This is a genomic window from Marinomonas rhodophyticola (assembly GCF_026113935.1).
Taxonomy (GTDB): Bacteria; Pseudomonadota; Gammaproteobacteria; order Pseudomonadales; family Marinomonadaceae; genus Marinomonas; species Marinomonas rhodophyticola.
Map to the genome: position 1 here is coordinate 115,344 of NZ_JAPEUL010000004.1, position 230,686 is coordinate 346,029.

The following is a 230,686-nucleotide window of genomic DNA, read 5'->3' on the forward strand; positions in this document are numbered from 1 at the left end:
AGCTGCGCAAGAAAACGTACCTATGATATTGAGCGGCACTTCTCTCATTCGCTTAGAAGAGGTAATTAAAGTCAATCCAGACGCTTGGTTTCAAGCCTACTTGCCCGGTGATGATGCAAATATCGATGCTCTACTGCAACGTGTTGAAAACGCTAACTTTAAAACATTAGTCTTGACTGTCGATACTTGTGTTCCAGCCAATAGAGAGAATAATGTCCGTGCAGGCTTCAGCACTCCACTAAAGCCTAGCTTTCGCCTCTTGCTTGACGGAATACTTCATCCGCGATGGTCTATTGGGACCTTCTTAAAAACAATAACTTTTTACGGTATTCCACATTTTGAGAACAGTTACGCTCATCGTGGTGTGCCTATTTTATCTCCTACTGTCGAGCGTGACTTTTCATTTCGTGACCATCTAAACTGGTCTCATGTAGAAAGAATTCGTAAGTTATGGAAAGGGACATTTGTGATTAAAGGTATTCTCAATCCAGAAGATGCCCGGAAAGCAGTTGAAATAGGCGCAGACGGTATCATTGTTTCCAATCATGGCGGGCGCCAACTGGATGGTGCAATCGCTCCTCTTCATGCATTGCCTGCTATTGTTCAAGCCTGCCCTAACATTCCTGTTATGATGGATAGCGGTATTCGTCGCGGTGGGGATGTTATCAAAGCGTTGGCTCTTGGGGCGTCTTTCGTTTTTGCTGGCCGCCCGTTTGCCTATGCTTCTTCTGTTGCTGGCGAAGCTGGTGTAAAACACGCACTTGGTATATTGAAAACCGAAATGATGCGTAATATGGCACTTGTTGGGGTGAATGATGTTCGCGATATCAATATCAACGAACAAGTTATTCCATACTCAAAGCGAGTTCGCTGAATGGATCCAACTGTAGTGGCCTAGTAAAACGGGCCACTACCTTATCGTTGAACTAGTTTCTGCCTTGATCTGACAGACTCCTTATTTTAGTTGGTGTCTGCTAGTTCGGACTGGGCTAATTCCTAATTCTCTTCCATCAAATAATGTGTTCAGTGACGTCCTTCCACAACATGTTTACCCCTGATGAATTCGGTCATTCCTGTAATAGACTATTTGGAGTTACTAGACCTTTTTCTCCTTAATTGATTGTAATAAATAAAAATACACATCAAGAATGCTGGAATCCAAAAAAGTTCTTTGCTTGGTCGTTCGGAATTAATACCGACCGATATGATTTTTTGGTCAAACTCAAAACCTAGTTTCTCAGCAGGGGAGGCGAAACTGACAGTGTCAATCAATAGCCCATCATCCTTGGATATTAGGTTTAATCCTAAATCCTCAAAGTGTTCGACTTTACCTACCTTATCTATTTCTTTTGGTAGCAATGTGAAGAAGGTTACTTTCTCACCAACCTTATCAAAACCATCTATTTGCAACTTTAGATAGTGGTCGCGATCCATTGAATCATAAGTACTCTCTATGTTTTGAAGCGGTACTGATTGAAACGGTGGATATACTAGATCAAGCCAAAATCCAGGACGTAGTAACGTGAATGCAATGAGTAGGAAAGCAAGGTTTTCATACCATTTGTTTTTTACGATTAAATAGCTTTGCATACCAGAGGAAAAGGCCATCATTGCAATAGTTGAAACGCAAAAGATGATGATTCCCCAATACCAAGTGACATCGATTAACAAAAGATCGGTATTGTAAATAAAGATGAATGGTAATAAAGCGGTTCTAAGGCTGTACTTGAAAGCTTGTAAGCCTGTCTTTATTGGGTCTCCTTTTGCAACGGCAGCGGCCGCAAAAGAGGCTAACCCCACAGGAGGGGTTACGTCTGCCATTATGCCGAAGTAAAACACAAATAAATGCACGGCAATTAGTGGTACAATGAGTCCATTCTGTTCACCTAAAGAGACTATTACTGGTGCCAGCAAGGCTGATACAACGATGTAGTTCGCTGTAGTCGGTAATCCCATGCCAAGAATTAAGCATAATAGAGCGGTTAATATCAGCATAATAAGTATATTTCCCATGGAAAAATACTCTACGAGATCAGCTAGAACTAAGCCAATTCCTGTTTGTGCAACTGCACCAACTACAATGCCTGCTGCTGCTGTTGCTACGGCAATACCTATCATGTTTCTTGAGCCAGCCTCAAGAGCTTCAAAAAGATCTTTTGTACCTGAATGAACACTTTGTAAGATCGATTCTGTTTTTTCTTTTCTGAATACCGCCTTTAGGGGTTTTTGAGTTAATAAGATAAAGATCATAGCGCTTGATGCCCAGAAAGAAGAAAGGCTAGGCGACATTTGTTCTACCATTAAGCACCAAATTAAAATCACTACGGGTAATAAGTAATGCAATCCGCTCATTAGTGTTTGTTTGAAGTCAGGCAGTACGTTTAGATCGGAATCGTCTTCTTCTAAATCCGGATACTTAGAGACGACGTTAATAATGTAGAAATACGATGCTGAGATACTTAATAGGATGATATATATGGCACTGTCATGGAAAAGATCTTTTACCCAAGACACACTAAAATAAATAAGATAAGACAATGCCGACATTGCTAGGAAGCCAAATAGGAATTTACTGGCTTTTATTAGTAGACTCACAGATTTAGCGTTATCTTTTATTCCTACTGCGCCCATTTTTTGTGCTTCTAGGTGGACAATAAAAATTAATGATATATAGGATATTAACGCCGGTAAAAAAGCACTTTTAATTACTTCGCTGTATGGGATTCCTATGTACTCAACCATCAAAAATGCGGCGGCGCCCATGACAGGCGGCATTATCTGACCGTTAACGGACGAGGCGACTTCTACCGCCCCTGCCTTTTCTGCAGAGAAGCCAACTTTACGCATCATTGGAATGGTAAATGTCCCTGTTGTAACAACGTTAGCGATAGAGGATCCAGATACAAGGCCAGTCAGACCGGATGCTACTACAGCGGCTTTTGCTGGGCCTCCTGAGTATTTACCTAGCACTGAGAAAGCCGTTTTAATGAAAAAATTACCTGCTCCGCCTTTTTCTAATAGCGCACCGAATAATACAAAGAGAAAAACAAAGCTAGTGGATACTCCTAAGGCAATGCCAAAAACGCCTTGTGTTGTCAGCCATTGGTGATTGATTAATGAATTTAAACTGACTCCTTTATGCGCAATCATGCTTGGCATATAAGGGCCTAACACGGAATAAAGTATAAAAATTAGGGCTATGCTTGCTAAAGGTAGTCCGAGTGAGCGCCTTGTTGCTTCTAGGACTAATAACAATCCAATTCCGCCAACGATTACATCTTCTAGTATTGGACTGCCTGGACGTTGTGCTAATTGGTCATAAAATACATATAAATAAGCCCCTGTTGAACTGGCTACTAAGGCAAATAGCCAATCTAACCCTGAAACGCGGAACTTGTTTGATTTGTCAGTAGCAGGAAAAGCAATAAAAACGAGAAACAGCGCAAAAGTAAAATGAATATATCGGGCTTCTACACCGCTAAAAATACCAAAGTTAAGTATGAAAGGAAGAGGCGAGGCTATCCATAATTGGAAAAGAGTCCCAACTAACAGCGAGTGTGATTAAAAGTTTTTTTCTGCGCCTTCCAGACATCTTGCTCCAACATCGACCGATTCGACAAGTTCATTGATAGAAGCGTTTTCTACATTACTCATAAGACAATCCGATTTTAAAAAGAACTATGTGCATCATGGATGCACATAGGGCCATCAGTGTTGCTTGATTAATTATTCTATCCAACCGCGTTCTCTATAGTAACGTTTGGCTCCCTCATGTAATGGAGCCGATAGACCGTCATCAACCATATTCGCCTCCGCTAAATGAGCGAATGCTGGGTGAATTTTTTTAATACGGTCTAAATTGGTGAAAACCGCTTTCGTGATGGCGTATATGACGTCATCAGGAGTATCTTTGTCGGTAACTATGGTAGCCACAACACCATAGGTGTTTATGTCATTTGGATTTCCTTTATATAGTCCACCAGGAATAGTTGCTTTTGCATAGTATGGGTATTTTTTGATCAGTTGATCAATATCATCTCCTTCTACTGGGATGATTTTTGCATCCGTTACTGTGGTTGCCTCTTGAATTAGGCCAGAAGGATGCCCCGTCACGATCGTGAAAGCATCAATGTTGTTGTCACTTAATGCTGAGCTTTGTTCTGTGCTGGTTAGTTCTGAGGCAAGAGAAAAGTAATTGAAGTCCAATCCTTTAAAAGACATAAGAGTGTCCATTGTGGCTCGTTGCCCTGAACCAGGATTACCTACGTTTACTCTTTTACCTTTTAAGTCATCAAAGCTTTTGATACCGGACTTTGTGCTTGCGACTATGGTCAATGGTTCGCCATGCATGGAAAACACTGATCGTAAGTCGTCAAATTTAGTATCAAACTGGCTTAAGCCGAGCATAGCGTTAAAACCAACATCTGATTGCGCGACACCAAGATCTAAATCTCCAGAGCGAATACCGTTAATGTTTGCAACGGACCCTCCAGTAGATGGCGCATTACATTTTATATCTGAGTCTTTTAAGTTGTTCACCAATCGACAAATCGTTTGTCCTACGACGTAATAGGTGCCTGTTTGTCCACCTGTTCCTATCGTTACGTAGCTTTCTGCACTGGCTGTTCCAGATGTAGCGGCAATGCTGAGTCCTAATATTGTTCCTGATAGATATTTGCTGATGTTTTTCATGTCAGTACCTACTTTGTAGTTATCGTGTGTAGCTTTTTAGAGCTGTATTCGATTCAAGCAGTATTTTCATGCTAAGAAAAACGATTTAAATAGATCTATTAACAGTAGTTTTTAGAATGTTATTTTTGTTTTTAATATTCCTTTTTATCACTATTTAGAATGCGAAAAACTCCCTTTTTTTGATGCGCAAAAAATGTGACTCTGACTCGATTCATCGCAATCTATAGAGAATGACATTATGAATACGGAAAACAATATACCGTCAGCCATTGATCAACTTAAGAGCATATCGACTACGGTTATTAGTGATGCTTTGGGAATAAATCGCGGCATTAGTGGATTGAAAAAATATCACCAACATAGTTTGAAGTTAGTTGGCCGAGCATTAACGATAAAGTGTAGTCCAGGTGATAACTTGTATGTTTATAAAGCACTCAAACTTGTGCAAAAAGGAGATGTGCTTGTTGTTGATGGTCGAGGCGCAGTAAATAACGCTCTGATGGGCGAGTTGATTATGCTCCAAGGGCTTAAAAATGGCTGTGAAGGTTTCGTTATCGATGGTGCGATTAGAGATGTGGAAGCCTTTAGGAATACTCCTGTTTACGCCCGCGATACAACCCATTTTGGTCCTTTTAAAAATGGACCGGGTGAAATAGGTGTTCCCGTTTCTATTGGTGGTCATGTTGTTTGTAATGGCGATTTTATTGTTGCTGATGATGATGGTGTTGTGTCTTTTTCGCCTGAACAAGTAGATGAAATCATACAAAAGTCTCTAGAGATTCTTAAGAAAGAAGAAGGGATTATTGATCAAATCAATACGAACAGAATGGATTGGGTTGATTTGATTCTAGATAAAGCAGGAATATAAAATGGTATCGAACGTGTTATCTCAAAGAGTAAATAACCTTAATGAATCGGCAAGCTTAAATACAGCTGCACTTGCCCAAAAGCTGATCTCAGAAGGGAGAGATATCGTCAATTTTTCAATTGGCGAGCCTGACTTTAACACCCCTGATGCCGCCTCTCTGGAAGCTATTAAAGCGATAACAATGGGAAAAACCCATTACTCAAATCCTCAAGGAAACCTTGATCTTCGTGAGGCGATATGTGAAAAGTTACAACGAGACAACGAATTAGCCTACAGCACAGACGAGGTGATCGTCGGAAGTGGCGGTAAACATATTATCTACCACACTTTTTTAGCAACAATTGATCCTGGTGATCAGGTGATTGTTCCAGCACCTTATTGGGTATCTTATCCAGATATTGCATCGCTTTGCGGTGGCGAGCCAATTATCGTTCAACCAGACCCTGTTAGTTTGAAGTTAACATCGACAGAACTAGAAAAAAATATAACTCAGAAAACCAAATGGGTTGTTTTGAACTCACCTTCAAATCCAACGGGAGCTGTCTATACAGAAGCAGAGTTACAGTCGATCGCCAATGTACTAAGGAGGCATACAAGCGTACTAATTTTGTCGGATGAAATTTACGAAAAATTTGTTTATCCACCTGCGAAGCATATTTCCCTCATTAATGTTGCTCCTGATTTAAAAGAACGAACCTTGATAGTGAATGGGGCATCTAAAGGCTACGCTATGACCGGGTGGCGTATAGGGTTTGGTGCTGGGTCGAAGACACTGGTTTCAGCGATCAAGAAGCTCATATCACAAACAACTACCTGCCCAAGCTCTATAAGCCAAGAGGCGGCAAAAGTTGCTTTTGGTGACAGTCAGTCTTCCATTGTAATGCGTGATAGTTTTCAGATTAGAAGAGACACCGCTGTTGCTATTCTATCTTCATCTAGCTTTCTAAGTGAGATACATAAGCCTGAAGGGGCTTTTTACCTGTTCCTTAACTTAGAGAAGATCATCGGCAATAAAACGGCGGCAGGGCAAACATTGGCTACAGATAACGACATTGTTAATTTTTTATTGGAAGAAGCTAATGTCGCAACGGTATCAGGTAGTGCCTACGGTATGTCGCCGTATTTACGTATCTCATTTGCCTGCTCTATCGAGCAAATTGAAAAAGGTTGCCAATCCATTGTTGATGCATTGAGCACCTTACAATCTGGGCAATAGCGTCCTCCCATTTTGATTATATGACCGTCAATAATCAGCCACTGAAGTGTTTTCAGTGGTTTTTTTATTTTGGCTATTTAACGTTGTTATTAAAATAAGGTAAAAGTACTTCTTGGTAATTAAGTATTGAAAAATATTTAGATGTGTCGTTTCGCTAAAATGGTATACGTTGGAGAGCAAGGGTGATTACGTTCAAACAGATAGAGGCTTTATATTGGATTGCGGAGTTAGGCAATTTCGCGTTAGCCGCTGATAAACTTAATACGACACAATCTGCTATTTCTAAACGGATTAACGAGCTCGAATCTGTCTTTGACATGGAAGTATTTGATCGTTCGAGAAGAAATGCAAAGCTGACTGAAAAAGGTGCTGAGCTGTTAGCCTTATCGAAAGATATGCTCGATATGAGAGATCACGTTTTGGAGCGAATGAGCAGCCCCGAAACACTCCATAAACGTTTTAGAATTGGAGTGACGGAATTGACTGCACTCACATGGCTACCAACGTTAGTGAAGATGATTTCGCAAAGTTATCCTAAGTTAATAATTGAGCCTCAAGTCGAGCTAAGTTCTACTTTGCTTGAGAAATTAGGCAATGATTCATTGGATATGATTATTGTGCCTGATGTTTATGATGATGCTGCCTATAAAGTGTGTCGGCTGAAAACGGTTAAAAATGCTTGGATGTGTACACCTGATTATGTATTAGCAGATGATGTCCTGGATTTTCAACGTTTATCCCAGCTTAATGTGCTTACGCAGAGTAACCTCTCAGGTACAGGAGTTATTTATGAACGTTGGTTTGCACAAAACAATCTGAAAATATCACGGACGCTACTGAGCAATAGTCTAGTTGCGCAAATAGGTTTGACGTTATCAGGAATAGGAGTGAGTTATTTACCTATCGCGGCAATGAAAAAGTATCTAGATAGTGGGCTTTTAAAAATACTCCATGTTACTCCTCAACTCCCTGAAGTAAGATATGCTGCGCTATACCGTGCAGATAGAGATTCAAGGTTATATAGCGATGTGACCTGCTATGCGGCTGAAACTTGTGATTTTGATAGAGTTCTAATAGGCGGCTCTTAAGAGGTGATGTCTATGTTTTCAGAAAAGATAAAAAAGCATCAACGTGTATGTTGTGCTCTCTGGTATTGGTGACCGCAACGATTGATGTGCTTGTTTCTAAACCTTCTATTGGAATAAATACCACATCTTTAAAGTGATTTTTTGATATGGATTGCGCGACAAGAGTTACACCTAATCCTGCTGATACGAGTGATAAAGCGGTATGTATTTCAATGGCTTCATAAGACACTTCTGGCTTAGAGCCTTTTTTAGCTAAAGCGTCTAAGATTTTTTTACCGTAGCTGGTTACTGGATCTTTCGGGTAGATAATAAAAGGCTCCTTGTCGATATCTTCCGGTACTAATGATGTTTTTTCAGCTAGCGGGTGGTGAGCCGGTATCGCGACAACAAAGGGGTCTTCCATAATTAAGGTATGTGTTTGATGATCTGGTGGTGAAAACTCGCCAATAAATCGCGAAATACCAATGTGGATGCGCCTATCAACTAAAAGGTCTGGTTGATATTCAGATAACACTTCTAATAAGTCTAAATGAACGCTTGGATAAGCTTCGCGAAATGCTCTTATTGCCTGAGGCATGATGGTAAATAGCGTTGATCTCACCACGCCAATACTTAAGCAGCCGCTCTTGCCTGTCGCGATATCATGTGTTTCCTCATCCAGTTTTGTCATCTGAGCTAACAGATCTTTTGCTCTTGGATAAAAGTATTTTCCTAATGCGGTCAATTCCATCGGACGAGTGGACCGATCAAAAAGCTCTCCCCCTAAATGGTTTTCTAGCTGGCTGATTTGCATGCTAATTGCTGTTGGGGCAATAAAAAGATGCTTCGCAGCTTGAGTGGCGCTGCCACAACTAACGACTTCACAAAAATATCTGAGCTGTTTTAAGTTCATTTTTTCTTATCTTAAGTTCAAAAAAGCATGTTTGTTTAAGTTTTTACTTTAGCTTAAATTGGAATTAAGTTCAAAGGAGAGCTGTATGACTAAACAAACAATAAAAAATGACGAGTTACTGAAACGCCTTAAAGAGCTTGGTACGGCAACTGTCTATGAAGCTCAAGGAGCAAAAGGCGCTCTTGATAGCGGAATGAAACCGTTGAGTAGCAGCATGACTCTAGCAGGTCCAGCTTTAACATTAGATTGTAAACCTGCTGATAACCTGATGATTCATTATGCCTTATTGCAAGCAAAGCCTGGTGATGTGTTGGTAGTTGATGCAAAAGGCTTTTTAGAAGCCGGACCTTGGGGGGATGTTCTAACTGAGCAGGCATTGGCGATCGGTTTAGCAGGTTTGGTAATCAATGGGTCTGTTCGAGATGCAAAAACCATTATCGAAATGGGATTTCCTGTTTTCTGCAGAGGAATAAGCATCAAGGGTACTGGAAAAAATCAGCCTGGTGAGGTGAATGTTCCGATTTGTATTGGTGATGTTCAGATTTGCCCTGGAGATATCGTTATTGGAGACCAAGATGGTCTTGTTATTGTTAACCCTAATAAAGCGCAGAGTGTTTTAGAAATGGCTGAGTTGAGAGAATCAAAAGAAGCTGTTTTTAGAGAGCAGATAAGAGCGGGTAAAACCACGTTAGAGCTATTAGGGTTAGAAAGTAAATTTTTATAACGATCTAAATAAACTTTCCTAAAAAAATAATAAAGGAATCTACAAATGAACATTACGCTTGATCTAGTTCAAACCATGGGTTTGGCTGTCGTCGTTCTTTTCTTAGGCCGTTATCTCAAAGGTAAAGCGCCTATATTTCAAAAATACTTTATTCCAGCTCCTGTCATTGGTGGTTTGTTTTACGCCATTTTGATGCTAATAGGCAAACAAACTGGCTTATATACAGTGACTCTTAATCAAGGGCTTACTGATTTTCTGTTAGTCCTATTCTTTACTTGTACTGGTTTTATGGCCAGTCTGCACGTGATTAAACGCAGCGGTAAACAAGGGGTAATTCTGGCTGTGGCGGCGGTTTCCTTACTATTCCTACAAAACTTGCTTGGCATAGGTTTATCCAAACTACTGGGTATTCATGCATTACTTGGGGTAAGCATGGGGATCTGTTGCTATGTCTGGTGGTATTGGTTCTGCTGCTGCATTTGGTCCATCATTTGAAGCATTAGGTGTTCAATCCGCTACTGTTACTGGCATCGCAGCTGCAACATTTGGTTTAGTGATGGGAAGTCTTGTTGGTGGGCCTGTAGCAAAGCGTTTGATCGAAAGGTTTGATTTAAAAAGTAGTGCTAATAACAATGAAGTAGTAGATCTTGAAGATGGTGATTTTCATAAACGTACGCCACTGGGTACCGTTTCTGTTGTGTTATTGACTATGTCTTTTGGCTCAGTCCTTGTCTTATTACTTAATAAAACTGGCATTACTTTCCCATATTATGTGGGTGGTGTTTTCGCCGCGGCAATTGTTAGAAACGTATGTGACCACAATGACTACAAGCTTAAGATGAGTCATATTGATCTGATTGGTAGTATCTCGCTTAGCTTATTTTTAGTGCTTGTTATTATGTCGCTAAAAATTTGGCAGCTGTTCGACCTTGCGATACCAATGCTTGTCGTTCTTGTGTCTCAGATGATGCTGATGGTGTTATTTGCCTACTTCGTTACCTTCCGCTTGATGGGGAAAGATTACGAAGCCGCGGTTATGGCCGCTGGCCATTGTGGTGTTGGTTTAGGTCAAACGCCTAATGCCGTTGCAAACATGGCAACTATTATAGATCGTTTTGGACCTGCGCCAAATGCTGCTGTTATGTTGCCCGTTATTACAGTGATCTTTATCAATATTTTTAACCCATTTATCATTACTTTGTTTATGAATTTTTTTAGTTAAGAGAGTTATAAGTGTGAGTTAAACTGTCTATTCATTAGTGATGGTTTAGCTCATATTTTATTTAGGGTAGGCAATAGGTTGATATTCATTCGTTATAGATAGTTTTGATTCCATCATTTGGTTTTATCAATGTATTGACTCACTTTGAAGGAGTTGATCAAAATCTAATTACTAATAGTTTTTATCCCTGAATTCAAGTCCAAAGTTGGACCTTTTCCAATTGCTGGGTTTTGCTTATTGAATATCCATATTAGTGGCGGCTTCTTTTAGTATGTTTCTTAATCAAATAACCCCTTCGTCATTATTTATCTATTGATGTCATTGTACATATTTTTTTAAATGCAGTTGAACTGTTTTCTGTACTGAGAGGGAGACAGTCCTTTGTGTTGTTTAAAGAGTCGCCGAAACGTTCTATCGGTTTCGAAGCCTAATGATTTTATAATGCTGTCGAGTGATTCTTTTGTGTGGACTAATTTTTCGGCAGCCAGATGAAGGCGCCAGCGATTTAAATAGTCAATGGGGGATACGCCAACATATTCTGGGAAGCGTTTTGATAAGACTGACCTTGATAGATTTGCCTCCGCAGCTAGTAGCGGAAGAGTCCAATTATGTTGCGGTGTTTGATGAATGGCCGTTAATACTTTCGCAATGGATTTATCTTGCATGCCCTTGAGTACACCAACTGAATCGGTCTTATTGGATAAGATATAGGCTCTTAATGAGCCTATAATCACTAGTTCAGAAAATTGTGTGGCAACCGCAAAATAGCCTGGGCTATGGTCATGAATTAGAAACTGCATCGCTGGATGTATGAGTTGTAAAAAGCTAGATTCATGTTGTTTTAAAATAAAAAACTCAGGAAAAGAGGATAACAAAAAGTTATTGTGCTGATCCTGAAAAGTGAACGCCATTCCAAGTAATTGTGTCTCAGGACCCTCTCCTTGCCAACTCACTTGCATTGCCGAAGAGGGATGTATAGATGAGCTAAGCCCTTGAAATGTATCGCCATGCCATGGCAGTGCTTCGAGCGGTATGGTTGTGCCATCAGGATCGGACAAAATCGCAATGTTTGCGCCTCTCGGTGCAATGATGGAATCTCCTGCTTGTAATTGAATAGCAGGAGAGGGTATCGGTGATTTATCGTTTGTTCTTACCCAACATTGACCTGACACCAAGCTTAAACAGTAGCCTAGATTAAAGTCATGCACATCAACTCCCCATGGGGCAGACATTGTCCAGCGAGATATGCTGGTGGATTCAATTTTTAGAGAAGAGAGTACGTTACTTAGTAAATCCACTGTCATTTAGGATAATTTGTCCGATTTTTGATTATTTAAGGTGTATTTAACTCGTTTTTACTGGGTTAGCATGGATTAGTCAACCAACAATAAATATAAACTAGAAGGTGTGTGATGACTGACATGAAAGAGCTATCTTGGAAAAAGGGTAAGCGAGTTGCCATTATTGGCGCCGGTCCTGGTGGTGTTTCAGCAGCATTAGGTTTGTTGCGACAAGGGTATGACGTACGTGTTTTTGAAAAAAGTGCCAAGCCAAAACCATTAGGTGGTGCTGTTTTGCTGAGTGTGCCCGTATTGGCTGTATTACGTTATTACGGTGTCGATCTGAATAATTTTGGTTCTTTTACCGTGACAGAATTTCGTAACCATAAAGGTAAGCTCAGGGCAAAACTGCCCTTTAATAAAAAGGTAGAAGAGTCGTTTGGCATTAAGGGTTGGCATTATGGTATGTTACGAGCCAATGCCTTTGAGAAAATGATGGCGCTTTTGCCTGAAGGCATTATTGTTGGACATTCTGATTTTGATCGTTACGAAGAAAGTAATGATCAAGTCACCGTGTATTTTAACAATGGTCAATGTGTCGAAGCCGATATTCTTATTGGTGCAGACGGAATTCGGTCTCGAGTCTCTACTCAAGTTTTTGGTGAGCCTGATTTATTTCATGTTGGTTTGAGAGTCTGGTTAGCTTGGTGTAACTCTATTGATGGTGTACCCAAACAGCAAGGTGTTATTTCTCACTCTGACAAATATCAAGCCAGTTATTTTCCTATGATGCACAACGGCAAGCCCGGCTATGAGTGGTGGATTGTGGAACCAGTTAAAGAAAATGAACCGCATCCAGAAAACCCTAAAGCCTACATTACTGGTATTTTAAAGGGGTGGTTTGATCCATTACCACGCTTTCCCGAAGTGACGGACTTTGATAAACAAGTATTTGCTTGGGACATATACAACCGACCTTCTATGAAAGAATGGAGCAAAGGCCGAGTGGTGTGTTTAGGGGATGCCGTGCATCCAGTATCTCCTTATGCCGCTTATGGCATGGGAATGGCGATAGAAGATGGTTATTTTTTAGCGAAGTTTCTGAGTGGTGTTGATTTAAACGATGATGCTGCGGTTGCAACCGGCTTTGAAAAATTTGAAGCTGAAAGGGTAGATTATGTTAACCATCATGTCGAATTTGCTCGTGAATTAGGACGGCGGTTTCATCATGCGCCTTATCCTGTGGCTAAAGTACGTGACTTTATCTTTAATCACACTAGTGTTTTGCAAAAAATGATAGCAAAAGACTATCTTGCTGATGCTGAGAAGATGAGTTTATCTATGACAGAATTACATGTCTGATTTTAGTCTTTAGGCTTACGGGAGCTTAGGTGACCATAAGCCTAATAAGTGTAAACTTGATGATGAATCCAAAAACATTATTATTCGATTTCATCAATACATGGATTCAATTTTAAGGGCTTGATCAGAGTCTAATTACTGGTAGTTTTGTTTCTAATAAAAATAATACACAGCTAGTTAGTGGATATATCTATGATTGATCGCTTTCAAAACAGTGGCATGAATGCCTTGTTGAAATTCAAAATTCCTCACTTACGTCTTGGCCTTGTTGCCGTATCTTTATTAACCACGTCGGTTGCTATTCAGGCTGACACTGCACCCTCTAGCCCTAGTCGCCCTAATATATTGTTGATTATGGCAGATGATTTGGGTTATTCAGATTTAAGTGCTTTTGGCAGTGAAATTAACACGCCAAATATTGATGCGTTAGCAACACAAGGGCGAATACTGACGAATTTTCATACCGCTGCAGTGTGTTCGCCTACTCGGGCAAGCTTAATGACAGGCGTTGATCATCATCTGGCTGGCATTGGTAATATGGGGGAGGTGGTAGGACTCAATATCATTCAAAATAAGTCAATTAATGCCCCATGGGGAAAATCCAATACGTACGATTTTGACAATATTCCAGAAGGCTATCGTGGACATTTAAGTGAGAAGACCGCAGCGATGCCTGAGCTACTGTCAGATGCTGGTTATCATACGTACATGGTGGGTAAGTGGCATTTAGCATACGATATTAAAGCCCCAGATCAAGATAATAAAACTTGGTATCGAATTAACAAGCAAGCGTTGCCATTTGCGCGGGGATTTGACCGGTCATTTACCTTGATAAATGGTGGTGGCTCTCATTTTGCACCTTCCACGCCCCCCACTCCGCTTGATATCACCATGTATGCCGAAGACGATCGTGTGTTTCCAGCTAACATGCTGCCAAAAGACTTTTATTCCACGGAGTTCTATACCAATAAGCTAATTGATTATATTGATTCGAGTCGTGGCGATGGTAAACCTTTCTTTGCCTACGCAGCCTATACGGCTCCACATTGGCCATTACAAGCACCTCAAGAGGACATTGATGCTCAAAAAGGTCGGTATGATGAAGGCTATGACGTGATTAGAGAAAAGCGTATTGCCAGAATGAAGTCCTTGGGATTGATGGCTGCGGTTAATCAAGTGGCCAGTGAGTCTGTTGGTCCAAAGCGTTGGAATGCGTTAAGTTCTGAAGAAAAGTTGATAGAAGCGAAGTCGATGGAAATTTACGCTGCTATGGTGAGTAATCTAGATCGACACATTGGTCGTTTAGTGTCGCATTTGAAGGATATTGGTGAGTATGAAAATACGCTCATTGTTTTTATGTCCGATAATGGCGCTGAAGGAGCTTCTGCTTATTTGCCAAAAATTCCTAATACAGCCGTCGATAATTCATTAGAAAACATGGGTAAGCCTGGATCCGCTGTGGCATATGGGCCGCGTTGGGCTGAAGTGAGTGCGGCTCCATTTCGTTTATTTAAAGGCTTTACTGGAGCAGAAGGCGGCACTTCTTCACCACTGATCATTAAATTAGCTGGACAGACAGAAAGCAAACCTACGTCATCTGCGCGAATGCAGGTAACAGATATTTTGCCTACTTTTTTAGAAGCGGCTGGTGTGAATATGCCGGGTGATCGTTATAAAGGAAAGTCCATATATGCACCGATGGGGGCCTCTTTTTTATCGGCTTTGCAGCACCCCGATGCTTTTACTCAAGTGCATTCTGACGATACTGTGTTAGCCGATGAGTTAATGGGCGCGAGTTATGTCATTCGGGGGAAATGGAAGTTGAGTCAGCAAGCGCCTTTGAATGGTACACCTGTGCTCACAAAGGATGTTCCTTTTGCCTTGTATGATATTTCTAAAGATCGTGGGGAAACTAATGACTTGTCAGCTCAATATCCCGAATTGTTGGCTGATATGAAAGAAGAGTTCCGCGAATACATTCGCCAAAATAACGTCGTGGAGCATGCTGCTTCTTATAACGGCAGATAAGATGGTTGTTAGCGATATGGTGAGTCACAAGGCAATAGATCGAATAAACCACTTCGGTGTCATGGTCAAACCAAGCAGTTCGGTCTGCAATATTGACTGTACTTACTGTTTTTACCTGGAGAAAGAGCATCTTTACCCAGATAGAAAAAAACAGTGGCGTATGAACAATACCACACTAGAAAATTACATACGTGAGCAAATTCAGTCTCAGCAAGGAGAGGTTATTGATTTTGTATGGCAGGGAGGTGAACCCACGCTGTTAGGGGTGGACTTCTTTCGTCAGGTAATAGCTTTTCAAGAGCACTATCGTGGTTATAAAACAGTGACTAATTCCTTGCAAACCAATGCGACTTTGCTTGATAAGGAATGGGCTTTATTTTTCAAAGAACACCATTTTTTAATTGGTGTTTCTATCGATGGGGATCGGATTAGTAACGATACTTATCGTCTTTCCCGTAAAGGTAAGAGTACCTTTGACGAAACATTGAAGGGTGTTGCGCTGCTCAAAAAACACAATGTGGACTTTAATACGTTAACGGTTGTGAATGCAGAAAACGTTAAGCGGCCATTGAATGTATATGCGTTTCTAAAACGTATTGGCAGTCGATATATGCAATTCATCCCCTTAGTTGAGCGTAAAGCCATTGTCCCAGATAGCCATGGCTTAACCTTGATTCAACCGACATTTTCTGGTGAGTCAAACCTTGCTGAATGGTCTGTCCCAGCTAAAGCGTATGGCAAGTTTTTGAATACGATTTTTGACCATTGGATTCAAAACGATTTGGGCGATGTCTTTGTGATGAACTTTGAGCAAACTATGAGTCAGCTTGTTGGTCGTCCAGGAGCGTGTGTGTTTAGTGAAACGTGCGGTAATGGTTTAGCAATGGAATCAAATGGTGATGTCTATTCATGCGATCACTACGTTTACCCTGAGCATAAGTTAGGCAACGTAAATGAAACATCGCTAATTGATCTAGTAAATCTTCCGCAGAATCTCAAATTTGGGCAAGACAAACTCAACAATATCAGTGTTGATTGTCATCAATGTGAGGTGCGCTCCGTGTGTCATGGCGGCTGCCCAAAGCATCGCTTTGAGTCTTCTAGTGATGGCTTGTTAAACCGAAACTATCTATGTGATGGTTTCAAAGCGCACTTTTCTCATGCTGTGCCGAAAATGTCAGAAACCATAGGCTTGTTAAGTCATCAATTGCCAATGAAAAAAGTGAAGCAAGAGATAAGACGAAGATTTTACTCATAACGTAAAGCAATATTGAAGATATTTTAAGTTATTAGTATGCCAAATAGTATTAAAGCATTGAGGTCTAGTACCTTATTTTTATAAATGTGTAAGAGGTTTTTAAGACCTTTCGATCAAATCGAAAGGTTGATTCTGTTTAAAGGTTTTTTGTGAAAATATGAAGTGGTTTATATTGAATGTGTTTTTAAATTGATAATTCATTGTTTATATCGATTGATCTAGTTTTATGAGAGTTTTTGTTGATTTATCCGATTTTACTGTAGGTTTAAGGTTTTTTAAATGAATTTGGATGAGTTCTATTGGTTGTGAAATTACTTTATATCAATATTTAAGACTTTTATGGGTCAATAAATGATTTAGCACTATTATAAAAATTAGAGGTTTTAATATGGCGTTATTTGAATACTTTCCGAATTATGTATGGAACTTATCGGTTTCTATTGCGGTAGAAAGCGGAGCTAAGATTGGCGAAATCATTGATATGTGTAAACCATTACGCGAGGCCGCAGAGAACGGGGATGACGCAGGTACGGATGAGTTTCTAAAGCAGTGGGTGAAAATGGCTGACAAGCTAATTGGTCTAGCCGATGAAGATGAGGCGGCGGGGTGCTATTTTTCTGCGGGCAGTAAATTAAAAAGAGCGGCTCTGTATCTCATGGTTGCAGAGAGAATGCAGGGGCAGGGCCATCCCAATCGTATGGCGACATGGAATAAGGCACAGTCTACTTTCCGCAAAAGTATTCTATTGAGTCAGGATAATTGCGAATACGTAGAGGTTCCTCTAGAAAATGGCGGAACCATGCCGGCTTTGTATGTTCGAGCGCCTGGAGAAGGTCCTCATCCAACCGTCGTTTATTGTAACGGTCTGGATAGCTGTAAAGAGATGCTGTATTGGTCAAACCTACCGCAAGCATTGGCGAAACGAGGCATATCAACCCTTTGCGTTGATCAGCCTGGAACAGGTGAAACTTTGCGTACATATGGGCTGCCAGCGGTAGCGAATAGTGAAGTTTGGGCGTCAAAAGCCGTTGATTGGTTAGAACAGCAAGATGATGTTGATGCTGCTCGTATTGGCATGACGGGTATATCACTAGGTGGGCATTTTGCGCCGCGAGCGGTTGCTTTCGAACCTAGATTTGCGTCAGGTGCAGTCTGGGGAGCGAATCACAACTGGGCAGAAGTGCAGCAGAAACGTCTGAAGCGTGAGGGCGAAAACCCTGTTCCGCATTACTGGGCGCATGTTATGTGGGTATTTGGCGCGACCGATATGGACGATTTTTTTGCCAAAGCGGAAGGTATGAACCTGAATGGCGTTATGGAAAAAATAAAGGTTCCTTTCCTTGTTACGCATGGTGAAAAAGATCGTCAGATTAGTCTTGATTACGCTTATCAAAGCTATGACCAGCTTGTTAATTCACCCAATCGTGAATTTAAAATCTTTACCGATCGAGAAGGCGGCGTCGAGCATGTTGGTGCCGATAATATGAGTTTCGGTTGTGATTACATTGCAGATTGGTTCGCTAAAACACTAGGCGGAAAACAGGGGTAAGAGCGCTATGTCACGTCAATTTATTGATCTATCAATTTATCTTGAGAATGATGTCATTACCGATCCGCCGTTTATGCGCCCAGAAATCACTTATCAGACGCATGAGGAAACTGTCCCAGAAGCGAATCACTTTTTTCCAGGTGTGGCAGCAAATGAGTTTCCTGGTGGTCACGGGTTTGCTGCGGCTGAAACTGTAAAGCTCACGACCCATAATGGTACACATTTGGACGCTCCTTGGCATTTTCATCCTACTATGAATAATGGCGAAAGGGCGATTACCATTGATGAAGTACCGCTGGATTGGTGTTTTCGCCCTGGAGTAAAACTGGATTTTCGCCATTTTGAAGACGGCTATGTCGTTACCGCAGCGGATGTCGAGGCAGAGTTGAAACGCATTGGCTATGAGCTGCAGCCTATGGATATTGTGTTGGTTAATACGGCAGCGGGTACGGCGGTAGGGGACCCCAATTTTTGTAATATCGGTTGTGGTATGGGCTATGAAGCTACTATGTATTTACTAGAGCGTGGTGTGAGAGTCACAGGTACTGATGCTTGGTCATGGGATGCACCTTTTAGCTATACCGCTAAACGCGTTGCAGAAACCGGTGATAACTCTCTTATCTGGGAAGGGCATAAAGCTGGTAGAGACATCGGTTATTGTCATTTGGAAAAACTACATAACCTCGAAGCTTTGCCTGCTTTTGGTTATACCGTGTCCTGTTTTCCTCATAAGGTGCGTGGTGGTTCCGCTGGCTGGACTCGTGCTGTCGCCATTATTGATAACTGAGTGAATGTTGTGAGATGTAGGCATTTTTCAAGATTTAATCCATGAAAAATGCCTAACACTCTAGCGCAAAACGTAGCGCACTGCTGTTCAGTCAGTGCGCATTGTGAAAGGGTGTCCCAATCGAGAGTCTCTGTCGAACGACAGAGTGTCGTTTACTCTATATCCATATTAATTGCCGCTTGTTTTAGTGTATTTCGTAACCAAATTAGCCCTTCATCATTGTTTCGGTATTGATGCCATTGTGCGCATTGTTTCATTGGGGGAACATCAAAAGGTAAAGGTAATATTTTAAGTGGCCAAACCTTAGCCATTTTTTTCGCTAATCTCGCGTGAATAGTGGCGATATTTTCTGAACCTATCACCAGTGCAGGTAGAGAAGCAAAGCTGAAGGTTGTGGCGATTACGTGGCGCTTAATACCGTATTTCTGTGCAAATAAAGTTCCAAAAAAATCTCTTTTAGTTGCCTCTGGTCGCATTAGTACGTGGCCTGCCGCTGCGTATTTTTCTGCAGTCAATTCTCCTGCTGCAATCTTGCTATGTTTCCATACAACACAAACAAATTCTTCTTCGTACAGTATGTCGCTAGGATGTTCCGTAGACATAAAATCGGACGGAATAATAAGCAAATCGGCTTTCCCTTGTTCGAGTTGTTCGTGTGGGTTGTTTGCAACTTGGGCTAAGAGTTGAAAGCGAGCCGTGCTTTTTTGCTTTCCTACTATCTCTAATGCGTGAGGAATCAGTACAGTTTGGGTGTAATCTGAGCAGAAAATGCTAAAGATTCGATCCGTGGTTTTGGGGTCAAAACTCGGTTGTACCAGAATCGTACTTTCGATGTTGTTTAAGGCGTTACGAACACTGACTTTTAGGTTTTCTCCTAGAGGAGTAATGACCATTCTTCGACCGATTTGTGTTAGCAGATCATCTTCAAAATACTCTCTTAATCTTGATAAAGAGTTGCTTAGCGCTGAAGGACTCATATTGAGCTTTTCTGCGCCTTTGGTAATGCTCTGTTCGGTTAATAGAGTGTCTAATGCCACAAGTAAGTTTAGATCAAGTTTTTTAAAGCGCATTTTAAGATCTCTTATCACTGGTTATTTTTATTTTCATCATTCGATAGTATCGAACGGTCGATTCAATTTAAAGGATTTTCCTGAAAGGTTTTAGTGATTTACATTGAGCTTGTTCTTAAAAACATAAAAATAAAATTTGAGAGGAAGAACAAGTGAAAATAATCAACTCGACGCCATTTCGGCTAAAAGCATTGGCTATTGCCATTGTTTCTAGTACTTCTACTGCCTATGGATTTGAAATAGAAACAGATAATTCTGACTTAAGGGTCAGTCTAGGTAATACCGTCAAATACAGTACCGCTTTTCGTACCAAGGATGCCTCTTCAGGTTTAACTCAAGGAAGTGGTGCAGCTAATTATAACGATGGTGATAACAACTTTGATAAAGGGTTGGTTTCAAGTCGTTTAGATCTATTTTCCGAATTTGACCTGTCTTATAAAAATGCCGGTGTTCGTATTAGTGGTGCTGCTTGGTACGACGATGTTTATCATCAAGATACAGACAATACCAGCACAAGTTCAAACCACACCCCTGCCAGTGAATTCTCAGACACCACCAAAAAAACCATGGGTGGAGATGCCGAAATCCTTGATGCTTTTGTTTATTCACGATTCCCTGTGATGAATGGAATGGAAGGCACGATTCGTGTTGGGCGCCATAGCTTGTTGTGGGGCGAAAGTTTGTTTTTTGGCTCTAACGGTATTGCTGGAGGTCAAGGGCCTGTTGATGTGGTGAAGTTATCATCTGTGCCTAACTCTACTTTTAAAGAAACAATGAGACCGACAGGCAAGGTTTCGATTGATATTCCTATTTCTGAAACGGCCTCTTTAGGTGCTTATGTGGGTTATGAGTGGGAGAAATCTCGCTTCCTTCCCGCAGGTTCTTATCTTTCTACTGGAGATACATTAGAAGGTGAAAAACTACTTGCGGGACCATACACAGCAACACACACCTCTGATGATGAAGGTTCTGACTCCGGTCAATACGGTCTACAACTTAAATGGAGTGATTATGACCTTGATGCGGACTTTGGTTTGTACGCAATTCGTTTTGATTCTAGCTCCCCAAGTAATATGTATACCATTTTGGATGCTTCTTTCCATCCTAGTCAATACAAATGGGCTTATGCCAAAGGCATTGAAGCCTATGGTGCCAGTATGGCAAAAACCGTTGGGATTTGGAGCTTGGCCGGTGAAATTTCATATCGTGTAAATGCACCTCTTGCGAGTGCTTCTACATCGATAACAACGTCAGGTGTGCAATACGACAACGATAAAAATCCTGGATATGCCATCGGTGAGACAGCTCATGCTCAATTCTCTTGGTTGGCGAGTTTAGGGTCGAATTTCCTATCTAAAGAGTCCAGTTTTGTTGGTGAAATTGCTTGGAACACTCGCGTAAAAACTACTCAAAATGAAGACAAGTTAAACCCTAACGCCGACAAATCTGCTGTTGGCATAAAAATGGTTTATTCGCCGATGTATCGTCAAGCTTTCGATGGAGTTGATCTAAGTCCTTCTATTGGTATTGGCCATACTTGGGGTAAATCTTCAGCGTTAGGTTCGTCTTTTGGTGTTGATGATGGTGGTGATATTAACGTTGGCGTTAATGCTGTTTATTTAAATCGTTGGAATGCCTCTTTGAGCTATATCAAATATTTAGGAGATGAAGGGCTATTCAATGATAGTTCAAATAACGCAACGTACAAGCAGTCGCAAAAAGATCGAGATTTTATCTCTGCTTCTGTAAGCACCACCTTTTAATTTTTTGGAGAATGATGATGTATAACAATAAAAAACACTCTCTTAGTATTTTAGTTACCTCTGCAGTACTAGGTTGTTTTTCACTGGCTTCTTATGCCGCTGTTAGCCCAGAGCAAGCCGCTCGATTGGGTGCCGATTTGACCCCTTTTGGTGGTGAAAAAGCAGGCAACAGTGATGGCTCTATCCCTGCTTGGACCGGCGGTTTTAATGATCCAATAAAAGGTGAAATATTGGGTGGCAAGCGCTTAGATCCTTTCGCTAGTGAGAAGCCGTTATATACAGTTACTGCAGCGAATATGGATAAATATGCTGATAAGTTAACCGATGGTGTAAAGGCGATGCTACAAAAGTATCCAGATACTTATCGTCTAGATGTTTACCAAACTCATAGAACGGCGACAGCACCAGAGTGGGTATACAACTACACAGTACAAAATGCTCTGAAGGCAAAAATGGATGGTCACAAGATTAGTGGTGCTTATGCAGGTATCCCATTTCCGATTCCTCAAAATGGTCTAGAAGCTATTAACAATCACCGTTTGTCTTGGCGTGGTGTGAGCTGGGAAGCGGATATCAACCAGTATCAAATTACATCAAGTGGCAAAGTTGTTTTGACAACGGATGGTCTATTGAAGAACCAAATGCCTTATTACTTTCAGGAAGGCTCAAGCGAAGAGTTTGATGGCTATTTCTGGGAAGTAAACCTTGAAAACTACGGACCGCCAATTCGTGCGGGAGAACGTATTGCTGGGAGAAACAACGTCGATGAAGATAAAACTCAATCTTATGTGTATTTAACGGGTCAGCGTCGTGTACGTAAACTTCCAAATGCTTGCTGTGACACGCCAACTCCTGCGACGGCTGGTTTAATGTCTTTCGATGAGTTGAGCGTATTTTCTGGTACTACTGAAGTGTTTGATTGGAAATTGTTAGGTAAAAAAGAAATACTCATTCCTTATAACGAAAACCGCTTTTTACAATACAGCGATGCACAAGCCATTACTGGAAATCACTTGAATCCAGATGCTGTACGTTGGGAATTACATCGCGTTTGGGTTGTTGAAGCAACGCTTGCAGAGGGCAAACGCCATCAAGCAGTACGCAGTAAATACTATCTAGATGAAGATACTTGGCAGGCATCTTTGGCTGATCGTTGGGACTCGAATGGTGAGTTATGGAAAACACTATGGCAGTTTAACTACATCATGCCTGAGTTCCCAGGAACGATTCCGCAAACCTTTGGTTTTTATAACTTGCTATCAAGTGAGGCTTATGTGGCCAATGTCATGAATGATAAGCCTTCCCAAAATAGGCCTGTAGAGCGTTTTCCTACCAGTACTTTTACTGGTCAAGGCTTAGCGCGTCAAGGCACACGATAGCTTTATTTAATACTCAGTTAATCCGATTACCTTTGTATCAAAGGGAGGGCGTAGCCTTACCCCTTTTGGCTTCGCTCGTCCTTTGATACAGGTTTTGGTTTGCTTGAGAGGGCTTTGTTTTACAAACCAAATAGTTTGTAAGCTTTCAAATAAAAGACGTTGGAGTATTTATGTTTCGTTATTTTCCCACTAATTATCCATGGGATCTTTCTATCAATCTTGCCTTGGAAATGGGCGCGCGTATTGGTGAGATTGAAGAAATGTGTGCGCCTCTTCAGGAAGCTGCTAAAGCAAAAGACGCTGCTGGCTCCAAGGCTTTTCGTGACAGCTGGGAGCGCATGGCAGATAAGTTGTGTGAATTGGCTAAAGAGGATGAAGAGCGTGGTCGTTTGATTTCTGCCGGTGACAAATATGGTCGCGCGGCGACGTATTATTTAACAGCTGAGCGTTTGCAAGCGCATGGATCACAAGGTCGAGAAGCCTTGTATCAGCGTTTTCAAGAAATATTTGCTCGTGGTTTAGAGCTAGCAAAAGAAAATTGTGAGCGAGTAGAGATTCCATACGAAGGTAAACACCTTGCAGCTTTGTATGTTCGTGCAGAAGGCGTTGACGGTAAAGCGCCAATTTTGGTTCAAGTCAACGGCTTGGACTCCACAAAGGAGATGAAGTATCGCGTTGGTTTACCCGCGTGGTTAGCTAAACGAGGCGTTTCTTCTCTTATTGTTGATCAGCCAGGCACCGGTGAAGCACTTCGTTTACAAGGTTTTACGGCGCGTTTTGATAGCGAGCATTGGGCAAGCCGTATTGTTGATTGGTTAGAAACTCGTGAAGAAATCGATGCCAAACGCATTGGTATGGAAGGCGTTTCTTTAGGCGGTTATTACTGTCCTCGTGCGGTGGCGTTTGAGCCTAGATTTGCTTGTGGTGTGGTATGGGGAGCGAATCATGATTGGCGAGATGTACAAAAACGCCGCCGAGAAAAAAGAAGGTAGCTTTCCAGTTCCTCATTATTGGGAGCACGTGCGTTGGGTATGGGGTGCAAAAGATATGGATGAGTTCATGGCGATTGCAGAAAACGTTCATCTAGATGGCGTGTTAGATCGCATCAAGGTGCCATTTCTTGTGACGCATGGCGAAAAAGATTCTCAAATCCCGTTGAAATGGGCGCATCGAACCTACGAGCAATTGGTTAATAGCCCTAACAAAGAGCTGAAAATTTTCACAGACCGTGAAGGAGGGGTTCAGCATTCTAGTTTTGATAACTCTGCCAATGCTGGGGCTTATATCGCCGATTGGGTAGCAGAAACACTGAATGGTCATACGGCCTAATCGTAAAGAGGTAATAGATAATGAAGATAGTCGGTTTAGAAACCATCATTTTTGGTGTTGAGGATGTTGCTTCTTGTGCGACTTTTTTAACGGATTACGGTTTGTTTCCTGTTGATGTAACTGAAACAGGCGGGCGTTTTGAAGCATTAGATGGCACCGCTGTTGTTTTGGCTCATGTCTCGGATGAAAGTATTCCTGCCAGTATTGGTAATGGCTGCATGATGCGCAAAACCGTAATGGGAGTTGCTGATCAAGAGACGATCGACGCGATTCGTGCAGAGCTGAGCAAAGATCGAAAAGTTCGTACACTGGCGGATGGTTCTATTGAGTCTACGGATGATTCCGGTTTTGTGATTGGCTTTCAGGTGACGACTCGTAAAGAGTTGAACTTGGCAGGTGAAATCTCCAATGTTCCAGGTTCTCCATTTCAACGACCTGTTAATCATCGAGCGGTGCAATTAGATGCGGGTCCAATTCGTCCTAGAACCTTGTCTCATATTGTGTATTTTGTACCTGATCCCGTTAAAGCTGAAGCATTTTATGTTGAGCGTTTAGGCTTCCGTTGCACAGATAGATTCGAAGGGGCGGGTCCGTTTTTACAGCCAGCAGGCACATTAGATCACCACACACATTTCTTGATTGGTGCGCCAGCGTTTATGCAAGGTGTCGAACATTTCACCTTCCATTTTGCTGGTCCCACTGAAGTAATGCAAAACGGCTCTCAGTTTATTGAAAAGGGCTATCAGGCTTTTTGGGGGCCAGGTCGCCATATTATGGGATCAAACTGGTTCTGGTATTTCAACAGTCCGTTTGCATGCCATATCGAGATGGATGCCGACATGGATTTGCATGATAAAAACTGGAGTCCTCGTGCGTTCCCGATGGGGGCAGATAACTCTCAAGCTTTTTTACTACGTTACAGAAATAAATGGTCTCCTGGAAAAGACACGCCTCAAAATGGCGATTACGAGTAATTTTATAATAGAAAAAGCTTTTTTGGCGCTGTTGCAGAATGTTTTACCGCAGCGCCATAGTAAGCTGGAAAGTGGTGTTATGCCGCTACCACGAAATAACAATAAACAAAGTGGATGGTAATAGTATGTTGATGATATCTGTGAGATACGGGATTTTTTGCTTTACGGATCGAAGAGAAGCGACCTTTCATATGGGAGGTGTACGATGAGCCATCGTTTTGGATTTAAAGGCAATTTTGCTTTGATGGTTTCCCATTGTGCCGGCATGCTAGACCTAGTGGCGTTACCTTTGTGGGTAGGGATTTTAGTTGCTTCTTATCAATTTGATAGTCAGCAAGCGGGCGGCCTAGTCACGTTATTTTTAATTGGTGCTGTTTGCGCAAGTGTATTAATCGCTCCTCGTTTTAAAACATTAAATCGACGTATGGTTACCAGTGTTGGTTTTCTTACCTCTGGCTTATGTTTCTTTGCGGCTTCTCAAACCAATGACTATGTGCAATTAGCTATTTTGCATCTTTTAGCGGGTATTAGCTCAAGTGCTGCGCTAAGTATGGCCCATGGAACCTTTGCTCGAGGAGCAAATCCGCACAGATTGTTTGCTATTGCCGGACTCACTTTAGGTATTATGGCGTTCGTCTTTATGGGCGCAACACCCAATATTACCAAGGCAGTGGGTGGACATTCATTGTTCATTATCTTTGGTGGCATTATGGCGTTTGCTGCTTTTGTTTGTGCTGTTGCCTTTCCTTCTTTGGTTCCTGATGAAGAAGACAGTGAGAATGCCAAACAGGTAGTAACGAAAATTCCGTCTAGCGTTTGGTATGGTATTGTGGGCATTAGCTTAATGGCAGTGACTCAAGCCATGACGTTTAGCTTTATGGAACGAGTAGGAAACGATAGAGGATTTTCCGCCGATTCTGTGACGTTAGTTTTAATCGTACTTACAGTGATTAACATTGTCGCAGCGGCGTCCGCTGGTATTTTTGAAAAACGTCTTTCTGCCCGTGTGGTTTTATGCACAGGCCCTGTTCTACAAATTATCTTGTCTAATATTATGATGAATGCAAGTAGCTTTGCTTTTTATGCCGCTTCAGCATCTTGTTTTGTCTCCTTGATGATATTCACTCATACCTTTGTTTTTGGCTTATTAGCTCGTTTAGATGAGTCTGGTCGTGCCATGGCGGCAACCCCTGCAATGTTAATGATTGGAGCGGCAGTTGGTCCAATCTTGGGTGGTACCATTATTAAATTTGTTGGTTATCAAGGTATTGGTATCGCCGCTTTGGTGTTCGGTACGATTTCACTTGTGTGTTTTATACGTGTCTTTCAGCGCAGAGCAGATGTTATTCAATCTGAGTCTGTGGCGTGAGGTGGATAATGTCTAAGCAGAAGAAAGAGAGACCGAGCATAGTGAGTTTTTTACCTAAGTTCACGGTGCTCACTCTGATGGCTTTTTTACTTTTTAGAATTGAAGGCGTTATTGCAGCCGTTGCCGATGCTATCGATCGTCCTGCTATTGTCTCTGATCTGGGAGCGCATTCTGTTTTATTGTCAGTGACATCTGTCGGAGATCATTTTATTGCTGTTGGTGAGCGAGGTTTGATTTTGCGCTCCGATGATGATGGCAAAAGCTGGCGTCAGTTGTCTTCCCCCGTCAGCGTGACGTTGACGGGAGTAAGTTTTTTGATGATCAAAATGGCTACGTCATTGGTCATGGTGGCATTGTGTTACGTACGACAAATGGGGGCAAGGATTGGAAAGTACAGCTAAATGGTCGTCAGTTAGCAGAAACGCTATTACAAGAAGCTGAGACATCTCAAGACGAAGAATCAATTCGTCAGGCCAAATTGCTGATTGCAGATGGCCCAGACAAACCTTTTCTAGATTTGTTGGTACTTGGAAGAGATCACCTTGTGGTGGTTGGTGCTTATGGTTTTGCCTTTGAAAGTATTGATGGTGGCCAGACTTGGGAATCTTGGATGGATCGTATTAATAATCTTTTTGGCTTACATCTATACAGTATACGCCAATCTGGAGAGCGTATTTTAATTGTCGGAGAACAAGGCTTTGCCACGCTTTCAATGGACGATGGAGCGTCGTTTGAAACCATCGAAACGTCCTATGAGGGTAGCTTTTTTACCGCTCAGTTACTGGGGGAGCGTGAGATAGTACTGGCTGGATTACGCGGTAATACCTTGTTATCCAATGATAATGGTCAGGATTGGAAAGAGATTAAAAACCCTATCAGTTCGTCGATTATGGCTTCTTTTATCCATTCTGATGGCCAGGTCATCATGGCGAATCAAGCCGGAATATTGCTGGGCTTGAGAGAAAATCGATTGGTTCCACTTACTCGTAAGCGCCTCCCACCTTTAACTAATATGCTAGAAAAAGCAAATGGAAGTGTACTTGCTTTAAGCATCCATGGACCTGTCTCCATTGATGTTGGAGATTTCAAATGAAACAACAGTCTACTAATTTAGCCTCACCTGAAGAGATCTTTGATCCTAGATCTGGCTCTTTTATTGAGCGAGTGTTATTCAATCATCGTTTCGTCGTTATGATTATTTGTGCTCTAGTGACGGGGATATTAGGCTGGCAAGCAACCAAATTAACTATTAATGCGAGCTTTGAAAAAACCTTACCTACTCATCAAGAGTATATTCAAAACTATTTGAAATATGAAAATGAGTTAACGGGTCTGGGTAATGCGTTACGGATTGCCGTAGTGAATCCTAATGGCAGTATTTATGACGCTCATTACTTAGAGTTATTGCGTCAATTTAGTGATGAAATATTTCTCCTTCCTGGTGTGGATCGGGTGCAAATGGCATCGCTGTGGACACCGTCAACACGCTGGATTGGTGTTACTGAAGAAGGCTTGGATGGCGGTCCTGTCATTCCGGAAGGTTATGATGGCTCTCCTGCTAGTTTGCAAATTCTAAAAGCTAACGTAGCGCGTTCTGGGCAAATTGGTCAATTGATTGCCGCGGATGAAGAATCCACTATCATCTACATGCCATTATTAAATCAAGATGCCACTGGCGAAGCCTTAGATTACGCAAAGTATTCCAAGGTGCTTGAAGATCTACGGGCTAAGTATCAAGCAGAAGGTTTGGAAATCCATATTACCGGTTTTACCAAGGTAATGGGGGACTTGATTGAAGGTGTTCAAGCGGTTTTGTGGTTCTTCGCATTGGCGGTGGTGATCGCGACTATCATGGTGTTTTGGTATACCCGTTGTGTACGCTCAACCTTCTTAGTGGTATTTGCTTCTTTATTAGCGGTGGTATGGCAGTTGGGTATTTTGCCTACGCTAGGTTATGTCTTAGATCCGTACTCTATCTTAGTGCCTTTTCTGGTCTTCGCGATTGGTATGAGCCATGGCGCGCAGAAAATGAATGGCATTATGCAGGATGTTGGCCGTGGCTTTGACAAGCTAGTGGCGGCACGTTTTACCTTTAGACGTTTATTTCTTGCAGGGTTGACGGCCTTGTTAGCCGATGCCGTTGGCTTTGCTGTGTTGTTAGTGATCGATATTAAGGTCATTCAAGAATTGGCGATTGCAGCCTCTATCGGGGTTGCTGTACTGATCTTCACTAACCTTATTCTTTTGCCCATTATGCTGTCTTATGTTGGGGTCGGTAAAAAAGCCGCACAACGTAGTGTGGTGAATGATATTGATCAAACCAGTACGAAAAAGATACCAGCATTATGGTTGTTCTTAGATAAGTTCACCCAGCGTAAATGGGCAACTGGCGCCTTGATAGCAGGTGCTGTGCTGGCCGTTGGGGCGTTTTCTTTAAGTACCCAATTGAAGATCGGTGATCTCGATCAAGGGGCGCCTGAGTTACGTCAAGACAGTCGTTATAATCAAGATATTGCTTTTATGAATCAGCATTATGGTGCATCCAGTGATGTCATGGCGATCATGGTAAAAACCCCTGACGGTCAGTGTTCTCAATACGAAACTCTGAAGAAAATAGACGCACTTGAATGGCAATTACGCCAGCTTCCTGGTGTGGAATCGACAAATTCTTTGGCTCTATTATCTCGTCGTGTGTTGTCTGGCTTAAATGAAGGTAATCCTAAATGGTACGAATTTTTACCTAATCAAAGTATGTTGAATTACATCACGGCGGGCGCACCAAGAGGTTTGTACAACAGCAGCTGTAATCTATTGACGGTTTATGTCTATCTGCAAGATCACAAAGCAGATACCTTGAGTAACATTGTTAATCATGTGGAAGCTTTTGCTAAAGACAATAATACCGACGATGTTCAGTTTTTATTGGCGGCAGGGAGTGCTGGTATTCAAGCGGCCACTAATATCTCGGTAAAAGCGGCTTGGTATCAAATGCTGTTCTTGGTGTATGGTGCAGTGGCTTTACTCTCTCTTATTACTTTCCGCTCTTTTAAAGCAGTTGTTGTGGCGCTTCTGCCTTTGATGTTGACCTCTATTATGGTCGAAGCCTTGATGGTGCAATTAGGCATGGGTGTGAAAGTCGCTACCTTACCCGTTATTGCTCTAGGTGTTGGCATTGGTATCGACTACGCCTTGTATATTTTGTCTATTACCTTGGTGGGATTACGTCAAGGTACCAGCTTATCTCAATCCTATTTAAGAGCGCTAAATTTCACCGGTAAAGTGGTGATGTTAACCGGTGTAACCTTGGCTGTTGGGGTCATTACTTGGATTGCTAGCCCGATTAAGTTTCAAGCAGATATGGGGTTATTACTGGCGTTTATGTTCATTTGGAACATGTTAGGAGCGCTGGTTTTGTTACCTGCTCTTGCGCATTTTCTGCTTAAGCCAAAATACGCGAATAGTGACGACGTTAAAAATGAGGTGTTGTGATGATGTTGACTGAAAACACCGTTGAGCTTTGTCACGTTGATGATCTTAAAGAAGGCGAAACGAGAGGCTTTTTAGAAAACGAAGCCGGGCAAGATTTACTGTTCGTGGTGAAATTTAACAATGAATTTTATGGTTGGCGCAATGCATGTCCTCATGTGCGTAACGCACCCATGGCATGGCGTAAAGATGCTTACATGGATGCTAAAAAGCAACATGTGGCTTGTCATGCTCATGGCGCTTTATTTGAACCTGACACGGGGTTGTGTATTCAGGGGCCTTGCCTTGGTAAGACATTAGAAAAAGTCCCCGTTTTTGTTAATTCGATGGGCATGGTTTCAATTTTATTAACAGACATTAATTCATTCTACTAACAACAAAAATAAGGAGTCATTAAATGGCTGCAGTAAACAAAGTATTGGTCATTGGTGGTGGTTTCTCCGGTATGGCCACAGCAATCAGAATGCGCAGTCATGGCATTCAAGTTGATCTTGTTGAGATTGATCCGGAGTGGTGTGAGTTGGGTGCGGGTATCAGCATCAATGGCGCGTCTATGCGTGCATTAGAAAGCCTTGGGATTTATCAGCAAGTGGTTGAACAAGGGTGTGTGACCGATGGCGTTGCGATTCACTTAGCTCATGGCCCTTTAATTATGGAATTGCCAACACCAAGCCCTGTTGGCTCTTCAGTGGGCGGCAGTGGTGGTATTTTCCGTCCTACTCTTGCTCGCATTATGTCGAATGCAACCCTTGAATCGGGTGTCAATGTTCGCCTAGGCTGCACCTATACAGATATTCAACAGACTGAATCTGGTGCCGTTGTCACTTTTACCGATGGAAGTACACACGACTATGATCTTGTTGTTGGTGCAGATGGCGTACACTCTAAACTACGCAAAGAATTCTTCCCAGAAGTGCCTGATCCAGAATACATAGGGCAAGGGGTATGGCGTGCCATTATGCCTCGTCCCGCAGAGATCAATCGCGTGACCATGTGGATGGGAGATCACCTTAAGCTTGGTGTAAACCCAGTATCCGACACTCACATGTACATGTTTATTACCGAAGATCGTCCGACGAAAGAACACATCGACAAAGAGACTTGGCCACAAGTTTTTGCAGGTTTGATGGCGCAGTTTCCTAATCCAATCATTAAGGCATTGATTCCTCATGCCTTAAAGGCGGAAGCGAATATTGATTACCGTCCGCTTGCGAATTTGTTGGTTCCAGCCCCTTGGAACAGAGGTCGTCTCGTGATGATAGGTGATACGGTTGCGGCGACCACCCCTCATCTTGCCTCCGGCGCAGGAATTGGTATTGAAAGCGGTATCGTCTTGGCTGATGAATTAGCCGCGAACGATGACCTTCAAGCTGCGTTGGACAAATTTCATGATCGCCGTTGGGATCGTTGCCGCATGGTGGTCGAAAACTCAGCTCGCTTGTGCCATATCGAGATCAATGGTGGCGATAAAGCTGAACACTCAAAAATTATGGGACAGTCTCTAATAGCGTTAAGCCAGCCTATTTAAAACTCCCTTGGGCAGTGTAATGCGCTTGTGTTCACTGCCATTTTTTTATTTGTTCCGTATGTACCTTTTAATAATGAGAGAGGTTTTTTCCATGAGTTTTCCCGATATTTACCGTGTGGTCACGGGACATGATGAACAGGGTAACGCGATTATTTTAGAAAATGGCCCACTTAATACTGTAATGGATTTAGAAGCGGTGCCGGGCACTCGATTTCATGAAGTATGGAATACCAGCGAGACTCCGGCTCAGATTACTCACACACAATCAGACCCAACTCTTGGGCCAGTTGTTTTGCCGCCAATGAAATCTGGCACTCGAATTCGATTTGTTGATATTCCGCCAGACACTGAGGAGTTTTTGGCTCAGGGCAAAGGCAAGATGAAAGATATGTTTTCCAAAGTCGGTGATGAAGATGCCTCTACCGTCAAAGAGGATTCGCCTCATCCTTTGATGCATCGTACTGAGTCAGTGGATTACGGCATTGTTATTGAGGGTGAGTTGACCCTAATTGTGGACAAAGGCGAAGCCATTTTAAAACCCGGTAGTGTGGTTGTTCAGCGTGGTACCAACCATGCGTGGGCGAATCGTTCTGGGAAAATGTGTCGCATGTTATTTATTCTCGTCGGTGGGCAGTACGACGATCAATTGGCTAACGCCTTGGCTAAATAAGGAGTCATATAATGAAATTCGCAGCCTTACCCAATGGCACCTTAGATGGTCGTCTTGTTGTTGTTTCAAAAGATTTAACCAAAGCGGTGGATGCCACGGCTATCGCGCCTAACTTATTGTCAGCGGTACAAAACTGGCAAGAAAAAGTAGCGGATCTTCAGGCTTTGTACGATTTATTAAATGCAGACAAAGTAGATACAGCCTTTGATTTCGATTCGTCTGTTTGCCTTGCACCCTTGCCAAGAAGCCCGCAATGGTTAGACGGTTCTGCGTTTATCAATCACGGTAAATTGATGGAAGAGGCGTTTAATACCAAACCTATTCCCGATTTCGACACGATTCCGGTGATGTACCAAGGGGCGAGCGATGATTTTCAAGGGCCAACCGCTGACATTCTTATGCCCAGTGAAGAGGATGGTATCGATTTTGAAGGCGAGTTTGGGGTGATTACTGGGCCAGTTCCTATGGCGGCGACTCTGGACGAAGCGGCTCAGGCGATTTGTTTGTTGGTGCAGATTAATGACTGGAGTTTACGCTCATTTGGACCTCGTGAAATGGCAACGGGATTTGGTTTTATACAAGCCAAGCCGTCATCCAGTTTTGCGCCAGTTGCTGTTACCCCAGATGAATTGGGTGAGGCTTGGAAAAATGGCCGTTTTAATATGCATCTTAATGTCACCTGGAATGGTGAGCGCTTTGGCGAGCCTCATGGCAGCGAAATGAACTTTTCTTTTCCGCAATTGATTGCTCATGCAGCACGAACGCGCAAATTAAGCGCAGGTTGTGTGATCGGATCTGGCACGGTTTCTAATAAATCCCGTGATGCTGGATCAGCGTGTATAGCAGAGCGAAGAGTGATTGAGAAAATTGATCTTGGTGAAATCAAAACTCAGTATATGCGTTTTGGTGACACTGTCCGTATGCAAGCCAAATTTGATGATGGCCGTGATGGTCCTTTCGGAGTGATCGCGCAAAAAGTCATCGCGAACAAATAAATAAGGGTTGTCAGATGCATGTATTAATTACGGGCGCAAATGGCTTTGTTGGACAAGCACTGACAAACCATATTCTTTCACAAGGCCGAGTTGGAGAAAGCAAGGTCTCGCGTTTGACCTTATTAGATCGCCAGTTTGATGAGCCTGTTGTGGATAGTTCATCACTGGATTTAGTGGTTGAGCAACAGAGCGGCGATCTTGCAGACGATCAATGGTTGAAAGACACTCTAGGGCGTTTCCCCATGGATGTTATTTACCATCTGGCCAGTATTCCCGGTGGCATGGCGGAAAAAAATGATCAGCTCGGTCGTCGTGTCAATATTGATGCCACCATGACCTTGCTGGAAATCTGCAAAGCACAAACCGAGTCGACAGGGCACAAACCTGTATTGGTATTCGCTAGTAGCATTGCGGTTTTCGGCACCATGCCAGATTTGGTCACCGATGATACGCCACTGAAACCTCAGATGAGTTATGGCGCGCACAAAGTCGTGGGCGAGGTGATGATCAACGACTTTAGTCGCCGAGGCTGGGTCGATGGGCGTTCATTACGTTTACCCGGAGTGTTGGCTCGCCCGCCAGCAGAAACGGGTCAATTGTCGGCTTTTTTGAGCGATATTATTCGTGAAGTCTCTCAGGGGCATACTTTCGTTTGCCCCATGTCTCCACAAGCAAAAACATGGGCATCGTCTTTGCCAAATATAGTCGAAAACCTTATCCATGGCGCAGCGGTAGAAGAGAGCAAATTAAAAGAGAATCGGACTTTTACCTTACCGACACTCTGTTTCAGCATGGCAGACATGGTCGATGCTATCGGCTCGGTTTATCAGCAGAACGCGAAAGAACTGGTGAGCTATGAGCCAAATTCCATGATCGAAAACTTGTTTGGACGCTTTCCACCGCTAGAAACTCCTGCTGCCGATGAAGTGGGTTTTCAACATGATGGGAGTTTACATCAGTTAGTAGAGCGGGCTTTATTACAATGAGTTCACTATTTTCGCTACAAGATAAGGTGGTACTGGTTACAGGCGCGTACGGTGGACTAGGTTCGGCTATTGTCGATACCATGATCGCTCATGGCGCCAAGGTAATTGCATCAGATAGAACGGATTCGAATACCGAAAAAAGTGGGGCGTTTTTTATTGCCTGTGATCTAAGTTGTAACGAGGACATAGATAAGCTGGTTGAACAAGCCAAAGCGGTTTACGGTCGTATTGATGTTTTTGTGTCGAATGCTGGCGTACAAGGGCCGGCTGGGCCAATAGAGTTAATCACTGATGATGACTGGGATTTGGTCATGTCAATCAATTTAAAAAGTGCATTACGACTTTGCTCTGCACTGATTCCTGATATGGCGGAACGAGGTCAAGGATCGGTGATTTTAATGTCTAGTATTGCTGGACTAAGAGGCAATAAAGCCATTGGCCTGTATGGTTTATCTAAAGCCGGATTGGCGCAGCTAGCGCGCAATCTAGCCGTCGAATGGGGGCCTAAAGGCGTGCGAGTGAACGCCATTTCTCCCGGATTGATCCGAACACCGTTAGCCACAGAATTACTTGAAAACGAGCAGTTTATGCAACGCCGATTACTCGCCACTCCACTTCGTAGAGTGGGGGAACCAGAGGAAATTGCCGGTGTCGCGGTGATGCTGGCAAGTAGGGCGGGTGGCTTTATTTCTGGGCAAAATATCGTTGTAGATGGTGGTACTGTGATTAGTGATGGAGGCTAGTCTGACAAAGTCTGTCGATATCTAGTGAATGATCAGGTAGAACTATCTATTTTAGGTATAGCTCTTCGTTTGGGAAAAATAAGCAATCAAATCATTTATTGTGTTATTTATTAGTTCCGACAGTTTCATTACTAGTATCGACTGGTTTGTTTAGCATTTTCTTTGCTTGTGCTAAAACCGTATTTCTTAGCCACATATGTGCTGGATCGTCGTTGAGGTAACGTGGCCATATCATAATTTCAGTCACAGGTTCCATTTCAAATGGCGCTGGCAGCAATTTAACTGGGAAGCGTTGAGCCATTTCTTCAGCAATAAGTCTATGTAAGGTCACAATGCGATTTGTTCCTATTACTAATAAAGGAACGGAACTAAAATGGTCTACCGTACATTCTATTCTACGCTGTTTACCATAACGCGGTAAAAACCATTCTTCATGGGTAATACTGTGTTCATCACCTAAACGAATGGCAACATGCCCCATATCCAAATATTGTTCCATGCTAAGTTCATTGAGTTCACTGTGTTCACACACCATGCATGTTTGAATATCGGTTAATACTTCTGTTTGAGGGTGTTGAAATCGATCTGAATACTGCTTTGGTAAAAATAATAAATCAATTTCACCTCGCTCAAATGCATCAAATACATCCTTTGGTGGGATGATCATATCCAGCCGCATACTAGGCGCACTCTTAGCAAGCTCTCTAGAAGACTGAGCGATCAATATATCGATCATGTAGTCTGATGCAGCCACGGTAAAATTACGCACAATGTTTTCTGGTTCGAAAACGGGGCGTAAAGAAATGGTTGCCCTTGCTCGCATCAAGGTATCTCGAACAGGTACTACCAAGCTTTTTGCTAGTGGTGTGAGTTCCATCGTGCGTCCAACGGGCACCAGTAAGCTGTCATCAAAATACTCTCGTAATCGCCCCAATGCGGCACTCGTAGCAGACTGCCCAATATGCAAGTGCTCGCTTGCTCTCGTGACATTGCGCTTCTCAAGCAATACATCAAGCACAATCAATAAATTCAAGTCAAATTTATCTAGACGCATAGGAGCTCCTTAACTTCCAACTATAGGTATTAATAATATCAATGGAAATCATTAATACAATCTGTTTCATCACTTTAATTCAGACGCATTATAGTGGCGCTGTGATTAATAACTAATCACAACTCAAATAATAAAAATAAAAATGCAGGTGAAATTATGAAAATGAAATATAAGTTACTAGCTCTTTACACTAGTGCAACTTCAGCAATGTTCATCATGCCTCATGCGATTGGTGAAGAGACATCCCGTGATACACACTCACTCCCTCTTTCTATACAAGCGCAAATGAACCTTGGACAAGCTGGACTGATGAGTCTCTTTTAGCAATGGCGATACCTTTGGTGGCGTGCAGTGGCGTATAGGGCAAGCGAGAACAACTATAGGCAAAGCCAAATCCGCTTCATCTAGTGCAGACTATAAAGATGATACCTCTGACATTGTAGCGCCTCTTACTGTTCAACACATGTTGTCGGATGGAAGATCTCTTCTGCGTTTCAATGTTACCGGCACTTTATCCAATGGTGGCGATAATGAAGTGCAACTAGATGGTGATATTGGAAGGATGGATGCTCAGTACATACGCTTTCTTGATGTCAATACCATGTTGAGCTTTGGTGTATTTGGTGAACAAACGGATTTAGATATTGTGGACGCGGGAACCATTAAGCGACATGGTGCTGGTTTACGTTTTGATGTGATCAATAAGTTCAGCGATCACTGGGGGGCCACATTACGTACAGAATATTCTTGGGGGAAACAAGAACTGAAGGTGGCCGCTGGCCCATTCATACGGACACATAAACCTGGCGATGATCACTTTTATCTACAGTCGGAACTCGTTGGTAATTACCACAATAATGATTTCGACAAAATCCCAGAAGGCTGGGTATTACATCCTGTTTTAGGCATGCAATTCCAACGCAATTTCCTTGAAGCAACAGCGGACAGTTTTGGCACGGTCTCTTCCGGTGAAGTGGGTAGTACTGAAAATTATGGCACGGTTTGGGGGCATTTACGTTTTGAAAAAGAAGCTCGACCAAACACCTTATCGCCAAGTGTTGTTATCGGCATAGAGCAAGAATACGTCAACGACTTAGACGAATACGTTGATGAACCAACATACGCCGTCTTCGGTGGGGGGATATCCATCATGCAACAATCTGGCAATCGATATGAATTGTCTTATTTACGTCATCAAGGTCTTAAACAAAACCGCTCAATTGAAGCCGTTGTCTTAACAGCCACTTGGAATTTATAAGCTAGGTGCGGCAATGATTTAACACTTCAAATAACAATAATAAGAGAGAATAAAAATGATCAAATTAAATAGTACACAAAGCAAAATAGTACTGGGGATAGGCCATATGGCTGGTATGGTGGATTTAGCCGCGCTCCCCTTTGGATAAGTGTGTTAATGCAAGATTACCACTTACTTCCACAGCAAGCTGGGCTTACTGTGACTTTGTTTCTTGTCGGTATCGTGATCTCAAGTATTATTTTATCGCCTAAATATACTCGGCTCAACCATCGCTATGTTGCAGCCTTTGGTTTTGCAGTTGCATCGGCTTCATTCTTTACGGCATCAAAACTGTCTGTAGTTTCAGAAAGCTTTTCGATGCTCATAATATTACATGTCATTGCGGGGTTGGGGGCGGGGGCAGCCCTTTCATCCGTTCATGGAACCATAGGAAAAACAGAGAATCCTCATCGCTTATTTGGCTTAGTAAATGTTGCTTTAGGGGTTTTAGCCATTGTGCTATTTGCACTGCTTCCTCAGGCAACAAAACAAATTGGTGGCATAGCTATTTTTATTGCCTTTTTTGCCCTAATGGCATGCGCCGCTATCGTTATGTTTTTCTTTTTTCCTAAGGTTTCTGATGAAACAACAAATCATAATAAAGATGAAAATCAAGCGAATAAAGTCACCGCAAAAATTTTATCCAAACCCGCAGTATGGATGTTTATTTGTGTTGTTAGCTGTCTAACATTGAATCAAGCAATGGTGTTTTCATTTGTTGACAGGATTGGCGACTTGCACAATTTTGATAGAAAGCAAGTGGAAACCGTTTTAATTGTCATGAGTTTCATCAACTTAACCCCTGGGATAGTTGCCTCATTACTGCAAAAGAGGTTATCACCTATCAAGGTTGCTATTGCTGGCCCTTGTTTACAAGCCCTGTTTGCCTTGTCTATTACGCATGCATCATCCAATTTTTTGTTGTATGCCATTCCCGTCGCGTTTTACGTCACGCTCGTAATTTTTACCCACACTTTTGTGTTTGGCCTATTGGCCAGAATAGATCCAACTGGTCGCGCAGTAGCGGCTACACCAGCCATGATGATGATTGGGTCCGCAATAGGGCCTCTACTGGGCGGCGTTATCGTTGCGACGGTTGGCTATCAGGGACTAGCTTGGGCAACTGTCATCATTAGCGCCATCGCAGTGACCTTAGTGATAAAGGCTCAGAGCCTATTAAAAAAAGCGGATGTTACGGTAAGTATACCAAGCATGGTGTAGATCAAGCAGGCCAAGTTTACGCAAATATAAAAGTCATGAATAACAATGGTAATTGAAGTAGGAAGTAAAATCATGAGTCACAATAACGTTGGAATGCAATTTCCTGATGAGTTGACTTTTAAAGGTTACGCAGCTCCTGTTCGTATAGAAGGACATGTGCATGACCTTGAAGTCATAGGTAGTATCCCTGCTGAATTAGAGGGAACCTATTACCGAAACAGTGCTGATCACACATATAGACCACGCCACCCTAATGACATCTTCTTAAATGGGGATGGTATGGTACATATGGTGAGATTTGAGCAAGGCCATGCAGACTTAACCACTAGGTTTGTTCGCACCAAAAAGTTTGAGCTTGAAAGACAAGCCCGTCGCGCACTTTTTGGTTCATACCGTAACCCTTTTACCAGCTCAGACGCGGTGAGAGAAGAAGACCACAATACGGCTAATACGTCAGTGATGTTGCTTAACAAAAAATTGTACGCACTGAAAGAGTCGGGGCGTCCTTATGAAATTCATCCAGATGATTTAACTACCCTAGGTGAAACCGATTTTGATGGGCAGCTCACTAGCCAAACCTTCACTGCGCACCCAAAATTTGATCCAAAAACCGGAGAATGCATTGCCTTTGCTTATAACTGCGAAGGGGTAGCCAGTGATGAAATAGAAATTTACATCATCAACAAAGAAGGCAAATTCACTCGCTCTGAAAGATTCAAAGCGCCTTACTGTTCCATGGTGCACGACTTCTTAGTCTCAGAAAACTATATCGCTTTCGTCATTTGCCCGATGGTATGTGATTGGGACAGAGTAAAACAAGGTGAACCTTACTGGCATTGGGATAGCAGCAAGACAACCCATGTCGGAGTGATCCCTCGAGACCGTGGTGTAAAAGCAATTCGCTGGTTTAACGTCAATAAGTCTGTCATGCAAACCCACACATTTAATGCTTGGGAAGACGGTTCTAAACTGATACTGGATCAATTTGTCACCGAGTCCGGCTGGTTAAGCCAATTTCCTGACATTCATAATCCAGATGCTCATGAATTACCTCCTTTCGGTGAACGCTGGACTGTAGACCTTAGTAATGATAGCGATTCCGTTGAAATCAAACGCTTCATTAATCACATTGGCGAAATGCCCGTTATCGATGCCCGTTTTGCCATGCGCAGAACGCGTCATTTTTGGTTTGGCACCAATAATACAGAATTAGGACCAATGCTAGAACCTGGTCCGAAGGGGCCTCCATTTACCTGTCTTGGCCATTTCGACGAGCAAGAAAACAAGCTCGACTTTTACTATGCCGGGCCAAACTCTTCCCCAGAAGAACCCTGCTTCGTTCCGCGCAGCCCAGATGCTGAAGAAGGTGATGGTTGGCTGTTATCTATGGTTGGCCGACGGGATGAAAACCGTACTGATTTGGTGATTTTAGACGCTCGAAATCTCAGCCAAGGCCCTGTTGCCATCGTGAAATTTCCCTGTCGTGTGCACGAAGGCTTCCATGGCATTTGGGTTCCGTCCACACAGAAATAAAAACAACAATTAACAGCGTTATTGCCTCTACGTTAAGGACGCAATAACGCCATCATTAAGGAGTTTCTTATGACAACGTTATATGGATCCCTGCATTCAAGAGCCAACCGTTGCGCTTGGATGCTAAAAGAGCTGGGAATAGATTTTCATCATGAGCCAACTAATTTCTTAGATGGCAGCACCCATAGTCCTGAATTTTTAAAGATAAATCCCAATGGCCGTATTCCCGCTCTTGAAGACGGTGGTCTTACCTTATTCGAATCGCTGGCTATCAATTTATATTTGGCCAAAAAAGTCGGCGGTGAGCTAGCGCCCCAAAGTTTGCAAGAAGACGCATTGATGATGCAGTGGACCATTTGGGCCATCACCGAAATAGAAAAACCTTTGTTACTGGCGTCGGCCAATAATTTACTGTTTGCGCCAGAATCACGCAATGTTGAAGAGTTTAACCTAGCCGTGAAAAAGCTATCGCGTCCCTGGGATGTGTTAAACAAACACCTAGAAAATAAAGAATACATACTAGGCGATCGCTTTAGTGCAGCGGATTTAAATGTCGCGGCAGTAATGACCTTAGTTCCTACGGCCAATATTGATATTTCTGCTTGGCCCAATATGCAAGCTTGGCTACACAAATGCCTAGAACGCCCCGCTGCGGACGATTGGAAACACGTTAGTTTTACCATCCCTCGTCCTGACTCCCACTTAGGCATGCTTGCCATGTTTGTGTGACTTGAAATTAGAACGCTTACTTTTCTATTAAAACGTTTACTTTTCTATTAAGTAGAGGCCCCAAAATGAGTTCACTGACACTAATTAATGCTTCAAACATTATAGATTCCGCTTTAAAAGCAGCGAGGAAAAACAACTTTTCCCCGCTCGCCATAGCCGTTTTAGACCCAGGTGGACATTTAATTGCTTTTAAACGCGAAGATGGTGCCGGGATTGCGAGATTTGATATTGCCTTTGGTAAAGCATGGGGATCCCTTGGAATGGGGTTCGGTTCTAGTGAATTAACCAGACGCAGCCAGAAGAACCCTCAGTTCATCAATACATTAACCACCATCAGTCAGGGCCGAATGGTGCCTTCCCCTGGCGGGGTTTTAATTCTGGATCATGAAAAAGCCATTATCGGCGCGATTGGCATTTCCGGTGATATCGGTGAGAACGACGAAATATGTGCCATCTCAGGTATTGAGGAAAACGGATTTATCGCTGCCAACGGTATTGTCAGTTGAAGCGTTGGTATGCGTGATACCTAGTGATTCATGATCGGGTACACACGTTCTTTTGTTTCATTTTTTATTGTCTTATGAGGTTACTCCATGTTCGATGTAGCGATTATTGGTTGTGGACCAGTAGGTGCTTTGGCTGCCAATTTACTTGGCAAATCTGGATTAAAAGTCTTGGTTCTGGAAAAAGAAATTAATCCATTTCCTTTACCTCGAGCAGTACATCTTGACCATGAAATGATGCGTTTATTTCAGTCCGCGGGAGTCATCAACGATGTGCTAAATGACATGCGTGACACTCAGGGTCATTTACATATTGGTGCAGACTACGGCGTCATGCGTTATATGGGGACGGTGGGTAAACCTCGTCCATATGGTTGGTCTAATGATTATTTTTTCTACCAGCCAGAGCTTGAAAATCATCTGCGTCAAGCGCTTAAGCAATACTCTAATGTTGCTTTACGGTTAGGCTCTGAATTTGACAGCCTGACACAGACAGATTCAAGCGTAACGCTAAATATAAAAACATCAAGCGGAGTCACAAGCGAAAAAACGCGCTGGGTGATTGCCTGTGATGGAGCAAGCAGTAAGGTGCGCAAATCCTTAGGCATCAAACTTGAGGATTTGCAATTCGAAGAGCCTTGGTTAGTGGTGGATGCGCAAGTAGACGGAGACGTGCAGTTTCCCAACTTTACTGGCGTGCCAGACGAAGCAGATTTACAACAACTTTCAGTCATGTTGTGTGATCCCAAACGCCCTATCACGATTGTCCCAGGTCGTGGTAATCATCGCCGCTGGGAAATGATGCTGCTGCCTGGGGAAAATGATCAATCAATGATGCAGCCAGATAAAGTTCTAGAGACTCGTAGGACCGTATTTAAACGGTGTGCCGCATAAGATTGTTCGTGCCGCAACCTATCGTTTTCATGGTCTGATTGCAGAACAATGGAGGCTTGGTCAGGTATTTTTGGCGGGTGACGCAGCCCATCAAACTCCGCCTTTCTTCGGTCAAGGAATGTGCCATGGATTGCGAGATGTCGCTAATCTGGCCTGGAAAATGTCAGCGATTACGCAGGGATTAAGTCACGAAGCCTTATTGGATACCTACCAAATAGAGCGGGATCCTCACGTTCGATCTGTTATCTCCTCTGCCATAGAGGCAGGAAAATATATCTGCATTTTGGATCCTCAAAAAGCCTCTGAACGTGACGCCACAGTGCGAAGAAAAGCAGCGCAAAACGAACTCCCCAATACCGCGGCAGAGTTAATACCAGCGATTCAGTCAGGAGTGATTGCAACAGAAACGACGAAAGCCGGAGTACGTTTTATCCAGCCTCACATTAATGGGAATTTAATGGACAACGTGATCAAAGAAAAATGGCGGTTATTTGTGACAGGCAAAAAAGCAGTAAAGGCCGCCAAGCACTTCATAGACCAAAACATGCCCCGTTATGACATTAGCATTACTGACGTCACTACACTGGACGACAAGGGCGCCATTTTAAATTGGTTGAAAGAAGCGGAAGTCGATAGCGTACTTATTCGCCCTGATTTCTATGTTTACGGAACGGCACTGAATGACGTATCGGGTTTGCTCACTTCTTTATTAGACCATATGCAGATGAATGTTAACTTGGAGAAAAGCGCATGAAATTACGCAGTGTTGAACTCGTTTTACCCAAAGCCAAAGAGGCCCATGACTTTCTAATAGACATCTGGGGTGCTGCTTCTGGAGGCCAAAAAGGCAACACCTATTATATTCGGGGCGCTGGCACCTTCCCGTACTTGGTCGCCTTAGAAGAAGGTGAAGATCGCTTTGTACGCTCAACGACCTTTGTTTGTAATGAAGAAGAACTGCAGCACATTGTGACAAAGTCTCATGAGCGTGGTTTGAAGGCAAAACGTGAAGTATCAGCTGACCTAGGCGGTGGTGAAGGTGTCATTGTCGAACTGCCAGAGGGGGAATTATTTCGCTTTCTCGTTGGGGCAACGGATGTTCCAGCCATGCAAGGGCAGGATCTTCCCGTCAAATTAACCCATGTGGTGTTCAATTCAACAGATGCAGAAAAAACCGCAGACATTGCAGAGGAAGTACTTAACTTCCGTGTTTCAGACCGTACCAAAGGCATGGTGTTTGTACGCTGTAACGACTCACATCACAGCACCGCTTTTGCTCGAGCAGGCTTTAGTTCACTAAACCATATTGCTTTTGAAATGGCGGACCTAGATGGCGTCATGCGCGGCATTGGCCGACTCAGAGATCACCAAATGACACCCGCTTGGGGACCTGGTCGCCACGGCCCTGGTGCCAATGTATTTGCTTATTTTATTGCACCATTTGGCGCTGTTATTGAGTTTTCCACTGCCGTTGAAAAAATAACCGAAGACTACCCTGTGGGAGCGCCTGAAGATTGGACATGGCCGGCAAACCGAATCGACCAATGGGGAACATCTGACAAAGACTTCCAAGGCTTGAGACAAGCAGAAGAGAACTTCAGATTTCGCCGCCAATGGGAACCCGAACAACGGATAAAAAACACAAATAAAGAGAGCCAATAATATGAAATATCTCAGCTTTTTACGTCCAAATGGCACCGCAAGTTATGGTCGTTTAGAAAACGATATCGTATACGACCTAAAAACTGCGTCAGCTCCCACGGATCTGAAAACAGCGATAGCCAACAATGCACTGACAACGCTAGAAACACACGAAACGTTTGCCTATTCACAAGTCACCTTACTTCCTGTGATTCCCAATCCGAATAAAATATTTTGTGTTGGCCATAATTATGAATCACATCGCAAAGAAACCGGACGCGATGAAGTGGCTAATCCATCTATATTTATACGCTTTGCCGACAGTTTAACGGCTCATAAATCAGAAATTCTGATGCCTAACGTATCCACAAGCTTAGACTATGAAGGAGAACTTGCCGTGATCATTGGCAAAGGTGGTCGCGCCATTGCCGAAGCGGAAGCAATGAATCATGTGGCAGGATATGCCTGTTTTAACGATGCCTCTATACGAGATTGGCAATGGCATACAAGACAGTTCACACCGGGAAAAAACTTCCCAACAACTGGGCCATTTGGCCCTTACATGGTGACTCCAGATGAGGCAGGCAACCTAGAACACGTCCATGTTATTACACGCTTAAACGGTGAAGTCATGCAAGATCAACCGATTGGCGACATGATTTTCCCTATTGCTCAGATTATTGCGTATGTCTCAGCCTTTACTCCATTATCCCCTGGAGATGTCATTGTCAGTGGCACACCCGGTGGCGTTGGCGCAAAACGTACACCTCCAGTCTGGATGAAACCTGGAGATATAATTGAGGTTGAAATTGGTCCTATGGGTACGCTCATCAATACGATCGGCCAAGAATAGTGTGTAAGGTAATCACCTGCATCCTGTTATATTAATCTGTGAAGTTTAAAGAGTCTCACCTGAGGCTCTTTATGTTTTGTAATCAATGTTTTACTTGACTACCAGAGCTGGAGCCCCTCGCCAGTGTGACTAGTGAGTGGCTTTATTTTTGGGCTAAATATTGTTGTAGATGGTGTTATTGTGATTAGTGAGGGTGGTTAAAGCATGCAGATAGCGAATAAAGACAATTGCTTCATGAACGAAAGTCGTCAATTTTTTTAACACCTTCAAGTTCTTTAGATAATTAAACGGTTAAAATCTTGGTGACTTCTCCTAGCGCTTCCCAAGAAACATCAAATGCTTCTTCGAGCTCTATTGGCTCCTTTAACCAACGTAAAATACCAGTCCATCCGCTGAATAAAAGCATTTCAGCTAAGATATCGAGTACCAATGCCGAGCTGTTTTCGATCTTCATCGCGAGTAGTTGGCTTAAATGACTCCTTGCTTCTGACATTCTGGCTAACTGAATTTGTCCTGCCTTGGGATGGGTACGAACAATTTCTAATACAATAAGTAGTTCCTCTTTATTTGTTGTTGCAGCTTGCATGAAATCAAACATTAATAGACGAAGGTTTTCTTTTATAGGAAGTTCACTTTTCAAGAAACGTTCAATCGATTCCTCTGATATGTCAGGTACTCCACTCATCAGAGCGGACTCTTTATTTTCGTAATAATTGAAAAAAGTTCTATGGCTAATACCAACATATTTACTTATGGCACTGGGTTGTAACAGCACTAAAGCCATCTTTGCAAGCGAGCTTAAGTGTTGCTTTATGTATATCGCGAGCCATCTCAATACGCCTACGCTCTCTAAGACCTAACATCGCTATCTCTCTTAATGTACGCCAAATAGTAAATAACGTTATGTTAACAGCTCTCTAGGTTATTTTAAAAAATAAAAAAAAGTGCATATTTTAAGGAATTAAAAATATAAATGACAATTATTGCCTGCAATGAAAATGTTGCGCATTGTGCAATATTTTTCTTTTCCGTATGATCTTCTTAATCATCTATGACTCATTAATTTATGTTGTTGGTAGCTATAGATCCTTTTTAACTTAGGGAATTTGTATGAAACAAATTAAACCATATCACTTGTTAGTAAATTTTTTGTTTGCAGCGCTACCTCTTAGTGCATTGGCTCAACAACCACCTTCTTTACCTCCCCAGCAAGTAGGCGTGATAACAGTGAAGCAACAGGAAGTGCCAATTATCGTTGAGCTTCCAGGTCGGGCTGTTGCTTATGAAAAAGCTGATATTCGACCTCGAGTGACTGGTATTGTCATTGATAAATTATATAAAGCGGGTGCCGAAGTTAAAAAAGGTGACCCGCTTTTTCGATTAGATGATTCAAGTTATCAAGCAACAGTGGCAGCCGATGAGGCCACTGTTGCGGAGGCTCAGGCAAATTTACCAGTTAAACAGTCCGCTTATAATAGAGCTAAAAAACTAGAAGGCTCAGGCTATACAGCTGCTGATGTTGATACGGCAGAATCTGAAGCTCGCTTCCGCTAAAGCGACGCTATTGTCTGCAGAAGCAGCTTTGAAATATTCAAGAATACAATTGGGCTGGACGACTATTGTTTCGCCTATTGACGGGATTGTAGACGTCTCCAATGTTTCTCTTGGTGATTTGGTTTCTTCAGGACAAACTGATTCCCTTACAACAGTGACGACACTAAATCCTATTTTTATTGATATGGTTGCTCCTGTAGAAGATATGTTGAGTTTTCGTCGTCAGATCGAGCAAGGTGCCGTACAGACTGGAGAGAAACTTTCTGCTCAGTTACAGGTCGGCGACAATGATATTTTAGAAGGTTCTGGTGCACTGGTTACTTATTCACCAACGGTTTCTACTTCCACTGGTTCGGTAACCGTCCGTTTCCAGTTTGATAATCCCGATCATATCATTCTGCCTGGGATGTTTGTACGTGGAATATTGCAACTTGGTAGTCAGAAAGCCTTTCTTATTCCTCAAAGAGCAGGGTCTCATGGCGCCGATGGTTTATTTTCCGCTTTCGTCGTTGATAGCGACGGCAAATCTAAAAAAGTTAGCTTAAAAACCTATGGTAGTTATCAGAATAATTGGATTGTACGTTCAGGGATTTCTGCTAACGAACAAGTGATTGTTGATGGGCAGAAGAATTTGTCAGAGGGCGTTGCAGTTACTCCTGTAGAAGTCTCCATTAATAGTGATGGTACAACTCAAGACATTGCGCCATCTCAAGCTAACGATATGAAACTGTCTCCTAGCCATTCACAAACGTCTCTGTCGGAGTAATACCCTATGACACAGTTTTTTATACATCGTCCGGTGTTTGCTTGGGTACTTGCCATTGCGCTGATGATAGGGGGCGCTTTTGGTCTAAAAAGTTTGGCAATTTCTCAGTATCCCGAAGTCGCTCCAACAACTATTCAAATTAGTGCCACATACACTGGAGCATCAGCACAAATCGTTGCCGATTCTGTGACTTCTGTCATTGAGGATGGCATGACAGACTTGGACGGTTTTCTTTATATGACGTCCACGTCCAGTGAAGGTAGCTCTAGCATATCGCTTGTTTTTGACAGTAGCGTTGATCCAGATACTGCTCAAGTACAAGTCCAAAACAAACTAAAAGTCGTAGAAAGCTCTTTACCTTCTGTCGTTACTCAAACTGGCGTCACTGTTACCCGTTCTACTAGTTCAATCTTATTAGTGGGTGGCTTGGTGTCTGAAGATGGCCGATACTCTGGTGTTGAATTGGGGAATTTATTTTCTCAGCAGATGAAGAAGAGGCTTCAGCGTGTAGAAGGTGTGGGTCAAGTAAACACGTTTGGCTCAGAATACGCGATGCGTATTTGGCTTGATCCTAACAAGCTTTATAAATACTCGTTAACACCCAGTGATGTAACAAGTGCTATTTCGGCACAAAATACCAATGTAACGGTTGGATCGCTTGGTGCAATTCCAAACGAAAAGGGTCAACAAGTAAAAATTCTTCTTAAGGCACAATCACAACTTACGTCTGTTGATGACTTTAGAAAGATTGTTATTTCTACCAATGATGATGGTTCATCTGTGTTTCTTGCAGATGTTGCACGTGTCGAGTTAGACAGTGACGACTATTCTGTATTTTCAAAATACAATGGGAAAAATGCAGTTGGCTTTAGTGTTAATTTAGCGACGGGAGCCAATGCCGTTGATACCTCTACGTTAATTCATGCTGCTATTGATGCTCAAGCGAAGAAGCTTCCAGAAGGCATAAGTGTTGTTTATCCCTATGACACGACGCCTTTTATTCAAGAGTCTATAACGCAAATTTTCCACACATTAATTGAAGCCATCGCACTGGTTTTTATCGTGATATTGGTTTTTTTACAAAGCTGGCGAGCGACTCTCATACCAACGCTTGTGGTTCCCATTGTGTTGCTTGGTACTTTTGGTGTACTGGCTATTACAGGTTTCTCCTTAAATACATTAACTATGTTTGCCTTAGTACTTGCCATTGGCTTGCTGGTTGATGATGCCATCGTTGTTGTAGAAAACGTTGAAAGGGTGATGGAAGAAGAAGGTTTAAGCCCAATGGCAGCGACAGAGAAAAGTATGAGGGAAATCTCTCCTGCTTTGATTGGTATCGTCGTTGTGTTGACTTCTGTATTTTTGCCTATGGCATTTATGAGCGGTTCTACAGGGATCATATATAGACAGTTTTCCATTACGATCGTTTCTGCGATGGTATTGTCTCTTTTTGTCGCTTTAATATTAACGCCAGCTATGTGTGCTTCGTTATTGAAGCCTTCTCATGGCCAATCTAATGCTTGGCCTGCACGTAAGTTTAACGCGGGTCTTGATAAGTTAAATTTAGGTTACACGGGGACTGTGGGTAAACTGCTGCGTCGACCTTTTCGAATGGTTGCTATGGTTGTCGCGGTTGGGGTCGCCATTGTCTTTGTGTACGATCGTCTTCCTACAAGTTTTGTTCCAGTGGAGGACCAAGGCATACTGATGGCATCGGTTTCGCTGCCAAATAATGCTACACGTAGTCAGACAGAAAAGACTGTGACCGCAATAGAAAATTATCTTCTTAAAGACCAAGGGCAATACGTTAATAGTGCCTTTGCTGCTATTGGATATGGTTTTGGTGGATCTGGCCAGAATACTGCCATGATGTTTATTAGTTTAAAGGATTTGGATGAACGAAATGGTGTCTCTGCTGAGCAGATTGCCAACCAAGCCAACATGCACTTTTTCGGCGGGCGATATGGTCAGGTTTTCTTTCTTCAGCCTCCTGCTATACAGGGTATGGGGACATCGAACGGCTTTAATATGTATTTAACTGACTCTAGTGGCAAGGGGCTTGTGGAGCTACAAAAGCAAGCTCAAATGCTTGCTATGTCGGCACAACAGACAGGTAAGGTAACCTCCATTCGGGGTTATGAGTCTAACACTCAAACACAGCTTTCCATTGATATAGATTCACAAAAAGCACAGGCAACAGGTCTAACGCTATCCGATATTAATAGTAATCTAACGACTATTTTTGCTGGCGATTACGTTAACGACTTCATACTGGATGGCAAATTGCGTGATGTGCGAGTAATGGGTGATCAACCTTATCGTATGCAGCCGTCAGACATTAATGATTGGTATATGCGCAATAGTAATGGCGACATGGTGCCAATGACGGCATTTAGTAAACAAGTTTGGGAAGAGGCTGCTACTTCTATTACGCATTATGGCGGGGAAAACGCGATTGAGTTGCAAGGCTCTGCTGCTGAAGGCGTTAGCTCAGGAGATGCTATGAATGTGATGGAAGAGCAGGTTAGAAACATGGGTGGGGGTTACGATCTTGCTTGGACTGGGCTTTCCTATCAGGAAAAACTTTCAGGAAACCAAGAAATGTTGCTGTATATCCTTTCCGTGGTTGTTGTATTTCTTGCGCTTGCAGCGCTTTATGAAAGTTGGATGGTGCCCCTTGCCGTCATGCTAGCGGTTCCTATTAGCTTGCTGGGTGCATTGTTAACGGCATGGGTATTTGGTCAATCAAATGATGTGTACTTTAAAGTCGGTATGTTAACTACTATCGGTCTTGCTGCTCGGAACGCCATACTGATTGTAGAGTTTGCAGAAAGCTTGAGGAAGCAAGGAAATGACCTGCTCGAATCGGTTATTGCGGCGGCCAAAATGCGTCTTCGTCCAATTTTAATGACCACCTTTGCGTTTGCGTTTGGTGTTTTACCTTTAGCACTGGCAAGTGGCACAGGTGCTAATGCACAAAATTCTATTGGTACAGGTATGCTTGGAGGGATCGCTTTCTCCGCTGTTTTTGGAATATTAATGGTGCCCGTTTTGTATGTAGCTGTATTGAAAGCAGTTCAGTTTTCTAAAAAACTGAGCCGTAAGGAGATATCTGAATGATAAAATTATTAAAAATGGCGCCTTTTTTATTATTAGCAGGTTGTGCTGCGGTAGGGCCAGATTGGGAAGTGCCAACAACGCCTCTTCCCGCCACATTTACAGATGGAAATGTAGCTCATATTGATGATGTCGCTTATCGAGCTTGGTGGCGCGATTTTAATGATCCACTTTTAACGAAATTAGTCGAACGAGGATTCGAGCAAAACCTTAGTATTTTGCAAGCAAAAGAGCGCATCAATGAAGCCAATGCAAAGCTTAGGGGGAAAGGTATTAACTCTGCTTTAAGTGGCTCTGCGAGTTTTGAACGACTACGTTCGGGAACCGAAGGACAAGGCTCAACCATTAGTTCAGAAAGTAGTTTAGGCGCAAGTTTTGTTATTGACTTATTTGGTGGCATTCGTCGAGAGCGTGAGGCTGCAGTTGCAAACCTTGCTGCTATTCAATCGAATGTCGGAACTGAGCGGCTAGCTTGGCTTGCGGAGTTAGTTGCAGATTACTCTAATGCCCGCTATTACCAGCAAGCGTTAGAACTGACTCGCGATACCATTGCAACACGCAAAGAGACGCTTGACATTACTAAAAAGGAAGTGGCTGCAGGGGCTTCTACTCAGTATGAATTAGCGCAAGCTGAAGCGGCATTGCAAGCTGCGCAGGCTGAGCTACCAAGTTATCAGGCTCAGTTTAAAGCGACAGTGTTTGCTATCGCGACGTTATTGGATGAACCTGCGGGACCCTTGATGGCAGAAATGCAACAAACCTCTCAGAAGTTGGTCATGCCCACTGGCATTAACATAGGTGTACCTGCCGATTTATTACGAAATCGACCAGACGTTCGATATTACGAAGCTATTCTTCATCAACAGGTTGCAACGGTTGGTGTTGATGAATCATCACTTTACCCATCGATAAGCCTGAACGGTACGGTTTCTAATACAGACTCAGTGAATGGCTGGAGCTTTGGTCCATCTATTTCACTAGGCATATTCAATCGTGGCGCACTTCATGCACAGCGTGACGCCCAAGTGTCAGTGGCAAAACAAGCTGAAATTGACTGGCGGGCAAGTGTTATAGGAGCAGTAGAAGATGTGCAGGTTGCTCAATCGAATTTCACTTTATACCAAGAACAGACAGAGCTATTAAATAAAGCAGCCGCTTCTTACGGGAGAGCGTTAGCCTTAGGTCGTAATAACTACCGCAATGGTGCGATGACACTTTTAGACTTGTTGGACACTGTTCGTTCTGAAGCGTCCGCACAAATTAATGCCGCATCCGTTCATAATTCAGCGATAAAAGAGTGGGCGTCGCTGCAAATCGCTATTGGAGCAGGTGCCGGTTTCTCTGATAAGAAAGACGAAGAGAAAGATGTTGTTACATCTAATGCTATTGAGGTAAAACAATAGTATTAGAGGCATTCACATTATATCTATGAAGCAAAGGCAGTATGGTTTTCAGTCATATTGCCTTTTTTAATAGCTTGTTAGAGGAAGGTTAAACCAGTCCACTGCTTAGTTTGATGGCATATTTTTTAAGTATATCAACCTCGGCTGCGATTCTCTTTGGGTCATAATCTTCCACTGAGCGTACACAACTAATGCTTGCTTGAATTTTGCCATCTTGGCTGAGGATAGGAACCGCTAAACCAAATACGGTTTTATCCACTTCTGATATTGATAATGCATAGCCGTCATCTCTGATTTTTTGCAGGTTCGCTCTAAAATCTTTCCAGTTTGTACCTAAATGGGATTGTTCTATTTCACTCGGGTTTTCTACAAAAAGACGCATATGCTGAGCATTTGGTAAAAATGCCAAGATGGCTTTAGAGGTTGCTCCACTAAACAGAGGTCTTGGAATCCCTCTTGAATAACTAAGACTAGTCTCTAAATTACCAAAGTGATACACGCAGACAACTTGATCCTTAAATAGTCTACAAACCAACCAAGCTTGTTTGCCTTCTAGCTCGTACGGTTGTTGTTCAATGTCTTTCGATAATCTAACTAGAGGGTCCGATAGGCGTAACTGACGGTCCCATTGAATGATACGTGAGCCAAGGCTGTAATTGCTCTTTCCTGTTTGAAAAAGCAATCCAGCATCGGCCAATTCTTTGGTATATCGGTATCCGGTAGATCGGGTGTAGTTAAATTCTGTACAAATATCGTCTACAGACCAGATTGGTTTTTCTTGGGTAAACAAGTCTAAAATGCGTAGCATACGTTCTAAACTGCTGCGCTTTACGTCTTTGTTATTCACTTCTGCGTTTTTATCTTCCAATTTTTCAGCCCATTTTATGTAGTCATGTTTAACGATACTGAACCACTCAGTAAGTGCAACACCTTGGCGCGTCGATTTCCTGCTGAATTATACCTTGCAATGAAATAAAGCTCATAGAGTTTAGCACATTTGAATAGGGTGAATGCTCTATATTGGGTAATTAATTTAATCTCACATTGTAGGATTTGTTGATTTTTTATTATTTTGAAATTATATTGTTGTTCATAATAAAAATCTGTCAATCAAAAAACTGGCATACCGCGCTATTGTGAGGATGTCGTGAGGGGGAAGAATGAAATTAGTGTCTTTTGAGTTCCACAATCGTAGCTCTTATGGTGTGGTGGTGGATGATGTAGTGAAAGATCTTGAGTCAATGAAGTCTCAGTTAGGGCAGGATCTTCAGCAAGTTTTGCAAAACGGAAACTTGGCGAAGATTGAACAACTCGATTTATCGAATATGCCGGAAATAGCATTGGATGAGATTCGTTATCTTCCCGTCATTGCCAGCCCAAACAAGACGCTTTGCATTGGTATTAACTATGCAACCCACGTTAAAGAAACCGGCCGTGATATGCCTGTATATCCAATGATTTTTACCCGTTTTGCCGATACTCAAGTGGCACATGAACAAGCCATCATTCGACCAACTATTTCACACAAGTTGGATTTTGAAGGGGAACTTGCTGTGGTTATTGGTAAAACAGCCCGCCATGTTGCGGCGCAAGACGCTTTAGATTATGTGGCTGGTTACTCTTGTTATAACGATGGCAGTGTGCGTGATTGGCAAAAACACACCATTCAGTTTGTTCCAGGGAAAAACTTCCCTAGTACCGGCGGTTTCGGACCTTTCCTTGTTACTACCTCTGATATTCCTGATCCACAGAAGCTTCATCTAACAACGCGTTTAAATGGTGAGGTTATGCAGGATACCGATACGGACGACATGATTTTTTCTGTCGAGAAGTTGATTGAGTACTGCTCCACCTTTACTGAGCTGGCTCCTGGCGATGTGATTGTTTCTGGAACAACTGGTGGTGTAGGGGCATTTCGTCAGCCACCAGTGTGGATGAAACCTGGCGATGTGGTTGAAGTGGAAATCTCTGGAATAGGCATCCTAAGAAATACCATAGTAGACGAAGAACAATAATAGAGTTGTCCCTTCTCATTTTATTGCTCTTTCTTAATTTACGTTGAAGAAAGAGCAATAAGGAGACTGTGTTTTTTTAACAATAATAAAGCGTTTTTATTCTCACTTTTCAAAGGAGAGTTGGTATGGCACTTAATGCACATTTAAGCCATTTGGCGATTGGTAGTCCTGATCCATTAGTAATGGCAACTTTCTATGAAAAAGCCATGGGCAACACTATTGAAGACATTGACCAAGGTTATATTTCTGCTGGGCGGGTAGAAAGCTTTTGTTTACTTCCGGCAAAGCGAAAGAGCTTAAATATTTTGCCATGGGAATGACTGAGGAAAATTTGGATCTTTTGCGCGATGCTTTGTTGGCGAAGAATATCCAATTAAGTACTTCTCCATCACCTCTTTTTGATGATAAAGCGTTTGCTCTTCAGGATCCTGATGGTAACTGGTTAACCTTTGGCGTTGAAGAAAAGAGCAAAGAACAAGCCGAATTAACTGCTCGCTTACAACACTTTGCTTTTGCCACAAACAACATTGAAGAGATGGTGGATTTTTATCAAAACACTGTCGGTTATTTAATCAGTGATAATGTGTTTGATGAAAATAAAAAATTAAAAACCGCCTTCTTAAGAAGTGACAACGAACATCATTCATTAGCCATCTTCCAAGCCAAAGAAAAATGGTTTGATCACCATTGTTATGAATCTTCGAATTGGAACGCCATTCGTGATTGGGCAGACCATTTGTCGACTTTTGATATTCCACTTAAATGGGGGCCTGGCCGCCATGGCCCAGGTAATAACCTGTTCATTTTTTTCATGATCCAGACGGTAATTGGTTAGAAATCTCGGCGGAGCTGCAAGTTCTTCCTGAAGATGCTCCAGCAGGGGAGTGGGTGCATGAGCCTAAAACCTTGAATTATTGGGGACAAGCGTTTTTAAGAAGTTAAAAACGTATTTCTAGACTGGTGTACCAACAAAATTTCATGGGCATGATGGAAATTCAGTCGTGCGGCTGGAGTGGTTAATGAATATGAGTGAAAAAGTCCTAAACGAAAAATATGAAGTTGTCGTCATTGGCGGTGGGCCAAGTGGTATGACGCTTGCTAACTTATTGGGTAAATACGGTGTCAAAACGCTTGTTCTTGAGCAAAACAAACACACGGTATTGGAACCAAGAGCTGTGTCCATTGATGATGAATCATTAAGAACGATGCAGGCCATCGGGTTACATGAAAAGGTGAAGTCTTTTTGTGCATTGGATTATGGGTCTGTTTATTATGGTGTTGATGCTAAACCTTTTGCCAAAATTGAGCCGACTGCCAGTGAATATGGCTATCCTCGTCGTAATGCTTTTTCACAGCCTGATCTAGAGGCGACTTTGCGTGAAGGCGCAACGAGATATGAAAGTGTTGATGTTCGCTTTGGCCATGTCGTGACTCATTTTACTCAAGATGATAATGAAGTGTTTATTACCGTTTTGGCTGAAGGACAGACGTATGACGTCAGAGCTGATTATCTTGCCGCGGCTGATGGCGGAAGAAGCTTTACCAGAACATCATTAGGGGTTCCTTTAGAAGGTTTAACTTACGGTCAAAAGTGGCTAATAATCGATATTAAAGGCACCAAAGATACCTTCCGCCAGACTCGAGTCTATTGCAATCCCAAACGGCACTGGAATTAATTTGCCCGGCCCAAATGGTACTCGTCGATTTGAATTTATGGTTTTGCCCGGTGAAACCGATGAACAGGTCATAGAAGAAGACTTTGTTAGAGAGCTAATGGATCAATACGGCCCAGATCGTGATGCCTCTATTGTTAGAAAACAAGTGTATGCCTTTCATGCTCGTAAGGCGGCGCAATGGAAAGTCGGGCGTGTTTTCTTATTAGGCGATGCGGCACATTTAACCCCTCCTTTTGCTGGTCAAGGCATGAATAGCGGATTACGGGATTCAGCTAATTTGGCTTGGAAGCTTGCTTGGGTTATTAAGCATGGCATGTCAGACAAAATCTTAGCAACTTATGAAGAAGAGCGTATGCCTCATTCTTGGCAGTTGATCGAAATGGCTGAGATGCTAGGACGAATAATGATGCCTAAAACTATGTTGAGAGCAACGTTGATTCAAGGCTTTTTCCGTTTGCTTGGTCTTTATAAACCAGCCCGTGATTATGTAACTCAAATGCGTTACAAACCCAAGCCTCGCTTTCCAAGTGGTTGGTTCGTTAAGAATGGGTCTAATAAAAACTCATCAACAGGACTAATGATTGCACAACCTTGTTTAGAAACCCCTGACCGTAAACAAGTGTTGTTGGATGATATTTTGCAAACTGGGTTTTGTTTAGTCGCCTATTCTGATTGCCCTGAATCCGCCTTCGATATGCTCAAACCTTATCGTGCTATTTATAACGATAAAATCCATCGTGTTTGTATTACGCCTCGAACGTGGAATCCCGTTGAAAGTCCAGATTTGACAGTTGTTCGAGACTATAAAGACGAGGCGAAAAAGTGGATTTTTAATCGATCATTCTCGTCAATATTTTTATTAAGACCTGATCGCTACATTGTCGCTGAAATAACACAAAAGAATTTAGCTTCTATGGCAGAAATATTACCTGATTATGTTCCTAATTGAATATAGAAAGCCATTTTAAAAGGACGGAGAAAGCATTAATTCATTTGCAATGATAGAAATATAAAAAAATTGAGATACATCTAAAAATGATAATAACAAAAAAGGTAATCGAGATGAAAACATTAAATTTGAACAAGCTTTGCTCTTTTTGTAGTGCAACAGTCGTTGCTTTGACAATCAGTGTTACTAGTATGCAGTCGGTCGCAGAAACGTTACGTCTGAGTACGCCAGTCCCGCCAAGTCATATTTTTTCTAAGGTATCAACGAAGTTTGCGGAAGATTTAAGTATCAGAACGAATGGGGATTTGAATATTAAAGTTTTCCCATTTGGCAAGCTAGGTAGCGACCCTGAAAACACATTAATGATTCAAACTGGGGCGATTCAGTTTGCCATTATTCCTGCTGCATTTATGGCTAATCGAGAGGAGTCGTTAAATGCTTGGCTGCTTCCTGGGTTATTTGATGATGTGGCAGCGGCCGGAGCAGCCACTCAATTTTCCACTGCTAAAGGGATGTTAGCAGAACTGGATAAACAGGGTATGGTAGGACTGGGTTATGTATTTGCAGGAATGCGGCACCTTCTTTCGGTCGATCCAATATCCGACATGAAAGAAATTAAAGATAAGAAAATACGTACTTTCCCAGGGCCTATTTTTAATGATTGGTGGTTAACCTTTGGTGCCGCTCCCACGGCACTGCCAACACCAGAAATCGCACCAGCATTAACAACAAATTTACTGGATATTGTCGATGTTGATCTAGATTTGGTCACAGCTTTAAAGCTTTATCAGCAAGCTCCTAACTTAGCAATAACCAATCATATGGCATTTCCAGCCATTATGGTGGTATCGAAAAAATGGTGGGAAAGCAAAACGGCTGAGCAGCAAGCTGTGATTCGTGACGTATTTGCGGAGGCTGAGGCGTGGGGCATAAAAGCCCAAGTTATGGCTGAAGAGAATAACTTACAAATGCTTAAAGATGCTGGTGTTGCGATCACTAATATTGACAAAAATAGCTACGCAGACAACACAGCTGAAGTTTTGAATAAATACCTTAATAAAGCACCATTAATTTCTGAGTTCTACGGACAAGTGAAAGCGCAGAAATAATATCAAAATCAGTTTATTAGGACGTTTTTCAATGAACTGATGATTCTAACATTTTATTAAATTATGTCCGTGTCGAATATTTATAATAATAAAAAGGTGATCGAGATGAAAAAGCTGAATTTGAACGCATTTAGTGTATTTTCTAGGTTTGTTATAACGGCTGTGATGATGTGTGTCAGTAGCCAATCGTTGTTTGCAGAAGAGCTACGTTTTAGTACGCCTGTCCCGCCGAATCATATTTTCTCTAAGGTTGCGACGAAATTTTCTGAGGATTTAAAGGCTCGTACCCATGGTGAGTTAGACATCAAAGTCTTCCCGTTTGGCGAGCTAGGAACAGACCCTGAAAATGCCATCATGGTTGGAACTGGGGCGCTTAATTTCGCCGTTATTCCCGCTGCGTTTATGGCAAATAGCGAAGAATCGTTGAATGCTTGGTTCTTACCCGGACTCTTTAATAGCGTACAGGATGCTGGTGATGCGACCCAGTTACCTGCCGCTAAAAAAATGCTAGCGGAGTTAGATCGTCAAGGAATGGTTGGACTTGGCTATGTTTTTGCTGGGATGCGCAGCCTTATTTCAGTCGATCCAGTTAATAACTTGAGTGATATCAAGGGCAAGAAAATCAGTATTTTCCCTGTCCCTATCTTTAATGATTGGTGGTTAACCTTTGGTGCCATTCCAACCGCTGTGCCTATGCCAGAAATTGCGTCAGCATTAGCCATTAATCTCATTGAAGTGGTGGATGTTGATCTAGATCTTATCTCTGCCTTAAAGCTTTATCAGCAGGCTCCTAACTTAGCAATGACGAGCCATATGGCATTTCCTGGCATTGTGGTGGTGTCGAAAAAATGGTGGGAAAGTAAGAGTGTAGAGCAGCGTGCCATGATTCGTGATGTGTTTGCAGAAGCAGAAGCTTGGGGGGTTAAGGCCCAAGTTATGGCGGATGAAGGAAACCTAAACGCTCTTAAGGACGCTGGCGTTGCGGTTACTCACATAGACAAGAGTAGTTACGCTGATAATGCGACCGACATTCTTAATCAATACGTTAAGAAAAGCCCAATTATTGCTGAATTTTATGAGCAAGTGAAAGCACAAAAATAATATATCGATAAGCTCACTGGAAGCCTTTTTCAGTGAGTGAGGAGAATGACATGTTGGCTTTGTTAAGTTGGTTTGATGATCGGCTCGCTCAGGTAGAGAAAATACTGTTAATAACGTTAACCTTTGGTTTGGTGACGCTACTGATTGCGCAAGTTTTTCTGCGCTATGTTTTAAATAGCCCTTTATTTTGGGCAGAGGAGGTAGCTGTTCAAGTTTTTGTGGCGATTAGTTTTTTTGGTGTTAGTTACCTGATTTATCAAAGAAAGTTAGTCGTGATCGATTTCATTACTCTGATACTCCCGTCCTCTTTTCGGTTGGCAATAGAGTGCGCTTTTCAAATTATTTCGCTTTTGACCTTAATGGTTATGCTGGTTCTTACCTTTCAATGGGTAACGGAGCCAATGGTTCAAAATGAGCTGTCTCCAACGACTCAGCTGCCACGTTGGTATAACTATTCGATATTACTGATTGCTTTAGGCTTTATGAGTTTTCATCAGCTAAGACACTGTTTTAAATCCCTTAGCGGGCTGTTTCATGGAGGAAAATCATAATGGCTACGATACTGGTTTTCTTTATTACTTTGTTCTTAGGTCTGCCCATTTTTATCACCTTACTCATTGGGTCATTGGTGTTCCTAGAGCAATCTGACTTAACTATGTTAATGGGATCTTTACCGCTACAGTTTTATGGTTCGCTTGAAAAGAGCGGCTTGTTGGCTATTCCATTGTTTATGATGGTCGGGGAGTTGATGAACCGAGGTGGTCTGACTGATAGGCTGATTAGTTTAGCTTCCCTGTTTGTAGGTCGATTTAAAGGCGGGCTTGCCTACGTAAACCTTTTAACAAACGCCATTGCTAGCTCTATTTTAGGTTCAGCACTTGCGCAAATTGCTGTCATGAGTCGAGTGATGATTCCGGCGATGGAGAAAAAAGGTTTTGACCGAGGTTTTTCATCGGCCGTAACGATTGCTGGTGGGTTATTAGGGCCAATCATACCGCCATCTATGGTGATGATTATTTACGGCGTTATTGCATATCAGCCGGTAGGAACCTTGTTTATGGCCGGAGTATTACCCGGCTTGCTTCTCACCCTTGCCTTTGGGATTGTCATTTTTTTAACGGGGTGGATTGCTGGTTTTCCAGAAAATACTGAGAAAGATGTTCCTAATGTTCGCATTACAGAAGTACTCAGTAATCTTGCTCCTCTGTCGATTCCCATTTTGATTGTCACTGGTATTGGTGCCGGCGTAATGACTCCGACAGAAGCGGGTGCCATTGGCGCTTTGCTTTCTCTTTTGATCGGTAAGTTTGTTTATAAAACGATTAAATGGAAGGAATTGCCTGATGCACTTTTTCAGGTTTCGCTTAATTCTGCGTTGATAACGGGGTTAATTGCCGCAGCAACCATGTTTGGTTGGGCGCTTTCCTTTGAGGGTGTTCCGGATCGTATAGTGGAAACCATGTCATCATGGACTCATTCTCCATTGGTTTTTTTATTGTTGGTCAATCTGCTTATTATTTTCTTAGGCATGTTTTTAGAAAGTATGAGTATTCTGATTGTTATGGTTCCGATTGTTTTGCCTGCCGCGCTTGCTATGGGTATTGATCCAATACATTTTGGTGTGGTTATTAGTTTAGCGACGTTAGTTGGACTAGTGACACCGCCTTTAGGGCCTGGATTATTTGTCGTTATGGCCGGTACCAATATTTCTATGTCTAGGCTTTTTATGGCGATGGTGCCATTCCTTTTGGCTATGTTCCTTTTTATGGCGTTAATAAACATAGTACCGGTTTTGTCATTATGGCTACCAGATTATTTAGGTTTGCTTTAGTTTTTCCTATTACTTTTTTTATCGTTAACTTTAGGAGATAAAATGGACGAACCTTATTTATTGCAGGATGAGGCTAGAGTCTTGCATGCGCATTTGTCACGCGCTAAAGCGCTTATTGAACAAGATATGGTGGCTTTATCGGGCCTATCTACACAGACATTGCGTTATGTTCATGCAACTGGCCGAATCGATGATCGAGACAGTTACCTCAATTTTGTGCCAAGTGTGAAATACATAAGTATCGAAACCAATGATCGAAATATTGATTTAGCTGGTGATGTAGCAATTATATCTGGTGTTATGTCTATGTGTATTTATAAGCAAGGTAACGATGCACCAACCTACCCAAAATCTTTTTTTATAGAGGTTTGGAAACAATATGGAAAGGATTGGAAAATTTCTGTTTTTCAATCTACTTATTTTCCTGATTAATTAAAAAATATTTCTTTTACTTGATTTATTTTTTATGAAATTTAATTTTTGTTTTCTACAAGTTGTTTCTTTTTTTAGAGGGATTCTTGGATGTTATTTAGTTTTTTATTTGAAAGTTTTTACTGTTTTTTTTACTACATTGTCGCTGGGGTGCAAAAATGACATTTCTAGACAATTATTAGATTTTTTCTTGGTTTAATTTGTGAACTATAACAATAAATAAGAGGCTTTACCATGAGAGAATATAAAAATAATTTTATAAAAGCAGATGCACTATTTGCAAAAACATTATTGTCTTTGGCTGTTGTATACAGTGCTAGTTCCTTAGCGGTTACACCAACAGTAACCTTACCAAAAGGAACAAGTTTGGGATCAACGAGCTTTTTTGATGGTTTTTCAGGTAACTCCTCTGGAGTGACTTACTTGTTATATCTTCAAAAAGAAAACGGTACATCGCTAAAAGACAGTGATGGCAACAATGCTGCTGCTTTTAACTCACCAAACCTTGATGTAACGGTAGCAATTAACCAAATTGACTATAAGTTTGAGCCGAATGAGTCTGGTGAAATATATGGTGTTTCAGCATTTATTCCCTTGGTTAGTTTAGATGCCTCATTTGGTAATACCGGGCCGCAATTGAAAGATAATGGTACCGAGCTGGGCGATCTTACCTTGTCAGGTTACCTCCAGCTTCCACCTTCTATTAAGGATGGCCGACCTGTATTTTCTCATCGTATTGCTGTTGATGTGATTGTTCCAACGGGTGGGTATGATGCAGACAAAGATTTTAACCAATCTAACAATTACGTCACATTAATTCCCAATTGGTCGTTTACCGTCTTGCCAGCACCTCGTGTCGAAATAAGTGGCCGTATTAATTATCTTTATAACTTCGAAAACTCTGAGCCAGCAGGTAGCGCTCCTTTGACATGGAATGGTGGAGCGGTAGACAACACGCAATCCGGTCAAGCTGTGTATATGAACTTTGCGACATCCTATGAAATTTTTCCAGGGTTGCGCGCAGGTTTAAACGGTTATTACTTAAAACAATTAACTGATGACAAAGTGAATGGCGACACGTTGGCAGATTCTAAGGAAGAGGTCCTTGGTATCGGACCGGGTGTTTTCTGGAGTTCAAAAGATCAAAGCACCAATGTATGGGTGAATACATACTCCGAAAGTATGGTTGAGAATCGATTCAGAAACGAATTGAAACTGCAGTTTAGAATAGCACACAAATTCTAAACCCCGCCTTGAACCTACTTGTATTTGAGAGAACATTACTATGTCTATTATTGTAGATGAACATAAAATAGAGCAAATCTCTGAAAAGGACTGGGATAAATCGTATGAAGTAAAAGCGATCCTTCTGTTGTTTTTAGGGTTTGGTTTGGTTGGGATCGATAGGTTTATCATCATGCCTATGTTTCCTGTGTTGGCAAAAGAGCTTAATTTAAATTATAGCGATATTGGTTTGCTCACTGGCGCACTGGGTATCGCTTGGGGTTTTTCCTCCATCTTTATGGGAAGGTTTTCAGATAAAGTAGGGCATAAAGCCATTCTTATACCTTCTTTGGTGCTTTTCTCATTACTGGCTGGTTTTAGTGGCTTAGCAACGACGCTTGGTTCATTGTTGCTCATTCGTATCGGCATTGGTTTGATTGAAGGAGCTTATACGCCAAGTAGTATTATTGCGACGCTGGATGCTTCGAAGCCGTCGAGAGTAGGATTAAATATCGGTCTTCAACAGGCGGCATTTCCACTGTTTGGTTTAGGTATTGCCCCTGTATTAGTGACACAATTATTGAATGTGGTTGATTGGCATTTTATTTTTGCGCTAGTCGCTTTACCGGGATTCGTTGTTGCCTATTTCATGTATAAAATACTGAGAGATAATCCACAAATACTGGCAAATATCCCCAAGGAAGAGCAAGCTGATGCTGTCATTAAAGGGGCACCAGCTAGCAAATGGTACGATATATTCAAATATAGAAATGTGTCTTTGGGCGTTGTATCCATGTTTTGTTGGTTGACAGTGTTGACAGTGTTGGCGGCATTTTTGCCAAACTACTTAACGGATTATTTAAAGTTAAATTTAAATCAAATGGGCTTTATTTTGTCCGCTATTGGTTTTGGTGGCACCGTCGGGACGATATGCTTACCTGCATTATCTGACAAAATTGGACGAAAAGCCGCTGTCAGTTTGTCGTCTCTTGGTGGTGCTTTATCCTTGGTGGTTTTAATAAATATGGATGCTAGCAGCATGACTGCGTTATTCACTGTTGTGTTTGTTTGCGTGTTGTTTATCTACAGCTTACTAGCATTAACGGTTGGACCTATCAGTGCGGAGTCTGTGCCTAAACATTTACGTTCTAGCTCTTCGGGTATGGTTATTGGTACAGGAGAGATATTTGCTGGCAGTGTCGTGTCTTTTATGGTCGGCATGGTCGCACAAGTTTTTGGTATTCAATATATTTTGTATGTGGCTACTGGGGCGATGGTTTTGGGTTTCATTGTGACTCTCTTTTTAAAGGAAACCGCCCCTTCAAAAATTAACCGTCAGAACCTCTAAAATGATCTAGAGAAATGGGATAATCATCCCCTTGTTATCCCATGAATTTCTGTCATATCAAGAGCCTCGTCCGAGGCTCTTTTTTTATCTAGCGTGCGAGAGTTCAACTCTAGAACTGCTTATTTGTGAAATAGAAGCCTCCATCTGCGCTTAAAAATACAAGAAACTTTTTACTTTTGAGTGGCATTACTTTGTCAGGCTTATTTTATCTATTAATTTATTTATTTCTCATAATGTGTTTTAGTTGATAAATCCTAAATGGTGGGATATATTGATTTTAAAGTGCGGCCATTCTCAGTTTTAGCGTCTCGCTCATCTAGCTTTAGATGTGCTTAGTGTGCAGGAGATAGGCAAGAGGCTTTGAATCATGACTATAAAAACAACGAAGTTGATTGCGTTCAGCGTGAGGTTTGTAAAAATGAATATAAATAATAACCTAGCAAAATATGCTGATTTTTCATTGCAGTATATAGATGGTGAGTGGGTGTCCGGCTCTTCATCTCGTTCCTTAGAGAATATCAATCCGTTTAATAATGATGTACTGGGTAGCATCCAACTTGCTTCATGTGATGATGTTGATAAGGCGTTTCATTGCGCTCAATCTGCGCAGATATCGTGGGCAAAAACAGATGCTGCAGAGCGAATTGGCTACATTGAGAAAGTTCTTTCTATCCTGAGCAAGCGCAAAGAAGAAATTATTGAATGGATTATTCAAGAAAGTGGCAGTACTCGTATTAAGGCGACTCTAGAATGGCAGAGTACTTATGCACTCACAAAAGAATGCATGAGTTACCCTGATCGTGTTGAAGGCAAAATAATGAGCCATCCTGTTAATGGCAAGAAGAGTTTTGTCTTTCGAGAAGCACTTGGTGTGATTGGTGTCATCAGCCCTTGGAATTTTCCTCTTTATCTCAGTATTCGTTCTATTTTCCCCGCTCTCGTGCTTGGCAATACCGTTGTTGTTAAACCTGCCAGTGACACACCTGTTACGGGGGCTTTATTGATTGCCAAAATTCTGGATGAAGCAGGGTTACCATCAGGCGTTTTCAATGTCGTTGTAGGGGCGGGAAGTGAAATAGGTGACTATTTTTCAGCGCATAAAGTACCAAGCTTAATCTCTTTTACCGGCTCTACCGATGTGGGTCGTAACGTTGGTCGAATTGCAACGGGTGGACAATACATTAAGCGCATAGCGTTAGAGTTGGGAGGTAACTGTCCTCTTGTTGTACTTGACGATGCGGATTTGGATGCGGCTGTACGAGCAGCAGTACTCGGGCGCTTCTTGCACCAAGGTCAGATTTGTATGAGTACAAATAGAATCATTGTTGATAAGTCGCTTTACGCTGATTTTGCCGAGATGTTTGTTGAGCGTGTCCGTAACCTTAAGGTTGGTAATCCATTTGAAGCAGACACAATCATTGGTCCAATTATTAACAAGCAGCAACTTAATGGCTTGCTGAATAAGATTAAGCACGCTGATGCTAGCTTAGATAAGCTGTTTGGTGGCGAGCATCAAGGTCAGCTTTTACCGCCACATGTCTATGGTAATGTGTCTAATAGCCATGCGTTAGCACAAGATGAAGTATTTGGCCCAGTGGTGTCCCTGATTGTTGCTGATAATGAATCACATGCTTTGCAGCTTGCGAATGACACCGAATATGGACTCTCGAGCGCAGTCTTCACTTCAGATATGGATCGAGGTATTAACTTTTCACGTGGTGTTGTCGCGGGTATGACGCACATTAATGACATCACAATTGATGATCAGCCTAACGCTCCTTTTGGGGGGAAAAGAATTCCGGTCTTGGTCGATTTAACGGTGATTATTTAGTAGATGAATTTACGCGTACACATTGGATTACTTGGCAGAAAGCGCACTCGAATTATCCGGTTTAACCCTATTTGGGACCTTAGTTGGAAATATCCAGCCAAGGTCCCAATTTGAGTATCTTTTTGACTGAATGTGAGAAGAGGGGACGATATGCAAACTGAATCCATGATGCATTTATCTACCGAAGGTATTGAAGAACAATATCGTTTATCCAATTGGGTACAGTACATTACCAATTTTGTGGGTAAGGTACTCAGATCCCTTTAAACCGGCTGAGGTAGTGCATTCTCAGCCGATAGGTAAAGGGGGATTTGAAGGTAATTTAGAAAGTGGTAGTTTAGGTAGTCTTCAGCTTTCTAGGTTGCGAGTGAGCCTCCATCGATTTAGGCGATCATTGAGTGCGCCAACCTCTTTCGCAGCCACTCCGATACTTCTCGTTGTTCAGTTGAATGGCGTCACCTGCCTAAAAAGTTCAGGGGCAAAAGACTATCTTGAACCCGGTTCTGCCTTTATTTTTGATACTCGTAATACATTTGAGATTTCAAATGACGAGTATTCAGATCAGCTTGTTGTGGCGATACCGCGTAACAGCTTGTCATTAGCAAATGGTTTTTTTAATACTCTAGGGCATAAGCTATGTAATGATCACGGCTTAACCAAGTTACTTTATGGTATGTTGAGTGAGTCTGTTTTTAATTATGACTCATTGAATTTAGATTCGAAAATTAGCTTAGGTCAGTCAGTATTACAGTTGTTACCTAATATCCTAGATCAAGGCGCCGTTGAGGATATTGAGCTGTTAGGCACGTCGACAGACATTACTACTCAGGCGGTTAAAAACTATATTGAGCAACATCTAGATGATCCATTATTAACCATAGAGCAAATAGCAGAAGCTAATAATTGCTCTGTAAGAACCATTCATAGGTTATTTAAACACTGTGAAATGGGGGGGTTGGTCATTATATTTGGGATCGAAGATTGAGAGCGGCTGCAAGAACGCTAATTGACCCAGGATTTAGTCATAACTCCATTACGGACATTGCTTTTAGTTGGGGGTTCAGTAGTAGCGCTCATTTCAGCCGATGTTTTAAAGCATCATACGGAATGACGCCTCGAGCCTATCGCAATGCAGAGTTACTTTTGAAAGGTAAAAATGCATAACTAAAATGAGTTGCCTTGTCTGTTTATGATTTGAAAAGGGCTTGGTGATCAGCAATCCGATACGATGACTTGTTTATCTATCCATTACACACTGCTTTTAATAATAAATCATCACTTTCAAGCGGATACCACGTTGAAGTTGATGGCTGTTTTGAATCTGGGGAAGCGGTAAAAGATTGAGTGAAATCTGTTCTGGCGCCTTGTACGCAATCGACTATTTGTGGAACACGTTTCGCCATGTGGCGACGTTCAAAAAAGTACAAGTCGACTAGAACAAGGTTCGGATCAATTTTATTTTTTGCAGAATTCTCTATGTCGGCCGCGATAAAACGCAAGGTTTGTGGAAACACGTAGCTCCAAGGGCGCCAGGGGCTTCTTCTTGTACGGTTTTGACCACCACAACCCCTTCTGGCAATAAACTGGCTTGGTGATGGTACCAATCGTACTCTCCTTGGATTTGGAATCCTAACATCGCGGCACCAGCAAACACTGGAACCAGCCATTTAGGAGCGGTTTGTTTGGTCAGTTTTCTTAACATGAGCGCAATGCCTGCGCCACCAATACCGGCAAAAATGGTTGCAATGAGTTCCCAAAACATAAGTCTTCTCTTGTTTGAATTTGAAATTGTGGATTCTTATTATAGGGAGATTGGGTCTCACAAAGAAGTGAGACCCAATGCTTTAAGATGTGCTTTTTAACCCTTAGTGGTCAACAGCACCGCCGGCACCTTGAGGATAGCGTACGCTTTCAACGAGGTCTTGGATTTCTTTTGGTGGTGGCGCTGTCATCGAAGAGACAGTAAATGCAACCACAAAGTTAATCACCGCACCAATGGCACCGAATGACAGTGGTGATACTCCGAACCACCAATTATCAGGGGTATTGGCGAATGACGCAGTGCCTGGAATAAAGAACCAACCAAGGAATAAGAAGATATAAACCAAGGTCGAGATCAGGCCGGCTAGCATGCCAGCGACAGCTCCAGCGCTGTTCACACGTTTCGAGAAAATCCCCATCATCAGTGCTGGGAAAATAGACGCTGCCGCAATACCAAATGCTAATGCCACTACTTGAGCCGCGAAGCCTGGTGGGTTCATACCAAGATAGGTTGCTACGGCAATGGCCACGAACATGGATACCCTTGCAACTCTTAGTTCTCCTTTATCACTAATATTAGGGTTTATCGAGCCTTTAATTAAGTCATGACTGATGGCCGATGATATTGCTAACAGTAGACCTGCCGCCGTTGAGAGTGCAGCTGCTAAGCCACCTGCTGCAATCAGACCAATTACCCAACCTGGAAGGTTCGCAATCTCTGGGTTCGCTAATACAAGAATGTCACCGTTAACGGTTAACTCATTACCTTCCCAACCACGCGCTGTTGCTTCCTCTTTAAATGCCGGAACATCGTTGTAGAACTGAATACGACCATCCGCATTTTTATCATCAAACTTGATTAAACCTGTGGTTTCCCATGTTTGCATCCAGTCAGGACGTTCCGCGTATTCAACGGGTTGTTCTGTTGGACCAGATGGGTAAATAGTGGTTAACAGATTCAAGCGAGCCATAGACGCAACCGCAGGAGCCGTTAGGTATAGCAAGGCGATAAAAACTAGCGCCCAACCTGCAGACCAGCGTGCATCAGCGACTTTTGGTACAGTGAAGAAGCGAATGATAACGTGTGGTAAACCGGCCGTACCTATCATTAATGATAGCGTAAACAGAACCATGTTTAGTTTGTTATCCACATCAGCCGTGTAATCTCTGAAACCAAGCTCACGAACTACTTCATCTAGCTTCTGTAACAAAGGCACACCAGACTCAGTATGATTAGAGAAAAGACCGATAGCAGGAATGACCGAATCGGTTAGCTGTAAAGAGATGAATACCGCAGGAATGGTATAAGCGATAATGAGCACCACATACTGCGCAACTTGCGTATAAGTGATACCTTTCATGCCGCCTAAAACAGCATAGAAGAATACAACAACCGCAGCGATCAAAAGACCGGTATTGTTATCAACTTCTAAGAAGCGAGAGAAGGCTACCCCAGCGCCCGTCATTTGACCGATGACGTACGTGACTGATGCGATGATTAAACAGGCAACTGCTACCAGACGAGCGGTACTGCTGTAGAAGCGATCACCGATGAAGTCTGGCACAGTAAATTTTCCGAACTTACGCAAATAAGGTGCGAGCAACATAGCCAGTAGAACATAACCCCCTGTCCAGCCCATTAGATACGTTGAGTTTGCATAACCGCCCGCCGCGATTAAGCCCGCCATAGAAATAAAAGAGGCTGCAGACATCCAGTCCGCTGCTGTTGCCATACCGTTTAATACCGGATGGACACCACCACCAGCCACATAAAACTCTTTTGTCGATCCGGCTCGAGTCTCAAATGGCAATACCGAAGTAAAGCGCAAAGGAGCCGCCAACGAACAATAGGTTGATAGTAAATTGATCCATACGACTTACTCCTGAAGGCCAAATTCTTCATCAAGTTTGTTCATTCTCCAAGCGTAGAAGAAGGTCAACAAGATGAATACAAGAATAGAGCCCTGCTGAGCAAACCAGAAACCTAGATCGGTTCCTCCGATTTGAATGCCTGAGAGCATAGGACGAAGTAAAATGGCACAACCATAGGATGCTAGCGCCCAAACCACCAAGCTACCTAATATGAGCCTGAGGTTGGCTTGCCAGTATTTTTCTGCATTAATGTTATGATCTGACACGGTAGATCTCCTTATAATTATTTTTATACGCCTTGTTAATTTAGCAGGCGTTTGTCTAATAAGAAGTCAGACTTTAGTCGCATAGTGCGATTTTTAACCGCGATGTCTTTGTGCGTGAATCGTGTAATAAAAACGAGAAAGTAAGAGTAGATACAATGTATAAAGAGATTAAACAGAAGATTCTTTCGGTTTGCGCAGAAAAAATCAGGAAAAAGGGCGAAAACGTTCAGGTATCGTTTTATGCTTTTTTTGCCAATAAAAACGATGATCCAAAGACCTTGATGGCGATTGCTCGCTGGTGGATAGAAGGACATCAATTGAATCATTTTGAAAAAGCCACCAAAGTTTATTCCTTGGTCGCATCACTTGATGATGCCTCTGCCTTTCAATTGCCTGCAGTTCAACAAGACAAAGGTCTCAATCACCTGACCTTGAGTGTTACCAATCTTGAGGCTTCGCTTCATTTTTATTGTGATCTGCTTGGTTTTAAAGGTGAGGTACGCTGGAATAAGGGGGCTTACTTGTCGTATGGCAATTGTTGGCTCTGTTTGTCATTAGGTGAAGCGAAACCCAGTCAGGACTATACGCATTTTGCGCTTAGTTTTGATGCTCTAGCCATAGCTTGTATTCAGAAAAAAGCAGCGCTTAAAGCGGTAAAAATCTGGCAAGAAAACACGAGTGAGGGAGATTCTTTATACATTAAAGATCCAGATGGGCATAAACTTGAACTTCACGCAGGATCTCTGGCAACCCGACTTGAATCTTTAATAGCCAAACCTTATGAAGGACTGATTTGGATGGAGCCGTCTTTATGACAATGATAAAGCATTCTTTTACCATTCAAGTGATTTGTGCCGAAGAGACATTGACGATTCGGCAGAGTGTGCTTTGGCCTGACAAATCGATTGATTTTTGTCGGATTAGCGACGACGAAGAAGGGGAGCATTTTGGTGTGTTTATGGGCAGTAGCCTAGTGTCAGTGGCTTCTGTGTTTTATGATGGCAGATCAGCAAGACTGAGAAAGTTTGCCACACTATCTGAGTATCAAGGTCAAGGAATTGGTAGCTTGCTGCTAACTTCTATCATCGAGCAACTTAATAGACAAACGCTGACTTATTTTTGGTGTGATGCCCGTGAAAGCGCAATGACTTTTTATGAAAAGTTCGGTATGACAAGCCAAGGTGAGCGATTTTATAAAGGTGATATTCCTTATCGCAAAATGTCCTTAACATTCTAAGAGATAGAGAGGTAATGGGTGATTCAAGCAATTTTCGTGTCGAAAAAATCAAAACAGTCTCAGATTGGGATTGATGCTGTGAAAGTCGATGCGGGCAAAGGCATTGTCGGTGATCGATATTATGGCAAGAAGGGCACAGATGGCCCCAATATTACCTTTGTGGAAAGTGAAGAAATTGCCGCTTTTAATGCGAATTTCGGGCAAAGTATTGGGCTTTCTGCCACCCGACGCAACATAGTGACCCAAGGTGTGCGACTTAACCAGCTGGTTGGGCAAGAGTTTTCCATTGGCGATGTGCGTTTTTATGGCGTGGAGCTTTGTGAACCTTGTGGTTCGTTAGGGAAATCCCTAGCCAATGATTCTATTTCATCACCGCAGGTCGTTAGAGCTTGGTTACGTCGTGGCGGTTTACGAGCAAACGTATTGAGCACCGGTATTTTGCGTACTGGCATGCAGTTTAATTTGATCCAGAAATGAGCCAATGAGAAAATTTATTAGCTCATTTCTGGCTTGTCTAATTAAACAATATCCTCTGCTAACACAAAGCGTTTAATGTCGTTAAATTCTTTATTAAATGGTTGTGGCTGTGGTGTGTATTTTCCAGCCAAACAACTTCGAACGATTGCTTCCGCTTGCGTTAGGTAAGTACGTCTATCTTCTGTCGAGCTTGCATTGTGCTCTGCTGTTGATGGTTGTTGCCACAGCAAATCGGCCAGTGACTTAGGTGTGTTGGATTGCCCTTGGAAACGCCACAAATCGGCCGTTTGGTCATAAGCGTAATAGGGTAATAACTTGATGCCGTGTTTGGCTACAAAATCAATGGCTTGTAAAATAAACTTGGCTTCATCATCGTCTAAGAAATAATTCAAATTGAAGCGAACCCAACCTGGTTTAACCAGTTTTTCGCCTTTTTTCAGGGCTTCTTGAATGCGTTCTGATTCCGTTGTGTCTATGCCCAAAAGCTGGTGTCCATAGGGACCCGCGCAGGAGCAACCGCCGCGAACTTGGATACCAAATACATCATTTAAGACAGCCGTAATAAAACCATGATGTAAATAGCCAAATTTGGTATTGATGCGAAACGCGGTAATCGACAAACGGGCGGCATCAGCATGACCTAATCGCTCAATATTGGGGTGATTGTGCCAATGTTTGTCAATCTGTTGTACTAGCTCGTGTTCACGGGCCTCAATGACGTTTTCGCCCACAGCTTGTTTGAGCTGAAACACCAAGCCAGCGCGAATCGATTCGATAATGCCGGGCGTACCCCCTTCTTCTCGACGAACGCCAACGGGCAAAAAAGTATGGTCCTCCGGTGTGACAAAAGACACGGTACCGCCGCCAATAAGACTGGGTTTTTGGTTAGTTATAATAGCTTTTTTGACCACCAGAATCCCCTGGAGTCCCTGGTCCGCCGATAAACTTATGGGTTGAGAAAAACATGGCGTCTTTGGCCAGTATTTTGTCTGCGCTTGGATTCATATCCAGCGCCACATACAGGCGCGGCGGCGGCAAAGTCCCAAAAAGCGAGGGCGTTATAGCGATGTAGCAAGGCGGTAATCGCATCCTGGTCGCATAAAATCCCTGTGACATTGGATGCGGCGCTGAAACTACCGATGAGGCGTCTATTTTGATTCGCCAGTAATTGCTCTTCTAAGGAGATTAAACAAACGCCACCGTCTTTTGATTCTGGGATTCTGATTACTTCAATACCCAGCTCTCGCCACGATAATTCATTGGAGTGATGTTCATAAGGTCCAATAAAAACGCATACATCTGATTTGTCAGATTCACTCAATTGACGTAAGCCTAATTGGCTAATTAAGGTGTTAATCGCGCTGGTGGCGCCACTGCCACAAAATATCACCAAGTCTTCGGCTGAGGCGTTAACGGCGTCTCGAATTTGTTGTCGAGCCTGCTCGCGAAAGGCGGTGGTTTGTTGGCCTGTAGCGTTGGCTTCGGTGTGCGTATTGGCGTACAGCGGTAAGACATGTTGACGAATGGCGTCTTCGATAAAATCCAGACTGCGGCCAGAAGCGGTATAGTCAGCGTAAGTTAAGGTTCTTGCGCCAAAAGGGGTATGAATTTGTGTATTTTTGCCGATGATGCTGTCGCGAATGCGGGCAAGCAAAGCCTCTTGATTGGATGGGGTTGTGGTATTTTGCTCTCGTGTTCCTTGATTTAAAATGCTTTCTGCGGCAGCAACGGACATGTTTCTTTCCTCATTTGGCTTGCCGCATCAATAAACCTGTTAATTCATCACTTATTCTTCATGACGGGCAAGGGCAACTGAGTTGTCCACTTGATCTGCTCCATGGCGAAGTTTGAGGTGACGTCGGTTAATGCGGTGGCACTGATTAATCGTTTATAAAATTTGTCGTAGGCCGGAATGTCTTTGACCAGCACACGAAGTAAGTAATCGTATTCCCCTGCCATGCGGTAAAACTCCACCACTTCAGGGAAGTCAGCCACAACGCGAGCAAACTCATCGGCCCAGTTAGCATCATGCTGATTGGTTTTAACTTGTACAAAAACCGATACACCAAGGCCAAGTTTGTCCGCGTCTAATAGGGCGACACGACGCTTGATATATCCTGCGTTTTCAAGCTTTTGCACCCGTCGCCAACAAGGGGTTTTAGACAGTCCTACTTGCTGAGCCATGGCTTCGGTAGAAATACTATCATCACTTTGAATTAAGGCAAGTAGTTGCAAATCTATCTCATCTAAGTGCATTTTGTTCTCTTTTTTATTGATTAATTAGAAAAATATTTCTCATTGTCGTGTTTTTTTTCATCATCTGCAATCACGTTCTTTTAGAGTATTGGATAGTGGAATTCTGTTTCTTTTATTTGGCGTAAAAAAGTGTCTTGCAAACACAATTTAATTAATGAAAAAGTAAATTGAGATGTAGTTAGGTGTAAAAAAATGTAAGAAGAGGCGCTTGATGGAATGTTTTTAAATCTTAGTAGTCTCAAAAATGCGTTAAAAATGTATTAGGGATTTTCTATTTAAGGATAGGTATGAAAAAGATTTACGTAGTGGGTTTAACTTTGTTGTCAGGTATCGCTTCTGCGGCTGATCAAGATGCGGTGTCTGATGATGTTATTCTAAAACAGCGTCAAGCATTACAGGAAAGTACCAAAGATCAGCAGGTCGGGCCACAATCTCCTAGAAATATTGATCTAATATTTGGCCGTAATCTACCTATTTTCGAGCAAGCACCGGCCTCCAATAAAATGAATCTGTGTAATATTCATTTTCATAAAAATGCTGAGCATAAAGGGGGCGAGTTTACAAAATACGTAGGTAACGGCGATGGTAAAGGTTATCAAACCGGTTATCGTTATTCGGGACAACTCAGTAAAGCCGAGCTAGCACCACGCAAAGGCGGCCCGGTGTGCAGCAGTCAATACAGTGAAGTGGACTCTGGCGACACGATAGAAGTGCATTATGTGTATTCCACGGCAAAGGTAAAACCGAGGTCCGACACTAGGGGCTTGCTTGATTAAAGGTGAGCCAATGCCACAGCTGCGTGTAGAGACACAAGTTTATGTCGCAGTGAATGATGAGCAAGCATTGGATTTTGAAGCCTTAACGGCTCATGATGTTCGCAATGGTCGTTTTCAAGCCGTTGCTATCCCTAACGATACAGGGAACCCTGTTACCTATGCAGGCTCTACAACAGGCCCTGCCTACAATGAGGTGGCGTCACCTTTCCAAGTAACGTGGAATGTGCGTCCCAAAGTTGCCAAGGTGAGCATTGACTCTTTAGGTGACTGGTGTGACAGCGATAATGTCTACCAAGAAGATCATGCCCATGGTGTGCGGAACTTGGTAACCAATCCAGATTTGCTTTCTGAAATAAATTAGTCGCATATTAGGAAAAATAAAGAGACGGTGCTAGCAAGCATTGTCTCTTGTTTTTTTTTCTATTCACCTTCGTTCGCTGGCTCCAACGTATCCACAGTCTTATTTTTCAATTTATGTATGAGCTGATGAACGTCTTCTTTGATCATTAAGAGCACAGGAATGAGTATTAGGGTAATGACGGTTGCAAACATGATGCCGTAGGCGAGGGATACCGCAGCAGGGATGAGCATTTGCGCTTGTCTTGAGGTTTCCCACAAAATTGGAATTAATCCCGCAAAAGTCGTAAATGACGTCAGTAATACAGCGCGCAAGCGACTCCGACAGGCGAGGCTGATGGCCTTTTTGACGTGGCTGGTTTCATGACGAAGGTCGTTGAAGCGAGACACTAGAAGCAGGCTGTCATTGACCACCACACCGCTGAGCGCGAGGATGCCGTTCAATGAGAAAATCCCCAACGCTAGGTTGTTCATCCAGTGTCCAAGGAGTGCTCCAATGATGCCAAATGGTATTGCCATCATGATAATCAGCGGCTGCGAGTAGGATTTTAGCGGTATAGCCAACAGACCATAAATGATCAACAGGGCAATCAGAAACATTTCCGACATAGAAGATTGTGTCTTCTCCCTTTGTTCCGCTTCTCCTGAAAAGTAAATGGAAACACCAGCAAACTGGCGCAGCATTTGTGGCACCACGGCGTTTTGCAAATATTCAACGACTTCGGTGGAAGACATGATGTCTTTGTCTACTTCCGCTGAGAGGTATTGAGAGCGTTTGCCATCAATGCGAATAATACGCGTCTCGGCGTCTTCTTGGGACAGTGTAGCGACAGTAGATAAAGGGACGCGAGTGCCGTCAGCTAAGACGACTTTTGTGTTTAGCACGGCGGCAGGCGATTCCTTTTGTTCGCTTGGATAACCTAAGCGCACTTCAACCTCTGAATTGTCCCGCTGGAATTTTTGTACCACTTGTCCATCAAAATTACGCGCGACTTGTGTTGCGAGTTCATTAGAAGATAAGCCCAGTAGTCGACCTTGATCCGTCAGTTTAAGGGTAAGGCGCGATTCGGTTGGTTCGTTATTTTGCTCGATACCCGTTACCGCAGGTAGGGTATTCAGTTGTCTCAAGAGCCTCTTCCATGGCGCCATTTAATACACTGGTATCGTTGCCACGAAGTTCTATTTTTAAGGCATCCACGGTTTCACGGGCGCTGCGAATTCTGAGATTTTTCACGCCTTCTGGCATACCTGACAGTTGCTGCCATTTGCTGGCGAATTGCGCAGAAGTGTAAGGTCGATTATCGTCAAGCTCGATCCGAATATCACCAGACTGATCATCACTGGCGGTGACTTGAATATTCTTGATAGCCACCTCACCTTTTGGTGATACTGCAGCAGCGTTATTTCCTCGTAGACTGGCGCTGACAGACGTTCGTTCTGTTTGGCTTTCTTCATCATTGGTGATAGGGCGACGGCGTTCGCTGGTTTCACTACGCAATGCAATATCGGCTTGATAGGCCTTTTCTTCCAACTCTAATAAGACCTTGTTGGTTTGTCCGTAGCTGACATCGTTGTACATGGTGAGTGAGCCACGCACAGTGTCCCCCGGAATTTGTGGGAAGAAACTCATGCGTATCGCGCCCGTAAACGGCATGGATATAACCAATACGAAGACAGCGACAAATAAAAGACAAATTGCGTATCTGTGGTGAAGCGAGAAGTCTATTGTCGGGCGATACACGCGTTCACTAAACCATTGCAAACCAAAATCGGCGCCTTGTTGCACCATTGCCCAGGCTTTGGAGAGCGGATTGGTACGAGTCGACTTTTGGGTATTGATATGGGCAAGGTGAGCCGGCAGGATAAGCTTTGACTCAATCACCGAGAGAATAAGGCAAATAGCCACAACGGTGGCAAATTGCGAGTACAACTGACCTAAACGGCCTTCAATGTTGGACAGTGCCCAGAATGCCGCCACCGTAGTGAATACCCCAAAGAGTGTGGGAATCGCCACTGTCATGGTGCCTTTTATGGTATTGCCAATGGTGTCACCTTCTTTAGAGCGAACGGTATAAACACTTTCACCCACGACAACGGCGTCATCTACCACTATTCCTAGCGCCATAATAAAGCCAAATGTAGTGAACATATTTAGCGTTAAGCCAATGCTTTCTGTGCCCATAAAAAATAGGGTGCCAAAAAAGATAAAGGGCAAGCCCATGGCCACCCAGAACGCGACAGTCACGTTGAGAAAAATGGCCAGTAAGATAAAAACTAATAACACCCCAGTAATGGCATTTTCTACCATTAACTCTAGACGTTGGTTTATGGATTCACTGCGATCGTACCAAGTACCCAATTTGACATTGGCGGGCAGTCGTCCATTATCTTGCCAATCTTGAATCACCGCTTTAGCGCCGAGTACGGAGTTAGATATGTCACTGGTGCCTGTGGTGAGTACTTGAATCGCGAGGCTATTTTCGCGATTGAAACGGGACAAGACAAAGTCATCGTCATCAAAGGTATCGCGTATGTTGGCGATGTCGCCAAGCAATAGCTTTCCACCTTTGTCGTTGGTAATGATAGGGATGCGGGCAAACTCACTTTTTATATAGGCTTGTTCGGATGCACTGATCGTCAAATAAATATGTTCATCGCGCAGCGTTGCCACTTGTGCAGGGAGGACTCTGCATTAATGGCTGTGGCAATATCGGACAAGGTGAGTCCGTAGGATTCCAGTTTGTTTTTATCAATGTCTATCTTGATGGTGGGATCTAACCAACCTGATATAGAGGTGGCACTGATGTTTTCATTGGCCAGTAAATCGGATTCCAGTTCGTCCGTCAGTTTTTGCAACGTGCGTCGATCAACATCGCCGTAGAGTTGGATCCAAATAGAATGTTCCTCTCGCGTGGCTTTGGTGACGACGGCTGGATCAGCTTCATCGGGAAAAGATGAAATTTGGTCAACTTTGTCTTTGACGTCTGCCAGCAAGATATCGATATCGTAGCCATCAAGCATTTCGATGCTGGTGCTGGTGGCACTGGCGGTCGACGAAGTGGTGATGTTTTTGATACCTGAAACGCCTTGCAAGGCTTGTTCTAAAGGGATGGCAATGCCTTCTTCATTCTCTTTGGCAGATCCTGTGTCATTACTAACAGAGATAGCCACACGGTTGGGTGTTAAGCTAGGGAAGGCTTCTTTATTCAAGGACCCCATATTTAGAACCCCCAAACTAATCACCAAAATAAGCAATAGATTGGCCGCCACTGGGTTGTTGGCAAACCATGGAATAATGCCTTTAGGTTGATCCATTGAAACTCATGGTTGAACACTCTTATTGGTTTGGCCGGACGTATTAAGGGGTTTAACTAATGTGCCTTTTAAATAGCTATTGTAAGGCTGAGCAAGTACTTCATAGGTTTTGTTGCGCATGGTGTCAGGTACTTGAATATAAACATATTTAGAATCCACAAACCAGGGTGTGGTTTCAAAAGCCGCTAGCCGACTGTTTTCATCCACATACCAGATTTCGCTCTTTTGACTTAAGGCGGTGTTAGGAAGACGCCATAAATTATCGAGACGTTTACCTTGGATCGACACCTCAACAAACGCGCCAGGAATAAGCGGGGGAGTGTGTTGCAGAGGGTTCTCAAGGCTGATGGTCAGGCTGCGCATCCTTGTCGTTTCATCGATGTGTTGGTTAATGCTTAAGACCTTACCTTGCCATGTTTCGCTGGTATCAATACTGGATATCAAGACAGGCCAGTTTTCCAATAATATGCTGCTATTCGGCAGCTTCAGCCAGTCACTGTTTGAGAGGTCCAATTGAATTTCGGCTCTGTCAGTACTGTATAAGGTGCCTATTTCACTGCCTGCGCTTAGATAAGAGCCTGGGGAAACATTACGTGCAATGATTAAAGCATCAAAAGGCGCGACGACTTTTGTATAGGCTAACTTGGTTCGTGCATTCTCCAGAGCGGCTTTTGCGGCTTCAACTTCGCTCTTGGCGGCAGCCAGTTGCGGCGCTCTTAATACTAAATCAGAGTCAGGCTCACCTGTAAAACCAGCGGCTTGCCATTCTGCTTTAGCTTGCTCACCTTGGCGCATTTCTTCTTTGAATGCGAGTTCAGCGGCGGCTAATGTATTTTTCGCGCTGGCGACGGAACTGTTGAGTTCACTGTTTTGTAGTTGCCCTAGAACATGGCCTTTTTTAATGACTTGGCCGGATTCAAACTGGCTGGAAAGACGAATGACTTCACCGCTTACTTGGCTGGTCATGGTGAGCGAATATCTTGGCTTGACTAAACCTGATGCCGTAATAGTCGCCGCATAGCTGCCTGTCGTCGTGGTCAGGGTCGAAAGCTCTATGGCTTGCTCTGGCGCCGCTGGACGTGGTGTTTGTATTCTATTTTTTTGGGCTTGCATAGCATGAGTCACGTAAAAATATACCCCAGCAATGACGATGCCAGCCAGTATTAAGGTGATCCATTGAGAAATGTATTTCATTCCGACTTTACTCCAAGCCCAAGTGCGAGTCCTAAATCGACTCTGTTTGATAAGTGTTGGTACATTAAATTGTCCAATTGTGCTTCTAAGTCAAAGGTGGTTTCTTGGACGTTGATCAAATCGTTTAATTCAACTAAGCCGGTACGGTATTTTTTTCGTACTGATTAAGGTTTTTTTGCGAGCTAGCAAGCGCGTCCTGTATATGACGGACTTGTTGAGACAGCACGCGTTCTTGTCCTAGGGTATTTTCGACTTCGTTGACCGCTGTTAATAGCGTGTCACGGTAATCTTGATAGGCTTGGGCGGTTTGCAGTTTGGCGATTTCCGCCGCGGCTTTTAATCGTCCTCCTTGATAAAGCGGCTGAGTAATTTGCCCCAATAAAGACCAAATAGGTGAGCCAAACAACGCCGCTCTTGGCGACGCCGCAGTTTCGCTTAATGTGGCACTTAAGCTAATACTGGGCAACATGTCTTTGTAGGCAACAGAGGTGTTCAAATCAGCGGCTTCAATAGCTAGATAAGCGGCTTTTAAATCGGGTCTGCGCTGTAAGTTTTGTTTTGGAAAATCGCTAAAAGTAAGATTAACCTCGGGATAATTGGCATTTTCTACGAAGTCTACTGGGTCTGCGCGGCCTAAATAAAGTTGTAAGTTACGTATTTCGATCGCTAAATTTTCTTGGTATTCCACTAGGTCCGCTTTTGATTGGGAGGCGGATGTGCGCGCTTCATCCAGCGCTTCTAAATCCCCTAGGCCATTTCTGAAACGCTTTAAAATGAGTTTTTCATTGGCTTCTAATAGCGCGAGGCGCTTTTCTTCGATGGCAATAGCGTGTTGTTTTGCGGTAATGGCAAGCCAAGATTTTATAACGTTAGCGACTAACGTGTCTCGGCTGGCCTGAAAAAGCGCCTCGTCACTGGCGAGAGTCTTGGCCGATGCTTGTTCTGACAGAGCAAGTTTTTGCCATAAGTCGGCTTCCCAACTGATACTCAGATCGGCATCATAATTAGTGTTACCACCTTCGGCTCTATTACCTGAAAAACTGGCTTCAACACTGGGAAGTGACTCTCCTTGCTGGCTCTTTAAGCTCCATAAACTGGCTTGTAGAGTCAGTTGTGTTTTTTGCAAACTGGGATTGGCTTGCAGAGCCTGTTGAATCAACGCTTCTAGTTGTGGGTCTTGGATTAAATCGGTTAAGTAACTAGCAGGTGCGATTTGGTCCATTGTTTGCCACTGAGAAGATTTGGACTCACCGACCGCATCGAGGTCTTCTTGTGCCAAATTGGCGTAGTTTTCGCGTGTCTGCGTATGACTGCAGGCGACCAGTGCCATGCTTAGGCAAAGCAAGCCTATTACGTTCAAGCAAGATCGAGTAATCATTTACATTCCTAGTCTAAAGAAAGCCTGTCAGAGCAAGCCAGTAACATGATGTTATACGCAATGAGCGATGAGTCATTAATCAGATTATTACGTTTTTACATCAAGGCTTTAAGTCTATTTGCGTTTCTTTACAGTTGATCATGACGGTAAGTCGTCTGGTACGATTTGGCTTACTCGTATTTGTTACGCTAAAACAACGTGATTTGGTTTACCCAGCTTTAGCTTTTGATTCGAAATTTTGCAAGATTGTCGCTAACGTTTTCACGGCCCACTCGCGTTTTTCGGCATTTTGTTCACTAAAGTTGAGACGGAAACAATTTCGATATTTACCTGTGGCTGAGAAGAGTGGGCCGGGAGCAAAGCCGACGCCTTCTTCACGGCATTGTTCCACCAGCTTCATGCTGTCAATGTTGGTGTGGAGCTCTACCCATAAAATAAAACTACCATCAGGAAAGCTGACTCTGGTATCACTGGGGAGGTAGGTTTTTATAGCTCGAAGTAAGTGATCACGCTGTTGTTCGTAGTGCTGTCTCATTTGGCGTAAGTGTTTGGCGTAACCGCCTAAGCGGATGAATTTTGCAATGGCGAGTTGGGGAAGCACCGGCACATGGAGCTGCTGACATATTTTATGTGAGTGACCTTGTCACGGTAGCGGCCGGGGGCGATCCAGCCTACGCGCATGCCTGGGGCGATGGTTTTTGAGAAAGACGAACACAGTAAGACGCGACCATCGGTATCAAAAGATTTGATGGTTTTAGGTCGTGGGAATTGATAGGAAATATCACCATAAATATCGTCTTCTATGATGGCGATATCGTAGCTTTGCGCTAATCGGTAGAGTTGCTCTTTTTTGTCATCTGGCATGGTGTACCCCATAGGGTTATTGCATGTGGGGGTAACAAAAATGGCTTTGATAGGCCATTGATCCAGAGCCAATTCCAGTGCTTCTAAACTGATGCCTGTTTCGGGGTGTGTCGGAATTTCCATGGCTTTTAGGTTGGCCGCTTTAATAGCTTGCATGGAACCGTAAAAACTGGGCGATTCAATCGCGATAATATCACCTAGGTTTGGTAACCGCTCTTAGGCAAACCGACAAGGCTTCCTGACAACCCGATGTCACCACCAAATCATCCGGATGCAATTGGCAGCCAGAGGCAACGGTAAGCCGACAAAGCTGAGTACGTAATTCTTCTGTGCCACGAATGTCAGCATAACCCAAGCCTAACTCGGGCTTTTGTTTGGAAAGGTCTGCTAAGGTTTTCAATAAAGGTTTTAAGGTGGGGGCCGCCATGTCAGGCATAGCGTGTTGCAACTGTACGCCTTTGTTGTTGCTGCGGATCATCAGCATATTGAGTACTTCTTCCCATTGAGACACCTCCAAAGGACGCTGTGGTGGCCTAGAAACGCTCGGTAAGCTGTCTTTTTTACGGCTACAGACAAAGTAGCCCGATTTAGGTCGAGCCTCGACAAGGGTGTCTTGCTCAAGTTGTCGATAGGCTTCTTGTACGGTGGAGATGCTAACCCCATGCTCTTGAGCCAACTGTCTGACCGAGGGCAATTTATCGCCTGGTTTATAAAAGCCATGCTGTATGTGCTCTCGTAAGCGGTTGGCTAGGTTTTGGTAGAGTGTCATGGTGCATTCCTTTTCGAGGACGTAACGTGGGCTGAAGTATAACTTGATTGTAGGACTTTTTCTGTATGGATTTGACCATACAGATCTCGGTTTATTCAGCCATACAGACGATACAATCCGTCTTCTGTGTGTTTGATTCGGTGATTTTCTGAATCTGTATTGCATTGTCTACTTCTTTTAAAGTGATTACTCATACACATAGCGCTGCTGAATACCAACAGTGTGCTTTAATAAGGAGAGGGTTATGTTCGTCGTCAGTGTATTGGTTTGCATTCAACAGAGCGCACTGCGTTTTAAAACACGTAAAAAATTGGCGTCTATAACCGCGCTGCAGATGATGGATATCGGCATGACAAAGGAGCGTCAACAAGCGGAATTATCACAAGCGACTCTTATTGGTTTTGTGGGAGATTTACTGACTTTCATGAAAAATAAAGGATGAATACTATGATAGATGTGTCTTTTTTCTTCGCGCTCGCCATGTTTGCTTTCGTGACCTCCGTGACGCCTGGTCCAAATAATATTATGTTATTAGCATCTGGGGCGCAGTTTGGTTTTCGTCGAACCTTGCCACATATGTTGGGCATTGTGTTAGGCGTCGCGACCTTATTATTATCTACCTTACTTGGTCTTGGTGCGCTGTTTACCTTATATCCACCTCTATACAGTGTATTAAAATGGGTCGGCTGTGCGTATTTATTGTGGCTGGCGTGGAAAATTGCTAACGCGCCAGTTGGTAATTTAGAGACAAAAAAGCCTCATCTGCTCCCATGTCTTGGTGGCAGGCGTTGCTTTTCCAATACGTCAACCCTAAGGCTTGGATGATGGCAATCGGCTGTGTTAGTACTTTCTCGATTGCTGGCGATCTGTACGCTCAGTCTGGTTTGTGGATGATTGTTTTGTTTGCCGTTGTGGGGTTTCCTTCTATCGCTATGTGGGCTTGGGCTGGGGTAAGTATTCGTCGCTGGTTAACAGATCAAAAACGTCAGCGCCTGTTTAATCTCTGTATGGGCATTGCCACAGCATCTACCTTGTTGCTGATCATTGCTCAGTAAAGGCTTAAAAAGGAGTATTGAAGTGACAGAAAAGCGAAACGATAACCGCGTTTTAAAAGACAGTGAGTGGAGTCTTTATATGATAAAGACGCGCTTAAATACGCTTTATACGGGTATCAGCACTGACGTAGATCGCCGTTTCAAAGAACATTCAGGTGTCAGTAAGCGGGCGGCTCGCTATCTCAAGGGTAAAGGCCCATTAGAGTTGGTGTGGCAGCAACCTGTTGGTTCGAAAAGTGAAGCACTGATACTTGAATACCAAGTGAAAAAACTCAACAGACGGCAAAAGCAGAGCCTTATTGATGGTGGAATAGAGTTGGTTTCTTTGCTGGATTAATGGCAATCAATAAGCTTGTTTTTGTGGCGAATCATTCGTAGCATGACATTCACTTATTGATAATGAAAAGGATGGTAAGGGAGCTATGATTAGTCACTTTGATCATATTGTTTTGACCGTCGCTAACATAGATAGGGCAGTCTCTTTTTATGAAACGGTTTTAAATATGGAGCCTATTACCTTTGGCGAAGGTCGAAAAGCCGTGCGTTTTGGTCAACAAAAAATCAATTTTCAATTGCTTGGACAAGAGTTACGCAACCACGCTATGGAAGGAGCGGGTGATGTCTGCCTGATTACGAATTGGACAATAGATAAGGTAGTTGCCCATTTAAATGCATGTAAAGTGATTATTTTGGAAGGCCCTGTGACAAAATCTGGGGCACTGGGGCCTATCCAATCTGTGTATTTTAATGATCCAGACAATAACCTAATTGAAGTCAGTGTATACAAAGAGACAAACACGGCGTCTTAACTTTTTAAGTGGAACGGCAAAGGTACTGTTGCACGACACTTAATACGGCCAGATAACTTTGTTCCTCATACACACCAAACCCGCTAAGCTGGCGGGCTTTTATTTTGGTGAAGATAGGTTGTGTTAGGCCCGTTAAAAAACGCGTTATTAAGACGGCTGTCACTGGTGTGGCTGGGCTTTTGCTTCCAATATGCGCAGTGAACTCCTCTATATAGCCAGCCAAATCTCCCCATTTTTCTATATCGTTGTTGAGGCCGGATGGTGGAGCAAATATAAGTACTTTTCCCCGACAAACCGAGCAATGCCCGCAATGCTCTGGTGAATCCTGATCCCCAAAATAACGAGCTAGATTGTGGTTTAAGCAGCGATCCAATTGAAAGAAGCGAATCATAGTGGCAAGACGTTCAATTTCGGCTGTTTGTTTTTCTTCAACGTATTGCTGTAATTGAGTGGCCAAGGTTTGATGATGGAAGTGCTCAGTATGGCGTTGATATACTTCGGTCAAGCCTTTGCTTTCGAGTGTAAGAACATGGTAATCGGCGGCAAATTCTAAAACTTGCAAGACATCGCCTCGGGATAACCCCGCTTCCTGAAAGAGTTTGTCGAAATTGGGTGTGCCCCAAATTTTCTTGTATTGAATGCCTTTTAATATGGCACTGGTAGGCGGCTTGCCATTGGGCTGGGATATGTTGCGCAAAAGCAGTACGGTCACCTTCCCATTTGATTTTGACATCTGCGTAATAGCTGTATTTTGGCGTGATAGCACCCAATAGTTCGAGTTGTACCAGTAAGGTTTTTAAAGGCAGAGAGCGAATGTTTGTCTGCTGAGATAATCCATAAAGCTGTGTTTCCCATTCACTTTCATGAGTCTGTTCGGCTGTTTGCGTGGTAATGCAACCCAGTAAATTGTCGATCTCGTGAGGCTCTGGCGTGTCACCATAGACAAAATTTTCTAAGGTATTTAATCCCTCTAGATTAGCAAGCAATACACATCGGCTTGGCTGATTGTCTCGGCCAGCGCGGCCAATTTCTTGGCTGTAGTTTTCGATTGATTTGGGTAGATCAAAGTGTACCACTAAGCGAATATCTGACTTATCGATCCCCATACCAAACGCGATGGTGGCCACGATAATACGTGTTTTGCTAGTCATGAAATCGGATTGGATTGCACTGCGAATCTCACTGTCCAAACCTGCATGGTAGGCGACGGCCGAGTAGCCATCGGCTTGTAGAGCGTGAGCGACATCCTCGGCCGTTTTTTGCTGAGTAACATAAATGATACTCGCGCCTTGGGTTTCATTGAGAATATTTTTTAAAACCGTTAGCTTTTGATGGCTTTGTATGGGGATAAGATCAATATCTAAGTTGTGTCGATAAAAGCCGGTTTGCACTATGTGCTGAGGGTGAATCGCAAACTTTTGTGCCATATCTCGTTGCACACGACGAGTTGCGGTGGCGGTTAGCAGTAAGACCAATGGTATGGCGAGTTCTTGTTGGTAAGAGGGTAGCTTTAAGTAGTCAGGTCGAAAGTTATGGCCCCATTCTGAAATACAATGGGCTTCATCCACCACTAACATAGAAATGGGGATGTGCTTAATAAAGCGTCGAAAACGTTCGTTTTTAAAGCGCTCAACCGAAATCATCAAAATCTTAATGGTGCCATTCTGCACGCCAGACATAACGGCTTGGCTTTCATCTTTATTTTGGCTGGAATCGAGGCAAGCGGCTGGAATGCCTTTGGCGTTTAAAAATGCCAATTGGTCATGCATTAAGGCGATTAATGGCGAGATGACCAAGGTCAAGTTGGGTAATTGAGTCGCGGTCAATTGATAGCACAGAGACTTTCCTGAGCCTGTTGGAAACACGGCAAGCGAAGAGTGTCCGGCGAGCAGTTGTTCTATGGTCTGTTGTTGTCCGTCACGGAATTCGTTGAAGCCGAATACAGCATGCAGTCCTTGCACTAATGGTATCATTTAGACATTTCTCCCCATTCTAGTTCACAATGTTTAAGCTCGTTTAGATGGTTTACCCAGTATTCCTCACTGCCAAACCATGCAAAAGCTTTATTAAACGCTGGGTCATCCCAACGGTTTTGTAACCAAGCAGCGTAGTTAATCACACGCGCACTTTTAAAAACATCGATTAATGTTAGCTCTCTAAGATCAAAAGGTAGGTAGGTTTCGTAACCTTCAATCATTTCACTCAATTGTTGCCTTGGGTTTTCCGTTTGAGTGATGTGTAGCCATAAATCTTGCACAGCCACACCGTTTTGGCAATCGTCAAAGTCCAATAAATGAAATTGCTCATTGTGTAGCATTAAATTGCTGCGATGGCTGTCACCGTGTATTGGTCGTAAGGATGCTGGCCAGTATGTGCCTATCGCGGCTTTGCTCATATCGCATAATTTAGCAATTTGTTGTTTGTAAACGGGCTTGAGTTTTTCAGGTAACTGATGTTCTTCAGTCAAGCCATTGCCCATTAAGATTTGATTGGCTGCGGTCTCCATATGTGTCAAAGGTGAGACATTAATGCGTTCCACAAAAGGCGCTGACATGGTGTGGTGCAACTGACCAATAAGTTCGCCAAGCTGGTATAACTGATCTAAATTGTCCGCTTCAGGGTGCTGTCCGACTAGTCGAGGAGACACGCAAAACATCATGTTTTTATGACGCAACACACTGTCGCCATTAAATACCATAGGCGCGACAACAGGCACACCGGCGGCTTTTAATTTTAACAGAGTCTGATGCTCTTCTCGGATTTGAGCTTCCGTCCAGCGTTCTGGCCGGTAAAACTTTGCAATGACGGGAGTGCTGTCTTCAATGCCGATTTGATAGACGCGATTTTCGTAACTGTTAAGTGGGTAAATACGCGAATCACTCCACAACCCTGTGGATTCGACCGCGTCTAATATGGTATCAGGAACGAGGGTCGAAAAAGAATGAGTGGCCGTCATAGTCTGGTGCTCTGGTGTAATAAAAAATGAGCGAGTGACGATAACGGTGTAACAGGATTATAGCAAGCCGAGGCGCTTTTTAAGTGTATACTTTTGAGCATCACTAAGTGGAGAAGCGTGTCCTGATTTAATCAACCGATTCCATTGTTTCCACGATTTTATGGCTTCACCCATGTGGTCTCGTGCCAGGTGTTGCTGTATTTCAGCACGAAAAGAGTTAGATATGGCCGCTGGGTTACCTTTTCCGAAAGTGCGTAAACGGACGAGTGTGCGTTTAAATTTATCTGCCAGTTTCGAAGCGTCTGAACCGCTTGCCATCATGTTTGTTAGACACTTTAAGTAGTCGTAGTAGTATTCGACTTTTTCATGGCTGGTTTCTCGGGTTAGCCGAATGACACGAGAATAAGCTTGTTCAGCACAGCTCCAATCTTCTAGCTGCATACTTATTTGTGCCAGCCTTAGAAGCCCGTTCTGATGAGCGTGGTGAGACCTCTAAGACACTTATCATTGCCGCTTGAGCGGCTTCTGGATTGCCTAAGCTTTCTTGGGCGTCAGCGAGTAGATCATAAGCCGATAAAAAGTGTCTGCTCAAACTAATGGTGTGTTCGAATTTCTTTACCGCAGCAGCAATCGCACCAAGTTTTAATTCGCATTGGGCTATACCAAAATGCGCCCAAGCCAGATTTTTACTTTTTTGTGTGATCAACATGTAGTGGCTTTTTGCATCCTTGAATCGGCCTCTAGCATAGAGCGATTCGCCAATGACTTTTAGGCATTGACTAGCGAAATGAGGGTATTGCACCATGACGGACTTAGCTTGAGATTCCATGGTTTCAAAGTCGTTTATTTTTCGCGCGTTGTTGATACCTTCAAAGGTTTTCTTTTGCATTTCGACTCGTTCAAAACGGCGAAAAAATGCGGCGGGCGGGAAAGGCTTTACCAAATAACTATCTGGTTGATATTCCAGTACACTTACCACGCTTTCATACGCTGTGTCAGCGGTAATCATGATGAAAATAGTGGAATGGTCTTGAGAGTAATTTTTACGGGAGGCTTCTAAAATTTGTTGGCCGTCAATGGTGCCACCTAAGTTGTAATCAGATAAAACAACGTCATAGCGCTTTTCCAAAACACGCTTTATTGCGGCTTGACCTGAGGGCTTCTACATCTATATCGGAGTAACCCATTGATGTCATTAAGGATTTGAGCATCAATCGCATTTCACCAATATCTTCAATGATTAACACCCGCTTTTTTGCGGTATTTATCAGCTTTCGCTGAACATCATTGGTGTTTTCAACGCCGAGGGTGATTACATCTGACAAAAGGAACTACCTGACTCAAAATAAGCTTTTATTGAATATATGCTCCATTTATATCATCTGGAAAATTAAAAAACTCATACTAATCGTTATTTTTGGTTAAGATTTTCTTTTTTTTGGTTTTTTTGGATTTTAAACTGATGGGTTATTGTATTCTTTCATGGTTGAGTCGAGTAAAAGAAATAATGAGTTGTCTATTGAACCGTGTTTGAAAATGCGTTTTTAAATGGCTGTAGTTACAAAGACAGTGTGTACAGAGTAGGTGAAGTGCAAAAGAACTTTTCTTTTGCACTTGAGAATCAAAACAATCCGAGTCTTTTCTTTAATGTCAGTTCTTGTTCTTGTGTGATTGACGAGGCTTTCCCAGACAATATTAATTGTTTCCATTGCTTCCAAGATTTAATGGCGTCTTGTTTACGTTCTCTATGAAGAAATTGCTGCACTTCAACGCGAAAAGAGTTTGTGACAACAACTGGATCGTCTTTTCCTAACATGCGTAACCTTGTTAAAGAACGCTGGAGTTTCTCGGCTGTTTGTGGTGTAGGTTCTCCATTTTCTTGTATTGCAATGAGGCATTTTAGGTGATCGTAGTAAAATTCTATTTTTTCGTGCTGAGTATCTTTGGTTAAACGAATCACTCTTGAATAGGCCTGTTCTGCCGTTTGCCAGTCTTTTAGTTTTACGCTAATTTTTCCCAGTCTTTTGGTTCTGGCTAGTGATCGTGGCGTAATTTCAAGACTTGCTAATATTGCCTTTTGAGCCGCTTTAAGATTATTTAGTGTTTCTTGCGCGTTAGCAAGCTCATCATAGGCTGGTAAAAAGTGACGACTGATGCTGATGGTTTTTTCGAGGCTTTTTACAGCAGACAAAGGTTGATCTAGGTAAAGATCTGCTTGCGCGACACCAAAATGTGCCCAAGAGGCTTCTTGATTGTTTTTGAGTACGCGCATGTAGTGAATTTTAGCGGCTTTATAGTCTTTTCTAGAGAGTAAAGATTCGCCAATAGCCTTTAGGCATAAGCTGATATATTGAGGGTGTTTAGCCATAATCGCTTTGGCTTCGTTTTCCATGGCCTCAAAATTCATTTTACTTCGATATTCATCCATTTCTGAGAAGATGCTTTTCTGTAGCTTTATACGGCTCAGTCGACGATGCAGAGTTGCTGGGGTAAACGGTTTTACCATATAACTGTCAGGGCGATGCTCGATTGCGCTGACGACACTGTCATAACCTGTATCCGCAGTGATCATGATGAAAATAGTCGAGTGACCTAAGATGTTATTTTGTCGAGCAATTTCTAAAACTTGTTGGCCGTTAATTCGGCCTCCAAGGTTATAGTCAGACAGTATAATGTCAAAGTGTTTGGAAGCGATGCGCTTAAGGGCACTTTGCCCTGAGGCTTCCACTTCAATATTTGTATAGCCTAATGAGAGCATCATGGATCTCAGCATTAGGCGCATTTCGTTCATATCTTCAATGATTAAGACGGACTTTTTATTAAGATGTTCCGTATTATTTTTATCTTTTTCCTGTGTGGTATGTGTTTTTGTCACGGAGGTCTTTCCTTGCTGACTCACGGTATGAGTACAAAAAATTACAAATTTTTACATTTGTGATTTATACCACGTTTAGCGCTGTCCTCCATAATGCTTTTTGATTGATTCAACAAGGAAAATTGGTGTAAACAAGTGTTTTATGTTTACTCTGCTGACTTTGTTAATGCACTAAATTTGCCGTTAGCACAAAAATGTCCATATAACCCTGATCATCATGGAGTGGTTTGATGGGTTGGGCGCTATGGAAAAATTTTCGGTCGTTTAGCACCACAAATTCTCCTCTGTCAAAATCGTGGCTGATCAGCGCGGGACTATTTTTCCCAAGATGAACGTGGATTTTGCCACCTTCGATATTATGGCGTTGCATCACATAGATTCCTATGCGGTCAAAGCCATCTTGGTGAATGCCCTCTGGTGCGACCTCGGCACTTTTATGGTCGGCAAAGATTCGTAATTGATGCACTTCGATAGGCGTGTTATCGGCCACGTTGGCCATCGTTTGGAAGTGTTCAAATAGTTCGAGGAAGGCAGTGTCGTTGACTATTTTATCGTCGATCTCTTCATAACGGCGCACAATATTGCCTTGGAAATGATTAATGCTTTCGTCTTGAACAAATGCCTGAGACGGCAAACGACGAATCTTGTTATGAGTGAGTGTAAAGCGTGAATAGCGGCGTAATCGAAAGGCGCCATCGGCATAAGGGTTCGGTGGTAAATGATCAAAAGAGGGAATAAGGTGGTTAACACTGTCTGATGTTAGCTGACCTAGTTCAAGGTAAAAGGGGGTATTTTTTGTTTTGTTAGTGATCATGGTTTTATCCTCAAAACTCTCATCGGCAGATTGTGCGCGATGGGGTAATTATTTTTTATCGCCTTGTGAGCGTATTTTTAGTCTAGTCGGATTTTGATAAAAAAACCGCTTTTTGTGTATGTTTTTGCCACCAATAGTTGGATCTATGGTAGGCCTTGGTTGTTTTGACTGTTTGATGAAAGTACGACTTTAGTCGTAAGCTCCTTGTTTTACGTTGATCTTTCGTAGACATCGTTCAACACTAGCAAAAAAATAATAACCGACAAAAGGGAAACAGATGCTTTATCTCCGCCTAGGTAGTACTTTAGGACTGCTCGTACTCTTTTCTTTGGGTTATGCGCAAAATGTTATTCCCTCGCCATATATTATTATCGGTTTATTGCTAAGCGGCATCTTAGGCGTTTCTTTGCTGTTGCAGAAAAAAGATCTCTCTCAAATACCCGTTGTCGCGTTAGATGCAGCCTCGTCAGCCGTGTTTTCAGACGTCAGTAAAACCGTGACTCATGCCACATCAAAAATGGCGATGGGGGCCGCCGAAGTCTCCCATTTTGTGGATACACTGAGTAAGGATATCCACTTGACTCGGGATGACAGTGAGCAAATTACACAAGCGGTTGGAACTCTCTCAGATACTGGATTAACGCTGTCGAATCATCTCGGTCAATTAGCACGTACCATGAGTGTCACCGCTAAATCCAGTCAAACTGCACAGAGTGCACTGTCACAAAGTGCAGCACAAATTAATGAACTCACACAAAAAGTGCACACTGCCAGTCAGCAGTTGGCTTTACTGACGAAAAGTGCCGATGATATTGATAGCATTACAGCGGTGATTAAAGGCGTTTCCGAACAGACTAATTTACTGGCTTTGAACGCCGCTATTGAGGCGGCACGTGCTGGTGAACAGGGCCGAGGTTTTGCGGTGGTAGCCGATGAAGTGCGCGCTTTAGCGGGGAAGAGTGCCAGTGCGTCGGAACAAATTTCAAGCTTACTGACCGATGTGCGCCGTAATAGCGAACTGACAAATCATGAAATGACGGCATTAAAAGATTTAACGGAATCTTTGTCCAGTACCTTATTGGGCGAAACAAAGCGCTTTCTTTCGCTAACGGAAGAGGTTCAGAACGCGTCCATGGTGTTGTCCGAAGTGGAACAAGCAGGGGAAGATCTAGGCACGACCAGTACTCAAATCAATGGTTCTATATCGCGTATTAGCCAGTCTTTACAAGATATTTCCCAGCGCAGTGATCGGCTTTCTAAGGAAGCCGCACATTTGAGTCAGGGGGCTGAAGTGGTCTTTAGAGAATTGGATAAAGTCGATCAGTCGTTGTTTTTCTCTGAGTTGCTTAAGGTTGGTAAGGCGTCTGCCCAGGCGATTGGGCATTTATTTGAAGAGGCTATTTCGAAAGGGGAGTTGACTGAACAAGCGGTATTCTCCACCGATTATCGCCCTATACCTGGTACTAAGCCGCAAAAGTTCAGTACGTCTTATGATGCTTTTAGTGACCGTCACTTTCCTGCTATTCAGGAAGCGGTATTAGACAATTGTAAAGAGGTGATGTTTGCAGGAGCGGTGGATGTGAAGGGGTATTTCCCCACTCACAATAAAAAGTTTAGTCAGCCATTAACCGGTGATTATGAAAAAGATTTATTGAATAACCGAACCAAGCGAATTTTTAATGATGCGACAGGCAGTCGTTGTGGCGCCCATACAGATTCGTTTTTGCTACAAACCTACAAACGGGATACTGGCGAAATATTGCATGACCTTTCCGTGCCTATTTTTGTCAATGGTAAACATTGGGGCGGTTTTCGTATGGGATTCAAACCCATATCTTAGGGAGTTTGAATCCTCTGTTTCGAATTTTGATGGTTAACGTTTAGCAACAAAAACGCCACGATAAGCGCATTGAAGAGTATTGTCTTTAATCGTGAAGCCTGGCGTTTGGTAAGCAACTTCTAGTGCATCACTTTCTGCTGGAAAAGGAACGCTAATAGGCGTATCGCTGCTGTAAAAGACGATCCAAAAATAACTAGAAAGGTCGGCAGACGTTAGCGTTAATGCGATAAAGTGACGTTCTTTATCGGCCCAATTTTCTGCGCTCATGGGTTCGCTGTGTTGGTTGAGCCAATGGATGTGATCTGACGAGGTGTGTTGATAAAGCGGGTCGTCTTCAAGACGAATTTCAGCCAATATTGGGTAGGTTTTGCGCAGTGTCATTAAGGTAGAAATGGTATGCTGAATGGCGTCTCTTGCAAGGCGTGTTTCCTCATCTATATCCTGCCAAATTTGCCATGTCATGTCGTTGTCTTGGCAGTAGGCGTTGTTGTTTCCTTGCTGAGTGTGGGAAAGCTCGTCCCCCCTAAAATATGAGGCGTACCTTGGCTTAGTAGCAGTGTCGCCATAAAGCAAAGTTGCTGGTTAAGGCGGTGTTGTTGAATATTTATGTCGTCGGTGTCACCTTCTGTACCAAAGTTTTGGCTAAGGTTGTCACTGTGCCCGTCACGGTTGTCTTCCATATTAGCAAGGTTATGGCGCTGGTGATAGGACACCAAGTCTTTCATGGTATAACCGTCATGATAGGTGATGTAGTTGACGGAAGTTAGGGCACTTTTTTGTCCTTTATGAAACAGGTCTCTTGAACCTAAAAGGCGTGTCGCAAATTCAGGTACCATGCCTTTGTCACCGCGCCAGAAACGACGTACTGTATCGCGGTATTGATCATTACATTCGAGAAAACCTCTTGGAAATTGACCAACTTGATAGCCGTTTGGGCCAATGTCCCAAGGTTCCATCACTAGACAAGTTTCGCTTAAGATAGGGTCTTGAAGAATGGCTTGCAGTAAGGGCGCTTTGGGGGTGAAATCATGATCAGTCCGGCCTAGATCAACTCCTAAATCAAAACGAAAGCCATCCACGCCCATCACGTCTACCCAATAACGCATGCTGTCGCAAATAAGACGAATGCTATTGGGATGGTAAGTGTCTATGCAGTTTCCGCATCCTGTGTAATTTAAATATTGACCCGCTTGGTGACGATAATAGCGCGCATTGTCTAGACCTCGAAAGCAAACGCTAGAGTGATCCAGCTCGCTTTCTGCTGTGTGGTTATAGACAACGTCTAGGATAACTTCAAACCCCGCTGTTCTTAAGCCATCAACCATTTGTTGAAACTCCAAAACAGCATCTTGTTTAGCGTAGGACGGTTCTGGCGCAAAAAAACTGATAGGGTTATAGCCCCAGTAATTATTGAGCCTCTAGCAACTCTAAATGGCGCTCGGTCATAAAACTGAAGCAAGGCATTAACTGAATAGTGGTGATGTTCAGGCTTTTTAAATGTTCGATACCCGCGGTGGAGATAACACCAAGGTACGTGCCTTTTATTTCATCATCAATGGGGAGGTTTTTGCTAAAGCCTTTGACATGCAGCTCGTATAAAGCACGGCTAGACGGGGTTATTTTCACTCTTGCTGGGCGGTTGTGTTTGGCTGTCACGGTACGAACAATCGATTTCGGCACACAATAAGCCGAATTGACGCTGTGTAGCTGGCCTTCTTTGTTCATTGCTGATTGATCTTCATGCCAGACAAGTTTGTGACTGAGATCTCTAGCATAGGGATCTATTAGCAGTTTATGTTCGTTATAAAGCTGTTGTTGTTCTGGATTAAACTCGCCTTTAGCACGTAAACCGTAATGTTGACCTTCTTTGAGTCCAAGCACTTCCATGTACCAAATGCCTTGATGTTTATTAATAAAAGGCAGCGGTTTTTGCTCCTTTCCATCTTGATCAAACAAACATAAATACAGCTGGCTGGCGTCTTCTGCGACCACGGCGAAATTAACGCCGTCGTCGGTTACTGTCGCACCTAGAGGAAAACAGGCGCCATTGGAAATCTGATGTGCTTGGTTCATTAATACCTCTAGATGCTGTTAGCGTTACTTTACTGAGCGTTAGTGATTAAGGTTTATCTAGCCATTTTAACAAAACGCCCGCCAGTGGAGGCACTTGCAGTTCAATGCTTTGCTCACGACCATGACTGACGATTGCTTGAGTCTGGTATGTTTTGATTTTGGCATAGCCACTGCCAGTGTAGTTCACCTCATCCGTGTCCAAGACGATCTCATAATGACCTGCTTTAGGTACGCCAATTCGATAGTTAGCATGGGGCGTTGGTGTAAAATTAATGACCGCAATAACATGCTCGTCACAGTCTTTGGCTTTACGTGCAAAAACCAGAATGCTGTTGGCGTTGTCATCATAACTGATCCATTCAAAGCCTTGGTAGGAATGATCAAACTGTAAACTTGGCTCGTTTTTATAAAGATGATTCAAGTCTTTTGATAACGTTTGCTGAGCTTTGTGGTAGTCGATCTCTAACAAATGCCAATCCAAAGAGCGTTCATGGCTCCATTCTTGACCTTGGGCGAACTCATTGCCCATGAAGTTGAGCTTTTTGCGGGTGAAAATACATGTAGGCCGAAAACGCACGTAAATTGGCAAATTTCTGCCAAGCATCGCCAGGCATTTTAGTAATCATGGAGCCTTTACCGTGGACCACTTCATCGTGAGAAATCGGTAATACAAACTGTTCGTCAAAGGCGTAAACCATACTAAAGCTAAGTTCGCCTTGATGATGCTGACGATAAATCGGATCTTTTTTTATATAAGCCAGTGAATCGTTCATCCAGCCCATATTCCATTTGAAGCCAAAGCCCAAACCATTCATATAAGTTGGCTTAGACACCCCAGGGAAAGCAGTGGATTCTTCCGCTACGGTAAAACAACGGGGATGATTCAAATACACGGTTTCGTTTAAACGGCGTAAGAAATCAATGGCTTCGTAGTTATGATTGCCGCCGTCTTTGTTGGGAATCCATTCGCCGTCTTCTCGAGAGTAGTCTAAGTACAACATAGAAGCCACGGCATCAACACGAAGGCCATCGATGTGGAATTCTTCTAGCCAATACACCGCGTTACTAATTAGGTAATTGACCACATGTTCTTTACCAAAATCATAAATCAAGGAGTTCCATTCAGGGTGCCAGCCTTTTTTGGGATCTGGGTATTCGTACTGCTTGGAGCCATCGAAGTTCGCCAACCCATGACTATCGGCAGGAAAATGCGCGGGTACCCAATCCATAATCACGCCAATGTTAGCTTGATGAAGCGCATCAACAAGGGCTTTGAATTCTTCTGGAGTGCCAAATCGTGATGTGACCGCGTACAGGCCGACAGGTTGATAGCCCCAAGATCCATCGAATGGGTATTCTGTGATGGGCAATAGTTCAACATGGGTATAGCCCATTTCAACCATATAGGGAACCAGCTGATCTTTGATCTCTAGATATGTTAGTGGTTGATTGTCACTTTTACGACGCCACGAACCTATGTGTAGTTCATAAATGCTCATGGGCTGTTCGTAGATGTCTTCGATAGGGCGTTTAACCCACGCATCGTCTTGCCATTGATGTTTGTCATCAAAACAGGTCACGCTAGCGAAAGACGGATATTGCTCAATACGTTGAGCATATGGATCACTGCGATGGGGCAAAATGTCACCGGCGTTTGAGCGGATTTCAAACTTATAACGTGCCCCATGATTAACGTCGGGAATGAATAGGCGCCATATGCCGTCGCCATTGCTAGACATTGGGTGAATGCGACCATCCCAAGCATTAAAGTCACCTACTACAGAAACCGAGCGTGCTGCTGGAGCGTAAACCGCAAAGCGTGTACCTTGAATGGCGAGTTGATCGTTGACTTTTGCATTGGCCCTAATAGCACCTTGGCTTTTGTAAAGATTCGCTTGGTGGTGATCAGGGTCTACAAAGGTCGTGTTAGGAAACTGGTACGGGTCAACCAGCGTATAAGTACTTTTGTCTTTGTAAGTGACTTCAAGACGATAATGAAAGCGGGTGCTTTCTTTTGGCCATTTGGCGTAAAACAAGCCTTTGTCTTCTGTTTCGCTCATTTTAGCCAATTCTTGGTCTGAATCTATGGCCAATACGCGAACCGATATCGCTTCGGGTTGCCACACAAGCAGTGACAAGCCTTTCTTAGAAGGGGATGATTGAAGTCCTAAACAGCCAAATGGGTCTGAACAGCGAGTGTTCAATACATCGTTAATTAGGGCATTTTTTATTAAATCCATTCACTTCTCCAGCAAGGGTGAGCGTGTTAACTCAATGAGTGTTGGTGCTGATGACTGTGAAGTTTGCTCACGGCCCAACGCAAATATTGATTGACTTTATTTGGTGTTATTTGTGCGAAATCATCCAATGCGGCTTCCGCCCAGTTATCTTCCACATGTTCGGCTTGGTGCTGTCTAGCATGATCTAGTGCTGCTTTTGAGACCAAAACAGGTAAATTGATTTCTTGTTCAAACTTACAGTTTTTATGCTGTTTACAGAACTGTATGAAGGCATATAGGCCTTCAAAAATAAGACTCTTATACCAACTTGGATGAATGTCCGACGTTAAGGTTTCAATCAGCAATGCGAAGGTGTCTTCTCCTGGCGTCATAGAGCTGAGTGCGCGTTTACAATCGAGAGCGGTGTTACTTTGTAAGTCTCCAAACACAATGGTGTTTGCATGACTTAAACTGTCCCAAAGTTGCAGTAGCATAGATTCTGGCAGCTTGGTGATCATACCCTGCTCAGAACGCCAGTCAAACCAGTCCACATCTTTCATTTTGCTTTGCGCGTCGGTACTGTTGTGGTAACGCATGTTGTTTGCCACGTGAGCAAATTCGTCATGCTTTTGTTGTAACACTTGTTTGAGGGCTTCGTAAAGCTTGCTTGGCGACACTCTGGATAAGGTTTCAAACACGGGAGCATCGTCCTCGGGATCAAATTGACGAGCACATAACATGGCTAAGTTATGAATTCGTATCGTACGAACGCCAGAGAAAAACTCAGGATGCACCTTAATCAGAGTCCCTGCAATGGCAATTAGTTCATGACAAATAACTAGACCAATAGGCGAGGATGATACATTTCTCAACATGTCGAGAATTACGTCCTGATGCAATGGTGAGCTGATATCGATCTCAGTTTCAGGCGTTTCACCAATAACGAGCAAACGCTGACGCACCGTGATATCAGCAATATAGGTAGCGAGATCCGTTGAGGGCTTTAAAATCAAAGAATACAGTTGTCGAGCACTGTGCCAGTTCTCAGAAAGTAAGGCTTGCAGATACACACTATTCAATACCTTATATGCTGTGACTGCTGGCGCTGAATTGGGGATGGTATTCATTAATGCACGACGACTGCCTAGCTCGATTAAACAGTCGATGGCTTCGTTAATATCTGGCTGTTCGGTGAAGCGAGTCAGTAAGGTGTTTGTTTCTGCCGTCTTGATCGATTGTGGATCGTAAGCTTTTGGCTTAGCGGATAACGGCCAAGGAGTATCGTGAATGGGCAGTTTTGCTCCCAACTGGTTATGGTCTAAGGTACCGATCATAATAGTACGACGGTTACCCGATTTGAATGCATTTTTGGCCGATTGCGGAATAACACGAAACTCTTCGTGTTCGCGTTTCTGTAATAAACGAATAAATTCAAATAACTCATCACTGCCATTCATGTCACTGATGGCTTCGTCAATCAGTATGCTAAAAACCGCATTGGCTTGGTAATACCAATGGTCAGCAATGTTTTTTAGTTCGTTACGAATATGAGCTTGGAACAACGCTGGATCGATTTTTCGATAATCTTTGTCTTCATTCTGAATCCAAGAAAAACACAAATAGCTTTCATTGTTGATACTGAATGCTTGCGACGTTGCTAAGCTGTTTAATGCGCGGTTTGGTCGTCCGGTTAAACCTAACGTTTCTGAGGCTCCTAAATGTCGATAAGTAGCCACTAATTGCTCAGCGCTGATCGCTTTAAGAGGCAGAATATCATCCAGCGTTTGGCATAGGCAGCCAGCATCAAGCAGTTTCTGTTTCACTTTGTCGTTTTGTGCCAAGATAACCATGGAGGTGGTGGCTTTGTTTGGTTTGTACTGGACACGATGCAAGCCTAGTGGGTCAAGATCATCTGTCTTAATGAGTTCTTCATCGAGCATTTTTCCCACTAAAAATAGACTCTGTGCCCATACTAAGGGGAGGTTATCATTGGGAACACGTTTTTGTGAGCCAGGCTTTTCTTTTTCAGCTAGAATGCTTTCTTGTGGAACGTAATAGAGTTCAGGGAGCAGCATTTGCCCATCTTTTTCGACCATTAACGATTCGAGTTTGTGGCGATAAAAGTTGGCGCTTTCCCAATCACGAGCAAATAAACGATCGATATAAAGGTAAGTAAAAAACAGCGGCCACTCAGACTCAATGTGTTCGAAATTAATCAGTTCATCGTACTCATAATATATTCTGCTTTGATCTTCTAATTCCGATTGATGTCCATCTAATAAGAAGCGTTTACAGCCATATTCACCGCCCAGTTTATTGATGATTTCTTTGCGAGTGCGTCTGACAAGCTTTTCATCGTTAACGGCAAACGCAGGAAAGCCTATGATGCTGAGAATAGCGCTGTCGACTTCTTTAGAACGTGATTCTTTTGGCAATAGAGATTGCAATACAGAGCCAGCACGGGCAACCGCATCGGCAAACGAATGCACTACCGCCCATTCAGGACCATCCTCGCCAAATAGATTTAGCCCATCCATGGCTTCCATGGCGGCTTTTGCCATTCCCACAGAGCTGGCATTAATTTCGGCTTTGCCGTTGTTTACCTTATTACCACGTTCCCAAATCCCGTAATCAGGGGTGCGGTAGGTGCGAGAAATATAGTAAATAAGGTTTTGGATGAAGTTAAATTCGTCGCGAGAAAAGATTAACTTACTGCCCGCTTTGGTCATTTGCGCCAGCATTAATAAATAAAAGCTGGTGGCATCAATTTGCAAGTGCCCCCAAGCATCATCCGCTACGGCTTCTAAGCCTGTTTTGGTATCGTATTTTGCGTGCAAGGCGTCTTTAGGATCTAGGCTGTGCTTAAAGGCTTCCACTTTGTGGGATTGACGCATCATGGCGAAAAGTAGACCGCGCATCATTTTTATACAGGCAAATTCAAGCTCGTTGGCACGTTTTTGCGGATTAGAAGCACGCTTGTACGCTAAATGTAATGCCCATACCGCCTGAATGCTGTAGACGTTATCGCGTACCCATGCGTCGGTATAATTACCGTGATTGTTAATGCTCGTGCTGGCAGGGAAGAGTCCAGTAACTGGGTGCTGACGGGATAAAATCACCGCTTGAATATGTTGATAAAGGGAATCTAGCTTATCTTGTGTATCAGACGCCATGTTTGATCCTTTGTGTTCTAGACTTGTTGCTTAATGTTTACCCTGGTTTTTATTTACCTGTAAAACCACTATACCCAAACATAATGGGACTCACCAATAAGTTAAAGTGGTAAACGCTCTTCTTTTTCACTTAATTTTTGAAAACACGCTTTTTTGCATAAAATCAGACGCCTATGCACAAAATCAGAGCATGTAATAACGGTTAAGTTTAGTTTAAGAGCGTTTTACGCTGTTTTTTATAAACAGATACACAGTTGGATGTGTTTTTTGATAGCCTAAAAATCATGCCTTTGTTTTTGCATGATTTTTAGGTTGAGTGGTTAAAGAGCGGAGAATACTAAGTGCTAAATTGATGAACTAACTGACGTAGTCGACTCGCACATTCTTGCAGATTGTTGACCGAGGTCTGAATATCGGTAGAGTTATGATTGGTTTCTTCACACACATTGGCAATGCTTTCTAGCGTTTGATGAACCATTTGAGAAGACGAATATTGACGATCCGCGGCTTGACTAATGTTACTGTTCAATTTGGAAATCGATAACACACCATTGGCGATCTCGGTAAAGGCTTGACCAGCTTGGGAGGTTTGCTCTGCACCTTGGTTTGCAGTATTGCGAGCGGATTCCATGACTTCTACTGTGGTCAGTGTTTGTTGCGTTAATTGATCAATCAGTCCACCAATCTCCGTTGCCGCCAGTTGTGAGCGTTGAGCAAGGTGACGAACTTCGTCGGCGACGACAGCGAATCCTCTGCCTTGCTCGCCGGCACGTGCGGCCTCGATAGCAGCATTGAGGGCAAGTAGGTTAGTTTGATCGGCCACTTCTGCAATAATACCCAAACGCTCGTTGATATGTGTCACGTCTTCGCGAAGTTTTTGAATCTGCTGAGCGGCATCACCGACTTCAATAGAAAGCTGTTGAATATCTTGGTTGGCTTTATTCATGACACCAAGACCTTGTTTGGAATGCTGTCCAAGCTCTTGTGTGGTTGTGTTTGCCCGTTCAGCAATGGCCAATGTGTCTTCCACAGAGGTCATGACACTCTGCATAAGTTCAGCGGCTTTGCTGGTGTTAGATAGTTGCTTTGACACGCCTTGGGCGGTTTTATTGGTCGAATTATTTGTTTGCCCTACGATGCCGTCTAGCGTTTCGCTGGAATGGCTAACGTTACGGACAATCGATTGAAAGTCATTCATCATGCTGTTAAAGGCACGAGCCATTTCTCCCATCTCATCTAAGCCGCTAAATTCAACTCGTTGTGTAAGATCACCCGAATGTTGTACTGATGTCATGGTTTTGCACAGGGAGGTGACGCGGCTGGTAACGAGATGGATAATATAAAGCGCAGTTCCACCTACTAACACCGTCAGGACGCTGACTAGAATGGCATAATCCACCAGAGCACTCAGGAAAAAACTTATCACCGCATTCATGGATGCGGTGGCAATAATAGTGATATTCCATGGGGTGAAGGTAGTGGCGCTGGCAATCATTCTATGGGCAATGCCGTCGTTGCCTTGATACTCAAACTCGATGGATTGATACGGCTGTTTGCTCGCTAAGGACGCTGTGTTGAGTGTTTCGCTAAGCGAGGAGGGGATGTTGTTACCCTTGTAGGTGACCGGTGCGTTCATCAAGGTACGATTGTTATTGTCGATAATCCACAGTTCTTGTTGATCGCCATAGGTTAAACTCGATAGTAGAGTAATACCTTGTTGTCTTGCTTGATCGGCCGTAAGCTCGCCTGACTGCTGTTTGTGATAAATTGAAGTGAGTGTTGTGTTGGCTATATCTAAAATATCTTGCGTACGATCTTTTCGAGCATCAACATGGCTATTAAATAGAGAGGTTAGTGATACGAGAATAAGTGCCGTGGTTCCCATAGACATTAGACCAATAATGGCCCACAACTTATAACGAATTTTTATATCATTGATGCGATCCAGCATGTCGCCTCCGTTTAGATGTTTGGCACTATTGAATGGAATTTATATTAATCAATCAAATCCGTCGTTATTTTTTTATCACAGAAAAAATGAATTGATTGTTTTCGTTGTGTAAAGGTTTCGCACTGTTCTTAGAGTAAATGTTTTTCTAGATCTTGCCTAGTGTGTAAAAATGAGTTGAGTCATTGTTTTTGTATTTAGGTGTTTAATTTTTCTAATAAAATAGGTAAGAGACGCGTTGTTGGATTATTTTTTTATACTGATTGTTGCTTTTTTATCTGCGACTATCTTGCCTTTGGGATCCGAAGGTCTGTTGCTCTATTATGCTAATGATACGTCATTATCGATATTTTTTTTGTGGTTTTGGGCCAGTTTAGGTAATACATTAGGGGGCGCGACAAATTGGTGGTTGGGGCATTATTTGGTGCGATATGAGCACAAAAGATGGTTTCCAGTAAGCCCTAAGGCTCGACAGAAAGCGGAATATTTTTTTAATCGATATGGTGTGTGGAGTCTGTTATTTACTTGGCTTCCTGTCGTTGGTGACGGGATTGCTTTAGTATCAGGCGTGTTGCGAACCCCTTTTCGGTATTTTTTACCTTTAGTTTTAGTTGGCAAAGCCGCACGTTATGCCTTAATTTTGTGGGGGCAACATTTAATACTGACTTTATAGAAGGGCTAGAAACTAGCCAATACACGAATGAGTTCTTTGGTGTCACCATGAGGCAAAGAGGTCGCTTCGTATTTTGGTTGGAATAATAAGTGAACACTCTCAATGACGTACATGGAGATGAGAATAATGGAAATATCCAAAAAGCTGGTCGTTATTATGGCTGGATTATCACTAGGCGCTTGTTCATCTATGGACGAAAAAAATACCTTTATGACCTATACGGATCTGCAAGATAAAGTTCGTATGCATGAAGAGCAATGGCAGGCTGTGCAGCCAAAGTTGGATCGTATTGATGAATTGGAAGCGGAAATTGCGGCGCTTAAGCAAGGTAAACCTCTTTCATCAAAGGCAACTGCTCGATCAAATAATATCGACAGTAACGGCTTGATGGCAGATGAGAACTTTATGGGCGAAAGTGTCTCTGCTATTAATGTTGCACCCGCCGTTGTCCCTGCACCTTTAATTGATTCGACTGAATCCGAGGCGAGCATGATGGCTCAAGAAGCTACGCCACTTGCTTCTTCCGGTGCAACAGCAGATGAACAGTATGGTGTTCAAGTGGCTTCTTATGGCAACCGTGACGAAGCGGTTCGTGGCTGGCGAGTACTACTAGAATCGTACCCGACGTCTTTCGATGGTTTAGTGCCATTAGTTAATCAAAAAAACGTCAATGGTCGCACTATGTATCAACTAAAAGTAGAGCACCTTCGTGAATAAATCCTATAGTGCCGATTTTTGTAGAATGCTTAAAGAAAGAGGCAGAGATTGCCTGCTGACGCAATACAATGGTGAGGTTATTCCCAATAGTTAAATAACAGGGAATAAGGAAAGATTCTGTGTTCTTTCTAAGGCAGTCTGTCCTTGTGTTGGACCGCTCTGATAACAAGTACGCTGTTGGTTTGTCTTTATTAAACGTTATTAGGTGTTTAATGGCATGGGTGGGGTGTACTAAGGCTTAAGACATGAAAAGGCGCGTCTTGTTTCTGATAATCAGAACATGAGACGCGCCTTTTTTTAAGTGGCGTGATGTGGCGTTGACCCTTATTACATTAAGGGGAAACTGAGGTCGAATACCTTGCCTTGGCCGTCTTCTACTGTGATCTCACTTTTATATTTGGCGTTCTTTAATCGAATGAGACCTTGTTGTGCTAAACCTTCAATAAACATTAGGGCTTGCTGTTTCACTTCCGGTGCGTTTATTGGCGCACGCATTTGACTGGCAATGAATCGTTCAGCAAGTTTTGTTACTAGGTTCTGATCTGCTTCGATCTCTGCTTTTACTATGGTGTTATAAAACCAAAACTCTGGTGTAATCAGTGTTTCTACTGAAGGGGTGCTGATGTCAGCTAATCGACTCGTTAGCGTTGCATTAAAGCTGCCCTCAGGAAATGTACCGCTGAATTTTGGTATGTTGAACTCTGGTTTTGCTGCTAATAATTCCCCAAGATTGTCTTGCATGAAAATAAGTAATGTTTCATACATATACTCTAAGGTAGCGTTGTTCATTGGGACATTATCAACGAAGTTTTTATAGCTAATAAAGAACTGGTTATCGAGATTGTCCAGTTTCGTCACTAAAATAAGATCGTTCGCTTTAAAGTCATCAGAGATAATTTCGCTAATAAGGTAACTGACTTCCATATGACCAAGCTGGGTTTCTTGATTTAAATTAGACCCCATCTCGATATTTAGCCCAGAGAGTTGGGTGTTAGTGCCTATACTCAGTCTCTCTAAACTGAAATCAGTCGTGCTGTCGTAAAAACCACCTTGCATAATGGTGTCTAAGCTTGCATTAAGTTCCACTGATACATTAAAACCTTCGGCCTTTAGTGGTGAATAGGTATCGTCCACATTAATGCTTTCTAGGTTTCCTTCATAGCTAAATGCCGTACTGGTCAGCTCTCCCTTGCCACTGTAACCGCTAAAGTGAAAGGTATCTTCTAAATTACTGAAGGCAGGAATGTTATCCGCGACCTTTATGTTACCCATAACACTACCGAAGACAGACAATTGATATAGTGGGCTGTTCTCATCCCAATTCAGAAAGTTTCTTTGTTCATTGCCATTAATCTTGACGGTGGTTGTATAAAGGCCAAACAGTCCTTGGCTTGAAAATAACAACGGACCATAGTGCGTATCGAGCACAAGCTCAATATCAATATTTTGCTCTTGCAGTGATGGGTTCATTTGAGCCGTGTTTAAAGTGAACAAGACTTTATTTTCAGAGCCAAACCAAGCGAAATCTGTGGAAATAATTTCGGCAGAATAGCCAGGGGTTTTATTAATGTTGTCAATCAGTTCAACGACTTTCTCTTGATGTCTTGGCGCAATAAATTTAGGGACAATTAGACAAGCAGCGACAAGTATGAAAACCAGTACAGCGAGGATCTTTTTCACTAGAAGTTCCTTTTCATTGAATGGATTTTAGGAGCGCGTATGTTACAGGCTAAGCGTTGTGAAATAAAGGATGCATTGCCATCGTAAATCCGTATTCTTTACCTAATAATCTCATTATTTTATAAAGGCTTAGTAGTAGATGATTTTTGAAGAGTATGCAGAGATAGTAAAAGCTTTCAGTGCGAAGCTTCCTTGTCATTGACGGAAACTTTTGATGCTGTTTGCGCCGCACAAGATGTTCTGATTGCCAAGATTCTTGAAAAAGGGGCAACGATTGCGGGTTGGAAAGTGGTCGATAAAGAGGGGGTGATTATTCTATCACCTATTTTTGATTTTCAACTCTTTAGTAACCTTGGTGGCAGGATTCCTCATCATGCGTTTCGCGGTACCGAACTGGAAATTGCCTTCCCACTCACTGTGCCAAGCAAAGTGAATGAAGTAAACCAGTTAGTTGCTGAGTTATTACCCCACGTGGCAGTTGAATTGATTCGTGCTGAGATTCACCCAACCAATCATTCGGCATGCGATTTTTACTTTAACTATGGTGTGTTCGTGTCCTCAAAACCAGTATCTGGTGAACTGATTTTTGAAGGAGGTGATCAGGGATATGCCTTTTCAGCGGATGTTGAGCAACTTGTTGAAGCAAAGAAAGAGGTTCTCAAAAAAGGAGTGCTTCAGTGTATACAGCGCGGCTATGGAGATAAAGACTACTTTTTTATCACCGGTACCTTAAATGGGTTAGTGCCTGCGGCTGAGTCTTTAGGGGGGAATCGAGTTATGAATCAGGATGACGCTATTATTCAATTTGAGATTGTCTAATAGCTTTATTGCGTAGGCCCTTGCGTTTCTTGGGCCTTAACATTGAGATTGAGCCCTTCTATCGGAGGACAAAATTGGGTATAGATGGCCACATATTCAGCGTTTTGCCCAAATGTATCATGTTTTGACAAGCGCCTCGTCCTAATCCATCTAGTTCTGGTGCACTCCAGTTCTGTTACACTTTACTCGGTGTGTACTGAACATTTTTGCGAATACAATCGACGATAGCACTGCATTGGTTATAAATACTGACGATAAAGGGATTTACTCGTGCTCAAGACAATGTATTTGTATGTCGTTGTTTACCTATTTTCTTTTTTTGGTTTTCTTTCTCTAGCCCATGCCGACACGCTAGTTGGCACGATTCCCGGCGAAGCGGGGGTTCCTCTTCCGGTGCGGCAACCTATGACATTCCCATCGATGTTCCGCCCGGTATTAACGGTCTTCAGCCTAATTCGGTACTGAGCTACAACAGTCAACAAGGTAATGGGCTTTTGGGTTTAGGTTGGAGGCTTTCAGGAATTTCTGAAATCACTCGTTGTGCAGCCAACAGTGTGGCTCAAAGCCATTTGGGTCGGTAAATCTTAGTGGATTATTCCACACATAGCTGTAGCGGTTGTAGCTTTGTAAGTAAGTTAGATCGCTGAGTACCGGATCTGCACTGACGAAGCGTGCGGTCTCAGGATCATACACGCGTCCGTTCATGTGGATCAAGCCGACGTTGTCGAGGTGTTCGTGTCCGGTGAAGCCGCGTGGTGTTACAAAACTCGCCAAGTTAAAAGGTGTCAACGATTGAGCTTCAGGCACAGGCAAGTCCAGTCGTTTGCCCCAAGGATCGTAGAACAGGCGTTTGACGGTGCCGCTGTCGCTCACGGTGGCAATGAGGCTGCCAAGGTGGTCGCGTAGGGTGTAGTGGATGGTTTCGTTGTGGTTGTCTACTTTGTCGACGATGGCGACGTCACCGATTTGAATGCGGTGGTAGATGCGATTGCCACGGATTTCTTTTTCGTAGCCGCCGATGTAGTAAACGGTTTTTGGGACGGTGCCTGTGGTCACTTGTTTGTAGCGTTGTCGGTCTGGCCCATAGGAGAAGGTGCTGGTTTCACCATTTTGTTGGATGTAGGTGGGTTTGTCGAAGCTGTTGTAGGTGAGGCTTCGGTTGTCGCCACTGAGTAGGTTGCCATTTTGGTCGTAGCAGTAAGCGCCTTTGCCAGTGATGCTGCTGACGGCATGAGGGCCGGTTTGACGGCCACATTGGGTCTGGTTATAGGTGTATGTCCCCACGTCACTTTTTTGGGTGATATTGCCCAGAGCGTTGTAGTTGAGGGAGACGGTGCCATAGTTGTTGCCTGCCACTGTTGTGGTGGTACTTTTGAGGCGGCTTAAGCATCCGATTCATTAATCGAGTGGGCAGTGTCTTTGTTCAGCTTTTTTGAGCTAAGAAAAAGCCAATCACTTCATATAATTGGCTTTACTGGCAGGTAATCTACTAGTTTTACTCGTTCCAATCTAGTTTTTTCAAGTAATAGAAAAAAAGAATGATGTCCAAATCAAAGTAATAGCTACTGATAAAAAGAAGAGCTGATAGAAATTATAAGTTATTGCTCCCCATATAGAAGCAGAGCCAAAAACAGCTTGAAGCATTAATGTTACTAAAAAGAGCCTATCTGACTTTGCAAAATACAAGACATCTTTTCTTAAAATCATAACAGTGGCACAGAGACCAAAAAGTATTATTTGAATATTTAAAAGAAATAATCCAGATATTAAAAAATTTATCCCTACAAGCCCGCCCCCCCATAAGGGAGTCCCATAGGCAAGTCCCCATTTATCATTGTATATATTTTTCATAAATTAATTACTATCTCTCTCTTCATTTTTAGCCGCTTCGTTCATTAAGAATCCCTGTACTTGGCTCATTGCATCAATAATTCAGCAAGCAGCATATTAAAAAGCCCGCGAATTGCGGGCTTGTAAATTATTCATCGATATCTTGTTCATCGAGAATAGACCTGAGCTGCTGCACTAAAACGCCTACTCGCTCTTTGCTGTAACCAAGCCTTGTCTCAAAGGCATGAATATCAACTCCATAACAAATTTCCCTCATACCAGCCATGAGAATCAATATTTCCTCATGGCTAATTTCACACGTTAATTTAATACCGTTATTATCAACAACTTTCATACGATTTCTCCTAAATAAATTTCTAAGCGTTAGGGGTATGGCGTTGAACGGCTTGGCAACGAATTAATATACTCACTCCAATTAGCAGGCTGAAAAGCTGTACTTTCACCTGAACCTGAATTTCGAATAACTACCGTACTTGATGATTCTTGGAGATAAACAGTACGTCCATCTTTGTAATAGCGCATCCCACTCGGGTTACTAAGTACATCTTCAACATGGTTTTGAAATTGCTGCCTTATTCTGATGCCTGGAAATTCACCTTGCTTCAAAACGTGTTTTTCAAAAGCATGCCCATTCGCTATTTCTTGAGCTGTTAACTGTCTATTTAAATTTGCGCCACTCGCCGCACTACTAGCCCCTCTGTTTGCAACCCCAGAACGAAATAGCGAAGCTACCAACCGATAAAGTCCAGATACTACTGCTCTTGTCGGTACAGTTCCATATACTGCTTGGAGATCTGTTAATGGTAGAATCTTAACATGAGAAGCTAAATTCCTTACCTCGTCATTCTCCTTATAACTTGTATGTCGATTACTTGCATCGTAAAGCGTATTCCCTGAGCTGTCTTTAATAACAGTCTGGTTCTTATCTCCCTTCGTTACTTCTACTTTATGCTCTTTATCCCATTTCTTATTTTCTTTCGAGTGATCTTTATCGTGATCCCATCGATTATTGTCATGGTCGTAGTTCGGATGCGAGTCGTAACCATCGGTTCCCGTGCCGTGGGACTCAAACCCACTCGGGTCCGTCATTCTTAATGGATTATTCCACACATAGCTGTAGCGGTTGTAGCTTTGTAAGTAAGTTGGATCGCTGAGTACCGGATCTGCACTGACGAAGCGTGCGGTCTCAGGATCATACACGCGTCCGTTCATGTGGATCAAGCCGACGTTGTCGAGGTGTTCGTGTCCGGTGAAGCCGCGTGGTGTTACAAAACTCGCCAAGTTAAAAGGTGTCAACGATTGAGCTTCAGGCACAGGCAAGTCCAGTCGTTTGCCCCAAGGATCGTAGAACAGGCGTTTGACGGTGCCGCTGTCGCTCACGGTGGCAATGAGGCTGCCAAGGTGGTCGCGTAGGGTGTAGTGGATGGTTTCGTTGTGGTTGTCTACTTTGTCGACGATGGCGACGTCACCGATTTGAATGCGGTGGTAGATGCGATTGCCACGGATTTCTTTTTCGTAGCCGCCGATGTAGTAAACGGTTTTTGGGACGGTGCCTGTGGTCACTTGTTTGTAGCGTTGTCGGTCTGGCCCATAGGAGAAGGTGCTGGTTTCACCATTTTGTTGGATGTAGGTGGGTTTGTCGAAGCTGTTGTAGGTGAGGCTTCGGTTGTCGCCACTGAGTAGGTTGCCATTTTGGTCGTAGCAGTAAGCGCCTTTGCCAGTGATGCTGCTGACGGCATGAGGGCCGGTTTGACGGCCACATTGGGTCTGGTTATAGGTGTATGTCCCCACGTCACTTTTTTGGGTGATATTGCCCAGAGCGTTGTAGTTGAGGGAGACGGTGCCATAGTTGTTGCCTGCCACTGTTGTGGTGGTACTTTTGAGGCGGCTTAAGCATCCGATTCATTAATCGAGTGGGCAGTGTCTTTGTTCAGCTTTTTTTGAGCTAAGAAAAAGCCAATCACTTCATATAATTGGCTTTACTGGCAGGTAATCTACTAGTTTTACTCGTTCCAATCTAGTTTTTTCAAGTAATAGAAAAAAAGAATGATGTCCAAATCAAAGTAATAGCTACTGATAAAAAGAAGAGCTGATAGAAATTATAAGTTATTGCTCCCCATATAGAAGCAGAGCCAAAAACAGCTTGAAGCATTAATGTTACTAAAAAGAGCCTATCTGACTTTGCAAAATACAAGACATCTTTTCTTAAAATCATAACAGTGGCACAGAGACCAAAAAGTATTATTTGAATATTTAAAAGAAATAATCCAGATATTAAAAAATTTATCCCTACAAGCCCGCCCCCCCATAAGGGAGTCCCATAGGCAAGTCCCCATTTATCATTGTATATATTTTTCATAAATTAATTACTATCTCTCTCTTCATTTTTAGCCGCTTCGTTCATTAGAAGCCCCTGTACTTGACTCGTAGCGTCTATCACAACCCTTGCAGGCTGTCTAGCTATTCCGTGAAGCATATTAGGTAATATGTCACCAGCAATTTTGTAACTAGTAGATAAAGCTGCACCAGCTGTTGACGTTAGATTAAAATTTTTCCCATTAACAGCTATATCAACACCTACAGCAAATATACCAGCAATAATAGCAACGTTAGCAAGAGCACCAGCAACCGGAACAAAACCTGTTAGTAAAGCGGCTGTTGCTGCATATGATGCATATCTAGAAACCGTAGATAATAAATTAGAAGCCCTTTGGGCCAGAGCTGCATTCCGCTGAGCCTCAACTGCTGCTTGTGTCGCAGCAGCTTGTGAATACCCACTGTTATCCCCTCGATTTCTTCGATCATTGTCATCATTATACCGAGGGGCTGATACGGTCATTTCCAGTGTAACACTGCCATCAGCCTCCTTGGTTGCGCTGCTACCCGAGCCAGATTTGTTATTACTCGACCCTGAGTTATTGTCTCTGTCACTTTCACGACCAAATCTAGAATCCGATTCATTATTGTCATCGGGGTTTCCTGTATGCTCTGCGTCCACCATTCTAAAACCACTAGGGGCTGTGTATCGTAGTGGGTTGTTTACAGTATAAGAGTAACGGTTATAACTTTGCAGATTTTTTGGGGAGGGAATTAAAGGATCCGCGCTAACGAAGCGTGCAATTTCAGGATCATACACGCGTCCGTTCATGTGGATCAAGCCGACGTTGTCGAGGTGTTCGTGTCCCGTGAAGCCGCGTGGCGTTAAAAAGGTCGCTAGATTAAAGAGCGTGAGCGGTTGGGCATCTGGTACAGGTAAGTCCAGTCGTTTACCCCAAGGATCATAGAACAGGCGCTTGATGGTGCCTGTGTCGCTGACGGTGGCAATGAGACTACCAAGTTGATCTCGCAGGGTGTAATTAATGGTTTCGGGGTTGTCGTCCACTTTTTCTACAATGGCAGAATCACCGATTTGAATGCGGTGATAGATACGATTACCACGGATTTCTTTTTCATAGCCGCCGATGTAATACACCGTCTTTTTGATCTCGCCGGTGGTGATTTGGTCTTTGATAGGGGTTGTTGTTTGTGTAGTGGGTTGAGTCAGTTTTTGAACTCAAAAAAGCCAATCACCTAATATAACTGGCTTTGAGGGGGAATGAATATTATTTTAAGATTAGGCTTAATCAGTCGGCGACCAATTCAACAACTACATTCTGGAAATTGACATCGTCAGATCCATCACTACACCGCAATCTGATCTGATGGTCTGATTCTGAAATATCCATTCCGGCATTTCCCACCCAAGCTTGAGTCACACCGTTAACTTCCCATACATTCCATACCTTTAACTTGGTGTTCTTTTTGGGTATGCATCGTAGTTGTACTACATCTGGACTGGTGTCTTCCCACAGTACGATATTCGAAAGTTTTTCGCCGTTTACTTCTATAACACCTTTATCTATTTTTATTTGTATCCCCTGCTTCAGTCTAGATTGAGTGCTAACCCACTTCACGGTTATTTGCTTTTCCTTCTCTAATTCCAAAATATAGATCGGGTATACATTTCTACCTTCAATCTCTACAGGCTGGCCCATTGTGCTTTGAAATTTCTCAGATAGTGTTTTATTGGTCATTTCTTAGTATCCTGGTCTTCTAAAAGGATCAACAGCAGCATGGTCTTGGGGCCAGCGAGGAATAAAATCTTTACCCCCATCTCTAAAAGGAATTGGCTCATGACTCAACTCCATAGATTCAATGCCTCCTTTATCAGCGTTGTATCTTTGTGGTGCCCTTCCTTTAGCCATTCTCTCTACGTTTTCTGCCCCATATTTGTTCGCTGCGCTTGGCATCGCAGACTCGTTTTTTTCCAGAATCGGGTCCTGACAGTTGTCCAAGATGGTTGATTGCCTTTTGTAGTTAAATTGTATATATCGTCGCCTAATTTCCACCCCCTGTTTGCACCCCCAGAAAAAAGCCCAGATGAAACTGCCCTTGCTGGAAATAACCCCAGTATCGACACGGTTCCTAACCCCGACTCAGGGGGGATAGGATTTTCCAATGCCCACTGATCCCACTCCTTTTGCTGCTCAATTTTCCTCGCTCGCTCCCCTGCATCGTAAAGCGTATTCCCTGAGTTGTCTTTAATAACCGTCTGGTTCTTATCTCCCTTCGTTACTTCTACTTTATGCTCTTTATCCCATTTCTTATTTTCTTTCGAGTGATCTTTATCGTGATCCCATCGATTATTGTCATGGTCGTAGTTCGGATGCGAGTCGTAACCATCGGTTCCCGTGCCGTGTGACTTCAAACCCACTCGGGTCGGTAAATCTTAGCGGATTATTCCATACATAGCTGTAGCGGTTGTAGCTTTGTAAGTAAGTGGGCGCGGAGATCATCGGATCCGCACTGACGAATCTTGCGATCTCTGGATCATACACACGTCCGTTCATGTGGATCAAGCCGACGTTGTCGAGGTGTTCGTGTCCGGTGAAGCCTCGAGGTGTCAAAAAGTTGGCGAGGTTAAAAGGTGTCAGGGATTGAGCTTCGGGTACAGGGAGATCGAGTCGTTTGCCCCATGGGTCGTAGAACAAGCGTTTGATGGCGCCACTCTCGCTGACGGTGGCGATCAGGCTGCCGAGGTGGTCCCGTAGGGTGTAGTGAATGGTTTCGTTGTGGTTGTCTACTTTATCGACGATGGCGACGTCACCGATTTGAATGCGGTGGTAGATGTGCTTGTCACGGATTTCTTTTTCGTAGCCGCCGATGTAGTAAATGGTTTTTGGAATGACGCCGGTGGTGGTTTGGCTTTTGATAGGGGTTGTTGTTGGTGTGGCGGATTGGGTTAGTTTTTTGAACTAAAAAAAGCCAATCACTTGATATGACTGGCTTTGAAAGACAAGGGTCTAGTTAACTTTTAGTCGTTCCAATTTAGTTTTTTAAACAAATAGAAACTAAAAAACAATGTCCAAATAAGAGTAATAGCATTTGACACTAGAAAAGGCTGGTAATCATTTTTAGAAATTCCAATTCCAATTAGAATAGATCCTATAACAATTTGAAACAATAACGTCACTAAAAAAAAACGATCAAACTTAGAAAAATAAAAGATATCCTTTCTTAATAAGACGACTGTCATGCAGATACCAATAATAATTAATTTTATATTAAATAAAAACAGTCCTGCTATTAGAAGATTTAGCCCTAAAAGTCCTGTTACCCATAAGGGAGCTGCATATGCGAGTCCCCATTTATCATTGTATATATTCTTCATCAATATTGGTCTCTCTCTTCATTTTTAGCCGCTTCATTCATTAAGTGCACCTGCACTTGGCTCATTGCATCAATTGTGATTCTTGCTGGCATTTGAGCCATTCCTGGTAGCATATTAGGTAATTTGTCCCCTACAAATTTGTAACCACTAGACAGAGCTGCTCCCATCACTGCCGTTTCATTAGGATTCTCCGTAAAGAAAGTATCTATAAGTACAGCAGACCAACCTGTAGCTAAAGAAACAACACCAAAAAAAGTGGCTGCTGTAACTCCAGCAGGCCCTACAAACAGTGAAACCGTTGCGGCATAGGATGCATACCTAGAAACTGTAGATAAGTAATTAGAAGCCTGTTGAGCCAGAGCATTCTGTCTAGCCGCTTGTGCTGCTGCTTGTGAATACCCACTGTTATCCCCTCGATTTCTTCGATCATTGTCATCATTATACCGAGGGGCTGATACGGTCATTTCAGATAGTGTGACACTACCATCAGCCTGTTTGGTGGAACCGCTACTCGAGCCAGATTTATTATTACTCGACCCTGAGTTATTGTCACGATCATTACCATCCCGATCATTATCTCTATGGTGATCGTGCTGATCACGATCTCGTGATGCAGCATCAGTATCACCTCGTACATTATAGTAGCCACTCGGATCCGTGTATCTAAGCGGGTTGTTCCCAGTATAAGAATAACGGTTATAGCTTTGCAGATTTTTTGGGGAGGGAATTAAAGGATCCGCGCTGACGAATCGTGCGATCTCTGGATCATACACACGTCCGTTCATGTGGATCAAGCCAACGTTGTCTAGGTGTTCGTGTCCGGTGAAGCCTCGAGGTGTCAAAAAGTTGGCGAGGTTAAAAGGTGTCAACGATTGCGCTTCAGGCACAGGGAGATCGAGTCGTTTGCCCCAAGGATCATAGAACAGGCGTTTGATGGCGCCACTCTCGCTGACGGTGGCGATCAGGCTGCCGAGGTGGTCCCGTAGGGTGTAGTTTATGGTTTCGTTGTGGTTGTCTACTTTGTCGACGATGGCGACGTCACCGATTTGGATGCGGTGGTAGATGCGATTGCCACGGATTTCTTTTTCGTAGCCGCCGATGTAATACACCGTCTTTTTGATCACGCCGGTGGTGATTTGGTCTTTGATAGGAGTTGTTGCTGTCGCGGATTGAGTCAGTTTTTGAACTCAAAAAAAGCCAATCACTTGATATGACGGGCTTTGGTTGATGGTTGATCTGTCAAGGTGTGCTCAACACAAGGTACAAGATATTCGGGGTTTGTTGATATTTTTTCATCTGTTACCCAATAGGGTTTAAACCACTTATTAGGGAGTTCTACGCTGCCCTTACCATCATCCATATTGGCAAAAATAGTCCAGTATCTCCCAGTTTCTCCCATTGCGGTGCTGACCACTTTTATAACAGTAAATGACGTTCCAGCTTCTTGCTTTGTTATGTAATTGTTATCACATAGCTTCGTTAGTAATGAAAAACCGGACGAACATTGAGGAAGTTGCATTTTCATTGCAAGTTCTTCTTCATTTTTAGGTAAGCAAGCATTCATGCTAAACGCCCCCATCTTCCTCATGTCTGAGCCGCATCTTGCATATAAAAAAGCATTTTGTACGGTCGTAAAACACTGACCGACTATTTCATTAGCCACAGCATCCTTGGTGCGGTCATAAGAAACAATCTCACACCCAGCACACAGAAAAAATGGTAACACAATTAAAAATTTCATTTACCTTCTAGAAATAACAACGGGCTACATGAGCTATGTAACCATTATTCTTAGTCACCAAGTTTGCTCTTGGATTAAATAACAACTCAGCCGCCATATCATTAATGGCATCCCCAGCCCTAATATTAACTTGCATATTACCAGAAGCAACATTACCAAAGGGAAGGGGGAAGATATGTCCCCTTAAAGTGTAACCTGATAAAGCACCTAACATGATTTCACCCGAACTTACCCATTTTTCTACGCGTTATAACCTGCTACGGACGCAGAGCAATAACCACTACATGCCTAAACATCGGCCACAGCAGCTGCAATAACAGTAAGGATGTCTTTATTTTTACTGACATGTTTCTCTACTCGGCGATATTCGTGTCTGACAGAACGCTCTATGCACTTAAAGGCTTTGTTGGTCGAGAATACCCACTAGGGTCTGTCATTCTCAATGGACTATTCCATTCGTAGCTCTAGCGGTTGTAGCTGTGCTGGTGCTTGCAGTATGGAATCCGCGCTCATGAAGTGTGCAATCTTTGGATCATACACGCGTCAGTTCATGTGGATCAAGCCGACGTTGTCGAAGTGCTCGGTCCGGTTAAGCTGCGAGGTGTCAAAAACAGGCATGTTGATTGAAAAAAACGGGAAGATTAGCGTACCAATCTCCCCGTTTTTTTATATCAAAGTGCAGTTTTGCTATTGATGCTCAATGCCATGGCTTCGGCGATTTTAATGCCGTCGATGGCCGCTGACATGATACCGCCCGCGTAGCCGGCGCCTTCACCAGCTGGGTATAAGCCTTTGGTGTTGATGCTTTCTAGGCTATCGTTATCACGTTTGATATTGATTGGAGCCGATGTGCGTGTTTCTACACCCGTTAATAATGCATCATCAAAAGCAAAGCCTTTTATCTTTCTATTAAAAGCGGGAATGGCTTCACGGATGGCTTCGATACAAAAATCGGGCAAGGCATCGGCAAGGTTGGTGAGTTTAATGCCAGGCTTGAAAGATGGCTCCACTGTACCGAGTTTTTCGGGTGTTTCATTACGTAAAAAGGCACCGACCGTTTGCGCTGGTGCATCATAGTTACTGCCGCCCAACTCGTAGGCAAGACTTTCTAGTTTGCGTTGGAATTCAATCCCTGCCAGTGGGCCACCAGGATAATCGGATGGATCAATACCTACTACGATGGCGCTGTTGGCGTTACGCTCATTGCGAGAATATTGACTCATACCATTGGTCACCACACGGTGTTCTTCCGATGTGGCGGCCACTACGGTGCCACCTGGGCACATACAGAAGCTGTAAACCGAACGACCATTTTTACAATGGTGAACCAATTTATAATCGGCGGCCCCTAAAATTTCGTTGCCGGCATTTGGGCCAAAGCGTGCTTTGTCGATAGCGGATTGCTCGTGTTCAATACGGAAGCCAACCGAGAAAGGTTTGGCTTCGATATAGACGCCTTTGTTGTGTAGCATCTCGAAGGTGTCACGAGCACTGTGGCCAATGGCGATAGCAATGTGTTTTGAATACAGTTTTTCACCGTCAGCCAGAGTGACTCCTGTTATTTGACCATCTTCAATGTGCAGATCGTCGACTCGGCTGCTAAAACGAATCTCGCCACCTAACTCAATAATTTGCGCGCGCATTTTTTCGACCATGGCAACGAGCTTAAAGGTACCAATGTGCGGCTTACTGACGTATAAAATTTCTTCTGGTGCGCCCGCTGCAACAAATTCGTTGAGTACTTTGCGGCTGTATTGCTTTGGGTCTTTCACTTGGCTATAGAGCTTACCGTCAGAAAAAGTCCCTGCACCGCCTTCACCAAATTGCACGTTGGACTCGGTGTTGAGGATTTTTTGCGCCAGAAACCAAAGGTATCCTTGGTGCGTTCACGTACTTCTTTACCGCGTTCAAGCACGATGGGCTTGTAGCCCATTTGCGCCAACACTAAAGCTGCTAATAAACCACAAGGGCCAAACCCTATGATAATAGGGCGCTCAGTTAAGTTTTCAGGAGCTTGTGCCACAGGGTGATAGTTAAGATCTGGCGCGATTTTTACTTGTTGGTGATCGGCAAATTGGCTTAAAAGTGCTTGGTCACAGGTGGTTTCAACATCGATAGTGTAGATAAGAAAAATATTGCTTTTCTTTCTGGCATCGTAACCACGGCGAAAGACAGTAAAGCGAACGAGTTTCTCGACTGGAATGTCCAGCAAGGACAAAATAGCGTGTTCTATCGCGCTGGCGTCGTGATCAAGAGGAAGTTGGATATTGGACAGTCGTATCATAGGAATCAATTGTATAAATGCTGGGTAAATGGCTAATGGCGGAGATAATACGATATTTCAGCTTAAAAAGCTGTTCCCAAATGACAGAAGTGACCTTCTAAGTGAGGCTACTTCTGTCAAATTGCTTTATGTGGAAACTAAGAATTAGCTTAAAACATACCCAAAGCGTACCACCAAAGAAAATTCAGCGGCAGCAGTACCACGCTTGTCAGTACAAAGGTTGCCAAACAAACTTTGGTGACGGCACTGATGGATAAACTTCCTAGAGCGATGGCCGTAATCAGCGGCGGTGCTTGATAAGGCAGCAAGACGTTCGAAAAGGCCAATACTTGTGTCATCAGCACAGCATGATTAGACAGCCCTGTTATGTTGGCAAGATGCTCCGCCATTGGTGTCATAATAGCAGGCACACCGGCTAAGTTAGTGACCACCGCCACGCACGTTGAAATAAAGGTCAGCAAGCTTAGGTTTAACAAGGGTGCATTAGCTGAGAAAGGAATCACGTCGGTTAAATAGTTAACTAATATGTTGCCCAGTCCCGAGTAAGCAATGATCGCGCTTAGCCCTATAATGCCAGCAGCAAACAACAGTGTGCCGTATTGAATGTCTTTATCTATACTGTTTTTTGCCATTAATCCAAGGCTTGGCCATAGACAAACTAGCGCGGCAATAAGGCCAATCCAACCCGCAGAAATATGGTGCAGGGAATCTGTAAACCAAAACGCAAAACACGTACACAGTACAATCAAGAGGCGTGTTTCTATTTTGGTCATGGCCGACTTTTCGATTGTCGCTTGTACGGCTTGATTGGGTGCTTTATCAGGAAACAACCATAAAATGACGCCGATGGTCATGATTAACTTTCCGAATCCTAAGATGGGAAAATGCAATAATAGGTATTCCCCATAAGATAAAGGCGCGTCATACAAGGCTTCTGTCATTCCCGACAACAACATGTTGGGGGCGTTGGCAGGTAAAATGGAAAAGGCGGGTAAAAATGTTCCGAATGCTGCGGCTAATAACATGCCCTTTCGGCCATTAGAATGTGAGTCGTAACCAAAATGGTCTGCAAGAGAAACAATAATAGGAATTAACAGTACGACCCGACTCACGCCAGATGGGATTAAAAACGCTAACCCCATGGCAAACAGCGCAATTTTAATAATCGTGCCTTGATAGCTATTGCCAAGAATCAGCATTAGTAAGCGCGTAGCGCGTGAATTAACTCCCGTGTGGTTAATCGCTGCGCCAAACACCATGCCACTGAATAACAGCCAAAATGTTGACGATTGGAAGCCCGAAAATATCACCTGTGTTGGTGCCAATTGTGTGGCGGTTGCAAACGCAAACAATCCCAATGCAGGCCAATAAGCGGGTACCAAAGACGTTGCCCAAAAGGCGATACAAATAAACAGTAGCCCTGCAGTTAAGGACTGAGGGAGGGTTAGATACTGATAGGAAACGGCACCTATGGCAAATGTCATCGCTACAATTAGATAAAGCGGCCAAGTTGGCTGGCTTGGTTTTTTCATTGAGGGAATGGGATGACCCTCTGCAGCCTGTGAAGGATGGTTTTTATTATTCATTTGACACTCTAAGGTCAAATTCCGCCTTCTAAGAACAAACAAAGAAGGCGGAATAAAGTGACTAGCGAAGATTTACCGCAATGTCTTCAGCAAACCCCAACATGATATTAAGGTTTTGTACCGCGGCACCAGAGGCGCCTTTGCCGAGGTTGTCGAGCTTAGCAACCAAGACACCTGACTTATTACCAGGCTCGCTTAGAACAGATAGCTCTATTTGGTTGGTGTCTTCAAGGCCATGTGGCGTCAAGAATGGTGCTGAGATATCGGCAACCACATTAAAGCCATTTACCGTTACAAACGTGTCGTTGGCATACACTTCGGCCAATTTAGCTTGTAACTGCTCCATGGTGACATCGCCTTTTAGCTGAATGGGTAAGAAGGTCAGCATGCCTTGGCGGAAGTTACCCACACTAGGAACGAAGATTGGTGCCTTATCCAAGCCTGACCACTTTTTCATTTCAGCTAGGTGTTTGTGGTTGAAAGACAAGCCATAGGCACCAAATATAGGAGCATTTTTGGTGCTTTCGTAACGATCGATCATGGCGTTACCGCCACCGCTATAGCCAGACACTGCGTTAATAGAATAATCATAAGATGCTGGTAGTAAGCCAGCTTCAATCAACGGCTTCAACAGCAGAATCGCACCAGTTGGGTAGCAACCAGGGTTAGAGACAAACTGCGCGGCTTTGATTTTGTCTCGTTGAGTGACATCAAGTTCAGGCAGACCATACACCCAACCGTCAGCGACACGGTGAACTGAACTGGCGTCTAAAATACGGCAGCCTTCTTCTTTTGCCAAAATCACGCTGTCTTTCGCGGCGTCATCAGGTAGACAAAGAACCGTGACATCGGCTTCTTTCATTAAGCGACGCTTTTCTTCCACATCGCGTTTTTTGTCTGGATCGATACTGATGATTTCAATGTGTGGGTGATTGACTAGGCGATCTTTTACTTGCAGCCCTGTGGTGCCAGTTTCGCCATCAATAAATACTTTTTTCACAGTGTGATTCCTTACTGGATGTCTTAAACCAAAACACATCAGGTCATCTTAATCGATTTCCTGTCTTTACTGTTTCTTTGGTTGGTGATTAATATTTGTTAAATAGTGTAATGCATCAAGGTGCGGCTGAATAGTTGATAGAAACGCTTAATCTTTAAAAAAAACGATTTTGTGCCTTTCAGCGTTTTTGCTGACGTAAGTGGTGTAATCCAAGTAAGGCGGTCAATAATGCAAGGGCACCACCACAAGCAATTGCCCAACGAGCACCAAGCAAGTCGGCTGTGAAGCCAACTAATGGCCCACCAAGAGCAGAACCACCTACGGAAGTAGCCAGCAAAATGGCAATGACTCTGCCGCGTATGTGTTTTTGTGCTGAGAGTTGAATCAGACTGTGAACCGATGTTGTGAACAGTTGAGTGGTCATGCCTATCAAGCAGAGTGACGCAGCAAAGAGCCAAAAATTGGGTATTATCGAAGCAATCAGCGCTATGACACCAAACGCAATGGCTGCAAATGAAATAAAACGAATACTGGGTGTATCTCGATTGGCGGTAATTATGGCACCAAGAATAGAGCCTATGGCCATAATCGACATAAGAATACCGAACTGTTGTGCATTACCAGTAAACACATGCACTGTCATAGCGGTTAAGTAAACGGTGAAGTTAAGTCCGAACATGGCGAAGAAAAAACATAACTATCGCTATGGTCATATCTGGACGTTGGCGTATGTAATGAAAACCATCAAAAAACGTGGTTTTGTGTGTAGCATGATGATTGTTAGGTATGGTGTTAGTGTGAGGGAGGCCTTCTGAAGAAGAGCTTGTTGGCTGTGCTTTGATCACATACATGATGACTAAAATTGGTATAAATGACGCGGCATTGAGTGCGAATACCCAACCAGCTCCCATAATTAAAATCAGAAAACCCGCGATAGCTGGGCCAATCATGCGGGCACTGTTAAATGAAATAGAATTCAGTGATACGGCATTTTGCATGTCTTTGTCATCGACTAAATCGGCCACAAAGGCATGTCTTGCAGGTGTGTCAAAAGCGGTAAAACAACCCAGTAAAAAAGCAAAAATATACATATGCCACAATTCAAGGTGACCATTTAGAATCATAATGGCTTGAACGAGTGCCAACAAACCACGTAAGCTTTGTGTGGCAATCAGTAATTTACGACGGTCAAAATAATCCGCCGCCCATCCAATAAGCGGGAGGAAGAGAAATTGTGGCGCAAATTGCAATGCAACCACTATGCCGACGGCCGTGGCATTCCCATCAGAAAGCTGAGAAATCACGAGCCAATCTTGTGCGGTGCGTTGTAACCAGGTGCCAATGTTTGAGATGAACGCGCCGATGGCCCAAAGGCGGTATTGGGGGTTCTTTAGTGAGCGAAAGGTTTTGTGCAAGCTTGTCTCCGATGACACCGATTGTCGTGAAAGAATATTTTTTATAATGAAACGGTGTTTCAAAATTATAGCATGTTGTTCTTCTAAAGAAATGCGTGCTTAGAAATCAGTACAAAAAATAATGTTAACAGCGCACATTGTTAATCTGTTGTCGAAAGGTGGGTGTTGTGAAAAAATCGGATAAAAAAATAGAAAATGCCATTCGTGATGCGTTAACGAGGGTATGTGAAGCGGCATTGGAATCGGTTGATGGGTTTGTTTGGCTAACGCATTTAGTGAATTACAATGCGTTTCCTAATTCATTAAAAATCGTTTGTATCTTTGAAACCGACGATGTTTTGTCGAGTGCCATTCATGCTAAGCAAGATAACTACCTTTGTCAGCTTATCCACCAAGAGCTAAGCGATGTCGGCATTGCCATCAAACTCAGCCAGCTTCGTCAGCAGGTGAGTTTTGATAGCGAAGAGGCTTGTGAGCGTTCTCATAATGGAAAATGGCATGAACGACTGGCTAAGTTGCAAAGAAGCGTGACGTTGCATTAGTTTAATACATAAGTCGAGCAGCTATTTAGTCGTCGGTTTGCTGTTGAATGTCTTGCATGGCTTTTTGTAGCTGCGGGTTCTTTTCTTCAAGGTATTTTTTAAGCCGAGCAATAAAAACTTTATTTTCATGGGCCGGTACGCCGATTTGATGAGCGTCGGCCACTTCTACCATGGACACTTTATCGTGTTGGTTGAATATGTTAATCATTTGTTCCGCTTTCTTATGGGAAATGCCCAGTGCTTCAAATGCAGATCTTCCCATACGCAAACTGCTGTCGTAATTTTCTCGAATGATGTCTCTACAACCAGAAGCCCATAAATCGTAAACGTGATTATTGTCAAAGGCTCTGGCAATGATATGTAGATCCGGGTAGGTTGCTTTAATGTATTTGACGAGTTTGGTGACTTGTTCGGCATCATCAATGGTAATAATGAACAATGACGCCTCGCTTATACCTGCCGCTTCCAATAAATCGGGTCGAGTGGCATCACCGAAGTAGTTTTTTACACCAAAATTTTGCAATGCGCGTAGGCGTTTCACGCTGAAATCAATCACGGTCGAGTGATAACCTGCCAATCGTAAAAGGTTGTCTATGGTGCTGCCCATTCGTCCAGAGATCCGCGATAATGATTTTATTATCATCGGGCATATCGTCCTGTGTCCCCACCGTTTGGTCTGTGGCATAACGAGGAGCAATAACACGATCATACAGAATGAATAGCATAGGGGTAAGCAGCATAGATAACGCGACCACCAGCAGCAAAATATCGGCTACTTCTTGCGAAATTACAGCGTTGCTAACAGTAAAAGACAATAAAACAAAACCAAATTCCCCCGCCTGAGCAAGACCTAGAGCAAACAGCCATTTGTTTGAACCACGAATACTGAAAATACGACCCAATATAAACAGCGTAGTGGCTTTCACCATGATCAATCCAAGCGTCAGGCCAAGGATGGATGGAAAGTGGCTGAACAATAGTGAAAAGTTAATGCCTGCGCCTACAGTCATAAAGAACAGTCCTAGTAACAATCCTTTAAATGGCGCTATGTCACTTTCTAATTCATGTCGATAAGGCGAGTTAGCTAGCACCACGCCAGCGAGGAAGGTACCAAGAGCTGGAGACAGTCCAACCAAAGACATCAGCAAGGTGGTGCCGATAACAAACATTAATGCCGCTGCAATAAAGAGTTCGCGCAGTTGCGCTACAGCAATAAAACGGAAAATAGGCGTCACTAAAAAACGGCCACTTAATATGACAACGGCAATGGCACCAATGGTCACTAGTGCGGTTTGCCACGCCTCCAGTCCTGCGACCAGAGAGACTGAGTCTGAATGATTACCCGCCTGTGCCACATCGGAAGAATGACTAAGGGCTGTGATTAATTCCGGTGTGGCAAGCAACGGAATAAAAGCCAGCATGGGAATGACGACAATGTCTTGTGCTAACAGCACTGCGAAAGAGGATTGCCCTCCATCCGACTTCATTAAACCTTTTTCGGTTAGGGTTTGAATCACAATGGCCGTTGACGAAAGGGCGAGTATCAAACCAATGGCAAGGCTGGTGCGCCATTCTTGCTCTAACAGCATTCCGGCCGCCATGATAAGAAGGGCGGTCAGCACAACTTGTCCGCCACCTAAGCCAAACAATTTGGACTTTAATGCCCACAGTTTTTTAGGGTTTAATTCAAGCCCGACCAAAAACAGCATTAAGACAACACCTAATTCGGCGAAGTGCTGAATGGATACAATGTTAACGTCGAATAGACTCAGTAATGGGCTGATAATAATGCCGGCTAGTAGATAACCTAGCACCGAGCCTAATCCTAAGCGTGATGCAATGGGAACCGAAATGACCCCAGCTACTAGAAAAACAAAGGTTAACAGCAGCGCATCGGTCATCTCATAGGTTCCTTATAAGGTGAAAAGAAAGTGTGTTATCAAGTTGTCTTTTTCATTGGCCTAAGGCATATCGCAGACGGCTTGTGCAAAGCGGTCAACACTCTGCCAATCAGTAAATTCCATATTGGTTTTTGGGTCGGTAGGGCCTTTGGTCATCCACATAATAAAGCGAATCATATTTCGATCGATAAAACCGTATTTGGGGTAATTAAGTTTCCCCGCAAAGACGCCTTTTAACGCTGGCTGCCAATGAAGCTGGTCGAGAAATTTGATGATATAGGGGTTGGTATCTGGCTGGCATTTCTCTGGTTTTCTGGCGACAAGGTTAACGGTATAAAATGCACTGGATTTGCTTTCAAGTTGGTTCTTATGCTGGCTAATAAAATCGGCAACGATCTTTTGATGCTTGCCGTAACGAATGCTGGCACCAATGACAATCTTGTCATGATTGGCAAGCGTCTGTGCGGTCGCTTCTTCCACAGCAAGCAGAGAAACGGCATTGCCTTGGCTTTCGAGAAAGGCTTGTATTTTTAGGCTGATCTTTTTTGTGTGACCGTCTGTGGTGGAATAAATCAGTAAAATATTAGACATGGTGATTCAGAAAAGCTGCCTCAGTTGGTTTGGCTTAGTATAGTGAATAGTGAGTGCGTTGTTATAAACACTCAAGAGCGTGCTGTAAAGGGTGCGAACTTTTTATTCAAAGGTGTATAAAAAAAGCGGCTCATATTGAATGGCCGCTTTCTGCTTTACAAATCGTACTTTATTCCGCAGAGCTGTGTTTTCGAGCGCGTATGTCAGATTGTGCGCTGCGATAGAACTTTTCCTGAGGCTTTGATTTGGTTACTTGATCATCGTCGCTGTCTTCATTGCGCAACAGTAAAAAGTCCGCAACGCGGTGGGCGTCCAGACGGTTGGCTTTAACGGCGGCTTTAATGGCACAGCCTGGCTCACCTTCGTGTTGACAGTCACTGAATCGACATTGCTTTTCAAGCGCAATAATATCGGCGAAATTGGCAATCGCACTGCTATCGAACTGCGCAAGTTGTAGTTCGCGCATGCCCTTGGTATCAAGTAAAATGGCACCAGATGGCATGATTTTTAGCGCACCTGATTGGCCGATATTTCTTTGTGTCTTACCGCTTTCAGAGGTTTGCATCAAAGTATTAATCAAGGCCGATTTTCCAGAGCCTGCCGCTCCAAGTAGGGCAATGGTTTTGCCTTTTTTAAGGAAAGGCGACAAACAGCGTAGGCTGTTCGCATCGAGAGCGTTAACGGTTTCAACGATCAGCAAGGGATCCAATTTTTCGACCTGAGCGCGTTTTTCTGCTGTATCTTCACAAATATCGGATTTTGTGAGTACGACAACCGCATCCGCTTGGGCCTCATGGGTGATTTCCAAATAGCGTTTAATCAGCGCTAGATTGAAATCTTGATTCAGTGCGCAAATTAAAAACACAGTATCTATATTTGAGGCAATGCCTTCGAATATAGAGCTTGGTTCCAACAGGCGTAAGAAATGATGTTCTGTATCAGTGACTATCCAGTCTCCCACCGTCATATTGGGCATATCTGGATGGCTCTCCAAAGTGAATAAGCCAAACTCACTAACAATCTCGTATTGACTGCCTTGTTGAGAACAGATGCGTGCAATACGATTTGATTCTAAATCATCCAATGATAACTGTTGTTGAAAATAAGCTTGCCAGCCTAACTCCAATAAAGTAAACGTGGAATCCATTAATATTACCCCAAGCGAAATACGCCATCGTAAATAAGAAGCAATGTGCTTCAATTAGTACAACCGAACATAAATGCATTTTATGTTCTAGCCAGAAAATCACACTAACGTGTTATGAACCATTTATACACTGTGCTAATTTATGAGATTAGCACAGTGTGAGAGCTCTACAAACAGAAATATCATTGTCATGAAAAAGCATTATGCTGATTGTTTTTATGTGGGAATATCCTCATAAAATCGATAACAAAATATTACTTTCTAAAACCGTTTCAGTACGCAATAAATCATTATACGGATTGCTTTTTAGGTACTTGTTGGGTAATGCAGTGAATATTTCCACCACCAAGTAATATGTTTCTCGCTGGTACGCCGATCACTTGATGGTTTGGAAACGCACTCTGTAGAATCTGTTTGGCCTGCTCATCTGTCTTTTCATCAAGCAACGGAAACACAATGCCACTGTTACAAATTAAAAAGTTTGCATAAGAGGCGGCGAGGCGCTCTCCGACTTGGCGGTTCATGTAAGGGCTTTCAGTAAGATTTTTCGCTTCATCTGCTGAGACAAAAAGCGGGCCAGGCATAGGCAGTTTGATAATTTCTAAATGTCGTCCTTTTGCATCGCGCGTTTGGCTCAGGACGTTGAACGCGGCTTTGCTAATAGCGTATTGCGGATCATTTGGGTCTTCGCAATCGGTAAGAGCAATGACGCCAGGGCGTATGACGTGCATGATATTATCCACATGCCCATTGGTTTCATCATTATACAACCCATCTTTTAACCAAATGATCTTATCCACATTTAAATATACTTTTAGCAAGTCTTCGATATCGGCTTTGCTTAGATGTGGATTACGACTTGGATGAAGCAAACATTCTTCTGTGGTGTATAGCGTGCCTTCGCCATCCACGTGAATAGAACCACCTTCTAAAATGAAAGGTGCGTGATAAACATGATCGCCTGTAATCGCCGCCATTTTTTCTGCCACAGCGTTGTCTTGTTCCCAAGAATCATACAAGCCGTCTAATTCGCCTCCCCACGCGTTAAATTGCCAGCTGTTCGCGCGCCGCTCGCCCAGATTGTTCACAACATAGGTTGCACCAATGTCACGCATCCAGCAGTCATCGTAAGGAATCTCAATTAGCTTGATATGCTCAGGTAACGCTGAACGTGCTTGTTCAAAGTGAGTCTTATCGACAATAAAAGTCACTGGTGTGAATTGGGCAATAGCGTTAGCAACAGCAACAAACTCCTGTTGAGCATACTTGCCTTGTTCCCGCCAATTATCTTCGCGAGTAGGCCAAGCCATCCAGACTTGTTCTTGTGGCTCATGTTCTGCAGGCATGCGAAAGCCATCAAGTTTTGGCGTGGTATACAGTTTGGTGTTCATAAGCTGTCCTTAATCGTGCTTTGTATCAAGCAAGGGCGTTGTGCCAATTCAATAAGAGATGCGCCAATTCTATGGCAGATGAGCAAACATTCAAGGGGATTTTTGTCTATTTCAATATAAGGCTTGTGCTCGGCGTAGTATGGCTATGTGAGAGAATCGCCACATTGTTTGCGTCTTTACAATTCCTCGACGGAAATTGTTACCGAGATATTTTGTAAAAACTACTTGATAGCAGTAAAAAAATAAAAAAAGACCATGGCTATTTTTTATTAAAATTATTAATAATCAATGGTTTATGTGTTTTTTTGAAAGTTGGCACGGGCTTCGCAATAGCTTAATGGAAATCAATCACCAAGCGCAGAAATGTGTTTCTATGTTGGTGTTATTGAGTTGATTATTTGGAAGCATGGTCATCAGACTTTTATTGCTTCTTGTATTTTAAAGACTAAATGGAGGTTACCATTATGAATATGAAACGCACTCTACTAAACACGGCCCTAGTTCTTGTTACAGCCGCGACGTTAGCTGCATGTGGTCAAGATGCTGAAGAAAACAAAGTAGAAGATGCTATGTCCAATACTGGTGATGCGATTGAGCAAACCATGGATGATGCTGGTGATGCTTTGAATAACGCTGGCAACGCAATCGAAGACGCTGCAACTGATGCGGGCAACACTGTTGAAGACACTATGACGGATACAGGCAACGCGATTGAAGACGCGTGTGAAGAAGCAAAAGAAGGTGTCGAAGCGAAAGACACTGATTGCTAAGTAGAACAGAAAAAAGGCCGATATTATCGGCCTTTTTTCTAGGTGTTTTGTGAATGCTTTGGTTTTGTAAGGAGTATTTTGATGGAGGCGATGGCGCAGCACACAGCATGGTTTCTCACAACAAGTCGACGTGTTCATATTTGTCGAGTTTGTTGTAAAGCGTTTTAATGCTAATGCCAAGTTGGTTTGCGGTATCGGTTTTATTGCCATCGTTCTTTTTTAATGTTTTGAGTATGGCGATTTTTTCCATATCGTCTAAGCGCATACCGGTAGGAACGCCATAGGTTTCGTCGTGTTTTGCCTGATCATTGAAATCATGGGTAATGAGATGTTCGGGATGAATGATATCGTCAGCCAGTATGTAGGCGCGTTCAATCGCATGTTTTAGTTCTCTGACATTGCCTGGCCAAGTGTATCGGCCTATTTTTTCTAGGCTTTGAGATGAAAGCTGTTTGCGTTGGCCATCTTGAGTGTTGCGGTAAGCTAAAAAATGTTGCGCAAGCCCACAGGCATCTCCTTCTCTGTCTCTTAGTCTGGGAGCCATGATAGGGAACTGCGCCAAACGGAAGTACAGGTCTTCACGAAAGATTTCGTCGCGAATGGCGTCTTTTGGTGTGCGGTTGGTGGCTGAAATAATTCGAACATTGGCCATTTTGACTTGTTGAGCGCCGACGGGTTTGTATTCGCCACTTTCGAGTACTCTTAGCAGTTTGACTTGTTGTTCGTAAGGCATTTCGGTGACTTCATCTAGAAATAAAGTACCGCCTTCAGCTTGTTCGAAAACGCCTTGATGGTCTTTATGGGCGCCAGTAAAGGCGCCTTTAACATGACCAAATAATTCGCTATCAATGAGACTCAGGGCTTAGTGCTCCGCAGTTGATGGCAACAAAAGGACCTTCGGCTCGTTGACTAAAAACATGCAGCGTATTGGCAATGAGTTCTTTGCCTGTACCACTTTCGCCGACGATAAATACGTTGGCTTTGGTGGCAGCGACTTTACGAATGGTTCGATAGAGTGAATGCATGGCCGTAGAAGAGCCGACTAACAAACCGAATTGGTCTAGATAACTGGCTTGTGTGCAGATGTTCTCATGGGAACGATTGGTATCACAAAAGACTTCCTCTAACGAAGATTGAATCAGCTTAATATTGAAAGGAGCGCGATAATGAAAACCAGCGCCTTTACGCATAAGACAATCTAGTATTGGATCGGGCGTTCCACGACTGAAGAACAAAAACTCGGTTTTGTAGAGTATCGGGCTATCGACTAATGCTTTTAGAGCAATGTCATGCAGCGAATTGACTTCGATAAGCGCCACATCACATTGAGCATTAGTGAGCTGATCGAGCCAGTTTTCACCCTGATGGCTAATGTTAAGCTCATATTGGCGAACGCTCTGTAGCGAAAGTAGGTTTGAAGCTAATAATGGATCTTGAACATGCATAAATAGCTTTGGGGAAGACATTATTATTTACCTGAATAGACCTTAAAAAATTTATGTGGCAATACAATCATAGGGCAGAGGCTCGCGATAGCGTTCCCTATGAAACTTTGCAGTAAACACGACCTTAATCATCCTTATTTGCACAAAGTTCACCCTTTTTTGAAAGGAAACAGAGAATGCTTGATGCCCCGTTTTTTCCAAAAGAGCCGAACCAAAATGCGGATTTACGCATTTTGTGTGACATATTTTCTATGTGCTTTGATGGTTTTTTTGCCAATTCCGCGTTATGTGGTCGTGTCGGCAATACCTTGGATAAACATGTTTTTAAAAAAGTGTCTTCTTTGTATCGTCGCTTGGCCGAGCGCTTGTTGCTTAACGTTGGTTCTCTACCAGAAGACACAGGCACAATGAACCCTGAGCCTGGTTACGTAGCAACCGCTTATTTGTCAGCGCTCAATGCGCCCGATAGATATGCTCCTAGTCGGATTATGTTGGTGAATTGGCAAGTGATAAAACGTATTGGTAAGTTGGTGAGAAAGCTTGAAAATAAAGTATTCGCCAACACGATCGTCGACTATTTAGCCTATATACAGATCGTATTGGACAATGCAGAACACAGACGGAAAACGGCAAAGCTGATTGATTAGCAATCCCAGTGGTAACAAAGGCCTGAGGATTTCTATAATGTCTCTAGGCCCATTTTCAATTATTTATTATCGACAATGCGATAATCTAACTTGCCAATAATCTTGCCAGTATTGTTGTGTGTGGAAACATCAAAGCTGGCACTATTTTTGGTTTTGTTAGGATTGATGATGGATATAACTTCACCATTAATAATGAGTTGATAGGTTTCAGAAAACGTCACTTGCAAATCTTCTGACATTGGACTTTCAAATAAAATGTTGTCTTTTAAGCGAATCACTCGGCTTTCACCGCGAACCCATTGTCCAACCAGTGGTTGTGCTTTGAATGTGGCGTTATCATGGGACACCGTCGCTTCAGATAAGAAGATTTGTATGGTGTCTCCACGTGCCATGGTTTTTTGGCGCTCATTAACGCGAGCATTCAGTGAGGCCAGCTCCGTGCTGGTTTTGCTGATGTAAGTTCGTAGTGCCTGAATCGCGGCATTAAGCTCTTTGGAGTTTAATTGCTCTATCGGGCGTAAGCTCGGTTGCTCAGTGGCTTCACCGACACGACTTTTGAGGCTCTGTATAATTTTTCGTTGCCACTTGCTTTTGAGCCTTAAGCTGTTCAACCAAAGTGTTCTTGGGCGCACTATCTGTTGCGCCATTGAGGTTAGGCTTCTTGTTGTCTTTGATTTGAGTATTATTAGCCAGTGCAGCGGCATCGGCGTTTGCTTTTTGTTCCTGAGGGATGCTCTTCTCAATTTTTTTAGGGGGTAAGTCTTGTAAAATTGGCATCGAGCAAGCGCTAATAACAAGCGTTGCAAGTAAAAGGCCAGTGCGAAATATAGACATTAAATAATCCTAGGATTAGAGACGAAAAATAAGCTACCAAGTATGCGGTATGGTGAATAGTATGTCGAGCTGAGAGCGAGAGTATTTAAGGCATGATGGTAAATACAACGGCTTAAAAGAATACTCTCAGTCTCTGAACTCTTTCAATAAAAGAACTTGGTGTGCGTTTTCAGCTTTACACTGAGTTTTGAGATTGGTTCCACAAGATGCATTCGTCTAGTGTAATGCCATGACCACCAAATATATCCAATGCACTGCCTATGGTTAAATCGACTTTGCCATTAGACAACTCGTGAACGCGTTTAAGATCCGCCAAAGAGCGAGGCTCCTCCTGCGTAGGTGACCGCCACTGGGCAACCTTGCCCAAGAAGTGTCACTAGGTCTTCATCAATGCCTGCCTGTAAACCTTCTACATCGGCCGCATGAATGAGAAACTCGTCGCAATGATTAGCCAGTTCAATTAAGTTTGCTTGATTGACTTGCGTTGAGGTTATTGTTTGCCAGCGATCTGTGGCAATGTACCAGCCGTCTTTTGTGCGGCGACAGCTTAAATCCAGTACCAAGCGGTCCGTACCCGTTTCACGTTTGATTTTGTCTAATCGATCCCATGAAAACTCACCGTTTTCAAATAGGTAAGATGTCACGATAACGTGAGAGGCGCCAGCCTCTAAATAGCTTGCGGCATTGTTATCTTTTACGCCACCACCAAACTGTAAACCATTAGGATAAGCACGAAGTGCGCTTAACGCCTCTTCTTGGTTGCCTTTTCCTAAAGCGATAACATGGCCACCGACAAGACCATGTTCGCGATACATCAGCGCATAATGTTCCGCGTTATATTCACTGATAAAGTTCTCTGTGGCGCCTTTGTCATTTAGACTCCCACCGACAATTTGCTTAACCTTGCCTTGGTGCAGATCGATACAAGGACGGAACTGGGTCACAAAAAAACTCCTACTATTGTTAGTTTGAATAAAAAAGCGTTTGTAATGAAAAATGATTGTAACTGATAATTTATCGATAAACGATGCGTCAAAGCATATAGTTGCTAAGCCTGTTATAATCTTGTTCCATTCCAAAAGACAGACATATTAAGCAATCATCATGCTGCAAATAACACTCGCCGTGGCGATCCCAGACCACGAAATTGAATTAACCGCCATTCGAGCGCAAGGCGCAGGTGGTCAAAATGTGAATAAAGTCTCTTCTGCTATTCATCTTAGGTTTAATGTCGCCCATTCTTCTTTGCCTGAATTTTATAAGGAACGTTTGTTAGCCCTTAGTGATGCACGTTTAACTAAAGAGGGTGACATTGTGATTAAAGCGCAACAACACCGTACCCAAGAGCTGAATCGAGAGGACGCCTTGGCTCGCTTGAAAGCGCTTATTCTTGAAGCGGTTCGTGTGCAAAAAGCCCGTCGCCCCACCAAACCTACGCGTTCTTCACAGAAAAAGCGTATTGATCAGAAAAAGCAAAAAGGGCAGATCAAAAGTTTGCGTCGTAGCAATTGGGATTAAAAATTTCTCTAACGTTAAGCAATACTTGTTTTTCTAACGATCATTAGCCTTGTAATGTAACGGGGTTACTTTCTTCAGCCTGTTAAAAAAGATGTGCTTGAAGCGGCTTACCAATCTTTTTGAACGTACGAACAAGAGATAGACACCATGCCAGCAAATCATGAAACGGATCAGATCATAAAAAGCCCTTGCATTCGGCAGTGCTGTCTAGATAGCGACGATGTTTGCGTGGGTTGTTATCGTACAATTGATGACATTTTAAGGTGGCAGGCGGCAACAAACGAGCAAAAAGTCGAGATGTTGGACAACGCATTGCGCCGAAAAAATAAACCGTTTGATCGCCCTTAAAAGTACAAGTCGACATTGATCAATGTAAAGTCTCTGCTTTTTTATCTACTTATTTCCTTCACTCTCTTTCTCTTGATCTAACGCAATGTTTTAAATCGAAACTGCACTCATAATCTGGCCTTATAGTAAGCCTCAAAAGGTTTGAGGCTACGGTGGGCGTTGGATAATAAGAGCACGGCTAAATGTAAGTGTCTGCAAGCGCCTTTTTCTCAATCAAATGAATGGGTTGAAGTCATATGATTAACGAAGCTGTAGTGGAATTATCGCGGTTTCAGTTTGCTCTCACTGCTCTGTACCACTTTTTGTTTGTCCCTTTAACATTGGGGATGGCTTTTTTACTTGCAATCATGGAGTCCGTCTATGTGATTACAGGTAAGCAAGTTTATAAAGATATGGTCAAGTTTTGGGGCAAGTTGTTTGGAATTAACTTTGCTTTAGGGGTGACGACTGGTTTGACGATGGAGTTCCAATTTGGGACAAACTGGTCTTACTATTCGCATTATGTAGGCGATATTTTTGGTGCACCTTTAGCCATTGAAGGCCTTATGGCTTTCTTCCTAGAATCAACCTTGGTGGGTTTGTTCTTCTTTGGTTGGGATCGTCTGAGTAAAGTTAAACACTTAATGGTGACATGGGGTGTCGCATTAGGGTCTAACTTATCCGCTTTGTGGATTCTGATCGCCAATGGCTGGATGCAAAATCCAGTTGGCTCTGAATTCAACTATGAAACTATGCGTATGGAGCTGGTGGATTTTGGTGCTCTGCTGTTGAACCCAGTGGCTCAGGTAAAATTTGTTCACACCGTCTCGGCAGGTTATGTCACCGGTGCGGTGTTTGTGCTTGCCATCTCGAGCTATTACCTACTCAAAGGTCGTGACCTTGCTTTTGCTCGCCGCTCCTTTGCTATCGCTTCAGCCTTTGGTTTGGCGTCTGTGTTAAGTGTTATTATTTTGGGTGATGAATCTGGCTATGAGCTAGGTGAAGTGCAAAAAGTGAAGTTAGCCGCGGTAGAGGCTGAATGGGAAACTCAAGAAGCCCCTGCGGATTTCACTCTAATAGGCTTTCCCAATCAAGATCTTCAGGAAACGGAATTTGCTCTTAAAATACCTGGTCTGATGGGCATCATTGCAACGCGCTCACTAAGCGATGAAGTCACTGGTATCAAAGAATTGAAAGAGCATAATCGCCAACGCATTATTAACGGTATTTATGCGAATCAACTGCTTGAACAGTTACGTAGTGGTTCAACTGACCCATTGGTGAAAGCAAACTTTGAAAAGGTGAAAGGGGATCTGGGTTACGGCTTATTGGTGACTGCTTTCAATGCCGATATTAACCGTGTGACATCAGAAGAAATAGATATGGCTGTTGAGTATTCTATTCCTCAAGTTGCACCATTGTTCTTTGCGTTCCGTATTATGGTGGCCTGTGGTTTTATCATGCTTTTCATGTTTGCCGTGGCTTTTTACCAAAATGCACGCCGTCGTATTGGTAAAAATCCTGTGTTCTTAAAGTTCATTATCCTGTGCTTACCGCTTCCTTGGATTGCTTGTGAAACAGGTTGGTTTGTCGCGGAGTATGGTCGTCAGCCATGGGCAATCGGTGAAATTCTTCCAATTCATGTTGCTGTATCAAGCTTAACTGCGGCCGAGATTTGGACAACGATTATTGGCTTTACTGTTTTATATACCGTGTTCTTGATTGCTGAAATGTATTTGATGATTCGCTTTGCGAAGCAGGGACCTTCTAGTTTGCATACAGGTCGCTATTCACTTGAACAAGAAACCGCTCAGCTAAAGCAAGGGGTGTAATATGGATTACGAATTATTAAAAGTCATTTGGTGGGTGTTGATCGGTGTTTTACTGATCGGATTCTCTGTGACAGACGGTTTTGATATGGGTGTTGGTAGCTTGTTGAAGGTGATCGGTGGTACGGATTCAGAACGTCGTATTATGATCAACTCAATTGCCCCTCATTGGGACGGCAACCAAGTTTGGTTTATCACCGCAGGTGGAGCTTTATTTGCCGCTTGGCCGGTGGTGTACGCGACCTCATTTTCTGGTTTTTACTTTGCAATGATGTTGGTATTAGCGGCGTTGTTCTTCCGTCCAATCGGTTTCGACTATCGTTCTAAGCTAGAGAATTCTAAGTGGCGCACTAGTTGGGACTGGGGCATTGTATTTGGTTCCGCTGTTCCGCCGATTATTTTCGGTGTGGCGTTTGGTAACTTGTTGCAAGGCGTGCCTTTTCAATTTGACCAATTTCTACGCGTGACTTATACAGGTTCTTTCTTTGCCTTGTTAAATCCATTTGCGATTCTCTGTGGCTTGGTTAGTTTGATGATGCTAATGACACAAGGTGGTGCTTGGTTACAAATGAAAACAGATGGCAATTTGCACCGTAAAGCCTGCATAGCCACCACAGTAACAGGTACGTTAGCGGCGGTTTTCTTCATTATTGCGGGCATCTGGTTAGCCTATGGTATAGATGGTTATGTGTTGACCAGTGTTATTGACGGCAATACCGCCATGACACCTTTAATGAAAACGGCAGAAGTGCAAGCCGGTGCTTGGTTAGCCAATTACGATAAAGTGCCAGCATTAATGTTAGCACCGATTGTGGGTATTGCAGGGATGTTAGTGGCCGCGTTGGCGGGCGTGATGAAAAAGGCGGCTTTAGCTTTCTTTAGTTCATCGCTTGGTATTGCGGGGATTATCGTCACAGCGGGTGGGTCTATGTTCCCGTTCTTGATGCCGTCTTCAAGCTATCCAAGCATGAGTTTAACTATGTGGGATGCCACATCAAGCCATAACACCATGATGATTATGTTTGTTGTTGCTTGCATCTTTGTTCCTATCGTTCTTGGTTATACCTTATGGAGCTACCTCGTAATGTATGGTCGATTGACGAAGAAACATATAGAAGAAAATACACACTCATTGTATTAGTCATGGGTTAGCGATAGAGCTCTAATGAGCTCTATCCTTGAGTACTAAATAGAGGAATCAGTTATGTGGTATTTTGCTTGGATTTTGGGCATTTTATTAGCCTGCTCTTTCGGTATTATCAATGCCGTTTGGTTAGAGTTTAGTGGTTACGAAGGTGAAGAGGAGCAGAAGTAAGTCTTATGACGAGAGAGAAGGGAACACAAAAGGCTCGTCGACCAGGTCGAATTAAAACACCGGAAGCGGTATTTTTGGGGCAGTTAGCGAATCAACAGTCATCAAAATACCGTCTTGCTCAAGGCTTCGGGGTGTTGTTTGCCGTGTCTTTAGTGTTGCAGGTTTGGGCGCTAGCAAATGTATTTTCGGATATGGTGCTGCATCAGTCCTTTTCACTATCTCTCTTAGTTGTTGGTTTATTTGCTCTACTGATCCGTGCCTTGGCTAACTTTGGCCGAGAGCGTATTTGCACCAGCGCGAGCCGTGATATTCGTTACGGCTTGCGACGTAAATTGGTGTCACATCTGACAAATCTTGGACCTGCGCGCTTAAGGATCGAGGAAGATGCGGCGCTGTCTACACGTGTTTACGAACAAGTTGATGCGTTAGATGATTTTTTTAGTCGCTATAAACCCCAAGTGTTTATGGTGACCTTAATCCCTTGTGTGATCCTGCTTTCTGTGGTGTCTATTTCTTGGATCGCCTTTTTTGTTTTTATGCTGACAGCACCTTTGGTTATTGTTTTTATGATCTTTGTTGGTCACAAAGCAGCTCAGGCCAACCGTCGACAATTTAATGTATTGGCCATGTTGTCTAATCAATTTATGGATTTGAGCCAAGGTCTTGCTGAGTTAAAACGCTTGAATAGAACCAACGAAGCACGAGAGCGTTTGTCCGATAGTGCAACGGCCTATCAGAAAACCACCATGGGCGTCTTGGTGTTAGCCTTTTTATCGACCGCAACTTTGGAGTTATTTGCATCACTTTCTATTGCCATGATTGCCTTATACTTAGGGCTAGGCTTATTGGAAGTCTTGCCATGGCAAGTCGGATCGTCTCCTGTTACCTTGAGCCAAGCCATGTTCCTTTTATTACTTGCTCCAGAATTTTATTTGCCTTTGCGCCAGCTTGGTAACGACTACCATGCCAAACAAAAAGCTGAAGCCGCCGCGACAGATTTATTAGAGATTTTAGACACACCCACGCCCGTTGTTTCTTTACAAGAGCAAAACCACCCCATCGTAGCGAGTGACGCTAAGCTTTTCGATCAACGGATATCGATACGATTTGAAAATGTAAGCTGGCGTGATGCGGGTCGTTATCGATTAGCCCCCATCACGGCCAGCATCAACGCAGGAGAGCGTATCTGGTTGAGTGGTGAGTCTGGTGTTGGTAAATCCAGTATGTTACATCTTTTACTGGGATTTGAAGAGGATTATCAAGGCCAGCTTTTTGTGAATGACAACCCCTTTCAGGAAATAAATTTAGCGGCTTGGCGAGCAAAACTGGCTTGGCTACCGCAAACGCCGGAATGGGTAAACGGCAGCATTCGCCGCAATTTACTGCTGGGGATTGAAACGCCAAATGAAAAGACCTTGCAGGCGGCGTTAATTGAAAGCCAATGTGATGACTTTATTCAACAGCTTCCGGCAGGGTTAGACACCAAGCTGACGGAATTAGGCTCAGGCTTATCAGGCGGGCAAATGCAGCGTCTTTCTATCGCCAGAGCTTTGCTATCAAACGCCGACATCTGGCTACTTGATGAACCTTGCTCTGGATTGGATAAAGAGACTGCTCAGGCGGTATTGGCGACGTTAAAACGAGTGTCAAAAGGTAAAACCTTGCTGATTGTTAGCCACGACACTCATCCAATACTCTGGGCTGATAAACATTGAGGCTTTAACCAAAGGAGGGTTGCATGAACAACGTATCCAAGCTATCGCTTAAACGTCTTCTGCTGGCTAACCCGTGGGGTTTTGTTATTCCTGTTGTGACTGGCATGGCCGCCACCTTGGCTGGTGTTGCGTTACTGGGTCTTTCTGGCTGGTTTATCTCCGCGGCGGGTTTAGCAACAGCGATGGGCGTTGGTATAGTTTTTAACTATTTAACGCCCGGTGCGATTGTGCGAGGTCTATCTATTCTTCGTACCGCAGGCCGCTATGGTGAGCAAGTGACCGCTCATAATCATTTATTTGGACTACTGCGCATTTTACGTCTTTGGGTGTGGGATCAGCGTGTCGCTAAAGACGCTGCCAATTTGCACGAACAAAGCCGAGGTGATTTGCTACAACGCCTAGTGAGTGACCTTGATCAGATTATTCGCTGGCCCTTGGTGGTATTTTTACCTTGGATATACGCCTTATTAGCCTATGCTGCGGTATCTATTTTTGCCTACTTTATTTCGCCTTCGTTACTGTGGCCATTATTGATTGCGGCGCTATTACATGTCTTAGTTGTGCCTTATGTGTGTGGTCATTTTGCCAGCCATGCCGTTCACGTTGGGCAGATTTTAGGTGTTCACCGCCGCAGTCGCTTTGTGAGTTTGTTTTCTGCTTTAATCACCTTGACCATTCGTGGTCATTGGAAGGATTACGCGCAACGCCTAGGCGAACTAGATGAACGTCAGCGTCGGATGGAAATTCGTATCCAACAAGCCATCAGTTTGGGTCGTTTACTGTCTTATGGTGGGACTATTCTACTCATCGCCAGTAGCTTTTTTCTACTCAGTGAGCGTAACTCAGAGTCCAACCACTGGACGCTTATTGAGGGTGTACAAGGCACATGGGTAGTGGGCTTTATCTTATCCATATTGGCGGTGAACGAGCTAGTATTACCCCTAGTGCAATCCTTCGTCGCCCAAGGTCAATCTCAAGTAGGCTTGCGCCGTTTAAACCAACTACACCAAGATGCTCAAGCACAGCCCGAAGGCAAAATAGATCGCATTCAACAGATGGCATTCAAACATTGGCGCGGCTTTCACGCATCCAGCGGTATGGGGAACAAGGCCATCGATTTTCGTGTGGACGAGGGTGAATCTATCTGGCTTCGCGGCGCCAGTGGCTCAGGAAAATCCACCTTATTGGCCTCCATCGCTGGCGACTGTCTGTCATCAGGTGATGCCATTATCAACAATGAAAAACGCGATCTGTACAGCAACCAAACGTACCAAACACACATTAGCTACTTGCCTCAAGCGCCACACATCTTCCAACAAAGCATCGCGGCTAACTTATACCTAGGTAACCCTAATGCCAGCGACGAACAACTCTGGGCAGTACTGGACGCCGTCGGTCTCGCCGACTGGGTCAAAAGCCTACCAAACGGACTGGAAACCTTACTCAGCTCCCAAGGACGCAACCTATCCGGCGGACAACGCAAACGCCTCGCCTTAGCACGTCTTTTATTGCGAGAAACCCCCGTCCTACTACTGGACGAACCCTTCGACGGACTCGATAAAGCAACCATCGAGAGAATTTGTCATTCACTAGAAAACCACTATAAACCAGATATCTTAATCCTCGTCAGCCATGTTGGTAGTCGCATCGGCGACAACGCTAGAGTCATAGAGCTATAGCTCTTATTCCCTCCCCTTATGTCTTCCAAGGGGTTAGGGAGGGGGTGTTCTTTTGTGCCTAGGGTAGGTCGCAGCTTCAGCCCGACGCGGAATTCATGTTCCATGCAAACGCTTTGCATTCCCGACCTTTTTTCCGCTCTGCCGAGCGGGTAACTTTTTGCAAGCGCCCAACAACTTCAGTTTAAAGGAAAGCAAAAATCCGCCTTAAGATCTTTAATGCCTGATTTTCTTCATCGCGAAGTTGCTTTTGCAACGCTCTGGAGCAGTAAGGCATAGATTGGCTTAGCTGTTCGAGAGGGTCTTTCTGTTAATGACTCTGAAACTCCATAAAGTCGCGCAACTGACAGCATCGGTAATGCTGATTTTTCGTAGGGCGATGTAGGTGCGTTCCTCTATGCGTAAGAGAATTGTTCATCATATAGTGGATAGCTTACCAGCTTCAGGCTGCTTGGGTGTCAGAAAACATGAAAAAAGAGCTGTGGTAGAAGAGGTTAATGGGGACGGTTCAATCGTCATTCGATCAAAATGCTAAGTGTCTCTTAGTATCGATCATCGAGTCTTTGATGCCTATCAGACGAACTTATTTCTGAGTCATTTTGACGAAGTGATAGAAAACTGAGGGGAAATAATGATTTACGACATGAGGCGTTATGTAATGATCCCCATGTTATTCTATTGTCTCTTAATAAGCTGAATTTTTTGATATTTCCTTTCAAAAACGACAAACGACTTTATCGAATAGGACTATTCTTCTCATGAAAGATGTCACAAAGTTCGAGGGAGCTAGTACCCAAAATCCTAAATAGGGGGGCTTTTTTGATTTAGTATTAGTTCTGAGAAAACTTCATGGGTTATTTTTTTGAAAGACTGAAATGCAAGTTGTCCTTTTAATGTTTCTGTGCACATGAAGTATATATTTCTTTCAATAGGTACTACATCGGGTAAATTAATTTCTTTTACGGAGAACGAGTCTTTAAGGACTGATACAGGGAAATGTGGTAATGCGGCTAGATAACGACCTGTCGACAACATGTTCATTAGCATTATAGCGTCGTTTCTGAAAACAACTTTTGTCTTTGTATTTTGGATTCCATAAGATATAAGCATATCCGTTGTTTGTTCCTCGAAGTAGGAAGCTATACCTAAACTAAGCCAATCCAGATCTGCAAAGTCTTCGTTTTTCAGGTTTTTTTTGTTTGTAATAGGATGATTTTGCCCGCAAAAAATACCTATTTTATCCTCAATAATAAGTTCGCGATGGATATTTATGGCTCTTTTATCAGAGGGTTGTGGAGCTATGATAATATCAAACTGATCATCTATTAGCCCTTGTAAAGCTGTTGAAGGATTTTGGCAGGTAACGGTAAGGGCAATATTTGGGTGCTCTTGAAGCATTCTTTCAATGATGATAGGTAATATTTTTATTGCTAGAAGTGGCCCTGAGGCAATACGTAAATTAAGTGTGATACCTAATTTATAGCGAGATACTTGTTCCTTTGCTGAACTTAACCTTCGGGTAATTGCTCTACCTTCTCTAGCTAAAGCTTCTCCCATGGGAGTACTTGATACTCCAAAGCGGCTTCTTGTAAACAGCTGTGCACCAGCTTGCATTTCAAGTGTGGCCATGGCCCTTGTTAAAGTAGGTTGAGCGATATTTAAGTGTTCAGAGGCAGCGGTAATTGAGCCTTTTTCTAGAATGACGGATAGATAAATAAGATGTTTTGATTCCATTGATTAGGACCTATAAAGATGTTTTTGTAAATCCATGTTGCAATATCGGTTATCCGATGTCATTTTCTTTTTTTTCATGAACGCCATTAGCTGGAAAATTAACACATTCATTGAAGATGCGCGCGCTGCATTGACTGCATCTTTCTTGATTTATATGTCGTAGTAGTTCCGAAATCGCGTCTTTTGTATTGTTTGTTAGATAGCGTACTAGAAATGAGTTGTAGATAGGCATAGATTTAATTTCATCCAGTACCGTGCCTTTGAGGGAACATATCTTGACATTACAACCTAGCTTCTCAATTCTATATACTTCAGATTCAAGAAAATGGACACCTGAAGCATCCATAAAATTAATGCCCTTTGCAACTATGATTAGGTGTTTGGTATTGTTCTGAATGATTTTCCCTAATTCTTTTTGTACGTAGTCTACAGAGCCAAAATATAAGGATCCATCAATGCGAATAATTTTAATTTGTGGGCAAACGTCTAGTGAGTATCGATGGATATTACGAATAATCCTATTTTGGATGTCTTGTATGGGGGCAACCTCAATGATTTTTGGCCTCGATGTACGGCGAAGATAAAAGCCGATAGATAAAATAATTCCCACATAGATAGCAAATTCTAGCTGAATAAATAATGTCGAAAAAAAGGTTCCAATTAGAATGGTTGCCTCTGCATAGCTTATTTTTAATATCTCAATAATGTCTTTTATATTGATTAAATTCCAGGCGATTAACAGCACACTTCCAGCCATGGCTGGAAGTGGTAAATAAGAGGTAGCTGATGGAATAAAGGCAATGATAAGAGCGACAATGATAGCTGCATATACGGCTGAAAATGGACTGACCGCACCAGCATCAAAATTAGCACCAGAACGTGTAAAAGAACCTGAGGCTCAGGTAGCAAGAAAAAAACCACCTATCAAATTTGACATGCCTTGCCCTATGAACTCTTGGTTACCATCAATAATTTGTTTTGATCTAACTGATATTGCGCGAGCAATAGATACGGCTTCAATGAGTCCAAGTAAGGCGACAGCAAAAGCACCAGAAAATAGACTGGAAATGCGTGAAGATGATAAATCTGGTAGGGAAAACGATGGTAGCGTACCTGACATGCTTTCAACCATAACGACACCATAATTTTGACCATTTGCAAAAAAACAAATTACGCTGCCTATAATCATACCTATTAGTAAATTTGGTAGTCTTTTATTAATTAGTTTTATTGCTATTGATGTTGCCAGTGTTGCGATACCGATAATTAAAGCGTAAAAATTTACTTCTTCAACATGTTTTAAAATTGCACCAATTTCTTGAATAAAGGATAGGCGTGATGCGACCTCTATTCCTAAAAGATGCTTTATTTGACTTGTTGCAATAAGTAGGGCTGCTCCAGTGGTAAAACCGACAATAACGGTGTGAGAAATAAAATTTACTAATGCCCCTAACCTAAGAGCACCCAATAAAAATTGTATTAGTCCGGTTAAAAAAGAGAGCGTTACCACGATCAACATTTGTTCGGTTGTAGAAGAATAACCTATTTGATGAACAATCGATGCTACGACAATAGATAATGCGGCAGTAGGGCCTGAAATCATATGGAATGAACTACCAAATAGCGCAGCCACGGAAGCAGAAACAATCGCAGTATATAAGCCAATTTCAGGAGGAAGCCCTGCAATATAGGCATAAGCTACACCTTGAGGCAAGACCAGTACCGCGCCTGTTATACCTGCAATGAGGTCTTTTTTTACTGTTTCAGGTGTTTGTTTTTTTGCCCATATTAAAAAAGGGAATAGAGTCGATATAATGGCATTAAGCATTGATTTCTCGTTATGTATGAAAAGTTTTTTAATTTTTATTAAAATGCTTAGCAAACTTCAAATAAATTTATTTCTACTAGGCTTGGTTTACGTATGCCTATACCGATAAACATTCGTTCAGTTATCCATTGAAATTCTTCAGCACTGGTTTCAAATTTAGGAGAGCATCTAAAATATACGTCATTTGGATTGACGGTTTTACCTTCTTTAATCATTTGTGTTAACTCTTCAGATGCGACACGAATAGCTTCATTTTTTATGTAGATTCTTTCTCCTTTGTCCGTCTCTATAATATATCGAGCATCTAGATGAGTAATCCTTGGAGAAATAATAAGTTGATAATCAGCACCGCCAGGTAGAATTTCCCCTTTCCAATTTTCACCTATTACTTTTCCACCTAAAATAGGAATTAAACGGCGCTCTCCATGGATTGATCTTCCGATTTCTTGAGGTTTATCAACCTCGATTTCTAAACTGGCGAAAAATTTTAATTCAGGTGATTTCACTTTATATCCCTCATTATTTTTATACTTTTTTAAGTTTTGCTTTCGCTTTCACACACATCCATCGTATCTATGGCGTTATTAATTATTACAATGATACTAAAAATTAGCTTTTGTCAAGACTGTTTCTGTCTAGTTCACATCTTCCCTCTAGTATTCATTTTTGATTGATTGGATGTTTATAATTCTATTTTACGAATGTTTTGGGAATGGAGTAGATTGTCTGCAGCTAAACAAAAAAATAAAAGGTAAGCGGAGAGGCAAATGTATAATTCTAAAAAGCTTTTACGGAAGAAGTTGTCTACAGCTGGCATAGTATTGGCTGGTATCTTTTTGGCTCTGCGAGCTATGCTCAGCAGATTGGTATGGAGACAGCATCATCAAATAGTCTACTTGGTATGATCCCTCAAGCTATGGCACCCTATTGGTCTAAAGCAGGTGTTGATATTCAATTATCAACGGGCCAGACATTAACCAAGTCACTTCTTAAACTTGCGCAGGGTAGCTTAGACTCTGCCGCCGTTCCCCCTTCAGCATTTTCTGCGATGCAAAGAGGAGAGGGGCCATATATAAAGATGTCGAATAAAGCGAAGGACATGTCTCATAATGTACGTGCTTTATTTACCATTCCTGGCAGTTATTTTCATGCTATTACTCGAGCCGATTCGGGTATTAAAAGCTGGCCCGACGCCAAAGGTAAGCGGGTATTTATTGGACCTCCAGGAGGCTCGGCTAATCAGCAAATAGTAGCATTGGCTAAAGCGGGTGGAACTGATGAGGGGGATTATGAACCTATAAAGGCACCTTGGGGAGCGGCAACGCAGAGCTATCAAGATGGCCAATTTGATGTTTACGTTGGTACTTTTGGTCTAGGATCTCAATCTGTTACCGAACTAAGTTTATCTAGTGATATTCGGATACTTAGTCTTTCTGGTGAAAAAATGACTCCCAATAAAGATTCAGGCATGCAAGCTGCTGTGATTCCTCCGAATACATATCCAGGTCAAGTAAATGATGCTCCAGCGATTACATGGCAAACGGTAATGATGATGGCAGTCAGAAAAGATATTGCGGATGATGTTGCCTATAAATTAACCAAATATTATATCGAAAATCGTCTTACTTTAGCAGAGTTAAACTCTAATTTTAGAGATTTACCAGTTACTGATTACTTTGCAGGAGTTAATGCACCATTGCACCCTGGTGCTGTGCGTTATTATCAAGAAATTGGTGTTGAAATTCCTGCTGAGCTAATGCCTAAGTAGTTATTAAACTTTCCCATTTATTTGTTGTATTAATTAAATGGAGATATTTGTCTCCATTTAAGGGAGTTTTTATGTCTTCCTTTTCTTGTTCGTTGCCAAGGGTTGTTTCTTCAGTCATTGGCATACTAAGTTTTATCATTTGTATATATGGTCTTGCTAATGTTATGCCTGCTATTGGAGATTTTCGTATAGGACCATTTCCAATGGTATTTTTTCGTGCGACTTTTTTTGCTTTGTGTATTGTAACGATTGCACTTGCTATGTGTGAAAGTTATTTGAATGGAAAAGCAAATGTATTTATTGCTTTATTAAGTACCATTTTGATGTTCGGTATGTTGTGGTGCTGTTGGTCTTTTTATCGGATTAGCAGTGAACTGGACGACGGCATGTTTCTGTTTGGCTCATATGAAATGTGGATTGCTGTGTTGGCATCAATCAGTGCATTGTTTTTTTGCTGGCGAATTTGGGGCGTTCCCGTTGCTCTACTTGGTGTGATTGGGATTTTGTATATGGCGACTGGACAGTATTGGCCTGGTCCATTGCAGACAGTTAGTCACGATGTTAATGAAACCTTAGCTCAAAACCTTCTATACAGCTTAGATACAGGTATTTTGGGTAGTACTTTTGCCATCGTTACGACAACCGTGTTTCCTTTTATTATTCTTGGCGCTTTGTTGGAAGGTGTGGGTGCGGGCGATTCAATGATTCGAATTGCTTTTCACTGGATGCGAAAAACAGCGGGTGGGCCTGCGCATGCAGCTGTTTTATCTTCTGCTCTGTTTGGTACTGTATCGGGTAGTGCCGTAGGGAATGTGGTTGGGACGGGTGTTATTACTATTCCGATGATTAAGCGCCGAGGCTTTTCTGCGAATTTTGCGGGAGCTGTGGAGGCATCCGCTTCCACTGGTGGTCAGATTATGCCACCTATAATGGGGGCTGCAGCCTTAGTGATGGCGGACTTTGTCGGCGTAAACTACATGACAGTTATTATTGCTGTGTTAGTACCATCAATCGCTTATTACGCCAGTCTATTCGCTATGATTGTGTTTGAATCTCGTCGTTTAAATATTAAAGCGGATGACGAGTTTGTGGGGGTAGATAAGCCAAATAAACAAGATTATTTAAACCTTTTATTAATCTTTATTCCTTTAATCATCATTGTCGCATTGTTGTTATATGGGCTATCTCCATCAGGCGCTTCCATTGCGGCATTGGCTTGTTTGTTGCCGTTAAGTTTGATCAATCCAGCCATTAGGGCTACCCCCGTTAAACTGATAAGCAGTCTATGTGTTGGTGGTAGAACCTTCGCTGGTTTATTGATGGCTATTGCGGCTGTAAGTATTGTGATTTCAGCATTATCAGCTACAGGCATACCTGTGAAGTTCAGTGTTCTGTTATCCAGTGTTATTTCGAGGCTCATTATTGGTTTCGTTATTAATAGCTGCCTTTTGCTGTATCGTTTTAGGCATGGGGATGCCAACTCTCCCTGCTTATGTGACGGTTGCTACTATAGCAATACCTGCAATGGAGCTTCTTGGGTTGGCACCTCTTACGGCTCATATGTTTGTATTCTTCATTGCGGTAGGGTCGGCTATAACGCCACCTGTTGCTATTGCAGCCTTTGCTGCCGCCAGTATTGCGAAAGGTGGACCTATCGGTACTTCCGTTCAAGCATCAAAAGTTGGCATCATGATTTTTATTATTCCATTCACTTTTGCTTTCAACCCGATGTTATTAACCGTGGCTGATTCAGGTATTCCTTTCGATTTGGTTTCTTGGATATGGTTATTAATAAAACTGGCTGTTGGTATTTTATTAACGGCAACAGCATTGACTGGTTTTCACCTGCGTAAATTGCATTTTTATGAAATTACAGCTCGCTTAGTGGCTGCCGTCATGTTATTTGCCCCAGGAATTCTGTGGGATCAAATAGGTATTTCATTAGCCATCTTTTTATGGGGCTGGCATTTACGTCATAACTTAAATTTATCAAAAAGATTTAAAGGAGCAAAACAATGACCAATATTATATATATTGTCGCGGATGACCTTGGCTACGCTGATTTAGGATGTTATGGGGGGCGTGAAGCACAGTTTGGTAAGGTGTCACCAAATATCGATAAGCTGGCGGAAGAAGGCATGATTTTCTTAGAAGGGTATTCCAATTCTCCAGTTTGCTCACCTACACGTTTTGCTTTGATGACTATGGCTTATCAATATCGTTTACGTGGCGCACTAGAAGAGCCAATTAGTAGTAAAAGTAAAGGTAGTGATACATTAGGTCTTCCTCCACATATCCCTACTTTACCATCTTTGCTGAAAAAGGCGGGTTATCACACTGGGTTGATGGGGAAATGGCACCTTGGATATCCTCCACACTTTGGCCCTAGATCTTCGGGCTATGATGAATTTTTGGAATTATGGCGGGTGGGGTCGATTACTTTTCACATAAAAGCGGTTATGGCGACCATGATCTTTGGATAAATGAAGACGAACACAAAGAAATAGGTTATTTGACTGATCTTATTTCTGAGCATTCTTTAGATTTTATTAATCGTCGGGCAGAAGAAAAATCAGAGCAACCGTTTTTCTTGAGTATTCACTATACGGCCCCTCATTGGCCATGGGAAACCCGAGATGATGCGCATTTAGCTGATAATCTTTCTACCTTGTTCCACCTTGAAGGGGGCAATATCCATACTTATCGAAAAATGATTCACCATATGGATGAAGGCATTGGTCGTATTATGGCGGCTTTGGAAAAACATGGAATGACAGACGATACACTGATTGTCTTCACAAGCGATAACGGGGGGGAGCGTTTCTCCGATAACTGGCCTTTAGTTGGAGGGAAAATGGATCTAACTGAAGGGGGGATTCGTGTGCCTTGGGTTGTGCGTTGGCCTAGCGTAGTGAAAAAAGGCCGTGTGAGTATGCAGCATTGCATGACCATGGATTGGTCGCGCACATTGCTTGAGGCCGGAAATGGGCAGTTCGATCCAGACTATCCAGTTGATGGCGTATCATTAATGCCTGTCTTAACTGGAGAGGTTGAATGCTTTGAACGATCTTTGTACTGGCGAATGAACCATCGTAGCCAACGAGCACTACGTGTTGGTGATTGGAAATATCTAAAAGTTGATGCGCATGAGTATTTGTTTAATGTAACAAATGATGCACGTGAACGTGCAAACCTAAGCAAAAAGTACCCTGAAAAATTAGCGGAGATGAGACAGCAGTGGCTTGATTGGAATGCAACAATACCAGCTATACCTGAAGATGCTTTAGTAAATATGGGTTACAGCGTTGCTGATATGCCACAGCGTTAATACTTATTATTGATAACGGCGGCGTTTTAAATATTCGTCGCTGATTATAAAAACTTATAGATTACATATTATTCAGAGCAATAAAAATAATAAAAGGTTACTCATAATGGTCAAATTAAATTTCAAAATGGCGTTGGCTTTGTCTGTAGTTACTAGTGTGAACTCTCATGCTAGCACTGTATTAGATTCCATTAAAAATGGTACTTTTTCCGGTGGACTTTTCAATACTCTAGAACTTGGTAGTAACTCTGGTGCTAGTGGGGTTGGTGCCAATAATAATGCAAAAGTATTAGGGTCTGCATTGACCTTAGATTATGTCACTGGAGATTATTATGGCTTCAATATAGGTGTCGGATCTGAAACTGGTTACGACTGGGGGATACAGGATAGTGATACAGCAACAACCGCAGGTGGTGAAAATGATAGTCGAGTAAATGTGAACGCTACAAATTTGTATCGAGCCTTTATTAACTATCGTTTTAATAGTGCTTTAACCAATACACAAATACGGGTTGGTCGACAAGATATTACTTCACCTCTACTCATGACTAGTGGCGCATTTCCTATGAGAGATTCATTTGATGCCGTAGTGATTGAGAATAAGGATATACCGGATACAATCTTGCGTGCTATGTATGTAACAAAATGGAATATGCGATATGGTGATGATAATAACGGTTCTGTTACCCAAACAGATAAAAGTTATGATAATCCATTAGTCTCGTTCTATTTAAATAATAAAAGCATAGATAATTTAAATATTGAGGCTCAATGGCTTCAGAATGATAATGATGAAAATGCAGGGGATCCACCAGCAGCCGTAACAGCTAAGAACTATGATACGACTTTTTTAGCGTTGGATTACAATATACCTAATAGCTCTTGGACGGTAGGTGCTAAAACATTATCAGCGAATTTTGAAAACAGCGCAGATACTGGCTACCAAGGCGCCTTCGTAAAAAATACCTTCAACGGTGTTGGTGTTCAGTTGGCGTATACAACTGTGGATGATGCGGCTAATTTTCCTGGTACTTTAGGGCATGTTCCAATGTTACGATCGTATAATCCTGGTATGCAAGGTGAATATTTTGCAGGCTTAAAAACGACTTCTATTGCAGCAAACTATGGTTTTAACATTACCGGTTTTAAAGCGACTCTTGGCTACACGACTTGGCAACAAAGCGTGGAAGGTATAAAAAATAGCCGTGGAACTGATTTGGATGATGGTTATGAAGCGTCATTACGCATTGATTATAAGTCCCAAGAAATTAAAGGTTTGTCTACAGTAATGCAGTTGTCTTATATTAATTATGATCAAGATGTTGCAGATGATTCATTAACGATATTACGGACTTCCTTGAATTATCAGTTCTAATGTTAAGTGCGATTTCAATTAATCAATAAACTAATCACCTTTGCTAGCTCAGGTCTAATTTATCAGTATTTTTTATATTTTCTGATTTTAGTCTGAGCTAGATTTTTTTCAATTCAGCTCAGCCCTCTCTCCTAAAAAATTGATAAAAAACTCCAGTGCTTCTGGCAACGAACCATCGGCAGATTCTAGATTTTTGCCTACCTAACCAATGCTTTCCTGTATTCTAATTTGTTTACCAGTAAGCCCCTTTTATTGGCGGGGTTGGAAAATAATGGTTTCGCTTTGTCGCTCAAAAGGAGCCAATACAGTATTCACATTGCTTAGGTTGGTGTTTGAGTTATCAATCAGGTGACCTCTTAGTACGCTAAAATCTGAGCATCTTTATGTGCCAGCTTCTAACTTTTATGAATTGATGTGGTAAGGTGTTGTCGATGGCGTACTGCTTTGTGGCATAAAAAAATCGGCTTAATTAAGCCGATTTTTTAGAAGTGCTTTGGAACGCTACATCGTAAAGCGATCTACGAGAGATTTAAGCTCCAGTATTTTATGGCGCAGTTCATTACTTCCTTGTCGGTTTTTATCCGACACTTGTACCACTTGCAAGCTTTGCTCTGAAATAAGTTCAACACGCTGCGAAATATCTTGACAAACTTGGCTTTGTTCTTCTGTAGCTGTGGCTATCAGAGTGTTCATGTCCATGATTTTACTAACAGAGTCGAGAATTTCTGTGAGTGCGTCACTGGCCTGACGTGCTTTAAGTACGGTATCTTCGCTTTGCGATCGACTGTCTAGCATAGATTGTACGGCCGCTTCAGTTGCACCTTTTAGTTGCTCAATAATGTGTTGAATATCGCCTGTACTTTGTTGTGTTTTGCTTGCCAGTTGTCGAACTTCATCCGCAACGACAGCAAATCCACGACCTTGCTCTCCCGCTCGCGCGGCTTCGATTGCGGCATTCAGTGCCAATAGGTTGGTTTGTTCGGCAATTTCCTGAATGACATTGAGAGAAGAGGAAATGTTGCTGACGTTGTTTTTCAGCTTGTCCATGACGCTGCTTGTTGATTCAAGTTTGTTTGCTAATACAGAGACTGAATCAACAGCGGAGTCGACAGTTGACATGGCTTCTTTTGCTTTGTTATCCGCCGATTGGGCAGCCGAAGCGGCACTGGAAGCGTTTTCAGATATGTCATGTGCTGTCGCTGTCATTTGTGTTACGGAAGTCGCGACGAGTTCGGTTTCTTCTCGTTGTGTACTTGATAAGCGATCAACTTGGTTAGAGCGTTCAAGCATGTGTCCCGTTTCATGGTTGATGGAATCACTGTTAACGCGCAGTTGACGAATAATATTTTGTAAGTTTTCTACAAAACGATTGAAGTTTTTACTAAGTGACGCGTATTCAGGAACCGAGTAAGGTTCCATCCGAGCGGTTAAATCGGCATCGCCATTCGCAAAACGAGCAATGGATTGGTCAAATTGGATTAAAGGTTTCAAAATACCACGGCTAAACAGAATCGCGAGAATAATCACCAAGCATAAAATACCTGCGCCAATCGAAGCCATTAGGAGAAAGCTATCATCCATTTTTTGTTTGGATGCATTGGCCATCTGTGCGGTGATGGCATCGATATCATCAATATAAAAAACCATACCGATGGTCATGTCCCATTGGGAGCTCGTAAATAGAATAACTCAGTTTCTCTAAGGATACTTTACTGCCAGGCTTGGGAAAATAGTAACTTGAGAATCCACCACTATTTTTAGCTTGTTTGATGAGATTTTGAATTGAGTAGTTGCCCTTGGTGTCTTGTAAGTTCCAGAAGTTTTTACTTATATACGCACCCGTATTACCTAGGAAGTAACGATTACCTTTGCTGTCGTAGCCAAAAGCATAACCATTGTCGCTATATTTAATCTGAAATAGTTGAGCAATCACATCTTTTAAGCCTGCCTTATTCTTTTTAAACTAGCTTAAAGAAGAATTAATAATTTCAATGTAGGTTTCTAACTCTGCATGTTTTGGTTTTGTTAATTTTTTTAAATTAGCTCTTTTTGGTTTTTATTTGGGTTGGACATTTTTTATGGGATATAAAAATTATCCAAAATGTAATTAATAGTAAAGGTAGTATGGATAACATATAAACGCACAGTTTAACATTCAGTTTTTTCCATGGATTTCCTTCTATCCTAGAATTTTTATGGTGAGTAATAATGCTCATAATGTTGATTGTTATATCTTATAAAAATATCAAACAAAAAATATGTGTTCTATGATTTTTTAATTATTCAATATTATATTGCAGGGATGTTGAGTGAAAGGTATTATGGTTTTTAGAACAGCGTTTTCCTAAAATTATATAGAGCTTCATACTGGATGATATTAGAGCTTATTGAGTCAATTGCAATCGAGTGGCATTGATATGGTGATTTTTACCTGATGAATCAGGTGTCATAAAAATCGACAGGTAACTATTTTCAGAGAAAAGTTCTTTCTTGAAGTTGGCTGTGGCCCTAAGGTGAATAATCATAAGGCTTTGATTGGTAGAGAACGTATTTATTTTAATTAATTAGTGAATTTTGAAGTGATTGTCACTGGGTCTCGTGATTCATTTGGCTATGTGTTGCAGTGTTATGAAGAAAAAACCGGAGTGACATTACTGTATAAACCTGCCTTTGGGCAGTTGATGACCACATTACGTTATGTGGAGGACGGCTACGGTGTTTAGTTGTCACCCACTTCTGATTTTTCATTTGCAGTAATCAAAGCTGATACAGGCAATAGAAATTATTGAGCCGACTTTTTGGCGAGAAGTATGCCTATTCAATTCGGCGGAGCGATCACAAACAGCTTTGCTGAATGCGGTATCCCCTGATTAAAGAAGTGACGAAAAGCGAATACAATGTAGTACGCTGGCAAGGATAGGTCATTGAAGCGAATCTGCCGCTTTGTAATTAAAGTGGAAAGCCACAGGTAAAAACCTAAGACTCTCCACTTTTGGGATTAAAATGCGGCTTTATAAATGGCTAAGATATCTTTTATGGACATTTCTTTGGGGTTGTTGTTCATGAGGCGCTTTATGTTGTAAGCCTCTTCGGCATATTGCAATAGTACCTCAGTGTTTGCTCCATGTTTTGATATTTTCATTTCAATACCAAGATCTATGCAAAAGGCATAAGCAGCTTGCAGTACATTGCTTGGATCATGAGATTGGGGGAGTCCCAATGCCGCTAATATTTCCGCTGTTTTTTCTGGTTTAGCGTCGGCGTTAAAGGCCAACACATGGGGAAAGATAATGGCATTAGCTAGGCCATGAGGTAAGTGAAGCTGAGTGGACAGTGGATATGCTAATGCATGACCGGCAGCGGTATTGACTGGACCCAAACAAATGCCACCGTAATAACTGGCGAGCATCATTCCTTCTCTGGCTTCTGTATCTTCACCGTTGGCAACGGCACGCTTTAGATATTGACCAATCAACTTCATTCCCATGCGTGCGTAGTCATCAATCATGTTGTGAGCGCGAATGTTTGTGAAGGCTTCTACGCAGTGTGCCATCGCATCTACTCCTGTCGCAGCGGTGACGGTCGATGGCACCGAATAGGTTAGGGTTGGATCTAAAATGGCGATGTCAGCTCGCATATGCTCACTTTCAACCGCCATTTTTGCGCTGGTTTGTGAGTTGGTCACTAAAGCGCGAATGCCAGATTCTGAACCTGTACCAGCGGTTGTGGGAATTTGGATCAAAGTTGATAATTTTTGATGAACTTTATTGAGACCGACGACTTCTTCTAAAGTTTGATTTTTGTTCCACAATACAGCTGCTAGTTTGGCTAGATCCATCACCGAGCCACCGCCTAAGCCAATTATGACCTCTGGTTTGATGCTCTCAGCAAGATCCAGAATGGTTCGTAAAGCCAATTCATTGGGTTCTGGCGGCGTATCCTCAAAGGTGGTAAATGGTCCTTTTAGCCCTAATCGAGAAACGTGATTGGCAACAGGACTAGTGGTAATGACCAATGCTCGTTTATTGCCAACCCAGTCGCCTACTTGAGTGACCGTATTAGCACCCACTTCCAAACGAGATGGCTGATGTATTGTGATATTTCGTGGTGTATTCATAGCGAATTCCTCTCGATGGATTGTTAGCTATCTAGCTGTGCCATCTGTTCCCAAATATGTGCTTGTTGTTGCTCATTTAAAGGTACTAAAGGCGGGCGCACATTAAGCCAGTCCATATTATCTCTTGCTTTTGCGACCATGGTTTTGATTGTAGGGAGCTGAACATAGCTATTGGATAAGGTGCGCCATTGGTTAATGCGTTTTTGAGCCGCTTCTACTTTCGCTGTGACAGATGGGTCAGACCAATGATCAAATACGACTCGAAGGGAATCGGATCGTAGGTTAGAGGTTGCGGTAATGCTTCCTGCGCCACCAGCTTCTAAAAGTGGTTTTAGCAAGGGGTCTGCACCTGCCAGCACCGAGAAATTATCAAAACGGTTAACCATGGCTTTCATGTTCTCGATGTCGCCAGAACTGTCTTTGATTCCAATAATGGTGTCGCCAAACTCCTGGATGAGTTTTTCAATGAGATTATGGGATAATGGAATTTGAGTAACTTGTGGAATATGGTAGAGAATGACTTTAAGTTTAGGATCATTGACTCCTTCAATGACATCACTGTAAAAGCGGAATAAGCCTTTGTCCGAGACACCTTTGTAATAGTAAGGTGGCAATAACACGCAGGCTTTTGCCCGGCGGATACGGCGTGAGAAGTCAGTTCAATGGTTTCTGGAACGGAACAGGCAGAGGTGCCTGGAAGAAGTTGTTCACCTGTTATGCCAGCTTTTTGTACTGCATCAACAAGTGCCATTCGCTCTTTGGCTGAATAATTATTGGCTTCGCCCGTGGTGCCTAGAATAGCAACACCATGAGCACCTTCATGAATCAGTGCCTTACAATGTTCGGCAAATAGGTCAAGACGTACCTTGCCTTTTTGATCTATGGGTGTCGTTGCTGCGCAATATACGCCGGTAATTGGGTGCTTCATTTTTTACCTCCTGAAACAAGTTTTCTGGCATAAGCAATCGCAGACAGTAAGTTTTCATGGTTGGCGATGCCCTTTCCTGCAATGTCAAAAGCAGTACCGTGGTCAACGGATGTCCTGTCAATGGGTAAACCAACGGATACGTTAACTGCTGTATCAAAAGCGATTAATTTGACGGGAATATGGCCTTGGTCGTGGTAATTGGCGACAACAAGGTCGAAGGCGCCGCTATATGCACGAAAAAAAACAGAGTCTGCAGGAATAGGACCCGATACATTCATACCTTCATTTTGTGCTTTGATAATGCCCGGCAGAATGATTTCTTCATCTTCTTTGCCGAATAAGCCGCCTTCGCCACAATGAGGGTTTAATCCCGCCACGGCAATTCTTGGGTTGGCAATACCGATACGCTGTAAATGTTCATATCCAGCTTTGATGGTGTCGTAGACACGTTCAGAAGTGGTTTTGTGAATAGCATCTTGCAATGAAACATGGGTTGAGGTGTGAATGACTTTGAGTCGGTCAGAAGCCAGAATCATCCATGCTTTTCCCTTGGTTAGGTAGGCAAGCAGTCCTGTATGGCCGTCGTGATGATGGCCTGCAAGGTTAAGAGCTGCTTTGTTGATGGGAGCGGTAACAATGCAGCCAATTTCTTTGGCTTCTGAGTCTTTCACCGCTTTTTCAATAAAGCGGTAAGCCGCTTCGCCAGCCCTCGCATCGAGTTTGCCTAAAGTAAGTGGTGCACCGTCAAAATCAATATCCACAACCTGCATGTCTTTCTCTGGATCTACTGGGCTGGAGATAATATTGGCAACGTATTTTAGTGTCGCTAGATTTCCGTATACGCGTGTTGCTTGTCGTTCCTTTGTACTCATTTCTTCAAAGGCTTTTAGAATGATTTCTGGTCCGACGCCAGCCGGATCTCCCATGGTGATGCCAATCATTTTTTTGCTCCAATCTGGTTGGGGGTGAGTCGAACGTGAGCGATGGCTCTACGGTGTAGGGTAAAAGTAACGTCTATCCCACCATCAAGTGTTTCCATGATGGCGGGATAAGATAATTCTTGGTTTTTGCCATCTAAGCTGTCATTGCTTAAACATTTTCCCATGCTGTTCGCGACGGTGACTTGTAAGGGAAAGCTGTCACCATTGTCTTCTGAAATTGCCACAACAAGAGGTGCCCTTGGTACGCCCCACACTACCTCGCATCCGCCTTTGGCTTCTGGTCTTGCATCGTCACCAAGTTCATCGTATAGGGATTCACGACGATCTGATGACATGTCTTTGTTGATTGGATTGCAACAAATGGCAAGTCGCCCGTCTGTTAAACGAATAGCTGCAATGGAAGAGTTGTTATTCGGCAGTTGAGTTGCTACTGGAGAGGTCCAGCTTTCGCCACCGTCTGTGCTTTCGCAGCGATAAATAAAGTCAGCTTGGCGACGTCTGAAAAAAGCGAAGAAATGATTGGGTTGGTCGGTTGGCACAATCGTCATGTGAACACAGCCAATAGAGTTGGGTACGGGAACAATGCGCCAATCAGAGCCTTTGTTCTGGCTGATGGCAACCGAAGCGGTATCGTGTTTGCCAGTCCATTTTGCGCCATTTTGTGGTGTGCAATGAAATAGAGGTAGTAGCCAAGCGCCATCGTTTCTTACGATTGGGGTAGCTCGAACAAAAGTGCCTTTAGGTAAAGGCAGTTCTCTTGGTGTCTTTCCAATTTCACGCATCCGAACAACACATTGGTCTTGGTTGCCGCCAGGTTGTGCTGTGTGAATTAAGAAGGTGCTTTGGCTGGATGGGCGGAAAATAATGGGATTCTGTTCGGAACGACCTGGATCATCTGTTAATGCTTCCGCTTCCGACCACTGGTTCGCTTTAAATATACTGCGATAGATAGCAATGTCGGATTTGCCTTCTAGACTGCCACCAAACCAAGTACATTCAAGTTCCCCTTGCTGGTTGCGGCTTAAAAAGGCCGCGTGGTTTTGAATAGTGGGCGAGGGCAGTATGGCGTGTGTGCCATTGAATTGTCCTGTCATGGCTCTTTCTATTTCAACTGGCGTGGTTGGAAAAGCGCTCATTAAATGTCTCCAGTTTTGTTATTGTTTAGTCGCAATAATTTACTTTGTCTTTTTAGTTGTCAAGTTGTTATTTTTATTTTTGTTTTATTTGTAAAAATAATTTATTCTTAAACTATTGTTTTTGTTTGTATTATTTTTATTTGTTTTCAACTTTAAATTTTTATTTAAAATAAAATTGACAACTTCTTTTGCTCTCTGTAGTTTTTATGTGCTTAGTGTTTCTCTTCTTTTGAGTGCTAAGTAAAAAATTTAGGCGGCTCCAGATATCTGGGGGTGCATGTCAAACTCTTCTGATGTAAGTCATGAGAAGGGGAAAAGTTGGAGAATAAGATGAAAAAAATAACAACATCTCTGCTAGTGACGGGTACTGTCTCGATTGCAACCATGACGGCTGGGTATGCTCAAGCAGCAAATACAGATGTAAAGATTGTCTTGAACGAAGAGTTGGAGTTGGTGGAGCCTTGTATGGCCTCGCAATCCAATATTGGTCGGGTAATACTTCAAAATGTGTCTGAAACTTTAGCCACAGTAAATCCAGGTTACGGCACTTTGGAGCCACGTTTGGCAACGTCTTGGGACGATTTGGGTGATGGTAAGTGGCGCTTCCATCTTCGTAAAGGTGTGACTTTCTCGGACGGGTCTAGTTTTACGGCTGCTGATGTTAAGCATTCCCTAGAGCGGACTTTGTCAGATAAATTGTCTTGTGAAATTAAAGCTCGTTACTTTGGTAACATGGACTTGAAGGCGAATATCGTTGATGAATACACAATCGATTTTACGGCTAGCCCAAATCAACCTATCCTTCCATTATTGCTTTCTGCTTTAACCATTGTACCCGAAGAAACACCGCTAGAATTTACTCGTAAACCTATTGGTACGAGACTCTTATGTATTATCTGAATGGAATGTTGGTCAGAACATTATTCTAAAGCGTCGTGATAATTATTGGGGCAAAATGCCTGAAGTGACCAAGGCTACGTATGTGTTTCGCTCTGACGACGCCGTTCGTGCTGCTATGGTTGCTACGGGTGAAGCGGACATTGTCCCACAAATGTCTGAAGAGTTCGTGGATAATGCAGAAACAGATTTCGCTTATCTAAACTCTGAAACGACCTACTTGCGTATCGACCAGTTTGTTGCGCCGCTAGATGATGTCCGAATTCGTAAGGCACTTAACCTTGCAGTAGACCGAGAAGCCTTTCTAGGTACGTTGGTTCCTGAGGGCGCTGTGATTGCAACCCACATGGTTCCGCCTTCGACTCTTGGATGGAATCGTGATCTTAAACCTTGGCCATTTGACCCAGAAGAAGCTCGTCGTCTTGTAAACGAAGCGAAAGCCGATGGTGTGGATGTTAGCAAGCAAATCACCTTGATTGGTCGTACCAATAACTTTCCTCATGCCACAGAGATTAATGAAGCATTGACGCAAATGTTTAATGATGTGGGTTTGAATGTGAAGCTTGAAATGCATGAAGTGGCTGAGTGGATTGGTTTTTATTCTAAACCGTTTGCAGAGGATCGTGGTCCTCGCTTGGTAACGGCTCAGCATGATAATAGTCGTGGTGACCCAGTATTTTCTATGGTTTGGAAATACTCTTGCGATGGTGGTCAATCGGGCCTATGTGATAAAGAGCTAGATGCGATGATTGCAAAAGCGTCTGCTGCAACGGGTTCTGAACGTGCCAAACTTTGGAAACCTGTTTTTGCCAAAGTGCATAATGACTTAGTGGCAGATGTTTTCCTATTTCACATGGTTGGCTTCTCACGTGTTTCTAAACGTTTAAATTACGAGCCTAATATTTCTACTAACTCTGAGTTGCCGCTGGAACAAATCAGCTTTAACTAAGTGTAAAAACAGCAGAGGCATTGGCGTACTGTAAAGTACGTCAATGTGATTTCCGTAACAGAGATTAGTGGATGTAATATGGAACGGTTTATTGTAAAAAGAGCGTTAGCTTCTTTGATTTCCTTAGCTTTTTTAGTCGTCGCCGTGTTCTTTCTCTCACGTTTGACTGGTGATCCAACTGACTTGTATTTACCCCTAGATGCAAGCTTGGAATCAAGAGCCCCAATTCCGAGCCTTGCATGGCTTAGATCAACCGTTGATGGTTCAGTTTGTTGACTATCTGAAAGATCTTGCGGTGTTGGATTTTGGCGAGTCTATTCGTCGCGCTCAACCTGCTTTAGATGTGGTGGTTAGTGCGTTTCAATGGACACTCCAATTAGCCTTGATCACTATTGCTATTGTGGCGGTTGCAGCAATCGTATTTGGTTCTTTGGCGGCTTTTAATGTGGGCAAAATTTTTGACCGCTTTGCGACTTTTTTTCTTTGGTTGGGTCGTCTGTGCCGGAATTTTGGGTGGCAATCGTGGCGATCGTCGTCTTTTCTGTTCAGCTTGGTTGGTTTCCTACTTCGGGAACGGGAACAGCACTGCATTGGGTGTTGCCTGTTGCTATCTTATTTATTCGTCCATTCGGCCTTATTGTACAAGTTGTGCGTAGTTCAATGATTAATGCCTTGAGTTCTGCTTATGTAAAAACGGCAAAAGCAAAAGGGGTTAAAGCAAAAACTATTATCTTTGTTCATGCACTTCGCAATGCGTTACTCCCTGTTATTACTGTGATAGGCGATCAGGCCGCGGGCATGTTGAATGGTGCCGTGGTAGTGGAAACCATTTTCGGTTTTCCTGGTGTCGGAAAATTAATGATTGATAGTATTCTACAGCGCGATTTTACAGTAGTTATTGCGGCTGTTGTCGTGACTGCTTTTGCAATTTTCATCATGAATTTAATTATCGATTTACTCTACGCGTTGCTCGATCCGCGCATACGTTATTGAGGCACATGCTATGTCTAACTCAACATCCATTTTGAATAAAACATCTTCTAGTGCAGAGGGTTTTGGGGCGTCATTGGTGCGTCTAATTCGGTTGCTATGGGCCGATAAATTTGCCTTCTTCGCCGTATTGTTTCTATTGATTGTGCTTGTCTGTGCGTTGATTGGTCCTGCTTTGCTGGATTATGAGGCGACTCGTCAGAACCTAAGAGGTCGTAATTCTGTGCCTTTTGATTTGGCAAAAGACTGGCTCTATTTCTTGGGCGGTGATCAATTAGGACGGCCTTTATTAGCAAGAATTATAGTGGCAGCACAAAATACCATGATGGTGGCAGCAGGTGCTGTGCTGGTTTCTATGATTGTGGGCGCGATACTTGGCTTAATTTCTGGGTATTCTCGTGGTCGTTTAGGGCAGGTCATTCCTCGTTTGGCGGATGTGATTATGTCTTTTCCTTCTTTGCTATTGGCGGTCATTGTGTTGTATATGTTGGACCCTTCTGTTTCCAATATTGTCATTGTTTTAGCTATCACACGCATTCCTCTCTATTTACGTACTACTCGGGCGGAGATATTGGAAGTCCGTGAGCGTATGTTTGTTCAAGCTGCGAAAGTAATTGGTGCATCTGACTTTAGGATTATCTTTCGACATATGTTACCCGTGATATTTCCTACCATCATGACAATTGCCACGTTGGATTTTGGTTTTGTTATGCTGGCTGAAAGTGCTTTGTCGTTTCTTGGTATTGGGATTCAAGCACCAGAAATAACTTGGGGCTTAATGGTTTCTCAAGGGCGACCTTATTTAATGACGGCATGGTGGCTCTCTTTTTGGCTTGGTCTGGCGATTGTCATGACAACGCTTAGTTTGAACCTATTGTCTAATTGGTTGCGTGTTGTTTTAGACCCTCAGCAACGTTGGCGTCTAGAGATCGGAGGCACAAAAAATGGCTAATCATCTATTAGAAGTAAAGGATTTGTCCGTTACCTTCCACACCGCAAAAGGCCCTGTTGATGCCGTTAAAAATGTTAGCTGGCACCTTGATCGTGGTGAAGTGCTTGCCATTCTTGGGGAAAGTGGTTCTGGTAAGTCTGTTTCTGCTTCAAGCATTATGGATCTCTTGGATATGCCGCCAGCTGAAATTGTCAGCGGTGAAATTCTTTTTGATGGACAAGATTTGCTGAAAGCGAGTCCTGAAGTACGTCGTCAAATCAATGGCAAACGTATTGCCATGATATTTCAAGATCCACTAGGTCATCTTAATCCTGTTTATACGGTTGGCTGGCAAATAGAAGAAACCATGGCTATTCATGGTACGCCAAAGGAAGAAGCCAAGGCCAAAACCATTGAGCTGCTTGAAAAAGTTGGTATGCCGATGCCTGAGCAGTCAGCCAAAAAGTACCCTCACCAGTTTTCTGGTGGGCAGCGTCAACGTTTAATGATTGCAATGGCATTGGCATTGCGGCCAGATGTTTTGATCGCTGATGAAGCCCACTACGGCGTTGGATGTGACAGTACAAGCGCAGATATTAGAATTGCTTGAAGTACTACGTAACGAGACGGGGATGGGGTTGTTGATCATTACCCATGATTTGGGTGTGGTTGCAGATATTGCTGACCGTGTTGTTGTTATGCATAACGGCTGTGTGGTGGAAACGGGCAATGCGGATCAGGTTTATCATTCACCACAACATGCGTACACGAAAAAGCTGATTTCAGCAGCACCCGGAAATGGCTTGATGAGCGATAGCGATATGTCCGCTAAGCCGATTTTGAAAATCCAGAATATTTCTAAAGAGTATTCGGGTTGCAAAGCATTAGATTCGGTTAGTTTTGATTTACTAGAAGGGGAATCTATCGCCATTGTGGGCGAAAGTGGCTCTGGTAAATCCACTACAGCGAAATTACTGATGGGATTGGAAGATGCCTCAGGTGGACGTGCTTTGTATATGGGAAAGGATATTTTTACCCTTTCTAAAAAAGAAATGAAAAGTATTCGTCGTGATATTCAAATGGTATTTCAAGATCCGTCTCAGTCATTGAATCCACGTATGTCTATTTTCCAAATTATTTCGGAACCATGGATTATTCATCCAGATATCTTGCCTAAATCTCAATGGGAAGAACGGGTGATTGCTTTGCTGGAGCAGGTGGGCTTAAGTGCGGAGCATCGGCATCGTTATCCCCATCAATTTTCAGGTGGACAACGTCAACGTATTGCTATTGCTAGAGCATTGGCAGTAGAACCTAGAATTATTGTCTGTGACGAAGCTGTGTCTGCTTTGGATGTGTCTATTCAGGCTCAAGTGATTGATCTATTAGCTAACCTACAAAAAGAACTAAAAATTAGCTTTATTTTCATTGCTCATGATTTGCCAGTTGTAAAAGACTTTGCAGATCGTGTCATTGTGATGCGGCTCGGTAAGATTGTTGAGATCGGTACTGTGCGTCAAATCTTTGAAAATCCTACTCAGCCTTATACCCAAGCTTTGCTTAATGCGTCTTTGGATCCAGACCCACGAGTGCAGTCTGTTAGAAGAGCCGAGCGCATAGCCTTATCGGCATCATAAACGGAGTAAGGAGGATAAAATGAAAAAAGTGGCTTTAGTGACGGGTTGTAGTTCGGGGATAGGTTTGTATATCACGAATCATTTGCTTTCAACTGGTTGGTCGGTAATTGGGATGAGTCGTCGTCATCCAGACTGCGTTGAGTTTAGTGAGTATTTTACTCATATAGCAGTTGATCTGGCTGAGACACAAGCATTAACGCAAGCATTAGCAAAGATAGATAAAGTGGATGCAATTGTTCATGCCGCAGGTTTGTTGCGGGTTGGCACTTATGACCAGATGAGCTTGGAAGACGGCGCGATGATGTGGCAAATACACCTTAATGCGGCAGCAGCTATCGTGCAGGGATTAGCGCCATGCATGGATAATGGAGGTCGTATCGTGCTAATTGGCAGTCGGGTGGCATCGGGGGCAGCGGCGAAAAGTTTGTATGCTGCTTCTAAGTCGGCCTTTGTTGGTTTTTCTCGATCCATTGCTGCAGAGCTGGCAAAACGTGCTATCACGGTGAATGTGGTTTCACCCGCCGCAACAGATACACCAATGTTACATGATTCTAATCGAGAGGGAAGTGCGCCTGTGCTTCCTCCATTTGGTCGATATGTAAAACCCGAAGAGATTGCAGGAACAGTCGGTTTTTTATTGTCTGATGCTGCAGCTTCTATCACGGGACAGCAGATAGTTGTGTGTGCTGGATCTTCTTTGTAGTTGAGTCGATGGACCAAGTAACAAGTGTTCATGAAAGAGGTGTAGAAGGTGACGTTTAAGCTTGAAAAGAAGATTCTGATCATTGCGGATGATTTAACCGGAGCTCTGGATGCTGCCGCAGCTTTTTGTTCTTCTTCGACTAAGGTGGTTGTGGCTATTTCTGTTGGGGCCTTGGAATCTTGTTTGGGAGGTGATGCACATGTAGTGGCGGTGTCTACTCAATCTAGGGAAGTGTCCCCAGCGGAAGCATATCGTCGTGTTAAGGCAGTTATTGAGGGGTGCCCAAATAGAATGATTTTTAAAAAAATTGATTCTAGGTTGAAGGGGAATGTAGTCGTTGAGCTGGATGCTTTGCCAAACGCTCCTTTATTGGTGGCACCAGCGTTACCGAGTTTTGGGCGTTATGTTGAGTCAGGTTATGTTATGGGGTTTGGTGTGGATGCGCCGCTCAGTATAAAAGAGGCTTTAGCTCATCATGCGCAGAGGTCGATTATTCCTGATTGTGATAGCGATGCCGCGTTAGATATTGCGGTACAGAACTTGCCTGATGATGGCATACTGGTTGGTGCAAGAGGTCTGGCATTTGCCTTGGCGCGTCATTTGGGTATTGAGGCTGCAGAGACTTTGTCATTAAAAGGTTCTATAGGGATTGTTATTGGTTCAACTGATCCTATTACGTTAACTCAGCTTCAGGCTTTGCCTGACGATTTGGTGAATATAATCGCTGCGCCTTCTGGGGTGGTTGGAGAAGGTCAGCCGGATCATCGAGTGACCTTATTGCAGGCAACGCCTGGGAAAAAACGAACCAGAGAGGAAGTTGGTAGGAATCTTGCGCATAGTTTTAGGCCGCTGGCAGAAAAGTGTGAGAATATTGTTTTGTCAGGTGGAGCAACGGCAGAAGCTGTATTATCAGAGCTGGGAGTGACTAAGTTACTATTGGAAGGGGAATTGCTTTCAGGTATTCCTGTATCACAGGCAAATGGATGGCGAATCGTGACAAAATCCGGTGGGTTTGGTGACTCATCTTCTCTTTTAAATATCATTATTGGTAATAGATGACTTTTAGGTGAATGAACAATATATGCTAAAGCGTAATACGAAAGAGACGCGGGTAGAGCGTAAATCGCTTTCTGATATGGTCTTTAATCAAATGTATCGAGCGATAAAATCAGGTTCTTATGCGCCGGATGAAAGACTTCCGACCGAAACAGATTTGGCTGCAGAATTTGAAGTCTCACGTCCAATTGTTCGAGAAGCCTTGAAAAAACTACGCGAGCAGAATTTGATTTATTCCCGCCAAGGTGTGGGAAGTTTTGTGCGTCAAAATGGCATTAAAGATCCGCTTGGTTTTAGTCCCGTTGAAAACCTATCTGATTTACGTCGTTGTTATGAGTTTCGTGAAGTGTTGGAACCAGCCTGCGCACAGGCTGCAGCAGAAAGACGGACTATGGCGGATTTGAAAGCCATAGAGGCTGCATTGGCGTTACTAAAAGACGCGACAACGCAGCGTCGACACAGAGCCGATGCGGATTATGATTTCCATTTGTCTATAGCGAGAGCGTCAGGTAATCAATATTTTCAAACCGCAATGGAGTCGTTGAAGGATCATATTGCCGTCGGCATGAAATATCATGGTATATCATTAAAACAGTCTACTGGTGGATTGGATGATGTGTATTCTGAACATGAGAAAATATATCAGGCGATTAAATCAGGAAATAAAGAAGACGCCTTTGCTTTAATGAAAAAGCATATTACAGGCTCTCGAAGTCGATTATTTGACGAATAAACTTCACGCTTTTTAATTATATTGAATAAATAAGCCATTTCTTTCTAATGGCTTGAGGGATCTTTTTGTCTTTAAAGAACGAGTTATTGTGCTGTCTTTGCTTTTTTTGAAAGGGGTTGGATTATGCTGTTATCTGTTTTAGCCATAGTTGTTGGGTTGGTTGTCTTGCTGTGGAGTGCTGACCGATTTGTTGATGGCGCAGCTGTAATGGCGCGTCATTACGGCATGTCATCGCTTTTAATCGGTATGTTGGTCATTGGTTTTGGTACCTCAGCACCTGAAATTGTGGTGTCCGGTTTAGCATCGTGGCAAGGTAACCCTGGACTTGCATTAGGCAATGGCTTTGGTTCGAACATTGCGAATATAGCTCTGATTCTTGGTTTTACAGCGATATTAAGTCCTATTACGGTTCATTCTGATGTTTTGAAAAAAGAATTACCTCTTTTAGTTCTGGCTACTATTTTAGTTGGCTATTTTATGTTTGATTTTCAAATATCACGATTAGACGGTTTTTTAATGCTTTTAGCTTTTTTAGTTATTATGGGGTATTCCATTTATAAAGCTAAGAAAAAAATAACAACGATGATTTTATCGCTGAAGTAGAAGCTGAGTTGGCTGAAAAAGTAATGCCAATTAGAAATGCTTTCTTTTGGGTTGTTGTGGGGCTGATTTTATTAACGCTGAGGCTCCCGCTTTTTAGTGTGGGGAGCCATTAATGTGGCTGAATTCTTTAATGTCAGTGATTTAGTGATAGGTTTAACCATCATTGCTTTGGGTACGTCTTTACCTGAATTGGCTGCATCCATCAGTGCGGTTAGAAAGAGTGAACATGACCTTGCTATAGGCAACGTGATTGGTTCTAACCTATTTAACACCTTAGTTGTTATTGGTCTGGCTGGTGCCATTCATCCAATGACAGTAGAGAGTCATGTCTTGTATCGTGATTGGGTTATTATGTCTTCTCTGACTTTGTCTCTATTTGTTCTCGGATATGGCATTTTAGGGCGTCGTCGTATTAATCGAATAGAAGGTGGTTTGCTAGCGCTTTGTTATAGCATATACAACGCTTACCTCTACTTTAGCTTTGTGTGAGCATGGTGAAGTGAATCTGCTTCTAGGGGAAAGGGGTATTGTGGTTTTGGTGTATCTATAACGGCTGTTCATCTTTATTATATGAGCGACAGTTAGTTCTAGGAATGTATTTTATGCCAAGCTCCATTACGACACCCGCCAATAATCGTCTTTTACTAACCGCCATCGAAATGGGGAAGGCGGACCGAGCCGCTGTGGTGGCTGGTGTGCCTGCGATAGATTTGATGGCCGCAGCCGGAAAGGCAGTCGCTGACGCTGTGCTTGAGCATTGGTCTAGATGTTCGGTATTGGTGTTGTGTGGGCCGGGTAATAATGGTGGCGATGGTTTTGTGGCCGCCAAGCTTTTAAAAGCTGCTGATTGGCCTGTTCGCTTGGCCTTTTTGGGTTCGGTTGAAAAGCTATCGCTAGAAGCGGCGCATTTTTATCAGGATTGGCAGGGCGAGGTCGAAGATTATTCTGTCAACGTATTAGACCAATCCGATTTGGTTATCGATGCCATGTTTGGTGCGGGTTTGACTCGGCCGTTGGAGGGTAAAGCGCGAGACATGGTCGAGGCCATAATAGCGCGTGATATTCCGGTGTGTGCGATTGATGTGCCGAGTGGACTGGATGGTACCACAGGCGCAGCTCTTGGATTGGTTGCGCCCGCTGAGCTAACGGTGACCTTCTTTCGTAAAAAGCCTGGGCATTTGCTACTTCCCGGTCGAGATTTATGCGGTAAAATTGTGGTTGCGGACATCGGTATTCCTGAGACTGTATTGAACGAATTAAACCTTCAGGCGTGGGAAAATAGCCCTGAACTTTGGTACCGAGATTATCCTTGGCCGCGGACGGATGGACATAAATTTCACCGTGGTCATGCGCTGATTTACGGCGGGGAGAATATGACAGGCGCCAGTCGTTTAACAGCTCGTGGCGCTATGCGAATCGGGGCTGGGTTAGTAACTTTGGCTGTGCCGATTAAAGTGTGGCCTGTGTATGCGACTGCGATGACGAGCGTGATGGTAGCGAAGCTAGAGGTGAGTCAAGAACAAGAAGATTTTGAAGAGTTGCTATTAGATCCGCGATATAACGCCATTGCCGTTGGGCCTGGGGCCGGATTGGCGGGATTTGAACGGATTCGCACGCGAAAAATCGTGGTCACAGCACTGGAAACGAATCGTGCCACCGTGTTGGATGCGGATGCGCTCAGTGCATTTGCAGAAGACCCACAAACTCTGTTTGACGCCATTAATGGTCCTTGCGTGATGACCCCCCACGAAGGCGAGTTTGCGCGACTGTTTCCTGAAGTTAATAAAAGCCATCCTGACGACAAATTAACGCGAGCGCGTATGGCTGCCAAATTAAGCGGTGCTGTCGTGGTGTTAAAGGGCGCAGATACGGTGATTGTCTCGCCAGATGGCCGAGCAATTATCAATGCCAATGCGCCAGCGTATCTTGCCACGGGAGGGTCCGGGGATGTATTGGCTGGCTTTATCGTCGGCTTACTTGCACAAGGCATGTCACCATTTGATGCGGCTGCAGCGGCGGTTTGGTTGCATGGTGAGGTAGGTAATAATGTTGGCATTGGTTTAATCGCCGAAGATTTACCAGAAAATCTTCCCAAGGTGCTCTCGGCTTTTCAGAAACACTGTCTTGGACGTTTTAAAAATAATTAAATACAACTGATATTGTTTTAGTTTTGTTGAGCACGTCGGAGTGTCCGTTTTGGAATATACAGAGCGAATGCTCTCTAGCGATAAAATGTCCATCGAGCCGACTTACAATAGTTAACAAGAAGTGACAATAAAGTGGTAAAAAATATTGAAAAAATAAGGACGTTTTAAAGAGGCTTAAGCTAATCTATGTGAATCTCAAACATTACACAAGGTTGGTCTATGAACCGTATTTACCGCGTTATCTGGAATTCGTCGTTAGGTGTTTGGCAAGCTGTAAGTGAAATTGGCAAAAGTGCCAAGAAAAAGAAAAATCATGGCCGCCGTCACCGAGCACGATTACCTTTAATCGTGGGGGGCGTGTTTCTGGTAAGTGCTCAAGTTTATGCCGATGCATTACCAACGAATGGAACCGTCAATTTAGGTTCAGGTAGTATTTCCCAGCCTGATGCGAATACGCTAAATATTACTCAAAATACTAATAAAATATCCATTGATTGGGCATCGTTTAGTGTTGGTAAAGACAGTGCCGTTAACTTCATTCAACCTTCCTCTTCCTCTGTTGCGTTAAACCGTGTGACTGGATCTGATGTGTCCAGTATTCAGGGTGCTATTAATGCCAACGGTCAAGTCTTTCTTATAAATCCTAATGGTATTTTATTTGGTACCACAGCACAGGTTAACGTTGGGGGATTAATTGCTTCTACACGTAACTTAACCGATGAGAATTTTAGCGCTGACAATTTTGTGTTTGAAGGCAGTAATGGCAATGCGGTTGTTAACCAAGGGCGTTTGGTTGCAGCGGAAGGTGGCTATGTCGTTATGATTGCCGCAAAGATTGAAAATACGGGTGATATTCTCGCTAACCAAGGTAGCGTTCGGTTGGCGGCAGGTGATTCTGTATTAGTGAATTTGGGTGGCACAGTAAGTATCGAGGTGCAAAAAGGCGCGATTGATGCATTGATTCAAAATGGTGGAGCAATTAGAGCCGACGGCGGACATATTTTGCTTACCGCAAAAGCGGCTGGTGATCTTGCTGCGAGTGTTGTTAATAATACCGGTATTGTGGAAGCCACGAGCTTGGTATCTCAAGGTGGCGAAATCGTCTTTATGGGCGATGACATTACTAATAGCGGCACATTAGTCGCTGACGGGGCAACAGGTGGTGGCCAAATCTTAATCGGTGGTGATTGGCAGGGTGAAAATGCCGATCAGTATTCACATGCGACTAAAGTGACTTTGACTGAAACTAGCCAAATTTCAGCCAACGCTACGACACTGGGTGACGGCGGTAAAGTTGTTGTTTGGTCAGACATAAAGAATGCTGACAGTGTGACCAAAGTGGCTGGCAACCTCAGTGCCCAAGGAAAAGGTAAGAACACAAAGGGTGGTAAAATCGAAACCTCCGGTAGTGTGTTGAATGTTGCGAAAGGCACCACAGTAAAAGCCTCAGAATGGTTGCTTGATCCAACAAATATAACTATTAGCGCAGGCAGCGGTGGTAGTTTGACAAGTGGCGAAACCGAAAGCGATATTGGCGCAGAAACAATCGAGACGGCGTTAAATGCAGGTACCAGTGTTACGGTTCAGACAGATTCAGAAGTGGCTGGTGAGGGTGATATCACCGTTGCTGCGAATATTTTGAAATCATCGGGGGCGGATGCAACGCTTACCCTAACCGCTGCAAATAATATTGTTATTAATGAAAACGTGTCTATTACCTCGACAACTGGAGCACTGAACACCGTGCTTCGTGCAGACAACGACAGTAATAGTTCAGGTAGTGTCAGCATGGGGGCTGGATCTTCGATTGACACGAATGGCGGTGATGTTTGGATTGGTGGTGCAACAGACACGAGTCCTGCGGCAAGTGTGACGACACAAGCTATAACTACAGCAGCGGGTAACGTTAACATTTTATCCTCGGGTGATATTAGTTTAGGGAGCATTACGTCAACAGGTACGGTTGAACTATCTTCCACTGGCACGGTAACTCAAACGGGTGCTATTACTGGCGGGCAAAATGTAAATCTACTTGGCACAGGGGGAACATACACCCTAACCAATGCATCTAATGGGTTTGGTACTCTTACTGCAGATACAGGTAGCTTGAATGTTACCAACAACCAAGATTTTTCTCTTGGGTCTATCGTTACCACAGGCGATGTTGAACTGTCTTCCACTGGCGCAGTTACGCAAACTGGCGCCATTACAGGAGGGCAAGCTCTAAACCTACAAGGTTCAGGCACATATACTCTAACCAACGCTGGCAATGAGATTGCTTCGTTGGCCGCTAATACCGGCACCTTAAGTGTTACCAACAATCATGATTTTTCTCTTGGGACGATTGCCACGACAGGGGCAGTCGAACTTTCTTCAACGGGTACTGTGACGCAAGACAGTGTTATTTTAGGGGGGCAAGCTTTAAGCTTGCTTGGCACAGAGGGAACATACATTCTTACCAACGCTAACAATCAGATTGGCACGCTTACGGCTAATACTGGCAGTGTGGAGTTGGTGAATAGTTTAGCTCAAACCACTGGTGAAATTACCACAACAGGCGCATTGAGCCTGACCTCTGATGCGCTGACGATCAATGGAGATATCGATGCCAGTGCTGGGGACATAACATTTAATACTGATGCACTGGCTGTTACCAGCGGCACTGTCAAAAGTACGGGTTCACTACAAATAGCGGCCAAAACAGCAGCCACAACCATTGGTATTGGTGGTGGAACAGGCACTTTGCAAATCACGGCGACTAATTTTAGTACAGACTTTGTCGATGGATTCTCAGATATCACGATTGGTGATGCGAATCAGTCAGGAAACATTGATGTTGATGCCACCGTATTAAATGATGCATTGACACTGCAAACCACAGGTGACATCACTCAAAGCGGCGCTATTACCGGTGATCAAAACCTGACATTGGTAGGTGGTGGGTCTCACACGTTAAATAATGCTGACAATGCGATAGGCCAGTTAACGGCCACCAGCGGCACCTTGACCTTCCGAGGTGAGAGCTTTATTTTAGGAAATATTGCTACAACAGGTGCTGTTCAGTTATCCAGTACGGGTACCGTTACACAAGCGAGTGATACGGCCATCACGGGCGGTCAAGCATTAATTCTATCTGGTGTGGATGGTGCGTATACTCTAAATAACACGGGCAATGACATTGCTTCGTTGGCTGCCAATACAGGCAGTTTAAGTGTTACCAACAATCATGATTTCTCTCTTGGATCTATTATAACAACAGGCGATGTTGAGCTGTCTTCCACTGGTACAGTAACACAAACAGGTGCTATTACTGGCGGGCAAAATGTAAACCTACTTGGCACAGGGGGAACATACACCCTAACCAATACATCTAATGCGATTGGCACGCTTACTGCAAATACAGGTAGCTTGAATGTTACCAACAACCAAGATTTTTCCCTCGGGTCTATCGTCACCACAGGCGATGTTGAACTGTCTTCCACTGGTGCAGTTACGCAAACTGGCGCCATTACAGGAGGGCAAGCTCTAAACTTACAAGGTTCAGGCACATATACTCTAACCAACGCTGGCAATGAGATTGCTTCGTTGGCCGCTAATACCGGCACCTTAAGCGTTACCAACAATCATGATTTTTCTCTTGGGACGATTGCCACGACAGGGGCAGTCGCACTTTCTTCAACGGGTACTGTGACGCAAGACAGTGTTATTTTAGGGGGGCAAGCTTTAAGCTTGCTTGGCACAGAGGGAACATACATTCTTACCAACGCTAACAATCAGATTGGCACGCTTACGGCTAATACTGGCAGTGTGGAATTGGTGAATGGCTCTGCACAAACCACTGGCGCGATTACCACAACCGGTGCACTTAACCTGACTTCTGATTCCTTAACCATCAATGAAAACATTGCCACAGGTGCGGGTAACATCACATTTAATACCGACGTTCTAACGGTTGCGAGTGGCAAGACGGTTGCTGGAGAGGGGGCTTTACAGATAGCCGCCAAAACAGCCACCACAACGATTGGTGTTAATGGCGGTTCTGGGACTTTGCAAATTTTGACTGGTGATTTTGTCGATGGTTTCTCAGCTATAACCATAGGCAGTGCCGATCATACTGGTCATACTGGTGGCATTGAAATTGGTGCAGACACCACGCTTAATGATGCGACAACATTGCAAACGGACGGTATTTTATTGGTTAACAATGATCTAGATGCCCTCGCAAATAACCTGACGCTAAAAGTAGGCCAGCTCACTATAGCAGATGATAAAACCATTTCTGGTACAGGTGTGTTGACGGTTGCTTCTGAAACAGACAACGAAGCGATTGACATTGGTGGGACAAGCCAGCAATTAAATGCAGCGGATTTTGGTAGCAAAATTGCAAATGGTTTTTCTGACATTGTCATTGGTGGAGCAGATCAAACAGGTGACATTAATATTGTAGAAGATTCTACCTTGGCCGCCGCTGTTACAATGCAAACCAGTGGAGACTTATCTGTTGACCATAATCTAGCGGCTGGTGCGAACAATCTGACGTTAAAAGTGGGTACTCTTTCAGTTGCTACTGATCAAACCATTTCTGGTAGCGGTGTACTGACTGTTGCTTCTAATACTGACAGCAAAACCATAGGTATCGGTGGAGCAGAGGGGGATCTGCAACTGACAGCAGACAATATTAATACTGACTTTGCCGAAGGTTTCTCGGAGGTTGTAATAGGTAGTGCGAGCCAATCAGGCAACATTACTCTTGCCGCTATTGCTCTAGACAATGCATTAACATTACAAACTTCTGGCGCAGTCACCCAAACCGGAGCCATTACCGGTGGACAAGACTTGAATTTACTTGGCTTAGGTGGCACGCATACCCTGACTAATGCAGATAATGCCATTGGCAATCTAACCGCCAACACTGGTAGCGTGGAGTTGGTAAATGGTTCCGCGCAAACCACTGGTGATATTACGACAACAGGAGCTTTGAGCCTGACGTCTGACTCGTTAACCATTAATGACAATATCGTCACTGGTGCTGGTAACATCACATTCAATACCGACGCTTTAACGATAGCGGATGGAAAAACACTGGCTGGTTCAGGCAACTTGCAAATTACCACTAAAACAGCAGATAAACTCATTGATGTAGGTGGTACAACAGACGGTGCTCTGCAATTAACGACCACAAACATTAGTACGGATTTTGCTGATGGGTTTGCAAATATAATCATAGGTGGCGCCGATCATACCGGCGGTATTGAAATTGGTGCAGACACAACCTTTAAAGACGCAACAACACTGCAAACCAGTGGTGCTTTGTCAGTCAGTAATAATCTAGCCGCTGGTGCGAATAATCTGACGTTAAAAGTGGGTGAGTTTTCGGCAGCCGAAGGCAAAGTCATTTCTGGCTCGGGTACATTGAATATTACGAGCGATGCCGCCAGCGACGCGATTAGTATTGTGGATACGATTGACGATAATGCAGTGGACACACTTCAACTACTTTCTGCTGATTTTGTCTCAAAAATTGCGGATGGTTTCTCAGGCATTGTGATTGGTGATTCCAGTCAATCAGGCGATATTACCATTGGTGCCACTGCGTTTAACGACGCATTGACTTTACAGTCAACGGGCACAGTGACTCAAACTGGTGCGATTACCGGTGGGCAAAACTTGAACTTACTGGGCGCTGGTGGCTCGCATACTCTGACGAATGAGGGCAACTCTATTGGAACACTAACCGCTAATACTGGAAGTGTTGAGTTTGTCAGTGCAAAAGAACTAGTAGGCGCATCTGATATAACGACAGAGACTTCTCAGTTAGGCTCTATTATCACGTCTGGGGCATTAAGTGTTTCGACTGTAGACGGTGATATTACCGTATCTGAAAATCTAACCGCGGGTGGTGCTTTAACGCTAACGTCTGCGAATGACATCATCGTAGAGAGTGGTAAAACCCTTACGTCTCCAGCAAGTATTACTTTGTATGGTACAAACATCACTCAGAAGGGCATTTTGGATGCCAGTAGCACAACGGCTAATGGTGGTAACATTACTTTAGCAAAAAATGCTTCTACATCGGCGGACTTTATTAGTCTTGAGGGCGTGTTAAACGCCAGCACGACCAATGGTACAGGTGGTACGATTATCACCAATGGTCAATCCGTGTTTTTAAATACCAGTGCTAACGTCACAACAGCGGGTAATACAGCAAACGGAATCTGGAAAACGCCCGTTTCGACGTTTGATACCGTCGTAGCGGCAACCGGAGGTGATATTACTGGGCAAACCATATCTGATGCGTTAAAAACAGCCAATTATACGCTGACGGCCAGTAGCGCCAAAGTGACCTTAAGTGAAACCTTAGCGGGCCAAAATAATCTAAAAGATTTAACCGATACCGAGATTACTAGCGCCGATTTTGGTGGTATTACGATTAACAATAGCATCACCAAAGTATCTGCCGGTACCAGTGGTACCGCACCGCAACCAGTTTATGATATTACAACAGACACAACACTGACCGTTACGTCAACTAGCAATATTACGGTGAATGGCGCAATCAGTTCAGAACAGCAACGTCTCAACCTGATTCTTACCGCGAATAACGATGCGACTGGTGGCGGTGATGTTATTTTTGGTTCTAACGGCAGTGTAACAACGAATAATGGCAATTTTTATGTTGGCTCAGTGACATTAGGGCAAGCGACTAATGGCGTTGTATTTGCCTATAATAACCAGACCTATCATGACATTGTCACCGCTTCTGCTGAAAACTTCACCATGAATACGGGCAGTCAAATAAATGTTGGCAGCGGTTCTTTAGTATTAAAGGTGACAGATGATATTAATTTGCCGACTGGAGATGCCACTGGTAAATCTTACTCGATAAATTCTACAGCCAGTTCTTCCGGCTATAATAATGAAACGGAAACCAACGCTAATCGTTCTGGTACGCCTAATTATGAGCAGGTAGCCACGGTTCCGACTTCTTTAACTTTAGAAGCCGGCGGTTCAATTATTGGCGCAAGTACAGACTCTACCAAAATTAGCACGAACTCTTCGTCCGCAATGGTAAATGTGACGAGTGCTGAGAATATTGGTTCTGAAGACTCTCTAGTATTATTCTCTAGTAGTAATGGAACCATTAATATTACCAATACTGGCGGAAACTCATATATTAAATTTGCCAATGGGTACGATGATGCTAATTTTTCGACCCTAAACTTAACAACAGATACCACTACCGCAGACACAACTCAACGTATAGAGTTTAATGACGATGGCTCGCATAGACTGCTAGCGACAACGGATGAAAACGGTTTGCTCACCATTGCCACAGGTGGATTAGTTGATACAACTTCTTATAAAAATATAACGATTCAAGCACCCAATATCACCTTGGAAAATGGTGCCATTGTCGCAACGGGAGGATCGACATCAGTTAATTCGTCTGACAATTCTGTTTTAGACGGAACGGGATTGAATTTAACGTTAACGGCACTATCTGGATCCACTTACGGTGAAATTAAGGCAGATAATGCTGCAGTGGATTACAGTTCAACGTCAGCACCAGATGACTTTAGTAATAAAGAAATTTATATCCAAAATGGAACATTAAACTTAAATGCCAGTAACTTTGGTGTTAAAAATAGTGGTGACGACTGGAGTAATGCTCTAGAGGTGACAGCTAATACATTAAATGTGAATAACTCTGGTGGTTCAACTTGGCTTCGTAATAGTGACTTTAACAGCATTACCTTTTCGGCTGTTGATAGCAATGCGAATGTCGCTGGCCATCATCACATTCTGTCCACCAATGGTGACTTCTTCAACATAGAAACCACCGCGGATGCGAAAACTATTGTTCATACCATTGATGATACGAATAAATTGTCAGGTATTAAAACAGACAATAAAAATGTTAGCTTAAAGACTGGCTTATCTATTTCTCAATCAAGAGATATTATCATGGCAGATAATGCCATTGATATTGGTGCCGCAACGCTTTCATTGACATCCTATTATGGAAAAAGTATTTCGGCCTACTCTACTAATCATGTTCAGGGTAATGGTTCAATAACGCCTACAACACTGGCTAATCCAAATACTGCTACTGTGACCGTTGGTAACTTGAATTTAACAACGGCCTATAATACGACAAGTACCGCTTCAATTGGTGGCGATGGCTATACCCTTAAAGTCGCCAAAGGCGGAGAAACGGGTGAAGCAAATGTGGGCAGTAATGTACTGACTATTAATAATGAAAGCGGTGATATTGCTATTAATGAGCTGTCTGCTGAGCACTTTAAAACCATTAAAGTCAATTATTCAAGCACTGATAGCACGGCAAGAGCGCATACTGTAGCTATTGATTTGTTTGACAATGATTCTGTCATTGAAAACCTTAATTACTCAGATACGGGCAACGGTCTTATTACCCTAGACGCTAGTAGCATAGATTTGTCTGGTTTTAATCGTAATTTTGATTTGTATGCCTACTATAAAGACATTCAAGTTAACAACATTTATGGTGGTACCGGCTATTTTAATGTGACTTCATACAATAACAGTATTACGTTAAATGGCGATGTGAATACCAATGGCGGAAATATATCACTAACGAGTAATACGTTTAAACTTGCCGGTTCATCGCGCATTGATAGCAATGCAGATAATGCCAGCAATACAACATCAGTAGGAAGTTCAGGTAGCATCTCACTGAATAATAGTTCGGGCAGTAGAGGCGTTGATATTTCCGCCAATACAGGCGTATCGGCTACGTTAACGCTTGATTCAAGCTCCAATGACAGTTCAGGTGGAAGTATCACCACAGACATGAATGCCACCAATAGTGCAGGTTCATACTTAACAGGACTATCCTTCATAGGCTCTGGAGTAACGACGGAACAAGATGGTTCGATTTCATTAACGGGGGCAAGTTTTGCGCTTAATGGTGATTTTACAGCAACAGGTAATGTTGCTTTAAGTGGTGGAGAATCGACTTCATCCGCAACGAATATCCCAGGAGTGACCATTGATACTAATCAGTCAATCGCTGATAGTGGTGATATCACCTTCTCTGGTTACAGCTTATCAGGCAGCTCAGTTCGTAATTATGTCTTCAATACCAGTGCGACAGGAGGTAATGGTGGCGACGTTAATCTGTACCCTGCCTCAACCACAGGCACATTTAGCGCAGGTTCGATGACGGTTAATACTTCGGGGTCAACGTCCTCTGGCACAATTATATTGCCAGCGGTCACCACGACTAAAAATTCAGGTTCTTCTTACACAACAACCAGTGCGCAAAGTTATACTGGGTCCACTATTACCCTTAACGGTAGCTTACAATCCAATCAGGCTAATATTGACGTATTAGGCTCTGAAGTAGTATTAGCCAACGATGTGTCGATTGATACCTACACCGGTTTTGTTTTTGGCCAAATATCAACGACATCGGGCGTTTCTGCAGGATCTGTAACCGTTGGTAGCGCAGGTGCCAAGCTTACTAATAATGATCCAGCCAACTCCTTTGCAATAGACACCAGTGGTAATCAGGGAGCAGTGACTTTCGTAGCCAACAATGGCGCGATAACTTTGAGAGATTCTACAGAAACAACGTTTAATAACTTCAGTATGATAGGTGGCGGTAATTTAAATACGGCCTTTGATATCACTAAGTATTCTACGACGGGCTTACTTACTGTTGGTCAACTGGACGGCGGTTCTTTTACTTGGAGTGATCTAAGTGCGGGTAACTTATTATTGAAAGGACCTGCGAACTACACCATCACTGGCAATATAGGGACGACTACTGGTGGTGATTTTGTCGCTGGAACCTTAGCAGCAACGGGCGTTGCTAACCTAGATGTTACAACCAACAAGGCGCTGACTATCGGTAGTTTGTCTTCTGTAAGTGGCGTATCAGCAACAGGTACCATAAATATTGCCACTAAAACCGATGATTTAACGGTGAATAACAACATTACGACCACTTCAGCGGCAAATGGTGCAATAACGCTTAATGCAGGCTCAGATACTACAGTAGGTATGGCTACAGGTGGCAATGTTCTATTAAACAGTACTTTGTCTACAGGAAGTGGAGGGCGAGCAACCGTATATACCGGCAGTATCGAAGACAGTGGTTCGTATAATTTTGGTAACGGTCGTTACCGCTACAACAGCGATGAAACAAATACCAATTACACGGCAGCTTTAGGCACGGGTAATTACGCTATTTACCGTGAGCAACCTACATTGACCATAGGGTTTGCTTCTGGAAAAGAGTATGACGGTATTACCTTAGTGCCTTCAACTGGTGGGATTACAGGTGATGTAAATAACGATAAAACACAGTTTACAGATTCATTAGTTTGGCAAGTTGCAGATGATAAAACGATTAAAAATGCGGACACTTATACAATCACTCATACTGGTGCTGTAACAGGTGCAGAAGAGTTGGGTTACAACGTATCAGGTCCTAACGACACCTATACTTATATCGTTACGCCTAAAGCTTTAACGGTAAGTTTAATTGACGTTACCAAGGTTTATGACGGTAATACAACGGCAGCGTTGACCAATAGTAATTTTGATTTAAGTGGTTTTATTGGTAGTGAAATGCTGACGGTTAGTAAGGAAACTGGGACCTATAATTCTAAAGATGTTGTTAATGCCAGTAGTGTTACAACCAGTTTGGCATCGAGTGACTTCGTTGAAGCCGATGGAACGTTAGCTTCCAACTACGTATTACCGACTGCGGCAACAGGTACTGGTGGCATTACTAAACGAACGCTGACCGCTTCGATTACTGATACACCTACTAAAGTCTATGACGGTAATACGGATGCGACATTGACTAATGCTAATTTCAGCATAGCGAACTTAGTGGATGGAGAAAGCTTCACCGTTAGTAAATCAACAGGGACTTATAACGATAAAGACGTGCTTGACGCCAGCAATGTTACTACTAGCCTAGCTGAAGGGGACTTCACTGAAGGAAGTGATACGTTAGCGAGTAATTACACTATGCCTGTGATTGCTTCAGGAAGGTAGTATTACCGCCAGAACGCTTACTGCTTCGATTATTGATACGCCAACAAAAGTGTACGATGGTAATACCGATGCAACATTGACCAATGGCAATTTTAGCATTGCTAACTTGGTCGATGGCGAAAGCTTCATTGTTACCAAAACAACAGGGGCTTACAACGATAAAGACGTTGTGGACGCTAGCACTGTCACGACCAGTTTAGCTGAAGGAGATTTCACTCAAGAGAATGACACTCTAGCAAGCAATTACATCATGCCAGTGACCGCGACAGGTGCAGGCAGCATTACGGTAAGAACGCTGACGGCTTCTATAATCAATACGCCAACAAAAGTGTATGACGGTAATACGACTGCTACGCTCACTAATGACAATTACAGTATAGCCAACCTAGTTACCGGTGAAAGTTTTACCGTTAATAAAGCAACTGGGGCTTATAACGATAAAGATGTTGCTGATGCTAACAGTGTCACTACCCGTTTGGTTTCAGGTGACTTTGAAGCTGGCGATGACACTTTAAAATCAAATTACACTCTACCTATCACCGCAACAGGTGGCGCGACAATCAATGTCCGTCCGCTAGTGGCTGTCGCAAAAACACAAGATAAAATATTCGATGCGAAAACAGAGGCTAAAACAACGTTAACGATAGCAGCAGAAAATCTTAATCTAAGGAACCTTAACGACAGTAATAATCCATTGGTCGTCAATGGTGTGGTTGGCAATGAAAACGTCTTTTTGACTTTTACCGATGCGAACTTCTCGGATGAAATGGTAGGAATAGATAAAACGGTGACCATTAATGGTCTAAGCGTTGCTGGTATCGATGCAGCTAACTACATTGTTATGGTGAAAGATGCTTTGGGCAGTTTAACCGCACCAGCAAGCACAATGACAACAATTGCTGATATCAACCCTAACAATCCTCCTGTGGTATTCATTCCTGCTCCCCCACCAGCACCTGTGGTTATTCCTCGACCAAATTTGGGTAATGCTCCAGTGGTCGCTGTTGGGGGAATGCAAGTGGTTGCGATAGCGTCTACAAGCTCAACGACTTCGGTGAGTTCAGGAGCGCAAGGCGAAGCCTCAGTGGATACTATGTTATTGTCGCAAGTTAACAACGGCAATAGCTTTGATAATCAGGTGTTTATAGTGGACGGTGGCATAAATACAGTTAATCCTGATCAAGCCGCGAATACAGAAGAGACTGTTGAATAATAAATTTCCGAAAATTAGGATTAAGGTTAGATTTTATGAAAAGAGTATTACTCAAAAAAAGTATAGCAACACCTTTGAATTTATCGGTAGCGATGTTATTGGCAACTTCTTCTGTGACATCTAATGCGGAGTCATTACCACCAGTTAACTCTGGAACATTGATCCAACAAACTCAGCAAGGATTAGTGGCGCCTGAACCGTCGGATTTTAATATTCAATTTGATGGAAATGCACTAACCGAAGTGTCTTCTGGAGGCCCGCAAGCTGTATTGAGCAAACTGCAAATTACAGGTTTGTCAGTATTTACAGAAGAGGAATTATTGGCCAGTTTAGGTGATATTTTAGACAAGCCTTATGACTTGGCTGGTTATCGTAGCTTAGCCAATAAGATCAGTCTTTTTTACCGTGACCGTGGTTATCCATTTGCCAGAGCTTATATACCAGCTCAGAGTATGAAAAATGGAGAGTTGCGAATCGATGTATTGGAAGGAAAATACGGTCGTGCAACGGTAAAAGCGACTCAAGATATACAAGCCAAAGCGCAAGCGTATTTATCCACTATTGAGCCTAATGAGGTAATTGAATCCAGTAAACTAGAGCGTATCTCATTGATCATGAATGATATTCCAGGCTACAAAGCTTTACCCTCTATTAGCCCTGGCGATAAAACTGGAACGGCCAACCTAAACGTTCTTTTCATTCCAGAACAGCAAATGTTTGGCGATGTCACGATTGATAACCAAGGCAGCCGTTATACTGGCTATAACCGAGTGCAGGCGGGTGTCAAAAAAGCACACATGCTCACATTTGGTGATGAAGTTAATGCACGTGCGATGTATACCGATGAAAATATGTTGTTTGGTTATTTGGGATACAGCTTGCCAGTTATGCCAAATGGTTTAAGAGCTAATGCATCATTCAGCCGAACCGAATACAGCTTGGGTAGAGAGTACGAATCGTTGGACGCCATTGGGAGTTCAAGTATTTACAGTGTAGGGCTAAGTTATCCGTTGATTCGCTCACAGCTGACGAACGTGAACGCAAAAGCCAATATAGAGCGTAAAGACTTGATGGACTTTTATCGTTCAGCCGACAGCAAGTTAACAAAATTTGTGAACAGCGTCCCTCTAGCTCTTACATTTGATACACGAGATCAGTATTTGGGTGGCGGTATTACCTATGGAGCACTCACGGTAGGTTTGGGTAATCTTTCTAATAATGATGACACAGTGAATAGTGACGGCGATTTTGTAAAAACCACATTAGAAGTGGCGCGTATTCAGTCATTGCCTTCTGGGTTCAGTTTATTTGTCAAAGGCAGCGCTCAACATGCCAACAAAAACTTAGACTCTTCTGAAGACCTGTATTTGGGCGGAACGAGTGCAGTACGTGCATACCCTTCTGGAGAAGCGGGCGAGAACGGCGGTGGCGACGAGGGATACTACACACAGTTAGAGCTGCGTTATAACATTAACGACTTCACACCTTATGTATTTTACGATGCGGGTAGAATAAATACCTATGCAAAACCAACCGCCTCTTTGCTAAGTGAAACACGTAATCTAGCAGGTGCGGGTGTCGGATTAAAATATGAACGCGGTGATTGGAGTGCCGATGTTTTTGCTGCATGGAAAAAAGTGGGTGGAGAGTCGGTATCCGATATCTATGATACCTCATCACCGCGGGTTTTAGGCTCTTTAACCTATCGTTTTGGTGGTGGTCAGCCAGCACCGATTGATGGTTCTACATTGACAAACGGTTTAAATCCGTAAAACGCGTTATTTGTTTGCACATAAAAAAACTCGTCAACATAGCGTTGACGAGTTTTTTCGTAAGAAAAGGAAGAGTAGGATTAACTCACCATTCTGTGAGGGTCGATCACGAATTTCTTCGCGGCGCCGCCATCAAAATCCGCATAACCTTGTGGTGCTTGATCAAGAGAAATCATCTGCACATTCACAGCTTTTGCAATGTCGATTTTATCAAACAAGATGGCTTGCATTAGGGCGCGATGATATTTCATCACAGGGCATTGTCCAGTATGCAAAGAGTGCGATTTTGCCCAACCTAGACCAAAGCGCATGCTCAAGCTACCTTGCTGTGCGGCACTGTCTACGGCACCTGGGTCTTCGGTAACATACAGTCCAGGAATACCAATTTGACCGCCCGCGCGAGTCATTTGCATTGCCGAGTTCAATACCACAGCAGGGGATTCTTGATGGTGATTACAACCACAGGCATGCGCTTCAAACCCCACACAATCCACAAACGCATCCACTTCTCTATCTCCAAGAATCGCTTCGATCTTATCTTGAATATCGCCATCTTGCTTAAGATCGATGGTTTCGCAGCCAAAAGAACGCGCTTGATTGAGTCGATCTTCGATCATATCACCGACAATCACGCAGGCGGCACCCAGTAAATGCGCAGAAGCCGCCGCGGCCAAACCAACAGGGCCAGCGCCCGCGATATACACGGTAGAACCTGGACCAACACCTGCGGTCACGCAGCCATGAAAACCGGTGGGGAAAATATCAGACAGCAGTGTGAGGCTTTGGATTTTCTCACGAGCTTGATCGGCATCTGGGAATTTCAATAAGTTAAAGTCAGCGTAAGGCACCATAACGTAATCGGCTTGACCACCGACCCAACCGCCCATGTCTACGTAACCATAAGCCGCACCGGGGCGAGCAGGGTTAACGTTTAGACAGATTCCCGTTTTGCCTTCTTTGCAGTTGCGGCAACGACCGCATGCAATGTTGAAGGGAACGGAAACAAGGTCGCCGACCTTAATGAATTCGACATCGCGGCCACATTCAATGACTTCGCCCGTGATCTCATGGCCCAACACCAACCCAGTTGGTGCCGTCGTACGACCACGTACCATGTGTTGATCACTGCCACAAATATTCGTCGTGACCACTTTCAAGATCACACCGTGATCACATCGGCGCTTGCCAATAGCCAATTCAGGGAAGGGAATAGCGTCGACTTTAACCGTGCCATTACCTTGATAAATAACACCGCGATTTGCATGAGTACTCATAACGACATCCTTTTTTGCTGTTGTTTTTGTTGTGTGCGTGACTGGTTATTTTGTCACCAGACACAAAAAGGATAGTCCTTTGAGCGACAGAAATAAGGGCTGAAAGCGACTTAAATGCAAAAGATTATCATCGTTCCTTATTTTGTTCATTATTTTGCTTTTAAGCATAAGTATTAATCAGCACATCGAGCATGGCTGCGGCAGCGATGGAGAGGTTGGATCTGGGTTGGCAGATGACGCCAACGCGTCGGCGAATTTCCGGTTCTATTACGGGTCGGCAGATGGCACCTTGTTCTATGGCTTGCTGTCGACATAGGGCGGGAACGACGGCCACGCCCATGCCTTCGCTGACCATGCGTCCCACGGTGGCTAATTGGTGCGCATCAAAGGCAACATTGAGTTCGATGCCAGCTTCTTGAAGTGTATTTTCTATCATGGTGCGCACGCTAGAAGGGCGCTGTAAGGTTATGAAGTCGTATTCTAACAGGGCTTGCCAAGCAATCGTTTCTTGGGTTTCCAGTGGATGATCTCTGGGTAAGATGGCGATGAATCTGTCTTCATAAAGGGGATGGAAAGACAAATCCACAAGGTTACTTGGTTCGAAAGAAATTCCCAGTTCTACTTGGTTATTTCGCACCATTTCGACGACGATGTCGGATAACACATCATCAATGGCGACCTGAATATTCGGGTAGGATGCATGGTAATTACGAATCGCTTTTGGCAGCAATGACGCGGCGAACGACGGCATGGAAGCAATGGTGATTTTCCCCAATTGCAATGCAAAGCGTTGCTTCATTTCGTCTTCGGCGTTTTCCCATTGCGCTAACAATCGTCTGGCTAGTGGCACTAGGGCTTCGCCTTCGGGTGTTAAGGCGATGTGGCGTGTTGTGCGAGTCAGTAATTTCCCTCCTAAGTTATCTTCTAAACTTTTAATCGATAGACTTAAAGCGGGCTGTGATAAATGCAGCTGAGTGGCAGCGCTGGCAAAGCTCATGGACTCGGCGACAGCGAGAAAGGCTTTCACTTGTTTGACGTTCATTTAAAAATACTTCTTTGTGATTATTGTTTTAAAAAACTTATTAATAAATAGAAAAAACAAATTTAATTAATTTATGTCCTTAGGTCAAACTGGCTGGAAGCTAAAAATAACAAATTAGGAGAAGAACTATGGCCGGTTTTGATAAAGTCGTTGCCTCTTTTGAAGACGCCTTGGTCGGACTAGAAGATGATATGACGGTGCTGGCGGGCGGTTTTGGTCTGTGTGGTATTCCAGAAAACTTGATCGCTGAGATCAAACGCAAAGGCACAAAAGGTTTAACCGTCGTGTCGAACAATTGTGGTGTCGATGGTTTTGGTTTGGGCATTCTGTTGGAAGACAGGCAAATCCGTAAAATGGTGTCGTCTTATGTTGGCGAAAATGCCTTGTTCGAAAAGCAATTATTAAATGGTGAATTAGAAGTAGAACTTACTCCACAAGGCACGCTGGCAGAAAAAATGCGCGCTGGTGGCGCCGGTATTCCTGCTTTTTATACTGCAACTGGCGTCGGCACACCGGTGGCGGAAGGCAAAGAAACCAAAGTTTTTAATGGCCGTGAATACTTGTTGGAAGAAGCTATTGTTGGCGACTTCGCCATCGTTAAAGGCTGGAAAGCCGACCGTTACGGTAATGTCATTTATCGTCATACCGCGCAAAACTTTAATCCTCTCGCCGCGACGGCCGGCAAAATTACCGTCGTAGAAGTGGAAGAAATTGTCGAAGTGGGCGAGACTCGATCCTGCTCACATCCATACGCCCGGTATTTATGTGGATCGAGTTGTACTGGGTACTTTTGAAAAACGCATCGAAAAAAGAACCGTTAAAACAGCATAGTACGACAACAGAATAAAAAGAGGTTTCCTATGTCACTGACAAGAAAACAAATGGCGCAACGTGTTGCCCAAGAATTACAAGATGGTTTTTACGTGAACCTTGGTATTGGTATTCCGACTTTGGTCGCCAATTACGTCCCTGACAATATGGACGTTATGCTGCAGTCTGAGAATGGCTTATTGGGAATGGGTGAGTTCCCAACGGAAGAAACCATCGATGCAGACATGATCAATGCGGGCAAACAAACAGTTACCACAGTAAAGGGCGCGTCGATTTTTTCCTCCGCTGAATCCTTTGCCATGATCCGTGGTGGTCATGTGGATTTAACGGTATTGGGGGCGTTTGAAGTAGATGTGAACGGTAATATTGCCTCGTGGATGATTCCCAACAAACTGATCAAAGGTATGGGCGGTGCCATGGATTTGGTCGCAGGCGCAGAGAATATCATTGTCACCATGACTCATGCTTCTAAAGATGGTGAATCCAAACTCTTGTCTAATTGTTCCTTGCCGCTCACTGGCAAAGGCTGTATTAAAAAAGTCCTCACCGATTTAGCTTGGCTGGAAATTGCTGACGGTGCTTTTGTGTTGAAAGAAAGAGCGCACTGGTGTTTCAGTAGAGGAGATTATTGAAAAAACACAGGGTAAATTGATCGTTCCTGATCATGTGCCAGAAATGCAATTCGCTTAACTCCTTACTTAACAACGTATCTAACCAATCGTGAAAAGGACTCGTTTATGAAAGCCGTTATCGTTGCCGCAGCACGAACTCCCATTGGTGCTTTTAATGGCGCTTTATCTTCCCTCAGTGCTGTTCAAATTGGGACACAATTATTGTCTGGTATGTTGGCAAAGCAGCCGCTACTCAAAGATCACATTGATGAGGTCATTTTAGGCCAAGTACTGGCAGCGGGTTGTGGTCAAAACCCAGCTCGTCAAACAGCGATTCATGCAGGATTACCAAAGCATGTATCTGCTATGACGATTAACAAGGTCTGTGGTTCGGGGTTAAAAGCCGTGCAACTGGCAGCGCAGGCTGTGTTGAATGGCGACGCTAAGATGGTGGTTGCTGGCGGACAAGAAAGCATGAGTCAAGCGGCACATGTATTACCCAATAGTCGCTCAGGCAAAAAAATGGGCAACTGGGAGCTGTTGGACTCCATGGTGACCGACGGCTTGTGGGATGCCTTTAACGATTATCACATGGGACAAACGGCTGAAAATATCGCCCAGCGTTGGGATATTAGCCGTGCAGAGCAAGACGCCTTTGCGGCAAACTCCCAGCAAAAAGCGGCGCAAGCTCAGGCCTCGGGTCGCTTTGTTGACGAGATTTTGCCCGTTTCCATTCCCCAGCGTAAAGGCGAGCCGCTTATGGTTGATGCGGACGAACAAATTCGCCTGGATACCACAGCGGAATCTCTTGGCAAATTGCGTGCGGCGTTTACCAACGACGGTACGGTTACGGCAGGTAATGCTTCTACGTTAAACGATGGTGCGGCCATGGTGATAGTCACTTCGGATGCAGAAGCCAAGCGCTTAGGGCTGCCAATTATTGCTGTGATTGACGCTGCGAGCAGTGCGGGAGTTGATCCTGACATTATGGGAACCGGTCCGATTGCAGCAACGCAAAAAGTGCTGAAAAAAGCCAATTGGCAAGTGGCGGATTTGGACCTAATTGAAGCCAATGAAGCGTTTGCGGTACAGGCTTTGTGTGTCAACAAAGAGCTTGGTTTGGATACCAGCAAGGTTAACGTCAATGGTGGTGCTGTTGCATTAGGTCATCCTATTGGCGCTTCTGGTTGTCGAATTCTGGTTACATTGCTCCATGAAATGCAACGTCAAGACCTTAAAAAAGGACTGGCGACCTTGTGCATTGGTGGCGGAATGGGCGTTGCTATGCTGGTGTCTCGTTAGAACGTTTTGCCAGAAAATGGAATCAATAAACGCAACAAGGTGAGGCAGAAAAGCAACGGCTATTAGTCTGTCTCGTTTTGTTGCTTTTGCTTTTTTCGTCCAATAAAAAATATAAAAAAACAGGATAAACCGATGAATAAAACTCTTGAACAAAAACAAACTGGCTTACAGAAAGTCAGTCAATTTTTTGTGGCGCTTTTACAGCGTTATCTACCCGATCCTTTCATTTTCGCTATAGTTTTAACCTTTGTAGTGTTTCTTTTTGTGATGCCGAGTACGGGTCAGGGTCCAATGCAAGTGGTGAATGCATGGGCGGGTGGCTTTTGGAATTTGCTGAGCTTTTCGATGCAGATGGCCATGGTCGTGGTAACCGGTCATGCCATGGCGAGTGCGCCAGCATTTAAACGTAAATTGGCCATGTTGGCAGGTGTAGCAACGACCCCAGGCCAAGCGATTATCTTGGTCACAGTGATCAGCGCAATGGCGTGTTGGGTGAACTGGGGATTTGGTTTGGTGGTGGGAGCTATCTTCGCCAAAGAAATCGCCGCTCGTGTAAAGGGCGTGGATTATCGTTTATTGATTGCTTCTGCTTACAGTGGCTTTTTGTTCTGGCATGGTGGCTTGTCGGGTTCCATTCCCTTGTCTATTGCGGGCGGTGCGAATATAGAGAAAGTCACTAATGGCGCGGTGACGGCTGCTATTCCAACCTCTGAGACTATTTTCTCCACGATGAACTTAACCATTTTGGCAGTGATGTTTGTCACGATTCCGTTATTGAATCGTTTGATGCACCCAGCGCCGCAAGACACCATTACGATTGACGCTGAATTGTTGAAAGAACCCGACGTTGACACACCCAATAAAGCCGACATGACGCCAGCGGAGCGTTTGGAAAATAGCCGTGTTTTATCGTTAGTGTTAGGCGTAATGGGCTTTGCTTACATTATTTATTATTTTATCGATAATGGTTTTGCACTGAATTTAAATCTGGTCAATTTTATCTTTTTGTTTTCTGCTATTTTACTGCATGGCACACCAAAAAGTTTGTTGATTTCGATTTCCCAAGGTGCACGAAACTGTTCTGGTATTTTGCTGCAGTTTCCATTTTACGCTGGCATCATGGGTATGATGACGGCAACGGGGGATTCTGGTGCGTCATTAGCGGGGGTGATTTCTCAGGCGTTTGTATCCATTTCTAATGAAACGACTTTTCCTCTATTTACCTTCTTGAGTGCCGGCATAGTGAACTTCTTTGTTCCTTCCGGTGGCGGTCAATGGGCGGTACAAGCGCCTATCATGATGCCAGCGGGCGCAGCGTTGGGTGTGGATGCTGCGAAAACCGCCATGGCGATTGCTTGGGGGGATGCGTGGACAAACATGATTCAACCATTCTGGGCATTGCCAGCGTTAGCTATTGCTGGGTTGGGTGCAAAAGACGTAATGGGTTATTGCTTGATGGCCTTGATCGGTTCTGGTGTGATTATTTCACTAGGTTTTTTGATTTTCTAAAAAATTTTAGTGTTGCTTTTGTGTAGAGCGCATGCAAAAAACCACTATTTGGGGAAACCTAAGTAGTGGTTTTTTACTTTTACTTATCCTCCACTTAGCTGGGTTTGCCGATGTCTTCAAGGTATTTAAAATGTGGCTTGTCCCCCGAATGTGTTGAAATGTTATAGATGTTATGTGTATGAATATTTTGTAAAAGTTCGATTTATAATGACGATCATTTTATTTTTTAACGGGTGCTTAATGATTGTCAAAAAGAACACACAGCTTGATACTGTTAAAGGGGGAGGGTTAAAAAAGTGTTTAGTTGCCGTTCTTCTTATGCTCGGTATGAATGCCTATGCTGATATCAATTTTGCATCTTTTACTCTAGATAACGATGTGTTTGTAGGGAAAGATAATGGCTACACTAACGGTATGTATTTTTCTTTTTACACAGTAGGAGGTCGATTAAGACCCAATTTTTTGGTTAGTCCACTTTTATGGACAATGCCAAGTGGATACGGATCAAATAGAATAAATGTACATAGTATAGGCCAGACATTAACGACTGCTGAGGACATTACCGAGGCAAATCCTCCGGCAGATGCTATCCCTTATTCAGGGTTATTGAAATATACCAATGCTCATATTATTGCAGGCCCTTACTATGCAGATTGGGTCAGTACTTCTATTGGTATTGTGGGTCCAGCAGCAAAGGGCAAAGAAACACAAACTGAATTTCATGCACTTATTGGTGCTGAAAAGCCGATGGGTTGGGATACGCAATTAAAGAATGAAATCGTTTTTGGCTTTTCGCGTGGCCGAGCTATTAGGGTGCTTGCATCTAGCTTGGATACAATGGATTTATTAGCAGGCGGACATGTGAGTCTTGGAACCATTGAAAGCGGAGGACGTTTAGGTCTCATGCTGCGCTATGGTCGAAACCTTAGAGACTCTTATTCAACAGTTTTATTAGCTAGCTCTAGAGCCGCTAACCCAATTGCTGTAAATAACGGTTGGTTTGTTTATGCCGGTGTATCGGCGAATTATGTTTTTAATCAAATTATGACGGATGGGAACACGTTTCGAGAGAGTCGCTCTATTGACTATGATCACCATTACAATACTTACATGACTGGTATTACTTACTCTATAGGTCAAGCGAGTTCTTTGTCATTTGCTTATCTATCCTCATTTTCAGAAGACGATACAGCGCGTAGTCGTCAAACAGAGCAGTTAAATCGTTTTGGAACATTGACTCTAGCTTGGCAATTTTAACTAGCTTTTGATGTGACGAACTTGTTTTTCCAAATGAAAAATTGAAGTCCTAACCGATTAAGATAATTGCAAAAAATAAGAACGCTTAAGACAAACTCCTTATAAAGCATCCTTATATGGCTAAATTGTGATATGTGCCACTCTTTGCAGTTTTAGTATCGAAGCCATTTTATAATACTCCCCATTTTCAGTATCAAATGGGTGAACGATGGTCGGTCGACAAGGGAAAAAATCTCCCCGTAATAACGGTACCTTGGTGTTTAAACACTATTTTTTGAGCATCTCTTTGTTATTCGGGTCTTCGGCTTACGCTGATACACATTGGTTGTCTGCGACATTAGACAATGACTTTTTTGTCAATGAAGACAATGGTTACACCAACGGAATCTATGTCTCTTATTTTGACGTTAATGACTCTCCTGATAAAGCACAACAACCTGGTTTTATGGTGAGGCCTTTGATGTGGAGTATGCCAAGTCAACATTCGAGAGCCTCGGTTAATATCTACAGTGGCGGTCAAACACTGACAACGCCCTATGATATCGAAGTAGAAGTGCCAGCAGAGGGAACCTTTCCTTATTCTGCGTTATTGAGTTTTACCAATACCTATATTGCTGTTATGCCTGATTATGCCGATAGGGTTGCCACCACCATTGGACTGGTTGGACCTCTCGCCATGGGAGAGCAAACTCAAAAAGCGGTTCACCGGGTGATCAGTGCTAAAAATCCAAGAGGGTGGGACACACAATTAGAAAATGAAGTGGTATTTGAGTTATCGCGTGGTCGAACTTGGCGGTCTTGGGTGTCCGATAGTGGCCATACAGACTTATTAACGGGCGCAGCAATGAGTGTTGGTACGTTAAGAAGTTCTGTTAGCAGTGGCTTCATGTTGCGATATGGGCGAAGTCTTGATGATTCCTTTTCTACTGTATTATTAGTTGACTCTAGAACGTCTAATCCCATTGCCGTCAGCAAAGGGTGGTTTGTTTTTGCAGGTGTTGAACTCGGTTATACATTCAACCAAATATTCACCGATGGTAATACTTTTCGTGATAGCCGTTCGATAGATTACGATCATAACAACAATATGTTCACTTCAGGAGTCACTTATTCTTGGGGAGATTCTGCTTTGTCTTTTGCCATCAATTCTCCTTTTAGCTTTAGTAGCGATGAGCATGACCGAGAAATGGATAAATATACTCGTTACGGCACGTTAACTTTTGCTTGGCAGATTTAACGGTGTGTGAGCATGCATAGAAAGCCTTCTTTACTTAAGTAAAGAAGGCTTTAGGGTGTCAGATACTCAGATAAAGCCAGTCAAATAGTTTTTCCATTCCAGTGTTTTACCATAATAGTAGCTGTGAGCGAGGCGTTGTAGCTTGCTGTCTTTTTCAACCACTAGCATTGGGTAGCCACTGACTTGCATTTTTGCCATTAATTGATGGCTTTGTTTTACCTGCATTAACATATTAGGTTCGGACTGGGCCATTTTTTCCTCCCAAATCGTTTTATCCAATCCCAACGAAACCGCTAGATCCGCTAAAATATTCAACTCATCTAAATGCTTACCATCTTGGTAATGCGCTTTTTGAATCGCTGCTAGCATCTTGTGTGCTTCGATGCCCATTTCTTGACCAACAAGAAAGGCGCGAGTTGTGGAATACGAATCCACTATAAAATCACCAGCGCCAGCAACTCTCGCTTTATAAGCATCGCCAAAGTGTACTTTCGTCATAGTGGCTATTTGACTGTCAGCCTGCAAAATATGCTGCCTAAAAGACGGATCAATTGCTCGTTTCGGAATCATGCCACCAGGGTGATAAGTGATTTCAAACTCAGACATTTCTGCCAAAATTTCGACTAAGGCTGTTGCGCCATAGCACCAACCACACATAGGATCGAAGAAGTAATGGACTCTTACCATTTCATTTCACCTTTATGGACTTTTGCTGCGATGTCTAGGTTCAACGCACCTTGCGCCTCTGGGTATTTCGCAGTCATGGTTTTAATCAATTCAGCACTGTTTTTACTGTCTTTTTTCGCTTTTTGAAAATCTGTGATGTAGTTAAGCGAGAAAGTAATGCTGTCTGCAGTCAACTCGGTACCTTGAGTCATATGACCAGGAATAACGGTTGTCGGTTTCAGCGCCAGCATTTCTTGCAACTGTGCTTTCCATGCAGCTTGACTCTCATCAGATTGTGCATCCGCCATCCATAGATGCATATTACCGAATACAGCAACGTTACCTAAAATAGCTTTATTTGTCGGAATCCAAAGGTAAGGGCGGTGAGCCAAAACGCCTTCAGTACCACGAATCTCAATTGTTTGACCGTCAACCGTTAAAGTAGACTGAGTGTAAGCCGTAGGAACGATAGGAGCTACTGGTGCGTTTGCCCCCATTTGAGGTATCTAAAAAGCCAATTTTCCTGCCAGTTTTTCTTCAATGATCTTTTTAACTGCAGGTGTCGTGATGATATCCGCTTGAGGGAAAATAGCGTGTAGCGTCTCGGCACCGAAGTAGTAATCGGGGTCCGCTTGGCTAATGAAAATCGTTTTTAGCTCTTTATTGGAATCCAATACTTTTGCAGCAATACGCAGTGCATCGGCTTTGGTGAATCCAGCATCAACAACCATGGCTTCGGTTTCGCCATAAACCAAAGTAGACGTAACACCAAAGCTGCTAGGAGCGGCATTATATACATCTAGTGTTAACGGCTTTGCGTCTGCCGCAAAAGCAGAATGAGCGATAAGTGCAGAAGCCGCCAATGTAATCAATTTTTTCATGTTTCTCTCCAAAGAGTGATTGTTTAATTTATGTGGTCATCATAGAGAATTGACGTGCTCGGAAAAATACACAAAAATGAGCATGATTGTTTCTTATATCGTGCAAGTGGGTGAGTAGAATTATGGACAGAGTGATAGCCGCTAAAGTTTTTATCGATGTTGCCCAATCGCGGAGCTTTTCCCGCACCGCAGACCGCTTGAATATGTCACGACCAATGGTGACGCGGTATATAGAAGCGATGGAGGATTGGTTAAAGATTCGTTTGTTGCATCGCACGACACGAAAAATATCCCTGACTAGCGCTGGTGAAGCCTGTTTAAAAGACGTCGAGCTTTGGTTGGAGCAAGCCGATAATTTTATATCCTTGGTGAATACCAGCGAGGAGTTGTCAGGCTTGGTGAGAATCACCTCGAGCATGTCGTTTGGTTTCTCCCAACTCATGCCAGCCATTCAAGATTTTATGACGCAGCATCCCAAACTTCATATTGATATGGATTTAGAAGACAGCGCTGCTGATTTAACCGAAAAAAGCATCGATCTTGCCATTCGAATCGCCTCGAACCCAGACCCTTCTTTAATTGGTAAGCCTATTGCTGTGTGTGAATCTGTGTTGGTGGCCTCTCCGGCTTACCTTGAAAAAGTACGGCAAACCCTAGGCGAAATCCAACATCCGCAAGACCTAATTAAGCACGATTGTTTGGGGTACAAAAACTTAGAGCGTCACATCTGGCACCTCTCCCAAAATGACCAATTTGAATCTGTCTCGTTGGACTGTCGTTTAAGCATTAACGAAGCAACAGCGCTTTTGCATGCCACATTAAATGGCATGGGCGTTTGTTTGCAACCCACTTATTTAGCGAGTCGTTATATTAACGATGGCAGCCTGTGCCATGTCTTACCGGAATGGAAACCCAAAGACCTAATTATCTACGCCCTGTATTCTTCTAGAAAACACTTATCGCCCAATGTTCGTGCCTTGATCGACCATCTGGAAAGCTACTTTGCCAAGCATCCTTGGTGAGAATTCAAGGGATATTCAATCAGCAGGGATTCCGCAAGTTGAATTGTCAGGGTAAACTGACAAACCAAGATGATGACATTAAGCGCAGAAGGGACTTTAGAACGCAATGACAATAACTCAATCTAATTTTGCTTTTCTAAAAGGTCACAACGACTTTCTTCTCTCTATCGCCCAAGCCGCTGAAAACAACTATCCAGACGACCCCAACACCACCTTAGTCAAACTGCGTATCTTTGGTGAGTCGGTGGCGAACCATCTTGGTAAGATATTTAACATCGAACCACAAGACACCCAGTTTAAACTGCTCGCTGAAATCCAAAAGAAAACCAACATAGATGAAAATATCATCAATGTCTTTCATAAGCTGCGCACCATTGGCAACGACGCGGTACACAAATACCACAATGACCTAAACGATGCCGAAATGTGCTTGCGCTTGGCGTTTCGTTTGGCGCTTTGGTATTACCGTTTAACAAGTAGTGACAAAGACTTCGCAGCGCCACTGTTCCAATTACCAAGCCAGCAAAATTCACAGGCCTACCTGCAAGAAATCGCCGCGTTAAAAGACGCCCTAGCACAAGCAGAAAAAGCCGCAGAGCAGCAAGAGCACAAAAGCCAAGCGGAAATAGACGCCCAACAGCGTGCACTGACCGAGCTACAAGGTCGTTTGTCGGTATTGGAAAGTGACCAGCAAGAAACCCAAGCGCAAAGCGAAGCGCGCATTGCCGCCCTAGAAACCCAGCTCAAGGCCAAAGAAGACGAATTAGCCAAGTTGAGCGAGCCAGATCGTCATATTTTCTACAAGACTACCGCCAAACAGGCCAGCCAAACTCCTCTCAATTTGGATGAGCAAGAAACGCGCTATTTGATCGATGAGCAACTGCGTCTTGCTGGCTGGGATGCGGACACTCAGCACCTCAAATACAGCAATGGCACGCGCCCAGTTATCGGTCGCAATATGGCCATTGCCGAATGGCCAACAGGCAAAGACGAAACAGGTAAGGTGGGCTTTGCCGATTATGTTTTGTTTGCAGGATTAATCCCCGTTGGTGTGGTGGAGGCCAAGCGTTATAACCAAGACGTAGCCGATAAACTCAACGAAGCTTACCGCTACAGCAAACACTTTGATTTACTCGCCTATCGAGAAGAATTAGCGAAGCGCGCCGCGAACGACGAGCAAATGATGGCCGCTGTCAGTGAGTTTAAAATCAATCAATACAATGCCACGGGCTATCAGATACCTTTTTGCTTTTCCGCTAATGGGCGCGGCTACAGTGCCGCCGTTAAAAGCAAAAGTGGCATTTGGTATCGAGACACACGCCTTGCCACCAACCAGCCAGACGCTTTACCCCAATGGTTCACCCCGAAAGAGCTACTAACCAAGCTAGAGCAAAATACCGGGCAGCTAAACAACTGGTTTGCCACCCATCAAGATATGAGCGAACTGGGGTTGCGTTACTACCAAGAAGACGCTGTGCGCGCGGTGGAAAACGCCGTGGTGTCGGGCAAGCGTAGCGCTTTATTAGCCATGGCGACGGGCACAGGCAAAACCCGAACCGCCATTGCCATTATGTATCGCATGATACAGTCCCAGCGTTTTAAACGCGTGCTTTTCTTGGTGGATCGTCGCTCGTTGGGTGAGCAAGCCCTTGCTTCCTTTGACGACACACGGATTCAAGAGCAAAGCTTTAACCGTATTTTCAACATCAAAGGCCTGACCGATCGCTTCCCCGAAGACAGTACCAAGATCCACGTTGCCACCGTGCAGTCACTGGTGAAACGCGTACTGCAAAGTGATGAATTTATCCCCGTGGGTTTGTACGATGCCATCATCATAGACGAAGCCCACCGTGGTTATATTCTGGACAAAGAGCAAACCGAAGGGGAGCTTGCCTTCCGCGATCAGCAGGACTACATCTCCGCTTATCGTCGTGTGATCGACCAGTTTGATGCCTTTAAATTGGCGCTCACCGCCACACCGGCGTTGCACACCACAGAGATCTTTGGCCGGCCGATTTTTAACTATTCTTACCGAACCGCCGTGATTGACGGCTATTTAAATGACTATCAACCGCCGATTAAGATCAACACCGAACTGAACACCAAAGGCATTGCCTTTGCCAAAGGGCAGCAGGTACAGCGCCTGACGGTGAATGGCGACCTACAGCTTGATCAGCTAGAAGACGAACAGAACTTCGAAGTAGACCAGTTTAACAAGCAAATTATCGCCCCCAGCTTTACCCAAGCCATTTGCCAAGAGCTGACCAATTGGCTTGACCCAAACGGCCAGCAGAAAACCCTCATTTTCTGTGTGAACAACGAACACGCGGATGCGGTGGTCGATGCGCTAAGAGAAGCCTTTAGACAATCTGGCAATCCGGCATTTGCCAACCTAGCACACAACGTCATTATCAAAATCACAGGCAATTCAGATAAAGACGCCAACAAGGTACAAAGCCTGATTACCCGCTACGAAAAAGATCGTTTACCAAATATTGTTGTCACCGTAGACCTGCTTACCACAGGCATTGATGTGCCCAGTATTTGTAACTTGGTGTTTTTACGCAAAGTGCGCAGCCGTATCTTGTACGAACAAATGAAAGGCCGTGCCACACGTTTGTGCCCCGACATAGGCAAAACCAACTTCCGTATTTTCGACGCTGTGGACTTATACCGCACGCTAGAATCCGTCGACACCATGCAAGCCGTGGTGGTGCGCCCAGAGGTCAGCCTGACCACCTTGGTAGCGGAAATCAGTGACGACAAAGCCTACGAGCTGATTGAAAGCAATGATCAATCTTTTGCACAAAACAGCCACGAACAGTTGGTGTCCAAACTACAGCGCGTCATTACCCAAGCCAATTACCAAAAATTGCGCAGCCGAGACGTAGAGCAGCAGATACAAAAACTCGACGAACGCTTGAAGAACGTCACCCGTTGCTCTTTTGCGGAACTGGGCAAAACCTTAAAAAGCCAAGGGGCGCGGGTCTCCGCTCAGTACTTTGCCGAGCTGCCTAACTTGGTTGAACAAATTGAAGACCTAAAACGCACCCTAAACAGCCTACGTGACCGCCCGATTTTTACCGACATTGCCGACAAGGTGATTGGCGTGGAAACCCTGTATGGTGATTACAACCAGCCAGACGACTTTTTGGATGCCTTTGATCGCCTAGTGCGTGACAACATTAACCAACTGGCGGCCTTGGATGCCGTGGTCAATCGCCCCCGCGATTTAACCCGCAAAGGGCTGGTGGAATTACAAGAATGGTTTGACGCCAAGCGCTTTGACGAATCCGCCTTGCAAACCGCATGGAAACAGAAAACCAACCAAGACATTGCCGCCAAACTGGTGGGGCACATTCGCCGCGCCAGCATGAAGAACCCACAGCTTTTGCCTTTTGATGTGCGGGTCGATCACGCCCTAGAAAAGATCAAAGCCGAGCGCGACTGGAACGCCGTGCAAGTCAAATGGCTAGATCGTCTTGCTAGCTCCATTAAAGACAAAGTCGTGCTGGACGACGACGTGTACAAAATCGGCAACTACCGACGAGACGGCGGCAAACGCCGCTTGCAAGACGCCCTAGACAACGAGCTGGACGAGATTCTGCAAAAATTTAACGAGTACATCTGGGACGAACTGGCCTAGGTGAGTATCATACTCGCCCATTATCCTCTTAATGCGCTTTAGCCCAACATCGGCTAAAGCGCTCTTATTTACTAGTGTTACAACATAGAGACGTTTTATGAACAACAACGAGCTGGTCGCCAAACTCTGGAAGCTGTGCGACAACTTACGCGATGGTGGCGTGTCCTACCAAAACTACGTGAACGAACTGGCTTCCTTGCTGTTTTTAAAAATGTGCGAACAAACCGGGCAAGAAGAAGAGTTACTGCCCGAAGGCTACCGCTGGAAAGATTTAAAAAGCAAAATCGGCATTGAACAGCACAGCTTTTACAAAACCTTATTAAACAAGCTGGATGGCGATCATCACGCCATCGTCCAAGCGATTTTCCTTAATGCCACAACGACTATTACCCAGCCCGCCCAATTGACCGAACTGATCGACAACATGGACAAGTTGGACTGGTACGACAACGATGGCAGCGGCAAAGGCCGTGATGACTTTGGTGATATGTACGAAGGCTTGCTACAGAAAAACGCCAACGAAACCAAATCTGGCGCAGGGCAATACTTCACGCCACGCCCCTTGATTAACGCCATTGTGAAGCTGATGAAGCCGCAACCGCGCGAGATCATCCAAGACCCTGCCGCAGGCACAGCAGGTTTCTTGATCGAAGCCGATAAATACATTAAAGATCAGACTAATAACTTAGAAGACTTGCCCGACGACATCCAAAAGTTCCAAATGGAGCGCGCTTTTATTGGTCTTGAATTAGTCCCCGAAACCCGTCGTCTTGCCCTAATGAACTGCTTGTTGCACGACATCGAAGGCGACAGCGAACACGGCGCTATTCACCTTGGCAACACCTTGGGTGCCGATGGGGAAGACATTCCCAAGGCTAACCTTGTATTGTCTAACCCGCCGTTTGGCAGCGCGTCCAGCAGCAACATTACCCGTAAATTTGTTCACCAAACGGGCAATAAACAATTGTGTTTTATGCAGCATATTATCGGAACGCTGGAACCCGGTGGCCGCGCCGCTGTGGTGATCCCAGATAATGTTCTGTTTGAAGGCGGCAAGGGCACCGACATTCGCCGCGACCTAATGAACAAATGCAACCTGCATACTATTCTGCGTTTGCCCACGGGCATTTTCTACGCCGCTGGGGTGAAAACCAACGTGCTGTTTTTCCAAAAAGGCACCCCAGACAACCCACATCAAGACACCCACTGCACCCAAGAAACGTGGGTGTACGACATGCGCACCAACATGCAAACCTTTGGCAAACGCCGCATGCTCACCGAAGCCCACTTTGATGCCTTTATTGCCGCCTACGGGGAAGACGCTAACGGCCAATCGCCACGGGAAGAGGGCGTTTTTACTGGGAAAAGCCAGCAACTCGGTGAAATCGAAGGGCTGAGTGAAGAGGAAGGCGTTGATAACGCCCGCTGGCGCAAATTCAGCCGTGACTACATTCGCGAGCAAAAAGGCGACAGCCTAGACATCACATGGCTTAAAGACCTCGAAGCCAGTAACTCGGAAAATCTCCCCGAGCCAGACGTATTGGCAGGCGAAGCCATGGCGGAACTCACCGAAGCCATGGGCGAACTTTACCAACTGATGCAAGCCCTCGGTGCCGACGACGAAGCCGAAGCGCAAAAGCAGCTTTTAGAGCAAGCCTTTGGTTTGGAAGAAAAAGCCGTCGAACAGAGCAAAGAGCAAGGTAATAAGAAAGGCCAAGGCGAACTATTTGGAGGCCAAGCGTGAGCGAATTGCCGAAAGGGTGGGTGTCCGTCAAGCTTGAAAGCGTTGTGGATAAAATTGTAGGTGGTGGAACGCCTAGCAAGTCTCAACCGTCCTACTTTATGGGAGATATTCCTTGGATGACTGTTAAGGATATGAATAAATCGTTCTTAACAGATACCGTTGATCATATAACTCAAGAAGCAGTCGAAAATAGCAGTACGAATATTATTCCAGCTGGGACACCTATTGTAGCGACAAGGATGAGTTTAGGAAAAATTATCAGAGCAAGTTTTGACTCAGCCATCAATCAAGACCTAAAAGCACTTTTTATCAATCAGGAAGTGAATCAATATTATTTTGAACATTGGTATCGCTCTCAAGGAATGAAAATTGAATCTTTAGGAACGGGAACAACAGTAAAAGGCATTCGGTTAGAAGTTCTTAAAGACCTTGACTTTCCTCTTGCTCCCCTAGCCGAGCAAAAACGCATCGTCGAAAAACTGGATCAAGTTTTGGCGCAGGTGGACACCATCAAAGCCCGCCTCGACGGCATCCCCGCCATTCTCAAACGCTTCCGCCAATCTGTCCTCGCCGCCGCCGTAAGTGGGAAATTGACCGAGGAGTGGAGGGGAGGAGTTAAAGCAGGTTACAAAGATCTTAAAGTAGATGATATTGCTTGTAAGCAGAGATATTCATTAGGAATTGGGCCTTTTGGAAGTAATCTTAAAGTTGATGATTATGAATCACAGGGCCACCCTTTAGTTTTTGTAAGAGAAATTCGTTCTAAAGTATTTGATTCAGATAAAACTAAATTTGTTTCTGATTCCAAGTTTGAAGAACTTAAAGCTCACAGAGTAAAGCCAGGAGATATCCTAATTACAAAAATGGGAGATCCACCAGGTGATATTGCGATATATCCAAATGATAGACCGGAAGCTGTTATCACTGCAGACTGTATAAAATTAACTGTCAATCCAGTTACTGCACTTACCAAATACGTTGCTTACGCAATGCAATCTAGTTTATTTCAAAAAGCAATTTCGGCTATTTCTGCTGGTGTAGCTCAACAAAAAGTTAATTTGAAGAAGTTTCGGGTTCTATATCTTCCAGTACCATCCTTAGAAGAACAAACCGAAATCATCCGCCTTGTGGATCAATACTTTGCCTTTGCCGACACCATCGAAAAACAAGTGCAAAAAGCCCAACAGCGGGTCGATAAACTGACCCAATCGATCCTCGCCAAGGCGTTTCGTGGTGAACTGGTGCCGCAAGATCCGACCGACGAACCCGCCGACGAATTGCTCAAACGCATCGCCGCCGCCCGCGCCGAAAGTGAAGCCCTTGCCAAGGCCGCGAAGAAAGTTGGGCAGAAAAAGTAACCTAATCTATGCCAAATAAAGACATAAACTCTGAGAATACAAGTAAGGATACGTGGGTGCAGACCAAGCAATGGTTATCTTATTGGCGTAACTCGTTAGCGGATGCTGAGAGCGGCAAAGGGGCTCTCAGTAAAAGTGATATTGAAGGATTAGCTAAGGTTGATCTAAGTGTTTTTAAAGAAGGTTGTTTAGTAGCTGACTCTGATTTGCTCGCCACATTGTTTCATAATGAAGCGGAAGATACTCAGCTTGTGCAAGTCGTGTTTCGACCCATGGTTCATAAGGTTCGCTTAGAGCATGGTAAGAAAAAATCGTCATTATACCCTGACTATGTAGCGCCGTTAATTTGTCGGCTGTGGGTTAGCCGAACTGGGCATTTTGTACCTGCTGCGTATCCTGTCATCCCTAGAGATATCTTAAGCCCATTACCTGAAGACAGCTTTACTCTTCTTTCGGTCGAGAAACAGGATGAATTTTTAACCAAGCATGAGCCTAAATATTGGCCTTATGATGAAGCGGTTAATTTATTAGAAGACGAGGGTGCGACATTCTGGCAAAGCTATTGTGATGTGGCGCGCGAATTGCTGAAGCTTTGCGATCGAGAGCTGTTACAAGATAACTTTATGAGGCTGGAGAATGCTTATCTTGTTAAATCTCAGGCGCAAATGGGGGCATCGCGTCACATAATCGAACTTTATGATTGGTTATCGAAAGAGAAATCGTCCCTGCCATTATTAACTCAGTATGCGGCTACGGATCGCCCACCTCTTATACCCTGTATGACAAGCCAACAAAGCTTTCAGCATCGATTGGGACATGGAAGCTCTCAATATCCTCTTGCGTTGGCTCAGCGAGATGCACTCGGGCAGGTATTAGCAATGAAAGAGGGTGAAATCTTGGCGGTAAATGGGCCACCGGGAACAGGTAAAACGACCTTCGTTTTATCTTTAGTGGCATCCAGTTGGGTGCAAGCTGCCATAGATCAGTCAGAACCTCCGCTAATTGTCGCAGCATCCACTAATAACCAAGCTGTTACTAATATTTTAGAAGCCTTCGAAAAGGGTTTTGAAATGACAAAAGGCCCTTTTGGTGGGCGCTGGCTATCAACAATGAAGAGCTATGGTGGGTATTTTCCTGCTCGAAGTAAGGAAGCAAAGGAAGCCCAGCATTATCAAACAGTCAGCTTTTATAAAGAAATAGAACGCCCAGACGTTGTAAGTCAGGCAGAAGAGGACTTTTTAGAAAATGCCCGTGCGGCGTTTGATGATGACTCTTTACTAAGCGTTAACAAGGTGAAAAAGCGCCTTCATGCTGGTTTGTTAGCTGCCTATCAATCTTTGGAAGAGGTATTAGCCGTATGGCAAACGAAGTTTGATAGCGAAGTGGCATGGCGAGCAATAGATCTTGATCCAGAAGCGTTTATCGTTAAAAAACAAACCGAGTTAGATGGTTTATTAACGCTGAAGTCTGTCATTAAACAGGACTTGAATAAATGGCGTCATTTTTGTGCTGATGAGTCTTGGATGTTGTCCTTGTTGAGTTTCCTTCCTTTGGTTGCACGTAAACGCCGATTAAGAAGAGAGCTTTTTATTGAGGCTAACATTAGTGAGGGCGGTCAGCGCCGAATTAAAGACGCTGATGGTTCATCTGAACAAACAGTCGAACGAGTTTTAAAACAATATTTAGATGATCAAACTCAGATATGCGACGCGTATCAAGCGGATATTCAAGGATTACAAACGATAAAAGCGAATTTTGAAAAAGCGAAAGAATCGTTTGCAGCACTTTGGTCTCGGTTAGACATGACACAGCCTGTCCCTGATTCTTTTGATGAATTAGATTGTGTTTTGGATGTTTCGTTACGGTTTACTCTTTTTCAATTGGCAACTCATTACTGGGAAGCCCGTTGGTTAGAAGATTGTGCCGAGCAACATAAAGTATTGAAGCAGCAGGCGAATACAGGAAAAGAAAAAACTGGAAGAAAAGCCGTGCGTCAGCGTTGGCAACGTCGAATGAAGTTAACCCCCTGTGTTGTGTCGACGCTTTATGCTTTGCCCAGCCATATGACACATCAGGTTTTTGAAGGTGACGCTCAGTACCGTAAAGAATACTTAACGCAAGAAATTGATCTGTTAATTATTGATGAAGCGGGACAAGTAGCACCAGAAGTCGCTGGAGCTTCAATCAGTTTGGCTAAGCGTGCGGTGATGATTGGCGATGTTTCTCAAATTAAGCCAGTTGTTGGGGTGACGCCTTCCGTTAATTTGGGCAATTTGTTTGCTAATAATTTAATGGCTTCACAAGAAGAGTATGAGCTTTTAAAAGCATCTGGTCGATCTGTGGTTGGTGGAAGTGCTATGCACGTGGCACAAGCGTCTAGTCAATACCATTATCTATCCCAAGCTGAACTCGGTATGTATTTACGTGAACATCGTCGTTGTTTAGAGCCTATTATCTCGTTCTGCAATGACCTTTGCTATGAAGGATTATTACAGCCATTAAGAAATACAGCTGCAGTAGATTCTCAGATCCCTCCTTTTGCTTACGTCCATGTCGATGGTCGTTCAGAGCGGTTGTCGTCTGGTAGTCGAGTAAATGAGTTGGAGGCAATCACTATTGCCGAGTGGCTTCGAAGTGAGAAGGATCGTCTTGAAAGCGCTCATGGCCTGCCATTGGCGAAAATTGTCGGTATCGCTTCGCCTTTCAAAGCACAATCTGAGCTTATTAAAGAAAAATGCCAAGAGCTTGGTATTGAAGTGGGAAGTAACGCTGAAGCCGTGACAGTCGGAACTGTTCACGCATTGCAGGGGGCGGAACGCCCGGTTGTTATATTCTCTATGGTTTATTCTAGACATGCGGATGGAACATTCATTGATCAGGATCCTTCAATTTTGAATGTGGCTGTTTCTAGAGCAAAAGACAGTTTTGTTGTATTTGGCGATATGGAAGTCATCACTCATGCCGCTACGGGAACACCGAGAGCATTACTGGCAAGATATTTGTTGCAGGATGAAGACAGTCAACTGGTTTTTCGCGTCAATAAGGCGCGGCCAGATTTACTTAAATTTTGTAAGGAACCAAAATTAATTAGTAATTCTGAAGACCACGACCAATGGTTAAAAGAAGTCTTACAGCATGCTCAAAAAAGAGTCGCTATTGTATCGCCTTGGTTATCTTTGGATAAATTAAGAGAAGCGGGCTTTATTGACGCATTTAAGGATGCCATAACACGTGGAGTGGAGGTTATCGTTTATACAGATCGCTATTTTAATACCCAATCTAATAATCGTTCTGATACTGCAAAAAGTAATCTATTTGAGGAAAACTGTTCTGAATTGATGGGTTATGGTGTTGTTGTCAAGGTGGTGGAGAAAGTGCATAGCAAACTCGTTATGGGGGATGATGTTTATCTATGTGTTGGATCTTATAACTGGGCAAGTGCTGTTAGAGAAGGGAAGTATAAAAATATGGAGACTTCTTTGGCTTATACTGGCTCATTGCATGAAGAAATAAGCACACAACTTAGTGTATTAAATAGTCATGTTTATAAAGAAGAAATTTAAGGGATGATATTCATGTAAATGATTTGAATCTTACCGTGTACATAAAAGCGAGTGAGTAATATTTCTATCTTAATCTATTGCGCTTTTTCGTAGACAGTCACCCCAGATTCTCGAATCTGTTTCAACAGGGCTTGGTTGGTGAGGTTGTTTTCATCAACTAAGTCGATCAGGTATGGGCTGTTTAAATCGCCTAGTCTAATAATGACAGAGTATGCTGTTCCAACCGGCTAATATCCTAATCCTGATGATATTGCTGAACACATTTCTTTCCCTGTTCGTTATCCAAAAGAATTAAGCATTTGCACGCTTATCAGAGCATCAGCCGTTCGCGGGTTTCGGCTTCAATGTCTGATAGGGCTTCTTTCATACAGGTTGAGGCGAGTTTGATTATGGCGTTGTCGGATTCTTCTGAGTGCATGAGTGCGATGCCGCTGGGGCGGCTTGGGTTTTTGAGGGGAACGATTTGTACGTTTTTGGTGCTCAGCAATACGGTTGACGCGGGTACAATGGCCACTCCAAGCCCAGAACTGACGAGGTCTAATACGCCGTATATGGTACTGGCTTCGCATTGAGTCTTTGGGAAAAAGCCTGCATCGATACACAATCCAATGATTTGGTCGTAGTAGGCATGCGCAATGAAACGGGTGAAGAAAACAAATGGCTCATGTTCTGCTTGGTTCAGTGTTAACGATTTTTGCTTAGCTAGAGGATGATGTAGAGGCAACGCTAGGCAAAAAGGGTCATTAAGCTCAGCGACGATGTTGGTATTATTTCGTGTGACTGTGGAAGGTCGTGCAATGCCGACATCAATTTTGTGTTCTTCAATGGCGGTAATTTGCTCTGCCGTGACCATTTCTTTGACTTTGATTTCGATATTAGGCCGCAGACTGCGAAGTTTGCTGATCAATTTGGGCAATACGGTGTGACTGGCAGAAGGGACGAAGCCAATGCTGAGGAGGCCACCGTGTTCGTTGTCTTCATGTTTCGCGAGATCTTTGGCTCGCTCAATGTGGTTCAGGATGGCTTTTGATTCTTCTAAGAAGCGAATGCCAGCTTGGGTGAGTCGCACGCCCCTGGGTAATCGCGTTAATAAGGGGACGCCCACTTCTTCCTCTAACTGTTTAATTTGCATAGATAAAGGCGGTTGAGAAATGAATAGCTTTTCCGCTGCGGCAGAGAAGCTACCGCTTTCTGCGACGGTAATAAAATAACGTAAATGTCTTAATTCCATGTTTTACCTATATCTTTAATATATAGAAAGCATACTAAATTGATATTTGTTATATATCAATTGAATGTCAGATACTGCTTCCCACAATAATGAATTTTTCCATGCCTCCTTTTGTAAGGTGTGCCATGGAGCTTTGTGATGATTGGGGATAGATCTGATGCTTGCGTTAAGAAAGTCGAAGCCTGAATTGGGCATTGAGTTAACTGAGGTTCCTGAGTTGGGCTTGCCTGAGGCAAAGGAAGTTCGTATTTCGGTTTTGGCAGCAGGCATCTGCGGTAGTGATTTGCATGTTTATGAGTGGACGAAGAGCTACGAATGGATGCGTTCTAAATTGCCCGTTACTCTCGGTCATGAGTTTGTGGGTGAGATCAATGCCATTGGCGCTGAGGTTCAAGGACTAAAAGTTGGACAGCGGGTTGTTGTTCGTCCGTCTGTAACCTGTGGTGAGTGTGCGGCTTGTAAGGCGAATAATCCTGATGGTTGTCGTACCCGTGATAGCATTGGAATGCTTCGTGATGGTGGTTTTGCTCGCCAAGTCTTTGTGCCTGAAAAAAATTGCTTGGTTATTCCTGACTCCTTACCTGCAGACATTGCGGCGTTAACCGAACCTTTCACTATTGCCGCGCAAGCGGTGAATATCGCGGAACTCAAACCAAATCAAAAGGTAGCCGTGTTTGGTCCTGGCACGATTGGTCAAGCCATTGCTGTGTTAGCCAAAGAGGCGGGCTGTCGTGTGACTGTCATTGGTAAAAATGATGCGTTCCGTCTTCAAAGTACCCGCGAAGTGGGAATCGAAAGCACCTTGGATTGGGACGATGCGGACTTTGATGCGCGTTTAAATAGCCTGATTAGTGATGGCGCTTTTGATGTTGTATTTGAAGCCGCAGGCGCTGCCCCCGTGTTGGCTAAGGCGATGTCAATCCTTGAGCCAAACGGCGTTTTGGTGGTGGCGGGAATATATGGGCAAGATGTGCCTGTGGACCTGACCAGTCTGGTGCGTAAACAATTTCAGATTAAAGGTTCGTTCCGTCCTTTAGAAAGTATTTGGCCGCAGATGGTTGCATTCTTGTGTCAACATGCCGACCGCTTAAAACCCATGGTGTCTCATGTTTTGCCTCTTGAGCGCGGCGAAGAGGGCTTTCGATTATCGATCGCGGGCAAAGCAACCAAAATCGTGATAAAGCCGGAGTAGCCATGCGTTGTGATGGAAAAGGCGTGCTCGCTCTTTGGAACGATACTGAGCCTACGTTGGATCAAGAATACAATGAATGGCATGCCGGTGAGCATGTGCCTGAGCGTTTAACAGTACCCGGTATGCTCAATGCTTATCGTTATAAAAATGCAGAAAATACCTTGTATCCATATTTTACGCTCTATGAAATGCGTGATCTTTCTACATTGGAGACGCCAGAGTACAAGCGTTTGTTGTCTCATCCGACGCCTTGGTCGCAAAAAATGCGTCAACATTTTAAACATATCCGACGGGTGGTGTGTCAGGGCATTGAATCGTCGCCCAATCTTGGTGAGCCTGCGCAAGCCTTGTTGGTTATTACGGTGGCGGCTGCACAGTTGTCGCCGCATGTTTTTAAGGAGAAATGCCTAGCCCGCTTTGCTGAGCAGGTAAAGTCGTGGCGTTTTGCCATGGAGGATACGGCGGTAGCGGCACTGCCTTGGGCGCCACACAAGGAGGCTAAAGACGTGCAAAAAATGCTTGTGTTAGTCGAGGTGGAGGATGCCGAGCCGCTTTGTAACCAGCTTTCAGAGCTTTTTACTAATTTGGAAATCAATCAATTCACTTTAGAGCGATATGATTTTCTAAATCAATTCAAAACAAAAACAAATTATTGAATGAGGATACCACTATGAAAATAAAAAACCTCTTGCTTGGATCGTTAACCTCCATGGCTTTAGTGACATCTGGGCAGTCTTTGGCTGACTATCCGAATAAAGATATTCAGGGCATTATCATGTGGGGAGCGGGTGGCTCAACCGATTCCGTCATGCGCTCTGTTACGCCTTATGCTGAAGAAAAGTTGGGTGTTGATGTCATCATGACTAACCGCTCTGGTGGTGTTGGGGCGATTGCCACCAAATACGTTTACAGCCAAAAAGCCGATGGCTATACCTTGTTGATGGGAGCTGAAAATCCACAGATGCATAAAGTACTGGGGTTATCTTCTATCGACTACAGCGACATGATTCCGATTAATATTCTGGCCCGTGGTACGCCGATCATTGTCGCCAATAATGACGCGCCTTATAACACGTTTGAAGAGTTTGTTGCTTATGTTAAAGCGCATCCTGGTGAAGTGAGAACGGGGATGACGGGGAACGGCGGTTTAACTTCCATTGTGTTAGCTATGTTGGAGTCTCAGGTGCAATTAGACCTAACGCCTGTACCTTATAATGGCGATGGTCCTGCCTTGACTGCTTTGCAAAGTGGCACCATTGATGTGATGTCATCGGTGATTGGTGCGGCTTTGGATCATATTCAGGCAGGTCGCATGAAGGTGATTTCGGTTATTGATGCGAAAGAAAATAATCTATTACCAGGCGTTGCGCCCATTACCGATACTTATCCTAAGTTGTCGTCTTACCTACCTTGGGGGCCATTCTTCGGTATTTTTGTGAAGAAAGGTACACCCACAGAAGCCGTTGATAAGCTGGTTGCGGCGTTCCATTCTGCTGCTGAAAATGAGTCATTTAAGCAACTTATGGCAAAGCGTGGTTTTGAAATAATGAATGAGTCCGGTGCTTCGGCAGAGGCCTTTCTAGAACGTTATCGTTCGGTTTCGTCTTGGATTGTTTACGACTCAGGTTTTGCGAAAAAGTCGCCAGCAGACTTTAACATCCCGCGTCCATAATCAGCGCAAAGGAGGCGATGCTATTACTGCCATCGCCTTTGCTTTCTTTAGTAGGTAATTCTTTGTTATGAACCGCATGTGTATTACTTCTGAGCAATTCTTTAATTTGTTGTTGCTTGTATTCAGCTCATTTTTTCTATACCACGCTTTTCACATTACGGAAGACAGTGGTTTAGGATCATCGGCATCGATTCCAATTATGGCCTGTAGCGTGATGGTGATGGCATCTCTTATGGCTCTTGGTAAGTCTATTTTCTCCAGTGCTAGGCCAGTCGAGAAAATACCTAAGGCTGTGTTCCTTGTTCTGTTGATGATTCTACTGTACTCGCTTTTTTTAGAAGACATTGGTTTTTTGATCTCTTCTTTGGTGTTCATTGGCGTTTTGGTTTTCGCTATTAATGGTTCTCGCTTAGTGACGTCGTTTGCTTTGGCCTTGCTGGTGGTATTGGTGACGTACCTAGTCTTCCGAATTGTTTTTAAGGTGATGTTACCTGAGGGAATGATTCCTGAGCGTGAAATCTTGTTTTACCTAAAGAACTTGTTTAATTAAAGGAGAGAAAGCTTTGGATTCTTTAATGTATATGCTCAATGCGTGGATCTCCCTTGATTACGTGTTACTGACGGCGCTAGGGACGTTACTGGGTATTTATGTGGGCGCCATTCCTGGTTTGTCTGTCACTATGGCGGTCTCAATTTTGATCTCATTTACTTTCTCTTGGGATATTAACAATGCCTTGTGTTTGATGATTGGTATCTACATGGGCGGGGTTTACGGTGGGTCACGTACTGCTATTTTATTGAACATTCCGGGTGCTCCCGCGGCCATTGTGACTGCGCTTGATGGCTATCCATTAGCGAAGAAAGGGTTAGCAGGGCAGGCGATTGGTTTGTCTACCATTATGTCGGTGATTGGTGGCTTTGTTGGTATTGCCGTGTTAGCGGTGGCGGCCCCTGCGGTAAGTGATTTTGCCTTGTTGTTCCAACCTCGTGATTATTTGCTGTTGGGGGTTATGGGGATCACCTTGGTTGGGGCTTTATCGGGTAGAAGTTTAATAAAAGGCATTTTCGCTGGTGCTTTAGGCATTGGTATCGGCACAGTGGGGTTAGACCCGCTTACGGCAGAAGAACGATTCACATTTGGCTATGTTGAGTTGTGGAGTGGTATTAGCCCTGTTGTGGTGATGATCGGCTTGTTCGGTTTAACCGAAGCCTTGGTGCAGTTGCATCATCTTGATAAGGCGATGATTAAGCAGAAGGTGGATAAGATTGTCCCTAAATTTAGAGATATTAAGAAACATCTGTCGTTGAGTCTTCAAAGTTCATTTATCGGTGTGGCGATAGGCGCATTGCTCAGGAACAGGCGGTGAAATTGCTTCTTTAATGGCTTACGACCATGCTCGTCGTGTAACGAAAAAGCCTGAGGTGCCTTTTGGTGAAGGCGCAAAAGAAGGTCTAATCGCAGCTGAATCATCTAATAATGCTGCTGTGGGTGGGGCGTTTATTCCCATGTTGACGCTTGGGATTCCGGGCGATGCTGTGACAGCGGTGTTTATTGGTGCCTTGTTTATTCATGGTGTGAACCCGTGTCCCTTATTGATCGAAACTCGCCCAGATATGTTTTGGTTTATTGTGGGAGCATTATTGTTAGCGAACGTCTTTTTGCTGATTTTTGGTCTCACTGGCATCAAGGTCTTCTCTAAAATTATTCAGTGTCCAAAAGGCATCTTGATACCTATTATCTTTTTGTTATCGATTGTCGGAGCCTACTCGATCCATAACAGTGTCTCGGATATTTGGTGGATGTTGGCGTTTGGTGTGATGGGGTATTTCATGCGTCGTCATGGGTATCCGCTGGGGCCTATTATTTTAGGGGTCATTTTAAGTCATCTTATGGATGAGAATTGGCGTCGTGCCATTTTGGCGGAGCGTAATGATTTGGGGGCATTTTGGGCGAATCTTTTCAGCAGTCCTTTGTCACTTACTTTGTTGCTTATTATTGTATTTGTTGCGCTTTCTAGTACGCCATTCTGGCGCATTCTGAAGCAAAAGTTTTCTAAAAAATAAAAAGAGGTTGATATGCAATTTGTGGTTACTGCGTTTGATTATGAAGATGCTTTAGAACGTCGTTTAGAGCATCGTGAAGCGCATTTGAGTGGTCTACGAGCTATGGCAAAGCAAGGGACTTTTATTAGCGGTGGTGCCATGGTTAATGAGGAAGGCAAGATGATTGGTTCCAACGTTCATGTAGCGTTCCCTGATTTAGCCGCTTTACAAGCTTGGTTGGATTCTGATCCATTCACCGTACACAAAGTATGGGAAACCACCACTATTCACGAGATCAAACTGCTGGCGATAGATTGATTTTGGCTTTACCAAATTTAGTTGGGCAATAAGGAAGCTCAAGTGTTTAACGGGTATAAATGATTCTTCCTGATTCTCGAATCTGTGCTAACAAGGCTTGGTTGGTGAGGTTGTTTTCATCCACCAAGTCGATCAGATATGGGCTGTTTAAATCGTCTAGTTCAATACGAAGCGTAGCAATGAGGTCCGGTTTTGGTGTTGAAATAGACAGGTCTATGTCTGATCCGTTGCGAAAGTTTCCTGTGGCGCGGGAGCCAAACAGAGTCACTTTTTCAATGTCTGGATACTTTGCAAAGGTCTCTGACATTTTTTCCAGTAATTGATTTGGAATACCGTATTGGGAAAGTGTCATAGGGTAGACAATTTTTCTTTGAGTTGGATGAAGCAGGCGTTATAACTTTCTCGTACCTTTGAAAATTCTGTTTCAAGAATACTGGCATCGTAGGCGTGTACCGTTTTGTTTCGGCTTTCGATCATGTCCATCCATGTTTGACCATCTTTAATTAGGCCAATGTTAAACGCCAGTCTTGTGGCGGTTCTTGATCCTGTGATGTTCTGATGACCTTCGTATTCTAGATAGTCTTTTAACACCTTCCATGCAAGTTCGTGAGTGAATTCGAATCGCTGTAGAACACCTTCTTTTATGATGTTTGGCGATTGTTCGTCGTAGGCTTCGACGGCTTCGTTGAGTTGCAACAACGCTTTTTTATAATTCTCAAATCGCTGCTTCCAACGTGCTGATGGTAGATTTTCTTCGGTCATGCCCTTGTTATCTCTTTGGCCTATATATTATGGCATTATGCCACAGATTACGTTGAGTGGAAGGTAGGTTGTTTTCTACGTTCGAATGGGTGTGTTTAAGCGTTACTTGTAAGTGTTTCTTAACTGATTTTGTTTGAAGATATGTTATGTAGACCTGATAACAGAGCAGGGATTTCATCGACTATAATGCTCCAGAGAATATCATCATCTACGCCTAAATAGCCGTGAATCAGACGGTTGCGTGTTGCCACAATCATTCTCCAAGGGATGCCACTATTTTCAGCGCGAATATCGTCAGGTATGTGAGTAGCAGCTTCACCTATTAATTCAATATTTCTAAGTGTCGCATCGTACGTGAGGTGATGGCTTATAAAACTGGCCTGATCCATACCTTCTGTATAGGAAAGTACTTTCTCGGCAAAGCCGATCATATCGTCAATATAGAGTCGCCATTCTCGTTGTCCCGCATTAAACATTGACTTTGTCTCGCTCTATATAAGGTCGAAATTCTGGTCTCAATGCTTTATCCGTTACTAAGTCAACTGGGCAGCCAAGTAAATCTTCCAGATAGAATTGGACGCCAAAATAGCGTTTTGCCGTGGCACGGCCATCAAAGGTGACTAACACATCAATATCACTCTGTGGCGCTGCAGTGTTGCGTGCAGTAGAACCAAACAAGGCTAGGTCGATAACACCATAGCGCCTTGCTAATTCTTTTTACTATCTGCTAGTATTTTTAAAGCACGATGCTTATCCATACTTAACACCCATGTTGTTGTGTTGAAAGTAATTATAGCGTGAATTTAACGCTTAGCGACAAAAATACTCCGCCAAGGCTCGCCATTGTTGTTCTGACTGGGCTGCAAGCATTTCGCCGTCTAGCATGGCTGGGTTATATTCTTGGCCGTCGAGTGTTCGACAAACTCCGCCCGCTTCGTTGTAAATCAGTACGCCAGCGGCGTGATCCCATGGCAGCATTTTGTAGGTGAGGCTGAAGTGAAAGTGGCCTTGGGCGATTTGGCGATACGCTGGGCAAGAGGGCAGGTTATTGATGCGCACAAAGCGACTTGCTTTGAGGGCGAAGTCTTGTTTTTTCTGTCCGGTGTAGGAGTTAACGGACATGATGCCAAAGAGCTTATCAAGGTCGGTCTCTGCGGTGGTGCTGAGATGTAAGGCCAATGGAGCTTGAGTTGGCGTTTGATGCGTGCCTTTGTTATTCATGGCGTTGCGTTGAAAAAACGCCCCTTCGCCTCGATTGGCATAAACCCAGTCATCGTTCACTGGGTCATACAGCAAGCCAAAACGTGTTACACCTTTCACCACCACGGCGAGTATCATGCCAAACTCGGATAAACCATGGGCGTAGTTCCATGTGCCGTCGATAGGGTCGATGATGACGCAGGTGTCAGCGGTGGCAATGTTGTCTGTGGTAGAAGGGTCTTCCGCCACGGCTTCTTCACCGACGATGTCCCAGTCTGGAAAGGCGTGTTGGATTTCTTTGGTAATAAAGGCTTCGCTGGCTTTGTCGGCCATGGTGACTAGGTCGGTGAGGCTGCTTTTGGTTTCGACATCCGCCGCGCTCAATTGACGAAAATTAGGCATGACGATCTCTTGGCCAGCTTGACGGACGATATTGATCAGTCTTTCTTGCGTTGCTTTATCGAGGTTCATCTTTCGTCACTCCTTTTGCATTCCCCAAGGTTCACGAATTATACCTGATGAATACGAGAATTAATGGGTAATTGGTTTAGTTTTGAGTCGATTTCATGCATAAAAAAGATCTATTGAATAATCACTAGATCTTTTTTTATAGTTAGATATCACCTTATACAATGAGTGCTGATTAAGACATGATAAGTCCACCATCGACATTGATTGCTTGTCCTGTAATGTAACCAGCATCAGAGCCAGCTAGGAAGGCGATTAACCCTGCAACTTCCTCTACTGTGCCTGCACGTTTCATCGGGATGTTTTCTACCCAAGAATTCATTAGTTCTCCTGGTTTAAAGTCGCCCATTAGTTGTCCCCATACACGGTCATTGTAGTCCCACATATCGGTATGTATGATGCCAGGGCAGATGGAATTCACCGTAATGTTATTTGTTGCCACTTCTTTCGCTAAGCTTTGTGTTAGTCCTATGACGCCAAATTTGCTAGCTGCGTAATGAGGTGTATAGATAAAACCATCTCTTGCTTGACCTGAGGCTGTGTTGATTAGACGACCACCGTTACCTGCTTTTTTCATGTAGCTGATGGCTTCTTTACAGCAAAAAAACATGCCTTTGGTATTTACATCTAGAGTTATATCCCAGTCTTTTTCAGTGACATCTTCTAGCTTTGAAATGCGAATAACCCCTGCATTTTGAATGGAAATGTCAATAGATCCCATCAATTCAAAGGCTTGTTTATAAAACACTTTAATAGAGTCTACCGAGCTTACGTCGCATTCGAGGAAGCTGATAATTTGTTGCGGATAGTCGTTTTTTAGTTTTTCTATCGTTTGGGCGTAATCTTTATCAATTGTACCAACAACAACATTGAACCCGTCGTGTAGAAAGCGCTCTGTAATACCTAAACCTATTCCTTTGTTACCACCACATACGACGACGTTTTTATATTTATTAGTCATAAAGTCACCTGTTAATTCCTGTTTGTTGAATAAAAATCCACATTAGAATATTTAATCAAAAAAGGTCAACAAAAAAGTTGTCTTGTAAGTTCTTTTTTAATGCTTGACAGCTTGTCCGGTGAATGATTAGTATTAAATGAATAATTAAACATATATGAATAAATATTCAATATAGTATAAAAACAAAATAATTTATTGGAGTGATACCTATGCTGCGCAGCCGAGTTGGTGCATCTTTCTTATTCGGTGGTTCTACAGGACCATTAATTGGCCTGTTGCTACTCTGTTTTTTCCTCTCTCTTACGACTGATTCTTTCTTTTCGTTACGAAATTTTGTCAACATCCTCGACCAAATAACGGTTCTAGGTATTCTTGCCGTTGGAATGACATTTGTGATTTTAATCGGTGGAATTGATCTTTCTGTTGGCTCCATACTTGCTCTATGCGGCATGGTTATGGGCTATTTTGCTAAAGAGTTAGGTTGGTCAATGGAAGCAGCTATCGCGGTTGGCTTACTTGTTTCTGCTTTGGCTGGTCTTGTGTCTGGGTTGTTAATTGCTTTTTTTCGAGTTCCTGCATTTATCGCTACGTTAGCGATGATGTCTGCGGCCCGTGGACTAGCAAATATGGTTAGTGATGGGCATCAAATTATTAGTTTTCCTGCATGGTTTAATTTGATGGCGGTCATCCGTTATGGCGGTGTCTTGACGATTACGGTTGGCATCATGCTCGCTGTGTTTGTTATTTGTTGGGCTTATCTAAAATTCACTTCGGGCGGACGTAGCCTATACGCTATTGGTGGTAACGCAGAAGTTGCCCGTCTTGCAGGTATTAAAGTGAAGCTACATACGGTCGGTGTTTATGTCTTTGCTGCGGTTTTGTCTGGTGTGGCTGGAGTATTACTTGGCGCTAGGCTTGATTCTGTACAGCCTCAGGCAGGTGTTTCATATGAGCTTGATGCGATCGCTGCTGTGGTGATTGGTGGCACTAGTTTGTCGGGCGGCACAGGCAGTTTAGTTGGCACCATTATTGGGGTTTTGATTATTGGTGTTCTGCGTAATGGGCTGAATCTTTTAGGCGTTTCTCCTTTCATGCAACAAGTGGTGATTGGTCTTGTTATTGCGTTAGCTGTCTCTATCGAGGCATTGAAAAAGAAATAAAAATGGATGCGTTGGTAATCAAATGAATGGATTTTAGATCGAAGTGTAAATCATCCGATGCTTTTATCGGATGATCTTAGAAGCCGCGGATAAGTGTTAAGCGGTATTTAATAAAAATAATAATCTAGGAGGGGAACCCCTTATGAAAACTAAAAAATTGCTATTATCTTGTGCTGTTTCTGCTTCTCTCGTGTCCGCTGGTGCTGGCGCAGCAGAAGTCAAAAAAATAGGTTTGGCTGTACCTAACTTGTCTGCTAATTACTTTATCCAGATTAAAGAATCTGTTGAAGAATATGCTGTGAAAAAGGGCATTCAGGTTATTACGGTTAATGCCAATGACGACAGCTCTACGCAGGTAAGCCAAGTTCAAGATTTAATGACTCAAAATATTGATGCTTTTTTGTATATTCCAGCTGGTGCTGCTGCGGCGACTGTACCACCTCGTTTGGCTCGTGCTGCCGGTATTCCTGTAGTGAACTTAGATCGTAATGCTGAAACTGAGCCAGGTGATACCTTTATCGCGGGTGAAGGGGTTAAATCTGCTTATGAGGTTTGTAATCACATTATCGGTTTAGCAAATGGTAAGGGTGAGATGATTATGATTCATGGCCAAAAGGGCGTAACGCCGGAAGTGAATCGTACCAAAGGCTGTGAGCAAGCGATTGCAGAAAACCCTGGAGTAAAACTGGTTGCTAATCAATGGAGTGAGCGTTGGTCACAAGACGAAGGCTTTTCTATTACTCAAAATCTACTTCAGGCTTACCCAAAAGTTAATCTGATTTTTGGGCAAGCTGATGGTTTAGCAATGGGGGCCGCTAAGGCTGTAGCTGCTTCGGGGACGAAACAAAGAGTGTTTATCGGCGGTTACGATGGTGATACTGGTGCATTGCTTGCTATCCAAAAAGGTGTGTTTGATGTGACTGCAACACAGAGTACACGTGCCATGGGACGTTTAGCTGTTGATTCAGTCATCAAACTTGCAGCTGGTGGTACGGTGCCAAAAGAGCAGATTATTGATGCGGTCTTAACGACGTCTGCAAACGTTGATGCATTTATTGTTGATCATCCGTAATCGTTAATTCTGGAGCTAACAAAATCATGACGACTGAACGAAAACCTATTCTCACTCTGCGTCAAATCCGTAAAAGCTTTGGTCCGACAGAAGTGTTACACGGTATAGATCTTGAGGTTTACCCGGAGAAGTCGTGGCGTTGTTGGGTGAAAACGGCGCTGGTAAGTCGACAACCTCCAATATCATTGCTGGTGGTTTTCACCAAAGCTCTGGGGAAATGACATGGATGGGTGAAACTTATTCGCCTAATAGTCCGCGAGAAGCAATTAATTCAGGCCTTGTACTTATCCATCAGGAGCTGCGACTACTGGAACATCTATCTATTGCTGAAAATGTCTTTATCGGTCGTTGGCCGAGCAAAGGTGGTTTTGTTAGCCGTAGAGAGATGGAGCAGCGAGCGCAAGCTCAGATAGAAAGACTTGGTCTGAACATTTCGGCATCCACTTTGGTGCGCGGTCTTTCAACGGCCAACCAGCAACTGATAGAAATAGCTAAAGCTCTTGCTCTAAACGCTAAGCTATTAATATTAGATGAGCCGACGGCGGCCCTTGGTGGAGCCGAGACCGAGCTTCTTGTTTAAACAAATTGAACGGTTAAAAGCTGATGGTGTTGGGATTATTTATATTTCTCATCGCTTAGAAGAGATACGTAAGGTGGCAGACCGTCTGGTGGTTATGCGTGATGGAAATACAGTAGAGAACTTTGATACTGGTGATGTCCCAATTCGAACTATTGTTGAAAGCATGGTAGGACGAGATCTCAACCAAATGTTTCCCACCATACCGGTGCCTAAAGACGAGGTATGCATAGAAGTCAAAAACTTATCTTCGCCAAATGGTACGTTCCACGATATTAATTTTTCCGTTAAAAAAGGCGAAATATTTGGTATTGCTGGTCTTATCGGTGCAGGTAGAACTGAAATGGTTCGAGCGATAACTGGCGCAGACCCGATCGCAACGGGACAAGTTTTTTTGCATGGTAAGGATATTACGCCTAGTACACCTACGCATTCTATTGAAAATGGTGTGGTACTTGTGCCTGAGGATAGAAAGCTACAGGGGTTGGTACTCGACCATTCCATAGAAGACAACATCGCCTATGCGAATTTATCCACGATTTCCAAATTCGGTTTTATTAGCCCTGGTAGTATCAAAAAATACGCAGCAGCGGGTATAGCTCGTTTTGGTGTAAAGGGTAGCGGTGGGCAAAACGCAGGTGAAATGTCTGGTGGCAATCAGCAAAAAGTGATTTTGGCTAAATGGCTGGCAAAAGATCCTAAAGTAGTTGTCCTTGATGAACCCACTCGAGGTATTGATGTTGGTGCTCGATCCTCTATCTACGAAATCATCGTTGAATTAGCTAATAAAGGCATTGCTGTCATTGTGGTGAGTTCGGATCTTGAAGAAGTGTTGGGCATTTCCAATCGCATTATGGTCATGGCTGAAGGAAAAATGACGGGGATTTTGGATCGTGATAAGGCGAATGATGTCTCGGTGATGGAGTTAGCGACAGCCTTCGGATAGGTAGGGTTTGTCTATGATTGTAAATTTTAAATATCTTCAATTAGGTAAATATGATGCTTGATTTCAATATAAATGCAGCCAAACTTTTTGATTTATCTGGACGAGTGGCTATGGTCACTGGAGCTGGAAGTGGGATAGGGCAATGCATTGCTCAGGCCTTGGCTAGTGCTGGCGCTAAGGTTACTTGTTTTGATTTACGCGATGACGGCGGTTTAGCTGACACGGTGCAAAGCATTAAAAGCATGGGTGGTGACGCGATTTCTTATACTGGCGACGTGTGTGATTTTGAATCTTTACGATCTGCTGTTCAGTTGACAGAAGACACTTATGGCCGTCTTGATATTGCTGTGAATGCTGCTGGGATTGCTAATGCCAATCCTGCGTTAGATATGCAACTAGACCAATGGCAGCGAGTGATTGATATTAATTTGACTGGTATTTGGCATTCTTGTAAAGCTCAAGCTGAATTAATGGAAAAAAGCGGTGGAGGCTCAATTGTCAATATCGCTTCCATGTCTGGCGTGATTGTGAACCGTGGCTTGGAGCAGGCTCATTACAACACATCTAAAGCCGGCGTAATCCATCTAACAAAAAGTCTAGCAATGGAATGGGTCGATAAAAACATACGTGTTAACTCTATCAGTCCTGGCTACACAGCGACACCAATGAATACTCGACCAGAAATGATTCATCAAACTAAAGAATTTGAGCGTCAAACTCCCATGGGAAGAATGGCTAGAGTTGACGAAATGGTAGGTCCTGCGATCTTTTTATCTTCTGATGCTGCGTCATTTTGTACGGGCGTAGACTTATTGGTTGATGGTGGATTTGTCTGCTGGTAAATCAGCAGATTTTTTTGATTAAATCGAATAAATATTCATGTAAGAAATTTAATTCATACCACCTTATTTAACAGGAGGATATATGAATCCTTTTAAACTAGAAGTTGAGGGGCTTGAACGCAAAGCGCGTTCAGTCCGAAGAAAGATAATTAACCTAAATGCGAACAGTCCGGCAGGCGGGCACACAGGGGCTGATTTGTCTCAGGTAGAAATCGTTACCGCTTTGTATTTTCGTATATTGAATTGTGCGCCAGATCGTTTAACTGATGATACTCGTGATATCTATATTCAATCTAAAGGTCATGCTGTTGGTGGTTATTATTGCTGCCTTGCTGAGGCGGGTTATTTTCCTGAAGAGTGGCTGTCAACGTATCAACATAATGACTCTCATTTACGTGGTCATCCTGTTCGTCAGAAAACCCCAGGAGTGGAATTAAACACAGGTGCTTTGGGGCATGGTCTTCCTGTTGCAGTAGGGATGGCATTGGCAGCGAAACGTGATGCTAATCCAAGGAAAGTGTATGTACTAACGGGAGATGGTGAATTAGCGGAGGGAGTAACTGGGAAGCGGCTTTGGTGGCGGCTCACTATAAACTTGATAACCTTATTGTGATCAATGATAAGAATAACTTGCAGCTAGCAGGATCCACTGAATCAATTATGAAAACGGACCCGCTAGATAAAAAGTGGCAGGCGTTTGGTTTTAATGTCACTCAATGTGATGGCAATAATGTGGCCTCGGTTGTTGAGACTCTAGAAGGGCTTAAAGCAGAAGGTAAACCTAATGTGGTGATTGCCAATACAATAAAAGGTGCAGGGGTTTCTTTTATTGCGGGCGTCCAGAATGGCATCATAGAGTGCCTAAAGGTGATGAAGTGGAACTTGCATTAAAGGAGTTAAGTGATGTCTAACAGTGAACATTTTGCCAATATTATGGTGCAGTGCTTTATCGATGCCGTTCAAAATGGTGTAGATTCGTTCCTGTCGTTGCGGATTCAACTTCTACTGCAAAGATTAAACCTTTTGTAGATGCTTTTCCTGATCGCCTTGTTAATGTTGGGATTGCCGAGCAAGTATTAGTCGGTACCGCCGCTGGCTTGGCGTTGGCGGGAAAAGTGGCCGTAACTTGTAATGCAGCACCTTTTTTAATTTCTCGTGCAAATGAGCAGGTAAAAGTGGATGTTTGCTATAACAATACCAATGTGAAGTTATTTGGGTTGAATTCTGGTGCCAGTTACGGACCTTTAGCGAGTACTCATCACTCAATAGATGATATTAGTGTCATGAGAGGGTTTGGTAATATTAGGATTTTTGCACCCAGTTGCCCACTAGAATGTAAGCAAATCATCGATTATGCGATAGCAGAGGAGGTACTCGTTTACATTCGTATGGATGGTAAAGCATTACCTGAATTGCATGATGAAAATTATCAGTTTGTTGCTGGTGAACCGTCTTTGCTTCGCTCGGGAAAACAGGTGGTCATTTGTGCTTTGGGGTCTGTGGTTCACGAAGCGGTAGCTGCGTCTGATGTATTGAAAGAACAAGGAATAGACGTTTCTGTGGTCAATGTGTCATCTATTCGTCCTCTTAATAAACAGACTTTAGCTAAGATGTTCGGCGAGACGAAGCACATTATTAGTGTGGAAGAGCATAATATTAACGGCGGACTGGGTAGCGTGGTTGCTGAAATTATGGCGGAACAGGGCATTGTTGCTAAGTTAGTGCGTCTTGGTGTAGAAGATGGTGGTTATGCCGCCGCAGGAGACCGCCCTTATACTCGTAAAATGCTATCTATTGATAGTATGGGGATTGTTGCTGTGTGCCAACAGCTGTTGCAAAGCGAGACATTGAATGCGTAAGGTGATTTTAGCCATAGATGAAGGAACGACAAATGTTAAGTCGTTACTTTTGGATCCGCTCGGAAAGGTCATTGGTAAAGGTTCTGTCCCTTTGTCTATTAGTCATCCCTCAGTTGGGTTGGTTGAGCAGGATCCTCTTGAAATCATCGAAAAGATGAAAGAGTCTATTGCACTAGCAGTTGGCTCGATTGCTGAAAGTGTTCAAATAGAAGCGATTGCAATCAGTAATCAGCGGGAATCTGTTTTACTTTGGGAAAGAAGTACTGGTAGGCCTTTGACTCAAGTCATAAGCTGGCAATGTAGGCGTTCAGAGTCTCTTTGTGAGATCTTGCGTCAAGATGATGTATTTAGTCGTTATGTACAACAATCGACTGGGTTAACGCTTGATCCGATGTTTCCCGCTACGAAAGTCTCCATGGCTCTGCAACAAATTCCTGATGGTCATATTCGAGCGGAAAAAGGAGATATTTGCATCGGTACTATTAATACTTGGATGGTCTGGAATATGACCAATAACGTATTTGTGACCGATGCTTCTAATGCTTCTCGAACACAGCTTTATAATATTGGTAAGCAAGTTTGGGATGACACTGTTTTAGAGCGATTAGGGATTCCTAATGCAGCGTTGCCTCCTGTTGTGGCTTCTTCTCATATCGTTGGTTTGACTCGTGAGTTTGGTGTGCTTCAGCAAGGTATTCCTGTGGCATCTCAAATAGGCGATTCTCATGCTGCTTTGTTTGGGCATGGCGGTTATAAAACAGGGGTTGTTAAAGCAACCTATGGGACTGGCAGTTCAGTGATGGCTGCGATGCCGACACTACCGAGTATTCGCAATGAGATCAGTACCACAATAGCGTGGGAGGATTCGACATTATTTTATGGACTAGAGGGTAATATTACTCACACTGGCTCGGCGATAGATTGGACTCGACGCATGCTAGGTGTCGAAAGCATGGACGCTATGTGCCAGTTGGCTGCTCAGGCGGATATCGATCATTCTGTATTTTTTGTACCGGCCTTGTCTGGACTTGGTGCACCTTACTGGGATTTAGATGCGACTGGTATTTTTTGTGGGTTGAAAAGCGCAACAGAGCGAGCAGATCTTGCTCGAGCGGCTTTTGAGTCGGTACTCTTTCAGGTAGCAGATGTGTTTTATATGATTGCCGAAGAATTACCAGAAGCAATAGAGTGTCTTTGCGTCGATGGTGGTCCAACATTGAATAATTGGTTGATGCAGGCCCAGTGCAGATTTACTTGGTGTTCCTATTCGTAGAGGAGGTGTTGCTGAGGTCTCCGCGGTTGGTGCTGGTTATCTTGCTGGGCTTGCAATTGGCTGGTGGAATAATAAGGAAGCGCTTTCAGCATTTGAAAGTGATGGAACTTTATTCACCCCTAGACAAGGTAAATATGATTACTGGCAAAATCGTTATCAGGAGTGGGCATTGGCTGTTAAGAAATGTCGCTTATGTTAATGTTTCAAAATCGCTTCAGCAGTGATTCTATCAGTGATTAGCACATCAATGTAGTTTCCAGATAAAGCGCCTTTTATGGCTTCTACTTTATCTAGGCCGCCCGCTAGGGCAACGACGAGTTCACATGATTCAAGTTGTTCTAGCGACATACCTATTACAGGGTCATCTTCAAGCTTAATAACCGGCTTACCTTCTTTATCGTAGTAATGTAGACAAATGTCGCCTACGGCACCTTTGCTAGCCAGTTCTTTTAATATCTTTGTATCGTAGTAGTTGCCAGAATTTCGTAGTAGGTTCGATGGTTCAAGCATGCCGATGCCGACAATGGCAAGGTTTACTTTATTAAACATTTCCACTACTTCTGATACTTCGTCTGTGCTGAGCAGTTTATTTTTGTCTTCTAGAGAATGCTCAATACTTTGTGCTGGCAGCATAAAGGCATCACAGGACAGAATATCCGCCATGTTTTGCGTTAGTATGGTTGCCTGAATATTTCCATTGTGTCCGACACCACCTAACACTTGAATAACGCCTTTTGCTTTTGCTTTGGTTGAGTGTAAGTGGTCGACCATGGAGCGAATGGTATCACTCCAAGAAGAGATACCAATTAGGTCACCGTCTCGTAATGATGTATCTAAATAATGGGCGGCTGAAGAGCCTATTACACGTTTGATCTGTGCATCACTGGGGTTATCTTCAATGTCGACGACAATTACGTTAGAGACGTTGAAACGCTGTTGAATTTGGGATTCTAAACCAATAAAAACAGAAGGCGGCTGAATAACACTGATTTTTACTATGCCCTCTTTGAGACATCGAGTAATCGCTCTAGACACTTGAGATTGTGATAATCGTAGTGTTTTTGCTATGTCTGCTTGCTTTAAACCATCTTGGTAATAGAGTGTCGCTATTTTTAATAGCAGTCTTTTTTCATCAGCTTTTGACATTATTTCTTGGTCTCTCAACAGTCTTTTGTTCTTGAGAACAATGATAAAGGTCGTATCACAAAAATACTATCCTTTCGCTTGTTTAGCTAATGATTCTGCCATCATACTAAACAAGCGTATCTAGTTGAAATAAGGGTATTTACGCCAATTGCCTTGCGCCGCTGCTGTCACTTTGGTGGTGCAGTAGGTTGTCGACGGTGGTTTGGGCGATGTGGTTGAGTGCTTCGATGGTGAAGTAGCCTTGGTGGCCTGTTACGACGACGTTTGGAAAGGTGAGCATGAGCTGGAAGACGCTGTCTTGGATGATGTGGGAAGACATGTCTTCAAAAAAGATTTTGTTTTCTTGCTCATAGACATCTAAGCCGAGGTAGCCGATTTTACCGCTGTAAAGAGCGTCGATGGCTTCTTGCGCGTGGACCAGGGCGCCACGGCTGGTGTTGATGATCATTACACCGTCTTTCATTTTGTCTAAGCTGTGTTTGTTGATGAGGTGATGAGTGGAGGCGTTCAAAGGACAATGCAGGCTAATGATGTCGCTTTGTTGGTAGATCTCATCCAGTGTGATGTATTGGCAGCCTTGGTCAATAAGTTCTTGTGATGGGTATAAGTCATAACACAGAACACGGCAGCCAAAGCCTTTCATGATGCGGCAAAATGCCGCGCCGATGCGTCCTGTGCCGATGCAGCCAACGGTCTTTCCGGCTAGGTTGAATCCCATTAGTCCTTCAAGGGCAAAGTTGCCTTCTTTGACTCGGTGGTAAGCACGATGGGTTTTGCGATTCAGGGTCATAATGAGTGCAACAGCGTGTTCGGCAACGGAGGTCGGGCTGTAATCTGGCACGTGAAATACCTTGATGCCTTCGGCTTTGGCGGCTTCTAGGTCGACGTTATTAAAGCCGGCGCAGCGCAAGGCGATGGTGTTGACGCCTTGTTGTTTTAACAAGTGAATGACGTCGGCATTAACGTCGTCGTTGACGAAACAAGACACCGCATCAAAGCCCTTTACTAAGCTGATCGTCTCCATACTGAGGCGACTTTCAAAATAGGTCATGGACACGTCTGCGTCTTTTGTGAAGGTGGCGAGGGTTCTTTTGTCGTAAGGTTTGCAGGAAAAAACAGCAACTTTCATAAAACGTGGTCCTGTCGTTTTGTTTAAAAGGGTCTGTTATTTATAACTTAAAAACCTCGATAACGCTTGGGTTTCATTTATAAAGCTTGACGTAGCGCAAGAGAAAGGGGGAGGCATCTTACCTGTCCTGCCCCCTTTTCTATTGTTTACTGAGATAAGATATCGAGGGTTTTAAGTAACCACTCTAGCTCTTGTTCGCCTTCTAAGCGTGACGCCATGTTTTTTTCATGCTCCATAACTCGTCCACTGAGCGTTTGGAAAAACTTTTTGCCGTATTTGGTCATGAATAGGGCGTATGAGCGACGATCATTAACAGCAGGTCGGCGCTCTAGGATATCCATTTTTTCAAGTTTATCCACGGCAGCGACCATGGCGGATCTGTCATTGCCAAGGGCTTGTGCCACGGCGGTTTGTGTTAAGCCAGGGTTGCGTTCTACGATGGCTATAATGGCAAATAGACCAGGGCTAATACCCAAGTCAGAACATACTTCGGAGAACTTGCTAAAAAAGTTCAGTTGGGCACGGCGTAGGCGATAGCCAACGAGGTTATTGAGTATGCCGAAATCTACCGATTGGTCTGTGTTTTTTGTATCGTCAGCCATGTGGGTCTCATTCTTTTTATTGGGTAAACAGGCATTGTAATATAAAAATTGATATTGGTGTAATGCTAAACTGTTGAGGACTCTATAGGTGAAAAAGCTGGCGCTGTGCCAGCTTTTTGTTGCTTATTGTGTCGAGGTGACCATTAGCTAATTAGATGAACCAGTCCTAAGCTGATGCCTGGGAAGATAATCAGCAAGGCGACCCTAACAAAGTCTGAGATCAAGAAGGGAATGACCCCTTTGAAACAGTCTTTGAGTTTTAGGGCATCATCAAAGGATTTAATGATAAAGACGTTCATACCCACTGGTGGTGTAATCAGTCCAACCTCTACGACAATCAACGCGAGTATACCAAACCAAATCCCCAAGTCCGCTTGCGGTATGCCAAAATCCATCACCATTATCATCGGGAAATAGATAGGAATGGTCAGCAATATCATGGCTAGACTGTCTAAGAAACAGCCCATTACCAAGTAAGTCAGTAGCATGCAGACGAGTATGGTATAAGGCGATAAACCTGAGTTCTGTATGAGTTCAACCCCTAAGTCTGGCAATCTGGATAGGGCAATAAAGACACTAAAAAGATCCGCGCCTAACACGATGAAAAAGATCATAGCGGAAGAAACAGCGGTTCGCATTAAGCAGACTAACAGGCCATCTAAACGCATTTTCCCATGGGTAAGCGCAAGAATAGCGGTTAAAATTACCCCGACGGAGGCGGCTTCTGTTGGGGTAAAAATCCCCATGTAAATGCCACCCAATACGGTCAAGAAAATCCCCGTAATGTGCCACACATCTTTCGTGGATTTAATTTTTTGAGACCAGGTGGTTTTTTCACCTCTAGGTCCGGAATTCGGATAAATACGCACATAGATAGCAATGGCAAGAATGTAACCACCCGCTGCTAAAAAGCCCGGTATAAAAGCCGCGATGAACATTTTTGAAATATTTTGTTCTGTTAATACTGCAAAAATGATCAATACCATTGATGGCGGAATTAAGATACCTAGAGTTCCACCAGCGGCCAGTGCGCCAGCCGCTAAACTGCCAGAATAATTAAGGCGTTTCATTTCAGGGAGCGCCACTTTACCCATGGTGGACGCTGTTGCCAAAGATGAGCCACAAATTGCCCCAAATGCCGCACAACCTGCAATGGCGGCCATGGCGATACCGCCCCGTTGACGACCAATCCAAGTATTACAAGTACGGAATAGCTCCGCTGTGATGCCTGAGCGGGTAGCGAGTTCTCCCATCAATAGAAATAAAGGGACGACCGACAAATCGTAAGTAGAAAATTTAGAAATGGGCGCCGTACCAAGGTATTCCAACAAGGCTGGAAAGCCACCAATAAGAGAGTAGCCAACCGCGCCACAAACGAGCATGGTTAATGCAATCGGAATACGGATGCTCATTAGAACGAGCAGGGCTGCCATCATGAAAAAGGCCAGCTCAATATTACTCATGTTTGTCTCCAACGATCGCGTGGAACAGGTTATACAGACCACACATGCCACAAAGTGTCATGGTGACAACGCCAACAACGTATATCCACCAAGTAGGTAAGGCGAGTAACATGGATTGCTCCATGTATTCCTTGGCTTCGAGGCCGCTAAGGCTCATGCGATAGGCAAAGAGAAACGCGACTACAGTAAAAATCAAATCGCTAAGCGTATCTAATTTAAACAGCGTGCTTGGTTTGCAATGTGCTGTAAATAGATCAACCACAACATGGCCTTTTCTGATGTAACATTCAGGCAGAAAAAGAAATATTGCCATGGCGAGACCCATTTCAGTGATTTCATAATCGCCTTCAATCGATTGACCAATGGTTGTTCTACCGATAATGCTGGCGACGGTAATCACCGCCAGCATTAACATGATAAAACCACCCGTTAGCGCAAATAGATTCGACAAACGACCTAGAATAGATCTGTTTATGTCTACAGTTAATTTGATCATGCTAACTCATCCAACTCGATGGCTTAAAAGTTTTGGTATTTTTGAATAAGCGAGTTTGCTTTATCCAAAAGACGTTGAGCCTCGTAGCCTTCCTTGTTCATATCTTCTATCCATTGTGTCGTAACAGGCGCCAGTGTTGTTTTCCAATGTTCGTATTCAGCGCCTTCGATGGTATTGAAAGTATTGCCACGATCAACCGCTTCTTTACGGCTCCAACTTCATAAGCATCAAAGGCGTCGCCAATGAAACCTGCTAAAGGAACACCAGAGTTTTGATCGATGACCTTTTTAAGATCGTCAGGCAATTTGGCGTAACTGTCTTTGTTCATCGCGAAAATGAAGAATTGAGTATAGAAGCCTCGGTCGCCTTTAAACTCGGTTTGGTGTGTCGCCAACTCTTGAATTTTAAGTGGTTTAACGACTTCAAATGGTAGCGCAGTGACATCAATAACCCCTTTGGAAAGGGCGCTTGGCATGGTTGGTACAGGCATGAATACCGTATTGGCACCAATGATGTTTAAGGCGTCAGCAAGCATTTTGTTCGGCGCACGTACTTTAAGACCTTTTAGGTCTTCTAGTGTTTTAATGTCTTTTTCACGAGAGTGAAGAGAGCCAGGGAAATGCGTGTGCATTGCAAGCAAGTGAACATCTTTTAGTTCATCTTGCATTTCTGTTTCGGCGTATTCTTGTAAGGCCATACTGGTAACGCGAGCATTAACTGGCACAAAAGGCAGTTCAAATACGGTGGCTTTAGGGAAACGTCCAGGTGTATAACCACCGACCGTCCATGTTAGATCAACGATGCCTTTGCGGACTTGGTCGAATAACTGTGGAGGGCTACCGCCTAGTTGCATAGAAGGGTAAAGCTCAATGTGAATACGACCGTTTGAATCTTTTTCAACTTGTTCAGCCCAAGGCTGCAAGAAGTTGGCGTGCGCATTAGATGCTGGTGGCAGCATGTGGTGCAGCTTGAATGTATATTCAGGATCCGCCGCGATGGCATTGATTGACAGGATTGAGTCCGCAAGAAGCGCCAAGCTTTTTAGTTTTATTTTATTCATTTTAATCACCTGATTGTTTTTGTTATGTAAGTGCTTTTTTTATTGTTAAAGCGATGACAAATAATGATATCCGCCATTCTTTTTCACATTCCTTCCTAAGAATAATACCTTTTTGACACAAATTGTTGTGCTTTTCAACAATCGTCTTTATAGAATTTTCACTCAAGGTATTCAAAAAAAGTAACGCCCTCAAAAAAAGTTTGTAATAAAAATAGTTGTAATGTACAACATTAAAAAATCCCCAACTAATTAAACAAATATAAAACAGATGTGAGGGTAAAAATGAGTAAGGTTATTTCCCTAGCGCAAGCCGCCGATTTGATCCCTGATGGTGCCAATGTAGCTTGGTCTACAGTGGGCATGTCGTATTTTGCCGAAGGTGTTGCTAAGGCCGTTGAGCAACGCTTCATCGAGACAGGGCACCCACAACAGTTAACGTTAATTCATGACTGTGGTTGTGGTAATGGTAAAGAGGCTGGCATGTCGCACATGGCGCATCCGAATTTGGTGAAGCGTTTGATCTCTGGTCATACCGGTCAAGCGCCCAAAATGGCGCAGATGATCACAGATAATGCCATTGAAGCCTACCTGTTGCCGCAAGGCGTATTGACGACTATGTGGCGTCAGATTGCAGGGAATAAACCGGGCGTCATTACTAAAGTCGGCATGGGGACCTATGTTGATCCTTTAATTAGCGGCGGTAAGGTCACGTCTTTAACCACGGAAGACTTGGTCAAGCGCATCACGATTGAAGACGAAGAGTGGTTACTATATAAAAAATTCCCATTAGATGTGGTGGTCATTCGCGCCACAACCGCTGACGAAAATGGCAATTTGTCCGTAGAAGAAGAAGCTATGTTAGCGGAAATCTTACCTATGGCCCAAGCCGCTAAAAACAGCGGTGGTATTGTCATTGCGCAAGTGAAATACATCGCTGAACGACACTCAATTCATCCAAAAGAAGTCAAAGTGCCGGGCGTATTGGTAGATTACATCACCGTCGCGCCTGCTGAAGATCACAAACAAACCATTACAACCACCTATAACCCAGGCTTAGCAGGTAACTCACGGGTGCCATTAAACGCGTTGCCGCCTATGCCATTTAGTGATCGAAAAGTGATTGCCCGTCGGGCAGCCATGGAGTTGAAAGCCAACGTTATGGTGAACCTTGGTATTGGTATGCCTGACGGTGTTGCCGCTATTGCAGCAGAAGAAAAAGTCTCTCATTTGTTTACTTTAACAACCGAGCTTGGCACTTATGGCGGTATTCCAGCCTCTGGCGGTGACTTTGGCGCCGCGTGGAATGCGGATGCCATTATTGAACACGAAGCACAGTTCGATTTTTATGACGGTGGCGGTTTGGATATTGCCTTCTTGGGACTGGCGCAAGCAGACAAAGATGGCAATTTAAACGTCAGTAAATTTGGTCCTAAAGTCGTCGGGCCGGGTGGTTTTATCAATATTTCCCAGAGCGCTAAAAAAGTGGTGTTCTGCGGCACCTTGGTGAACGGCGCTAAGCTTGGTTTCGAAAACGGCAAGATGAAAGTGCTAGAAGAAGGCAAGGTGCAGAAGTTTGTCGAAGCGGTGGATCACATTACCTTTAGTGGTGCGGTGGCGCGTGCCAATCATCAGCCTGTGGTGTTCGTCACAGAGCGTTGTGTTCTTGAGTTGCGTCAAGAAGGTATGGTGCTGACTGAAATCGCCCAGGGTTTGGATCTAGAAAAAGACGTATTGAGTGCCATGGCGTTTAGACCTGTGATAGCAGACGATCTTAAAACCATGCCAGAAGCCATTTTTGCCGAACAATGGGGTGGCTTGGCCAGCATCATGGCATCAGACGTTCAGTTATAAAAACAACAATAATCGATAAGCGAGAAAATTTTATGTCTATCAAGAATGTCGAAATTCCTTACGGCGCTTATTGGAGTACGCCGTTCACTAAGTGGCAAGGCTCATTACAGCATTTGCATTCAATGAAGTTTGCCGCCCATGTGGCGAAAGCCGAGTTAGCCAAACGTCATATCGATCCGTTGATTTTTGACTCAGGCGTATTGGGTATGACGGTGAACCAGTACCAATCTTTCAACGGTGCGCCTTGGCCTTTGTATGACATTGGTGCGGTAAACACCGCAGGCCATGCGGTGAATCAAGTGTGTGCGACCAGTGCTCGTGGTTTGTTTGCTGCCGCATCCGAAATTGTTTGTGGCATGGCGAATGTGTCTTTGTTGATCACAGCAGATCGTTGCTCAAATGGCCCACATATTTATTATCCGAATGCCAAAGGCCCAGCTGGCGCGTCAGAAGATCAAGTGACTTACAACATGATGAACGATTGTGTGGGCGGTCATTCGATGATGCAAACCGGTGAAAACGTCGCTAAGCGTTTTGATATCACCCGTGAAGAATTGGATCTGGTTACTTTCCGTCGTTATGAGCAGTATCAAGATGCGTTAAAAGACGATCAAGCTTTTCAAAAGCGTTATATGACGCTGCCGTTGTCTGTGCCAACCGCTAACTTCAAAAAAGAAGAAACGGTCATTACGGGTGATGAAGGGGTGTTCCCAACGACGCTAGAAGGCCTGCAGAAGCTGAAGCCAATTCAAGAAGGCGGAGTCATTACCTACGGTAACCAAACGCATCCCGCTGACGGTAATGCGTCGGCGATTCTTTGTCGCTCCGAAGATGTGGCATCCCTGACGGCTCGTCCTGAAATCAGAATTGAAGTGCTAGGTTTTGGGCAAGCTCGTGATGATCTTGCTTATATGCCAGCCGCGCCCATTGAGGCGGCGAAACGCGCCCTAGCGGTAGCGGGTATTGATATCAAACAAGTTTCCGCCATTAAAACGCACAACCCATTTGCGGTGAATGATGTGGCTTTGGCGAAAGCCATGGGCATCGATGTGATGACGATGAATAACTATGGTTGTTCGTTGATTTGGGGGCACCCTCAAGGACCAACCGGTATGCGCGCCATTATTGAGCTGATTGAAGAGCTGGTCATAAAAGGCGGCGGTTATGGTTTGTTTACCGGTTGTGCGGCAGGTGATACCGGTATGGCGGTGGTTATCAAGGTTTCAGATCGCTCATTATAAAATTTTAAAGGTAATCCAAGATGACTTATCAATTTATTAATTACTCCGTAGAAAATGGCATTGCGCATCTGCAGCTGAATCGCCCTGAGAAGAAAAATGCGATCAATGACAGTTTATGTCTTGAGATTGAGCAGGTGTTTTTGAATTTAACCGATGATGTCAATGTCATTGTGTTTTCTGGTAATGGCCCTGAATTTTGCTCTGGTCTTGATTTACAAGAGCACAAAGCCCGTGAGCCTTTTGAAGTGGTGAAGCATTCCAACATGTGGCATCGGGTATTTGGTCATATTAGTGATTCTGGTATTCCGGTTGTCGCTGCTATGCATGGTGCTGTGATTGGTGGTGGTTTGGAGCTGGCAATTTGTGCTCACGTGCGAGTCAGTGAAGAAAATACTTTCTATCGTTTACCTGAAGGCAAGCATGGCATTTTTGTCGGTGGTGGTGCGTCCGTCAACGTGGCGAATGTGATCGGTGTTAGTCGTATGACAGAAATGATGTTGACGGGTCGAGATGTCAAAGCCGACGAAGGTCTACGTATTGGTTTAGCGCATTATGTGGTTGGCAACGGTGAAGCGTTAGCGAAAGCCTTTGAGATAGCAGAAGGCATCGGCAAAAACTCAAAATATTCTAATTGGGCAATGACGACTGGGCTTGGTCGTATTAGCAACATGTCGGCACAAGAAGGTTTGTACACCGAGTCATTGATTTGCGGTATTACGCAAACCAGCGACGAAGTTAAAGCACGTATTGATGCGTTTTTGAACCGTAAAAAAGCGAAGTAAGTTTGCCCTTGGTAATAAAAATAACAGCAAGATCAGGAGTATTTAGATGCAAATTCAAGACAAACATTTTGTGGTGACCGGTTCGGCTTCGGGTATTGGTGAGGCGGTTGCGCGTCGTTTACATGGTTTAGGCGCAAAAGTTACTTTAGCCGATGTGAATGAAGCGGGCTTGACCCGTGTGAAAGCGGCTTTAGGTGAGCGTGTGCAAGGTTGTGTGACGGATATCGTTGACGAAGATTCGGTGCAAAATGCGATTGATCAAGCGGTTGAGGCGTTTGGTCCGATCAGTGGTTTGGTCAACTGCGCGGGTATTCCAGGCGCAGAACGTATTGTTGGTCGTGAAGGCCCACATCGTTTGGCGTCGTTTCAGCGTGCGGTGTCAGTAAACTTAATCGGTACGTTTAACATGATTCGTTTGGTGGCTGACAAGATGCAGCACAACGAGCCAGAAGCGAATTTAGAGCGTGGTGTGATTATTAATACGGCGTCTGTGGCGGCGTTTGATGGTCAGATTGGTCAAGCAGGCTATGCGGCTTCTAAAGGTGGGGTTTGTGCCATGACGTTACCGATTGCCCGTGAGTTAGCACGCTTTGGTATTCGTGTGATGACCATAGCGCCAGGCTTATTCAAAACTCCCATGATGGATGTGTTGCCAGAAGAGGTGCAAAAGTCTTTGGGCGAATCTGTACCATTCCCACCGCGTCTTGGCGAGCCAGATGAATACGCTGCGTTAGCGCAACATATCATTGAAAATGGCATGCTCAATGGCGAAGTGATTCGTCTTGATGGTGCGATTCGTATGGCTGCGAAAT

General features: G+C 43.5%; 220 protein-coding genes and 10 pseudogenes (2 of these 230 only partly in view). 135 read left to right on the forward strand and 95 right to left on the reverse strand.

Going from position 1 to position 230,686, the window contains the following annotated elements; genetic code table 11:
- Positions 1–874: the 3' portion of an alpha-hydroxy acid oxidase gene (locus ONZ52_RS01180; RefSeq protein ID WP_265216804.1), read on the forward strand. It extends 269 nt beyond the left edge of the window; only the last 874 of its 1,143 coding nucleotides appear in the window; the start codon falls outside the window, past its left edge; the stop codon is at positions 872–874.
- Between the two features lie 209 nt (positions 875–1,083).
- On the opposite strand, the gene ONZ52_RS01185 is transcribed toward ONZ52_RS01180, so the two are convergent.
- Both ONZ52_RS01185 and ONZ52_RS01190 read right to left on the reverse strand, forming a co-directional pair.
- Positions 1,084–3,552: a TRAP transporter permease gene (locus tag ONZ52_RS01185; protein ID WP_321160261.1), complete on the reverse strand. Its 2,469-nt coding sequence runs from the start codon at positions 3,550–3,552 to the stop codon at positions 1,084–1,086.
- 174 nt (positions 3,553–3,726) lie between these two features.
- Positions 3,727–4,692 carry a TAXI family TRAP transporter solute-binding subunit gene (locus tag ONZ52_RS01190; RefSeq protein WP_265216805.1) on the reverse strand — a complete coding sequence of 322 codons (966 nt, stop codon included), beginning with the start codon at positions 4,690–4,692 and terminating at the stop codon, positions 3,727–3,729.
- 238 nt (positions 4,693–4,930) lie between these two features.
- Between ONZ52_RS01190 and ONZ52_RS01195 the strand changes: the two genes are divergently transcribed.
- From ONZ52_RS01195 to ONZ52_RS01205, 3 genes are all read left to right on the forward strand, one after another.
- The gene (locus tag ONZ52_RS01195) at positions 4,931–5,560 is read left to right on the forward strand and encodes an RraA family protein (RefSeq protein WP_265216806.1); all 630 of its coding nucleotides are present in this window, start codon (positions 4,931–4,933) and stop codon (positions 5,558–5,560) included.
- 13 nt (positions 5,561–5,573) lie between these two features.
- Positions 5,574–6,776, forward strand: a complete 1,203-nt coding sequence (locus tag ONZ52_RS01200) for a pyridoxal phosphate-dependent aminotransferase (protein ID WP_265216807.1) — start codon at positions 5,574–5,576, stop codon at positions 6,774–6,776.
- A gap of 182 nt (positions 6,777–6,958) precedes the next feature.
- On the forward strand, positions 6,959–7,864 hold the full coding sequence (locus ONZ52_RS01205; RefSeq protein WP_265216809.1) for a LysR family transcriptional regulator: 906 nt from the start codon (positions 6,959–6,961) through the stop codon (positions 7,862–7,864).
- 10 nt (positions 7,865–7,874) lie between these two features.
- Here the strand turns inward: ONZ52_RS01205 and ONZ52_RS01210 are convergent, their stop codons facing one another.
- Complete coding sequence (locus ONZ52_RS01210) at positions 7,875–8,756, reverse strand: LysR family transcriptional regulator (RefSeq protein ID WP_265216810.1); 882 nt, start codon at positions 8,754–8,756, stop codon at positions 7,875–7,877.
- Between the two features lie 85 nt (positions 8,757–8,841).
- On the opposite strand from ONZ52_RS01210, the gene ONZ52_RS01215 reads away from it, so the two are divergent.
- From ONZ52_RS01215 to ONZ52_RS01225, 3 genes are read left to right on the forward strand one after another with little or no spacing between them, the layout of a single operon-like run.
- Entirely contained in the window at positions 8,842–9,480 is a 639-nt protein-coding gene (locus ONZ52_RS01215) for a 4-carboxy-4-hydroxy-2-oxoadipate aldolase/oxaloacetate decarboxylase (RefSeq protein ID WP_265216811.1), read from the forward strand.
- 45 nt (positions 9,481–9,525) lie between these two features.
- On the forward strand, positions 9,526–9,975 hold the full coding sequence (locus ONZ52_RS01220) for a sodium/glutamate symporter (RefSeq protein ID WP_265216813.1): 450 nt from the start codon (positions 9,526–9,528) through the stop codon (positions 9,973–9,975).
- A complete protein-coding gene (locus tag ONZ52_RS01225; RefSeq protein ID WP_265216814.1) occupies positions 9,929–10,702 on the forward strand; it encodes a sodium/glutamate symporter in 774 nt (257 codons plus the stop codon). Before ONZ52_RS01220 ends, ONZ52_RS01225 begins: the two co-directional genes overlap by 47 nt.
- 335 nt (positions 10,703–11,037) lie before the next feature.
- Here ONZ52_RS01225 and ONZ52_RS01230 read toward each other — a convergent pair whose 3' ends face one another.
- Positions 11,038–12,006 carry an AraC family transcriptional regulator gene (locus ONZ52_RS01230; protein ID WP_265216815.1) on the reverse strand — a complete coding sequence of 323 codons (969 nt, stop codon included), beginning with the start codon at positions 12,004–12,006 and terminating at the stop codon, positions 11,038–11,040.
- Between the two features lie 108 nt (positions 12,007–12,114).
- Here ONZ52_RS01230 and ONZ52_RS01235 point away from each other — a divergent pair, with 108 nt between their 5' ends.
- From ONZ52_RS01235 to ONZ52_RS01255, 5 genes are all read left to right on the forward strand, one after another.
- Positions 12,115–13,344 (forward strand): FAD-dependent oxidoreductase, encoded by a 1,230-nt coding sequence (locus tag ONZ52_RS01235; protein WP_265216816.1) that lies wholly within the window; start codon positions 12,115–12,117, stop codon positions 13,342–13,344.
- Positions 13,345–13,536: 192 nt separating this feature from the next.
- On the forward strand, positions 13,537–15,372 hold the full coding sequence (locus ONZ52_RS01240) for an arylsulfatase (protein ID WP_265216817.1): 1,836 nt from the start codon (positions 13,537–13,539) through the stop codon (positions 15,370–15,372).
- On the forward strand, positions 15,347–16,630 hold the full coding sequence (locus tag ONZ52_RS01245; RefSeq protein ID WP_265216818.1) for an anaerobic sulfatase maturase: 1,284 nt from the start codon (positions 15,347–15,349) through the stop codon (positions 16,628–16,630). The genes ONZ52_RS01240 and ONZ52_RS01245 overlap by 26 nt, the downstream gene beginning before the upstream one ends.
- A 388-nt stretch (positions 16,631–17,018) precedes the next feature.
- Complete coding sequence (locus ONZ52_RS01250; protein ID WP_265216819.1) at positions 17,019–18,179, forward strand: alpha/beta hydrolase family protein; 1,161 nt, start codon at positions 17,019–17,021, stop codon at positions 18,177–18,179.
- A 7-nt stretch (positions 18,180–18,186) separates the two neighbouring features.
- Positions 18,187–18,966: a cyclase family protein gene (locus tag ONZ52_RS01255; RefSeq protein ID WP_265216821.1), complete on the forward strand. Its 780-nt coding sequence runs from the start codon at positions 18,187–18,189 to the stop codon at positions 18,964–18,966.
- A 152-nt stretch (positions 18,967–19,118) separates the two neighbouring features.
- Here the strand turns inward: ONZ52_RS01255 and ONZ52_RS01260 are convergent, their stop codons facing one another.
- The gene (locus tag ONZ52_RS01260) at positions 19,119–20,036 is read right to left on the reverse strand and encodes a LysR family transcriptional regulator (protein WP_265216822.1); all 918 of its coding nucleotides are present in this window, start codon (positions 20,034–20,036) and stop codon (positions 19,119–19,121) included.
- 152 nt (positions 20,037–20,188) lie between these two features.
- On the opposite strand from ONZ52_RS01260, the gene ONZ52_RS01265 reads away from it, so the two are divergent.
- From ONZ52_RS01265 to ONZ52_RS01335, 15 genes are all read left to right on the forward strand, one after another.
- Positions 20,189–21,799, forward strand: a complete 1,611-nt coding sequence (locus ONZ52_RS01265; protein ID WP_100636380.1) for a DUF1302 domain-containing protein — start codon at positions 20,189–20,191, stop codon at positions 21,797–21,799.
- A 17-nt stretch (positions 21,800–21,816) separates the two neighbouring features.
- The gene (locus tag ONZ52_RS01270) at positions 21,817–23,178 is read left to right on the forward strand and encodes a DUF1329 domain-containing protein (protein WP_100186996.1); all 1,362 of its coding nucleotides are present in this window, start codon (positions 21,817–21,819) and stop codon (positions 23,176–23,178) included.
- Positions 23,179–23,348: 170 nt separating this feature from the next.
- Positions 23,349–24,170: an alpha/beta hydrolase family protein gene (locus ONZ52_RS01275; RefSeq protein WP_265216824.1), complete on the forward strand. Its 822-nt coding sequence runs from the start codon at positions 23,349–23,351 to the stop codon at positions 24,168–24,170.
- Complete coding sequence (locus ONZ52_RS01280; RefSeq protein ID WP_265216825.1) at positions 24,124–24,507, forward strand: alpha/beta hydrolase; 384 nt, start codon at positions 24,124–24,126, stop codon at positions 24,505–24,507. The genes ONZ52_RS01275 and ONZ52_RS01280 overlap by 47 nt, the downstream gene beginning before the upstream one ends.
- Before the next feature lie 20 nt (positions 24,508–24,527).
- A complete protein-coding gene (locus ONZ52_RS01285) occupies positions 24,528–25,481 on the forward strand; it encodes a VOC family protein (RefSeq protein ID WP_265216826.1) in 954 nt (317 codons plus the stop codon).
- 205 nt (positions 25,482–25,686) lie between these two features.
- On the forward strand, positions 25,687–26,850 hold the full coding sequence (locus ONZ52_RS01290) for an MFS transporter (RefSeq protein ID WP_265216827.1): 1,164 nt from the start codon (positions 25,687–25,689) through the stop codon (positions 26,848–26,850).
- A gap of 8 nt (positions 26,851–26,858) precedes the next feature.
- Positions 26,859–27,251: a beta propeller repeat protein gene (locus tag ONZ52_RS01295; protein WP_265216828.1), complete on the forward strand. Its 393-nt coding sequence runs from the start codon at positions 26,859–26,861 to the stop codon at positions 27,249–27,251.
- A complete protein-coding gene (locus tag ONZ52_RS01300) occupies positions 27,206–27,943 on the forward strand; it encodes a WD40/YVTN/BNR-like repeat-containing protein (protein ID WP_265216829.1) in 738 nt (245 codons plus the stop codon). Before ONZ52_RS01295 ends, ONZ52_RS01300 begins: the two co-directional genes overlap by 46 nt.
- Positions 27,940–30,339, forward strand: coding sequence for an efflux RND transporter permease subunit (locus ONZ52_RS01305; protein ID WP_265216830.1), 2,400 nt, complete (start codon positions 27,940–27,942; stop codon positions 30,337–30,339). The genes ONZ52_RS01300 and ONZ52_RS01305 overlap by 4 nt, the downstream gene beginning before the upstream one ends.
- Positions 30,339–30,710 (forward strand): Rieske (2Fe-2S) protein, encoded by a 372-nt coding sequence (locus ONZ52_RS01310; RefSeq protein WP_265216831.1) that lies wholly within the window; start codon positions 30,339–30,341, stop codon positions 30,708–30,710. Before ONZ52_RS01305 ends, ONZ52_RS01310 begins: the two co-directional genes overlap by 1 nt.
- Before the next feature lie 23 nt (positions 30,711–30,733).
- A complete protein-coding gene (locus ONZ52_RS01315; RefSeq protein ID WP_265216832.1) occupies positions 30,734–31,864 on the forward strand; it encodes an FAD-dependent oxidoreductase in 1,131 nt (376 codons plus the stop codon).
- A 91-nt stretch (positions 31,865–31,955) separates the two neighbouring features.
- The gene (locus tag ONZ52_RS01320) at positions 31,956–32,534 is read left to right on the forward strand and encodes a cupin domain-containing protein (RefSeq protein ID WP_265216833.1); all 579 of its coding nucleotides are present in this window, start codon (positions 31,956–31,958) and stop codon (positions 32,532–32,534) included.
- Between the two features lie 11 nt (positions 32,535–32,545).
- Positions 32,546–33,529, forward strand: a complete 984-nt coding sequence (locus tag ONZ52_RS01325) for a fumarylacetoacetate hydrolase family protein (RefSeq protein WP_265216834.1) — start codon at positions 32,546–32,548, stop codon at positions 33,527–33,529.
- A gap of 14 nt (positions 33,530–33,543) precedes the next feature.
- Entirely contained in the window at positions 33,544–34,515 is a 972-nt protein-coding gene (locus ONZ52_RS01330) for an NAD-dependent epimerase/dehydratase family protein (protein WP_265216835.1), read from the forward strand.
- Positions 34,512–35,258 carry an SDR family NAD(P)-dependent oxidoreductase gene (locus tag ONZ52_RS01335; RefSeq protein WP_265216836.1) on the forward strand — a complete coding sequence of 249 codons (747 nt, stop codon included), beginning with the start codon at positions 34,512–34,514 and terminating at the stop codon, positions 35,256–35,258. The genes ONZ52_RS01330 and ONZ52_RS01335 overlap by 4 nt, the downstream gene beginning before the upstream one ends.
- A 103-nt stretch (positions 35,259–35,361) precedes the next feature.
- Here ONZ52_RS01335 and ONZ52_RS01340 read toward each other — a convergent pair whose 3' ends face one another.
- Complete coding sequence (locus tag ONZ52_RS01340) at positions 35,362–36,312, reverse strand: LysR family transcriptional regulator (RefSeq protein WP_265216837.1); 951 nt, start codon at positions 36,310–36,312, stop codon at positions 35,362–35,364.
- Positions 36,313–36,658: 346 nt separating this feature from the next.
- Here ONZ52_RS01340 and ONZ52_RS01345 point away from each other — a divergent pair, with 346 nt between their 5' ends.
- From ONZ52_RS01345 to ONZ52_RS01385, 9 genes are all read left to right on the forward strand, one after another.
- Positions 36,659–37,570 carry a hypothetical protein gene (locus tag ONZ52_RS01345; protein ID WP_265216838.1) on the forward strand — a complete coding sequence of 304 codons (912 nt, stop codon included), beginning with the start codon at positions 36,659–36,661 and terminating at the stop codon, positions 37,568–37,570.
- Positions 37,571–37,720: 150 nt separating this feature from the next.
- The gene (locus tag ONZ52_RS01350; RefSeq protein ID WP_346433221.1) at positions 37,721–38,830 is read left to right on the forward strand and encodes an MFS transporter; all 1,110 of its coding nucleotides are present in this window, start codon (positions 37,721–37,723) and stop codon (positions 38,828–38,830) included.
- A 72-nt stretch (positions 38,831–38,902) separates the two neighbouring features.
- The gene (locus ONZ52_RS01355) at positions 38,903–40,363 is read left to right on the forward strand and encodes a carotenoid oxygenase family protein (RefSeq protein ID WP_265216840.1); all 1,461 of its coding nucleotides are present in this window, start codon (positions 38,903–38,905) and stop codon (positions 40,361–40,363) included.
- Between the two features lie 69 nt (positions 40,364–40,432).
- Complete coding sequence (locus tag ONZ52_RS01360; RefSeq protein ID WP_265216841.1) at positions 40,433–41,092, forward strand: glutathione S-transferase family protein; 660 nt, start codon at positions 40,433–40,435, stop codon at positions 41,090–41,092.
- Between the two features lie 65 nt (positions 41,093–41,157).
- Positions 41,158–41,598 carry a GlcG/HbpS family heme-binding protein gene (locus ONZ52_RS01365; RefSeq protein WP_265216842.1) on the forward strand — a complete coding sequence of 147 codons (441 nt, stop codon included), beginning with the start codon at positions 41,158–41,160 and terminating at the stop codon, positions 41,596–41,598.
- An 87-nt stretch (positions 41,599–41,685) separates the two neighbouring features.
- Positions 41,686–42,489, forward strand: coding sequence for an FAD-dependent monooxygenase (locus tag ONZ52_RS01370; protein ID WP_265216843.1), 804 nt, complete (start codon positions 41,686–41,688; stop codon positions 42,487–42,489).
- A complete protein-coding gene (locus ONZ52_RS01375; protein WP_265216844.1) occupies positions 42,479–43,243 on the forward strand; it encodes an FAD-dependent monooxygenase in 765 nt (254 codons plus the stop codon). Before ONZ52_RS01370 ends, ONZ52_RS01375 begins: the two co-directional genes overlap by 11 nt.
- A complete protein-coding gene (locus ONZ52_RS01380; RefSeq protein ID WP_265216845.1) occupies positions 43,240–44,151 on the forward strand; it encodes a VOC family protein in 912 nt (303 codons plus the stop codon). Before ONZ52_RS01375 ends, ONZ52_RS01380 begins: the two co-directional genes overlap by 4 nt.
- 1 nt (position 44,152) lies before the next feature.
- Positions 44,153–44,983 carry a fumarylacetoacetate hydrolase family protein gene (locus tag ONZ52_RS01385; RefSeq protein WP_265216847.1) on the forward strand — a complete coding sequence of 277 codons (831 nt, stop codon included), beginning with the start codon at positions 44,153–44,155 and terminating at the stop codon, positions 44,981–44,983.
- Between the two features lie 283 nt (positions 44,984–45,266).
- Here the strand turns inward: ONZ52_RS01385 and ONZ52_RS01390 are convergent, their stop codons facing one another.
- Positions 45,267–45,668, reverse strand: coding sequence for a hypothetical protein (locus tag ONZ52_RS01390; RefSeq protein WP_265216848.1), 402 nt, complete (start codon positions 45,666–45,668; stop codon positions 45,267–45,269).
- Positions 45,669–46,093: 425 nt separating this feature from the next.
- Between ONZ52_RS01390 and ONZ52_RS01395 the strand changes: the two genes are divergently transcribed.
- Genes ONZ52_RS01395 through ONZ52_RS01410 form a run of 4 tightly spaced genes read left to right on the forward strand, consistent with a single transcriptional unit; the run spans position 46,094 to position 51,823 of the window.
- Positions 46,094–46,537: an efflux RND transporter periplasmic adaptor subunit gene (locus ONZ52_RS01395; protein WP_265216849.1), complete on the forward strand. Its 444-nt coding sequence runs from the start codon at positions 46,094–46,096 to the stop codon at positions 46,535–46,537.
- Positions 46,500–47,303, forward strand: a complete 804-nt coding sequence (locus tag ONZ52_RS01400; protein WP_265216850.1) for an efflux RND transporter periplasmic adaptor subunit — start codon at positions 46,500–46,502, stop codon at positions 47,301–47,303. Before ONZ52_RS01395 ends, ONZ52_RS01400 begins: the two co-directional genes overlap by 38 nt.
- Positions 47,304–47,309: 6 nt before the next feature.
- Positions 47,310–50,423: an efflux RND transporter permease subunit gene (locus tag ONZ52_RS01405; protein WP_265216851.1), complete on the forward strand. Its 3,114-nt coding sequence runs from the start codon at positions 47,310–47,312 to the stop codon at positions 50,421–50,423.
- A complete protein-coding gene (locus ONZ52_RS01410; protein WP_265216852.1) occupies positions 50,420–51,823 on the forward strand; it encodes an efflux transporter outer membrane subunit in 1,404 nt (467 codons plus the stop codon). The genes ONZ52_RS01405 and ONZ52_RS01410 overlap by 4 nt, the downstream gene beginning before the upstream one ends.
- Before the next feature lie 88 nt (positions 51,824–51,911).
- Here ONZ52_RS01410 and ONZ52_RS01415 read toward each other — a convergent pair whose 3' ends face one another.
- A complete protein-coding gene (locus ONZ52_RS01415; RefSeq protein ID WP_265216853.1) occupies positions 51,912–52,691 on the reverse strand; it encodes an IclR family transcriptional regulator in 780 nt (259 codons plus the stop codon).
- A gap of 292 nt (positions 52,692–52,983) precedes the next feature.
- Here ONZ52_RS01415 and ONZ52_RS01420 point away from each other — a divergent pair, with 292 nt between their 5' ends.
- From ONZ52_RS01420 to ONZ52_RS25165, 16 genes and pseudogenes are all read left to right on the forward strand, one after another.
- On the forward strand, positions 52,984–53,838 hold the full coding sequence (locus ONZ52_RS01420) for a fumarylacetoacetate hydrolase family protein (protein WP_265216854.1): 855 nt from the start codon (positions 52,984–52,986) through the stop codon (positions 53,836–53,838).
- Between the two features lie 125 nt (positions 53,839–53,963).
- A complete protein-coding gene (locus tag ONZ52_RS01425) occupies positions 53,964–54,158 on the forward strand; it encodes a hypothetical protein (protein WP_265216855.1) in 195 nt (64 codons plus the stop codon).
- Positions 54,155–54,673 carry a VOC family protein gene (locus tag ONZ52_RS01430; protein ID WP_265216856.1) on the forward strand — a complete coding sequence of 173 codons (519 nt, stop codon included), beginning with the start codon at positions 54,155–54,157 and terminating at the stop codon, positions 54,671–54,673. Before ONZ52_RS01425 ends, ONZ52_RS01430 begins: the two co-directional genes overlap by 4 nt.
- 184 nt (positions 54,674–54,857) lie before the next feature.
- Positions 54,858–55,514 carry an FAD-dependent monooxygenase gene (locus tag ONZ52_RS01435; RefSeq protein ID WP_265216857.1) on the forward strand — a complete coding sequence of 219 codons (657 nt, stop codon included), beginning with the start codon at positions 54,858–54,860 and terminating at the stop codon, positions 55,512–55,514.
- A 37-nt stretch (positions 55,515–55,551) separates the two neighbouring features.
- A pseudogene (locus ONZ52_RS25565) lies at positions 55,552–55,884 on the forward strand (FAD-dependent monooxygenase); the annotation flags it as partial.
- A gap of 207 nt (positions 55,885–56,091) precedes the next feature.
- The gene (locus ONZ52_RS25570; RefSeq protein WP_487348998.1) at positions 56,092–56,463 is read left to right on the forward strand and encodes a hypothetical protein; all 372 of its coding nucleotides are present in this window, start codon (positions 56,092–56,094) and stop codon (positions 56,461–56,463) included.
- A 113-nt stretch (positions 56,464–56,576) separates the two neighbouring features.
- Positions 56,577–57,572, forward strand: a complete 996-nt coding sequence (locus tag ONZ52_RS01445) for a TRAP transporter substrate-binding protein (RefSeq protein ID WP_265216859.1) — start codon at positions 56,577–56,579, stop codon at positions 57,570–57,572.
- Positions 57,573–57,677: 105 nt separating this feature from the next.
- Positions 57,678–58,673 (forward strand): TRAP transporter substrate-binding protein, encoded by a 996-nt coding sequence (locus ONZ52_RS01450; RefSeq protein ID WP_265216860.1) that lies wholly within the window; start codon positions 57,678–57,680, stop codon positions 58,671–58,673.
- Positions 58,674–58,723: 50 nt separating this feature from the next.
- Positions 58,724–59,224: a TRAP transporter small permease gene (locus tag ONZ52_RS01455; RefSeq protein WP_265216861.1), complete on the forward strand. Its 501-nt coding sequence runs from the start codon at positions 58,724–58,726 to the stop codon at positions 59,222–59,224.
- Positions 59,224–60,504 (forward strand): TRAP transporter large permease, encoded by a 1,281-nt coding sequence (locus ONZ52_RS01460; protein ID WP_265216862.1) that lies wholly within the window; start codon positions 59,224–59,226, stop codon positions 60,502–60,504. The genes ONZ52_RS01455 and ONZ52_RS01460 overlap by 1 nt, the downstream gene beginning before the upstream one ends.
- A gap of 42 nt (positions 60,505–60,546) precedes the next feature.
- Positions 60,547–60,936: a nuclear transport factor 2 family protein gene (locus ONZ52_RS01465; protein WP_265216863.1), complete on the forward strand. Its 390-nt coding sequence runs from the start codon at positions 60,547–60,549 to the stop codon at positions 60,934–60,936.
- A 234-nt stretch (positions 60,937–61,170) separates the two neighbouring features.
- Complete coding sequence (locus ONZ52_RS01470; RefSeq protein WP_265216864.1) at positions 61,171–62,181, forward strand: SphA family protein; 1,011 nt, start codon at positions 61,171–61,173, stop codon at positions 62,179–62,181.
- A 40-nt stretch (positions 62,182–62,221) separates the two neighbouring features.
- Positions 62,222–63,508: an MFS transporter gene (locus ONZ52_RS01475; protein WP_265216865.1), complete on the forward strand. Its 1,287-nt coding sequence runs from the start codon at positions 62,222–62,224 to the stop codon at positions 63,506–63,508.
- Between the two features lie 418 nt (positions 63,509–63,926).
- Positions 63,927–65,339, forward strand: coding sequence for an aldehyde dehydrogenase family protein (locus ONZ52_RS01480; RefSeq protein WP_265216866.1), 1,413 nt, complete (start codon positions 63,927–63,929; stop codon positions 65,337–65,339).
- 280 nt (positions 65,340–65,619) lie between these two features.
- Positions 65,620–66,324: an AraC-like ligand-binding domain-containing protein gene (locus ONZ52_RS01485; protein WP_265216867.1), complete on the forward strand. Its 705-nt coding sequence runs from the start codon at positions 65,620–65,622 to the stop codon at positions 66,322–66,324.
- Complete coding sequence (locus tag ONZ52_RS25165) at positions 66,321–66,503, forward strand: AraC family transcriptional regulator (RefSeq protein ID WP_428981146.1); 183 nt, start codon at positions 66,321–66,323, stop codon at positions 66,501–66,503. The genes ONZ52_RS01485 and ONZ52_RS25165 overlap by 4 nt, the downstream gene beginning before the upstream one ends.
- 77 nt (positions 66,504–66,580) lie before the next feature.
- Here the strand turns inward: ONZ52_RS25165 and ONZ52_RS01490 are convergent, their stop codons facing one another.
- The 4 genes and pseudogenes from ONZ52_RS01490 to ONZ52_RS01505 all read right to left on the reverse strand — a co-directional run bounded on the left by ONZ52_RS01490 (position 66,581) and on the right by ONZ52_RS01505 (position 69,238).
- A complete protein-coding gene (locus tag ONZ52_RS01490) occupies positions 66,581–66,853 on the reverse strand; it encodes a hypothetical protein (protein ID WP_265216868.1) in 273 nt (90 codons plus the stop codon).
- Complete coding sequence (locus tag ONZ52_RS01495; protein WP_265216869.1) at positions 66,814–67,101, reverse strand: hypothetical protein; 288 nt, start codon at positions 67,099–67,101, stop codon at positions 66,814–66,816. The genes ONZ52_RS01490 and ONZ52_RS01495 overlap by 40 nt, the downstream gene beginning before the upstream one ends.
- Positions 67,102–67,204: 103 nt before the next feature.
- Positions 67,205–68,972: pseudogene (locus ONZ52_RS01500) on the reverse strand (sodium:solute symporter family protein).
- A 5-nt stretch (positions 68,973–68,977) separates the two neighbouring features.
- A complete protein-coding gene (locus ONZ52_RS01505) occupies positions 68,978–69,238 on the reverse strand; it encodes a DUF4212 domain-containing protein (protein WP_111606312.1) in 261 nt (86 codons plus the stop codon).
- Positions 69,239–69,393: 155 nt separating this feature from the next.
- Here ONZ52_RS01505 and ONZ52_RS25170 point away from each other — a divergent pair, with 155 nt between their 5' ends.
- Genes ONZ52_RS25170 through ONZ52_RS01525 form a run of 3 tightly spaced genes read left to right on the forward strand, consistent with a single transcriptional unit; the run spans position 69,394 to position 70,952 of the window.
- Positions 69,394–70,053 (forward strand): DUF6500 family protein, encoded by a 660-nt coding sequence (locus tag ONZ52_RS25170; protein WP_409419218.1) that lies wholly within the window; start codon positions 69,394–69,396, stop codon positions 70,051–70,053.
- Positions 70,050–70,475, forward strand: a complete 426-nt coding sequence (locus ONZ52_RS01520; protein WP_265216870.1) for a GNAT family N-acetyltransferase — start codon at positions 70,050–70,052, stop codon at positions 70,473–70,475. The genes ONZ52_RS25170 and ONZ52_RS01520 overlap by 4 nt, the downstream gene beginning before the upstream one ends.
- An 18-nt stretch (positions 70,476–70,493) precedes the next feature.
- Positions 70,494–70,952: an MOSC domain-containing protein gene (locus ONZ52_RS01525; protein ID WP_265216871.1), complete on the forward strand. Its 459-nt coding sequence runs from the start codon at positions 70,494–70,496 to the stop codon at positions 70,950–70,952.
- A gap of 41 nt (positions 70,953–70,993) precedes the next feature.
- On the opposite strand, the gene ONZ52_RS01530 is transcribed toward ONZ52_RS01525, so the two are convergent.
- From ONZ52_RS01530 to ONZ52_RS01540, 3 genes are read right to left on the reverse strand one after another with little or no spacing between them, the layout of a single operon-like run.
- Positions 70,994–71,863 carry an aminotransferase class V-fold PLP-dependent enzyme gene (locus ONZ52_RS01530; protein ID WP_265216872.1) on the reverse strand — a complete coding sequence of 290 codons (870 nt, stop codon included), beginning with the start codon at positions 71,861–71,863 and terminating at the stop codon, positions 70,994–70,996.
- A 35-nt stretch (positions 71,864–71,898) separates the two neighbouring features.
- Entirely contained in the window at positions 71,899–72,687 is a 789-nt protein-coding gene (locus ONZ52_RS01535) for an aminotransferase class V-fold PLP-dependent enzyme (RefSeq protein WP_265216873.1), read from the reverse strand.
- 47 nt (positions 72,688–72,734) lie between these two features.
- Complete coding sequence (locus ONZ52_RS01540; RefSeq protein ID WP_265216874.1) at positions 72,735–73,208, reverse strand: Lrp/AsnC family transcriptional regulator; 474 nt, start codon at positions 73,206–73,208, stop codon at positions 72,735–72,737.
- Positions 73,209–73,495: 287 nt separating this feature from the next.
- Here ONZ52_RS01540 and ONZ52_RS24470 point away from each other — a divergent pair, with 287 nt between their 5' ends.
- Positions 73,496–73,984: a delta-class carbonic anhydrase gene (locus ONZ52_RS24470; protein ID WP_321160227.1), complete on the forward strand. Its 489-nt coding sequence runs from the start codon at positions 73,496–73,498 to the stop codon at positions 73,982–73,984.
- 10 nt (positions 73,985–73,994) lie between these two features.
- The gene (locus ONZ52_RS24475) at positions 73,995–74,345 is read left to right on the forward strand and encodes a delta-class carbonic anhydrase (protein WP_321160228.1); all 351 of its coding nucleotides are present in this window, start codon (positions 73,995–73,997) and stop codon (positions 74,343–74,345) included.
- Between the two features lie 59 nt (positions 74,346–74,404).
- On the opposite strand, the gene ONZ52_RS01550 is transcribed toward ONZ52_RS24475, so the two are convergent.
- The 8 genes from ONZ52_RS01550 to ONZ52_RS24490 form a co-directional block, all read right to left on the reverse strand.
- On the reverse strand, positions 74,405–75,469 hold the full coding sequence (locus ONZ52_RS01550) for an efflux RND transporter permease subunit (RefSeq protein ID WP_265216875.1): 1,065 nt from the start codon (positions 75,467–75,469) through the stop codon (positions 74,405–74,407).
- A complete protein-coding gene (locus tag ONZ52_RS01555; protein ID WP_265216876.1) occupies positions 75,420–76,982 on the reverse strand; it encodes an efflux RND transporter permease subunit in 1,563 nt (520 codons plus the stop codon). The genes ONZ52_RS01550 and ONZ52_RS01555 overlap by 50 nt, the downstream gene beginning before the upstream one ends.
- Positions 76,979–77,656, reverse strand: coding sequence for an efflux RND transporter permease subunit (locus tag ONZ52_RS01560; RefSeq protein WP_265216877.1), 678 nt, complete (start codon positions 77,654–77,656; stop codon positions 76,979–76,981). The genes ONZ52_RS01555 and ONZ52_RS01560 overlap by 4 nt, the downstream gene beginning before the upstream one ends.
- Positions 77,657–77,662: 6 nt before the next feature.
- Positions 77,663–78,850, reverse strand: a complete 1,188-nt coding sequence (locus tag ONZ52_RS01565; protein WP_265216878.1) for an efflux RND transporter periplasmic adaptor subunit — start codon at positions 78,848–78,850, stop codon at positions 77,663–77,665.
- A 133-nt stretch (positions 78,851–78,983) separates the two neighbouring features.
- A complete protein-coding gene (locus tag ONZ52_RS01570) occupies positions 78,984–80,228 on the reverse strand; it encodes a TolC family protein (RefSeq protein ID WP_265216879.1) in 1,245 nt (414 codons plus the stop codon).
- A 208-nt stretch (positions 80,229–80,436) separates the two neighbouring features.
- Positions 80,437–80,835 (reverse strand): aminotransferase class I/II-fold pyridoxal phosphate-dependent enzyme, encoded by a 399-nt coding sequence (locus ONZ52_RS24480; RefSeq protein WP_321160229.1) that lies wholly within the window; start codon positions 80,833–80,835, stop codon positions 80,437–80,439.
- Complete coding sequence (locus ONZ52_RS24485; RefSeq protein ID WP_321160230.1) at positions 80,790–81,248, reverse strand: PLP-dependent aminotransferase family protein; 459 nt, start codon at positions 81,246–81,248, stop codon at positions 80,790–80,792. Before ONZ52_RS24485 ends, ONZ52_RS24480 begins: the two co-directional genes overlap by 46 nt.
- 37 nt (positions 81,249–81,285) lie before the next feature.
- Complete coding sequence (locus ONZ52_RS24490) at positions 81,286–81,861, reverse strand: GntR family transcriptional regulator (protein WP_321160231.1); 576 nt, start codon at positions 81,859–81,861, stop codon at positions 81,286–81,288.
- 244 nt (positions 81,862–82,105) lie between these two features.
- Here ONZ52_RS24490 and ONZ52_RS01580 point away from each other — a divergent pair, with 244 nt between their 5' ends.
- The 5 genes from ONZ52_RS01580 to ONZ52_RS01600 all read left to right on the forward strand — a co-directional run bounded on the left by ONZ52_RS01580 (position 82,106) and on the right by ONZ52_RS01600 (position 83,725).
- Positions 82,106–82,303 carry a hypothetical protein gene (locus ONZ52_RS01580; RefSeq protein ID WP_265216880.1) on the forward strand — a complete coding sequence of 66 codons (198 nt, stop codon included), beginning with the start codon at positions 82,106–82,108 and terminating at the stop codon, positions 82,301–82,303.
- A gap of 5 nt (positions 82,304–82,308) precedes the next feature.
- Positions 82,309–82,686: a LysE family translocator gene (locus ONZ52_RS01585; RefSeq protein ID WP_265216881.1), complete on the forward strand. Its 378-nt coding sequence runs from the start codon at positions 82,309–82,311 to the stop codon at positions 82,684–82,686.
- Positions 82,683–82,916, forward strand: a complete 234-nt coding sequence (locus ONZ52_RS01590) for a hypothetical protein (RefSeq protein ID WP_265216882.1) — start codon at positions 82,683–82,685, stop codon at positions 82,914–82,916. Before ONZ52_RS01585 ends, ONZ52_RS01590 begins: the two co-directional genes overlap by 4 nt.
- A gap of 22 nt (positions 82,917–82,938) precedes the next feature.
- Positions 82,939–83,253, forward strand: a complete 315-nt coding sequence (locus tag ONZ52_RS01595; RefSeq protein WP_265216883.1) for a GIY-YIG nuclease family protein — start codon at positions 82,939–82,941, stop codon at positions 83,251–83,253.
- A gap of 85 nt (positions 83,254–83,338) precedes the next feature.
- On the forward strand, positions 83,339–83,725 hold the full coding sequence (locus ONZ52_RS01600) for a VOC family protein (RefSeq protein WP_265216884.1): 387 nt from the start codon (positions 83,339–83,341) through the stop codon (positions 83,723–83,725).
- A 4-nt stretch (positions 83,726–83,729) separates the two neighbouring features.
- Here ONZ52_RS01600 and ONZ52_RS24495 read toward each other — a convergent pair whose 3' ends face one another.
- From ONZ52_RS24495 to ONZ52_RS01635, 8 genes are all read right to left on the reverse strand, one after another.
- Positions 83,730–84,230: a RecQ family zinc-binding domain-containing protein gene (locus ONZ52_RS24495; RefSeq protein ID WP_321160232.1), complete on the reverse strand. Its 501-nt coding sequence runs from the start codon at positions 84,228–84,230 to the stop codon at positions 83,730–83,732.
- On the reverse strand, positions 84,202–85,698 hold the full coding sequence (locus ONZ52_RS01605) for a RecQ family ATP-dependent DNA helicase (RefSeq protein WP_321160233.1): 1,497 nt from the start codon (positions 85,696–85,698) through the stop codon (positions 84,202–84,204). The genes ONZ52_RS24495 and ONZ52_RS01605 overlap by 29 nt, the downstream gene beginning before the upstream one ends.
- Positions 85,695–86,681: a serine/threonine protein kinase gene (locus ONZ52_RS01610; RefSeq protein WP_265216885.1), complete on the reverse strand. Its 987-nt coding sequence runs from the start codon at positions 86,679–86,681 to the stop codon at positions 85,695–85,697. The genes ONZ52_RS01605 and ONZ52_RS01610 overlap by 4 nt, the downstream gene beginning before the upstream one ends.
- Positions 86,682–86,738: 57 nt before the next feature.
- Positions 86,739–87,122, reverse strand: coding sequence for a hypothetical protein (locus ONZ52_RS01615; protein ID WP_265216886.1), 384 nt, complete (start codon positions 87,120–87,122; stop codon positions 86,739–86,741).
- Complete coding sequence (locus ONZ52_RS01620; protein WP_265216887.1) at positions 87,094–87,810, reverse strand: response regulator; 717 nt, start codon at positions 87,808–87,810, stop codon at positions 87,094–87,096. The genes ONZ52_RS01615 and ONZ52_RS01620 overlap by 29 nt, the downstream gene beginning before the upstream one ends.
- Positions 87,794–88,006 (reverse strand): response regulator, encoded by a 213-nt coding sequence (locus tag ONZ52_RS01625; protein ID WP_265216888.1) that lies wholly within the window; start codon positions 88,004–88,006, stop codon positions 87,794–87,796. The genes ONZ52_RS01620 and ONZ52_RS01625 overlap by 17 nt, the downstream gene beginning before the upstream one ends.
- Before the next feature lie 296 nt (positions 88,007–88,302).
- On the reverse strand, positions 88,303–89,556 hold the full coding sequence (locus ONZ52_RS01630) for a tetratricopeptide repeat-containing response regulator (RefSeq protein ID WP_265216889.1): 1,254 nt from the start codon (positions 89,554–89,556) through the stop codon (positions 88,303–88,305).
- A gap of 163 nt (positions 89,557–89,719) precedes the next feature.
- Positions 89,720–90,370 carry a 2OG-Fe dioxygenase family protein gene (locus ONZ52_RS01635; protein WP_265216891.1) on the reverse strand — a complete coding sequence of 217 codons (651 nt, stop codon included), beginning with the start codon at positions 90,368–90,370 and terminating at the stop codon, positions 89,720–89,722.
- Between the two features lie 277 nt (positions 90,371–90,647).
- Between ONZ52_RS01635 and ONZ52_RS01640 the strand changes: the two genes are divergently transcribed.
- On the forward strand, positions 90,648–92,210 hold the full coding sequence (locus ONZ52_RS01640) for a methyl-accepting chemotaxis protein (RefSeq protein ID WP_265216892.1): 1,563 nt from the start codon (positions 90,648–90,650) through the stop codon (positions 92,208–92,210).
- Positions 92,211–92,243: 33 nt separating this feature from the next.
- Here ONZ52_RS01640 and ONZ52_RS01645 read toward each other — a convergent pair whose 3' ends face one another.
- From ONZ52_RS01645 to ONZ52_RS01675, 7 genes are all read right to left on the reverse strand, one after another.
- On the reverse strand, positions 92,244–92,672 hold the full coding sequence (locus tag ONZ52_RS01645) for a hypothetical protein (protein ID WP_265216893.1): 429 nt from the start codon (positions 92,670–92,672) through the stop codon (positions 92,244–92,246).
- The gene (locus tag ONZ52_RS01650) at positions 92,669–93,550 is read right to left on the reverse strand and encodes an alpha-amylase family protein (protein ID WP_265216894.1); all 882 of its coding nucleotides are present in this window, start codon (positions 93,548–93,550) and stop codon (positions 92,669–92,671) included. The genes ONZ52_RS01645 and ONZ52_RS01650 overlap by 4 nt, the downstream gene beginning before the upstream one ends.
- A gap of 67 nt (positions 93,551–93,617) precedes the next feature.
- Positions 93,618–94,283, reverse strand: a complete 666-nt coding sequence (locus ONZ52_RS01655; RefSeq protein WP_265216895.1) for a GlgX family protein — start codon at positions 94,281–94,283, stop codon at positions 93,618–93,620.
- 46 nt (positions 94,284–94,329) lie between these two features.
- Positions 94,330–94,812 carry an alpha amylase C-terminal domain-containing protein gene (locus tag ONZ52_RS01660; protein WP_265216896.1) on the reverse strand — a complete coding sequence of 161 codons (483 nt, stop codon included), beginning with the start codon at positions 94,810–94,812 and terminating at the stop codon, positions 94,330–94,332.
- Positions 94,802–96,523 (reverse strand): 1,4-alpha-glucan branching protein GlgB, encoded by a 1,722-nt coding sequence (gene glgB / locus ONZ52_RS01665; RefSeq protein WP_265216897.1) that lies wholly within the window; start codon positions 96,521–96,523, stop codon positions 94,802–94,804. Before glgB ends, ONZ52_RS01660 begins: the two co-directional genes overlap by 11 nt.
- A 26-nt stretch (positions 96,524–96,549) precedes the next feature.
- On the reverse strand, positions 96,550–99,675 hold the full coding sequence (locus tag ONZ52_RS01670; RefSeq protein WP_265216898.1) for a phosphorylase b kinase regulatory subunit alpha/beta: 3,126 nt from the start codon (positions 99,673–99,675) through the stop codon (positions 96,550–96,552).
- A 337-nt stretch (positions 99,676–100,012) separates the two neighbouring features.
- Positions 100,013–101,626 carry a methyl-accepting chemotaxis protein gene (locus tag ONZ52_RS01675; RefSeq protein WP_265216899.1) on the reverse strand — a complete coding sequence of 538 codons (1,614 nt, stop codon included), beginning with the start codon at positions 101,624–101,626 and terminating at the stop codon, positions 100,013–100,015.
- A 238-nt stretch (positions 101,627–101,864) separates the two neighbouring features.
- Between ONZ52_RS01675 and ONZ52_RS01680 the strand changes: the two genes are divergently transcribed.
- The gene (locus tag ONZ52_RS01680) at positions 101,865–102,296 is read left to right on the forward strand and encodes a YqaA family protein (RefSeq protein WP_265216900.1); all 432 of its coding nucleotides are present in this window, start codon (positions 101,865–101,867) and stop codon (positions 102,294–102,296) included.
- Between the two features lie 5 nt (positions 102,297–102,301).
- On the opposite strand, the gene ONZ52_RS01685 is transcribed toward ONZ52_RS01680, so the two are convergent.
- Positions 102,302–102,436, reverse strand: coding sequence for a hypothetical protein (locus tag ONZ52_RS01685; protein WP_265216901.1), 135 nt, complete (start codon positions 102,434–102,436; stop codon positions 102,302–102,304).
- Between ONZ52_RS01685 and ONZ52_RS01690 the strand changes: the two genes are divergently transcribed.
- Positions 102,423–103,013, forward strand: a complete 591-nt coding sequence (locus ONZ52_RS01690) for an SPOR domain-containing protein (protein WP_265216902.1) — start codon at positions 102,423–102,425, stop codon at positions 103,011–103,013. The two genes, ONZ52_RS01685 and ONZ52_RS01690, sit on opposite strands and share 14 nt — an antisense overlap.
- A 327-nt stretch (positions 103,014–103,340) precedes the next feature.
- Here ONZ52_RS01690 and ONZ52_RS01695 read toward each other — a convergent pair whose 3' ends face one another.
- Positions 103,341–104,693 (reverse strand): YdgA family protein, encoded by a 1,353-nt coding sequence (locus ONZ52_RS01695; protein ID WP_265216903.1) that lies wholly within the window; start codon positions 104,691–104,693, stop codon positions 103,341–103,343.
- Between the two features lie 192 nt (positions 104,694–104,885).
- Here ONZ52_RS01695 and ONZ52_RS01700 point away from each other — a divergent pair, with 192 nt between their 5' ends.
- Together ONZ52_RS01700 and ONZ52_RS25175 are read left to right on the forward strand one after the other, a co-directional pair.
- Entirely contained in the window at positions 104,886–105,512 is a 627-nt protein-coding gene (locus ONZ52_RS01700) for a hypothetical protein (RefSeq protein ID WP_265216904.1), read from the forward strand.
- A gap of 434 nt (positions 105,513–105,946) precedes the next feature.
- Positions 105,947–106,093 carry a SpvB/TcaC N-terminal domain-containing protein gene (locus ONZ52_RS25175; RefSeq protein WP_409419848.1) on the forward strand — a complete coding sequence of 49 codons (147 nt, stop codon included), beginning with the start codon at positions 105,947–105,949 and terminating at the stop codon, positions 106,091–106,093.
- Here the strand turns inward: ONZ52_RS25175 and ONZ52_RS01705 are convergent.
- From ONZ52_RS01705 to ONZ52_RS25185, 9 genes are all read right to left on the reverse strand, one after another.
- Complete coding sequence (locus tag ONZ52_RS01705; RefSeq protein ID WP_265216905.1) at positions 106,044–106,868, reverse strand: RHS repeat-associated core domain-containing protein; 825 nt, start codon at positions 106,866–106,868, stop codon at positions 106,044–106,046. The genes ONZ52_RS25175 and ONZ52_RS01705 overlap by 50 nt on opposite strands.
- Positions 106,869–107,030: 162 nt before the next feature.
- On the reverse strand, positions 107,031–107,363 hold the full coding sequence (locus ONZ52_RS01710) for a hypothetical protein (RefSeq protein ID WP_265216906.1): 333 nt from the start codon (positions 107,361–107,363) through the stop codon (positions 107,031–107,033).
- 127 nt (positions 107,364–107,490) lie between these two features.
- The gene (locus ONZ52_RS01715) at positions 107,491–107,697 is read right to left on the reverse strand and encodes a hypothetical protein (protein WP_265216907.1); all 207 of its coding nucleotides are present in this window, start codon (positions 107,695–107,697) and stop codon (positions 107,491–107,493) included.
- 29 nt (positions 107,698–107,726) lie between these two features.
- Positions 107,727–109,226 (reverse strand): RHS repeat-associated core domain-containing protein, encoded by a 1,500-nt coding sequence (locus ONZ52_RS01720; RefSeq protein ID WP_265216908.1) that lies wholly within the window; start codon positions 109,224–109,226, stop codon positions 107,727–107,729.
- A 163-nt stretch (positions 109,227–109,389) separates the two neighbouring features.
- Positions 109,390–109,722 (reverse strand): hypothetical protein, encoded by a 333-nt coding sequence (locus ONZ52_RS01725; protein ID WP_265216906.1) that lies wholly within the window; start codon positions 109,720–109,722, stop codon positions 109,390–109,392.
- 3 nt (positions 109,723–109,725) lie between these two features.
- Positions 109,726–110,835: an RHS repeat-associated core domain-containing protein gene (locus ONZ52_RS01730; RefSeq protein ID WP_265216910.1), complete on the reverse strand. Its 1,110-nt coding sequence runs from the start codon at positions 110,833–110,835 to the stop codon at positions 109,726–109,728.
- A gap of 151 nt (positions 110,836–110,986) precedes the next feature.
- Entirely contained in the window at positions 110,987–111,436 is a 450-nt protein-coding gene (locus tag ONZ52_RS01735) for a hypothetical protein (RefSeq protein ID WP_265216911.1), read from the reverse strand.
- A 176-nt stretch (positions 111,437–111,612) separates the two neighbouring features.
- Positions 111,613–112,110 carry a hypothetical protein gene (locus ONZ52_RS01740; RefSeq protein ID WP_265216912.1) on the reverse strand — a complete coding sequence of 166 codons (498 nt, stop codon included), beginning with the start codon at positions 112,108–112,110 and terminating at the stop codon, positions 111,613–111,615.
- On the reverse strand, positions 112,052–112,546 hold the full coding sequence (locus ONZ52_RS25185; RefSeq protein ID WP_487348999.1) for an RHS repeat domain-containing protein: 495 nt from the start codon (positions 112,544–112,546) through the stop codon (positions 112,052–112,054). The genes ONZ52_RS01740 and ONZ52_RS25185 overlap by 59 nt, the downstream gene beginning before the upstream one ends.
- Between ONZ52_RS25185 and ONZ52_RS01745 the strand changes: the two genes are divergently transcribed.
- A complete protein-coding gene (locus tag ONZ52_RS01745) occupies positions 112,460–112,648 on the forward strand; it encodes a hypothetical protein (RefSeq protein WP_265216913.1) in 189 nt (62 codons plus the stop codon). The genes ONZ52_RS25185 and ONZ52_RS01745 overlap by 87 nt on opposite strands.
- 424 nt (positions 112,649–113,072) lie before the next feature.
- Here the strand turns inward: ONZ52_RS01745 and ONZ52_RS01750 are convergent, their stop codons facing one another.
- From ONZ52_RS01750 to ONZ52_RS01790, 9 genes are all read right to left on the reverse strand, one after another.
- Positions 113,073–114,197, reverse strand: a complete 1,125-nt coding sequence (locus tag ONZ52_RS01750; RefSeq protein WP_265216914.1) for an RHS repeat domain-containing protein — start codon at positions 114,195–114,197, stop codon at positions 113,073–113,075.
- Positions 114,198–114,274: 77 nt separating this feature from the next.
- Positions 114,275–114,814, reverse strand: coding sequence for a hypothetical protein (locus ONZ52_RS01755; protein ID WP_265216915.1), 540 nt, complete (start codon positions 114,812–114,814; stop codon positions 114,275–114,277).
- A gap of 7 nt (positions 114,815–114,821) precedes the next feature.
- On the reverse strand, positions 114,822–115,028 hold the full coding sequence (locus ONZ52_RS01760; protein WP_265216916.1) for a hypothetical protein: 207 nt from the start codon (positions 115,026–115,028) through the stop codon (positions 114,822–114,824).
- Between the two features lie 457 nt (positions 115,029–115,485).
- A complete protein-coding gene (locus ONZ52_RS01765) occupies positions 115,486–116,643 on the reverse strand; it encodes an NAD(P)/FAD-dependent oxidoreductase (RefSeq protein ID WP_265216917.1) in 1,158 nt (385 codons plus the stop codon).
- Positions 116,583–117,098 carry a hypothetical protein gene (locus tag ONZ52_RS01770; RefSeq protein WP_265216918.1) on the reverse strand — a complete coding sequence of 172 codons (516 nt, stop codon included), beginning with the start codon at positions 117,096–117,098 and terminating at the stop codon, positions 116,583–116,585. The genes ONZ52_RS01765 and ONZ52_RS01770 overlap by 61 nt, the downstream gene beginning before the upstream one ends.
- Before the next feature lie 149 nt (positions 117,099–117,247).
- Positions 117,248–118,684 carry an SLC13 family permease gene (locus tag ONZ52_RS01775; RefSeq protein ID WP_265216919.1) on the reverse strand — a complete coding sequence of 479 codons (1,437 nt, stop codon included), beginning with the start codon at positions 118,682–118,684 and terminating at the stop codon, positions 117,248–117,250.
- Between the two features lie 61 nt (positions 118,685–118,745).
- Positions 118,746–119,684, reverse strand: a complete 939-nt coding sequence (argC, locus tag ONZ52_RS01780) for an N-acetyl-gamma-glutamyl-phosphate reductase (RefSeq protein ID WP_265216920.1) — start codon at positions 119,682–119,684, stop codon at positions 118,746–118,748.
- Positions 119,685–119,862: 178 nt separating this feature from the next.
- Complete coding sequence (locus ONZ52_RS01785) at positions 119,863–120,363, reverse strand: MFS transporter (protein ID WP_265216921.1); 501 nt, start codon at positions 120,361–120,363, stop codon at positions 119,863–119,865.
- Complete coding sequence (locus ONZ52_RS01790) at positions 120,350–121,099, reverse strand: MFS transporter (protein WP_265216922.1); 750 nt, start codon at positions 121,097–121,099, stop codon at positions 120,350–120,352. The genes ONZ52_RS01785 and ONZ52_RS01790 overlap by 14 nt, the downstream gene beginning before the upstream one ends.
- A gap of 167 nt (positions 121,100–121,266) precedes the next feature.
- On the opposite strand from ONZ52_RS01790, the gene ONZ52_RS01795 reads away from it, so the two are divergent.
- Complete coding sequence (locus ONZ52_RS01795) at positions 121,267–121,641, forward strand: Fis family transcriptional regulator (RefSeq protein ID WP_265216923.1); 375 nt, start codon at positions 121,267–121,269, stop codon at positions 121,639–121,641.
- Positions 121,642–121,666: 25 nt separating this feature from the next.
- Here the strand turns inward: ONZ52_RS01795 and ONZ52_RS01800 are convergent, their stop codons facing one another.
- The 5 genes from ONZ52_RS01800 to aguA form a co-directional block, all read right to left on the reverse strand.
- A complete protein-coding gene (locus ONZ52_RS01800) occupies positions 121,667–122,197 on the reverse strand; it encodes an NAD-binding protein (protein ID WP_265216924.1) in 531 nt (176 codons plus the stop codon).
- Positions 122,190–123,542 carry a cation:proton antiporter domain-containing protein gene (locus ONZ52_RS01805; protein WP_265216925.1) on the reverse strand — a complete coding sequence of 451 codons (1,353 nt, stop codon included), beginning with the start codon at positions 123,540–123,542 and terminating at the stop codon, positions 122,190–122,192. Before ONZ52_RS01805 ends, ONZ52_RS01800 begins: the two co-directional genes overlap by 8 nt.
- Before the next feature lie 60 nt (positions 123,543–123,602).
- Positions 123,603–124,133, reverse strand: coding sequence for a menaquinone-dependent protoporphyrinogen IX dehydrogenase (gene hemG / locus ONZ52_RS01810; protein ID WP_265216926.1), 531 nt, complete (start codon positions 124,131–124,133; stop codon positions 123,603–123,605).
- 169 nt (positions 124,134–124,302) lie between these two features.
- Positions 124,303–125,280 carry a GTPase RsgA gene (rsgA, locus tag ONZ52_RS01815; RefSeq protein ID WP_265216927.1) on the reverse strand — a complete coding sequence of 326 codons (978 nt, stop codon included), beginning with the start codon at positions 125,278–125,280 and terminating at the stop codon, positions 124,303–124,305.
- 290 nt (positions 125,281–125,570) lie between these two features.
- Entirely contained in the window at positions 125,571–126,671 is a 1,101-nt protein-coding gene (gene aguA / locus ONZ52_RS01820) for an agmatine deiminase (protein WP_265216928.1), read from the reverse strand.
- A gap of 464 nt (positions 126,672–127,135) precedes the next feature.
- Here aguA and ONZ52_RS01825 point away from each other — a divergent pair, with 464 nt between their 5' ends.
- Entirely contained in the window at positions 127,136–127,441 is a 306-nt protein-coding gene (locus ONZ52_RS01825; RefSeq protein WP_265216929.1) for a lipoprotein, read from the forward strand.
- Between the two features lie 115 nt (positions 127,442–127,556).
- Here the strand turns inward: ONZ52_RS01825 and ONZ52_RS01830 are convergent, their stop codons facing one another.
- Both ONZ52_RS01830 and ONZ52_RS01835 read right to left on the reverse strand, forming a co-directional pair.
- Complete coding sequence (locus ONZ52_RS01830) at positions 127,557–128,300, reverse strand: sigma 54-interacting transcriptional regulator (RefSeq protein WP_321160262.1); 744 nt, start codon at positions 128,298–128,300, stop codon at positions 127,557–127,559.
- On the reverse strand, positions 128,287–128,907 hold the full coding sequence (locus ONZ52_RS01835) for a sigma 54-interacting transcriptional regulator (RefSeq protein WP_265216930.1): 621 nt from the start codon (positions 128,905–128,907) through the stop codon (positions 128,287–128,289). The genes ONZ52_RS01830 and ONZ52_RS01835 overlap by 14 nt, the downstream gene beginning before the upstream one ends.
- A gap of 155 nt (positions 128,908–129,062) precedes the next feature.
- Between ONZ52_RS01835 and ONZ52_RS01840 the strand changes: the two genes are divergently transcribed.
- Positions 129,063–129,533 carry a hypothetical protein gene (locus ONZ52_RS01840; RefSeq protein ID WP_265216931.1) on the forward strand — a complete coding sequence of 157 codons (471 nt, stop codon included), beginning with the start codon at positions 129,063–129,065 and terminating at the stop codon, positions 129,531–129,533.
- A gap of 59 nt (positions 129,534–129,592) precedes the next feature.
- Here ONZ52_RS01840 and ONZ52_RS01845 read toward each other — a convergent pair whose 3' ends face one another.
- On the reverse strand, positions 129,593–130,180 hold the full coding sequence (locus ONZ52_RS01845; protein WP_265216932.1) for a hypothetical protein: 588 nt from the start codon (positions 130,178–130,180) through the stop codon (positions 129,593–129,595).
- Between the two features lie 362 nt (positions 130,181–130,542).
- Positions 130,543–131,311 (reverse strand): annotated as a pseudogene (hisA, locus tag ONZ52_RS01850) (phosphoribosylformimino-5-aminoimidazole carboxamide ribotide isomerase).
- A gap of 160 nt (positions 131,312–131,471) precedes the next feature.
- On the opposite strand from hisA, the gene arfB reads away from it, so the two are divergent.
- The 7 genes from arfB to ONZ52_RS01885 all read left to right on the forward strand — a co-directional run bounded on the left by arfB (position 131,472) and on the right by ONZ52_RS01885 (position 138,750).
- On the forward strand, positions 131,472–131,885 hold the full coding sequence (arfB, locus tag ONZ52_RS01855; protein ID WP_265216933.1) for an alternative ribosome rescue aminoacyl-tRNA hydrolase ArfB: 414 nt from the start codon (positions 131,472–131,474) through the stop codon (positions 131,883–131,885).
- A gap of 147 nt (positions 131,886–132,032) precedes the next feature.
- Positions 132,033–132,233, forward strand: a complete 201-nt coding sequence (locus ONZ52_RS01860; protein WP_265216934.1) for a DUF1289 domain-containing protein — start codon at positions 132,033–132,035, stop codon at positions 132,231–132,233.
- A 236-nt stretch (positions 132,234–132,469) separates the two neighbouring features.
- Positions 132,470–134,044, forward strand: a complete 1,575-nt coding sequence (locus tag ONZ52_RS01865; protein WP_265216935.1) for a cytochrome ubiquinol oxidase subunit I — start codon at positions 132,470–132,472, stop codon at positions 134,042–134,044.
- 1 nt (position 134,045) lies between these two features.
- Positions 134,046–135,182, forward strand: coding sequence for a cytochrome d ubiquinol oxidase subunit II (gene cydB / locus ONZ52_RS01870; RefSeq protein ID WP_265216936.1), 1,137 nt, complete (start codon positions 134,046–134,048; stop codon positions 135,180–135,182).
- A 63-nt stretch (positions 135,183–135,245) separates the two neighbouring features.
- On the forward strand, positions 135,246–135,356 hold the full coding sequence (gene cydX, locus ONZ52_RS01875) for a cytochrome bd-I oxidase subunit CydX (protein WP_111606907.1): 111 nt from the start codon (positions 135,246–135,248) through the stop codon (positions 135,354–135,356).
- 5 nt (positions 135,357–135,361) lie between these two features.
- Positions 135,362–137,071, forward strand: coding sequence for a thiol reductant ABC exporter subunit CydD (cydD, locus tag ONZ52_RS01880; RefSeq protein WP_265216939.1), 1,710 nt, complete (start codon positions 135,362–135,364; stop codon positions 137,069–137,071).
- A gap of 23 nt (positions 137,072–137,094) precedes the next feature.
- Positions 137,095–138,750 carry an amino acid ABC transporter ATP-binding/permease protein gene (locus ONZ52_RS01885; protein ID WP_265216940.1) on the forward strand — a complete coding sequence of 552 codons (1,656 nt, stop codon included), beginning with the start codon at positions 137,095–137,097 and terminating at the stop codon, positions 138,748–138,750.
- A gap of 798 nt (positions 138,751–139,548) precedes the next feature.
- Here the strand turns inward: ONZ52_RS01885 and ONZ52_RS01890 are convergent.
- The 4 genes and pseudogenes from ONZ52_RS01890 to ONZ52_RS01905 form a co-directional block, all read right to left on the reverse strand.
- A complete protein-coding gene (locus ONZ52_RS01890) occupies positions 139,549–140,481 on the reverse strand; it encodes a LysR family transcriptional regulator (RefSeq protein ID WP_265216941.1) in 933 nt (310 codons plus the stop codon).
- Between the two features lie 49 nt (positions 140,482–140,530).
- A complete protein-coding gene (locus ONZ52_RS01895; protein ID WP_265217760.1) occupies positions 140,531–141,091 on the reverse strand; it encodes an STAS domain-containing protein in 561 nt (186 codons plus the stop codon).
- Positions 141,092–141,148: 57 nt separating this feature from the next.
- Positions 141,149–142,309 (reverse strand): annotated as a pseudogene (locus tag ONZ52_RS01900) (SulP family inorganic anion transporter); the annotation flags it as partial.
- 47 nt (positions 142,310–142,356) lie between these two features.
- Entirely contained in the window at positions 142,357–142,815 is a 459-nt protein-coding gene (locus ONZ52_RS01905; RefSeq protein ID WP_265216942.1) for a DUF3237 domain-containing protein, read from the reverse strand.
- Positions 142,816–143,177: 362 nt separating this feature from the next.
- Here ONZ52_RS01905 and ONZ52_RS01910 point away from each other — a divergent pair, with 362 nt between their 5' ends.
- From ONZ52_RS01910 to ONZ52_RS01940, 7 genes and pseudogenes are all read left to right on the forward strand, one after another.
- On the forward strand, positions 143,178–144,077 hold the full coding sequence (locus ONZ52_RS01910; RefSeq protein WP_265216944.1) for a TAXI family TRAP transporter solute-binding subunit: 900 nt from the start codon (positions 143,178–143,180) through the stop codon (positions 144,075–144,077).
- 410 nt (positions 144,078–144,487) lie between these two features.
- Positions 144,488–145,432 (forward strand): annotated as a pseudogene (locus tag ONZ52_RS01915) (TRAP transporter large permease subunit); the annotation flags it as partial.
- A gap of 118 nt (positions 145,433–145,550) precedes the next feature.
- Positions 145,551–145,760 (forward strand): annotated as a pseudogene (locus tag ONZ52_RS01920) (TRAP transporter large permease subunit); the annotation flags it as partial.
- A 57-nt stretch (positions 145,761–145,817) separates the two neighbouring features.
- Complete coding sequence (locus ONZ52_RS01925; RefSeq protein ID WP_265217761.1) at positions 145,818–146,096, forward strand: DUF3394 domain-containing protein; 279 nt, start codon at positions 145,818–145,820, stop codon at positions 146,094–146,096.
- Positions 146,093–146,560, forward strand: coding sequence for a sulfatase family protein (locus tag ONZ52_RS01930; RefSeq protein ID WP_265216945.1), 468 nt, complete (start codon positions 146,093–146,095; stop codon positions 146,558–146,560). The genes ONZ52_RS01925 and ONZ52_RS01930 overlap by 4 nt, the downstream gene beginning before the upstream one ends.
- Positions 146,497–147,405: a sulfatase family protein gene (locus ONZ52_RS01935; RefSeq protein WP_265216946.1), complete on the forward strand. Its 909-nt coding sequence runs from the start codon at positions 146,497–146,499 to the stop codon at positions 147,403–147,405. The genes ONZ52_RS01930 and ONZ52_RS01935 overlap by 64 nt, the downstream gene beginning before the upstream one ends.
- Positions 147,406–147,511: 106 nt before the next feature.
- Positions 147,512–148,780: a hypothetical protein gene (locus ONZ52_RS01940; protein WP_265216947.1), complete on the forward strand. Its 1,269-nt coding sequence runs from the start codon at positions 147,512–147,514 to the stop codon at positions 148,778–148,780.
- Between the two features lie 501 nt (positions 148,781–149,281).
- Here ONZ52_RS01940 and ONZ52_RS01945 read toward each other — a convergent pair.
- Positions 149,282–150,439: a methyl-accepting chemotaxis protein gene (locus ONZ52_RS01945; RefSeq protein ID WP_265216948.1), complete on the reverse strand. Its 1,158-nt coding sequence runs from the start codon at positions 150,437–150,439 to the stop codon at positions 149,282–149,284.
- Complete coding sequence (locus tag ONZ52_RS01950) at positions 150,411–150,713, reverse strand: cache domain-containing protein (protein WP_265216949.1); 303 nt, start codon at positions 150,711–150,713, stop codon at positions 150,411–150,413. The genes ONZ52_RS01945 and ONZ52_RS01950 overlap by 29 nt, the downstream gene beginning before the upstream one ends.
- Positions 150,714–151,359: 646 nt before the next feature.
- On the opposite strand from ONZ52_RS01950, the gene ONZ52_RS01955 reads away from it, so the two are divergent.
- Positions 151,360–151,503, forward strand: coding sequence for a hypothetical protein (locus ONZ52_RS01955; protein ID WP_265216950.1), 144 nt, complete (start codon positions 151,360–151,362; stop codon positions 151,501–151,503).
- 275 nt (positions 151,504–151,778) lie between these two features.
- Here ONZ52_RS01955 and ONZ52_RS01960 read toward each other — a convergent pair whose 3' ends face one another.
- The 4 genes and pseudogenes from ONZ52_RS01960 to ONZ52_RS01975 all read right to left on the reverse strand — a co-directional run bounded on the left by ONZ52_RS01960 (position 151,779) and on the right by ONZ52_RS01975 (position 155,902).
- Complete coding sequence (locus ONZ52_RS01960; protein WP_265216951.1) at positions 151,779–152,897, reverse strand: iron-containing alcohol dehydrogenase; 1,119 nt, start codon at positions 152,895–152,897, stop codon at positions 151,779–151,781.
- Positions 152,898–152,920: 23 nt separating this feature from the next.
- Positions 152,921–153,825 (reverse strand): annotated as a pseudogene (locus tag ONZ52_RS01965) (dihydrodipicolinate synthase family protein).
- Positions 153,822–154,766 carry a 4-hydroxythreonine-4-phosphate dehydrogenase PdxA gene (gene pdxA / locus ONZ52_RS01970; protein WP_265216953.1) on the reverse strand — a complete coding sequence of 315 codons (945 nt, stop codon included), beginning with the start codon at positions 154,764–154,766 and terminating at the stop codon, positions 153,822–153,824. Before pdxA ends, ONZ52_RS01965 begins: the two are co-directional and overlap by 4 nt.
- Positions 154,763–155,902 carry a sialidase family protein gene (locus ONZ52_RS01975; protein WP_265216954.1) on the reverse strand — a complete coding sequence of 380 codons (1,140 nt, stop codon included), beginning with the start codon at positions 155,900–155,902 and terminating at the stop codon, positions 154,763–154,765. The genes pdxA and ONZ52_RS01975 overlap by 4 nt, the downstream gene beginning before the upstream one ends.
- Before the next feature lie 330 nt (positions 155,903–156,232).
- Here ONZ52_RS01975 and ONZ52_RS01980 point away from each other — a divergent pair, with 330 nt between their 5' ends.
- The 15 genes from ONZ52_RS01980 (at position 156,233) to ONZ52_RS02045 (ending at position 180,585) form a co-directional block, all read left to right on the forward strand.
- The gene (locus ONZ52_RS01980) at positions 156,233–156,802 is read left to right on the forward strand and encodes an ABC transporter substrate-binding protein (protein WP_265216955.1); all 570 of its coding nucleotides are present in this window, start codon (positions 156,233–156,235) and stop codon (positions 156,800–156,802) included.
- Positions 156,774–157,748 carry an ABC transporter substrate-binding protein gene (locus ONZ52_RS01985; protein WP_265216956.1) on the forward strand — a complete coding sequence of 325 codons (975 nt, stop codon included), beginning with the start codon at positions 156,774–156,776 and terminating at the stop codon, positions 157,746–157,748. The genes ONZ52_RS01980 and ONZ52_RS01985 overlap by 29 nt, the downstream gene beginning before the upstream one ends.
- A 483-nt stretch (positions 157,749–158,231) precedes the next feature.
- Entirely contained in the window at positions 158,232–158,741 is a 510-nt protein-coding gene (locus ONZ52_RS01990; RefSeq protein ID WP_265216958.1) for an ABC transporter permease, read from the forward strand.
- Between the two features lie 10 nt (positions 158,742–158,751).
- Positions 158,752–159,690 (forward strand): ABC transporter permease, encoded by a 939-nt coding sequence (locus ONZ52_RS01995; protein WP_265216959.1) that lies wholly within the window; start codon positions 158,752–158,754, stop codon positions 159,688–159,690.
- The gene (locus ONZ52_RS02000) at positions 159,683–160,279 is read left to right on the forward strand and encodes an ABC transporter ATP-binding protein (protein WP_265216960.1); all 597 of its coding nucleotides are present in this window, start codon (positions 159,683–159,685) and stop codon (positions 160,277–160,279) included. Before ONZ52_RS01995 ends, ONZ52_RS02000 begins: the two co-directional genes overlap by 8 nt.
- The gene (locus ONZ52_RS02005) at positions 160,221–161,306 is read left to right on the forward strand and encodes an ATP-binding cassette domain-containing protein (protein WP_265216961.1); all 1,086 of its coding nucleotides are present in this window, start codon (positions 160,221–160,223) and stop codon (positions 161,304–161,306) included. The genes ONZ52_RS02000 and ONZ52_RS02005 overlap by 59 nt, the downstream gene beginning before the upstream one ends.
- Before the next feature lie 19 nt (positions 161,307–161,325).
- Positions 161,326–162,009 (forward strand): SDR family NAD(P)-dependent oxidoreductase, encoded by a 684-nt coding sequence (locus tag ONZ52_RS02010; protein WP_265216962.1) that lies wholly within the window; start codon positions 161,326–161,328, stop codon positions 162,007–162,009.
- A gap of 48 nt (positions 162,010–162,057) precedes the next feature.
- Positions 162,058–163,068: a four-carbon acid sugar kinase family protein gene (locus ONZ52_RS02015; RefSeq protein ID WP_265216963.1), complete on the forward strand. Its 1,011-nt coding sequence runs from the start codon at positions 162,058–162,060 to the stop codon at positions 163,066–163,068.
- A 22-nt stretch (positions 163,069–163,090) separates the two neighbouring features.
- The gene (locus tag ONZ52_RS02020) at positions 163,091–163,798 is read left to right on the forward strand and encodes a FadR/GntR family transcriptional regulator (protein ID WP_265216964.1); all 708 of its coding nucleotides are present in this window, start codon (positions 163,091–163,093) and stop codon (positions 163,796–163,798) included.
- 123 nt (positions 163,799–163,921) lie between these two features.
- Positions 163,922–164,401: a sodium:calcium antiporter gene (locus tag ONZ52_RS24500; protein WP_321160234.1), complete on the forward strand. Its 480-nt coding sequence runs from the start codon at positions 163,922–163,924 to the stop codon at positions 164,399–164,401.
- A 96-nt stretch (positions 164,402–164,497) separates the two neighbouring features.
- The gene (locus ONZ52_RS24505; protein WP_321160235.1) at positions 164,498–164,890 is read left to right on the forward strand and encodes a sodium:calcium antiporter; all 393 of its coding nucleotides are present in this window, start codon (positions 164,498–164,500) and stop codon (positions 164,888–164,890) included.
- Positions 164,891–165,003: 113 nt separating this feature from the next.
- Positions 165,004–166,548, forward strand: coding sequence for an NAD(P)H-hydrate dehydratase (locus ONZ52_RS02030; RefSeq protein ID WP_265216965.1), 1,545 nt, complete (start codon positions 165,004–165,006; stop codon positions 166,546–166,548).
- 219 nt (positions 166,549–166,767) lie between these two features.
- On the forward strand, positions 166,768–177,600 hold the full coding sequence (locus ONZ52_RS02035; RefSeq protein ID WP_265216966.1) for a two-partner secretion domain-containing protein: 10,833 nt from the start codon (positions 166,768–166,770) through the stop codon (positions 177,598–177,600).
- Positions 177,584–178,813: a YDG domain-containing protein gene (locus tag ONZ52_RS02040; RefSeq protein WP_265216967.1), complete on the forward strand. Its 1,230-nt coding sequence runs from the start codon at positions 177,584–177,586 to the stop codon at positions 178,811–178,813. Before ONZ52_RS02035 ends, ONZ52_RS02040 begins: the two co-directional genes overlap by 17 nt.
- 35 nt (positions 178,814–178,848) lie before the next feature.
- Positions 178,849–180,585 (forward strand): ShlB/FhaC/HecB family hemolysin secretion/activation protein, encoded by a 1,737-nt coding sequence (locus ONZ52_RS02045; RefSeq protein ID WP_265216968.1) that lies wholly within the window; start codon positions 178,849–178,851, stop codon positions 180,583–180,585.
- Between the two features lie 80 nt (positions 180,586–180,665).
- Here ONZ52_RS02045 and fdhA read toward each other — a convergent pair whose 3' ends face one another.
- A complete protein-coding gene (gene fdhA / locus ONZ52_RS02050; RefSeq protein WP_265216969.1) occupies positions 180,666–181,859 on the reverse strand; it encodes a formaldehyde dehydrogenase, glutathione-independent in 1,194 nt (397 codons plus the stop codon).
- Positions 181,860–182,019: 160 nt separating this feature from the next.
- Positions 182,020–182,901, reverse strand: coding sequence for a LysR family transcriptional regulator (locus tag ONZ52_RS02055; RefSeq protein ID WP_265216970.1), 882 nt, complete (start codon positions 182,899–182,901; stop codon positions 182,020–182,022).
- A gap of 128 nt (positions 182,902–183,029) precedes the next feature.
- Here ONZ52_RS02055 and ONZ52_RS02060 point away from each other — a divergent pair.
- The 6 genes and pseudogenes from ONZ52_RS02060 to ONZ52_RS02085 all read left to right on the forward strand — a co-directional run bounded on the left by ONZ52_RS02060 (position 183,030) and on the right by ONZ52_RS02085 (position 189,648).
- Positions 183,030–183,732 (forward strand): annotated as a pseudogene (locus tag ONZ52_RS02060) (CoA transferase subunit A).
- A gap of 29 nt (positions 183,733–183,761) precedes the next feature.
- Positions 183,762–184,422, forward strand: a pseudogene (locus tag ONZ52_RS02065) (CoA transferase subunit B).
- A 47-nt stretch (positions 184,423–184,469) separates the two neighbouring features.
- The gene (locus ONZ52_RS02070; protein WP_265216971.1) at positions 184,470–185,645 is read left to right on the forward strand and encodes an acetyl-CoA C-acetyltransferase; all 1,176 of its coding nucleotides are present in this window, start codon (positions 184,470–184,472) and stop codon (positions 185,643–185,645) included.
- A gap of 132 nt (positions 185,646–185,777) precedes the next feature.
- Entirely contained in the window at positions 185,778–187,154 is a 1,377-nt protein-coding gene (locus ONZ52_RS02075) for a short-chain fatty acid transporter (RefSeq protein WP_265216972.1), read from the forward strand.
- 207 nt (positions 187,155–187,361) lie between these two features.
- A complete protein-coding gene (locus ONZ52_RS02080) occupies positions 187,362–188,411 on the forward strand; it encodes a lipid A deacylase LpxR family protein (RefSeq protein WP_265216973.1) in 1,050 nt (349 codons plus the stop codon).
- Positions 188,412–188,619: 208 nt separating this feature from the next.
- Positions 188,620–189,648: a lipid A deacylase LpxR family protein gene (locus ONZ52_RS02085; RefSeq protein ID WP_265216974.1), complete on the forward strand. Its 1,029-nt coding sequence runs from the start codon at positions 188,620–188,622 to the stop codon at positions 189,646–189,648.
- 66 nt (positions 189,649–189,714) lie between these two features.
- Here ONZ52_RS02085 and ONZ52_RS02090 read toward each other — a convergent pair whose 3' ends face one another.
- From ONZ52_RS02090 to ONZ52_RS02100, 3 genes are read right to left on the reverse strand one after another with little or no spacing between them, the layout of a single operon-like run.
- A complete protein-coding gene (locus tag ONZ52_RS02090) occupies positions 189,715–190,335 on the reverse strand; it encodes a DsbA family protein (RefSeq protein ID WP_265216975.1) in 621 nt (206 codons plus the stop codon).
- Positions 190,329–190,811, reverse strand: a complete 483-nt coding sequence (locus ONZ52_RS02095; RefSeq protein WP_265216976.1) for an MBL fold metallo-hydrolase — start codon at positions 190,809–190,811, stop codon at positions 190,329–190,331. Before ONZ52_RS02095 ends, ONZ52_RS02090 begins: the two co-directional genes overlap by 7 nt.
- A 9-nt stretch (positions 190,812–190,820) precedes the next feature.
- Positions 190,821–191,195 carry an MBL fold metallo-hydrolase gene (locus tag ONZ52_RS02100; protein ID WP_265216977.1) on the reverse strand — a complete coding sequence of 125 codons (375 nt, stop codon included), beginning with the start codon at positions 191,193–191,195 and terminating at the stop codon, positions 190,821–190,823.
- Positions 191,196–191,317: 122 nt separating this feature from the next.
- On the opposite strand from ONZ52_RS02100, the gene ONZ52_RS02105 reads away from it, so the two are divergent.
- The 5 genes from ONZ52_RS02105 to ONZ52_RS02125 all read left to right on the forward strand — a co-directional run bounded on the left by ONZ52_RS02105 (position 191,318) and on the right by ONZ52_RS02125 (position 202,528).
- On the forward strand, positions 191,318–192,217 hold the full coding sequence (locus ONZ52_RS02105; RefSeq protein ID WP_265216978.1) for a LysR family transcriptional regulator: 900 nt from the start codon (positions 191,318–191,320) through the stop codon (positions 192,215–192,217).
- 106 nt (positions 192,218–192,323) lie between these two features.
- Complete coding sequence (hsdR, locus tag ONZ52_RS02110; RefSeq protein ID WP_265216979.1) at positions 192,324–195,863, forward strand: type I restriction-modification system endonuclease; 3,540 nt, start codon at positions 192,324–192,326, stop codon at positions 195,861–195,863.
- Positions 195,864–195,960: 97 nt separating this feature from the next.
- On the forward strand, positions 195,961–197,607 hold the full coding sequence (locus ONZ52_RS02115; protein ID WP_321160236.1) for an N-6 DNA methylase: 1,647 nt from the start codon (positions 195,961–195,963) through the stop codon (positions 197,605–197,607).
- Positions 197,604–198,965 carry a restriction endonuclease subunit S gene (locus ONZ52_RS02120; protein ID WP_265216980.1) on the forward strand — a complete coding sequence of 454 codons (1,362 nt, stop codon included), beginning with the start codon at positions 197,604–197,606 and terminating at the stop codon, positions 198,963–198,965. Before ONZ52_RS02115 ends, ONZ52_RS02120 begins: the two co-directional genes overlap by 4 nt.
- A 56-nt stretch (positions 198,966–199,021) precedes the next feature.
- Positions 199,022–202,528, forward strand: a complete 3,507-nt coding sequence (locus ONZ52_RS02125) for an AAA domain-containing protein (RefSeq protein ID WP_265216981.1) — start codon at positions 199,022–199,024, stop codon at positions 202,526–202,528.
- Positions 202,529–202,838: 310 nt separating this feature from the next.
- Here ONZ52_RS02125 and ONZ52_RS02130 read toward each other — a convergent pair whose 3' ends face one another.
- Positions 202,839–203,759, reverse strand: coding sequence for a LysR family transcriptional regulator (locus tag ONZ52_RS02130; protein WP_265216982.1), 921 nt, complete (start codon positions 203,757–203,759; stop codon positions 202,839–202,841).
- Between the two features lie 157 nt (positions 203,760–203,916).
- Here ONZ52_RS02130 and ONZ52_RS02135 point away from each other — a divergent pair, with 157 nt between their 5' ends.
- From ONZ52_RS02135 to ONZ52_RS02165, 7 genes are all read left to right on the forward strand, one after another.
- Positions 203,917–204,951 carry a zinc-dependent alcohol dehydrogenase gene (locus tag ONZ52_RS02135; RefSeq protein WP_265216984.1) on the forward strand — a complete coding sequence of 345 codons (1,035 nt, stop codon included), beginning with the start codon at positions 203,917–203,919 and terminating at the stop codon, positions 204,949–204,951.
- 2 nt (positions 204,952–204,953) lie between these two features.
- Positions 204,954–205,607: a DUF4286 family protein gene (locus ONZ52_RS02140; RefSeq protein WP_265216985.1), complete on the forward strand. Its 654-nt coding sequence runs from the start codon at positions 204,954–204,956 to the stop codon at positions 205,605–205,607.
- A 14-nt stretch (positions 205,608–205,621) separates the two neighbouring features.
- A complete protein-coding gene (locus ONZ52_RS02145; protein ID WP_265216986.1) occupies positions 205,622–206,623 on the forward strand; it encodes a tripartite tricarboxylate transporter substrate binding protein in 1,002 nt (333 codons plus the stop codon).
- A 67-nt stretch (positions 206,624–206,690) separates the two neighbouring features.
- On the forward strand, positions 206,691–207,173 hold the full coding sequence (locus ONZ52_RS02150) for a tripartite tricarboxylate transporter TctB family protein (protein WP_265216987.1): 483 nt from the start codon (positions 206,691–206,693) through the stop codon (positions 207,171–207,173).
- A 13-nt stretch (positions 207,174–207,186) separates the two neighbouring features.
- Entirely contained in the window at positions 207,187–207,990 is an 804-nt protein-coding gene (locus ONZ52_RS02155) for a tripartite tricarboxylate transporter permease (RefSeq protein ID WP_265216988.1), read from the forward strand.
- A gap of 13 nt (positions 207,991–208,003) precedes the next feature.
- Entirely contained in the window at positions 208,004–208,687 is a 684-nt protein-coding gene (locus ONZ52_RS02160) for a tripartite tricarboxylate transporter permease (protein WP_265216989.1), read from the forward strand.
- A 12-nt stretch (positions 208,688–208,699) separates the two neighbouring features.
- Complete coding sequence (locus ONZ52_RS02165; RefSeq protein WP_265216990.1) at positions 208,700–208,984, forward strand: YciI family protein; 285 nt, start codon at positions 208,700–208,702, stop codon at positions 208,982–208,984.
- A gap of 46 nt (positions 208,985–209,030) precedes the next feature.
- On the opposite strand, the gene ONZ52_RS02170 is transcribed toward ONZ52_RS02165, so the two are convergent.
- The 6 genes from ONZ52_RS02170 to ONZ52_RS02195 all read right to left on the reverse strand — a co-directional run bounded on the left by ONZ52_RS02170 (position 209,031) and on the right by ONZ52_RS02195 (position 212,375).
- Entirely contained in the window at positions 209,031–209,336 is a 306-nt protein-coding gene (locus tag ONZ52_RS02170; protein WP_265216991.1) for a nucleotidyltransferase domain-containing protein, read from the reverse strand.
- On the reverse strand, positions 209,333–209,746 hold the full coding sequence (locus ONZ52_RS02175; RefSeq protein ID WP_137169441.1) for a nucleotidyltransferase substrate binding protein: 414 nt from the start codon (positions 209,744–209,746) through the stop codon (positions 209,333–209,335). Before ONZ52_RS02175 ends, ONZ52_RS02170 begins: the two co-directional genes overlap by 4 nt.
- 119 nt (positions 209,747–209,865) lie before the next feature.
- A complete protein-coding gene (locus tag ONZ52_RS02180; RefSeq protein WP_265216993.1) occupies positions 209,866–210,222 on the reverse strand; it encodes a HepT-like ribonuclease domain-containing protein in 357 nt (118 codons plus the stop codon).
- On the reverse strand, positions 210,215–210,424 hold the full coding sequence (locus ONZ52_RS02185; RefSeq protein ID WP_265216994.1) for a nucleotidyltransferase family protein: 210 nt from the start codon (positions 210,422–210,424) through the stop codon (positions 210,215–210,217). Before ONZ52_RS02185 ends, ONZ52_RS02180 begins: the two co-directional genes overlap by 8 nt.
- A gap of 132 nt (positions 210,425–210,556) precedes the next feature.
- Positions 210,557–211,417 (reverse strand): inositol monophosphatase family protein, encoded by an 861-nt coding sequence (locus ONZ52_RS02190; RefSeq protein ID WP_265216995.1) that lies wholly within the window; start codon positions 211,415–211,417, stop codon positions 210,557–210,559.
- Between the two features lie 172 nt (positions 211,418–211,589).
- The gene (locus tag ONZ52_RS02195) at positions 211,590–212,375 is read right to left on the reverse strand and encodes an SDR family oxidoreductase (RefSeq protein ID WP_265216996.1); all 786 of its coding nucleotides are present in this window, start codon (positions 212,373–212,375) and stop codon (positions 211,590–211,592) included.
- A 209-nt stretch (positions 212,376–212,584) separates the two neighbouring features.
- Here ONZ52_RS02195 and ONZ52_RS02200 point away from each other — a divergent pair, with 209 nt between their 5' ends.
- The 8 genes and pseudogenes from ONZ52_RS02200 (at position 212,585) to ONZ52_RS02235 (ending at position 220,104) form a co-directional block, all read left to right on the forward strand.
- Positions 212,585–213,535, forward strand: coding sequence for an ABC transporter permease (locus ONZ52_RS02200; RefSeq protein ID WP_265216997.1), 951 nt, complete (start codon positions 212,585–212,587; stop codon positions 213,533–213,535).
- Between the two features lie 142 nt (positions 213,536–213,677).
- Positions 213,678–214,607, forward strand: coding sequence for a substrate-binding domain-containing protein (locus tag ONZ52_RS02205; protein ID WP_265216998.1), 930 nt, complete (start codon positions 213,678–213,680; stop codon positions 214,605–214,607).
- A 133-nt stretch (positions 214,608–214,740) separates the two neighbouring features.
- On the forward strand, positions 214,741–215,187 hold the full coding sequence (locus tag ONZ52_RS02210) for an ATP-binding cassette domain-containing protein (RefSeq protein ID WP_265216999.1): 447 nt from the start codon (positions 214,741–214,743) through the stop codon (positions 215,185–215,187).
- Complete coding sequence (locus tag ONZ52_RS02215) at positions 215,180–216,130, forward strand: sugar ABC transporter ATP-binding protein (RefSeq protein ID WP_265217000.1); 951 nt, start codon at positions 215,180–215,182, stop codon at positions 216,128–216,130. The genes ONZ52_RS02210 and ONZ52_RS02215 overlap by 8 nt, the downstream gene beginning before the upstream one ends.
- Positions 216,131–216,183: 53 nt before the next feature.
- On the forward strand, positions 216,184–216,972 hold the full coding sequence (locus tag ONZ52_RS02220) for an SDR family oxidoreductase (protein ID WP_265217001.1): 789 nt from the start codon (positions 216,184–216,186) through the stop codon (positions 216,970–216,972).
- A gap of 82 nt (positions 216,973–217,054) precedes the next feature.
- Positions 217,055–217,863 (forward strand): annotated as a pseudogene (locus tag ONZ52_RS02225) (transketolase).
- Positions 217,864–217,913: 50 nt separating this feature from the next.
- Complete coding sequence (locus ONZ52_RS02230) at positions 217,914–218,831, forward strand: transketolase family protein (protein WP_265217002.1); 918 nt, start codon at positions 217,914–217,916, stop codon at positions 218,829–218,831.
- The gene (locus ONZ52_RS02235) at positions 218,824–220,104 is read left to right on the forward strand and encodes an FGGY family carbohydrate kinase (RefSeq protein WP_265217003.1); all 1,281 of its coding nucleotides are present in this window, start codon (positions 218,824–218,826) and stop codon (positions 220,102–220,104) included. Before ONZ52_RS02230 ends, ONZ52_RS02235 begins: the two co-directional genes overlap by 8 nt.
- A gap of 195 nt (positions 220,105–220,299) precedes the next feature.
- Here the strand turns inward: ONZ52_RS02235 and ONZ52_RS02240 are convergent, their stop codons facing one another.
- The 6 genes from ONZ52_RS02240 to ONZ52_RS02265 all read right to left on the reverse strand — a co-directional run bounded on the left by ONZ52_RS02240 (position 220,300) and on the right by ONZ52_RS02265 (position 226,000).
- Complete coding sequence (locus ONZ52_RS02240; RefSeq protein WP_265217004.1) at positions 220,300–221,250, reverse strand: sugar-binding transcriptional regulator; 951 nt, start codon at positions 221,248–221,250, stop codon at positions 220,300–220,302.
- Positions 221,251–221,389: 139 nt separating this feature from the next.
- Entirely contained in the window at positions 221,390–222,379 is a 990-nt protein-coding gene (locus ONZ52_RS02245) for a 2-hydroxyacid dehydrogenase (protein ID WP_265217005.1), read from the reverse strand.
- 146 nt (positions 222,380–222,525) lie between these two features.
- Positions 222,526–222,981: a MarR family winged helix-turn-helix transcriptional regulator gene (locus tag ONZ52_RS02250; RefSeq protein WP_265217006.1), complete on the reverse strand. Its 456-nt coding sequence runs from the start codon at positions 222,979–222,981 to the stop codon at positions 222,526–222,528.
- Positions 222,982–223,124: 143 nt separating this feature from the next.
- A complete protein-coding gene (locus ONZ52_RS02255) occupies positions 223,125–224,444 on the reverse strand; it encodes a TRAP transporter large permease (RefSeq protein WP_265217007.1) in 1,320 nt (439 codons plus the stop codon).
- Positions 224,437–224,940, reverse strand: a complete 504-nt coding sequence (locus ONZ52_RS02260) for a TRAP transporter small permease (RefSeq protein WP_265217008.1) — start codon at positions 224,938–224,940, stop codon at positions 224,437–224,439. Before ONZ52_RS02260 ends, ONZ52_RS02255 begins: the two co-directional genes overlap by 8 nt.
- Positions 224,941–225,046: 106 nt before the next feature.
- Positions 225,047–226,000, reverse strand: a complete 954-nt coding sequence (locus ONZ52_RS02265; RefSeq protein ID WP_265217009.1) for a TRAP transporter substrate-binding protein — start codon at positions 225,998–226,000, stop codon at positions 225,047–225,049.
- A gap of 282 nt (positions 226,001–226,282) precedes the next feature.
- Here ONZ52_RS02265 and ONZ52_RS02270 point away from each other — a divergent pair, with 282 nt between their 5' ends.
- The 4 genes in view from ONZ52_RS02270 to ONZ52_RS02285 are tightly spaced (at most 46 nt apart) and all read left to right on the forward strand, a layout consistent with a single transcriptional unit that may run on beyond the window.
- On the forward strand, positions 226,283–227,851 hold the full coding sequence (locus tag ONZ52_RS02270; RefSeq protein ID WP_265217010.1) for an acyl CoA:acetate/3-ketoacid CoA transferase: 1,569 nt from the start codon (positions 226,283–226,285) through the stop codon (positions 227,849–227,851).
- 32 nt (positions 227,852–227,883) lie between these two features.
- Positions 227,884–229,092, forward strand: a complete 1,209-nt coding sequence (locus tag ONZ52_RS02275) for a thiolase family protein (protein ID WP_265217011.1) — start codon at positions 227,884–227,886, stop codon at positions 229,090–229,092.
- A 20-nt stretch (positions 229,093–229,112) separates the two neighbouring features.
- A complete protein-coding gene (locus ONZ52_RS02280; RefSeq protein WP_265217012.1) occupies positions 229,113–229,874 on the forward strand; it encodes a crotonase/enoyl-CoA hydratase family protein in 762 nt (253 codons plus the stop codon).
- A gap of 46 nt (positions 229,875–229,920) precedes the next feature.
- Positions 229,921–230,686, forward strand: the 5' portion of a protein-coding gene (locus ONZ52_RS02285) for a 3-hydroxyacyl-CoA dehydrogenase (RefSeq protein ID WP_265217014.1). The gene runs 2 nt beyond the window's last position; 766 of the gene's 768 nt are visible here — the first part of the coding sequence; the start codon lies at positions 229,921–229,923; the stop codon is cut by the window's right edge — 1 of its three bases falls inside, at position 230,686.

Bases quoted from the DNA above. Each gene is read 5' to 3' on its own strand.
- ONZ52_RS01190 (WP_265216805.1), bottom strand. From the start codon at position 4,692: ATGAAAAACATCAGCAAATATCTATCAGGAACAATATTAGGACTCAGC.
- ONZ52_RS01195 (WP_265216806.1), top strand. From the start codon at position 4,931: ATGAATACGGAAAACAATATACCGTCAGCCATTGATCAACTTAAGAGC.
- ONZ52_RS01210 (WP_265216810.1), bottom strand. From the start codon at position 8,756: ATGAACTTAAAACAGCTCAGATATTTTTGTGAAGTCGTTAGTTGTGGC.
- ONZ52_RS01215 (WP_265216811.1), top strand. From the start codon at position 8,842: ATGACTAAACAAACAATAAAAAATGACGAGTTACTGAAACGCCTTAAA.
- ONZ52_RS01220 (WP_265216813.1), top strand. From the start codon at position 9,526: ATGAACATTACGCTTGATCTAGTTCAAACCATGGGTTTGGCTGTCGTC.
- ONZ52_RS01225 (WP_265216814.1), top strand. From the start codon at position 9,929: ATGTCTGGTGGTATTGGTTCTGCTGCTGCATTTGGTCCATCATTTGAA.
- ONZ52_RS01230 (WP_265216815.1), bottom strand. From the start codon at position 12,006: ATGACAGTGGATTTACTAAGTAACGTACTCTCTTCTCTAAAAATTGAA.
- ONZ52_RS01235 (WP_265216816.1), top strand. From the start codon at position 12,115: ATGACTGACATGAAAGAGCTATCTTGGAAAAAGGGTAAGCGAGTTGCC.
- ONZ52_RS01240 (WP_265216817.1), top strand. From the start codon at position 13,537: ATGATTGATCGCTTTCAAAACAGTGGCATGAATGCCTTGTTGAAATTC.
- ONZ52_RS01245 (WP_265216818.1), top strand. From the start codon at position 15,347: ATGCTGCTTCTTATAACGGCAGATAAGATGGTTGTTAGCGATATGGTG.
- ONZ52_RS01250 (WP_265216819.1), top strand. From the start codon at position 17,019: ATGGCGTTATTTGAATACTTTCCGAATTATGTATGGAACTTATCGGTT.
- ONZ52_RS01255 (WP_265216821.1), top strand. From the start codon at position 18,187: ATGTCACGTCAATTTATTGATCTATCAATTTATCTTGAGAATGATGTC.
- ONZ52_RS01260 (WP_265216822.1), bottom strand. From the start codon at position 20,036: ATGCGCTTTAAAAAACTTGATCTAAACTTACTTGTGGCATTAGACACT.
- ONZ52_RS01270 (WP_100186996.1), top strand. From the start codon at position 21,817: ATGTATAACAATAAAAAACACTCTCTTAGTATTTTAGTTACCTCTGCA.
- ONZ52_RS01275 (WP_265216824.1), top strand. From the start codon at position 23,349: ATGTTTCGTTATTTTCCCACTAATTATCCATGGGATCTTTCTATCAAT.
- ONZ52_RS01280 (WP_265216825.1), top strand. From the start codon at position 24,124: ATGATTGGCGAGATGTACAAAAACGCCGCCGAGAAAAAAGAAGGTAGC.
- ONZ52_RS01285 (WP_265216826.1), top strand. From the start codon at position 24,528: ATGAAGATAGTCGGTTTAGAAACCATCATTTTTGGTGTTGAGGATGTT.
- ONZ52_RS01290 (WP_265216827.1), top strand. From the start codon at position 25,687: ATGAGCCATCGTTTTGGATTTAAAGGCAATTTTGCTTTGATGGTTTCC.
- ONZ52_RS01295 (WP_265216828.1), top strand. From the start codon at position 26,859: ATGTCTAAGCAGAAGAAAGAGAGACCGAGCATAGTGAGTTTTTTACCT.
- ONZ52_RS01305 (WP_265216830.1), top strand. From the start codon at position 27,940: ATGAAACAACAGTCTACTAATTTAGCCTCACCTGAAGAGATCTTTGAT.
- ONZ52_RS01310 (WP_265216831.1), top strand. From the start codon at position 30,339: ATGATGTTGACTGAAAACACCGTTGAGCTTTGTCACGTTGATGATCTT.
- ONZ52_RS01315 (WP_265216832.1), top strand. From the start codon at position 30,734: ATGGCTGCAGTAAACAAAGTATTGGTCATTGGTGGTGGTTTCTCCGGT.
- ONZ52_RS01320 (WP_265216833.1), top strand. From the start codon at position 31,956: ATGAGTTTTCCCGATATTTACCGTGTGGTCACGGGACATGATGAACAG.
- ONZ52_RS01325 (WP_265216834.1), top strand. From the start codon at position 32,546: ATGAAATTCGCAGCCTTACCCAATGGCACCTTAGATGGTCGTCTTGTT.
- ONZ52_RS01330 (WP_265216835.1), top strand. From the start codon at position 33,544: ATGCATGTATTAATTACGGGCGCAAATGGCTTTGTTGGACAAGCACTG.
- ONZ52_RS01335 (WP_265216836.1), top strand. From the start codon at position 34,512: ATGAGTTCACTATTTTCGCTACAAGATAAGGTGGTACTGGTTACAGGC.
- ONZ52_RS01340 (WP_265216837.1), bottom strand. From the start codon at position 36,312: ATGCGTCTAGATAAATTTGACTTGAATTTATTGATTGTGCTTGATGTA.
- ONZ52_RS01355 (WP_265216840.1), top strand. From the start codon at position 38,903: ATGAGTCACAATAACGTTGGAATGCAATTTCCTGATGAGTTGACTTTT.
- ONZ52_RS01360 (WP_265216841.1), top strand. From the start codon at position 40,433: ATGACAACGTTATATGGATCCCTGCATTCAAGAGCCAACCGTTGCGCT.
- ONZ52_RS01365 (WP_265216842.1), top strand. From the start codon at position 41,158: ATGAGTTCACTGACACTAATTAATGCTTCAAACATTATAGATTCCGCT.
- ONZ52_RS01370 (WP_265216843.1), top strand. From the start codon at position 41,686: ATGTTCGATGTAGCGATTATTGGTTGTGGACCAGTAGGTGCTTTGGCT.
- ONZ52_RS01380 (WP_265216845.1), top strand. From the start codon at position 43,240: ATGAAATTACGCAGTGTTGAACTCGTTTTACCCAAAGCCAAAGAGGCC.
- ONZ52_RS01385 (WP_265216847.1), top strand. From the start codon at position 44,153: ATGAAATATCTCAGCTTTTTACGTCCAAATGGCACCGCAAGTTATGGT.
- ONZ52_RS01390 (WP_265216848.1), bottom strand. From the start codon at position 45,668: ATGAGTGGAGTACCTGACATATCAGAGGAATCGATTGAACGTTTCTTG.
- ONZ52_RS01395 (WP_265216849.1), top strand. From the start codon at position 46,094: ATGAAACAAATTAAACCATATCACTTGTTAGTAAATTTTTTGTTTGCA.
- ONZ52_RS01400 (WP_265216850.1), top strand. From the start codon at position 46,500: ATGTTGATACGGCAGAATCTGAAGCTCGCTTCCGCTAAAGCGACGCTA.
- ONZ52_RS01405 (WP_265216851.1), top strand. From the start codon at position 47,310: ATGACACAGTTTTTTATACATCGTCCGGTGTTTGCTTGGGTACTTGCC.
- ONZ52_RS01410 (WP_265216852.1), top strand. From the start codon at position 50,420: ATGATAAAATTATTAAAAATGGCGCCTTTTTTATTATTAGCAGGTTGT.
- ONZ52_RS01420 (WP_265216854.1), top strand. From the start codon at position 52,984: ATGAAATTAGTGTCTTTTGAGTTCCACAATCGTAGCTCTTATGGTGTG.
- ONZ52_RS01425 (WP_265216855.1), top strand. From the start codon at position 53,964: ATGGCACTTAATGCACATTTAAGCCATTTGGCGATTGGTAGTCCTGAT.
- ONZ52_RS01430 (WP_265216856.1), top strand. From the start codon at position 54,155: ATGACTGAGGAAAATTTGGATCTTTTGCGCGATGCTTTGTTGGCGAAG.
- ONZ52_RS01435 (WP_265216857.1), top strand. From the start codon at position 54,858: ATGAATATGAGTGAAAAAGTCCTAAACGAAAAATATGAAGTTGTCGTC.
- ONZ52_RS25570 (WP_487348998.1), top strand. From the start codon at position 56,092: ATGATTGCACAACCTTGTTTAGAAACCCCTGACCGTAAACAAGTGTTG.
- ONZ52_RS01445 (WP_265216859.1), top strand. From the start codon at position 56,577: ATGAAAACATTAAATTTGAACAAGCTTTGCTCTTTTTGTAGTGCAACA.
- ONZ52_RS01450 (WP_265216860.1), top strand. From the start codon at position 57,678: ATGAAAAAGCTGAATTTGAACGCATTTAGTGTATTTTCTAGGTTTGTT.
- ONZ52_RS01455 (WP_265216861.1), top strand. From the start codon at position 58,724: ATGTTGGCTTTGTTAAGTTGGTTTGATGATCGGCTCGCTCAGGTAGAG.
- ONZ52_RS01460 (WP_265216862.1), top strand. From the start codon at position 59,224: ATGGCTACGATACTGGTTTTCTTTATTACTTTGTTCTTAGGTCTGCCC.
- ONZ52_RS01465 (WP_265216863.1), top strand. From the start codon at position 60,547: ATGGACGAACCTTATTTATTGCAGGATGAGGCTAGAGTCTTGCATGCG.
- ONZ52_RS01470 (WP_265216864.1), top strand. From the start codon at position 61,171: ATGAGAGAATATAAAAATAATTTTATAAAAGCAGATGCACTATTTGCA.
- ONZ52_RS01475 (WP_265216865.1), top strand. From the start codon at position 62,222: ATGTCTATTATTGTAGATGAACATAAAATAGAGCAAATCTCTGAAAAG.
- ONZ52_RS01480 (WP_265216866.1), top strand. From the start codon at position 63,927: ATGAATATAAATAATAACCTAGCAAAATATGCTGATTTTTCATTGCAG.
- ONZ52_RS01495 (WP_265216869.1), bottom strand. From the start codon at position 67,101: ATGTTTTGGGAACTCATTGCAACCATTTTTGCCGGTATTGGTGGCGCA.
- ONZ52_RS25170 (WP_409419218.1), top strand. From the start codon at position 69,394: ATGTATAAAGAGATTAAACAGAAGATTCTTTCGGTTTGCGCAGAAAAA.
- ONZ52_RS01520 (WP_265216870.1), top strand. From the start codon at position 70,050: ATGACAATGATAAAGCATTCTTTTACCATTCAAGTGATTTGTGCCGAA.
- ONZ52_RS01535 (WP_265216873.1), bottom strand. From the start codon at position 72,687: ATGTCCGTTGCTGCCGCAGAAAGCATTTTAAATCAAGGAACACGAGAG.
- ONZ52_RS01540 (WP_265216874.1), bottom strand. From the start codon at position 73,208: ATGCACTTAGATGAGATAGATTTGCAACTACTTGCCTTAATTCAAAGT.
- ONZ52_RS24470 (WP_321160227.1), top strand. From the start codon at position 73,496: ATGAAAAAGATTTACGTAGTGGGTTTAACTTTGTTGTCAGGTATCGCT.
- ONZ52_RS24475 (WP_321160228.1), top strand. From the start codon at position 73,995: ATGCCACAGCTGCGTGTAGAGACACAAGTTTATGTCGCAGTGAATGAT.
- ONZ52_RS01560 (WP_265216877.1), bottom strand. From the start codon at position 77,656: ATGGATCAACCTAAAGGCATTATTCCATGGTTTGCCAACAACCCAGTG.
- ONZ52_RS01565 (WP_265216878.1), bottom strand. From the start codon at position 78,850: ATGAAATACATTTCTCAATGGATCACCTTAATACTGGCTGGCATCGTC.
- ONZ52_RS01570 (WP_265216879.1), bottom strand. From the start codon at position 80,228: ATGATTACTCGATCTTGCTTGAACGTAATAGGCTTGCTTTGCCTAAGC.
- ONZ52_RS24485 (WP_321160230.1), bottom strand. From the start codon at position 81,248: ATGCAAGCTATTAAAGCGGCCAACCTAAAAGCCATGGAAATTCCGACA.
- ONZ52_RS24490 (WP_321160231.1), bottom strand. From the start codon at position 81,861: ATGACACTCTACCAAAACCTAGCCAACCGCTTACGAGAGCACATACAG.
- ONZ52_RS01580 (WP_265216880.1), top strand. From the start codon at position 82,106: ATGTTCGTCGTCAGTGTATTGGTTTGCATTCAACAGAGCGCACTGCGT.
- ONZ52_RS01585 (WP_265216881.1), top strand. From the start codon at position 82,309: ATGATAGATGTGTCTTTTTTCTTCGCGCTCGCCATGTTTGCTTTCGTG.
- ONZ52_RS01590 (WP_265216882.1), top strand. From the start codon at position 82,683: ATGATGGCAATCGGCTGTGTTAGTACTTTCTCGATTGCTGGCGATCTG.
- ONZ52_RS01600 (WP_265216884.1), top strand. From the start codon at position 83,339: ATGATTAGTCACTTTGATCATATTGTTTTGACCGTCGCTAACATAGAT.
- ONZ52_RS01605 (WP_321160233.1), bottom strand. From the start codon at position 85,698: ATGATACCATTAGTGCAAGGACTGCATGCTGTATTCGGCTTCAACGAA.
- ONZ52_RS01610 (WP_265216885.1), bottom strand. From the start codon at position 86,681: ATGACGGCCACTCATTCTTTTTCGACCCTCGTTCCTGATACCATATTA.
- ONZ52_RS01615 (WP_265216886.1), bottom strand. From the start codon at position 87,122: ATGCAGCTAGAAGATTGGAGCTGTGCTGAACAAGCTTATTCTCGTGTC.
- ONZ52_RS01635 (WP_265216891.1), bottom strand. From the start codon at position 90,370: ATGATCACTAACAAAACAAAAAATACCCCCTTTTACCTTGAACTAGGT.
- ONZ52_RS01640 (WP_265216892.1), top strand. From the start codon at position 90,648: ATGCTTTATCTCCGCCTAGGTAGTACTTTAGGACTGCTCGTACTCTTT.
- ONZ52_RS01645 (WP_265216893.1), bottom strand. From the start codon at position 92,672: ATGACATGGCAAATTTGGCAGGATATAGATGAGGAAACACGCCTTGCA.
- ONZ52_RS01655 (WP_265216895.1), bottom strand. From the start codon at position 94,283: ATGAACCAAGCACATCAGATTTCCAATGGCGCCTGTTTTCCTCTAGGT.
- ONZ52_RS01660 (WP_265216896.1), bottom strand. From the start codon at position 94,812: ATGGGCAATGAGTTCGCCCAAGGTCAAGAATGGAGCCATGAACGCTCT.
- glgB (WP_265216897.1), bottom strand. From the start codon at position 96,523: ATGGATTTAATAAAAAATGCCCTAATTAACGATGTATTGAACACTCGC.
- ONZ52_RS01670 (WP_265216898.1), bottom strand. From the start codon at position 99,675: ATGGCGTCTGATACACAAGATAAGCTAGATTCCCTTTATCAACATATT.
- ONZ52_RS01675 (WP_265216899.1), bottom strand. From the start codon at position 101,626: ATGCTGGATCGCATCAATGATATAAAAATTCGTTATAAGTTGTGGGCC.
- ONZ52_RS01690 (WP_265216902.1), top strand. From the start codon at position 102,423: ATGGAAATATCCAAAAAGCTGGTCGTTATTATGGCTGGATTATCACTA.
- ONZ52_RS01710 (WP_265216906.1), bottom strand. From the start codon at position 107,363: ATGAAAAATATATACAATGATAAATGGGGACTTGCCTATGGGACTCCC.
- ONZ52_RS01715 (WP_265216907.1), bottom strand. From the start codon at position 107,697: ATGAAAGTTGTTGATAATAACGGTATTAAATTAACGTGTGAAATTAGC.
- ONZ52_RS01725 (WP_265216906.1), bottom strand. From the start codon at position 109,722: ATGAAAAATATATACAATGATAAATGGGGACTTGCCTATGGGACTCCC.
- ONZ52_RS01735 (WP_265216911.1), bottom strand. From the start codon at position 111,436: ATGACCAATAAAACACTATCTGAGAAATTTCAAAGCACAATGGGCCAG.
- ONZ52_RS01755 (WP_265216915.1), bottom strand. From the start codon at position 114,814: ATGAAATTTTTAATTGTGTTACCATTTTTTCTGTGTGCTGGGTGTGAG.
- ONZ52_RS01760 (WP_265216916.1), bottom strand. From the start codon at position 115,028: ATGTTAGGTGCTTTATCAGGTTACACTTTAAGGGGACATATCTTCCCC.
- ONZ52_RS01770 (WP_265216918.1), bottom strand. From the start codon at position 117,098: ATGATACGACTGTCCAATATCCAACTTCCTCTTGATCACGACGCCAGC.
- ONZ52_RS01775 (WP_265216919.1), bottom strand. From the start codon at position 118,684: ATGAATAATAAAAACCATCCTTCACAGGCTGCAGAGGGTCATCCCATT.
- ONZ52_RS01785 (WP_265216921.1), bottom strand. From the start codon at position 120,363: ATGTTCGGACTTAACTTCACCGTTTACTTAACCGCTATGACAGTGCAT.
- ONZ52_RS01805 (WP_265216925.1), bottom strand. From the start codon at position 123,542: ATGACCGATGCGCTGCTGTTAACCTTTGTTTTTCTAGTAGCTGGGGTC.
- hemG (WP_265216926.1), bottom strand. From the start codon at position 124,133: ATGTCTAATATTTTACTGATTTATTCCACCACAGACGGTCACACAAAA.
- rsgA (WP_265216927.1), bottom strand. From the start codon at position 125,280: ATGGATTCCACGTTTACTTTATTGGAGTTAGGCTGGCAAGCTTATTTT.
- aguA (WP_265216928.1), bottom strand. From the start codon at position 126,671: ATGAACACCAAACTGTATACCACGCCAAAACTTGATGGCTTTCGCATG.
- ONZ52_RS01825 (WP_265216929.1), top strand. From the start codon at position 127,136: ATGAATATGAAACGCACTCTACTAAACACGGCCCTAGTTCTTGTTACA.
- ONZ52_RS01835 (WP_265216930.1), bottom strand. From the start codon at position 128,907: ATGTCTTCCCCAAAGCTATTTATGCATGTTCAAGATCCATTATTAGCT.
- ONZ52_RS01840 (WP_265216931.1), top strand. From the start codon at position 129,063: ATGCTTGATGCCCCGTTTTTTCCAAAAGAGCCGAACCAAAATGCGGAT.
- ONZ52_RS01845 (WP_265216932.1), bottom strand. From the start codon at position 130,180: ATGGCGCAACAGATAGTGCGCCCAAGAACACTTTGGTTGAACAGCTTA.
- arfB (WP_265216933.1), top strand. From the start codon at position 131,472: ATGCTGCAAATAACACTCGCCGTGGCGATCCCAGACCACGAAATTGAA.
- ONZ52_RS01860 (WP_265216934.1), top strand. From the start codon at position 132,033: ATGCCAGCAAATCATGAAACGGATCAGATCATAAAAAGCCCTTGCATT.
- ONZ52_RS01865 (WP_265216935.1), top strand. From the start codon at position 132,470: ATGATTAACGAAGCTGTAGTGGAATTATCGCGGTTTCAGTTTGCTCTC.
- cydB (WP_265216936.1), top strand. From the start codon at position 134,046: ATGGATTACGAATTATTAAAAGTCATTTGGTGGGTGTTGATCGGTGTT.
- cydX (WP_111606907.1), top strand. From the start codon at position 135,246: ATGTGGTATTTTGCTTGGATTTTGGGCATTTTATTAGCCTGCTCTTTC.
- cydD (WP_265216939.1), top strand. From the start codon at position 135,362: ATGACGAGAGAGAAGGGAACACAAAAGGCTCGTCGACCAGGTCGAATT.
- ONZ52_RS01885 (WP_265216940.1), top strand. From the start codon at position 137,095: ATGAACAACGTATCCAAGCTATCGCTTAAACGTCTTCTGCTGGCTAAC.
- ONZ52_RS01890 (WP_265216941.1), bottom strand. From the start codon at position 140,481: ATGGAATCAAAACATCTTATTTATCTATCCGTCATTCTAGAAAAAGGC.
- ONZ52_RS01910 (WP_265216944.1), top strand. From the start codon at position 143,178: ATGGAGACAGCATCATCAAATAGTCTACTTGGTATGATCCCTCAAGCT.
- ONZ52_RS01930 (WP_265216945.1), top strand. From the start codon at position 146,093: ATGACCAATATTATATATATTGTCGCGGATGACCTTGGCTACGCTGAT.
- ONZ52_RS01935 (WP_265216946.1), top strand. From the start codon at position 146,497: ATGGCGGGTGGGGTCGATTACTTTTCACATAAAAGCGGTTATGGCGAC.
- ONZ52_RS01940 (WP_265216947.1), top strand. From the start codon at position 147,512: ATGGTCAAATTAAATTTCAAAATGGCGTTGGCTTTGTCTGTAGTTACT.
- ONZ52_RS01945 (WP_265216948.1), bottom strand. From the start codon at position 150,439: ATGACCATCGGTATGGTTTTTTATATTGATGATATCGATGCCATCACC.
- ONZ52_RS01960 (WP_265216951.1), bottom strand. From the start codon at position 152,897: ATGAATACACCACGAAATATCACAATACATCAGCCATCTCGTTTGGAA.
- pdxA (WP_265216953.1), bottom strand. From the start codon at position 154,766: ATGATTGGCATCACCATGGGAGATCCGGCTGGCGTCGGACCAGAAATC.
- ONZ52_RS01975 (WP_265216954.1), bottom strand. From the start codon at position 155,902: ATGAGCGCTTTTCCAACCACGCCAGTTGAAATAGAAAGAGCCATGACA.
- ONZ52_RS01980 (WP_265216955.1), top strand. From the start codon at position 156,233: ATGAAAAAAATAACAACATCTCTGCTAGTGACGGGTACTGTCTCGATT.
- ONZ52_RS01995 (WP_265216959.1), top strand. From the start codon at position 158,752: ATGTCTAACTCAACATCCATTTTGAATAAAACATCTTCTAGTGCAGAG.
- ONZ52_RS02000 (WP_265216960.1), top strand. From the start codon at position 159,683: ATGGCTAATCATCTATTAGAAGTAAAGGATTTGTCCGTTACCTTCCAC.
- ONZ52_RS02005 (WP_265216961.1), top strand. From the start codon at position 160,221: ATGAAGCCCACTACGGCGTTGGATGTGACAGTACAAGCGCAGATATTA.
- ONZ52_RS02010 (WP_265216962.1), top strand. From the start codon at position 161,326: ATGAAAAAAGTGGCTTTAGTGACGGGTTGTAGTTCGGGGATAGGTTTG.
- ONZ52_RS02020 (WP_265216964.1), top strand. From the start codon at position 163,091: ATGCTAAAGCGTAATACGAAAGAGACGCGGGTAGAGCGTAAATCGCTT.
- ONZ52_RS24500 (WP_321160234.1), top strand. From the start codon at position 163,922: ATGCTGTTATCTGTTTTAGCCATAGTTGTTGGGTTGGTTGTCTTGCTG.
- ONZ52_RS02030 (WP_265216965.1), top strand. From the start codon at position 165,004: ATGCCAAGCTCCATTACGACACCCGCCAATAATCGTCTTTTACTAACC.
- ONZ52_RS02035 (WP_265216966.1), top strand. From the start codon at position 166,768: ATGAACCGTATTTACCGCGTTATCTGGAATTCGTCGTTAGGTGTTTGG.
- ONZ52_RS02045 (WP_265216968.1), top strand. From the start codon at position 178,849: ATGAAAAGAGTATTACTCAAAAAAAGTATAGCAACACCTTTGAATTTA.
- fdhA (WP_265216969.1), bottom strand. From the start codon at position 181,859: ATGAGTACTCATGCAAATCGCGGTGTTATTTATCAAGGTAATGGCACG.
- ONZ52_RS02055 (WP_265216970.1), bottom strand. From the start codon at position 182,901: ATGAACGTCAAACAAGTGAAAGCCTTTCTCGCTGTCGCCGAGTCCATG.
- ONZ52_RS02070 (WP_265216971.1), top strand. From the start codon at position 184,470: ATGAAAGCCGTTATCGTTGCCGCAGCACGAACTCCCATTGGTGCTTTT.
- ONZ52_RS02075 (WP_265216972.1), top strand. From the start codon at position 185,778: ATGAATAAAACTCTTGAACAAAAACAAACTGGCTTACAGAAAGTCAGT.
- ONZ52_RS02080 (WP_265216973.1), top strand. From the start codon at position 187,362: ATGACGATCATTTTATTTTTTAACGGGTGCTTAATGATTGTCAAAAAG.
- ONZ52_RS02085 (WP_265216974.1), top strand. From the start codon at position 188,620: ATGGTCGGTCGACAAGGGAAAAAATCTCCCCGTAATAACGGTACCTTG.
- ONZ52_RS02090 (WP_265216975.1), bottom strand. From the start codon at position 190,335: ATGGTAAGAGTCCATTACTTCTTCGATCCTATGTGTGGTTGGTGCTAT.
- ONZ52_RS02095 (WP_265216976.1), bottom strand. From the start codon at position 190,811: ATGGGGGCAAACGCACCAGTAGCTCCTATCGTTCCTACGGCTTACACT.
- ONZ52_RS02100 (WP_265216977.1), bottom strand. From the start codon at position 191,195: ATGAAAAAATTGATTACATTGGCGGCTTCTGCACTTATCGCTCATTCT.
- ONZ52_RS02105 (WP_265216978.1), top strand. From the start codon at position 191,318: ATGGACAGAGTGATAGCCGCTAAAGTTTTTATCGATGTTGCCCAATCG.
- hsdR (WP_265216979.1), top strand. From the start codon at position 192,324: ATGACAATAACTCAATCTAATTTTGCTTTTCTAAAAGGTCACAACGAC.
- ONZ52_RS02115 (WP_321160236.1), top strand. From the start codon at position 195,961: ATGAACAACAACGAGCTGGTCGCCAAACTCTGGAAGCTGTGCGACAAC.
- ONZ52_RS02130 (WP_265216982.1), bottom strand. From the start codon at position 203,759: ATGGAATTAAGACATTTACGTTATTTTATTACCGTCGCAGAAAGCGGT.
- ONZ52_RS02135 (WP_265216984.1), top strand. From the start codon at position 203,917: ATGCTTGCGTTAAGAAAGTCGAAGCCTGAATTGGGCATTGAGTTAACT.
- ONZ52_RS02140 (WP_265216985.1), top strand. From the start codon at position 204,954: ATGCGTTGTGATGGAAAAGGCGTGCTCGCTCTTTGGAACGATACTGAG.
- ONZ52_RS02145 (WP_265216986.1), top strand. From the start codon at position 205,622: ATGAAAATAAAAAACCTCTTGCTTGGATCGTTAACCTCCATGGCTTTA.
- ONZ52_RS02150 (WP_265216987.1), top strand. From the start codon at position 206,691: ATGAACCGCATGTGTATTACTTCTGAGCAATTCTTTAATTTGTTGTTG.
- ONZ52_RS02160 (WP_265216989.1), top strand. From the start codon at position 208,004: ATGGCTTACGACCATGCTCGTCGTGTAACGAAAAAGCCTGAGGTGCCT.
- ONZ52_RS02165 (WP_265216990.1), top strand. From the start codon at position 208,700: ATGCAATTTGTGGTTACTGCGTTTGATTATGAAGATGCTTTAGAACGT.
- ONZ52_RS02170 (WP_265216991.1), bottom strand. From the start codon at position 209,336: ATGACACTTTCCCAATACGGTATTCCAAATCAATTACTGGAAAAAATG.
- ONZ52_RS02175 (WP_137169441.1), bottom strand. From the start codon at position 209,746: ATGACCGAAGAAAATCTACCATCAGCACGTTGGAAGCAGCGATTTGAG.
- ONZ52_RS02180 (WP_265216993.1), bottom strand. From the start codon at position 210,222: ATGTTTAATGCGGGACAACGAGAATGGCGACTCTATATTGACGATATG.
- ONZ52_RS02190 (WP_265216995.1), bottom strand. From the start codon at position 211,417: ATGAACCTCGATAAAGCAACGCAAGAAAGACTGATCAATATCGTCCGT.
- ONZ52_RS02195 (WP_265216996.1), bottom strand. From the start codon at position 212,375: ATGACTAATAAATATAAAAACGTCGTCGTATGTGGTGGTAACAAAGGA.
- ONZ52_RS02200 (WP_265216997.1), top strand. From the start codon at position 212,585: ATGCTGCGCAGCCGAGTTGGTGCATCTTTCTTATTCGGTGGTTCTACA.
- ONZ52_RS02205 (WP_265216998.1), top strand. From the start codon at position 213,678: ATGAAAACTAAAAAATTGCTATTATCTTGTGCTGTTTCTGCTTCTCTC.
- ONZ52_RS02220 (WP_265217001.1), top strand. From the start codon at position 216,184: ATGCTTGATTTCAATATAAATGCAGCCAAACTTTTTGATTTATCTGGA.
- ONZ52_RS02235 (WP_265217003.1), top strand. From the start codon at position 218,824: ATGCGTAAGGTGATTTTAGCCATAGATGAAGGAACGACAAATGTTAAG.
- ONZ52_RS02240 (WP_265217004.1), bottom strand. From the start codon at position 221,250: ATGTCAAAAGCTGATGAAAAAAGACTGCTATTAAAAATAGCGACACTC.
- ONZ52_RS02245 (WP_265217005.1), bottom strand. From the start codon at position 222,379: ATGAAAGTTGCTGTTTTTTCCTGCAAACCTTACGACAAAAGAACCCTC.
- ONZ52_RS02250 (WP_265217006.1), bottom strand. From the start codon at position 222,981: ATGGCTGACGATACAAAAAACACAGACCAATCGGTAGATTTCGGCATA.
- ONZ52_RS02255 (WP_265217007.1), bottom strand. From the start codon at position 224,444: ATGAGTAATATTGAGCTGGCCTTTTTCATGATGGCAGCCCTGCTCGTT.
- ONZ52_RS02260 (WP_265217008.1), bottom strand. From the start codon at position 224,940: ATGATCAAATTAACTGTAGACATAAACAGATCTATTCTAGGTCGTTTG.
- ONZ52_RS02265 (WP_265217009.1), bottom strand. From the start codon at position 226,000: ATGAATAAAATAAAACTAAAAAGCTTGGCGCTTCTTGCGGACTCAATC.
- ONZ52_RS02270 (WP_265217010.1), top strand. From the start codon at position 226,283: ATGAGTAAGGTTATTTCCCTAGCGCAAGCCGCCGATTTGATCCCTGAT.
- ONZ52_RS02275 (WP_265217011.1), top strand. From the start codon at position 227,884: ATGTCTATCAAGAATGTCGAAATTCCTTACGGCGCTTATTGGAGTACG.
- ONZ52_RS02280 (WP_265217012.1), top strand. From the start codon at position 229,113: ATGACTTATCAATTTATTAATTACTCCGTAGAAAATGGCATTGCGCAT.